192 protein-coding genes (2 of these 192 running past the window's edge) are annotated in these 230686 nt (G+C 75.0%); 124 read left to right on the plus strand and 68 right to left on the minus strand.

Annotation, left to right across the window (positions count from 1 at the left end; all coding sequences use genetic code 11):
* A protein-coding gene (locus tag SH587_RS00705) for a universal stress protein (protein WP_320668618.1) crosses the window boundary here: on the minus strand, positions 1 to 486 show its 5' portion. Its footprint begins 396 nt before the window's first position; the window shows 486 of its 882 coding nt (coding positions 1-486); the start codon lies at positions 484 to 486; its stop codon lies off the left edge, out of view.
* 185 nt (positions 487 to 671) lie between these two features.
* On the opposite strand from SH587_RS00705, the gene SH587_RS00710 reads away from it, so the two are divergent.
* From SH587_RS00710 to SH587_RS00730, 5 genes are all read left to right on the plus strand, one after another.
* Entirely contained in the window at positions 672 to 1346 is a 675-nt protein-coding gene (locus tag SH587_RS00710) for a response regulator (RefSeq protein WP_320668619.1), read from the plus strand.
* 126 nt (positions 1347 to 1472) lie between these two features.
* Complete coding sequence (locus SH587_RS00715; RefSeq protein ID WP_320668620.1) at positions 1473 to 2543, plus strand: zinc-dependent alcohol dehydrogenase; 1071 nt, start codon at positions 1473 to 1475, stop codon at positions 2541 to 2543.
* A 37-nt stretch (positions 2544 to 2580) separates the two neighbouring features.
* Positions 2581 to 4125: an aldehyde dehydrogenase family protein gene (locus tag SH587_RS00720; RefSeq protein ID WP_320668621.1), complete on the plus strand. Its 1545-nt coding sequence runs from the start codon at positions 2581 to 2583 to the stop codon at positions 4123 to 4125.
* Positions 4125 to 6800 carry a cation-translocating P-type ATPase gene (locus SH587_RS00725; RefSeq protein WP_320668622.1) on the plus strand — a complete coding sequence of 892 codons (2676 nt, stop codon included), beginning with the start codon at positions 4125 to 4127 and terminating at the stop codon, positions 6798 to 6800. Before SH587_RS00720 ends, SH587_RS00725 begins: the two co-directional genes overlap by 1 nt.
* Positions 6801 to 6829: 29 nt before the next feature.
* Positions 6830 to 7204, plus strand: coding sequence for an SRPBCC family protein (locus tag SH587_RS00730; RefSeq protein WP_320668623.1), 375 nt, complete (start codon positions 6830 to 6832; stop codon positions 7202 to 7204).
* A 7-nt stretch (positions 7205 to 7211) separates the two neighbouring features.
* Here SH587_RS00730 and SH587_RS00735 read toward each other — a convergent pair whose 3' ends face one another.
* Together SH587_RS00735 and SH587_RS00740 are read right to left on the minus strand one after the other, a co-directional pair.
* Entirely contained in the window at positions 7212 to 7967 is a 756-nt protein-coding gene (locus SH587_RS00735) for a VIT1/CCC1 transporter family protein (protein ID WP_320668624.1), read from the minus strand.
* Positions 7964 to 8521 carry a flavodoxin domain-containing protein gene (locus tag SH587_RS00740; RefSeq protein WP_320668625.1) on the minus strand — a complete coding sequence of 186 codons (558 nt, stop codon included), beginning with the start codon at positions 8519 to 8521 and terminating at the stop codon, positions 7964 to 7966. Before SH587_RS00740 ends, SH587_RS00735 begins: the two co-directional genes overlap by 4 nt.
* A gap of 128 nt (positions 8522 to 8649) precedes the next feature.
* Between SH587_RS00740 and SH587_RS00745 the strand changes: the two genes are divergently transcribed.
* A complete protein-coding gene (locus SH587_RS00745) occupies positions 8650 to 10095 on the plus strand; it encodes a wax ester/triacylglycerol synthase family O-acyltransferase (protein WP_320668626.1) in 1446 nt (481 codons plus the stop codon).
* On the opposite strand, the gene SH587_RS00750 is transcribed toward SH587_RS00745, so the two are convergent.
* Positions 10001 to 11158: a site-2 protease family protein gene (locus SH587_RS00750; protein WP_320668627.1), complete on the minus strand. Its 1158-nt coding sequence runs from the start codon at positions 11156 to 11158 to the stop codon at positions 10001 to 10003. The genes SH587_RS00745 and SH587_RS00750 overlap by 95 nt on opposite strands.
* 8 nt (positions 11159 to 11166) lie before the next feature.
* Complete coding sequence (locus SH587_RS00755; RefSeq protein WP_320668628.1) at positions 11167 to 12210, minus strand: NAD(P)-dependent alcohol dehydrogenase; 1044 nt, start codon at positions 12208 to 12210, stop codon at positions 11167 to 11169.
* Positions 12211 to 12392: 182 nt separating this feature from the next.
* Between SH587_RS00755 and SH587_RS00760 the strand changes: the two genes are divergently transcribed.
* Positions 12393 to 12644: a hypothetical protein gene (locus SH587_RS00760; protein ID WP_320668629.1), complete on the plus strand. Its 252-nt coding sequence runs from the start codon at positions 12393 to 12395 to the stop codon at positions 12642 to 12644.
* 13 nt (positions 12645 to 12657) lie between these two features.
* Here SH587_RS00760 and ppsA read toward each other — a convergent pair whose 3' ends face one another.
* The gene (gene ppsA, locus SH587_RS00765; RefSeq protein WP_320668630.1) at positions 12658 to 14997 is read right to left on the minus strand and encodes a phosphoenolpyruvate synthase; all 2340 of its coding nucleotides are present in this window, start codon (positions 14995 to 14997) and stop codon (positions 12658 to 12660) included.
* A 131-nt stretch (positions 14998 to 15128) separates the two neighbouring features.
* Here ppsA and SH587_RS00770 point away from each other — a divergent pair, with 131 nt between their 5' ends.
* From SH587_RS00770 to SH587_RS00795, 6 genes are all read left to right on the plus strand, one after another.
* A complete protein-coding gene (locus SH587_RS00770; RefSeq protein WP_320668631.1) occupies positions 15129 to 16445 on the plus strand; it encodes an acetyl-CoA hydrolase/transferase family protein in 1317 nt (438 codons plus the stop codon).
* On the plus strand, positions 16433 to 17206 hold the full coding sequence (locus SH587_RS00775) for an HAD family hydrolase (protein WP_320668632.1): 774 nt from the start codon (positions 16433 to 16435) through the stop codon (positions 17204 to 17206). Before SH587_RS00770 ends, SH587_RS00775 begins: the two co-directional genes overlap by 13 nt.
* Positions 17203 to 19596 (plus strand): glycoside hydrolase family 65 protein, encoded by a 2394-nt coding sequence (locus tag SH587_RS00780; RefSeq protein ID WP_320668633.1) that lies wholly within the window; start codon positions 17203 to 17205, stop codon positions 19594 to 19596. The genes SH587_RS00775 and SH587_RS00780 overlap by 4 nt, the downstream gene beginning before the upstream one ends.
* Before the next feature lie 111 nt (positions 19597 to 19707).
* Positions 19708 to 20154 (plus strand): Hsp20/alpha crystallin family protein, encoded by a 447-nt coding sequence (locus SH587_RS00785; RefSeq protein WP_320668634.1) that lies wholly within the window; start codon positions 19708 to 19710, stop codon positions 20152 to 20154.
* A gap of 18 nt (positions 20155 to 20172) precedes the next feature.
* Entirely contained in the window at positions 20173 to 22842 is a 2670-nt protein-coding gene (locus SH587_RS00790; RefSeq protein ID WP_320668635.1) for a cation-translocating P-type ATPase, read from the plus strand.
* Positions 22839 to 23063, plus strand: coding sequence for a DUF1918 domain-containing protein (locus SH587_RS00795; protein WP_320668636.1), 225 nt, complete (start codon positions 22839 to 22841; stop codon positions 23061 to 23063). The genes SH587_RS00790 and SH587_RS00795 overlap by 4 nt, the downstream gene beginning before the upstream one ends.
* Positions 23064 to 23070: 7 nt before the next feature.
* Here the strand turns inward: SH587_RS00795 and SH587_RS00800 are convergent, their stop codons facing one another.
* The 7 genes from SH587_RS00800 to SH587_RS00830 are packed head-to-tail and all read right to left on the minus strand — an operon-like array spanning position 23071 to position 30399.
* Entirely contained in the window at positions 23071 to 23412 is a 342-nt protein-coding gene (locus SH587_RS00800) for an ArsR/SmtB family transcription factor (protein ID WP_320668637.1), read from the minus strand.
* Positions 23413 to 23442: 30 nt separating this feature from the next.
* On the minus strand, positions 23443 to 25548 hold the full coding sequence (locus SH587_RS00805; protein ID WP_320668638.1) for an MMPL family transporter: 2106 nt from the start codon (positions 25546 to 25548) through the stop codon (positions 23443 to 23445).
* A complete protein-coding gene (locus SH587_RS00810; RefSeq protein ID WP_320668639.1) occupies positions 25545 to 25796 on the minus strand; it encodes a DUF2892 domain-containing protein in 252 nt (83 codons plus the stop codon). The genes SH587_RS00805 and SH587_RS00810 overlap by 4 nt, the downstream gene beginning before the upstream one ends.
* Before the next feature lie 31 nt (positions 25797 to 25827).
* Positions 25828 to 26763, minus strand: coding sequence for a carbamate kinase (locus tag SH587_RS00815; RefSeq protein WP_320668640.1), 936 nt, complete (start codon positions 26761 to 26763; stop codon positions 25828 to 25830).
* Positions 26760 to 27683 carry an ornithine carbamoyltransferase gene (gene argF / locus SH587_RS00820; RefSeq protein ID WP_320668641.1) on the minus strand — a complete coding sequence of 308 codons (924 nt, stop codon included), beginning with the start codon at positions 27681 to 27683 and terminating at the stop codon, positions 26760 to 26762. The genes SH587_RS00815 and argF overlap by 4 nt, the downstream gene beginning before the upstream one ends.
* Complete coding sequence (arcA, locus tag SH587_RS00825; protein ID WP_320668642.1) at positions 27680 to 28915, minus strand: arginine deiminase; 1236 nt, start codon at positions 28913 to 28915, stop codon at positions 27680 to 27682. The genes argF and arcA overlap by 4 nt, the downstream gene beginning before the upstream one ends.
* Positions 28912 to 30399: an amino acid permease gene (locus SH587_RS00830; RefSeq protein WP_320668643.1), complete on the minus strand. Its 1488-nt coding sequence runs from the start codon at positions 30397 to 30399 to the stop codon at positions 28912 to 28914. The genes arcA and SH587_RS00830 overlap by 4 nt, the downstream gene beginning before the upstream one ends.
* 173 nt (positions 30400 to 30572) lie before the next feature.
* Here SH587_RS00830 and SH587_RS00835 point away from each other — a divergent pair, with 173 nt between their 5' ends.
* The 5 genes from SH587_RS00835 to ftsH all read left to right on the plus strand — a co-directional run bounded on the left by SH587_RS00835 (position 30573) and on the right by ftsH (position 35173).
* Entirely contained in the window at positions 30573 to 31847 is a 1275-nt protein-coding gene (locus tag SH587_RS00835; protein ID WP_320668644.1) for an NRAMP family divalent metal transporter, read from the plus strand.
* A 93-nt stretch (positions 31848 to 31940) separates the two neighbouring features.
* Positions 31941 to 32375, plus strand: coding sequence for a CBS domain-containing protein (locus tag SH587_RS00840; RefSeq protein WP_320668645.1), 435 nt, complete (start codon positions 31941 to 31943; stop codon positions 32373 to 32375).
* Positions 32376 to 32377: 2 nt separating this feature from the next.
* Complete coding sequence (locus SH587_RS00845; protein WP_320668646.1) at positions 32378 to 33001, plus strand: DUF4389 domain-containing protein; 624 nt, start codon at positions 32378 to 32380, stop codon at positions 32999 to 33001.
* An 11-nt stretch (positions 33002 to 33012) separates the two neighbouring features.
* A complete protein-coding gene (locus SH587_RS00850; protein ID WP_320668647.1) occupies positions 33013 to 33240 on the plus strand; it encodes a hypothetical protein in 228 nt (75 codons plus the stop codon).
* 115 nt (positions 33241 to 33355) lie between these two features.
* Entirely contained in the window at positions 33356 to 35173 is a 1818-nt protein-coding gene (ftsH, locus tag SH587_RS00855; protein ID WP_320668648.1) for an ATP-dependent zinc metalloprotease FtsH, read from the plus strand.
* Positions 35174 to 35195: 22 nt separating this feature from the next.
* On the opposite strand, the gene SH587_RS00860 is transcribed toward ftsH, so the two are convergent.
* Entirely contained in the window at positions 35196 to 36401 is a 1206-nt protein-coding gene (locus SH587_RS00860; RefSeq protein ID WP_320668649.1) for an NAD(P)/FAD-dependent oxidoreductase, read from the minus strand.
* 108 nt (positions 36402 to 36509) lie between these two features.
* Here SH587_RS00860 and SH587_RS00865 point away from each other — a divergent pair, with 108 nt between their 5' ends.
* The 3 genes from SH587_RS00865 to SH587_RS00875 all read left to right on the plus strand — a co-directional run bounded on the left by SH587_RS00865 (position 36510) and on the right by SH587_RS00875 (position 38849).
* On the plus strand, positions 36510 to 37412 hold the full coding sequence (locus tag SH587_RS00865) for an ABC transporter ATP-binding protein (RefSeq protein WP_320668650.1): 903 nt from the start codon (positions 36510 to 36512) through the stop codon (positions 37410 to 37412).
* A complete protein-coding gene (locus SH587_RS00870) occupies positions 37409 to 38275 on the plus strand; it encodes an efflux permease Rv1217c-related protein (protein WP_320668651.1) in 867 nt (288 codons plus the stop codon). The genes SH587_RS00865 and SH587_RS00870 overlap by 4 nt, the downstream gene beginning before the upstream one ends.
* 70 nt (positions 38276 to 38345) lie before the next feature.
* On the plus strand, positions 38346 to 38849 hold the full coding sequence (locus SH587_RS00875; RefSeq protein WP_320668652.1) for a DUF2231 domain-containing protein: 504 nt from the start codon (positions 38346 to 38348) through the stop codon (positions 38847 to 38849).
* Here the strand turns inward: SH587_RS00875 and SH587_RS00880 are convergent.
* From SH587_RS00880 to arsB, 4 genes are all read right to left on the minus strand, one after another.
* A complete protein-coding gene (locus tag SH587_RS00880; RefSeq protein ID WP_320668653.1) occupies positions 38831 to 40084 on the minus strand; it encodes a sensor histidine kinase in 1254 nt (417 codons plus the stop codon). The genes SH587_RS00875 and SH587_RS00880 overlap by 19 nt on opposite strands.
* Positions 40081 to 40746 (minus strand): response regulator transcription factor, encoded by a 666-nt coding sequence (locus SH587_RS00885; protein ID WP_320668654.1) that lies wholly within the window; start codon positions 40744 to 40746, stop codon positions 40081 to 40083. The genes SH587_RS00880 and SH587_RS00885 overlap by 4 nt, the downstream gene beginning before the upstream one ends.
* A gap of 120 nt (positions 40747 to 40866) precedes the next feature.
* Complete coding sequence (locus SH587_RS00890) at positions 40867 to 41253, minus strand: arsenate-mycothiol transferase ArsC (protein WP_320668655.1); 387 nt, start codon at positions 41251 to 41253, stop codon at positions 40867 to 40869.
* A gap of 4 nt (positions 41254 to 41257) precedes the next feature.
* Positions 41258 to 42391 carry an ACR3 family arsenite efflux transporter gene (gene arsB, locus SH587_RS00895; RefSeq protein ID WP_320668656.1) on the minus strand — a complete coding sequence of 378 codons (1134 nt, stop codon included), beginning with the start codon at positions 42389 to 42391 and terminating at the stop codon, positions 41258 to 41260.
* A gap of 55 nt (positions 42392 to 42446) precedes the next feature.
* On the opposite strand from arsB, the gene SH587_RS00900 reads away from it, so the two are divergent.
* From SH587_RS00900 to SH587_RS00920, 5 genes are all read left to right on the plus strand, one after another.
* Entirely contained in the window at positions 42447 to 42800 is a 354-nt protein-coding gene (locus tag SH587_RS00900; protein ID WP_320668657.1) for an ArsR/SmtB family transcription factor, read from the plus strand.
* A gap of 24 nt (positions 42801 to 42824) precedes the next feature.
* Positions 42825 to 43655: an arsenite methyltransferase gene (arsM, locus tag SH587_RS00905; RefSeq protein ID WP_320668658.1), complete on the plus strand. Its 831-nt coding sequence runs from the start codon at positions 42825 to 42827 to the stop codon at positions 43653 to 43655.
* Positions 43656 to 43773: 118 nt separating this feature from the next.
* Positions 43774 to 44322 carry a hypothetical protein gene (locus tag SH587_RS00910; protein WP_320668659.1) on the plus strand — a complete coding sequence of 183 codons (549 nt, stop codon included), beginning with the start codon at positions 43774 to 43776 and terminating at the stop codon, positions 44320 to 44322.
* A 120-nt stretch (positions 44323 to 44442) separates the two neighbouring features.
* The gene (locus SH587_RS00915) at positions 44443 to 52641 is read left to right on the plus strand and encodes an AbfB domain-containing protein (RefSeq protein ID WP_320668660.1); all 8199 of its coding nucleotides are present in this window, start codon (positions 44443 to 44445) and stop codon (positions 52639 to 52641) included.
* A 319-nt stretch (positions 52642 to 52960) separates the two neighbouring features.
* Complete coding sequence (locus SH587_RS00920; RefSeq protein ID WP_320668661.1) at positions 52961 to 53518, plus strand: hypothetical protein; 558 nt, start codon at positions 52961 to 52963, stop codon at positions 53516 to 53518.
* A gap of 65 nt (positions 53519 to 53583) precedes the next feature.
* On the opposite strand, the gene SH587_RS00925 is transcribed toward SH587_RS00920, so the two are convergent.
* From SH587_RS00925 to SH587_RS00935, 3 genes are all read right to left on the minus strand, one after another.
* Positions 53584 to 56130, minus strand: coding sequence for a membrane dipeptidase (locus tag SH587_RS00925; protein WP_320668662.1), 2547 nt, complete (start codon positions 56128 to 56130; stop codon positions 53584 to 53586).
* Between the two features lie 108 nt (positions 56131 to 56238).
* Positions 56239 to 58131: an endonuclease/exonuclease/phosphatase family protein gene (locus SH587_RS00930; RefSeq protein ID WP_320668663.1), complete on the minus strand. Its 1893-nt coding sequence runs from the start codon at positions 58129 to 58131 to the stop codon at positions 56239 to 56241.
* Between the two features lie 720 nt (positions 58132 to 58851).
* The gene (locus SH587_RS00935) at positions 58852 to 59481 is read right to left on the minus strand and encodes a GyrI-like domain-containing protein (protein ID WP_320668664.1); all 630 of its coding nucleotides are present in this window, start codon (positions 59479 to 59481) and stop codon (positions 58852 to 58854) included.
* 63 nt (positions 59482 to 59544) lie between these two features.
* On the opposite strand from SH587_RS00935, the gene SH587_RS00940 reads away from it, so the two are divergent.
* Together SH587_RS00940 and SH587_RS00945 are read left to right on the plus strand one after the other, a co-directional pair.
* Positions 59545 to 59871: a hypothetical protein gene (locus SH587_RS00940; RefSeq protein WP_320668665.1), complete on the plus strand. Its 327-nt coding sequence runs from the start codon at positions 59545 to 59547 to the stop codon at positions 59869 to 59871.
* 249 nt (positions 59872 to 60120) lie between these two features.
* Complete coding sequence (locus tag SH587_RS00945; RefSeq protein ID WP_320668666.1) at positions 60121 to 60768, plus strand: hypothetical protein; 648 nt, start codon at positions 60121 to 60123, stop codon at positions 60766 to 60768.
* A 54-nt stretch (positions 60769 to 60822) separates the two neighbouring features.
* Here the strand turns inward: SH587_RS00945 and SH587_RS00950 are convergent, their stop codons facing one another.
* Positions 60823 to 61416 (minus strand): hypothetical protein, encoded by a 594-nt coding sequence (locus SH587_RS00950; protein WP_320668667.1) that lies wholly within the window; start codon positions 61414 to 61416, stop codon positions 60823 to 60825.
* A 209-nt stretch (positions 61417 to 61625) separates the two neighbouring features.
* On the opposite strand from SH587_RS00950, the gene SH587_RS00955 reads away from it, so the two are divergent.
* Entirely contained in the window at positions 61626 to 62204 is a 579-nt protein-coding gene (locus SH587_RS00955) for a TetR/AcrR family transcriptional regulator (protein ID WP_320668668.1), read from the plus strand.
* A 46-nt stretch (positions 62205 to 62250) separates the two neighbouring features.
* On the opposite strand, the gene SH587_RS00960 is transcribed toward SH587_RS00955, so the two are convergent.
* Positions 62251 to 64020: a hydantoinase B/oxoprolinase family protein gene (locus SH587_RS00960; protein WP_320668669.1), complete on the minus strand. Its 1770-nt coding sequence runs from the start codon at positions 64018 to 64020 to the stop codon at positions 62251 to 62253.
* Complete coding sequence (locus tag SH587_RS00965) at positions 64017 to 66221, minus strand: hydantoinase/oxoprolinase family protein (protein ID WP_320668913.1); 2205 nt, start codon at positions 66219 to 66221, stop codon at positions 64017 to 64019. The genes SH587_RS00960 and SH587_RS00965 overlap by 4 nt, the downstream gene beginning before the upstream one ends.
* A 423-nt stretch (positions 66222 to 66644) precedes the next feature.
* On the opposite strand from SH587_RS00965, the gene SH587_RS00970 reads away from it, so the two are divergent.
* The gene (locus SH587_RS00970) at positions 66645 to 68546 is read left to right on the plus strand and encodes a hypothetical protein (protein WP_320668670.1); all 1902 of its coding nucleotides are present in this window, start codon (positions 66645 to 66647) and stop codon (positions 68544 to 68546) included.
* Here SH587_RS00970 and SH587_RS00975 read toward each other — a convergent pair.
* Positions 68489 to 69628, minus strand: coding sequence for an AraC family transcriptional regulator (locus SH587_RS00975; RefSeq protein WP_320668671.1), 1140 nt, complete (start codon positions 69626 to 69628; stop codon positions 68489 to 68491). The genes SH587_RS00970 and SH587_RS00975 overlap by 58 nt on opposite strands.
* A gap of 511 nt (positions 69629 to 70139) precedes the next feature.
* Here SH587_RS00975 and SH587_RS00980 point away from each other — a divergent pair.
* Entirely contained in the window at positions 70140 to 73559 is a 3420-nt protein-coding gene (locus tag SH587_RS00980; RefSeq protein WP_320668672.1) for a CLIPPER-2 domain-containing protein, read from the plus strand.
* Here the strand turns inward: SH587_RS00980 and SH587_RS00985 are convergent.
* From SH587_RS00985 to SH587_RS01000, 4 genes are all read right to left on the minus strand, one after another.
* Positions 73504 to 74082, minus strand: a complete 579-nt coding sequence (locus SH587_RS00985) for a VanZ family protein (protein ID WP_320668673.1) — start codon at positions 74080 to 74082, stop codon at positions 73504 to 73506. The two genes, SH587_RS00980 and SH587_RS00985, sit on opposite strands and share 56 nt — an antisense overlap.
* A 79-nt stretch (positions 74083 to 74161) precedes the next feature.
* A complete protein-coding gene (locus SH587_RS00990; RefSeq protein WP_320668674.1) occupies positions 74162 to 75448 on the minus strand; it encodes an MFS transporter in 1287 nt (428 codons plus the stop codon).
* A 33-nt stretch (positions 75449 to 75481) separates the two neighbouring features.
* Positions 75482 to 76276 (minus strand): DUF8832 domain-containing protein, encoded by a 795-nt coding sequence (locus SH587_RS00995; RefSeq protein WP_320668675.1) that lies wholly within the window; start codon positions 76274 to 76276, stop codon positions 75482 to 75484.
* Between the two features lie 70 nt (positions 76277 to 76346).
* Complete coding sequence (locus SH587_RS01000) at positions 76347 to 77522, minus strand: pyridoxal-phosphate dependent enzyme (RefSeq protein WP_320668676.1); 1176 nt, start codon at positions 77520 to 77522, stop codon at positions 76347 to 76349.
* A gap of 118 nt (positions 77523 to 77640) precedes the next feature.
* Between SH587_RS01000 and SH587_RS01005 the strand changes: the two genes are divergently transcribed.
* The 3 genes from SH587_RS01005 to SH587_RS01015 are packed head-to-tail and all read left to right on the plus strand — an operon-like array spanning position 77641 to position 80530.
* Positions 77641 to 78411 (plus strand): adenine nucleotide alpha hydrolase family protein, encoded by a 771-nt coding sequence (locus tag SH587_RS01005; RefSeq protein ID WP_320668677.1) that lies wholly within the window; start codon positions 77641 to 77643, stop codon positions 78409 to 78411.
* The gene (locus SH587_RS01010; RefSeq protein WP_320668678.1) at positions 78408 to 79382 is read left to right on the plus strand and encodes an electron transfer flavoprotein subunit alpha/FixB family protein; all 975 of its coding nucleotides are present in this window, start codon (positions 78408 to 78410) and stop codon (positions 79380 to 79382) included. Before SH587_RS01005 ends, SH587_RS01010 begins: the two co-directional genes overlap by 4 nt.
* Positions 79379 to 80530: an NAD(P)/FAD-dependent oxidoreductase gene (locus SH587_RS01015; RefSeq protein WP_320668679.1), complete on the plus strand. Its 1152-nt coding sequence runs from the start codon at positions 79379 to 79381 to the stop codon at positions 80528 to 80530. Before SH587_RS01010 ends, SH587_RS01015 begins: the two co-directional genes overlap by 4 nt.
* 23 nt (positions 80531 to 80553) lie before the next feature.
* Here SH587_RS01015 and SH587_RS01020 read toward each other — a convergent pair whose 3' ends face one another.
* Positions 80554 to 81882: a helix-turn-helix domain-containing protein gene (locus SH587_RS01020; RefSeq protein WP_320668680.1), complete on the minus strand. Its 1329-nt coding sequence runs from the start codon at positions 81880 to 81882 to the stop codon at positions 80554 to 80556.
* A gap of 171 nt (positions 81883 to 82053) precedes the next feature.
* Here SH587_RS01020 and SH587_RS01025 point away from each other — a divergent pair, with 171 nt between their 5' ends.
* From SH587_RS01025 to SH587_RS01070, 10 genes are all read left to right on the plus strand, one after another.
* Entirely contained in the window at positions 82054 to 83019 is a 966-nt protein-coding gene (locus tag SH587_RS01025; RefSeq protein ID WP_320668681.1) for an ABC transporter permease, read from the plus strand.
* The gene (locus SH587_RS01030; RefSeq protein WP_320668682.1) at positions 83016 to 83876 is read left to right on the plus strand and encodes an ABC transporter permease; all 861 of its coding nucleotides are present in this window, start codon (positions 83016 to 83018) and stop codon (positions 83874 to 83876) included. The genes SH587_RS01025 and SH587_RS01030 overlap by 4 nt, the downstream gene beginning before the upstream one ends.
* Positions 83873 to 85741 carry a dipeptide ABC transporter ATP-binding protein gene (locus SH587_RS01035; protein WP_320668683.1) on the plus strand — a complete coding sequence of 623 codons (1869 nt, stop codon included), beginning with the start codon at positions 83873 to 83875 and terminating at the stop codon, positions 85739 to 85741. Before SH587_RS01030 ends, SH587_RS01035 begins: the two co-directional genes overlap by 4 nt.
* Positions 85738 to 87678, plus strand: coding sequence for a S9 family peptidase (locus tag SH587_RS01040; protein ID WP_320668684.1), 1941 nt, complete (start codon positions 85738 to 85740; stop codon positions 87676 to 87678). Before SH587_RS01035 ends, SH587_RS01040 begins: the two co-directional genes overlap by 4 nt.
* Before the next feature lie 71 nt (positions 87679 to 87749).
* The gene (locus SH587_RS01045) at positions 87750 to 89633 is read left to right on the plus strand and encodes an alpha/beta fold hydrolase (protein ID WP_320668685.1); all 1884 of its coding nucleotides are present in this window, start codon (positions 87750 to 87752) and stop codon (positions 89631 to 89633) included.
* A 2-nt stretch (positions 89634 to 89635) separates the two neighbouring features.
* Positions 89636 to 91423: a CocE/NonD family hydrolase gene (locus SH587_RS01050; protein ID WP_320668686.1), complete on the plus strand. Its 1788-nt coding sequence runs from the start codon at positions 89636 to 89638 to the stop codon at positions 91421 to 91423.
* Positions 91420 to 92931 (plus strand): AMP-binding protein, encoded by a 1512-nt coding sequence (locus SH587_RS01055; RefSeq protein WP_320668687.1) that lies wholly within the window; start codon positions 91420 to 91422, stop codon positions 92929 to 92931. The genes SH587_RS01050 and SH587_RS01055 overlap by 4 nt, the downstream gene beginning before the upstream one ends.
* Complete coding sequence (locus SH587_RS01060; protein ID WP_320668688.1) at positions 92928 to 93701, plus strand: enoyl-CoA hydratase/isomerase family protein; 774 nt, start codon at positions 92928 to 92930, stop codon at positions 93699 to 93701. The genes SH587_RS01055 and SH587_RS01060 overlap by 4 nt, the downstream gene beginning before the upstream one ends.
* Positions 93698 to 95356: an ABC transporter substrate-binding protein gene (locus tag SH587_RS01065; RefSeq protein ID WP_320668689.1), complete on the plus strand. Its 1659-nt coding sequence runs from the start codon at positions 93698 to 93700 to the stop codon at positions 95354 to 95356. The genes SH587_RS01060 and SH587_RS01065 overlap by 4 nt, the downstream gene beginning before the upstream one ends.
* A 42-nt stretch (positions 95357 to 95398) precedes the next feature.
* Entirely contained in the window at positions 95399 to 95875 is a 477-nt protein-coding gene (locus tag SH587_RS01070) for a peptidase inhibitor family I36 protein (protein WP_320668690.1), read from the plus strand.
* A gap of 15 nt (positions 95876 to 95890) precedes the next feature.
* On the opposite strand, the gene SH587_RS01075 is transcribed toward SH587_RS01070, so the two are convergent.
* Both SH587_RS01075 and SH587_RS01080 read right to left on the minus strand, forming a co-directional pair.
* The gene (locus SH587_RS01075) at positions 95891 to 96430 is read right to left on the minus strand and encodes a matrixin family metalloprotease (protein ID WP_320668691.1); all 540 of its coding nucleotides are present in this window, start codon (positions 96428 to 96430) and stop codon (positions 95891 to 95893) included.
* The gene (locus SH587_RS01080; protein ID WP_320668692.1) at positions 96427 to 97011 is read right to left on the minus strand and encodes a hypothetical protein; all 585 of its coding nucleotides are present in this window, start codon (positions 97009 to 97011) and stop codon (positions 96427 to 96429) included. The genes SH587_RS01075 and SH587_RS01080 overlap by 4 nt, the downstream gene beginning before the upstream one ends.
* Before the next feature lie 171 nt (positions 97012 to 97182).
* Here SH587_RS01080 and SH587_RS01085 point away from each other — a divergent pair, with 171 nt between their 5' ends.
* The 5 genes from SH587_RS01085 (at position 97183) to SH587_RS01105 (ending at position 105602) form a co-directional block, all read left to right on the plus strand.
* Positions 97183 to 98103 carry a hypothetical protein gene (locus SH587_RS01085; RefSeq protein ID WP_320668693.1) on the plus strand — a complete coding sequence of 307 codons (921 nt, stop codon included), beginning with the start codon at positions 97183 to 97185 and terminating at the stop codon, positions 98101 to 98103.
* Positions 98104 to 98235: 132 nt separating this feature from the next.
* Positions 98236 to 99216 carry a hypothetical protein gene (locus SH587_RS01090; RefSeq protein ID WP_320668694.1) on the plus strand — a complete coding sequence of 327 codons (981 nt, stop codon included), beginning with the start codon at positions 98236 to 98238 and terminating at the stop codon, positions 99214 to 99216.
* Positions 99217 to 99331: 115 nt separating this feature from the next.
* On the plus strand, positions 99332 to 101137 hold the full coding sequence (locus SH587_RS01095) for a hypothetical protein (protein WP_320668695.1): 1806 nt from the start codon (positions 99332 to 99334) through the stop codon (positions 101135 to 101137).
* 26 nt (positions 101138 to 101163) lie between these two features.
* Positions 101164 to 104340, plus strand: coding sequence for a hypothetical protein (locus SH587_RS01100; protein ID WP_320668696.1), 3177 nt, complete (start codon positions 101164 to 101166; stop codon positions 104338 to 104340).
* Positions 104341 to 104471: 131 nt separating this feature from the next.
* Positions 104472 to 105602, plus strand: a complete 1131-nt coding sequence (locus SH587_RS01105) for a carboxypeptidase regulatory-like domain-containing protein (protein ID WP_320668697.1) — start codon at positions 104472 to 104474, stop codon at positions 105600 to 105602.
* A 12-nt stretch (positions 105603 to 105614) separates the two neighbouring features.
* Here SH587_RS01105 and SH587_RS01110 read toward each other — a convergent pair whose 3' ends face one another.
* Together SH587_RS01110 and SH587_RS01115 are read right to left on the minus strand one after the other, a co-directional pair.
* Entirely contained in the window at positions 105615 to 106232 is a 618-nt protein-coding gene (locus tag SH587_RS01110; protein WP_320668698.1) for a TetR/AcrR family transcriptional regulator, read from the minus strand.
* Positions 106233 to 106317: 85 nt separating this feature from the next.
* Complete coding sequence (locus tag SH587_RS01115) at positions 106318 to 107916, minus strand: right-handed parallel beta-helix repeat-containing protein (protein ID WP_320668699.1); 1599 nt, start codon at positions 107914 to 107916, stop codon at positions 106318 to 106320.
* 199 nt (positions 107917 to 108115) lie between these two features.
* Here SH587_RS01115 and SH587_RS01120 point away from each other — a divergent pair, with 199 nt between their 5' ends.
* Both SH587_RS01120 and SH587_RS01125 read left to right on the plus strand, forming a co-directional pair.
* A complete protein-coding gene (locus tag SH587_RS01120) occupies positions 108116 to 109588 on the plus strand; it encodes an alpha/beta hydrolase-fold protein (RefSeq protein WP_320668700.1) in 1473 nt (490 codons plus the stop codon).
* Between the two features lie 136 nt (positions 109589 to 109724).
* Complete coding sequence (locus SH587_RS01125; protein WP_320668701.1) at positions 109725 to 111911, plus strand: CocE/NonD family hydrolase; 2187 nt, start codon at positions 109725 to 109727, stop codon at positions 111909 to 111911.
* 8 nt (positions 111912 to 111919) lie between these two features.
* Here the strand turns inward: SH587_RS01125 and SH587_RS01130 are convergent, their stop codons facing one another.
* On the minus strand, positions 111920 to 112570 hold the full coding sequence (locus SH587_RS01130) for a TetR/AcrR family transcriptional regulator (RefSeq protein WP_320668702.1): 651 nt from the start codon (positions 112568 to 112570) through the stop codon (positions 111920 to 111922).
* 101 nt (positions 112571 to 112671) lie between these two features.
* Between SH587_RS01130 and SH587_RS01135 the strand changes: the two genes are divergently transcribed.
* The 8 genes from SH587_RS01135 (at position 112672) to SH587_RS01170 (ending at position 120202) form a co-directional block, all read left to right on the plus strand.
* Positions 112672 to 113547, plus strand: a complete 876-nt coding sequence (locus SH587_RS01135) for a MaoC/PaaZ C-terminal domain-containing protein (protein WP_320668703.1) — start codon at positions 112672 to 112674, stop codon at positions 113545 to 113547.
* 39 nt (positions 113548 to 113586) lie between these two features.
* A complete protein-coding gene (locus SH587_RS01140; RefSeq protein ID WP_320668704.1) occupies positions 113587 to 114861 on the plus strand; it encodes a TIR domain-containing protein in 1275 nt (424 codons plus the stop codon).
* A gap of 193 nt (positions 114862 to 115054) precedes the next feature.
* Positions 115055 to 115279, plus strand: a complete 225-nt coding sequence (locus SH587_RS01145; RefSeq protein ID WP_320668705.1) for a hypothetical protein — start codon at positions 115055 to 115057, stop codon at positions 115277 to 115279.
* 66 nt (positions 115280 to 115345) lie between these two features.
* Positions 115346 to 116008 carry a response regulator transcription factor gene (locus SH587_RS01150; protein WP_320668706.1) on the plus strand — a complete coding sequence of 221 codons (663 nt, stop codon included), beginning with the start codon at positions 115346 to 115348 and terminating at the stop codon, positions 116006 to 116008.
* The gene (locus SH587_RS01155; RefSeq protein ID WP_320668707.1) at positions 116005 to 117306 is read left to right on the plus strand and encodes a sensor histidine kinase; all 1302 of its coding nucleotides are present in this window, start codon (positions 116005 to 116007) and stop codon (positions 117304 to 117306) included. Before SH587_RS01150 ends, SH587_RS01155 begins: the two co-directional genes overlap by 4 nt.
* A 120-nt stretch (positions 117307 to 117426) precedes the next feature.
* Complete coding sequence (locus tag SH587_RS01160; RefSeq protein ID WP_320668708.1) at positions 117427 to 118647, plus strand: CARDB domain-containing protein; 1221 nt, start codon at positions 117427 to 117429, stop codon at positions 118645 to 118647.
* Between the two features lie 34 nt (positions 118648 to 118681).
* On the plus strand, positions 118682 to 119314 hold the full coding sequence (locus tag SH587_RS01165; protein ID WP_320668709.1) for a TetR/AcrR family transcriptional regulator: 633 nt from the start codon (positions 118682 to 118684) through the stop codon (positions 119312 to 119314).
* 66 nt (positions 119315 to 119380) lie between these two features.
* Entirely contained in the window at positions 119381 to 120202 is an 822-nt protein-coding gene (locus tag SH587_RS01170; RefSeq protein ID WP_320668914.1) for an SDR family NAD(P)-dependent oxidoreductase, read from the plus strand.
* A 9-nt stretch (positions 120203 to 120211) separates the two neighbouring features.
* On the opposite strand, the gene SH587_RS01175 is transcribed toward SH587_RS01170, so the two are convergent.
* A complete protein-coding gene (locus SH587_RS01175; RefSeq protein ID WP_320668710.1) occupies positions 120212 to 120607 on the minus strand; it encodes a VOC family protein in 396 nt (131 codons plus the stop codon).
* Positions 120608 to 120855: 248 nt separating this feature from the next.
* Between SH587_RS01175 and SH587_RS01180 the strand changes: the two genes are divergently transcribed.
* Positions 120856 to 122037, plus strand: a complete 1182-nt coding sequence (locus SH587_RS01180; RefSeq protein ID WP_320668711.1) for an NHL repeat-containing protein — start codon at positions 120856 to 120858, stop codon at positions 122035 to 122037.
* 153 nt (positions 122038 to 122190) lie between these two features.
* Positions 122191 to 122916: a hypothetical protein gene (locus tag SH587_RS01185; RefSeq protein WP_320668712.1), complete on the plus strand. Its 726-nt coding sequence runs from the start codon at positions 122191 to 122193 to the stop codon at positions 122914 to 122916.
* Between the two features lie 185 nt (positions 122917 to 123101).
* On the opposite strand, the gene SH587_RS01190 is transcribed toward SH587_RS01185, so the two are convergent.
* Both SH587_RS01190 and SH587_RS01195 read right to left on the minus strand, forming a co-directional pair.
* Complete coding sequence (locus SH587_RS01190) at positions 123102 to 123794, minus strand: NADPH-dependent F420 reductase (protein WP_320668713.1); 693 nt, start codon at positions 123792 to 123794, stop codon at positions 123102 to 123104.
* Positions 123787 to 124836 (minus strand): LLM class flavin-dependent oxidoreductase, encoded by a 1050-nt coding sequence (locus SH587_RS01195; RefSeq protein ID WP_320668714.1) that lies wholly within the window; start codon positions 124834 to 124836, stop codon positions 123787 to 123789. Before SH587_RS01195 ends, SH587_RS01190 begins: the two co-directional genes overlap by 8 nt.
* A 52-nt stretch (positions 124837 to 124888) precedes the next feature.
* Here SH587_RS01195 and SH587_RS01200 point away from each other — a divergent pair, with 52 nt between their 5' ends.
* Genes SH587_RS01200 through SH587_RS01220 form a run of 5 tightly spaced genes read left to right on the plus strand, consistent with a single transcriptional unit; the run spans position 124889 to position 130705 of the window.
* Entirely contained in the window at positions 124889 to 125395 is a 507-nt protein-coding gene (locus SH587_RS01200; protein WP_320668715.1) for a MarR family winged helix-turn-helix transcriptional regulator, read from the plus strand.
* Positions 125396 to 125444: 49 nt separating this feature from the next.
* Positions 125445 to 127178, plus strand: coding sequence for a sensor histidine kinase (locus SH587_RS01205; RefSeq protein WP_320668716.1), 1734 nt, complete (start codon positions 125445 to 125447; stop codon positions 127176 to 127178).
* A gap of 55 nt (positions 127179 to 127233) precedes the next feature.
* Positions 127234 to 128910, plus strand: coding sequence for an NAD(P)/FAD-dependent oxidoreductase (locus SH587_RS01210; RefSeq protein ID WP_320668717.1), 1677 nt, complete (start codon positions 127234 to 127236; stop codon positions 128908 to 128910).
* Positions 128911 to 128915: 5 nt separating this feature from the next.
* Positions 128916 to 130367 (plus strand): sensor histidine kinase, encoded by a 1452-nt coding sequence (locus tag SH587_RS01215; RefSeq protein WP_320668718.1) that lies wholly within the window; start codon positions 128916 to 128918, stop codon positions 130365 to 130367.
* Positions 130368 to 130390: 23 nt separating this feature from the next.
* Positions 130391 to 130705: a UBP-type zinc finger domain-containing protein gene (locus SH587_RS01220; protein ID WP_320668719.1), complete on the plus strand. Its 315-nt coding sequence runs from the start codon at positions 130391 to 130393 to the stop codon at positions 130703 to 130705.
* Between the two features lie 162 nt (positions 130706 to 130867).
* Here the strand turns inward: SH587_RS01220 and SH587_RS01225 are convergent, their stop codons facing one another.
* Positions 130868 to 131497, minus strand: a complete 630-nt coding sequence (locus SH587_RS01225; protein WP_320668720.1) for a TetR family transcriptional regulator — start codon at positions 131495 to 131497, stop codon at positions 130868 to 130870.
* Positions 131498 to 131618: 121 nt separating this feature from the next.
* On the opposite strand from SH587_RS01225, the gene SH587_RS01230 reads away from it, so the two are divergent.
* The 10 genes from SH587_RS01230 to SH587_RS01275 all read left to right on the plus strand — a co-directional run bounded on the left by SH587_RS01230 (position 131619) and on the right by SH587_RS01275 (position 143978).
* Positions 131619 to 132473 (plus strand): MlaE family ABC transporter permease, encoded by an 855-nt coding sequence (locus tag SH587_RS01230; RefSeq protein ID WP_320668721.1) that lies wholly within the window; start codon positions 131619 to 131621, stop codon positions 132471 to 132473.
* Positions 132473 to 133285 carry an MlaE family ABC transporter permease gene (locus SH587_RS01235; RefSeq protein ID WP_320668722.1) on the plus strand — a complete coding sequence of 271 codons (813 nt, stop codon included), beginning with the start codon at positions 132473 to 132475 and terminating at the stop codon, positions 133283 to 133285. The genes SH587_RS01230 and SH587_RS01235 overlap by 1 nt, the downstream gene beginning before the upstream one ends.
* 3 nt (positions 133286 to 133288) lie before the next feature.
* Complete coding sequence (locus tag SH587_RS01240) at positions 133289 to 134668, plus strand: MlaD family protein (protein ID WP_320668723.1); 1380 nt, start codon at positions 133289 to 133291, stop codon at positions 134666 to 134668.
* Positions 134665 to 135990, plus strand: a complete 1326-nt coding sequence (locus tag SH587_RS01245) for an MlaD family protein (RefSeq protein WP_320668724.1) — start codon at positions 134665 to 134667, stop codon at positions 135988 to 135990. The genes SH587_RS01240 and SH587_RS01245 overlap by 4 nt, the downstream gene beginning before the upstream one ends.
* Positions 135987 to 137420, plus strand: coding sequence for an MlaD family protein (locus tag SH587_RS01250; protein WP_320668725.1), 1434 nt, complete (start codon positions 135987 to 135989; stop codon positions 137418 to 137420). The genes SH587_RS01245 and SH587_RS01250 overlap by 4 nt, the downstream gene beginning before the upstream one ends.
* On the plus strand, positions 137417 to 138940 hold the full coding sequence (locus tag SH587_RS01255; RefSeq protein WP_320668726.1) for an MlaD family protein: 1524 nt from the start codon (positions 137417 to 137419) through the stop codon (positions 138938 to 138940). The genes SH587_RS01250 and SH587_RS01255 overlap by 4 nt, the downstream gene beginning before the upstream one ends.
* Positions 138937 to 140196: an MlaD family protein gene (locus SH587_RS01260; protein ID WP_320668727.1), complete on the plus strand. Its 1260-nt coding sequence runs from the start codon at positions 138937 to 138939 to the stop codon at positions 140194 to 140196. Before SH587_RS01255 ends, SH587_RS01260 begins: the two co-directional genes overlap by 4 nt.
* Positions 140196 to 141620: an MlaD family protein gene (locus tag SH587_RS01265; RefSeq protein ID WP_320668728.1), complete on the plus strand. Its 1425-nt coding sequence runs from the start codon at positions 140196 to 140198 to the stop codon at positions 141618 to 141620. The genes SH587_RS01260 and SH587_RS01265 overlap by 1 nt, the downstream gene beginning before the upstream one ends.
* Before the next feature lie 81 nt (positions 141621 to 141701).
* Positions 141702 to 142574 carry a hypothetical protein gene (locus tag SH587_RS01270; RefSeq protein WP_320668729.1) on the plus strand — a complete coding sequence of 291 codons (873 nt, stop codon included), beginning with the start codon at positions 141702 to 141704 and terminating at the stop codon, positions 142572 to 142574.
* Between the two features lie 15 nt (positions 142575 to 142589).
* The gene (locus SH587_RS01275) at positions 142590 to 143978 is read left to right on the plus strand and encodes a cytochrome P450 (protein WP_320668730.1); all 1389 of its coding nucleotides are present in this window, start codon (positions 142590 to 142592) and stop codon (positions 143976 to 143978) included.
* Here the strand turns inward: SH587_RS01275 and SH587_RS01280 are convergent.
* Genes SH587_RS01280 through SH587_RS01295 form a run of 4 tightly spaced genes read right to left on the minus strand, consistent with a single transcriptional unit; the run spans position 143965 to position 148035 of the window.
* Complete coding sequence (locus SH587_RS01280; protein ID WP_320668731.1) at positions 143965 to 145419, minus strand: cytochrome P450; 1455 nt, start codon at positions 145417 to 145419, stop codon at positions 143965 to 143967. The genes SH587_RS01275 and SH587_RS01280 overlap by 14 nt on opposite strands.
* Entirely contained in the window at positions 145419 to 146600 is a 1182-nt protein-coding gene (locus SH587_RS01285) for an aminoglycoside phosphotransferase family protein (protein WP_320668732.1), read from the minus strand. Before SH587_RS01285 ends, SH587_RS01280 begins: the two co-directional genes overlap by 1 nt.
* The gene (locus tag SH587_RS01290; RefSeq protein ID WP_320668733.1) at positions 146597 to 147400 is read right to left on the minus strand and encodes a hypothetical protein; all 804 of its coding nucleotides are present in this window, start codon (positions 147398 to 147400) and stop codon (positions 146597 to 146599) included. Before SH587_RS01290 ends, SH587_RS01285 begins: the two co-directional genes overlap by 4 nt.
* Before the next feature lie 2 nt (positions 147401 to 147402).
* Positions 147403 to 148035, minus strand: coding sequence for a TetR/AcrR family transcriptional regulator (locus SH587_RS01295; RefSeq protein WP_320668734.1), 633 nt, complete (start codon positions 148033 to 148035; stop codon positions 147403 to 147405).
* A gap of 209 nt (positions 148036 to 148244) precedes the next feature.
* On the opposite strand from SH587_RS01295, the gene SH587_RS01300 reads away from it, so the two are divergent.
* The gene (locus SH587_RS01300; protein WP_320668735.1) at positions 148245 to 150035 is read left to right on the plus strand and encodes an amidohydrolase; all 1791 of its coding nucleotides are present in this window, start codon (positions 148245 to 148247) and stop codon (positions 150033 to 150035) included.
* A 54-nt stretch (positions 150036 to 150089) separates the two neighbouring features.
* Here SH587_RS01300 and SH587_RS01305 read toward each other — a convergent pair whose 3' ends face one another.
* From SH587_RS01305 to SH587_RS01320, 4 genes are all read right to left on the minus strand, one after another.
* Positions 150090 to 150464: a nitrile hydratase accessory protein gene (locus SH587_RS01305; RefSeq protein ID WP_320668736.1), complete on the minus strand. Its 375-nt coding sequence runs from the start codon at positions 150462 to 150464 to the stop codon at positions 150090 to 150092.
* Positions 150461 to 151018, minus strand: a complete 558-nt coding sequence (nthA, locus tag SH587_RS01310; protein WP_375341717.1) for a nitrile hydratase subunit alpha — start codon at positions 151016 to 151018, stop codon at positions 150461 to 150463. The genes SH587_RS01305 and nthA overlap by 4 nt, the downstream gene beginning before the upstream one ends.
* Before the next feature lie 23 nt (positions 151019 to 151041).
* A complete protein-coding gene (gene nthB, locus SH587_RS01315) occupies positions 151042 to 151761 on the minus strand; it encodes a nitrile hydratase subunit beta (protein ID WP_320668738.1) in 720 nt (239 codons plus the stop codon).
* Positions 151762 to 151833: 72 nt separating this feature from the next.
* Positions 151834 to 153234 carry a DUF2252 domain-containing protein gene (locus SH587_RS01320; protein WP_320668739.1) on the minus strand — a complete coding sequence of 467 codons (1401 nt, stop codon included), beginning with the start codon at positions 153232 to 153234 and terminating at the stop codon, positions 151834 to 151836.
* Positions 153235 to 153310: 76 nt separating this feature from the next.
* Between SH587_RS01320 and SH587_RS01325 the strand changes: the two genes are divergently transcribed.
* The 4 genes from SH587_RS01325 to SH587_RS01340 all read left to right on the plus strand — a co-directional run bounded on the left by SH587_RS01325 (position 153311) and on the right by SH587_RS01340 (position 157125).
* Positions 153311 to 153724, plus strand: coding sequence for a hypothetical protein (locus SH587_RS01325; RefSeq protein WP_320668740.1), 414 nt, complete (start codon positions 153311 to 153313; stop codon positions 153722 to 153724).
* 35 nt (positions 153725 to 153759) lie between these two features.
* Positions 153760 to 154623 (plus strand): alpha/beta fold hydrolase, encoded by an 864-nt coding sequence (locus tag SH587_RS01330; RefSeq protein WP_320668741.1) that lies wholly within the window; start codon positions 153760 to 153762, stop codon positions 154621 to 154623.
* A 30-nt stretch (positions 154624 to 154653) separates the two neighbouring features.
* Positions 154654 to 155202, plus strand: coding sequence for a dihydrofolate reductase family protein (locus tag SH587_RS01335; protein WP_320668742.1), 549 nt, complete (start codon positions 154654 to 154656; stop codon positions 155200 to 155202).
* Positions 155203 to 155385: 183 nt separating this feature from the next.
* Positions 155386 to 157125, plus strand: coding sequence for a hypothetical protein (locus SH587_RS01340; protein ID WP_320668743.1), 1740 nt, complete (start codon positions 155386 to 155388; stop codon positions 157123 to 157125).
* A gap of 22 nt (positions 157126 to 157147) precedes the next feature.
* Here SH587_RS01340 and SH587_RS01345 read toward each other — a convergent pair whose 3' ends face one another.
* Positions 157148 to 157765, minus strand: a complete 618-nt coding sequence (locus tag SH587_RS01345) for a class I SAM-dependent methyltransferase (protein WP_320668744.1) — start codon at positions 157763 to 157765, stop codon at positions 157148 to 157150.
* A 67-nt stretch (positions 157766 to 157832) separates the two neighbouring features.
* Positions 157833 to 158441 (minus strand): TetR/AcrR family transcriptional regulator, encoded by a 609-nt coding sequence (locus SH587_RS01350; protein ID WP_320668745.1) that lies wholly within the window; start codon positions 158439 to 158441, stop codon positions 157833 to 157835.
* Positions 158442 to 158503: 62 nt separating this feature from the next.
* On the opposite strand from SH587_RS01350, the gene SH587_RS01355 reads away from it, so the two are divergent.
* The 8 genes from SH587_RS01355 (at position 158504) to SH587_RS01390 (ending at position 168264) form a co-directional block, all read left to right on the plus strand.
* Positions 158504 to 160021 carry an alpha/beta hydrolase gene (locus SH587_RS01355; protein WP_320668746.1) on the plus strand — a complete coding sequence of 506 codons (1518 nt, stop codon included), beginning with the start codon at positions 158504 to 158506 and terminating at the stop codon, positions 160019 to 160021.
* Positions 160018 to 161355: an extracellular catalytic domain type 1 short-chain-length polyhydroxyalkanoate depolymerase gene (locus SH587_RS01360; protein ID WP_320668747.1), complete on the plus strand. Its 1338-nt coding sequence runs from the start codon at positions 160018 to 160020 to the stop codon at positions 161353 to 161355. Before SH587_RS01355 ends, SH587_RS01360 begins: the two co-directional genes overlap by 4 nt.
* A 30-nt stretch (positions 161356 to 161385) precedes the next feature.
* Complete coding sequence (locus tag SH587_RS01365; RefSeq protein ID WP_320668748.1) at positions 161386 to 162255, plus strand: alpha/beta fold hydrolase; 870 nt, start codon at positions 161386 to 161388, stop codon at positions 162253 to 162255.
* Positions 162256 to 162555: 300 nt separating this feature from the next.
* On the plus strand, positions 162556 to 164469 hold the full coding sequence (locus SH587_RS01370) for a vWA domain-containing protein (protein WP_320668749.1): 1914 nt from the start codon (positions 162556 to 162558) through the stop codon (positions 164467 to 164469).
* A 17-nt stretch (positions 164470 to 164486) separates the two neighbouring features.
* A complete protein-coding gene (locus tag SH587_RS01375) occupies positions 164487 to 165254 on the plus strand; it encodes a L,D-transpeptidase (protein ID WP_320668750.1) in 768 nt (255 codons plus the stop codon).
* A gap of 170 nt (positions 165255 to 165424) precedes the next feature.
* Complete coding sequence (locus SH587_RS01380; RefSeq protein WP_320668751.1) at positions 165425 to 166633, plus strand: PucR family transcriptional regulator; 1209 nt, start codon at positions 165425 to 165427, stop codon at positions 166631 to 166633.
* Between the two features lie 220 nt (positions 166634 to 166853).
* On the plus strand, positions 166854 to 167408 hold the full coding sequence (locus SH587_RS01385; protein WP_320668752.1) for a hypothetical protein: 555 nt from the start codon (positions 166854 to 166856) through the stop codon (positions 167406 to 167408).
* 4 nt (positions 167409 to 167412) lie between these two features.
* A complete protein-coding gene (locus SH587_RS01390; protein WP_320668753.1) occupies positions 167413 to 168264 on the plus strand; it encodes a L,D-transpeptidase in 852 nt (283 codons plus the stop codon).
* Positions 168265 to 168361: 97 nt separating this feature from the next.
* Here SH587_RS01390 and SH587_RS01395 read toward each other — a convergent pair whose 3' ends face one another.
* Positions 168362 to 169597 carry a PucR family transcriptional regulator gene (locus SH587_RS01395; protein WP_320668754.1) on the minus strand — a complete coding sequence of 412 codons (1236 nt, stop codon included), beginning with the start codon at positions 169595 to 169597 and terminating at the stop codon, positions 168362 to 168364.
* 352 nt (positions 169598 to 169949) lie between these two features.
* On the opposite strand from SH587_RS01395, the gene SH587_RS01400 reads away from it, so the two are divergent.
* Positions 169950 to 170522 (plus strand): hypothetical protein, encoded by a 573-nt coding sequence (locus tag SH587_RS01400; protein WP_320668755.1) that lies wholly within the window; start codon positions 169950 to 169952, stop codon positions 170520 to 170522.
* Here SH587_RS01400 and SH587_RS01405 read toward each other — a convergent pair.
* A complete protein-coding gene (locus SH587_RS01405) occupies positions 170460 to 171023 on the minus strand; it encodes a hypothetical protein (protein ID WP_320668756.1) in 564 nt (187 codons plus the stop codon). The genes SH587_RS01400 and SH587_RS01405 overlap by 63 nt on opposite strands.
* A 520-nt stretch (positions 171024 to 171543) precedes the next feature.
* On the opposite strand from SH587_RS01405, the gene SH587_RS01410 reads away from it, so the two are divergent.
* Complete coding sequence (locus SH587_RS01410; RefSeq protein ID WP_320668757.1) at positions 171544 to 172746, plus strand: PucR family transcriptional regulator; 1203 nt, start codon at positions 171544 to 171546, stop codon at positions 172744 to 172746.
* Between the two features lie 21 nt (positions 172747 to 172767).
* Here the strand turns inward: SH587_RS01410 and SH587_RS01415 are convergent, their stop codons facing one another.
* Positions 172768 to 173508 (minus strand): L,D-transpeptidase, encoded by a 741-nt coding sequence (locus SH587_RS01415; protein ID WP_320668758.1) that lies wholly within the window; start codon positions 173506 to 173508, stop codon positions 172768 to 172770.
* 282 nt (positions 173509 to 173790) lie between these two features.
* Here SH587_RS01415 and SH587_RS01420 point away from each other — a divergent pair, with 282 nt between their 5' ends.
* From SH587_RS01420 to SH587_RS01445, 6 genes are all read left to right on the plus strand, one after another.
* Positions 173791 to 177846 (plus strand): CLIPPER-2 domain-containing protein, encoded by a 4056-nt coding sequence (locus tag SH587_RS01420; protein ID WP_320668759.1) that lies wholly within the window; start codon positions 173791 to 173793, stop codon positions 177844 to 177846.
* Positions 177847 to 178232: 386 nt separating this feature from the next.
* A complete protein-coding gene (locus SH587_RS01425) occupies positions 178233 to 179510 on the plus strand; it encodes a PucR family transcriptional regulator (protein ID WP_320668760.1) in 1278 nt (425 codons plus the stop codon).
* Between the two features lie 54 nt (positions 179511 to 179564).
* Positions 179565 to 181043 (plus strand): WS/DGAT/MGAT family O-acyltransferase, encoded by a 1479-nt coding sequence (locus SH587_RS01430; RefSeq protein ID WP_445974773.1) that lies wholly within the window; start codon positions 179565 to 179567, stop codon positions 181041 to 181043.
* Positions 181044 to 181138: 95 nt separating this feature from the next.
* Positions 181139 to 181492, plus strand: a complete 354-nt coding sequence (locus SH587_RS01435; protein WP_320668762.1) for a nuclear transport factor 2 family protein — start codon at positions 181139 to 181141, stop codon at positions 181490 to 181492.
* A 174-nt stretch (positions 181493 to 181666) separates the two neighbouring features.
* Positions 181667 to 182038 carry a Na-translocating system protein MpsC family protein gene (locus SH587_RS01440; RefSeq protein WP_320668763.1) on the plus strand — a complete coding sequence of 124 codons (372 nt, stop codon included), beginning with the start codon at positions 181667 to 181669 and terminating at the stop codon, positions 182036 to 182038.
* Between the two features lie 130 nt (positions 182039 to 182168).
* The gene (locus tag SH587_RS01445; protein WP_320668764.1) at positions 182169 to 185336 is read left to right on the plus strand and encodes a DUF7933 domain-containing protein; all 3168 of its coding nucleotides are present in this window, start codon (positions 182169 to 182171) and stop codon (positions 185334 to 185336) included.
* 309 nt (positions 185337 to 185645) lie between these two features.
* On the opposite strand, the gene SH587_RS01450 is transcribed toward SH587_RS01445, so the two are convergent.
* From SH587_RS01450 to SH587_RS01460, 3 genes are read right to left on the minus strand one after another with little or no spacing between them, the layout of a single operon-like run.
* The gene (locus SH587_RS01450) at positions 185646 to 187484 is read right to left on the minus strand and encodes an ATP-binding protein (RefSeq protein WP_320668765.1); all 1839 of its coding nucleotides are present in this window, start codon (positions 187482 to 187484) and stop codon (positions 185646 to 185648) included.
* Between the two features lie 7 nt (positions 187485 to 187491).
* Entirely contained in the window at positions 187492 to 188220 is a 729-nt protein-coding gene (locus SH587_RS01455; RefSeq protein WP_320668766.1) for a response regulator, read from the minus strand.
* Positions 188217 to 188831, minus strand: coding sequence for a sensor histidine kinase (locus tag SH587_RS01460; protein WP_320668767.1), 615 nt, complete (start codon positions 188829 to 188831; stop codon positions 188217 to 188219). Before SH587_RS01460 ends, SH587_RS01455 begins: the two co-directional genes overlap by 4 nt.
* A gap of 258 nt (positions 188832 to 189089) precedes the next feature.
* On the opposite strand from SH587_RS01460, the gene SH587_RS01465 reads away from it, so the two are divergent.
* From SH587_RS01465 to SH587_RS01515, 11 genes are all read left to right on the plus strand, one after another.
* The gene (locus SH587_RS01465) at positions 189090 to 191213 is read left to right on the plus strand and encodes a winged helix-turn-helix domain-containing protein (RefSeq protein WP_320668768.1); all 2124 of its coding nucleotides are present in this window, start codon (positions 189090 to 189092) and stop codon (positions 191211 to 191213) included.
* 37 nt (positions 191214 to 191250) lie between these two features.
* On the plus strand, positions 191251 to 192264 hold the full coding sequence (locus tag SH587_RS01470) for a LacI family DNA-binding transcriptional regulator (RefSeq protein ID WP_320668769.1): 1014 nt from the start codon (positions 191251 to 191253) through the stop codon (positions 192262 to 192264).
* A gap of 122 nt (positions 192265 to 192386) precedes the next feature.
* Entirely contained in the window at positions 192387 to 193622 is a 1236-nt protein-coding gene (locus SH587_RS01475; RefSeq protein WP_320668770.1) for a M24 family metallopeptidase, read from the plus strand.
* Between the two features lie 5 nt (positions 193623 to 193627).
* Positions 193628 to 194602: an extracellular solute-binding protein gene (locus tag SH587_RS01480; protein ID WP_320668771.1), complete on the plus strand. Its 975-nt coding sequence runs from the start codon at positions 193628 to 193630 to the stop codon at positions 194600 to 194602.
* Between the two features lie 22 nt (positions 194603 to 194624).
* Complete coding sequence (locus tag SH587_RS01485; RefSeq protein WP_320668772.1) at positions 194625 to 196097, plus strand: APC family permease; 1473 nt, start codon at positions 194625 to 194627, stop codon at positions 196095 to 196097.
* A 57-nt stretch (positions 196098 to 196154) separates the two neighbouring features.
* On the plus strand, positions 196155 to 196415 hold the full coding sequence (locus tag SH587_RS01490) for a 4Fe-4S dicluster domain-containing protein (RefSeq protein WP_320668773.1): 261 nt from the start codon (positions 196155 to 196157) through the stop codon (positions 196413 to 196415).
* Entirely contained in the window at positions 196412 to 196849 is a 438-nt protein-coding gene (locus tag SH587_RS01495; RefSeq protein WP_320668774.1) for a hypothetical protein, read from the plus strand. Before SH587_RS01490 ends, SH587_RS01495 begins: the two co-directional genes overlap by 4 nt.
* The gene (locus SH587_RS01500; protein ID WP_320668775.1) at positions 196846 to 197505 is read left to right on the plus strand and encodes a helix-turn-helix transcriptional regulator; all 660 of its coding nucleotides are present in this window, start codon (positions 196846 to 196848) and stop codon (positions 197503 to 197505) included. Before SH587_RS01495 ends, SH587_RS01500 begins: the two co-directional genes overlap by 4 nt.
* A gap of 177 nt (positions 197506 to 197682) precedes the next feature.
* Entirely contained in the window at positions 197683 to 199116 is a 1434-nt protein-coding gene (locus SH587_RS01505; protein ID WP_320668776.1) for an MFS transporter, read from the plus strand.
* Between the two features lie 94 nt (positions 199117 to 199210).
* Positions 199211 to 200023: a hypothetical protein gene (locus SH587_RS01510; RefSeq protein ID WP_320668777.1), complete on the plus strand. Its 813-nt coding sequence runs from the start codon at positions 199211 to 199213 to the stop codon at positions 200021 to 200023.
* A gap of 57 nt (positions 200024 to 200080) precedes the next feature.
* Positions 200081 to 200938, plus strand: a complete 858-nt coding sequence (locus SH587_RS01515; RefSeq protein WP_320668778.1) for a DUF8757 domain-containing protein — start codon at positions 200081 to 200083, stop codon at positions 200936 to 200938.
* Here SH587_RS01515 and SH587_RS01520 read toward each other — a convergent pair.
* Positions 200903 to 201400, minus strand: coding sequence for a DUF488 domain-containing protein (locus SH587_RS01520; protein ID WP_320668779.1), 498 nt, complete (start codon positions 201398 to 201400; stop codon positions 200903 to 200905). The two genes, SH587_RS01515 and SH587_RS01520, sit on opposite strands and share 36 nt — an antisense overlap.
* A 32-nt stretch (positions 201401 to 201432) precedes the next feature.
* Here SH587_RS01520 and SH587_RS01525 point away from each other — a divergent pair, with 32 nt between their 5' ends.
* Together SH587_RS01525 and SH587_RS01530 are read left to right on the plus strand one after the other, a co-directional pair.
* A complete protein-coding gene (locus SH587_RS01525) occupies positions 201433 to 201915 on the plus strand; it encodes an NUDIX hydrolase (RefSeq protein WP_320668780.1) in 483 nt (160 codons plus the stop codon).
* A 65-nt stretch (positions 201916 to 201980) separates the two neighbouring features.
* The gene (locus tag SH587_RS01530; RefSeq protein ID WP_320668781.1) at positions 201981 to 202412 is read left to right on the plus strand and encodes a DUF3052 domain-containing protein; all 432 of its coding nucleotides are present in this window, start codon (positions 201981 to 201983) and stop codon (positions 202410 to 202412) included.
* A 3-nt stretch (positions 202413 to 202415) separates the two neighbouring features.
* Here the strand turns inward: SH587_RS01530 and SH587_RS01535 are convergent, their stop codons facing one another.
* A complete protein-coding gene (locus SH587_RS01535) occupies positions 202416 to 202823 on the minus strand; it encodes a sulfite exporter TauE/SafE family protein (protein ID WP_320668782.1) in 408 nt (135 codons plus the stop codon).
* A 6-nt stretch (positions 202824 to 202829) separates the two neighbouring features.
* A complete protein-coding gene (locus tag SH587_RS01540; protein ID WP_320668783.1) occupies positions 202830 to 203228 on the minus strand; it encodes a TSUP family transporter in 399 nt (132 codons plus the stop codon).
* Positions 203229 to 203419: 191 nt separating this feature from the next.
* On the opposite strand from SH587_RS01540, the gene SH587_RS01545 reads away from it, so the two are divergent.
* The 3 genes from SH587_RS01545 to SH587_RS01555 are packed head-to-tail and all read left to right on the plus strand — an operon-like array spanning position 203420 to position 205637.
* Entirely contained in the window at positions 203420 to 204163 is a 744-nt protein-coding gene (locus SH587_RS01545; protein ID WP_320668784.1) for a FadR/GntR family transcriptional regulator, read from the plus strand.
* A 36-nt stretch (positions 204164 to 204199) separates the two neighbouring features.
* Positions 204200 to 204730 (plus strand): SRPBCC family protein, encoded by a 531-nt coding sequence (locus SH587_RS01550; protein WP_320668785.1) that lies wholly within the window; start codon positions 204200 to 204202, stop codon positions 204728 to 204730.
* On the plus strand, positions 204717 to 205637 hold the full coding sequence (locus SH587_RS01555) for a 2-hydroxyacid dehydrogenase (RefSeq protein ID WP_320668786.1): 921 nt from the start codon (positions 204717 to 204719) through the stop codon (positions 205635 to 205637). Before SH587_RS01550 ends, SH587_RS01555 begins: the two co-directional genes overlap by 14 nt.
* Positions 205638 to 205641: 4 nt before the next feature.
* On the opposite strand, the gene SH587_RS01560 is transcribed toward SH587_RS01555, so the two are convergent.
* The 5 genes from SH587_RS01560 to arfB form a co-directional block, all read right to left on the minus strand.
* A complete protein-coding gene (locus tag SH587_RS01560; RefSeq protein ID WP_320668787.1) occupies positions 205642 to 206277 on the minus strand; it encodes a cytidylate kinase-like family protein in 636 nt (211 codons plus the stop codon).
* Positions 206278 to 206352: 75 nt separating this feature from the next.
* The gene (locus SH587_RS01565; RefSeq protein WP_320668788.1) at positions 206353 to 207429 is read right to left on the minus strand and encodes a DUF190 domain-containing protein; all 1077 of its coding nucleotides are present in this window, start codon (positions 207427 to 207429) and stop codon (positions 206353 to 206355) included.
* Positions 207426 to 207791 carry a fluoride efflux transporter CrcB gene (gene crcB, locus SH587_RS01570; protein WP_320668789.1) on the minus strand — a complete coding sequence of 122 codons (366 nt, stop codon included), beginning with the start codon at positions 207789 to 207791 and terminating at the stop codon, positions 207426 to 207428. Before crcB (SH587_RS01570) ends, SH587_RS01565 begins: the two co-directional genes overlap by 4 nt.
* Positions 207788 to 208189, minus strand: coding sequence for a fluoride efflux transporter CrcB (crcB, locus tag SH587_RS01575; RefSeq protein WP_320668790.1), 402 nt, complete (start codon positions 208187 to 208189; stop codon positions 207788 to 207790). Before crcB (SH587_RS01575) ends, crcB (SH587_RS01570) begins: the two co-directional genes overlap by 4 nt.
* 162 nt (positions 208190 to 208351) lie before the next feature.
* The gene (gene arfB, locus SH587_RS01580) at positions 208352 to 208771 is read right to left on the minus strand and encodes an alternative ribosome rescue aminoacyl-tRNA hydrolase ArfB (protein WP_320668791.1); all 420 of its coding nucleotides are present in this window, start codon (positions 208769 to 208771) and stop codon (positions 208352 to 208354) included.
* 65 nt (positions 208772 to 208836) lie between these two features.
* Here arfB and SH587_RS01585 point away from each other — a divergent pair, with 65 nt between their 5' ends.
* Complete coding sequence (locus SH587_RS01585; protein WP_320668792.1) at positions 208837 to 209037, plus strand: hypothetical protein; 201 nt, start codon at positions 208837 to 208839, stop codon at positions 209035 to 209037.
* A 15-nt stretch (positions 209038 to 209052) separates the two neighbouring features.
* Here the strand turns inward: SH587_RS01585 and SH587_RS01590 are convergent, their stop codons facing one another.
* Both SH587_RS01590 and SH587_RS01595 read right to left on the minus strand, forming a co-directional pair.
* Entirely contained in the window at positions 209053 to 210081 is a 1029-nt protein-coding gene (locus SH587_RS01590) for a L,D-transpeptidase (RefSeq protein WP_320668793.1), read from the minus strand.
* A gap of 70 nt (positions 210082 to 210151) precedes the next feature.
* Positions 210152 to 211054, minus strand: coding sequence for an alpha/beta fold hydrolase (locus SH587_RS01595; protein WP_320668794.1), 903 nt, complete (start codon positions 211052 to 211054; stop codon positions 210152 to 210154).
* A 187-nt stretch (positions 211055 to 211241) separates the two neighbouring features.
* Here SH587_RS01595 and SH587_RS01600 point away from each other — a divergent pair, with 187 nt between their 5' ends.
* Complete coding sequence (locus tag SH587_RS01600) at positions 211242 to 212297, plus strand: 3'-5' exoribonuclease YhaM family protein (protein WP_320668795.1); 1056 nt, start codon at positions 211242 to 211244, stop codon at positions 212295 to 212297.
* Between the two features lie 16 nt (positions 212298 to 212313).
* Here SH587_RS01600 and SH587_RS01605 read toward each other — a convergent pair whose 3' ends face one another.
* Positions 212314 to 212574 carry a hypothetical protein gene (locus tag SH587_RS01605; RefSeq protein WP_320668796.1) on the minus strand — a complete coding sequence of 87 codons (261 nt, stop codon included), beginning with the start codon at positions 212572 to 212574 and terminating at the stop codon, positions 212314 to 212316.
* A gap of 144 nt (positions 212575 to 212718) precedes the next feature.
* Between SH587_RS01605 and SH587_RS01610 the strand changes: the two genes are divergently transcribed.
* The 7 genes from SH587_RS01610 (at position 212719) to SH587_RS01640 (ending at position 227521) form a co-directional block, all read left to right on the plus strand.
* Positions 212719 to 214809, plus strand: coding sequence for a helix-turn-helix transcriptional regulator (locus SH587_RS01610; RefSeq protein ID WP_320668797.1), 2091 nt, complete (start codon positions 212719 to 212721; stop codon positions 214807 to 214809).
* Positions 214810 to 215145: 336 nt separating this feature from the next.
* Positions 215146 to 215547 carry a hypothetical protein gene (locus tag SH587_RS01615; RefSeq protein ID WP_320668798.1) on the plus strand — a complete coding sequence of 134 codons (402 nt, stop codon included), beginning with the start codon at positions 215146 to 215148 and terminating at the stop codon, positions 215545 to 215547.
* A 9-nt stretch (positions 215548 to 215556) separates the two neighbouring features.
* Positions 215557 to 216969 (plus strand): hypothetical protein, encoded by a 1413-nt coding sequence (locus SH587_RS01620; protein WP_320668799.1) that lies wholly within the window; start codon positions 215557 to 215559, stop codon positions 216967 to 216969.
* Positions 216970 to 217054: 85 nt separating this feature from the next.
* Positions 217055 to 220051 (plus strand): TolB-like translocation protein, encoded by a 2997-nt coding sequence (locus tag SH587_RS01625; protein WP_320668800.1) that lies wholly within the window; start codon positions 217055 to 217057, stop codon positions 220049 to 220051.
* Between the two features lie 125 nt (positions 220052 to 220176).
* Positions 220177 to 221562, plus strand: coding sequence for an MFS transporter (locus tag SH587_RS01630; RefSeq protein WP_320668801.1), 1386 nt, complete (start codon positions 220177 to 220179; stop codon positions 221560 to 221562).
* Positions 221563 to 221766: 204 nt separating this feature from the next.
* On the plus strand, positions 221767 to 224670 hold the full coding sequence (locus tag SH587_RS01635; RefSeq protein ID WP_320668802.1) for an AAA family ATPase: 2904 nt from the start codon (positions 221767 to 221769) through the stop codon (positions 224668 to 224670).
* Positions 224671 to 224773: 103 nt separating this feature from the next.
* A complete protein-coding gene (locus SH587_RS01640; RefSeq protein ID WP_320668803.1) occupies positions 224774 to 227521 on the plus strand; it encodes a helix-turn-helix transcriptional regulator in 2748 nt (915 codons plus the stop codon).
* Positions 227522 to 227551: 30 nt separating this feature from the next.
* Here the strand turns inward: SH587_RS01640 and SH587_RS01645 are convergent, their stop codons facing one another.
* Entirely contained in the window at positions 227552 to 227785 is a 234-nt protein-coding gene (locus SH587_RS01645) for a hypothetical protein (RefSeq protein ID WP_320668804.1), read from the minus strand.
* A gap of 337 nt (positions 227786 to 228122) precedes the next feature.
* Here SH587_RS01645 and SH587_RS01650 point away from each other — a divergent pair, with 337 nt between their 5' ends.
* Both SH587_RS01650 and SH587_RS01655 read left to right on the plus strand, forming a co-directional pair.
* Positions 228123 to 229565, plus strand: coding sequence for a Vgb family protein (locus SH587_RS01650; protein ID WP_320668805.1), 1443 nt, complete (start codon positions 228123 to 228125; stop codon positions 229563 to 229565).
* Between the two features lie 45 nt (positions 229566 to 229610).
* The gene (locus SH587_RS01655; RefSeq protein ID WP_320668806.1) at positions 229611 to 230093 is read left to right on the plus strand and encodes a flavin reductase family protein; all 483 of its coding nucleotides are present in this window, start codon (positions 229611 to 229613) and stop codon (positions 230091 to 230093) included.
* Positions 230094 to 230170: 77 nt separating this feature from the next.
* Here SH587_RS01655 and SH587_RS01660 read toward each other — a convergent pair whose 3' ends face one another.
* Positions 230171 to 230686, minus strand: the 3' portion of a protein-coding gene (locus tag SH587_RS01660; RefSeq protein WP_320668807.1) for a hypothetical protein. The gene runs 198 nt beyond the window's last position; the window shows 516 of its 714 coding nt (coding positions 199-714); its start codon lies off the right edge, out of view; the stop codon is at positions 230171 to 230173.

Raw genomic sequence — 230686 nt, forward strand, 5'->3', positions numbered from 1 at the left:
GGCGGCGACCGCGCGGCGGCCGGCCTCGGTGCCGTCGAAGGCGACGCCGATCCGTCCCAGCGCCACGGAGGCCGGTGTGGCGACCGCGACGGCGCACGGCGCTTGGTGGAGGGTGGCCTCGCTGTCGCTGCCGAGGACGACGCGGCCGGCGCCACGGCGGCGGCTGGCCCCGACGACGATCAGATCGCAGAGCGTCTCGTCGGCGACGCGGTGGAGCCCGGACGCGACGGTGGTCGCGACCGGTGCCACGTACTCGGCGCCCGGCCGCGGCCCGAGGACGCCCCGCGCGTCGTCGAGGATCGCGGCGCTGTCGTCGCGGAGATAAGGCTCGATGTCGACGGCGGAGGCACGGCCGGGCGCCGAGTCGTAGAGCACGACGTTGGCGACGATGATGGTGGCGTCGGCGGCGGCGAGCTGCTCGGCGAGCCGGAGCGCGCCGTGCGACGGCGGGGCGCCGTCGACGCCGACGAGGATGCGGTGGAACATGAGCAGGATCTCCCTGGAAACGGTCTCGGACGACCGTACGTCCGGCCCGCCGTCGCGCCATCGGCCACCACCCGCAACCATGGTCCGTAGCCCGCACGGACGGACCGGCCTCCGTGGTTTCCCCCGAGCGGAAGAGGCGAGTTCCCCGCTGGCCGGCGACGGCGGGGGCGGGTAGCGTCACGGCGATGCCCGGCTCGGACGACCAGCCAACGCCCGAGGCGCCGCGCGTGCGGATCGCCCTCGCCGACGACCACGCGATCGTCCGCAGCGGCCTCCGCCGCGTGCTGGACGCGGAGCCCGACCTCGAGGTCGTGGCCGAGGCCGGGGACGTCGCTGCGGCGCTCCGCTCGGTCAAGGCCTACAAGCCGGACGTGCTGGTCCTGGACCTGAACATGCCGGGTGAGTCGAGCCTGTCGGCGATCCCGCGGATGCGGGAGCAGGCGCCGGGGACGGCGATCGTGGTGCTGACGATGCAGCAGGACCCGGCGTTCGCGCGTGAGGCGCTGCGGTCGGGGGCGCTCGGCTACGTGCTGAAGGAGGCGGCCGACGAGGAGCTGGTCCAGGCGGTCCGGATGGCGACCCGCGGCCAGACCTACCTGCACCCGTCGCTCGGCGCCCGGATCGCCGCCGAGCCGCCGCCGAGCGGTCCGCCCGACGACCTCAGCCCGCGCGAGCTGGAGGTGCTGCGGCTGATCGCCCTCGGCCACACCAACAGCGAGATCGGCGAGCAGCTGTTCCTCTCGGTGCGGACGGTCGAGTCGCACCGGGCCCACATCCAGCAGAAGATCCGTCGCTCGACGCGTGCCGAGCTGGTCCGCTACGCGCTCGACCACGGCCTGCTGGAGGGCGAGGGCGCCTGACCGGCGGTCGCGGAGCGCGACTGCGGACGACTACCGACGCACGGGGCGAGGGATCCCCGATGGCGTGCGCCTCACGGGGCGCGAACGTGGGCTCGACCGCCCCGGAGCCACCGAAGGGATCCCACCATGAAGGCCGCCGTCGTCCACCGCTTCTCCGATCCGCTCGCGATCGAGGACGTCCCCGTCCCGCAGCCCGGGCCGGAGCAGGTCCTCGTCCGCGTCGAGGCCTCGGGCCTCTGTCACACCGACATCCACGCCGCCCGCGGCGAGTGGCCGGTGAAGCCGGAGCCGCCCTTCATCCCCGGCCACGAGACGGTCGGCGTGATCGACCAGGTCGGCGCCGGCAACGACCACGGTCTCGCCACCGGCATGCGGGTCGCGATCCCCTGGCTCGGCTACGCCTGCGGCGACTGCGGCTACTGCAACAGCGGCCGCGAGACGCTCTGCCACCAGCAGCTGAACACCGGCTACTCGATCAACGGCGGCTTCGCCGAGTACGCGGTCGGCTACGCCCGCCACGTCGTGGTGGTGCCCGACGGCGTCGATCCGGCCGACGCCGCGCCGCTCACCTGCGCCGGCGTGACGACCTACAAGGCGGTCAAGGAGTCCGGCGCCCGCTCGGCTGACCTGGTCGCCGTCTATGGCGTCGGCGGGCTCGGTCACCTGGCCGTCCAGTACGCGAAGGTGACCGGGGCCGAGGTGGTCGCGGTCGACGTCAACCCGGAGCGCTTGGAGACCGCCAGCCGCGTCGGCGCCGATCACGTCGTCCACGCCGGCGAGGAGGACCCGGTGGCGGCGATCCAGCGGCTCGGCGGCGCCCAGGCGGCGATCTCGACCGCGGTCGCCCCGGTCGCGTTCGAGCAGGCGATGGGCTCGCTGGCCCGCGGCGGGACGCTGGTCTGCGTCGGCCTGCCGGCCGACAACGCGATGAAGGTGCCGATCTTCGAGACGGTGCTCGGCGGACTGACCCTGAAGGGCTCGATCGTCGGCACCCACCAGGACCTGGTCGAGGTCTTCGACCTCCACCGCCGCGGCCGGACCCAGGTCGAGCGAGCGGAGGCCCGGCTCGACGACGTCAACGACGCGATCGAGGCGATCCTCGACGGCAGCGCCGGGGCCGCCCGCACCGTCTTCCGCCTGCAGCCCGCGCCGCTGGCGACCGGGCACGCGCACCACAGCATCGTCGCGGGCGACTGACCGCGATCCATCCGACCTCGACCCGAGGAGCAGACCCATGGCCACCGTCGAGCAGGCCCCGACGACCTTCGCCGCGCCGGGGACCCCCGGCAGCCCGGTCGCCGTCGCCGAGCGCTACGGCAACTTCATCGGCGGCGCGTTCGTCGCGCCCGCCGAGGGGCGCTACCGCCCCAACCGCACGCCGGTCACCGGCGAGACGATCTGCGAGGTCCCGGCCTCGACCACCCACGACGTCGAGTGGGCGCTGGACGCCGCGCACGCGGCCCGTCCGGGCTGGGCGCGCAGCTCGCCGGCCGAGCGCGCCGCGGTGCTCAACGCGGTCGCCGACGCGCTCGAGCGGCACCTGGAGGAGCTGGCGATCGCCGAGAGCTGGGACAACGGCAAGCCGGTCCGCGAGACGCTCGCCGCCGACCTGCCGCTGGCGATCGACCACTTCCGCTACTTCGCGGGGGTCGCGCGGGCCCAGGAGGGCCGGATCTCCCAGATCGACGCCGAGACCTGCGCCTACCACTTCCAGGAGCCGCTCGGCGTGGTCGCGCAGATCATCCCCTTCAACTTCCCGCTGCTGATGGCGGCGTGGAAGATCGCCCCGGCGCTCGCGGCCGGCAACTGCACGATCGTGAAGCCGGCCAGTCCGACCCCGTGGTCGATCCTCAAGCTCTGCGAGATCGTCGGCGACCTGATCCCGGCCGGCGTGTTGAACGTCATCAACGGGCCGGGCGGCGAGATCGGGCGTGCGCTCGCCACCAACCCGCGGATCGCGAAGGTCGCGTTCACCGGGTCGACCGCCGTCGGCCGCGAGATCATGGGCTACGCCGCCGAGCGTCTGATCCCGTCGACCACCGAGCTCGGCGGCAAGTCGCCGAACCTCTTCTTTGCCGACCTGATGGACGCCGACGACGCGCTGCTCGACAAGGCGATCGAGGGGCTCGTGCTCTACGCCTTCAACAAGGGCGAGGTCTGCACCTGTCCGTCGCGGGCGCTGATCCAGGAGTCGATCTACGACGCGTTCATGGAGCGGGCGCTGCCGCGGATCGCCGCGATCCGTCAGGGCCACGCCCTCGACCGCCGCGTCCAGGTCGGCCCGCAGGTCTCCCACGACCAACGGGCGACGATCGAGCGCTACGTCCAGATCGGCCTCGAGGAGGGCGCCGAGCTGCTGATCGGGGGCCACCGGCCGCAGCTCGACGAACCGCTGGCCGGCGGCTCGTACTACCAGCCGACGGTGCTCCGGGGCAGCAACGAGATGCGGATCTTCCAGGAGGAGATCTTCGGTCCGGTGCTCGCGGTCACGACCTTCGCGGACGAGGCCGAGGCGATCCGGATCGCCAACGACACGAGCTACGGCCTCGGCGCCGGCGTCTGGACCCGCGACGGCAGCCGTGCCTTCCGCGTCGGCCGGGCGATCGAGGCCGGCCGGGTCTGGACCAACTGTTACCACCTGTACCCGGCCCACGCCGCGTTCGGCGGCTACAAGCAGTCCGGCGTCGGGCGCGAGAACCACCAGCAGATGCTGGCGCACTACACGCAGACGAAGTGCCTGCTGGTGAGCTACGACCCGGAGCCGATGGGCTTCTTCTGATGGAGCCCTGGCACGCGCGGACGCCGGAACAGGCGCTCGGCGCGCTCGGCGCCACAGCGAGCGGGCTGACGACCGTCGAGGCCGACGCCCGCCGTGCCCGCTGGGGGGCCAACGTCGTCGCCCGCGACGACGGGCCCTCCGCCGCGCGGATCCTGCTGCGGCAGTTCGCCAGTCCGCTGATCTACGCGCTGCTGGCGTCGGCCGCCGTGGCGGCGGCGCTCGGCGAGCTGACCGACGCCGCGGTCGTGCTGGCGGTGGTGGTGGCCAACGCCGGGATCGGCTTCGCGCAGGAGCACCGGGCGGGACGGGCGATCGCGGCGCTGGCGGCGTTGGTCGCCGACCCGGTCGCCGTTCGCCGCGACGGCCGCTGGACCACCCGCCCGGCCGACGAGCTGGTGCCGGGCGACATCGTCGCCGTCGAGGCGGGCGAGCGAGTCGCCGCCGACGCGCGGCTGCTGCGCGCCGACGCGCTGCGGGCGGACGAGTCGGCGCTCACGGGCGAGTCGCTGCCGGTCGACAAGCGGGTCGCCGCCGTGGCGGTCGACGCGCCGCTGGCCGACCGCACGCCGATGCTGCACGCCGGGACGCTCGTCGTGGCGGGACGGGCCCGCGCGCTGATCGTGCGGACGGGGGCCGAGACGGAGCTCGGCCGGATCTCGGCGCTGCTGGCGGCGACCGACGGCACGCGAACGCCGCTGACCGAGGCGATCGCCGGCCTCGCACGCGTCATCACCCGGGCGATCGCGGCGATCGCGTTCCTGCTGCTGGCCGTGGCATTGCTGCGCGGATACCCGCTCGCGGACGCGCTGTTGGCCGCGATCACGCTGGCGGTCGCGGCGATCCCCGAGGGGCTGCCGGCGATCGTCACGATCGCGCTCGCGGTCGGGGTCCAGCGGATGGCGCGCCGGCGCGCCATCGTCCGCGAGCTGCCGGCGGTCGAGACGCTCGGCTCCACGACCGTGGTCTGCAGCGACAAGACGGGCACGCTGACCCGCAACGAGATGCTGCTGCGGCGGGCGTGGACGCCGGGCGGCGCCGAGCTCGAGCTCGACGGCGCCGGCTACGGGCCGCGCGGCGTCGTCCGGCGCGTCGACGGCGCGTCGGCGACCATCGACGGCGCGTCGACGGCGCTGTTGGAGGCTGCCGCGCTGGCGACCGAGGCGCGGTTCGACGGCGGCGGCGCGGGGCGGACGGTGATCGGGGACCCGACCGACGGCGCCCTGCTGGCCGCCGCCGAGCGGGCCGGGATCGCGCTCGATGGGCTCCGCCGTCGACAGCCACGCCAGCGGCTCGTGCCGTTCGACGCCGAGCGTCGCTGGATGGCCAGCGGGCACGCCGACGCCACCTACCTGAAGGGCGCGCCGGAGGTGCTGCTCGGGCGGGTCGGCGACGCCGCCAACGCCGCCGCCGCGGTGGTCGCGCGCTACGCAGCCGACGGCCTGCGCGTGCTGGCTGTCGCCTCTGGGCCGGCCGGCGCCGATCCGGCGGCCGGCCCGCTGCGGCTGCTCGGCCTGGTCGGTCTGCAGGACCCGCCGCGGGAGCAGGCGGCAGAGGCGGTGGCCGCCTGCGCGGCGGCGGGCGTCGAAGTCAAGATGATCACCGGCGACCACGCCGAGACGGCGACCGCGATCGGCCGGGCGCTCGGGATCGCCGGCCGACGGCCGGCGTTGACCGGGCCCGTGATCGAGCGCCTCGACGATGCTGAGCTGCGTGATCGCGCACGGGAGTGCGCCGTCTTCGCGCGGGTCGCGCCCGAGCACAAGCTGCGGCTCGTGCGGGCGCTGCAGGCCGACGGCCACGTCGTCGCGATGACCGGCGACGGCGTCAACGACGCGCCCGCGCTGCGCCAGGCCGATGTCGGCCTGGCGATGGGCCGCGGCGGGACCGCGGCGGCCAAGGAGGCCGCCGACATCGTCCTCGCCGACGACGACTTCTCCACCATCCGCGCCGCGATCGAGGAAGGGCGCCGCGTCTACGACAACCTGGTGAAGGCGCTGGCCTTCGCGCTGCCGACCAACCTCGGGGAAGGGCTGGTGATCCTGGCCGCGGTGCTGGCCTTCCCGATCCACGGCGGAGAGCCGCTGCTGCCGATCGCGCCGGTCCAGGTGCTGTGGATCAACCTCGTGGCGACGGTCTCGCTCGCCCTGCCGCTGGCCTTCGAGGCGCGGGAGCCGGGCCTGATGCGTCGCCCTCCCCGCCCGCGGGAAGAGCGGCTGCTGTCGTCGTTCGTCGCCGTCCGCACCGTCTACGTCGGCCTGCTGATGGCGGCGGTCGCGATCGTCCTCTTCCTGGTCAGCCTCGACGGTCCCGCCGGTGCCCGACCGACGGACGCCGCGCTCGCCCACGCGCAGACGCTGGCGGTGACGTCGATCGCCTTCTTCCAGATCTTCTACCTGCTGCTCTGCCGAACGCGGGAGGGACTCGGGCGGGGCCTGCGCGGCAACCGCGCGGTGCCGATCGGGGTCGCGCTGCTGCTGGTGCTCCACGTCGGCTTCGTGCAGCTGCCGGTGATGCAGCGGCTGTTCGGTACGGCGGCGCTCGACGCCGGCGACTGGCTGCTGGCCGTCGCGGCGGGAGCGGTGGTGGTGCCGGTCGTCGGCGTCGAGAAGTGGTGGCGTCACCGACCGGCGTCTCCGGCCCGCACTTGCCCGACGCCGCGCCCGGGCGTACGGTGAGCGCGACGACCACCCTCTGGGAGGACCCCGTGGAGCTCCAGCACGCCGAGCACGTCGCCGCCGATCCGGCACGGCTCTTCGCCGCCCTGGCCGACGTCGACAACCTGCCGCGCTACGTCCCGCAGGTGCGGGCGGCCCACGCCACCGGCGACGGCCACGTCGAGGTCGAGGCCCGCTACGGCGGCCACACGCAGACCGGCCAGGCCTGGTTCCGCGCCGACGAGACGGCCCGCGCGATCGAGTGGGGGACCGACGGTGGCCCGTACCACGGCCGGTTGGCGGTCGAGCCGGACGGCGACGGGTCGCGGCTGACGCTGAGCCTGACCGCCACCCACGGCGATCCCGACCGCGACGTCGCCGCCACCCTCGACGCGATCCGGCGACTGGTCGAGGCCGAGGTCTGAGCCTGGCTCAGCCGACGCCCTGGAGCAGCACCCCGACCGCGAACGCCAGAGCGGCCGCCGCGCCGCCGACGGCCAGCGTCTCGAGCGCTCCGCGCAGCCGGCGCTGGCCGACGACGCCCGCCTTGAGCGCGCCGACGATCAGGAACCCGACGGCGGTCAGGGTGGCGCTCCACGCGAACGGCGCGGGGATCCGGCCGGGAACGGCCAGGTCGGCGACGTAGACGGCCAGCGGCAGGAAGCCGACGACGAGGAAGGCCGCCATCGTCGCGGCCGCGGCCCGCAGCGGCGTCGGCGCGCCGACGGCGAAGCCCAGCTCCTCGCGCATCATCGTGTCGACCCAGACCCGGCGGTCGCGGGTGAGGACCGCGACGGCGTCCTCGAGCTGGGAGCCGGCGAAGCCCTTGGCGGCGAGGATCTGCCGGACCTCCTCCCGCTCGCCCTCGGGGATCAGGTCGATCTGGCGCTCCTCGTCGCGGCGAGCGTGCGCCCGCTGCTGCGCCTCGGCCCGGGTGCCGAGGAAGTTGCTCACCGCCATGCTGAAGCCATCGGCCAGCAGGTTGGCCGCGCCGAGCACGATCACGACCCGCTCCGAGAGCTGCGCGCCGGCCACCCCGGCGACGACGGCGAAGGTGGTGACGCTGCCGTCGATCGCCCCGTAGATCGCGTCCCGCAGCACGCTCGGCGGGCGCTCGGCGGCCAGGCGGTCCCGGATCGCGGTCGCCGTGTGCTGCGCCGCCAGCGTCCCGGTCCCGTCGGTCGTCATCGGACGAGCGCGCCGGCGGGGGCCACGCTGCCGGTCCGCGCGGCGAAGCGGTCCACGGCGTCCCAGTCGGTGAAGTCGACGTCCTGCGAGACGTCGGTCGGCAGCCCCTGCTTGCGGGCGATCCGCCGCATCAGCCAGCGCGTCGGCCAGCCGTACTCGCGGTACTGGAGCGCGCCGCCGAAACAGGCCCGGCAGACCGGGACGACGCCCGCTTCGGCCAGCAGCCCGTCGAGCTGGGCCTCGGTCGCCGCCTTCGTCGCCGGCGCCGGGTCGGCCGCCGCCAGCGAGACGGAGAAGACGGCGGTCGGACGGGCGTTGAGGGCCGGCGCGCGGTCGGCGAGCCAGCGGCGGAGCGCCCGCGGATGACGTCCGGCGTGGATCGCGCCGCCCGCGACCACCAGCCCGTAGTCCTCGACGTCGATGGCGGACCCGTCGGCGAGATCGGCGACGACGACGCCGAGACCTGCCTCGCGCAGGCGCTGGGCGATCCGGAGGGCGATCTTGCGCACGTGGCCGTGCTGGCTGGCGTAGAGGACGAGACAAGGCTTGGTCATCGTGAGGCTCCGAACGGGTGCCGCTCCAGCGTCGCGCGCGCAGGCCCGCGCGCCATCCGGGGACGGTCCGCTCGCGAACGCGGGGTTCTACGGAGGACGGGCGGCGAACGGCCGGGGACGATCGGCCCATGCAGCAGCTTGCGACGGACCATGACGGCCTCTCGGTCCTCGATCGCGCGTTCCTGGAGCTGGAGGACGCGGCCCCCGCGGCGCACATGCACCTGGGGGCGGTGCTGGTGCTCGACCCGCGGCCCGGCGGCGGCCCCGACCTGGCGTCGCTGCGCGAGCGCGTCCGGTCGCGAATCGCTGCCGTGCCGCGATTCGACGAGCGGCTGTCGCTCGCCCACGTCGACGGGCTGCGGGTGCCGCGCTGGGTGCCGGACCACGGCTTCCGGATCGCGCGTCACGTACGCCGAGCGGCGCTGCCGGACCCCGGCGACGCGCGCGAGCTCGAGCGGTGGTGCGGCGCGTTCTTCTCGCAGCCGCTCGATCGTGCCCGCCCGCTGTGGGAGGTCGTGCTGGTCGAGCGGCTCGCCGGCGGCGGCACGGCGATCGCGGTCAAGCTCCACCACTGCCTGGCCGACGGCGTCGGGGCGCTCAGCCTGGCCGAGGTCTTCGCCGACGGTGCCCCCACGCAGCGCCCCACGGCGCCGGCGACGGGGCCACAGCGATCGCTGCCGGTCGAGGCGGTGGAGACGGCCGCACGGGCGCTGCTCCACCCCGACGCGTCGCTGGGGGCGGCGCGGGCCGCCGCCGGGTTGGTGCGCGAGGGGCTGCTCGGCCACGGGCCGGGGAGCGTCCTCAACGGCCCCGTCGGCCCGCGGCGATCGCTGACCAGCGTCGAGCTGCCGCTCTCCGAGCTGCAGCGGATCGAGAGCGCCCTCGGCGGCACGGTCAACGACGCGGCGCTGGCGCTGGTCGCCGGCGGCCTGCGCCGGCTGCTGCGCCACCGCGGCGACCCGCTGCCCGACGACGGCGTCTGCGCGATGGTGCCGGTCGACGTCCGCGTCGGCGACGGAGCAGCGCTCGGCAACCGGATCAGCTCGATCTTCGTGCGGCTGCCCGTCGCCCTCGACGGCGCGACCGCGCGCCACGCGGCGATCCGCGCCGCGACCAGCGGACGCAAGCGCGGCGGCCAGGCGAGCGGCGTCGGCGGGCTGGTGCGGATCAGCGCGCTGGTACCGCCGTTCGTCCACCAGCAGCTGGTGCGGCGGGCGATCACCCCGCGGCTGTTCGGGCTGACCGTGACCAACGTCCGCGGACCCGAGCGACGGCTGTCGATCCTCGGCGCAGGGCTGCGGACGGTGATCCCGGTCGTGCCGCTCGGACCCGAGCACCGGCTCGGCGTCGCGCTGATCAGCTGCGCGGGGACGGTCACCTTCGGCCTCGTCGCCGACGAGGACGCGATCCCCGACCTCGATGTCGTCGCGGACGGGATCCGCGCTGAGCTGGCGGCGCTGCGACGGGCGGCCCGGCGGGTCAGCGGGGCGTCGGCCGCGGCCGCGTCGGCGCGTCGTCGCCGGCGCCGCGCCGCCCGCTCGACGACTCCCACAGCGCCCGCTGGACGTCGCTGATCGTCACGACGCCCAGCGGATGGCGGCGCTCGTCGACCACCACTGCGCAGCCGACGCGGGAGAACGCCGGACGCTCCAGCAGCGCGACGACGTCGAGGCCAGCATCGACCAGCAGCGCCGGATCGTCGTCGGCGAGCTCGGCGACCCGGCGATCGCGAGCGGCGCCGGCCACCGCCGTCGAGGTCACCACGCCGGTCGTCCGCCAGCGCTGGTCGACGACCGGGAACGCCCGCCGGCCGGCTCCGACGAAGAACTCGCCGATCGCGTCGCCGACGGTGACCGCGCCAGGCACGGCCACAGCCGGGTGCGTCATCAGTGCGGCGACCGGGACGCCGCGCAGCCGATGCTCGATCGCGGCCGCCCGCCGCTGCGCGTCGGCGGCGATCGCCACGAACCAGCCGACCAGCGCCAGCCAGAGGCCCGCGGGGCCGCCGGCCGCCAGCTCCAGGAGGCCGAGGGCGACCATCGCCCAGCCACAACCGCGGCCGATCGTCGCCGCCGTGGTCGTTGCTCGCTCGAGGTCGCCGTGGCGACGCCAGAGCAGGGCGTGCACCACTCGGCCGCCGTCGAGCGGGTAGGCCGGCAGCAGGTTGAAGCCGAGGATCAGCAGGTTGGCCACGGCCTGGTACTGGATCAAGGCCCCGATCACGCTCGACCGCGACGCCGGCAGCAGCAGCGAGAGCAGTCCGAAGGTCGATGCGACGACCGCGGTCACGGCCGGCCCGGCGGCCGCGTAGCGAAGCTCGCCGCGCGGCTCCCGCGCCTCGCCGTGCATCCGCGCCACCCCTCCGAGCAACCAGAGATCGATCCCGACGACCTGGACTCCCTCGCGGCGGGCGACCAGGGCGTGGCCGAGCTCGTGGAGCAGGATGCTGCCGAACAGCAGCAGCGCGCTGGCGAGCCCGAGCGCGTAGCCGGCGGCCGTCGGCAGCCCCGGAACGACGTCCGGGAAGTAGCCGCCGCCGAGCGCGGCGGTGAGCAGGGCGACGATCGCGAGCCACCAGGGGCTGACCCCGATCGGGATGCCCGCGACGGTGGCGATCCGGAAGCTGCGGCCCGGCATCGTCGTTCTCAGCCGTTCGGGCAGACGACGGCGCGACCGGCCACCCGGCCCTCGCGGAGCGCGGCGTAGGCGTCGCCCGCGCGCGCGAGCGGGTAGCGCTCGACCGCGGTCCGGATCCGTCCCGCGCGGGCCAGGTCGAGGACCTCGACCAGCTCGATCGCGCTGCCCCAGTAGGTCGAGGTCAGGCTGCACTCCCACGGCAGCACGCCCATCGCCGACCACGTCAGCGATCCTCCGGCCAAGCCGAGGACGGTCAGGTGCCCGCCGACGGCCGCGACGGTCCGGCCCAGCTCGAGCGTGCCGTCGCCGCCGACGACGTCGAGCACCAGCTGGGCGCCCCGCCCCGCCGTCCGCTCGAGGATCGATGCGGCGGCGTCGGGCCCCGGCGCCAGGGTCTCGTCGGCGCCACAGGCGCGGGCGCGCTCGCGGTGCGGGGCGCTGGGGTCGACCGCGACGATCCGGGCGCTGGTCAACGCGCGAAGCAACTGCACGGCCATCTGGCCGAGCCCCCCGATGCCGATCACGACCGCGGTCGTTCCGGGGCCGAGGATCGGGAGCGACCGCTTGATCGCGTGGTAGGGCGTCAACGCGGCGTCGCCCAGTGGCGCCGCCTCGCGCGGGTCCAGGTCCCCCAGCGGGATCAGCAGTCGCGGGGAGGGCACCAGCATGTAGGGCGCCATCCCACCGTCGCGACCGAGCCCGCCGCCGAACGCGCCGATCTCGCGCTGCCGCTCGCAGAGGTTCTCTTGCGACGCGCGGCAGGCCCGGCAGCGGCCACAACCCCAGGGACCGTAGACCGCGACCGCGTCGCCGACGTCGAGTCCCTCGACCCCGGACCCGAGGGCCGCGACCCAGCCGGCGTTCTCGTGGCCGAGCGTGAACGGCGGCGCGAACGGGAGCTGACCCGCCGGCCACTCCATCAGGTGGAGGTCGGAGTGGCAGGCCCCGGCGCCGCCGACCTTCAGCAGCACCTGTCCGGGGCTCGGCTCGGGAACGTCGACCTCGCGCAGCGCGGGCGGCTGCTGCCAGTCGAGGAGTTGGAACGCCTGCACGTCGATCACCTCTCCGGTCGTTGCGGCTGATCCTCCGCCGCGGCGGAGGCCGCGCCATCCGCACCGGCGGCCGAGCGCGATCCGCGGTTCCTACGGATCGGCGGCGGCCTCCGTGGTTTCCCCGGGCAGCGAGCGGGCGGGTCCCGGATGCGTCGGTACGCGCCGGGCGCGAGGCTGCCGCCATGCCGATCCCCGGCACCCACCGCTCCAGCATCGGCGCCGACCTCGAGCGGATCCGGCTCGAGCACCGCGCGCGCCGGATCGCCTACGTGCTGGCGGCCCTGCGCGACCGCGAGGGGACCAGCGCGCGCCGGCCGCTCCCAGGCCTGGAGCGCTTGCGCGACGACTACGCCGGCGAGTGGCACCGTGTGCGCGCGCGGCTCGCGGAGCTGGAGCGGTCGCCGGCGGCTCGCCGTGCTCGTCCGCCGCGGTGAGCGAGGGCGACGCTCAACGGGGGTCGGCCGCTTCCCGCGCGGCCCCGACCAGCAGCCGGCGCTCGGCGGCGGCGATCGCCCACCCGGTCCGCTCGACCGCGTCGGCGCTGACGGAGATCGCGCCGATGCCGGCGCGGACCAGGAGGTCGGCGTACTCGGGGTGGACGGACGGCGCCTGACCGCAGATCGAGGTCTGCAGGCCCGCCCGCGCGGCACCCCCGATCAGCTGAGCGACGTACGCCATCACCGCCGGATCGCGTTCGTCGAAGACGCCGGCCACGCGGTCCGAGTCGCGATCGGCTCCGAGCAGCAGCTGGGTGAGGTCGTTGCTGCCGATCGAGATCCCATGGACGCCGAGCGCGGCGATCCGCTCCAGGTGGAAGAGCACCGAGGGCACCTCGGCCATCACCCAGAGCTGGAATCCGCGCTGGCCGAGCAGTCCCACGTCCCGGATCTGCTCGCCGATCCGGGCGACCTCGTCGGCGGTGCGCACGAACGGCAGCATCAGGTGCAGGCGCTCGGCCCCGGCTGCCCGGACGCGGCCGATCGCCTCCAGCTCGCAGGCCAGCAGATCCGGCTCGTGGAGGCAGCGCAGCGCGCCACGGTAGCCGAGCATCGGGTTCGCCTCGACCGGCTCGAACCGCTCGCCGCCGGCCAGCCGTCGGAACTCGTTGCTGCGGAAGTCGATCGTGCGGTAGGTGATCGGGCGGTCGCCGAAGGCGGTGACGAAGGCCTCCAGGCCCCGGACCAGGCCGTCGACCAGCTGGGCGCGACGGCCGTCCTCCAGCAGCGTGCGCGGATGGACGCCATCGAGCGCCTCGAGCACCATCAGCTCAGCACGCAGCAGACCGACGCCGTCGACCGGCAGCCGGGCCGCCTCGGCCGCGCGGGTCGGCGTCGAGAGGTTGACGAGCAGCCGCGTCGCCAGCACCGGACGCTCGGCCGCGATCGCCGTCGGCGCGGCGAGACGCGGCACCGACGGCGGGGCCGCGCCGTTCTCCGCGGCCTCCTCCGCCGCCTGGACGCGGCCGCTGCCCGCGTCGACCGTCACCCACTGGCCGTCGCGCAATGCGGTCGTTCCCGAGCCGGTACCGACGACGCACGGGACCCCGAGCTCGCGCGACACGATCGCCGCGTGGCAGGTGGTGCCGCCGCTGTCGGTGACGACCGCGGCCGCCCGGCGCATCAGCGGCAGCCAGTCGGGCGCGGTCGTCGGCGCGACCAGCACGTCGCCGTCCGCGAACCCGTGGCCGTCGGCGAGGGTCCGGACGATCCGCACCGGACCGGCGGCGGCGCCGGGCGCGGCACCGCGCCCGGTCACCAGCGCCGGTCCGTCGGGCGCCGGCGCAGCGGCGGACTCCGCGTGGCCGGTCGCCGTCACCGGCCGCGTCTGCAGCATCCAGACGGCGCCAGCGCGGTCGAAGGCCCACTCGGTGTCCTGGGGCGCGCCGTAGTGCTGCTCGATCCGCCGGCCGAGGTCCGCGAGGACGACCAGATCGGCGTCCGTGAGTGCCGGGGCCTCGGCCTCGTCCGCCGGCACCGCACGGTGGGTGACGCCGTCGCTGTCGTCCGCGCGCGGCGCGATCGCCATCGGCTTGCGGTGCAGCTCGCGGGCGACGACGGTGCCGGTGCGCTTGTCGACGACGAATCGGTCGGGGGTCACCTCGCCGGAGACGACGGCCTCACCGAGGCCGAGCGCGGCTTCGATCGCGAGCCGGTCGTCGCGGCCCGTGACGGGGTCGACGGTGAACATGACGCCAGCGCGCGCGGCGATCACCTGGCGCTGGACGACGACCGCGATGTCGGCCTCGGCCAACGGGAACCCGCGCTCGCGGCGGTAGGCCACGGCGCGCGGCGAGAACTGCGAGGCCCAGCAGCGGCGGACCGCCGCCACCAGCCGCTCGACGCCGCGGACGTTGAGGCACGTCTCGTTGATCCCCGCGAACGACGCGGCCTCGCCGTCCTCGGCCGTCGCCGACGAGCGCACCGCGACCGCGACCGCGCCACCGGGTCCGCCCAGGGCGTCGTACGCGGAGCGGATCGCGTCGGCGAGCGCGACCGGCAGCGGGTGGCGCACGATCGACTCCCTGATCGCCTCGCAGGCGTGCTCGACCGCCGCAGCGTCGTCGAGGTCGGTGCGTTCGATCTGGTTCGCGATCCGGCCGCGCAGGCCGCCGTGGTCACGAAACGCCGCGTAGGCGGGCGCGCCCACGACGAAGCCGTCCGGTACGGGGAAGCCGGCCGCGGTCAGCTCGCCGAGGTTCGCGCCCTTGCCGCCGGCGAAGGCGACGTCGGCGCGCGTCAGCTCGGAGAGCGACCGGATCCGGTCGGCACGGATGCGGGTGGTCACCATGGGCCGACCGTACGCCCGCGGTCCGCGCTCGCCATCCGCGCCCTCCGGCCAGCGCCGTCCGTGGTTGTCCGCAGTCCCCGCGGGAGGAACGGCGGATGCCCCCGCGCCGCGGACCGCCCACCGTGTCGACCATGTCCGTCCGCGAAGGCCGCCCCGAGGACGTGCTCGACCTGGTCCGCCCGGGCGACGACCTGGTGGTCGCGATGGCGAACGGCGAACCGGCCGCGGCGATCGACGCCCTCGAGCGCGAGCACCGCCGGCTGGACGGCGTTCGGATCCACCAGATGCACGCGATGCGCCGGCGGCCGCACATCGACGGGGCCTGCGGGGAGCACCTGCGGCACGTCAGCTACTTCCTGACGGCGGCCACCCGGCCCGCGGCCTGGGCCGGGCACTGCGACGCGGTGCCGGTCGACTTCTCGCAGCTGCCGCGGCTGCTGCGCGAGCGGACGCGCTGCTCGCTGCTGCTCGCGACGGTCAGTCCGCCGGACGACGACGGCTGGTGCACGCTGGGCACCAACGCGGAGTACGTCGCGGCGCTGCGCCGCGACGCCCCGCTCTTCCTCGAAGTCGACGAGCGGATGCCCCGGGTCGGAGGCAGCCACCGCGTTCGACTGGCGGACGTCGCGGGCTGGTACCGGTCGTCGCGGCCGCTGACGCCGCTCGACCCGGCACCGGCCGGCGACCCGCGCGACGCGGCGATCGCGGCGGCCGTGGCCGAGCGGGTTCCCGACGGGGCCACGATCCAGATCGGGGTCGGACGGGTGCCGGACGCGGTCTGCCGCGCGCTCCGCGGGCACCGCGACCTGGGGCTGCACAGCGAGCTGCTGAGCGACGGTGCCATGGACCTGATCGAACGGGGCGTGCTCACCGGCGCCCGCAAGCGGCTTCGTCCGGGCCAGGCGGTGGCCACGTTCGCGCTCGGCTCCGAGCGTTTGCACCGGTGGCTCGACGGGCATCCCGGCGTGGCGCTGGAGCCGGTCGACTGGGTCAACGACCCGCGGACCGTCGCGCGTGAGGACCACGTGGTGTCGATCAACGCCACGACCGAGGTCGACCTGCTGGGCCAGTGCGCCTCCGAGACGATCGGGGGCCGGCCCTGGTCGGGCAGCGGCGGCCAAGTCGACTTCGCGCTCGGGGCGCTCTGGGCGCGGTGCGGCGAGGCGTTCGTGGTCCTGCGGTCGACGACGTCGGACGGGCGCAGCCGGATCCGCACCTGCCTCGCGCCGGGCTCCGCGGTCACGACCTCGCGCAACGCCGTCGACCACGTCGTCACCGAGTGGGGCGTCGCCGCGCTGCGGGGGCGCACGATCGCCGAGCGGGCGGTGGCCCTGATCGCCGTCGCCGACCCCGCGCACCGCGAGCAGCTGGAGCGCGAGGCGCGCGCGGTCGGGCTGCTCCACGACCGCCGGTCGTCGCGCGCCCTGGGGGTGCCGTGCGGTCGCTGACGACGACGGTGGCGCGGCTGCCGCTCGAGCGGGTCGACGCGGTGCTCTTCGACCTCGACGGGGTGGTGACCGACACGGCCGCGGTCCACGCGGCGGCCTGGAAGTGCGCCTTCGACGAGGCGCTGCGGCGGTGGGCGCAGGCGCGCCACGAGCGGTTCGTGCCGTTCGACGTCGGCCACGACTACCGCCGCTGGGTCGACGGGCGATCGCGGCGCGACGGGGCGCGGGCGCTGCTCGCCGCGCGCGGGATCGTCCTGCCGGAGGGCGATCCGGAGGACCCGCCCGGACGCGCGACCGTCTGCGGGGTCGCGAACCGCAAGGACGTCGAGCTGCGGCGGCGGCTGCGCGAGGGCGCGGTGCGGACGTTCCCGTCGACGATCGCCGCGGTCCGCAGGTTGCGGGCGGTCGGGCGCTCGACCGCGGTCTTCTCGGCCAGCCGCCACTGCGACGAGCTGCTCGCCGCCGCCGGGGTCCGCGGGCTGTTCGATGCGGTCGTCGGCGGCACCGAGGCGGCGGCCCTCGGGTTGCCCGGCAAACCCGACCCGGCGGTGCTGCTGGAGGCCGCGCGCCGGCTGGCCACGCCGGTCGCGCGGACGGCGGTCGTCGAGGACGCGATCGTCGGCGTCGAGGCCGCGCGTCGGGGCGGGTTCGGGTTCATCGTCGGCGTCGACCGCGGCGGCGACGGTGAGGCGCTGACGGCCGCCGGCGCCGACCTCGTGGTGTCGGACGTCGAGCAGCTGGGACTGGCGGGGGCGCCGTGATCTGGTCGCTCCGCTTCGACGGCTTCGATCCCGCCGACGAGCGCCACCGCGAGGCACTCTGCACCGTCGGCAACGGCCGCTTCGCGACCCGTGGCGCGGCGCCCGAAGCGCGGGCCGACGCGATCCACCACCCGGGCACCTACGCGGCCGGCGTCTTCGACCGCCTGACCTCGACCGTCGGCGGCCGCCAGCTCGAGCACGAGAGCGCGGTCAACGTCCCCAACTGGCTGCCGCTTCGCTTCCGGATCGGAGACGGCCCGTGGTTTGCCGTCGAGGACGTCGAGGTGCTCCGCTACGAGCAGGTGCTCGACCTGCGCCGCGGCGTCCTGCTGCGGCGGATCCGCTTCCGTGACGCCGCGGGCCGGACGACGCGACTCGCGCAGCGGCGGTTCGCGAGCATGGCCGATCCGCACCTGGCCGCGCTCGAGACGACGATCCACGCCGAGGACTGGTCGCAGCCGCTGACGGTCCGCTCGGGGCTCGACGGCACGGTCGAGAACGACGGCGTGGCCCGCTACCGCGGCCTCGCGAGCCGTCATCTCGACGATGTCGCCTGCCGCGCGATCGACGACGAGACGATCGCCCTCGGTGCCCGCACGGCGCAGTCGCGGATCGAGGTCGCGTTGGCGGCGCGGACCCGCGTCCATCGCGGCGGCGATCCGCTGGAGCCAGGGCGGCGGACGATCGACGGTGAGCGCCGGATCGACCATGAGCTGACCCTGCCGCTGACGGCCGGCGAGGCGGTCACGATCGAGAAGCTGGTCGCGCTCCACTGCTCGCGCGACGCGGGGATCTCGGAGCCGGCGCTGGCGAGCCGCCGGGCGCTCGCGACGGCGCCTGGGTTCGAGCCGCTGTTGCGGCGCCACGTGCTCCGGTGGGACGGGCTCTGGGACCGCTGCCGGGTCGAGGTCGACGCACCGAGCACGACCGCGATCCTCAACCTCCACCTCTTCCACCTGCTGCAGACCGTCAACGAGAACGTGATCGACCTCGACGCCGGCGTCCCCGCCCGCGGCCTCCACGGCGAGGCATATCGCGGCCACGTGTTCTGGGACGACGTCTTCGTCTTCCCACTGCTGAGCCTGAAGATGCCGGAGCTGACGCGGGCCCTGCTCCGCTACCGCCACCGGCGGCTGCCAGAGGCACGGGCGGCGGCGGCCGCGGCGGGGTTCCGCGGGGCGATGTTCCCCTGGCAGAGCGGCTCGGACGGGCGCGAGGAGAGCCAGCAGTGGCACCGCAACCCGTTGACCGACCGCTGGCTGCCCGATCGCTCGCACCGCCAGCGCCACATCGGGATCGCGATCGCCTACAACGTCTGGCGCCACTTCCAGGCGACCGGCGACGTCGAATTCCTGGCCGACGAGGGCGCGGAGCTGCTGCTCGAGATCGCTCGCTTCTGGGCCAGCATCGCGAACTACGATCACGCGCGCGACCGTTACACGATCCGCGGCGTGATGGGACCCGACGAGTTCCACGACGGCTACCCCGACCGCGACGAGCCGGGGATCGACGACAACGCCTACACCAACCTGATGGCCGTCTGGGTCCTCGCCCGGGCGCGCGAGGCCTTGGACCGGCTGCCGCGCCAGCGACGGAACGCCCTCCGCGAGCAGCTCGACCTGCGCCGCCACGAACTCGACCGCTGGCGCGACATCGGTCGACGGATGGCCGTCCCGTTCCACGACGACGGTCGGATCATCAGCCAGTTCGCCGGCTATGAGCGGCTCGAGGAACTGGACTGGGAGAGCTACCGTCGCCGCTACGGCGACATCGCGCGGCTGGATCGGATCCTCGACGCCGAGGGCGACAGCGCGAACCGCTACAAGGCCTCGAAGCAGGCCGACGTGCTGATGCTCTTCTACCTGCTCTCCGCGGAGGAGCTGCGCGAGCTGCTGACCGGCCTCGGGTATCCGTTCGAGCACGAGACGATCCCGCGCAACGTCGAGTACTACGGGCGCCGGACGGCTGATGGGTCGACGCTCAGCCGCGTGGTTCATGCCTGGGTCCTGGCCCGCGGCGACCGCCCCGGCTCGTGGCCGATCTTCCGCGAGGCGCTCGACTGCGATCTCGTCCGCGGCCCGGACAGCACCACCGGCGAAGGCATCCACCTGGGGGCAATGGCGGGGACGGTCGACCTCGTCCACCGCTGCTACGCCGGCGTCGAGCTGCGCGAGGACGCGCTCTGGGTCGACCCGCGGCTGCCGGCGGAGCTGCGCGAGCTCGAGTTCTCGGTTCGCTACCGCGGCCACTGGGACGTCCGGATCGCGATTGGCAACGGCCGCCTGCGGATCAGCGTCCCGCCCTCGGACCGCTCGCCGATCGCGATCGTCCACGACGGCGTCCGGCGCACGCTCGGTCCCGGCGAGACCCTCGACCTGCCGCTTCGCTGAGCGGAGCGGGCGAACTACGGACGCCGGCCGCGGACTTGGAGCGGATGGACGCCGGGGCCGCGGCTGCGACCGTCGGCGTGGTTCGGCAGAAACGACCGAGAGGAGAACGCCATGACCACCATCATCCGCCGTCCGTTCGCCGACGTGGCCGACGCGCGGGCGCGCTTCGACCACCTGATCGACGAGCTGCTGGGCGCGAGCGCGGGGGAGGCCCGCTGGGCGCCTGCGATCGACGTCCATCGCGACGACGACGAGCTGCGCGTGACCGCCGACGTGCCCGGCGTCGCGCCCGAGGACGTCAAGATCACGATCCAGGACGGCACGCTCGTGATCAGCGGCGAGCACGAGGCGGAGAGCGAACGGGACGTCGACGGCTACGTCCGTCGCGAGCGCCGCCGCGGCGCGTTCCGGCGCACGATCGGGCTCCCGCGCGAGGCCGACGTCCACCACGTCGGCGCGACGACGAAGGACGGCGTCGTGACGGTCGTCGTGCCGCTGAAGGCCGAAGCCGCGCCGCCCGTGATCGAGATCACGCCGCGGAGCGACGAGCAGTCCTGACCCCGCGGGATCGCGACGATGGCCACCGCACCCGCGCCGCCGTCCGCGCGCGATCCGACCGAGCCGGCCGCCGCGCTGCTCCGTGACCTCGGCACTTCGGCCACGGGGTTGACGAGCAGCGAGGCGCGCCGGCGGCTCGCGGCCTACGGGCCGAACGAGCTGGTGCGCCGAGGCCGCGCCGAGTGGCCGCGGCAGCTCGCGGCCCAGTTCACCCATCCGCTGGCACTGCTGCTCGCGGCGGCGGCCGTCCTCTCCCAGCTGGCGGGGATGACCGTCCTGACGATCGCGATCGCCGCCGTGATCGTGCTCAACGCGGCGCTCGCGTTCTGGCAGGAGCGCCAGGCGGTGCACGCCCTCGAGGCGCTCCGCCAGTACCTGCCGCCGCAGGCGACGGCGATCCGCGACGGCCGCCCGACCGCCGTCGACGCGACCACGGTGGTCCCGGGCGACCTGCTCGTGCTCCAGGAGGGCGACCGGATCAGCGCCGACGCGCGACTGCTCGACGGTGCGTTGGAGTGCGACGTCTCGGCGCTGACCGGCGAGTCGCAGACCGTGCTTCGCAGCGCCGACGCGGCGCCGGTGCGCGGTGCGCTGACCGCGCAGCCCGATCTGGTCTTCAGCGGCACCAGCGCAACCGGCGGCGAGGCGACCGCCGTCGTCTTCGCGAGCGGGATGCAGACGGAGATCGGGCGGATCGCCGCCCTCTCGGAGCGCGTGACCGTCACCCAGAGCCCGCTCCAGCTGCAGGTCCGCCGGGTCGCCTGGCTGATCGCGTTGATCGCGGTCGTGGTCGGGGTCGCGTTCGTGCCGCTGGGCACCCTCGTCGCCGGTCTGCCGCTGACCGACGCGGTGGTCTTCGCGATCGGCCTGCTGGTGGCGAACGTCCCCGAGGGACTGCTGCCGACGATCACGCTGGCGCTCGCCGCCGGGGTCCGCCAGCTGGCGCGCCGGCGGGCGCTGGTGAAGCGGCTGGGCGGGGTCGAGACGCTGGGCGCCACCGACGTGATCTGCACCGACAAGACCGGCACGCTGACCCGCAACCGGATGCGGGTCGTCGATCGCTGGAGCCCGCGGGGACCGGCGGGAGAGACGGCGCTGCTGCGCGTCGCCGCGACCTGCACCACGGCCGACCTCGACGGCGCCAGCGGCGACCCGACCGAGCTGGCGATCCTCGAGGCGGCCCGTGACGCCGGCAGCGCCCCGCCGCCCGCCGCCCGCGCGGCGGCCCGCGGCCGGCTCTTCCACTTCGACCCGACCCGCCGCCTGATGACCACCGTCGACCGCCGTGACGGCGGCTGGGTGGCGGCCACCAAGGGCGCGCCGGAGGCGGTACTGGAGCGCTGCGCGCGGATCGCCGACGGGGGCGGAGCGCGGGCGCTGAGCGCGCAGGACCGCGACCGGATCCGCGCCGCGGACGAGGCGATGGCCGAGCGTGGCCTGCGGGTGCTGGCCGTCGCCGAGCGCCCGCTCGCGGCGGTGCCGGGAGCCAGCGAGCGCGAGCAGACCGAACGCGAGGCGACCTTCCTGGGCCTGATCGCGATGCTCGACCCGCCGCGAGCGGAGGTCGCCGACGCGGTCGCCCGCTGTCACGCGGCGGGGATCCGGATCCACGTGGTGACCGGCGACCAGGGCCTGACCGCGGCCAACGTCGCCGCCCAGGTGGGGATCGGCGCCGACGGGATCCGGGTGGTCGAGGCCGACGAGCTGGAGGCGCTCGGCGACGCCGGCCTGGCGGCGCTGCTGCGCGGACCCGACGAGCTGATCTTCGCCCGCAGCAGCCCGGAGGCGAAGCTGCGGATCGCCGACGCGCTGCGCCACGACGGGCACGTCGTCGCGATGACCGGCGACGGCGTCAACGACGCGCCGGCGTTGCGGCGGGCCGACATCGGCGTCGCGATGGGCCGCTCGGGGACCGAGGTCGCGCGTGAGGCGGCGACGGTCGTGCTGACCGACGACGACTTCTCGACGATCGTCGGCGCCGTCGAGGAGGGACGCCGCGTCTACGCGAACATCCGCAAGTTCATCCTCTACATCTTCGCCCACGCGCCGGCCGAGGTGCTGCCGTTCCTGGTCTTCGCGCTCAGCGGCGGCGCGATCCCGCTGCCGCTGACGGCGGTCCAGATCCTGGCGATCGACCTCGGCACCGAGACCCTGCCGGCGCTCGCGCTCGGTCGCGAGCCGGTCGAGGAGGGCACGATGGAGCGCCCGCCGCGCGGCCGTCGCTCGCAGGTGATCGACCGTCGGCTGCTGGTCCGCGCCTGGGCCGTGCTGGGGCTGACGTCGGCGCTGCTCGTGCTCGGCGGCTTCCTGCTGGCGCTCTCGCGCGCGGGCTGGACGCCGGGGGCCGACACCGGCGAGGGCAGCGTCCTCCACCACGCCTACCTGCAGGCGACGAGCATGACCTTCCTGGGGATCGTCGCCTGTCAGATCGGGACCGCGATCGCGGCCCGCAGCGAACGCGCCTCGCTGCGCAGCGTCGGGCTGCTCCGCAACCGGCTGCTGCTGTGGGGGATCGCGTTCGAGATCGCGGTCGCCGTGGCCGTCGTCTGGCTGCCACCGCTCCAGGACGTCTTCTCGACCCGTCCGCCCGACGCCGCGACCCTGGCGCTGCTGCCGCTGTTCCCGGTCGTGGTCTGGGGCGTCGACGAGCTGTACCGCTGGTTCCTGCGCCGAAGGGCAATCCGATGACCACGACCCCCACCGAGCCGATCCCGTTCGACGAGGCCCGCCCGGGCGACTGGGTGGAGAGCCCGTCGCCCGACGGCGGGCCGCCGCGCCGGGCGCTGATCGTCGAGGTCCGCGGCGATCCGGGGCATCGCCGGTTCCTCGTTCGCTGGGACGAGGAGCACGAGTCGGTCCACTACCCGGGACCGCGCGAGCGGCTGTACCGGTCGCGGACCGCGACCTGACGCGTGCTCAACCGGATCCGGCGCCGAGCAGGGCGTCGAGCTCGTCGGCCCGTTCGCGCAGCCCGCCGCAGACCAGCTCGCAGAGGGCGAAGACCGTCTCGTCGGCGATCGCGTAGCGGACAGCGGTGCCCTCCTTCGTCCGCGAGACGATCCCGGCCTGGTGCAGCACCCCGAGGTGCTTGGAGGCGTTCTGCTGGCTGCTGCCGATCGCGGCGGTCAGCTCGCCGACCGTCGCCGCGCCCTCCCGCAGCCGGTCGAGCAGCCGGATCCGGGTCGGGTCGCCGATCACGCGGAAGCGCCGCGCGATCAGCTCGGCGAGCGGCTCGGGGATCGGCCGGGGGAGGAGCACGGGGACGACGATAGCGCCCGGATCGGGAGGTCAGGCGTGGCCGAAGCGGACGTCGGGTAGCAGCCGGTCCAAGGGCGCCGGCAGCCACCACGCCCAGCGACCCGTCAGCCGCAGCAGCACCGGCACCAGCAGCAGCCGCACGAGGAACGCGTCCAGCAGCACGGCGACGCCGAGGATCACGCCCATCTCCTTGGGCGGCAGCGGCCCGGAGAGGGCGAAGGTGAAGAAGACGGCGACCATCACGGCGGCCGCGGCGAAGATCACCCGGCCGGAGTGGGCCAGCCCGCCGACCATCGCCTCCCGGGGGTCGTGGGAGCGGTCCCAGTGCTCCTTCGCGGACGACAGCAGGAAGACCGTGTAGTCCATCGAGATCGCGAAGACCATCGCGAAGAAGAACACCGGCGCCCAGGCATCGAGGAACCCCTGCGGCTCGAAGCCGAGCAGCCCGGCGCCGTGCCCCTCCTGGAAGACCAGCCGCGCGACGCCGAAGGCGGCGGCGACGGCCAGCAGGTTGGTGACGGTCCCGATCAGCGCGACCACCGGCGCCCGCAGCGCGAACAGCAGCAGCAGGAACCCGAGCGCGAGGACGACGCCGAGGACCAGGGGCGTCTTGGCGGTCAGGGTCGCCTCCAGGTCGTGGTTCTCCGCCACCGATCCACCGACCAGCGCCTGCCGCGGCAGCGCGTCGCGGATCCGGTCGATCGCGGCGCCGGTGGTGGCCGCGGAGGGATCCTGCTTCAGGGTCGCCTGGAGCAGCTCGTGGCCGCCGTCGCCGGCGACGGCCGGCAGCACGCCGGCGACGTCGCGGTCGGCCCGCAGCGTCGCGGCCGTCCGGTCGGCCTGGGCGCGCGGCACGACGACCTGGAGCGCGCCGGGCGCGCCGTCGCCGAACGCCTGCTGGACCAGCCCGTAGCCGACCCGCGAGCCGTCCTGCTCGGGGACGACCTTGATCGACGGCATCCCGGTCCGCAGGCCGAGCACCGGGGCGGCCAGCAGCAGCAGCGCGACGACGGCGATCGCGCCGAACGCGAGCGGCCGCCGCCAGAGCCGCGCCGCCCAGGCGGCGAAGCGCGGCGACCGGTGCTCGCCGCTGCGGGCCCACGGCAGCGCGGCACGGTCGATCCGCGGCCCGAGCTTGGCCAGCACCGCCGGCAGCAGCGTCAGCGTCGCGGCGAGGACGAAGAGGACCGAGATCATGATCCCGAGGGCCATCGAGCGGAACGCGGGAGAGGGCACGAGCATCACCGCCGTCAGCGAGATCAGTACGGTCAGGCCGGAGAACAGGACCGCCTTGCCGGCGGTGTCCATCGTCTCGGCGGTCGCGTCGACCGGATCGCGGCCGGAGCCGAAGAACGCGGCCCGGAAGCGCATCACGACGAACAGCGCGTAGTCGATGCCGAGCGCGAGCGCGAACATCAGGGCGAAGTTCATCGCCCAGATCGAGATGTCGAGCAGCTGGGTGCCGAGGTAGAGCGTCCCGGCCGAGGCGACGAGACCGAGGATCGTCAGCATCAGCGGCAGCCCGGCGGCGACCAGCGAGCCGAAGGCCAGGACCAGGATCACCAGCGTCACCGGCCACGACAGCAGCTCGCTCTTCATCATCGCGTCGCGGTTGGCGGTGTTGAAGTCCGACCACATGCCGCTGGCCCCGGTCAGCGCCGCCTGGACCCCGTCGACGCGCGGCAGCTTCCCCTTCAGGTCGTCCGCCGCGCGGACCATCTCGTTGCTCGAGGCGGCGGCGGTCGCCTGCACGATCGCCGTCCGGCCGTCGCGCGAGACCGAGGTCCCGGGCTGGGGCGGCAGCACCCGCCCGCCCCGCGGGTCGGCGCTCAGGGTCCGTTCGGTGGCGGCGATCGCCTGTCGGAAGCCGCCGTCGCGGACGGTCTGGGCATCGCTGTGGAGCACGACCGTCAATGCGCTCGACGAGCGCCCGCCGAACTCGCGATCGAGCAGATCGCGGGCCTGGACGGACTCGGAGCCGGTCGCCTCCCAGCCGGCGCCGGAGAGCGCGTGCTCGACCTGGGGCGCGAGCGCCCCGAGGGCGACGGCGATGACCGCCCAAGCGAGCGCGACGGCCCGGAAGTGGGTCGCGGTCCAGCGGCCGAGTCGGCCGATCGGCCCGACGGTGCCGCTCATCGGAGCTCCTTCCCGCAGGCGGGCCGGAGGCCGAGCGTGCGCTGCAGGATCAGCGACGCCGGGCAGGCACCGACGAGCACGTAGAGCCACTGGTTGATCCCGACGAAGGCCGTCAGGAGCAGGAACCAGGGCGAGACGACGGCGCTGAGCGCGGCCGACAGCAGCGAGACGCTGCCGGCGAGCGCGAACAGCGCCCGTTCGAGCGGCCAGCGCGACGCGCGCGCGGACCCGGACGAGGAGGTGGTCATCGGAGACTCCGATCGACGGACAGTTACACCACTATACCACCGTAGAGTTGTGGATAGAGTCGTCGCCGCGGATCCGCGTGCCGGCTGCGCCGGCGAGGATCGCCGCCGCATCGGCGAGCGCGCCGATCGCCGCCCGTCCCCCGCCGGCGGCGAAGGCCTGGGCCGCCTCGACCTTCGGCCGCATCGAGCCGGGCGGCAGCTGGTCGATCAGCGGGTCCCCGGGACGCAGCTCGGCGAGCGGGGCAGCGGCGGGCGTGCCGAAGCCGCGCATCAGCGCCGGCACGTCGGTCAGCAGCAGCAGCGCGTCGGCGTCCAGCCGCGACGCCAGCAGCGCGCTCGCCCGGTCCTTGTCGACGACCGCCTCGACGCCCCGCAGGCCGCCCGCGGCGTCGCGCGCGACGGGGATCCCGCCTCCGCCGGTGCAGACGACGACCACGCCGTCGGCCACCAGCCGCCGGACGACGTCCAGCTCGACGATCTCGCGCGGGACGGGCGAGCCGACGACCCGCCGCCAGCGATCGCCGTCGGGGGCGATCGACCAGCCGTGCTCGCGCGCCAGCCGTTCCGCGGTCGGGCGGTCGTAGACCGGGCCGATCGGCTTGGTCGGCGCGCCGAGGGCCGGATCGGCGCCGTCGACGACCACCTGGGTCAGCAGCGTCACCACCTCGCGGCCGGGCAGGGCGTTGGTCAGCGCCTGACCGAGCAGGTAGCCGATCAGCGCCTCGCTCTCGGCCCCGAGCACGTCGAGCGGATCGCCGTCCTCCGCCGCCCGCAGCGCCAGCAGCCCGACCTGCGGGCCGTTGCCGTGGGTGACGACCACGTCGTGCTCGGCGAACAGCGGCGCGAGGGCCGCGATCGCCGCCGCCACGTTGCGACGCTGGACGGCGACCGACGGCGTCTCGCCGCGGCGCAGCAGCGCGTTGCCGCCGAGCGCCGCGACGATCAGCGGACGGCGGCGGCCGCTCATCGTCCGCCGCAGAGCGCGTGCAGCACCGCCTGCTCGGTCGGGAGCCGGTTGGCCGCCTGCTGCCAGACGGCGCTGCGCGGGCCGTCGATCACGCTCGCCTCGACCTCCTGGCCGCGGTGAGCGGGCAGGCAGTGGAGGAAGATCGCGTCGCGGCGGGCGTGGGCCAGCAGCTCCGCGTCGACGCGGTAAGGCCGCAGCGCCGCCTGGCGGTCGGCGTCGTCGAGATCGCCCATCGAGACCCAGACGTCGGTGTAGACCGCATGCGCCCCGGCCACGGCCGTGGCCGGGTGGCGGTGGATCTCGATCGCGCCGCCGGCGTCCCGGGCCAGCGAGACGACGTCCGGGTCCGGCTCGTAGCCGGCCGGACAGGCCAGGTCGATCGTGACCCCGGCCAGCGTCCCGGCCTCGATCAGCGAGTGCGTGACGTTGTTGCCGTCGCCGACGTAGGCCAGCCGCAGGCCGTCGAGTCGGCCGAACCGCTCGCGCAGCGTCAGCAGGTCGGCCAGCGCCTGGCAGGGATGGTGCTCGTCGGTCAGCGCGTTGATCACCGGCACCTCGGCCGCGGCGGCGATCTCCTCGACCGTCTCCTGGGCGAACGTCCGGACGACGATCGCCGCCGCGTAGGCCGAGAGCACCCGGGCGGTGTCGGCGACCGGCTCGCCCCGGCCCAGTTGCAGCTCGTCCGGGCGGAGCATGATCGGCAGCATCCCAAGTCGGTGGGCGGCGGCCTCGAACGAGACCCGGGTGCGGGTCGAGGGCTTGTCGAAGAGCGCCGCCAGCGCGCGGCCGCGCAGCGCGTCGCTCCAGCGCCACGGATCGTCCTTCATCGCGGCGGCCAGGTCGAGCAGCCGCAGCAGCTGCGAGCGGTCGAGATCCGAGATCCGCAGCAGGTCGGCGGGCATGGTCAGCAGGACGGTCATCGCAGCGGCTCCCGTTCGATCGGGCAGGACATGCAGCGGGCGCCGCCGCGGCCGCGGCCGAGCTCGGAGCCCGCGATCGTGATCACCTCGACGCCGGCCTGGCGCAGGCGGGTGTTGGTGTCGACGTTGCGCTCGTAGCCGACGACGACACCGGGGGCGATCGCCAGCACGTTGTTGCCGTCGTCCCACTGCTCGCGCTCGGCCTCGTAGCGGTCGCCGCCGGTCTCGATCACCCGCACGTGCTCGATCTCCAGCTCGACGGTGATCGCGTCGAAGACCTCGCCCTCGCGCGCCACCGTGACGCCGTGGGGGCCGGGGGCGAGCGTCGTCGCTTCCATCGAGCAGCGCAGCTCGGGGTAGACCGTGAAGGCGTCGCGGTCGACCATCGTCAGCACCGTGTCGAGGTGCATCGCCGACCGCGCCCGCGGCAGCTCGACGGCGATCACGCGGCGGGCCGCGCCGGCCGCGAACAGCCGCTCGGCCAGCAGCTCGACCGCGCCCGCCCGGGTCCGCTCGCCCATCCCGACCATCACGCAGCCGTCGCCGAGGACGTGCACGTCGCCGCCCTCCAGACGGGCCGCGCCGCCCAGCCCGTCGCTCCAGATCTCGCGCTCCGCCGTCGCGAACAGCGGGTGGTGACGGTAGATCGCCTCGTAGTGGAGCGACTCGCGCCGGCGGGCCGGCTTCGCCATCGCGTTGATCGTGACGCCGCCGTGGATCCACGCCGACGTGTCGCGCGTGAACATGTGGTTCGGCAGCGGGTCGAGCAGGAACCCGCCCGAGCGAGCCCGCCGGACCGGCAGCGCATCGCTGCGGAACGGCAGGTCGGCGACGTCGATGCCACCGATCAGCCAGCGGGTCAGGTCCTCCCCGGGCAGCGACGCGAGCCACTCGCGAACCGCCGGTCCCAGCCGCGGCCCCAGATCGGCCGCGGCGAGGGTGCCGTCGAGGACCAGTGCCCGCGCCTCCGGCCGGTCGAGGGCCTGGGCCAGCAGGTCGGCCAGGTAGAGCACCTCGACGCCGCGCTCGGCGAGGGCGTCGGCGAAGGCGTCGTGCTCCTGACGGGCGCGCTTCACCCACAGCACGTCGTCGAACAGCAGCTCGTCCTTGTTCGACGGCGTCAGCCGCCGCAGCTCGAGGTCGGGCCGGTGCAGGATCACCCGCCGCAGGACGCCGACCTCGGAGTCGACCCCGAGCCGCGCGGCTGCGGCGGTGGCCGGGACGGCGCTCATGCCGTCACCTCGCCGCGGGCGACGGTCGGCTCGACGTCGGCCGGCACCTCGCCGTCGCCGGCGGCGACCGCGGCGCCCTCGGCGGGCTCCTCGCTCGCGTCGTCGCGGTCGCGGTCGCGGCGCCAGACCAGCAGCAGGTAGACCGGGATCCCGGCCATCAGCAGCACGAAGCCCTTGGCGATGATCTCCTGGCCGGAACCGGCGATCGCCCAGACCGAGTACGCGAAGGCGAGCAGCGCGATCACGCTGTCGCGGGCGAACCGGCGGCCGCGGAACTGCTCCGGCTCCTTGATCGCCAGGTAGACCTGCGCGGCGGCCGAGTAGGCGTAGGGGACCAGGGTCGTGAGCGTGGCGAGCAGGATGATGAACTCGAACTGGTCGACCAGACCCTTGGTGTAGTTCATGAGCATCAGCACGGTCACCAGCAACGACGACACGACCAGGCCGAAGACCGGGGTCCGGCGCTCACCGTGGACGCGGGCGAAGCGGGCGGGGAAGAGGCCGTCCTCGGCGGCGGCCAGCGGCACGCGGCCCTGGAGCAGGATCCAGCCGTTGAGGGCGCCGAAGCTCGAGACCATCGCGATCGCGGCCACGACCTTGCCCCAACCGCCGCCGAAGATCGAGCTGGCCGCGTCGGCGAACGGGCTCGTCGAGTCGGCCAGCTGCGCGGTCGGCAGGACGCCCATGATCGCGACGGTGGCCAGCAGGTAGAAGATCGCGGTGATGCCGGTTCCGAGGACCGTCGCGCGGGGGATCGTCCGCTCCGGGTCGCGGACCTCCTCGGCCGGGACCGTCGCCGACTCCAGGCCGATGAACGCCCACAGCGTCAGCGCGGCGGTGGTGGAGAAGAGGCTGAGGCTGTGGCCCTCGGGGGCGAACGGCGTGTAGTTGCCGCCCTTGACGAAGAACAGCCCGACCAGGCCGATGATCGCCAGCGGCACGAACTTGAGCACGGTCGTGACGACCTGGACGGTGCCGCCCTCGCGGGCGCCGAGGACGTTGGCGAAGGTCAGCAGCCAGATCGCGCCGATCCCGACCAGCGCGGCCAGCAGTCGGTCGTCGGCGAGCGCGGGCCAGAAGACGGCCAGGTAGCCGACGAAGGCCACGGCGATCGCCGCGTTGCCGGCCCAGACCGCGATCCAGTAGCCCCAGGCGGTCTGGAAGCCGATGAAGTCGCCGAACGCCCGCCGCGCGTAGGCGTAGGGCCCGCCGGTGCGGGGGAAGGCCCGACCGAGGTTGGCGAAGACGAGGGCCAGCAGCATCGCGCCGACCCCGGTGAAGACCCAGGCCAGGATCGACATCGGGCCGGCGGTGGCGGCCAGCGACGAGGGCAGCAGGAAGACGCCGGAGCCGACCATGTTGCCGACGACCAGCGCGGTGGCCATCCACAGGCCCATCGAGCGCTTCAGCCGCGGCGGCGCGGCCGCTGGATCCGGGGGCCGCGCCGCGGGGGCGTCGGCGGAGGGGGCGGTGGGCGTGGACATCGGAACCTCCGGGTAGGACGCCGGCGACCCGCCGGCGTGACGTTTCCGCCACGGTCGCCGGTCGCGGCCCGTGCGCCATCCGCGCGCTCTGCCCGCCGCGTTGCGGGAACCCCGCAGCCGTCCGAGGCGACCTACGGTGTCGGCGCCCGCGGGCGCGGCCGATGATCGTCGCGATGCGGCTCCTCCACGGCCGGCGCGCCCGCCGGCACCACCAGCGACGGCGGCGGCTGCACGCCCGCAGCGGGCGCGCCGCGGTGCTCGCGGTGCTCGGGCCGGGCCTGCTCGCCGGGCTCTCCGACGACGACCCCGCCGGGATCACGACCTACTCGATCATGGGTGCCGACCACGGCTACCGGCTGCTCTGGGTGCTGCTCGCGTCGACCGTGCTGCTGATCGTCTTCCACGAGCTGGCCGCCCGGCTCGGCGTGATGACCGGCAAGGGCCTGCTGGCGCTGGTCCGCGAGCGTCACGGCGAGCGCGCGGCGCTGGCCCTGCTGGCGCCGCTGCTGATCGCCAACCTCGGGACGCTGGTCGCCGAGCTGGCGGGCGTCGCGGCGGCCGCCAGCCTCGCCGGCATCCCGCGCGGACCGGCCGTCGTGGCCGCCGCGGTCGTCGTCTGCGCGCTCGTGCTCGGGTCCGGCTTCCACCGCGTCGAGCACGTGCTGCTGGCGCTGAGCGCGGTCTTCGTGGCCTACGTCGGCGCGGGCCTGCTGGCGCACCCCGACGCGGGCGCGACCCTCGACGGGCTGCTGGTGCCCGGGTTCGGCAGCCGCCAGGGGGCGCTGCTGGCGGCGGTCGCGTGCGTGGGGACGACGCTGGCGCCGTGGGGCTTGACCTTCATGCAGTCCTACGTGGCCGACAAGCGGCTGCGGCCGTCCGAGCTGCGCTACGAGCGGATCGACGTCGCCACCGGGGCGATCCTGACAGGCGTGATCGGCGCCTTCGTGATCGTCGCCTGCGCCGCGACCCTGCACCCGCTCGGACGCTCGATCGAGGACGCCTCGGACGCGGCGCTGGCGCTCGAGCCGCTGGCGGGGCGGATGGCGTCGCTGCTGTTCGGCGGCGGGCTGCTCGGCGCGGCGCTGCTGGCGGCGGCGGTGGTGCCGCTGGCGACCGCCTACGCGATCAGCGAGGCGGCCGGCCACGAGGGACGGCTCGACGATCCACCCGCCCAGGCGAAGGTCTTCTACGCCAGCTACGCCGGAGCGCTGGCGCTGGCTGCCGCGATCGTGCTCGTGCCGGCGGTCCCGCTGGTCCCGGTGCTGTTCCTGACCCAGGCCCTCAACGCGGTGCTGCTGCTGCCGATCCTGCTGGTCGTCCGGCGGCTCGCCGGCGACCCCGCGCTGGTCGGCGACGCGGCGCTCACGCGCGCGGGCCGGGCGGGCACCCTGGCCGCCGCCGCGGCGGTCGCGGCCAGCGTCGCGGTGCTCGCCGCGACGATGCTCTGAGGTCGGCTGCGGACGACGATCCGTAGTCCTCCCCGCAACCGGCGGGGCGGCGTGCGGATGGCGCGGCGGCGGCCCGCTCGTAGCGTCGCGAGCATGAACACGAGCCTCCGCCAGACCCTCGCGCGAAGCTGCGCCCGCGACGTGATGCACGCGCCGATCGTGGCCTGCGATCCGGCGACCGACCTCCGCGACGTCGCCGCCGAGATGGCCCGCCACCGGATCCACGCCGTGGTGGTCGACGGCATCAGCCACGACCGGCCCGGCGACCGCCTGGTCTGGGCCGTGCTCTCCGACCTCGACCTGGTGCGGGCGGCGGTCGACCTCGCGATCGGCGCGACCGCCGGCGAGGTCGCGGCGACCCCGGCGGTCTGCGTCGACGACACGGACGACCTGGTCGTGGTCGCCGCGACGCTGGTCGAGAACGAGTGCTCGCACGCCGTGGTGACGGCCGACGAGCGGCCGGTCGGGGTCGTCTCGACCCTCGACGTCGTCGCCGCGCTGGCGGCGGCGGAGCGCACGGCGGCCTGACCATGTCGCGGCCGGCGGACGCCCCGCAGGCGGCGCGGCTGACGATCGACTACCCCGATCGTCCGCTCGACCGGCTGAGCACGCTGCTGCGACCGATCTGGGCGATCCCGATCCTGATCGTGCTGTGGCTGACCAGCGGCAGCGGGATCAGCTACGGCGACGAGCACGCGGTGCTGGCCAGCGGCGGCCTGCTGGTGCTGCCGACGGCGGCGATGCTCGTCGTCCGCCGCAAGTACCCGCGCTGGTGGTTCGACTTCAACCGCGAACTGACGCGGTTCGGGGCCCGGGTCGGCGCCTACCTGGCGCTGCTCGACGACCGCTACCCGTCGACCGACGACGAGCAGGCCGTCCACCTGGAGCTCGACCCGCCCGACCCGCAGCACCTGAACCGCTGGCTGCCGCTGGTCAAGTGGCTGCTGGCGATCCCCCACTACCTCGTCCTGGCCGTGCTCTGGATCGCCGTCGTGGTGGTGGTCGTCTGGGCCTGGGTCGCGATCCTCGCCACCGGCCGCTACCCCCGCGGCGCCTTCGACTTCGTCGTCGGCGTGGCTCGCTGGCAGCTGCGCGTCGCCGCCTACTCGACCCTCCTGATCACCGATCGCTACCCGCCGTTCTCGCTGCGCTGAAGGAGCACCTGATGACCGTCACCACGTCGACGCCGCGGCGTCGCTCCTCCCACGTCGCCCTCCGCCGGCTGACCGCGCCGCTGGAGGCCGAGATCGCCGACCTGCAGGCGCGCCGGGCGGCGCTGGCCGCAGCCGAGGAACGGCAGCGGCGAGCGCTCGAGCAGCTGCGGGACGCCCTCGACGAGCTGCGCGGCCGCCGGGCGCCCGAGCCCGCCCGCGTGCCGGTCCGGAGCCGTTGACGTGGCCGACGAGCCGGAGCCGCGGCAACCGCCCTCCGAACGCGGAGCACCGCCGGGGCCAGCGGCCGGCGGCGGCCGACCCGGCTGGTCCGCGGTCTGGATGATCGTCGTCGGCGTGATCCTGGTGAACTGGCTGATCGCGGTCGCGATCTCCAGCGCCGACCGCACGCCGAGCGTCAGCTACAGCGTCTTCCGCCAGCAGGTCGAGCGCGGCAACGTGGTCAGCGTCCGTTCGCGCGACGAGACGATCGAGGGCCGCTTCCGGACCGCGGTGCCGGTGACCGTCGCCGGCAAGCGCAAGACGACCACGACCTTCCAGACCGAGCGCCCGGCCTTCGCCGACGACGGCCTCCTGGGCCTGCTGATGAGCCGCAAGGTGACCGTCGCCGCGCGGGCCCCGGCGAAGGCGTCGCCGCTGCTCTCGATCCTGACCGGCGTCGTGCCGACCCTGCTGATCCTGGGCGTGCTGCTGTTCGCGTTCCGCCACGTCGGGGGCGGTGCCGGTGGCCTCGGCGGCGTCGGCCGCTCGAAGGCCCGCCGCTACGAGACGACGGCGAGCAAGACCACCTTCCACGACGTGGCCGGGATCGACGAGGCGACCGACGAGCTGGTCGAGGTGGTCGACTTCCTGCGCCACCCCGAGCGCTACCGGCGGCTCGGGGCGACCGTGCCCCGCGGCGTCCTGCTGACCGGGCCGCCCGGGACCGGCAAGACGCTCCTGGCCCGCGCCGTCGCCGGCGAGGCGGACGTGCCGTTCTTCTCGCTCTCGGCGTCCGAGTTCGTCGAGATGTTCGTCGGGGTCGGCGCCAGCCGCGTCCGCGACCTCTTCGCCCAGGCCAAGGCCAGCGCGCCGTCGATCGTCTTCATCGACGAGCTCGACGCGATCGGGCGCGTCCGCGGAGCCGGCGGCGGCACCGGCTCGAACGAGGAGCGCGAGCAGACGCTGAACCAGATCCTGACCGAGATGGACGGCTTCACCGGCACCGAGGGCGTGATCATCCTGGCCGCGACCAACCGCCCGGAGATCCTCGATCCCGCGCTGCTGCGGGCCGGTCGCTTCGACCGCCGGATCGCCGTCAATCCGCCCGACCGTCTCGGTCGCGAGCGGATCCTCCAGGTCCACACCCGCAGCATCCCGCTCGACGACGACGTCGACCTGGCGGCGGTCGCGGCCGAGACACCGGGGATGGTCGGTGCCGACCTGCGAACGCTGGTCAACGAGGCCGCGCTGGCGGCCGCTCGCGACGGGCGCGACGCGGTCCGCGCGGCCGACGTCGCCGCGGCGCTCGAGCGGCAGATGCTCGGCGCCGCCCGCCGGATCGTGCTCTCCTACGAGGACCGGCGCCGGACCGCGTACCACGAGTCCGGGCACGCGCTGCTCGGCGCCCTGCAACCGGGGGCCGACCCGGTCCGGAAGGTCTCGATCATCCCCCGCGGGCACGCGCTCGGGGTCACCTTCCAGAGCCCTGCCGACGACCGCTACGGGTACGGCGAGCCGTACCTGCTGGGGCGGATCACCGGGATGCTGGGAGGACGGGCCAGCGAGCAGCTGGTGCTCGGCGAGATCACCACCGGCGCCGAGTCCGACCTGGAGCAGGCGACCGCGCTGGCCCGGCAGATGGTCGGCCGCTGGGGGATGTCGCGCGAGGTCGGGCTGCTGACGGCGATCGCGCCCGCCGATCGTCCGGGGCTCGGCGAGGCGGCCTCGCAGCGGACGCTGGAGCTGATCGACCAGGAGGCCCGGCGGATCCTCGAGCGCTGTTATCGCGAGGCCGTCGACACGCTGCGCGAGCACCGCGCCCAGCTCGACGCGCTGGCCGCCGCGCTGCTCGTCCACGAGACGCTCGACGAGGACGAGGTGCGGGCGGTCGTCGCGGACGCCGGCGGGCTGTCGACCGCGACCCCGACCCCGGCGGCCGCGCCGCGGTCGTGACCGGCCGCGGCCGGGCTCGCGGTCAGCGCGGACGCTCGCCGACCTGCACCGCGCCGGTCGGCGTCCGCGGGCCGTCCTCGCGGGCCGCGAGGTACGGGCTCAGGTGGTGGCCGACGACCTTGCCGGTCGGCCAGGCCCGGGGCGAGATCGGCGCCTCGCGGGTGACCGGCAGGTGGTTCCCGGTCGGCTGGAGCGTCGAGCGCAGGTACGCCGGCTCGTCGTCGCTGAGCAGGATCCCGCGCAGCACCGGGCGGTACGGCGCCGGCCGCAGCGGATGGCCGAGGTCGGCGAGGATCGCCTCGGCGGCGGCGTCCGCCTGCTGGCACGCCAGGCCGCCCTGCTTGACCGGGCCGTCGGTGACGTCGCCGGCGGCGTAGACCCCCGGCGCACCGGTGACCCGGGCGTGCTCGTCGATCGGCAGGAACCCGCGGTCGTCGGTCGCCAGGCCGGCGATCGTCCGCGGACGCAGCGTCGGCATCGCGACCACGTGGTCGGCCGCCAGCAGGCGGCCGTCGGCCAGCTCGATCTGGCCGTCGTCGTCGAGCCGCATCGCGTGCGCCCCGGCGTGCAGGGTCACGCCGTGCTCGGCGAGCTTGGCCCGCGCCACCGCCTGGGCCTCGGCGCCGAAGACGGCCAGCGGATCGCGCTCGTGGGTCACCACGACGACCTCGGCCGGGACGCCCCGGGCGCGGAGGTGGGTCGCGGCCAGCAGCGCCAGCTCGTAGAGCGGCAGCGACCAGGAGACCTCGCTCGGCGCCACGAACGCGACGCTGCCGCCGCCCGCCTCGGCCAGGTCGTCGAGCAGATCGGTGACCCGGTCGGCGTCGTGGGCGCCGCGGAACGGGACCGCGCCGTCGAGCGAGCGGTCGGGGCGGGCGCCGGTGGCGATCAGCAGCGCGTCGTAGGACAGCCGTTCGCCCTCGCTCGTGCGGACGCTGCGGCCCTCGACGTCGACCTCGTGCAGCACGCCGTGGTGCAGCTCGACCCCGACGTCGTCGGCGAAGGCGCGCAGCGGCAGGCTCCACGAGCGCTCGCCGCCGAACGGCTCGAGCACCGCCAGCGGCGGGTAGCGGAAGCGTTCGTTGGGGGCCAGCAGGGTGATCCGCAGGTGGCGGTCGTCGAGGTGCGCGCGGAGCGCGAGCACGGCCTCGAGGGCCGCGATCCCGGCTCCGGCGATCACGACGCGCGGCACGGTGGCGGGCGCGGGATCGTGCGGATGGATGGACATGCCCCGACCGTCCCGCGCCGCGCGCGCGAGCGCATCCGCAGCCCGCCGCGGCCGCTTTGCGGACTCGTACGGATGGCGCCGCGACCGCCGCGCGGGACGCTGCCGACCGTGAGCTCCGTGATCGAGTGCGACCGCCTGACCAAGCGCTACGGCCGTGCTCGCGGCATCGACGAGCTATCGCTGCGGGTCGAGGCGGGCGAGGTCTTCGGCTTCCTCGGACCGAACGGCGCGGGCAAGACGACGACGATCCGCACGCTGCTCGACCTGCAGCGGCCGACGGCCGGCGCCGCCCGTCTGTTCGGGCTCGACAGCCACCGCGACAGCCTCCGGATCCGGGCCCGGCTGGGGAACCTGGCCGGCGACTTCGCGCTCGAGCCGCAGCTGACCGGCCGACGGGCGCTGACGCTCGCCGCGGCGGTCCGCGGGATCGACGACCTCGGCCCGGCCGAGGAGCTGCGCGAGCGGTTCCGGGCCGACCTCGACCGGCCGCTCGGCGAGCTGTCCCGCGGCAACCGCCAGAAGGTCGGCCTGATCCTGGCGCTCTTCCACCAGCCCGAGCTGCTGATCCTCGACGAGCCGACCGGCGGCCTCGACCCGCTGATGCAGGACGAGTTCCTGACCGTCGTCGGCGAGCAGCGCGACCGCGGGGCGACCGTCTTCCTCTCCTCCCACGAGCTCGACGAGGTCCAGCGGATCTGCGACCGGGTCGGGATCGTGCGGGACGGCCGGCTGATCGTCACCGAGGCGGTCGACCGGATGCGCGAGCGGGCCTACCGCAACGTCGCCGTGCGCTTCGCCGGGCCGTTCGAGCCACGGCTGACCCGGCTGCAGGCGGTCGCCGGCGTCGAGGCCTTGGAGGGCGCCGACGGCGTCGCCCGCTTCCGGCTGCGGGGACCGGTCGACCCGCTGCTGCGCGAGCTGGCCGGCGACGGCGTCGCCGACCTGGAGATCACGCGACCGTCGCTCGACGAGCTGTTCCGCGACTACTACCGCGGCGAGGTCGCCCGATGAGCGCCACCGCCTCGCTGCCCGGCGCGGCGACCCTGGTGCGGTTGCCCGAGGACGCCGTCGCCGCGCCGCTGCCGTGGTGGCGGGTGCTGCTGGCGTTCGTCCGCCACGGGCTCCACCAACAGCGCCGCGCCCCGCTGACCTGGGGCGGCGCGCTGGGCGCGATGAGCGCGCTGATGGCGCTGATCTGGCCGACGATCGACGACGCGATGAGCCGGATGATGGACAGCTACCCCGAGCAGCTGAAGCAGGCGTTCGGGATCGTTCGGCTCGACACGGTCGAGCGCTACGTCGACGCCGAGATGCTGAGCATCGTGGTGCCGTTGACGCTCGCGCTGCTGGCGGTCCGCTGCGTCACCCGGACGACCGTCGCCGCCGAGGCCGCCGGCCAGCTCGACACGCTGCTGGCGCTGCCGGTCAGCCGCCGAGTGCTCGCCTGGTCCTCGTGGATCGTCGCCGCGGCGGTGGTGGCGGGCGCGCTGGTGGTGATCTGGGCTGCCACCGTCGTCGCGGGGGTCGTGGCCGGCACCGGGATCTCGGCGACGGTGATCGGCCGCGGGATGCTCAACGTCTGGCCGCTGGCGATGGCCTTCGGCGGCCTCGCGCTGGTCGCAGCGGGCCTCGTCCGCGGCGCCGGGCGGGTGACCGCGATCGCGACCGGGACGCTGCTGGCGATGTACGTCCTGGACCTGGTCGGCAAGCTCGCCGACGACGTCTCCTGGCTGCGGACCGTCTCGGCCTTCCGCTGGTACGGCTCGGCGATCCAGGACGGGCTCGACCTGCGCCACGTCGCCGGCCTGACCGCCGTCGGCCTGCTGCTGGCGGCGGCCGGAGCGCAACTGCTGGAGCGCCGCGACCTTCGCTGACGGCGCCTTTGCCGGACCTTTGCCGTCCGCGGCCTAGGGTCCTCGACCGCTCTTCGAACTGGAGGATCCGATGGAGATCGACCGCGTCTTCGGCCTGCCGGCCCACCCGCTGCTGGTGCACATCCCGGTGGTGCTGATCCCGCTGCTGGCCCTGTTCACGATCGCGCTGGCGGCCCGGCCGGCGTGGCGGACGCGCTGGGGCGTGCCGCTGGCGCTGGCGAACGTCGCGATGCTGGTGGTGATCCTGCTGGTGACCGGCAGCGGCGAGCAACTGGAGCGGCATCTCGGGGCCGAGCCGCTGATCGTCCGCCACCGCGAGCTCGGCGAGCAGCTGCGGCTGATCTGGGCCGCGTTCACGGCCGTCACGGTCGCCCTCGCCGTCGTCGACCGGTGGCGGCGGAGCGCGACGGGCGCGAGCTGGCTGCGACCGGCGGCGACGGGGCTGAGCGTGCTGGCGGTAGCCGGCGCGGTGCTGTCGACCGTCTGGGACGTGCGGACCGGGCACGCAGGAGCGAAGTCGGCCTGGGGCGACACGCCGAAGGGCACGGCCAAGGGCTACTCGGGCGGCGACTGACCGCCGTCCGCGACCGCGGGCAGCAGCGCCTCGAAGGTCGTCGGGGCGGCTCCCGCCAGCCGCAGGTCGCCGCCGGCGCGGCGCGCCAGCTCGCGGCCGACGGCGAGCCCGATCCCGCTGCCGTGGCCGACGCCGCGCGCGAAGATCGCGCCCGGATCGAGACCCCTCCCCGCGCCTTCGTCGACGACCACCAGCCGGACCCATCCCGGCTCCGGTCGCAGCCGCACGGTGACGGCGCCCGCGCCGTGGTCGAGCGCGTTCGCGAGCAGCACGTCGAGGATCTGCCGGGCGCTCTCCGGGGGCACCCGAGCCCGCGGGTCGCCCGTCTCCGGTCGGACCGCCAGCGGGCGGCCGGCGGCGGCCAGGCGGGCGCCCCAGCGCTCGCGCTCGAGATGGTCGGTGACCAGCGACGCGAGGTCGACCTCGGTCGGAGCGTCGTCGCGGAGGCGAGCGATCGCCTCCAGGTGCTCGATCGTCGAGGCCATCCGGTCGGCCTGGCGGACGGCGGCGTCCGCCTCGGCCGCGGCGTCGGGCGAGGCGGCCAGCCGCCGCAGCTCCTCCAGCCGCAGCCGCAGCCCCGTCAGCGGCGTCCGCAGCTGATGCGAGGCGTTGGCGCTGAACTCGCGCTCGTGCTCGATCGCGCCCGCGATCCGGCGGTCGGCGTCGTTGAGCGCCCGCTGGACCCGGTCGATCTCGTCCAGGTGCCGGGCGACGGGCCGGTCGTCGTAGCCGGGGTCCCCCAGCCGTTCGACGCGGCCGGCCAGCTGCTCGAGCGGGTGCGCGAGTCGCCGCGCCTGGAGCGCGGCGAGCGCCGCGGCGGCGGCCAGCGCGGCGAGCCCGGAACCGGCGACGGCGAGCCAGATCACGCCGACGTCGTCCTCGCGGGCGCTGGCGGGCGCGATCAGCGTCACGCTGAGCGGGCCGCCGTCGCCCGACGCGATCGCGGTCCTCGCGCCCCGTGGCGGCGTTCCGAGCACCATCGTCCGGCCGCCCGGCGCGCGCACCCGAAGCGCGGCGTCGGAGGGCAGCAGGTCGCGAACCAGCGCCAGGGTCGGCGGCACGCCGCGCGCCCGCGCTCGGGCGATCCGCAGGGCGGCGGCGTCGGCCCGGCGCTCCAGCCGCATCTCGGCGCGCTGGTGCAGCAGCGCGGTGCCGACGAGGCCGAGCGGCACGCCCAGGACGAGCACGGTCGCGAGGGCGATCAGGACCGTGGAGCGCAGCAGCCGGCGCCTCACGGGCGCTCCAGCCGGTAGCCGTAGCCGCGGACGGTCGTGATCACCGGCGGGTCGCCAAGCTTCTGGCGCAGCCAGCCGACGTGGACGTCGAGCGTCTTGGTCGAGCCCCACCAGTTCTCGTCCCAGACCTCGGCCATCAGGTCCTCGCGGCGGACCGCCTCGCCGGCCCGGACGGCGAGCTGGAGCAGCAGCTCGAACTCCTTCGGGGCGAGCGTCAGCTCGCGCCCGCCGCGCCAGGCACGGCGGGCCGCGGCGTCGATCCGGAGGTCACCGACGAGCACCGGCCCGGGGGCGGGCGGCGGCTCGCGTCGCAGGAGCGCTCGAACGCGGGCCACCAGCACGGCCAGGCTGAAGGGCTTCGTCACGTAGTCGTCCGCCCCGGCGTCGAGGCCGAGCAGCTCGTCGAGCTCGCCGCTGCGGGCCGTCAGCAGCAGCACGGCGGTCCCGGGATGCCGCTCGCGGATCCGGCGACAGACCTCAATCCCGTCGATCCCGGGCAGCCCGACGTCGAGCACCACCAGGTCGACGGGCTGGTCGACGAGCCGTTCGAGGGCGACCTCGCCCGAGGACGCCAACTCGACGACGAACCGCTCCCGCCGCAGCGCCCGGACGAGCGGCCCGCCGATCCCCTCGTCGTCCTCGACCACCAGCAGCCGCTGCACCGGACCGATGGTAGGGGCCGGCCGTCGCGTCGCTGGGCGGCCGACCTATGCGCGCGATCGTCGGCGAGACGGCCCGAGCGACCAAGCCCGGCGGAGTCCGGCGAGCTGAAGGGCTCGCGGCTACAGCTCTGCGGCGAGGGCGCGGACTCGGCGGTCGATCTCGTCGCGGGTCGTGCGGACCCGGTCGACGGTCTGGCCCGAAGGGTTCTCGAGTTGCCAGTCGATGTAGCGGACGCCGGGCACGTAGGGGCAGGCGTCGCCGCAGCCCATCGTGACCACGACGTCGGCCCACTCGGCCAGCTCCTGGGTCAGCTTCTGCGGCACGCGGTCGCGCAGGTCGATCCCGAGCTCGTCCATGACCTCGATCACCTCGGGGTGGACGCGCTCGGCGGGGGTGGTCCCGGCGGACCGGGCCGCATGCGCGCCGTCGGTCGTGCGGGTGAAGAGCGCTTCGCTCATCTGCGAGCGTCCGGCGTTCTGGAGGCAGACGAACAGGACGTTGCTCATCGGGCTAGGCGGCGTCGGTCGCGGGGCGAGCGGGTGCGGGAACAGCGCGCGCGGCGGCGTCCTCGTCCGGGTAGTAGCGGCGGCGGATCCAGAGGGCGACGTAGACCAGGCCGACGAGGACCGGGACTTCGATCAGCGGTCCGACGACGCCGGCTAGCGCTTGGCCGGAGGTGGCGCCGAAGACGCCGATCGCGACGGCGATTGCCAGTTCGAAGTTGTTGCCGGCGGCGGTGAAGGCGAGCGAGGCGGTGCGGGCGTAGGTGGCGCCGATCAGGCGCCCGGCGAGCAGCCCGGCGGCGAACATCAGCGCGAAGTAGACGAGCAGCGGCAGCGCGATCCGGGCGACGTCCAGCGGCTCGCTGGTGATCGCGTCGCCCTGGATCGCGAACAGCATCACGATCGTGAACAGCAGGCCGTAGAGCGCGAACGGTCCGATCTGGGGCAGGAACGTCTGCTCGTACCAGACCTCGCCCTTGCGCCGGACGCCGATCACGCGGGTCAGCGCTCCGGCGACCAGCGGGATGCCGAGGAAGACCAGGACAGTCCGCGCGACCTCCCAGATGCCGATCGAGAAGCCCTGACTGTCGAGCCCGAGCAGGTCGGGGAGAGCGGTCAGGTAGAACCAGCCCAGCAGGCTGTAAGCGACGATCTGGAAGACCGAGTTGATCGCGACCAGCAGCGCGGTGGACTCGCGGTCGGCGCACGAGAGGTCCGACCAGATCAGGACCATGGCGATGCAACGCGCGAGCCCGACGATGATCAGGCCGGTGCGGAACTCGGGTTGGTCGGCGAGGAAGATCCAGGCCAGCGCGAACATCAGCGCCGGGCCGATCAGCCAGTTGAGCACCAGCGACGCGCCGAGCATCCGGGCGGTCTGCGGGCTGCGGTCGCGGACGATCTCGCCGTAGCGGACCTTCGCCAGCACCGGGTACATCATCAGCAGCAGCCCGAGCGCGATCGGCAGCGAGACGGTGCCGATCCGCAGGTGGTCGAGTCCGTCGTTGATCGACGGGATCGCGGCGCCGAGCCCGAGGCCGGCGGCCATCGCGAGCGCGATCCAGAGCGGGAGGAAGCGATCGAGCGTCGAGAGGCGACCGATGACGGCCGCGTCGTCGGCGGATCGTGGCGGGGCGGTCATCGCCACGGGACCGTATCGATTGACGTTCATCGACTCAATAGATATATGTAGATAGATGCCTGTCGATCTGGACCTCGCGCCGAAGACGAAGCGTCCGCCCGGCGAGCCGTGTTGCGAGCCGGTCGTCTATCCGGACGTCGAACGCGAAGAGGCGATCCGGCTGGCCGAGGTCGCCAAGGCGCTGGGCGATCCGATCCGCTTGCAGCTCGTCGACGTCCTGCGCAAGCACGCGGGCAAGGTCTGCGTCTGCGAGCTCGTCCCGCTGTTCGACGTCTCGCAGCCGACGCTGTCGCACCACCTCAAGAAGCTCCGCGCGGCCGGGATCGTCGACTCCGAGCGGCAGGGCCTGTGGGCCTACTACTACGTGCGCCCCGAGGCGCTGCAGGCGCTCTCGGCCTGGCTGCACTGACCCTCCTCGAAGGAGCGCAGAACGATGGCCAACCAGACGACCAAGCCGACGTCGGACTGCTGTGCGTCGGAAGCGCAGGGCGCGGCCGGCGACGTGCGCGAGATCGTCCGCGAGCGCTACGCGGCTGCCGCGGCCCGCGTGGCGGCGGATCCGGCGGCGGGCTGCTGCGGGCCGGCACCGGTCGGCACGACCGACGAGCAGGGCCGCGAGGTCTTCGGCGCCACGCTCTACGACGCCGACGCGGAGGCACCGGAAGCGGCCGTCGCCGCGTCGCTGGGCTGCGGCGTCCCGACCGCGGTCGCGGACCTCCACGAGGGCGAGACGGTCCTCGACCTCGGTTCGGGGGCCGGCGCGGACGTGCTGATCTCCGCTCGCCGGGTCGGGCCGACCGGGAAGGCGATTGGGCTGGACATGACCGACGAGATGCTGACCCTCGCGCGGCAGAACGCCGCCGAGGCGGGCGTCTCCAACGTCGAGTTCGTCCGGGGCTACATCGAGCAGATCCCGTTGCCCGACGCCAGCGTCGACGTCGTGATCTCCAACTGCGTGCTGAACCTCTCCGGCGACAAGGGCCAAGTGCTCGCCGAGGCCGCCCGCGTGCTGCGCGACGGCGGACGCTTCGCGATCTCCGACGTGATCGCCGACGAGGACATGGACGACGCCACCCGCGCCGACATGCAGCAGTGGACCGGCTGCATCGCCGGAGCGTTCACCCAAGCCGAGTTCGAACAGGCGCTCGCCGCCGCGGGCCTGGTCGACGTCGAGATTCGCGAGACCCACCGCGTCCACGAGCACGCCGCCGCCGCGATCATCCGCGCCCGCAAGCCCGCCGCCGCGAGCGACGCGGGAGAGTGACGGAATCAACCACCCCGAAGGTGTGGGTCCCACTTCCACACCGAGGGTGAGGCGCGATCGGGCCACGAGCGGCCGGCTCATGGCCTGAAGCCGCGCATACCGGCGCATATCCGCGCATATGCCGACGCCGCCCATGCTCAAGAAATACCTGCAAATCAGCATATCGGGGACCCCGTTCGGCCGAGCCAAAAATCGTGGTGTCCCGGGTTCGAGTCCCGGTCTCGCCACCTCCGAGAAGGCCCTGCAAAGCGGGGCCTCTTTCGTTTCGTACGGTGCCGTCAAAGATCGGTTCGTGACCCAATCAGCGCCGATCCGGCGTCGGATCGGCCGCCGAATCAGCCGAAAATGGCCGCCGGAAAGCCGTGGCTCAGGCACCGGGTCCAGCGAGCAGATCGCGGTCTTGCGGTTCCTGCTCGACGACGAGCCCCCCGCGACCCTGACCCTCGACGAGGTCCTGACCGGGTTCGTCGAGCTTGGCGAGGACACGTTGGGCGACGGCATTCGCTGCGCCGTTCGAGACCTCGTGGCGGTCGGCTCGCTGCGACGCCGCGCCGAGTTCGTCGTTGCCGACGCGTCCCGCGGCGCGGCGCGCACTCGAGGTCCGTGTTGTCGCTTCGCGCTCGAGCGGATCGATCGCGGGCGCTGTCATTTTCCACAGGTGAGTTAGTGGAGGACAACACCGCGATGCGCTGTCACTTTCCACAGGTGAATTGGTGGGGAAATACACCGCGAAGTACACGGCAAGTTTTTGGTTGCGTTGAGGTGCAGCGGGACGTAGGGTGTCCCAATGCTTTCGATTCTGGACGTGCTTCTGGGGCGTCGTGCGTGGGCCGCGTGGCTCGTGGTCGTGGCGCTTGCTGGGGTGGCTTTGGGTGGCCCAGCCGCGGCGTCAGCCTCGCCGCAGCCGGAGGACGTCGAGGTCACGGTCGGCGCCGGCCAGAAGGCCAAGCGGCTGAGGGGGGTGCGGGTGCCGCTGCCGGGGGTCGAGAAGTCCGGGATCGTCGTCGCGAAGGACCTGTACACCGCCAATCCGGACGGGACGGTGAAGGTCGTGAAGTTCGATGAGGCGGACGGTGGCGGAGCGGCGGCCGCGAAGCTGTTCGTGCAGCGGATGCAGGCGTCGCTGGCGGAGATCGCGACGACGACGTCGGGCCAGCAGCTGCTCCGGGGGGTGAGTGAGATACGTCCGCTGGATCAGTTGGACGGTGCTGCCGCGGCGACGGGTCACGACGACGTCACTGTGGTGCTGTACCGGACGACGTTCGACAAGAAGCACCCGGACTTCAAGACGACGCCCGAAACTCAGCCGTACGACTTGTCCAGGGGCGTGAGCGTCAAGCCCGAGTTCAAGAAGGTCGGGGGCCGGTTCGAGCCTGTGCCGCCCAAGGTCGAGGCCACCGGGTCGGCGGCGATGATCGCGGTCCCGAACGACAGCTTCGCGGTTTTCGGGATGAATCTGGAGGACCACGAGCGGTTCGTCATCCGGGAGCCGGAAGGACTGGCGCATGAGCTGATCCACGCCGTGCACTACCTTGGGGGTAGCGCTCTTATGGGGGACGCCTACGACGACGTTGTGGTGCCGGTGTCCTACAAGCGAGCGGACGGCAGGGTTGTGGAGGGGTGGGAGATCGCCCTTCCCCGTGAGGAGATCCGCACGCTGGGTGGTCCCGATGCGCCGCTGGCGGGGATCCTCGAAGACGTTTCCGGCCAGCAGGCTCCGCTGCTCGAGGAGGCGATCTGGGCCCAGAGGCCGCTCAACGATCGCATCGCCAAGGCGAAGCAGGCGGGTGACACGGCGAAGCTCGCGGTGTTGATGCGGGTCCGTCGCGCTCGTCGCGCGTCAGGGATCACCGAGACGATGATCGCCGACGAGCTCGGCATCGTGGCTCGGCGGCACTACGTGAACGTCACCGGCGAGCCGGATGCCCGCAAGCAGCGGGTCAAGGACGTCGCTGCCGAGGCTGGCGTGAGCGAGGGCGATGTGGGGTTCGAGGTCTTCTCGCTGCCGTCCGGGACGACCATCAGCGTGGACGAGGCGCAGGATCCGGCCAAGGTCCGGAAGAAGTTGACGTCATCGTGGGCGTCGCTGCTTCCGGCCTGTGTCCGGCCGTCACGGTCCGCGTTCTGCCAACCGGAGAAGACGGCGAAGGACGTCTCGGCGAAGACCGCTCGGCAGGGGGCGGCGATGCGGGACTATCTGAAGGAGCATCCCGATGCCGAGCTTCATCTCGGTGAGCCGATCTCGCACCCGAGCCTGCGTGAGCAGGCAGCTGTCGAGCGTCCCGCGGTCGTGTACGTGGCCAGTGATCGTCCTCCGGAGGAGGTGTTCGAGAACGGGATCCAGGCGCCGGGGACCGACTACTCGACCCTGACCGACCAGTGGTTGGGCAACGTCCACAACGACACGCTGCAGGGTTCGGGGTGGATCTCGACCACGGAGACCCTGGCGCGGGCCAAGGCGGACGCGGTGTCGCTGTCGCGGGCGGAGTTCGAGCCGGGAACGCTGGACGATCCGCCGAGGCTGTTCGCGGAAGGGTGGGTGTACGAGGTCGAGCCGACGGATTTCTTCGTCTCGGCCGAGGCGTCGGCGGCGAAGATCCCCAACGGCTACGAGCGGCTCCCCGCCGACAAGAAGGCGCAGTACAAGGACTTTCAGAAGAAGACGCCGCTTGCTGCGGTGACGGAGCAAACGAAGGAGTGGTCGGCGATCGGCAAGATCGCTCCGGAGAACATCAAGGGCGTCCGGCGCTACGCGGCGATCTACGGCGCCACCGCTGACGGGCGGATCACCAGCGAGAAGCCGACGATCGTCGAGCGGCCGATGGACGCTGATCGAACGCGGCCCACCAAGTACGTGCCGGGGGCCCCGGGCTACTCGCCGTACGAGGATCCGCAGTCGGGTTGGAACGACCGCACGACGGTCTTTGGGCCGTTGGATCGGGATCCGTGGCGGGGGGCGGTCGAGGCGGAGAAGTTGGTCCAGGGGGCGGCGTTCGAGCACAGCGACGGCAAGCTGACGGCGGTGCAGCCGGAGGAGGTGCACGAGAAGGCGCAGCGGATCGTGGAGGAGTTGCTCGGGGACAAGCAGTTCATGGACGAGATTCCGCGTCCGAAGGTCGAGACCGTCGACGGGCGCAAGACGCTGGCGTGGAAGCCGGAGCAGGCGCGGGTGACGGTCGAGAAGGTCCAGGAGCGGCTGCGTGGCCAGTTCAACCTGACCGATGGGGTGGTCAACAAGGCGTTCCTGGCGGCGTGGGCGTACGACATGTACGAGCTGTCCAAGACGTACAAGAACGTCGACGATCTGGAGATCGCGGCCCGCACGACGGCGATGATCCCGGGGCTCGGACAGGCGCTGGGGCTCGCTGACGGGATCAAGAAGCAGGATGCCGAGGGGATCGCGGTCAACTCGGTCGCGCTGACCGCGTTCATGGGCGCGCTGATGGCGCCCGGCGTCGGGGAGGTCCTGGGTGGCGCGGTCCTCACCTACACGCTGGGCAAGCTCGCCTACACCACCACCCGATCGGTCGTCAACGCGGTCGTGCAGTGGTTCACGCCACCCAAGCCGATCCCGGCGGCGCACCTGCCTGCCGGAAGCATCCCCACCTTGCCCCACGTCGACGTGGAAGAGGTGCCCGACTGTCAAACCACGCGGCAGATCACGTGGCACCACGATCGATCACTCCCGAGGGACGCGGAGCTCGTGGCCAGGGTCATGCGGCCCGACGGCAGCTCCTACGAGAAGGCGGTCGACGCTGGAGCCAAGGCCCTGTCCTTCACCGACGTCGGACTCGGGGTGGCCATCGATGTCTTCTACCGGGTCAAGCGGCCGTGGGGGACGTTCGTCTCGTCCCAGCTGCAACGGGCCGAGGTGGTCACCGCGCGCCTCTCGGCGGTCCACGTGTCGGGTTGCGACGAACGTCTCACGACCGTTCCGTGGCCTGAGGAGGAGATCGGGTGGATCGCCGCACGCTTCCCCGGGCTGGCCAACACGGAGTTCGTGCGTGGGATCGGGGCCGTGCTCGCCTACGAGCGGTCGTGGAATGCGGAGCGTCAGCGGTACACGAGCTTCGGCTTCTTCCGGGGCGACAAGTACGTCACCTACAACGACCCGCTCCACCACTCTCCGGGTGTGCCTGACGGCGTGCTCAAGATCTCCGACCAGTTCCCCGAGACGAAGGGCACGATCTTCGCCACCGGGATCGACGCCGCGGTCAACCTCGCGTACGACTACCCGAACAGTGCGCGGTACCTCTTCTTCAGGGACGATCAGGTCGTCGACTACACGCGCGGTTTCGCCGGGAATCCGTCGCGGTTCGAGCAGCAGAAGATCGCGAAGATGTTCCCCGGGTTGCCTGCGGGGTTCGAGAAGGGGATCGACGCGGCGTTCCTGGACAACTTCGACCGGCGCGGCAAGCCGAGCAACGAGCGGATCGTGCTGGTCAAGGGCGCGCGGTACGCGCTGTACGACAGGGCGAACAGGCGTCTGATTCCGACCAGGAGCGACCGGATCGCGGACCGCTGGCAGCTGCTCAGCAACATCGACCTGACGCGCGGGATCGATAGCGCGCTGGCCCTCGGGCCGGACGAGACCCTGCTCTTCAAGGGGCAGCACACGTTCCTGGCCCGGAACGCCGTGGAGGTGGAGGACGTCCCGGTCGAGACGCTCTTCTCGCTCTACAGCGACTTCGGGCCCGGCCCGGCACAGTTCCGCTCGCGTGGGCTGGTGCACGCGTCCGGCGATGACGCCACGCGTGACCCCGCCGGGCGCAAGGACGCGACGTTGCGGCTGACGAAGTCCTCGGTCTCGGGGTGCTACGCCCTGCAGAACGGGTTCGCCCGCAAGGACGAGGTGATCGGGAACTGGGAGAAGCGCCGGTCGCGCGTCGACCTTGGTACAGGCCGTCCCATGTTCGGCAAGGCGATCGTGTGCCCGGAGTCGATCGGGCAGGGAGGGTACGTCCTGCATCCGGTGGATGAGCGCGGGTCGGGCGTGGACCGGAGTCGGGTCCTGGTCGTCGATGTGGACCCGGGTTGGACGAGCTACTTCGCGCCTCGCAGCGAGCTGGAGAAGATGATGTCGAAGGACGATCTCGCGGCGCGGACGACGTGGCGCTTTCGCAGCCCGTGGTGGTCCAGCGAGGTTGCGATCCCCGACGAGAAGCTGGGCGACGCGGTGGCGCTGGATGAGGTCGGGACCGGTCGGGCCGTCGCCACGAGCGACGACCGCTCGAAGCTCGTGCTGGACGAGGCCCCCGTGCGGGATGCGGGTTGGGACTACTCGTTCCGGGTGGAGCCCGGGCTGGCGGACGAATCGTGCTACTCCTTCAGGGCCGGCGGGACGGTGAAGTATCTGCACTGGGACAGCAAAGCCGATCGTCTCTCCCTCGCGGCAGAGGACGACGGGCAGAGCAGTGCGCGGGATCTGACGTTCTGCACCAAGGATGCGGGTGAGGACGGGAAGGGCGGCAAGGCGTTCACGCTGCACCCGTGGGGCGCGCCGGACCGGTTGCTGACGTGGGATGCCAAGAAGTCCACGTTCCGGACCGCGAAGGACGCCGGCTCGCCGCTGAAGCTGACCCTCGGCGACCCGTACCGGTACCCGCCGGGCGGCTTGGTGGACGCGGTCGCCACGACGGGGCGCGATGCGACGGCGATCACCTACGTCCTCGGACTCTCGCCGCTGACTCCGGGCCAAGAGGGGCCGGCCAAGATCGCCTTCCGCAACGCCGGGAAGGCAGGCGTCCGATGGGACGGGGGAAGTCTCTCCGTGACGGCGCCGGCCTACACGCGGTTCACCGAGCAGAAGGAGGTCGCGGCGGAGTGGTCTGACGACGGCGGCAAGACGTGGCATCCCTCCTCATCGCTGAAGGCCGAGCTCTGCTCCACCACACACGGCCGGACGCGGCTGGAGTGCGGGCTGGTCACGCCCGGCGCGCTCGCCAAGGGTGACCTCGTGCGTTTCTCGCCGATCGTGGAGGTCGACGCGGACGCGCCGAAGCAGGCCGTCGTGGTGCCCCCGAAGGCGGTCCTGATCCTGGAGAAGGGCAAGGACGACGAGACGGCGGTGAGGACGTCGGCGGTCGCCGGTGTTCATGTGTATATCGATGATCCGGGGCGGGGGTTGCGGAGCCCGCGTGATGTCACGGTCGGCTCGGTCGATAGGGACGGGGTCGGGACGTTGGATTTCGAGGTGGCGAACTTCGGCCCGGAGATCAGTGGTGATTTCAGTGGCAAGGTGCGGTTGACGGTTCCCGAGGGGGTCGTCCACTTCCGTGAGCAGTCGACGGTGACGGTGCGGTCGCTGACGAAGGCTGGGCGGTCCAAGCGCGATGCGGATCTGGGCAAGCAGGATCTGATCAAGACCTGGACGTTGACCGGTTGCAAGCTGGAGCAGGACCAGCGGGTGTTGGAGTGCGATAACACGATCGGTCGTTACACCTGGAAGGCTGCGTCGGTGGATGCGGACGGTGCGCCGGTGGCGGAGGAGACGTTGCGGTTCAGTCCGCTGGTCGAGGCCGACCAGGGCGTTTCCAGCGGCGAGGAGTACGGCGGCGGACAGTTGGAGATGACGATCCAGCAGGTGGAGCTCAGGACTCCGACGCAGACGGTGCCTCTGGGCACGCAGACGGTGCGGTCGGAGACGATGGTCCAGGTGCCGGACGTTCGTCTGGGCCTCGTGAATCGCGGTCCGGTGACGCCGATCGGTGTCGGCTACCGGGCGTCGGACAAGTCGTTCGTCGGGAGTCGCGTGGCGTTGTCGTGGATCGTGGCGAACACGTGGTTTCAGTTGAACGCGGTCCACGACGGAGCGGTGACCTTCGAGGCGCCCGAGCACACGGCGTTCGTCGAGCAGCGTTTGATCCCCTACGAGTACTCCACCGACCAGGGAGCGACGTGGCAGCGGGGCGGCCGCAACGGGACCGGGGCGCTCTACGACTGCAAGGTCGATCCAAAGAAGCGGTACTGGATGACCTGCCAGGGGTGGAACACCGAGCATTACGAGTCGGAGTGGCTGGGCTCCCGTGCCCTTGGCCAGGCGGGCGGGCTGCAGCGGGAGGGGTGGATCCGGTACCGGCCGATCGTCGAGCTGCAGGACGATGTTCCTGCCGGCACGTGCCTGCGGGGCGGCTCGGGCCTCGTGCGTCTCAACAAGGCGCGGCAGGCCGACGGGAAGGGCAATTGGACGCCGGTGGGCGACAAGAACGGCACCCTGGACGTGTCCGGATTGTTGAAGGCGTGTGTCGTGAACGGGTTCTCTGGCTCGGAGGACAAGGAGCCGGCGGCGACGGCGGGGCCGGGCGAGACGGTGGAGGCGTCGTCGGTCGTGGCCAACACGGGCAACGATGTCGGCACGCGATTCGGCACGGCCGCGGGCGGCGGTGTGGTCCTCACGGCTCCCGAGCACACCCGGTTCGACAAGGGGACGAAGACCGTGGCGATCGATCAGTCCGACAATGACGGACGCACCTGGAAGAGCGCGGGGAACGATCTGCAGGACTGCAAGCTCACCGACGACGACCGAGGGCTCACGTGCTCGGGCCGCGATCAGCCCATTCGTGATTGGCGGGGCAAGCTCGGCGATGAGAAGGGGCGGCTTCGAGGCACGCGGCTCTACCGCCTGCGGGTCACGCTGAAGGTCGACGAGGACGCCCCCAACGGGGTGCTGTTGCGCGGCTCGAGCGTGATCCGGCTGCAGGAGGTGCACCAGGCCCAGGCGCCGGCGTCGGGCCAGGCCGCTGGATGGATCGATCTTGGCGAGCCGCTGTTGAAGGCGTCGTTGAACGTGCGGACGAAGGCGCCGTACGGGTTGGCGAGTCGCAGCACGCCGACGATCATCGCGCCGAGTCGGCCGGGGATCGCGTATTGGGAGGTCGGGAACATGGGCCGCCGCGTCGATTTCCGGTTCGATGGGGGGACGAGGAAGGCGACGTTCACGGCGCCGGCCGGGGTGACGTTCGATGAGGCCCGGGACGGTCACGACTGGGGCGTGCTCGCGACGGCGTTTGCGGGTGATCGCGATTGGAAGGATCTCCCCTCGGCAGAGAAGGGCCAGCCCACGGGGTTGACGACCTGTTCCGCTTCCAAGGACAAGCGTTCGATGACGTGCTACATCGCCAAGGCCAGCGGGCCGGTCACGCTCGCCGGCGCCAGTGATCCGGGGCCCAAGACGCCCGCGCCCGAGGGGCGGCTGCGGATCGCGTTGCCGGTGAAGGTGGACCCCGACGCGCCGTCGAACACGTGCCTGGCGCCCGGTCGCGGAGCGTTGCCGGTCACCGGCGTCGAACGCATCGCCGACGCCAAGAAGAAGGACCCGGAACCGTTGGGCAACGCCATGCTCGAGGCGCAGATCGTGGTCTGCACCGGCCCGTTGCTCGACGGGGCGGTCGATCGCACCGACCCCAACGACCTCCCGCACGCGGATCCCGGTGGCAAGACCAGCCTCGATTGGATGGTCGGGAACACCGCAACGGGCATCCAGACGACGTTTGGCCCGGTCGAGTTCACCGCACCCGAGCACACGACGTTCCCCGAGCAGGAGAAGGTCGAGATCGAGTACACCGACAACGGAGGGGACTGGCGCAGCGACACCCTGACCGGCGCCCCGCATGCGGACCGGGCGTTCCTGGTGGACTGTCAGGTGAGCGCCGACAAGCGAACCATGCGCTGCGAGGATCCCCGCGGCCCTGATCGCTACTGGCCCGGAAGCGGGGGAGGACCGGAGCTGTCCAAGAAGCTGGAGCTGCCCGAGATCCCGTTCGGGGCCGCGTGGGCATCGACGAAGGAACGCGTCTACCGCTACATGCCCCTCATCGAGATCGACAAGGACGCCCCGCGAGACACCTGCCTCTCGCCGGGCTGGGGCGTCCAACAGCTGTGGCGAACCACCCGCGCCCAGAAGGGGCAGGCCAGCACCGACTGGTCGTGGTCGCCCCCACAGCGAGCGCTCGTGGCCGCCCCGCTCCACGTCTGCACCATCCCCTGACATCAAGCGTCGCGTCCTGGGAACCCGGGTCCCCAGGACGCGACGCTGCCGACTGCCGCAAAGCTCGCCCGAGCCGAGCCACGCGGCGGCCGGCCGGTAGCTCGCCAACGCCGCCGGTGAAAGGGTGGTCAGCCCGTCGGTCCGGGTCAGCGGGCGCGGGTGGTGGCTAGGGGACCTGGGTCCCCTAGCCACCGAGCGTTGTTGGACGAACGTACGGCTTTGAGGCAGAAGTCTCGGCACGCGAGAGAGTCCTTGGAGACGGAACGCTCATCGTCTCGACGGACGCTCCGATCTACTCGCCCGGTTCACTGTCGACGAGATGCAACAAGCCGATGAGCAGCACCTCGAGGCGCTCGGTGCTGCGCTGCAGGAGAGCGTCCGGGAGCAGCGGCCGATACTGGTCGTCGGGGCCGGCCTACCCGCGATGCGGGAGCTGCGCAAGCTGCCGACCTGCTTCGAGCACGGTGATCGGTACGAGCTCGGCCTGCTGGACCGCGACGCGACCCGGACCGCGCTGCTGGAGCCCACCCGCGCCAGCGGCCGGCCGTTCACCGAGGACGCCGGCGAGCAGCTGGCACAGCGCACCGGCGGCTACCGCTACGCGAGCCAGGTCTTCGGCCACGAGGCCTGGCCCGCCTCGAACGACGCCGACGCGATCGACCTTGGCCACCTCGAGGTCGCCGAGCAGCGCGCGGAGCGGCGACTGGACCAGGGCCTCTACGCGCTGCGCTGGAAGCACGCCTCCCCGCAAGAGCGCGACTACCTGATCGCGACCGCTGAACAGGAGCACGAGGTCGGCCGGGCCATCACCGGGGCGAGGTCGCCGCCCGCCTCGGGATGGCTGCCCAGCGCGCATCCTCGATCCGCGCGAGGCTGATCGAGCCCGTTCCGCGACGGCGGTACGCCGTGCCGGGATCAAGCGCGGCTGAGCCCTCGCCCGGCTCAGCGGACGCCGGCCAGCCGCAGCGTCCGTCGCAGGCTGCTGGCGCGGGCCCGTTCCGGCGCCACGATGGCGATCGCGCTGATCCGGCCGTTGCTGGTCTGTAGGACTACCCGCGGGCTGGTGCGGCTGCGGGCCCGGCGGACCCAGAGGCCGCGGCCGACCCGCTTGGCCACCCGTCCGACGCGCCGTGCCGACGAGCCGACCCGCAGGCCCGCGACCCGGTGTTGGCGGGCGGTCGAGGTCATCGCGACCGTTCGGCCGTCGTCGCCGAAGACGGCCGCCAGCGTCGCCTGGCGGCCGTCGCGCTCGGTCACGCAGTAGCGGTAGGCGTCGAGCGGGCGCGCGGCGGGCTGGCCGACCCGCCGCAGCAGCGAGGTCGTCGATTCGCCGAGGCGCAGCGGGCCGACCTGCGAGCGGCCGAGGGCGTCGGCCTGGATCTTGCAGCCGGGGTAGGGCACCCCGGTCGCGCGCTCCCAGGTCTGGAGGTAGGCCTCGGCGCCGGTCAGGAGGTCGTTGACGATCGGCTGGCCGGCGATCTGGCGCAGGTCCTCGTACCAGTCGGGGTAGAGCCCGTACTGCGCCACGCCCTCCTGGTTGAGGTCGAAGACGCGGTTGCCGGTCCGGTTGCGGTCGAGCGTGACCGCGCCGTCGATCGAGCGGAAGGGGTAGCGGACCGGGTTCTTGGCGTTGTCGTCGCGTGGGCCGCTCTGGGCGCCGAAGCCGTTGATGTCGGCGCCGTAGCCGAGTCCGAAGAGGAACCGCGGGTCGCGCTGCTCGCGGAGCACCTTCCACCGCTCGACGAAGCGGTTCGTGCCGTCGGCGCGGAGCGCGACGAAGCCGCCCAGCTGGTAGATCCGCTTCGGCGTCGTCTCGTCCGACCAGTTGTGGCTGGAGAGCACGCCGGGGTAGCGCCGCTGCTCAAGCAGCTTCAGCGCCTCGTCGCGGGTCTTGACGCTCATGTGGTCGACGTCGATCATCATCCCCTTGCTGATCATCCGCTCGATCAGCTGCCGGCCGAGGTCGCTGAGGCCGCGCGGGTTGCAGAGCGGGCCGGCAGGGTAGACCGGCAGCGCGCCCGGCCGCCCGACCAGGGTCAGCAGGTCGGCCACGGCGTCGATCCGCGGGATGTCGTCGTCGTCGTAGCGGTCGGACGGGTGACCGTCGGCGCAGCGCTGCAGGCGCAGGAAGTGGGAGGTGTCGATCAGGTTGCCGACGTTGGTCAGGACGCCGGTCAGCCCGTCGTCGCCGGTGGTGCCGCCGAAGGCGTTGTCGAACTTGTGGACGGGGAAGGCGTTGCGCACTCCCAGCCGGTACATCTCGTCGAGCCGCTGCTCCATCTGCTCGGGCGTGCAGGCGGGGGTGTCGTTCGGCAGCGAGCAGTTGAACGGCGCCGCGCTCTCCAGCCCGAGGACGATCGCGAGCTTGCCGTCGTTGATCACCCGCCGCGCCTGCTGCGGGCTCTTGACGATCCGGAAGAAGCCCTTGCCGGGACCGCCGAACTGGGCGTCGATGTAGTCCTGCAGCTGCTCCGTGTCGCGGAGCTGCTCGCGCAGCGTCTCCATCTCGTCGCAGCTGTGGTTGCGGATCGGCCAGATCCGACAGAGGACCCCGTTGTCGGTGAAATCGACGACCATCATCCGCAGGCCGCCGCGCCAGGCCCGCTCGACCCAGCGCCAGTAGGCGCCCTCGTGGGTCAGCGAGTCGTAGCGCGGCCAGTCCTTCAGCGACGGATAGCCGGACGGGTCGTGGAAGCCGACCACGTGGCCGCCGAGGAAGTTCTCCAGCAGCGCGGCCCCGCCGCCGAGCAGGGCGTGGTCGGGACAGTCGACCAGCGCCTTCTCGATCCCGTAAGGCGACCAGATCCGGCCGCAGTGGACGGCGCCGCCGATGAAGTTGAAGCTGACCGGGTGGTTGTGGCCGTCGATCAGGCCCCGGACCTCGCCGTCGCGCCAGCTGCCACGGGCCGGCGTGCCGACGGCGTTGATCTCGGCCTCGGGGAAGACCGTGCAGTTGCCGGCGGCGACGAACCGGAAGGCCGCGGTCTGGCCCTCGGCCCGCGGCGGGGCGACCACGGTGCCGCCGCCGTCGACGGCGAGCACGCCGCCGTTCAGGCCCTCGATCCGGAAGCGGCCCGCGCCGGCCGGCTCGACGCGCCAGTCGCCTGCCGGCCCGAGGTCCTCGGAGGCCAGCACCCCGCCGCCGTCGCCGCGGGTGATCGCGGTCCGGTCGCGGCCGTAGAACAGGTAGCGGCCGAGCGCGGTCGCCTGCATCCGAAACGCCTCGGCACCGCCGGCGGCGATCGCCTCGGCCCGGTAGCCGCCGTCGGCGCGGCGGACGACGAAGCGCCCGGTCGCGACCGACTGGAGGGCGTAGCAGCCATGGACCAGCGAATAGCGGGTCGGCAGCTCGGCAGCCGACGCGCTCGCGGGCCAGGCCGTCGCGAGCAGGACCAGCAGCGCGACCAGCGCCGCTCCGGCCCCCCGCCCGAACCGGACCGTCGAACGGCACGCCGCGACGTGCCCCGCTCTCCCACGGAAACTCCTCACCGCCAGACACTAGCGGGTTAGGTACATCGGTGCAACCCAAGTCCCAACGGCCCATCGGCGAAAGGCGGCTGGCAAGCGCGATGGCCCGCATCTCGCCGTGAGGGCGCGTCAGCGGAACGCGGCGATGATCATCCGGTGGTCCGACAGCTCGGAGCGGACGACCTCGGCGTGCACCGGCCGGAGCCCCGAGACGAGGAGGTGGTCGATCTCCTCGTCGGGATCGTCGGCGGGGGAGGTCGGCGCGGGGCGGATGCCTTCCAGTGCGTCCTTGGCACCGGATCGGAGCAGGGTTCGCCAGGCGTCCGAAACGGGCGTGGTGTTGAGGTCGCCGCCCCCGATCACCGCGCCCGGTGCATCGCGGAAGGCATCGGCGAGGATCGCGGCCTGTCGTCCGGTCGCGTCCGTCGCATTGGCGTCGGGCTGGAGGTGGGTGGCGAGGATCCGCACCTTCTCGCCCTCCCACGTCACCGACGCCGAGGTGATCGCCGCGCCCGTGAGCGCGTCGAACATCGGGTACTTCGCCGAGGACGCCTCCGTCGTCGGCAGGGAGGTGAGGATAGCGTCGCCCCAGACGGGGTCGGCGGCGGGTCCGAACACCGCGTGCATCCCGAGCATCCGAGCGAGGATCGCCAGCTGGTCCTGGCCTCCGTTGAGGAGCCACCCGCGATCGACCTCGCTGAGCAGCACGACCTGTGCTCCGCTGTCCCGGATCTGGGCGGCGACGTCCGCGGGGCGGAAGACGCCGTCGATCCCGTACCCCATCCGGAGGTTGTACGCGGCGACGACGAGCTCGTCCGAGGCCGCGGCCTCACGCGCGACGGGTAGCGACGGCACGGTGAGGGGCGGCCCGACGAGCGCGGCGGCGGCTGCGGCGACGGTCGCGACGGCCACTCCCGCGACCGCCCGGGCACCCGAGTCGTCGATCCGTCGTTCCGAGACGCGGAAGTCCTCGTCGTCGTCGGCCCCGCCCGCCCGGTACGCGACGGTCCAGAGAGCGAAGAGGACAGCGGCCCCCACCAGCGGCAGGTCGGCACGGTAGCCGAGGTCGTACCCCGCGTAGTAGGCGAAGAACAGCGCGATCCAGACGATCGCACCGGCACCGGCCGCGAGGGCGGTGCGCCGGGACGATCGTCCACGCCCCGCGAAGAGCAGAAGACGCACCGCGGCCGCGGGGCCGACCAGGACGGCCGCCAGGAACCAGACGGGCAGCGCCCCCTCCGCGCCGTCGCGGACCACCTCGGGCAGCAGCGACAGCGCGACGGCGGCGGGAAAGAGCACGGCTGCGGCCCACGGGCGTCGCCGAGGGGCGGGCAGGAGCGCCACGACCGCTGCCGTGCCGCTCCCGAGCACCGCGACGACGGGTCCCCAGAGCGAGTCGGCGACCGAGGCGCGTCCGACGTTCGCGAGGGCGAGGAGGATCAGCAGGAGCAGGGGGAGCAGGAGGAAGGCGCTGCGCGGGGCGACGGCCGGCCCCCCGGGCTCCTCCCCACCACGACCGGCCGCGCGCACCGCGAACCCGACGGCGATGGCCTGGAGGACCAGGACCGCGTACGAGGCGGCGTCGTCCCGCCACACGGCGCCGAAGCTCCCCAGCGCGGCATGCACCGCCGTGGCGACGGCGACACCGAGGAACACGCCGGGCACCAGTCGGCGGCCGAGGGCGCCCGTCGCCAGGCACAGTGCGGCGACCGCGAGGGCGACCCCCAGGGAACTGCCGTAGAGCTGCACGGCGCCCCCGCCGGGGACGACCTGCACGCCGACGCGGACGACGAACGCGGCGACGAGGAGGCCCGCCGCCAGGCGCGGCGCGGGGCCGCGGACGAACGCGATCAGCACGAGCGGAGCGGCCATCACGGCCAGCGCGTACGCGCCCATGACCTCCGTGGGCGTCTGCGCGGCCCGGCCGAACAGCGTGATCAGCGATGGCGTCCACAGCCGCCAGAGATCGGTGAGGAGCCAGGCCGCGGCGAGGCCGACCGCGCTGAGCGACGTCCGGGTCATGCCGCCGATTCTGGGGCGCTCGCGACCGGTGGCGCTCGACCTGGACGCCTGGCCGAGCAGTTCGATCGGTGCCTGGTCATCCAGCCACGCCTTCGCGGGTCGTCGCGTCGTAGGCCTCGACGAGCATCCGAACGACCTTGAAGCCCTCCCGCAGTCGGTGCTCGGTCGTCGGGCTCGGCATACCGGGGATCCCGTACGGCCGAGCTGAAGATCGCTCGGAGGAACGCCTGGCCCGTCTTCGAGGTCGTTCCCGATGGTCTCCACGACGACGTTGACGAACGCTCGTTTCGGGCACCTACGGAAAAGCCAAGCGCCCCGGGCGACGTTGGAGCGCTCGGATCGCCCCGAACCAGCCCCTGGGCCAACTCGCAAGTCGTGAGGCTGTCGTCCTGGCTGGTGCCCTCGGACATCTCCAACGGTCGCGCCGGGCGCATCCTTCGCCGCCGGTCTTCGCCCCGCCCCACCGGGCACGGCCGCGAGCTCGCGCTACGGTTCCCGTCATCGACCCCGATCGCGCCGCGCGGGTTGTCGAGCGGTTGCTGTACGAACGCTGGGATCCGCTGGACCTGCCGTCCTCCTTCTTCCCCGATCTGCCGCCGAACGACTACGACCGGTACGTCGCGCTCGTCCGTGGCGGCGGGACGGACACCGACGTGGTCGATCTGCTGACGCGAGCGGAGCGTCAGGATCTCGGTGGGCAGCGTTCCTCCGACGCGCGGCTCAGGTTGCGAATGAGGGGCGGACGGGCTGACGGAGGATGGTCCGCAGTTTGTCAGGGGTCACCCGGCGGAAGTCTCCGAAGTAGACCTCGTGGTGTTTGCCGTCAACGCGCAGCCCGTTCTCCGGAATGAACTCGTGGTGCATTCGTTCCAGCACCGGCCCCTCGTCGTCGAAGGAACCGAGGTGAAGCGTCTGAACGCAGCGCCCCTCCGAGAGGGTTTCCAGGCGAACGTCATCCAGACGCGTGGAGCCGTTCTTGGCTCGGGCCAGATCGACGGCGCCTAGGAACGACGCACGGCCGATCCAATCAGGAACCATGAGCATCATCGTCCAATCCCACCGGGATTTGTCTCGCGAGACGGTGAAGGCATCCATGTCCTCCGCCCACCACAGCCCTTCGAGCGGCGGAACGACGTAGTCGCGCCCCAGCTCCCGCTTGCTGTGGAACTTGAGCTTGTAGGCGACGGGATACAGCGCAGAGAGCGCGTCCTCGTAGACCTGGGAACTGTTCGGGTCGCCGTGCCCGTCGATCATGAGGTACTGCGCGTCGGGAATGTCGACGATGCGGAACTCGCCTCGTCGCGCGTGATAGCCGTCGAGCGTCGTCTTGAAGTCGATCTTGTCAGTCATCGGAGCCCGGATTCGTGCAAGACGGTCACGGTAGCCCGCGGAGACGACGCAGCGGCCTCGTCAGTGGTGATCGGTCTCGGCGAGATCCGCCTGCGCGGAGACTCCGCGGAGCGGGCTTCGCTGCGGTCTCCGACCAACGTCGAGATGCGGCTCATCATGGAAGCCGCCAACGAGCCCGACTGGATGGCCCCGTGGTTGCGGGTCTACCGGCGCTGGTTCCCCGAGGAGGAACGGTCCGTGGAGGAGCTCGACGATCTCTCGCTCCGCTGCCTGATCGCGCGAATGGCCGCCGATGGATCCTGGGGCCACGAGAGCATGCTGCCGGCGTCGCTGACCCAGGCCGCCCGCGCGCGGGTGGTGGCGGAGATCCTCGGCCTGATCGACGGCTAGCGAAGCGCCGATCGCGGCCCGTTGGGTGCCTCGGCCGCCCAGTTCGTGTTGTCGACGCAGGCGGCTTGGGGTTCCGCGCGCTGTCCCGGCTCCGAGTCCTGGTCTCGCCACCTCCGGGCGGCGACCGCGTTGTGATGAACCGACAGGGTCGGCGCGCTGGGGCGGTGAAGTTGGGACGGCGTCCGTAGCCGGGTCCGGGGGTCGGCCCGTAGCGTCGGTTCGCGTGGACGTTGTGGGACGGCGGTCCCGATGCATCGCCTCCGCGCGATTCGGCAACATCGATCCACGAGGAAGAACATGCCTAGCCTGCTTCGCCGCCTGGCCACCGCGCTCGGCGTCGGCACGACGGCACTGCTGGCCGTTTCCGCGGCGCCGGCGAACGCGGCGACGCCCCGAGTCATCGACTCCGGGGTCATCGTCATCGCTCCCGACGGCTCAGTGAGCGGCGAGCTCCCGCCCGGTACCAGCAAGCAGCACCCGCCCACCGACCCCAACGATCCCTCCTTCGCGGCGCGGATCAGGAACGGCGCCGACGCGGGCCTGCGTCGCGCCGACGGGCGTCCGGAACGGCGCACCTCCCGGAGCGCCGCGAGCGTCGCCGCCGACGACCCGCCCCCCTGCTCGCGGGTCGTCGTGAACGTGGTGCCCACGCTGGGCATCGGCTACCGCGGCGAGATGCTCGACTGCGAGCAGGGCGACCTGACCCTCCACACCTGGGTCGAGGACGAGACGGGCGCGATGACCCAGGACGGCGCCTACATGAGCTGTCCGCAGACGACGGCCTGCGCGACGGAGGAGCGGTTCGTCGCGCCGTCGATGTACGTGAAGGTGCTGGCCCGCGGGCAGAACCTGACCACGGGCTACGACCACACGGACTGGCAGGCCATGGGCACGTAGCCGGCGAGGCCTGCGGCGGCGGCACCGCCGCCGCCAACAGGCGCGTGACCGGCGCTAGACGGCGCCGGTCGCCGGGCGGGCGGGTGCGGACGCGCCCGACGGAGCGGCCTGCGGGGCGGGCCGGAGTCCACGGGCGGCCTGCACCATCACGAAGCCGCCGTTGATGTAGAGCGCCGCCAGCCACAGCGGCGTGTGGAAGACGTCGACGTGGGCGTAGTCGAACAGGCCCGCCGCCGAGAAGGCGCCCTCGAAGAAGGGGCCCAGCACCCCGAGCAGGATCGAGCTGGCCAGGACGGCCTTCTTCGCCGGGGTGAACGCGAACATCACCAGCCAGGCGACGGCCAGCAACGCCGTCAACCGCCACGGGTGGGCGTTGCCCCACTGGCCGCTGAGCGCATAGCCCAGCTGGGTCAGCGCGAAGGTGAGCAGCACCGGCCCCCACCGGAAGGGCTTCTCGGGCAGCCACGCCGTCGGCAGGAGGCGGGCGACCGCGACGATGATCGCCGAACCGGCGGCGAAGATCGGCCAGACCGCGACCGACTGACCGTCGACCATCGGCTCCCAGGAGTAGGACAGGATCCCGTTGCGGACGTGGAAGAAGTGGTCGCCGACGCAGAAGCCGAGGGTGACGAGCAGCCAGGTGATCACGGCGACGCGCGCTGGCGAGCTCGCTGCGGGCGGGGACAGGGCTTTCGAGATGCGGTTCGGCACGTCGGTTCCTTCTGGTCTGGCCCCGCTTCGGGGCACGTCGGATCCGATATGACGGTAGTGGAATTTACGAAGCTGTCAATTGACGCTAAGGTGCGCGGATGGCAGTTCCCACCCCGCCTCCGGGCCGCCGCGCAGGAACCAAGGGCATGCCCCGCGAGGCACGCGAGGAGCAGATCCTCGACGCGGCGACCCTGGAGTTCGGCGTCCGCGGCTACGCGACCGGCTCGGTCGAGCAGGTCGCCCGCTCCGTCGGCGTGTCGCGGGCGATGGTGCACGCGTACTTCGGGTCGAAGGACGAGCTCTACCTGGCCTGCCTGGAGCGCGCGGCCCGCCCGCTCGCCGCCGCGATCACGGCCGCCCAGGACCTCGCCGACCCGCCGCTGCTGCGCGGACTGGTCACCATCAAGGCGATCCTGACCACGCTCGAGCCGCGCCCCCACGACTGGCCGATGCTGTGGGACCCGACCGTGCCCGACGGCGCCCCGGTCGCCGCCGGAGTGCGGGCCCAGCGCCGGTCGATCGCGGGCCTCGGGGTCGACGGCGCCGCGCAGGCGCTTCGCGACGACGGTGTCGAGGACCAGCAGGACCTGGCGTTCGTCGGCCACCTCTGGCTCGACGTGGTCTCCTCGATCGTGCAGTGGTGGCTGCGCCATCCCGACGAGACGGCCGAGGCGGTCGGTCGCCGGTTCGAACGCGTGCTCGCCACCCTCGTCGACCTCCGCTGACCCTCCGCCGGACCATGTCCCGCCCCGCCACCGTACGGGACATGCGCTAGCCGGCTGCCGGACCGCCGCGCAGCGTCGCCGTCGTCGCCGCGTCGACGACGCCCGCCGTGTCGACGGCGACCCGGTAGACCTCGCGCGCCCGCTCCGGCGTCACCCATCCCTCGCGGACGTCGCGGGCCACCCGCTCCGGTTCGCGCTCGGTCGGCGGGCCGTAGCCTCCGCCGCCGGTGCAGATCGAGATCACGGTGTCACCGTCGTGGATCGTCACCGCGCCGTACGCCGGCAGCGGCCGTTCCTGGCCGTCGGGGGTGCGGAGGCGCTGGTCGGCCGGGCCGCCGGGTCCGCCGCCGCGCACGCCCTGCGGGCCGTGGACGTGACCGTCGCTGGCCCAGTGGGCGACGACGTCGGTGCCCAGGGCGGTGATCTCCACCAGCGTTCCGGGGGTCCCGCGGAAGCGGCCGGCGCCTTCGCTGTCGGGGATGATCCGCTGCGTCTCGACGCAGAGCGGGAAGCGCAGCTCGTCGATCTCGACCGAGTCGCGACGCAGCATGCCGAGCGTGCCGACGTCGCCGGTGGTCAGCCAGGCGTCCTCGCGCGGAGCGGCCGCCCCGCCCGATCCGGCGAGGATCAGCATGTTCACGAACGGGGCGTCGTCGTGGCGCGGGTCGAGGCCCGAGACGACCGCCGCCGACGGTGGCAGGATCAGGCCGTGGTCGGCGGTGCCGAGGCCCTCGCCGATCTCGGCCATCGCGCGCGACACCGTGTTGGCCGTCCGGGTGGCGAGGTTGGTCGTCGCCACCGAGCAGGAGTGCGGGTGGACCGGGATCCCGACGCAGCAGCCCTCGCGCAGCGCCACGTCGATCCGGCGGAACGCCCCGCCGTTGGACGGCACGTCGCCGCCGACCGTCGTCCAGATCCCGATCAGGGCGGCGGTGCGCGACGTCGACTCGGTGAGGTTCAACCCGTTGGGCAGGCAGTCGGGGTTGTCGGTCAGGTCGACGGCGATCCGGGCGGCGTCCGGGTCGATCCGCACGCTCGCGCGGATCGGCACGCCGTCGGGGCAGCCGGGGAAGGGGTCGTGGACGGTCGAGCAGGTCGCCTCGCCGGCGGGCATGCGCGCGATCGCCGCCGCCATCCGCCGCTCGCCGTAGTCGCACCACGCCTCGGCCTGCGCGGCGACCTCGTCCCAACCGACCTCGTCGGCGAGCTCGCGCAGCAACCGCTCCCCGATCCGGGCCGAGCCGACCAGGGCCAGGTAGTCGCCGCGCCACTGCTCGGGCACCCGCATCCGCGCCTCGCACATGCGGATCAGGTCCTCGTTGTCGCGGTAGTCCTCCTGGATCTTCACGCAGGGGAAGATCAGCGCGCCCTCGGCGTAGACGTCACGGGCCTCGGTGTAGTAGGTCGTCGGCTCGGCGTTGCCGCAGTCGGCCTGGTGGGCCTTGGCCACGACGGTGAACCGGTGGCGCCCATCGTCGTCGACGACCGGGACGAGCAGCGTGTGGTCGGCGGCGTGCGAGTTGCCGTGGTACGGCGAGTTGTGGAGGAACGCGTCGCCCCGCCGCAGCGTCGGGTGGAAGCGCTTCATCGCCCGGGTCAGCAGCTCGGGGCCGCTCATCACGTGGATCGGGATCGAGCGGGTCGCCGCGACCATCTCCTCGCGGTGGTCGACCAGGCAGCAGGAGAAGTCGTGGGCGGTGTTGATCACGCCCGACCGCGCCGAGCGGAACAGCGTGTTGGCCATGCTGTCGACGATCTGGGCGAAGCGACTGGCGTAGAGGGCCAGGTCGACGCCGTCGGCGGTGGGGGTGCTCATCGATCGCTCCGGGCGTCGTCGTCGGCGCTGCGGGACGGGGCGCCTCCGGCGACGACCGTCCGGTCGCTCCCCGCCCCGGCCGGCGCGTCGTCGGTCCCGGGATCGATCACGAGGTCGCCGGCGGCGGTCAGGACGGCCGTGGCGCCCGGGGGCAGGACGACGGTCGTGACCGGACTCTCGACGATCGCCGGCCCGTCGATCGCGGTCCCCGGGACGAGCGCGCCCCACCGCCACACCCGCGCGTCGACGGGGGCGGCGTCGGGGCCGCGGCGCACGTGCAGCGGGCGGACCGTCGCCGTCGCCGCGTCGAGGTCGGAGGAGGCCGCCGCCGTCGCGGCGTCGGCTTCGGCGCCGGGCGGCGGGCAGCGCACCCGGCCGTGCCAGGTCAGCAGCTCGATCGCCCCGTCGGGGTCGTGGACGCCGAAGGTCCGCTCGTGGGCGGCGTGGAACCGCTCGGCGAAGGCCGCCTCCTCGGCCTCGTCCGCCAGGGTCAGCTCGTCGAGCGGCACCTCGATCTCCCACACCTGGGCCCGATAGCGGGCCTCGACCGTCAGCTCGATCCGGGCCGCGGCCGGGTCGGCGTGACGGGCGGCGAACGCGGCGCAGCGGGCCCGGAGGTCGTCGAGGATCGCCGCGACCGCGGGCCGGTCGAGCCGGGTGAGGGCGGTCGGGGCGGTGACGGCGTGCTCTTCCATCAGCGGCGAGATCAGCGCTCCGGCGGCGCTGAGCGCGGCGCCGATCGCCGGCACCACGACGCTCGGGGTGCCCAGGCGGCGGGCGATCGCGACCGCGTTGAGCCCGGCCGCGCCACCGCCGCCGACGAGCACCGCCCGCCGCGGATCGATGCCCTGGCGGAGCGTGATCGACTCGACCGCCGCGGCCATCTGCTCGGTGGCCAGGTCGAGCGTCGCGAGGGCGACGGCGACCGGGTCGCGGCCGAGCGCGACCGCGAGCGGGGCGAACGCCGCCCGGGCGGCGTCGGCGTCGAGCGGCAGCGCGCCGCCGAGGAAGAAGTCTGGATCGATCCGGCCGGTCAGCAGCGCGGCGTCGGTCAGGGTCGGCTCGACGCCGCCGCGGCCGTAGCAGGCGGGCCCGGGATCGGCCCCGGCGCTGCGGGGGCCTACGCGCAGCAGGCCGCCGTCGTCGACCCACGCGACGCTGCCGCCGCCGGCGGCGATGCTGCGCACGTCGACCGAGTCGAAGCCGGTGATGTGACCGAGCCCGATCGGGCCGATCCAGGTCTCGCGGGTGGTGAGGATCGTCCCGTCGCGGACGAGGCTCACGTCGCACGACGTGCCGCCGGTGTCGAAGACGATCGCCGTGCGGGCGGCGGCCGCCGGCACTCGGTCCGCGGCGGCGGCCACGACGCGGCGGCTGGCCACCGGCGCCATCGCGGGACCGGACCCGAGCAGGTGGATCGGGGCCGCGGCCGCCCGGGGCGCGTCGAGCGTGCCGCCGGTCGAGCTGACCAGCAGCGTCTCGCCGCCGAACCCGTCGGCGCGCAGCCGCGCGTCGAGGTCGGCGACGTAGGCGCTCATCGTCGGCTTGAGGGCCGCGTCGATCGCCGTCGACGACGCGCGGCGGTACTCGCGCAGCGTCGGGTTGAGCTGGTGCGACAGCGTCACCGGCACGCCCGGCAGGTGCTCGGCCAGCAGCTGGCCGACCCGCCGCTCGTGCGCCGGGGCGACGACCGACCAGAGCAGGCAGACGGCGACCGCCTCCACCGCTCGCTCGCGCAGGCGGTCGGCGATCGCGACCACGGCGTCCTCGTCCAGCGGCCGGCGGACGGTGCCGTCGGGCAGCATCCGCTCGGGCACCTCGAAGGTCAGCGACCGCGGGACGAACGGCTCGGGGTAGGGGACGGCGAGGTCGAACGGATCCGCGCGTCCGCCCTCGCGGAAGAGCAGCACGTCGGGGTGGCCGGCGGTCGTGAGCAGGGCGGTGCGGGCGGTGCGCCCGGTGAGCATCGCGTTCAGCGCACGGGTCGTGGCGTGGACGAAGACCCCGGCGTCGCGCAGCAGCCCCGCCCGGTCGGTGCCGCGCGCGGCGGCGGCGACGTCGACGCTGTCCAGCACGCCGCGGACGGGGTCCTCGGGCGTGGTCGGCGCCTTGTGCAGCTCGAGCCCGCCGCGGCCGTCGTCGATCACCAGGTCGGTGAACGTCCCGCCCATGTCGGTGGCGAGCCTCAGCACCGGCGGCATGGTGGACACAATCCCAAACTATTGGATCCGATATGGAGAGTCAAGGATCCAGGTGTGCCCGGCCGCGACGCCGACGGCGACGTCTGCACCGAGCTGTTCCTGCTCGGGCCGGATCCCGCCGACGAGCCACGGCAGCTCTAGCCGCCCGGTCCTGCGCGACCGCGCTCCGCTGGCCTGGATCGTGGCCCCCTCCCGGTTGCGTCGATCGTCTACGCCAACTCGTCGTCGATGGCCCTTCGCCGTCCACGTGCCCGAAGCGGCCACGTGGATGACCGTTGTGCCCTGACGGCTTCGCCCGCGGGCGGTCCGCGTCTAGCGTCGACCGCCGCGCGTGCGGCGTCCGCATGCGGCCGTTCCGCTGATCGGAGGCGGCCGGCTCCACGCGCGCGTCCCGACGTCGGCCTGGTGGCCGGCGACGCCGCCATGCCGTTCTGGATCCACACCCTCGCCGGAATCGCCGTGATCGCGCTGATGATCGCGGCCTGCTGGCGGCTCGCGGGACACGCGGGCGGCGAGGACGTCGCCCACCGGCTGCTCGGCACCGTCATCGGATCGTGGCTGACCATGCAGGTGACCGGACTCGCGACGCAGCTTCCCGGTCTCGACCATCCGACCGTGGTCGCCGGGGGGACCACCGCGCTCGGCTCGCTCGCCGTCCTCGTCGCCGTTCGTCCCGCACCGCGGGCGAGGGACACGCTCGCCGCGGCGCCGATGGTCAGCGCGGCGCTCGCCGGCGTCGTCACGCTCGCGGTGCTGACCACGCTCGAGCCGATGCTCGGATTCGACGGGCGCGGCTACCACCTCGCCACCGTGGCCAGCTGGCTCCCCGACGGCGCTCTCGCCGGTCGCAAGCCGGTGATCGAGACCTTCGCCGTCGAGGCCTATCCGCTCGGCGACGTGCTCACGATCGGCTGGCTGATCGCGGTCACGGGCTCGACCGCGGTCGGGAACCTGGTCGGCCCGGTGGCGCTCGGCGTCCTCGCGCTCGGCACCTGGACGCTGACCCGCGGGCTCCGCGGCTCGCCGCTGGCGGCGTGGGGCGCGACCGCGACGGTCACCATGACGACCGTCGCGGCGACCCAGGGCGGCCAGGTCGCGACCGATCTTCCCGCGGCCGCCCTGCTGGCCGCGGGTGCGGCGCTCGCGGTCGCCGGAGCGCGGCGCGACGACCCGGCCGGGACGGCGCTGCTGCTGGGCGCCTGCGGCCTGTTCGCGGCCGTCGGGATCAAGACGACCGCGGCCTGCGGCGCCCTGCTCGCGATCGTGCTCGCGGTCCGGTCGCGGCGGCGGGCGTGGCCGCTGGGGCGCGGGCGCCGCTGGGCCTGGGGTGCGGCGCTCGCGCTGTCGGCGTTCGTCGGCGGCGTCTGGATGGCCCGCACGGCGGTGCTGCACGGTCACCCGGCCTGGCCGTTGGCGGCCACCTCCTTCGGGGATCCGGTCCCGCCGCTGCTGCGCGCCCTCACCGATCGCTTCGTCGACCACCCGCTGGCGCTCGTCGAGCACGTCTGGGACCGCTACGTGCGGCTGGTGTGGTGGATCCCGGTCGCCGCCCTCGGGGCGCTCGCGATCGCGATCCGGCGCGGCGATCCGCTGCGGCGCGTGGTGGCGGCGACCGGCGTGATCGGCGCGCTGGCGTGGACGATCGCCCCCGCCACCGGCCTGCTCTTCTTCTACGGCCATGCGCTGCCCGAGGCGGCCTCGCAGGCGGTGCGGTACCTGCTGCCGTGCGGCGTCCTGCTCGCGGCGGCCGTCTGGTCGGCGGCCTCGGGCGTCCGTCGCGCGGTGCTGGCGGCCGCCGTCGCGGCGGTCGTCGTCGTCCAGGCGACCCTGATCGGCCTCTCGCTCGACCGCTGGCTCGCGGGCTTCGCGCTCGACCGCACCCCGCTCCGCCAGGCCGCGTGGGCGATCGGGGCGGCGGCGGTCGCCGGGCTGCTCGTCGGGCTCCAGCCGCGGCTCGCGGCCGTGGCGCGGCGGCCCGTGGTGCGCTGGGTCGCGATCGAGGCGATGGCCGTCGCGGCGATCGCGGCGACGCCCGGCTTCTGGACGCGGCACGCCGAGGCGTTGGGATCGACCGTCGCCCAGACGCCCTCCCAGCCGATCCTCGCCCTCGGCGGCGTGCCGGCCTGGTCGCTCGGGGAGACCGGTGGACCGGGCGGCCGGCTGGCGTCGAACTGCGACGAGCTGCTGCGGCGGCTCGCGAGCGGGCAGCCGGTCGCGATCCTGCGCGAGTCCAGCCAGCGCGGCCGCTGCGCGCTGCCCGGCCCGTCCTACGAGTCCGACGGCTTCGACGTCTGGCCGGGCCGCGCGAACGCGTCGACTCGGTGACGTTCCCGGGGCGACGGGGTCGAGGGCGACCGCTCGGTGCCTCCGGCGGCGGTCTCCGGGTCCCCCTCCCGCACGCCGGCGAGCACGTACTGCCGCGGCGATCGGCCGGTCCAACGGGCGAAGGCGCGGCTGAAGGAGGTGGCGTCGGCGAAGCCGAGCCGGCGGCCGACCTCGGCCACGGGCTGCGACCCGCCCTGCAGCAGTTCGGCGGCGACGCCGACGAGCACGAGCCGTCGCACGCGCCGGAACGAACTGCCCTCCTCGGCCAGCCGCCGTCGCAGCGCGCGCGGTGAGAGGAAGAGGTCGCCGGCGACCTGCTCGACGGTGATCCGCTGGTCGGGCTCGGCCAGCAGCCGCAGCCGGACGCGTTCGGTCGTGGTCGTCCCTCGGGCCCGCGCGCCGACCAGGCGCTCGGATTCCAGCCGGCAGACCGCGTGCGCCACCGGATCCGCCATCGGCGAGGGCCGGGCGAGCCGGGCCGCGGCGATCACGACGCGGTTCGCGCGCTGCCCGCCCAGGACCGTCGCCGGCCCGGCGGCGTCGCTCAGCGCCCGCAGCCGGGCGCCGGTGAGACGCGTCTCCAGCGGCCCTGGCAGCGGGCCGCCGGTGATGATCCGGAAGAGCGGCAGCAGGGCGGCGAGGTCGCGCTCCAGCAGCAGGTCGCGGACGTCGACCGGGATCGCGCGATCGTCGAAGAGCAGGGTGGTGGCGTCCGGACGCTGCTGGCAGTCGCAGCGGACGAGCCCCGGGGAGAGACCGCGGAACCGGCCCGCGGTCGCCAGCGCCTCCCGCAGCGTCGGCGCGGAGGCGATGGCGTAGCCGTAGACGCCGAGGGTCCCGACCGTCATCCGCAGGCCGGCCTCGACCCCGAGTCCCGGCCGATCGCCGAGGGCCTCGATCAGGTTCCGCGCGACCGTCAGCTCGGCTGACGCCGCCACCGTGCGGTGGACGTCGCGCAGCGCCGCGGCCGTCAGCCCGCTGCCGACCAGGATCCGGGCCGGCGAGAGCCCGCGGGCGAGGCCCGCCTCGAACAGGCCCAGGATGCCGGCGAGCCCGCGCGGAGCGTCCCTGGCGCAGGTCACGTTCGGCCGCCGTCGGGGCGGCGGGAGCTCGGCGGGAGACTGCGGCGGGACGGCACGGACGACGGTCCTCGGAATCGTGGATCGCAACGCTTGCCCCCTTCTCCGCGACCCGTGGGTGGCGAAGAACGCGCGTACTGTACGAGCTGGTCGGGCCGATGCCGGCGACTGGCCGATCGTCCGATCCCCGGGTGCCGCCGCCGGGTCACCCGGGCGCACCGGCGGCCAGACCCTGTGATCGACAGCTAGCCCGACGACGAACTTTGTGACGGGCTCCGTAGGCGGCGGGCCTGGTGGGCGCGAACGTCACAACAGGGTGTCCCGGGCAGTGATCAGTGCACTGCCGCGGGTGCACGACCCGCGTCTCCAGGAGCTGTCGATGGTGTCCCGCCCGATCGCCACGAGGTTCGCCCGCGCGACCGCGGCCGTGGCGCTGCTGATCGTCGGTGGCGCGGCCGGACCGGCTGCGGCGCAGGCGTAACCGGGCAACCCGGGCACGCCCTCGGCGCCGCGCGTGATCTTCGACGAGCAGTTCGAGAACGGGCTCGGGGCGACCGCGACGAGCCTGGCGAACTACCAGGGAGAGGGGGGCGTGCGCTACTCCTCGAACGCCTACTGGGTCCGGACCGACCAGTGCAACGGCGCCCTCCTCCAGTACCAGGGCACGGTCTTCCCCTCGGGGTACTGCACCACCGGCAACTCGGCTCAGCCGAACGTGCGGCGGTTGGCGGACGTGCTCGGCCAGGTGAACGCCGGCGTCCAAGGCAGCGCGAGCACCGCGACCCCGGTCAACGGGTCGACCGCGGCCACGCGCACGAACCACGCCGTCACCGCCTGGACCGGCGCCGTCGACGGGCCCGACGACGCGATCGTCTTCGAGTCCTCGCCGCTGAACCTGACGGTCGACGGCAGCCGCTTCTTCGCCGCTTCGATCGACGTGGCCGAGGTCTCCTGCGCCTACCGCGGGGGCGAGAACAACTCGCGGCTGAACTTCTACCTGGTGTCGCAGGGGCAGCAGCTGCCCCTGAACGCCACGCCGATCCGCGCCTGCACCGATCCCGGCGTGGCGTACTACACCTCTCCCGACCTCGGTGGCTGGGGCAACGGCGGCGGCTACGTGGCCGCCGGTCACTACTTCTCGAACGGCTCGTACCTGGTCAGCCCGGAGGCCGCGAGCACCCTCGGCTTCCGGATGCGGAACCTGATCGGCTCGAGCCAGGGCAACGACTTCGCCTACGACAACCCCCGGCTGGTCGACGCGACCCCGCAGCTGGACAAGTCGTTCGCCCCGACCTCGGTCCCGACCGGCGGCACCTCGACCTTGACCTTCACGGTCACGAACACGAGCGAGCTGGCGGCCAAGAACGGCTGGAGCTTCACCGACACGCTGCCGGACGGACTGGTGATCGCCGATCCCGCGAACGTCGGCGGCAGCTGCCAGGCCGACGTCACGGCCACCGCCGGGGGCGGGGCGGTCGAGATCGCCGACGGCCGGCTGGCCGCGGGCGAGACGTCGTGCACGATCACGGTCGACGTCACCTCCGACACGCCCCGCGGCGCCGACCCGTCGCCGAAGACCTACGAGAACTGCGCGGACAACATCACCGCCCACGCCGGGCTCGACCTGCCGGGCTGCAGCACCGTCGCGTTCCACAGCGAGCCCGCGCTCGAGGTCTCCAAGACGACCGACGGCAGCGCTGCCACTCGCGTCGGCGACACCGTCAGCTACGAGGTGCTCGGCGAGAACTCGGGAACGGCCGACTTCACCGAGCAGCAGCCGGCGGTCGTGTTCGACGACCTCGCCGGGGTGCTCGACGACGCCGACCTGGTCGAGGGCAGCCTGCGCGCGACGATCGACGGCCAGGCGGTCGATCCGCCGTCGCGGCACGGCACGCTGCTGGCCTGGGACGGTCCGCTGCCGGCCGGGAAGGACGTCGTCATCACCTACGACGTGGTGGTCAAGGACGGGGGCGACAAGGAGGTCGCGAACGTCGCGTTCCCCTCCGCGACCGCCTACGACGCCGACGACCCGCCGACCACCCCGCGCTGCGGCGAGGCGGGCAGCAGTTGCACCACGTTCTCGCTGCCCGCGATCACGCTGCGCAAGAGCGCCGACAGCGACGAGCTGGTTGCGGGCCGCACGATCACCTACTCGTTCGAGGTGACCAACAGCGGCAAGCAGCCGCTGGCCGACGTGACCGTCGACGAGGGCGAGTTCAGCGGCTCGGGCGACCTCTCCGAGGTGACCTGCCCCGACACCGCCCTCGACCCCGGTGAGTCGACGACCTGCACGGCGACCTACGAGGTGACCCAGGCCGACGTCGACCGCGGATCCGTGGAGAACAGCGCCACGGCGACGGGCCGGCCGCCCTCGGGCGACCCGGTCACGTCGGAGCCCTCTCGGGTCGAGATCCCGGCCGAGCCGGCACCCGCGATCGGGCTGGTGAAGTCGGCGGACACGGACACGATCACCCACGCCGGTCAGCGGATCATCTACTCGTTCGTCGTCGCCAACAGCGGCAACGTGACGCTGACGGACGTCACCGTGGCGGAGGGCGACTTCTCCGGCACCGGCGAGCTGTCCGAGATCACGTGTCCGGCGGAGGCGGGGAGCTTGGCGCCGGAGCGGTCAGTCACCTGCACGGCGACCTACGAGGTGACCCAGGCCGACGTCGACCGCGGATCGGTCGAGAACAGCGCCACGGCGACCGGCCGACCGCCCTCGGGCGACCCGGTCACGTCGGAGCCCTCCCGGGTCGAGATTCCGGCCGAGCCGGCACCCGCGATCGCGCTGGTGAAAACGGCCGACCGGAGCGAGCTGGTCGCCGGCGAGACGGTGACCTACTCGTTCACCGTCACCAACACCGGCAACGTGACGCTGGCCGACGTCACGGTCGCCGAGGGCGACTTCTCCGGCACCGGCGAGCTGTCCGAGATCACGTGTCCGGCGGAGGCCGCGAGCGTGGCGCCGCAGGAGTCGGTCACCTGCACCGCCACCTACGCGGTGACGCAGGCCGACGTCGACCGCGGTTCGGTCGAGAACAGCGCCACCGCCAGCGGCACGCCGCCGGCGGGCGATCCCGTGACCTCGGATCGGGCACGGGCGAGGATCCCGCAGGACCCGAAGCCGGGCATCGGGCTGGTCAAGCGCGCCGACCGCGAGCGGGCCACCGCGGCGGGCCAGGTCATCACCTACTCGTTCGTCGTCACCAACACCGGCAACGTGACCCTGACGGGCGTGCGCGTCGACGAGGGCGACTTCAACGGCCACGGCCGGATGTCCGCCGTCACCTGCCCGGACGGCGCGACGAGGTTGCGACCGGGCCAGACGGTCACCTGCACGGCGACCTACGTGGTCGTCGCCGAGGACCTGACCGGCCAGCCGCTGGTCAACGTCGCCAGCGCGGCGGGCACCCCGCCGGGCTCCGGGGCGGCTCCGGTCGCCTCGCCGCCGGCGCGCGCCACCGTCGAGACCGCGACCGCCGAGGGCCCGCCGCCGCTGGCGCCGCCGCCCCCTGCGCCGCCGCCCGCGGCCGGCACGCCACGGCTGCGGCTGACGAAGGTCTCCAGCGCGACGGTCGTCACCGCGGGTCGCAACGTCCGCTACGCGATCAAGGTCGGCAACCGCGGCAACGGCCCGGCGCGGCACGTGGTGGTCTGCGACGAGCTGCCGCGTCACGTGACCGTGGTCGCCCGCGGCGGCGGCCGGCTGAAGCGCGGCCGGCTCTGCTTCGCCGCGATCGCCAGCCTGGCGCCGGGCCGGGCCCGGACCTACCGGGTCGGCGTCCGGGTCGACCGCGACGCGCCCCGCGGCGGCCTGGTCAACCGCGCCAGCGTCCGGGCCGCCGGGATCGCGCCGGTCCAGACCTCGAGGAGGGTCAGGATCCGTCCCCGGCCGGCACCGACGACCGACCGGACGGTGGTGACGGGCTGACCGGCGGCGGCCAGGTCGCCAGCGCCGTCAGCCGGGCCACCGCCGGCACCCGCACCGCCAGCCGGAAGCCGACGTAGCCGAGCAGCACGCCGAGGCTGTTGCCGATCAGGTCGTCGACGTCGGCGATCCGCCCCTCGCTGACGGTCACGGCCGAGAGGAACTGCACGACCTCGATCCCCAGGCTGACCAGGAACCCGAGCAGCAGCGCGCGCCCCAGCGACCGGACGCCGCCGATCAGCGGCAGCAGCACGCCGAGCGGCACGAACAGCGCCACGTTGAGGACGATCCCGATCGGGTCGTCGACGACGTCGACGAACGGCGTCAGGTGCAGCCAGACCCGCCACGACTCGCCGCTGCTGGTGCCGATCGGGTACGGCAGCAGCACGTGGCTCAGGATCCCGGCCCCGTAGACGCACGCCACCGCCGCGACCACCGCGCGCGGGACGGTCAGGCCGTCCCGGCGCCGCAGCCAGCGGATCGCGAGCGCGAACGCGACCGCGGTCAGCGGGATCAGGACGGGCACGGTGGGGATCACGACCGACGACACGGCCGGCGATTCTGGCGGCTCGGAGGGGCGGGCCGCCGTGCGGCTGGCCGACGGGTCAGACCGGCCGCACGCAGCTGCACTGACCGGCGGCGAGGGTGCCGGCGGCCGGCTCGGCCGCGCGCCGCAGCGGGCGGTCGCCGCGGGGCGCGGCCGGGGCCCGCCGCCACAGCGCCGCCGCGGCCACCGTCCCGGCAACGGCCAGCCCGGCCAGGATCGACCAGGTGACGGTGAACCCGGCGCTGGTGCCGATCCAGCCGGCGATCGGGTAGGTGACCAGCCAGGCCAGGTGCGAGAGCGAGAACTGGGCGGCGAAGACCTGCGGCAGCGCGTCGGGCTCGACCGAGCGCCGCAGCACGCGGCCGGTCGGCGTGACGATCAGCGCCATCCCGCCGCCGATCAGCACCCAGACGGCGACCGGGCCGGCCCAGGCGCCCACGTCGCCGGCGGCGAGCGCGACCGCGCCGCCGACGCCCGCGACGAGCACGGCGGCGCCGGTCAGCATCACCGAGCGGTCGGCCACCCGGTCGAGCACGCGGGGCAGCGCCAGCGCCACCAGCAGGGTCCCGCCGCCGGACGCAGCCAGCATCCAGGCGACGTCGGCCTGGCTGCCGCCGAGAGCGTCGCGGACGTAGTTGACCGTGTTGACGACCACGATCGCGCCGGCCGCGGCGACGACCAGGTTCAGCGCCATCACGCCCCGCAGCCGCGGCGTCGCGACGAAGGTCCGGATTCCCGACGCGACCCGCTCCCAGGCGCTGGTGTCGACCCGCCGGCGAGCGTTCGGGATCCGGGTCGAGAGCACCAGCAGCGCCGACGCGGCGAAGCCGATCGAGGTGCCGACGAACAGCCAGTTGAACGAGATCAGGGTCAGCGCCACCGCCGCCAGCACCGGGCTCAGCAGGCTCTCCATCGTGTAGGCCACCTGCGACGCCGACAGCGCCCGGGTGTAGTCGGCCTCGTCGTTGACGATGTCGGGGATCACCGCCTGGAAGGTCGGGGTGAACGCCGCCGACGCCGACTGGAGGACGGCGATCAGGACGTAGATCTGCCAGACCTCGGTGACGAACGGCAGCGCCAGCACCACCCCGGCCCGGACCACGTCGAGCGTCGCCAGGAATGCCCGCCGCGGCAGCCGGTCGACGACCGCGGCGGCCAGCGGCGCGATCACGACGTACATCACCATCTTGATCGTCAGCGCCGTCCCGAGCACCGCTCCCGCGTCGGGCCCAGCCAGCCGGTACGCCAGCAGCCCGAGCGCGACCGTGGCCAGGCCGGTCCCGAACAGCGCGATGATCTGGGCGCTGAACAGGTAGCGGTAGTCGCGGATCGCGAACAGGCGCATGGCGGGGCTCCGGCGGCGCGGCGGGACGGCGGCTCAGCCGTGGTGGTGGTGCCTGGCGCGGGCGGCGTCGACCACGAAGGGGGCGGTCAGGACCTGCCCGTCGACCTGGAAGTCCAGGTACAGCAGGTAGCGGCCGGGCGTCGGCGCGACCGCCAGGAAGCGGACCTCGGGCCCGGACAACGCGCCGTCCTGCGGCTCGTCGCCCTCGGGGTGGACGTGCAGGTAGGCCAGGTCGCCCTCGCGCAGCGCGACCAGGTGCCCGAACGCCCCCAGGTAGGGCTGGAGGCTGGTGACCGGCTGCCCGTCGCGGGTGACGTGGGCGATCAGCTCGGCGCTCGAACCGGCCACCAGCTCGCCGCGCAGCGTCACGTCGAAGCCGCCGACCGTGGCGGTGGTGGTCGCGGCCGGCGGTCGCGGGGCGAAGGTGCCGGCCACGTCGACCGTGCGGGTCAGCGTCAGCGGCGTCGCGGTCGTGCCGTCGGTCGGGACGGCGTCGGCGTAGACCCGGTAGCTGCCCGCGGCCGCCCACTCCCAGGGCAGCGACCAGGTGCCGTCGGCGGCGAGGGTCGGGTGGACGTGGCGGAAGTGGGTGCCGTCGCTGCGGACGACGATCAGGTGCAGCCGCTTGCCGTGCGAGGCGGCGAAGTCGGTGACCGCGCCGCCGTCCGCGCCGAGGATCCGGAACGAGAGCGTGCCGGCCTCGCCGACCGCGCCCGGGGCGGCGATCGGGCTGAGCAGGTAGCCGCCCAGCGCGCTGGTGACGCCGCCCGCCGCGGCCGCGCCGCCGTGGGCGGCGTGCTCGTGGTGGTGGGCGTGGGTGGTGCTCATCTCGGGTCCTCTCGTGCGCTTCGGAGGACCGATGGTATACCCCCAGGGGGTATATGGCAAGCGGGGCGGCTCAGGCGACCGCGCCGACCAGCTCCCGGTAGCCGTCGGCGTCGGTCACGCCCTCGGTCGCGATCAGGACCACGGTGCTGGCGGGGCCGGCCGCCAGCGCCGCCCGCTGCCGGTCGGCGGCCTGGAGCAAGGCCCCGACCACGCCGCCCGCGCACTCGCCGCCGTCGATCCCGAGCGCGCGCAGGACCCGCATCCCGGCCCGCGCCGCCGTCGCGCCGACCACCAGGTGGCCGGCGAAGGCCGCCGCGACCGTCGGCCAGGCGGCCTCGGACGGCGTCCCGCAGCTGAGCCCGGCCATGATCGAGTCGGTTGGCCCGGGCAGCTCCAGCAGCCGCCCGGCCGCGACCGAGGCGGCGGTGCTGGCGGCCTCCAGCGGCTCGACGCCGATCAGCCGCGAGCCGGCGTCGGCGAAGCAGCGGGCCATCGCCGCCGCCAGGCCGCCGACGCCGATCGGGACCAGCAGCAGGTCGGGCGCGCGGCCGAGCGCGTCGACGATCTCGCGGCCGATCGTCTCGTAGCCCTCGATCACCCAGCGGGCGACCGCGTCGTCGCCGTCGGTCGTGGTGTCGGAGACGAGCAGGTCGGCCGGGTGCTGGCGCACGATCCGGGCGGCGTCGGCGACGGCGTCGTCGTAGGTCCCGGCGATCTGCTCGACGCTCGCGCCCTCGTCGCGCAGCGCGGCGATCCGGGCCGGCCGCATCGCCGCCGGCACGACGACGTGGACCGGCAGCCCGATCGTCCGCCCGAACCGGGCCAGCGCCCGCCCGTGGTTGCCGTCGGTCGCCGTCACCAGCCGCAGCGGCGGCCCGGCGGCGACCACGGCGGCCAGGTCGTCGAGGCTCGCGATCCGCTCCGGGGCGACGCCCAGCCGCTCGGCGACCGCCCGGCCCCCGGCCCAGGCGACGCCCAGCATCTTGAAGGCGGGCAGCCCCAGCCGCGACGACTCGTCCTTGATCAGGACCCGCCCGACGCCGAGCGCCTCCGCCAGCACCGGCGCCTCGCGCAGCGGCGTCGGCGCGTAGCCGGGCAGCCCGCGGTGGAAGGCGAGCGCGGGCGCCGGCGCGCCGGTCGGGGCCAGTGGCCGGACCGGATCCTGCAGCAGCACCCGCAGCTGCTCGTCGCGCAGCGCATCGGCGAGCGCGGGATCGAGGGCGGGCAGCGCGGCCAGGTCGAGCACCCGATCCACGCTACGAGCCCCCGTCGGCGGCGCCGCGCGACAGCTGACGAATCCGCGGGCGCGATCGTCGGCCGGCCGTAGGACGATCGGGCGCCGGCCGCGACCTACGGTGTCGAACGTGCCGCGGATCCTGCTCCCGATCACGTCGGCGCCGCTCGCCGTGCCGCTCGTGCGGACCACGGAGGACGGTGCCCTCGCGCCGCTCGGCGACCGCCGTCTCGACCCGGTCGACGAGCGCACGCTGGCCTGGGCGGCCGACCGTCGCGCGGCCGGCGAGGCCGACCACGTCGCCGCCGTCACGGTCGGCGGTGCCGACGCCGACGGCGCGCTTCGCGAGGCGGCGGCGCGCGGGGCGACGACGCTGACCCGGGTCGCGCCGCCGGCCGCTGCCCCCGATCTCGTCGCGGTCGCGCGGCTGCTGGCCGCCGTCGCCGCCGCGCGGGACGACCTGGCCGTGCTGGCCCTCGGCGACGAGAGCAGCGTCGGCTCGTCCGGCGCCCTGCCCGGCGCGGCCGCCGCGGCGCTCGGCTGGCCGTTGGTCGCCCGCGCGCGCGAGGCCCGGCTCGACGGCGGCCGGATCGTCGCCGAGCGGGCCGCGGCCGACGGCACGATCGAGCGGCTGGAGGCGCCGCTGCCGGTCGTGCTCTCGCTGGCCGACGACGGACGCCCGCTGCGGGCACCGCGGCTGTCGGCGGTGATCGCCGCCCGGACCGCGCCGATCGAGGTCGTCCCGGGCGACCCCGACGCGGCCGCCGGGTCGTGGCCGGCCGCGCCGCTGAAGGTCGTCCCCGGCCCGGTCCGCGAGCGCGCCCGCCGCCGGGTCGCCGCCGAGGCCGCCGCCGACGAGCTGCTGGCGCTGGTCGGCGCCCTCGCCGGAGCCGCGGCATGAGCGGGCCCCTGGTCGCGATCGCCGCCGACGGCGCGGCGGCGGCCGGCGAGGTCCTGCCGGCGCTGGCCGCCGACTGGTCGCCGGCGGCGCTGACCGCGATCCTCGCCCACGACGACGGTGACCACCGTGGCCTCGGCGTCGGGCGCGTGCTGCTCGCCGACGGCCTCGACCTGGACGGACCGGTCGGCGCCGCCGGCGAGGCCCTGCTGGAGCTGACCCGCGACGCGCGCGTGGTCCTGCTGGCCGACCGCCCCGCCCACCGCGACCTGGCCGGCTGGCTGGCGGTGCGGCTTGGCGGCCAGCTGGCGTGGGCGGTCGAGCGGATCGTGCCCGAGGCCGACGGCGTCGGCCTGCGGCGGGTGGTCAACGGCGGCGCCGACCGTCTGCTCGACCGTCGCCCGGACGGCCACGGACCGCTGATCGCCCTCGTCCGCGCGGGGGCCGCGGCCGACGCCGCCGAACCGGAGGCGGTCGTCCCGGCGGCGGTCGTCGAGCGGCGCACCGTGCGCTCCGGACTCGCGCCGGCGGCCACGGCGCCGACCCGCACCCGCCACGCCCCGGCGTCCGCTCCGATGGGCCCGCCGCCGCTGCGCGGCCGGCGGGTGGTCGTGGCCGTCGGCCGCGGGATCGGCGGTCCCGAGAACGTCGACCGCTTCCGGCGGCTGGCGGCGGCGCTCGACGCCGGCCTCGGCGCCACCCGCGCGGTGGTCGACGCGGGCTGGCTGCCGTTCGAGCACCAGATCGGCCAGACCGGCGCGACCGTCGCCCCCGACCTCTACCTGGCGTTCGGGGTCTCGGGCGCGGTCCAGCACCTGGTCGGGATGCGCGACAGCCGCACGGTCGTGGCCGTCAACCACGACCCGGACGCCGACCTCTGCCGGGTCGCCGACGTCGTCGTCGCGGCGGACGCCAACGCGGTCGCCGACGCCCTGCTGCAGCACCTGGAACCCGAAGGGAAGCCCCGAGCATGAGCAACTACGAGGTCGGCATCATCGGTGCCGGCATCCACGGCGCGAGCGTCGCGCACCACCTGGGACGGGCCGGGGTGACCACCGCCCTCTTCGAGCGCGAGACGCCGGCCGCCGGACCCACCGGCCGCTCGAGCGCGGTCTGCCGCGCCGGCTACACGAACCCCTTCCTGGCCCGGATGGCGCGCGAGAGCATCGAGCTGCTGGGCCGCTTCGGCGAGGCGATCGACGGGGCCGACGCCGGCTTCGTCCGCACCGGGATGCTCTACGTCCACCGGGCCGAGGACGCCGGTCCCGGTCTCGACGAGCTGCTGGCGAACCTGGAGGCGCTGGGCGTCGCGGTCGCCGAGTCGCGGCCCGAGGACCACCCCGAGCTGCGGGTCGAACCCGGCGAGCGGCTGGTCTGGGAGCCGGGCGCCGGCCACGCCGATCCGGTCGGCGCCACCCGCGGGCTGGTCGACGACGCGCGCCGCCACGGCGTCGCCGTCCACGCCCACACCGCGATCGCCGAGCTGACGCCGCGGGCGGCCGGCGGGGCCCGGCTGCGGACCGCGGAGGGCGACGTCCACGAGGTCGAGCGGCTGCTGATCGCCGCCGGTCCCTGGACCGGCCCGTTGCTGCGCTCGATCGGGGTCGACCTGCCGCTGATCGTCGAGCGCCACGTGGTCGCGACCTTCGGCTGGGGCGACGCTCCGCGCGTGCCCTACGTGCTCGGCGACGTCCGCGGCGGCTACTACCTGAAGCCCGAGGGCCAGGAGCAGTTCGGCCTCGGCAGCCTGCTGGCCGAGCCGCAGGCCGATCCCGACGACTACGTCGAGACGGTCGCCGGCGACGAGTCGCTGGCCCTGGTCGAGCCGGCGATCCGGCGCGTTCCCGGGCTGGCCGACGCCGAGCCGGCCGGCGGCTGGGGCAGCCTCTACGACGTCAGCCCCGACTGGCAGCCGGTGATCGGCCCGGTCGCCGACGGCATCCACGTCAGCGCCGGCACCAGCGGCCACGGCTTCAAGCTCGCGCCGGCGCTCGGCCGCCGGATCGCCGATCTGCTGGTCGGCGCCGATCCCGATCCCGGGCTGGCCCAGTTCTCGCCCGAGCGGTTCGCCACCGGCAGCACCCTGGCCGCCGGCTTCGGCGCGGCACGGATCCTCGGCTGACCCCGCTGGACGCCGCCCGCCGGTCAGCCGGTCGCGGCGGCGTCCGACCACTCGTGGCCCTGGAGCCGGGCGATCTTCAACCCCAGGTGCAGCTCCAGCCGCTGCTCGCCGTCGGCCAGGTCGAGCCCGCCGATCTCCTCGATCCGGCGCAGGCGGTGGTAGAGCGTGGTCCGGTGGACGAAGAGGTCGGCCGCCGTCGCCGCCGCGTCGCCCGCGCGGTCCAGGTAGCGCTCCAGGGTGTGGACGAGGAAGTGGGTCTGGGGCCGCGCCAGCAGCGTCCGCAGGCCGGGGTGGAGGGCCAGCTGGTCGAGGTCGCCGAGCGGCAGCTCGGCCAGCATCCGGTAGATCCCGAGGTCGTCCCAGGCGACGACGTCGCCGAAGCGGGCCCGGATCAGGCTCGCCACCCGCGCCGCCCGCTGGGCCTGGTCGTAGGAGCGGCGGGCGTCGGCCAGGCCCTCGACCCGGCTGCCGATCGCGACCCGCACCGGCAGCTCGGCCGGATCGACCGTCCGCGTCACCTCCTCGCGGACCTGGGCCGCCAGGCCGGAGATCCCGTTCCGCCGCACGCTGGTCTCGTTGGCCGAGACGACGAGCAGCACGTGCCCGGGCCGCACCAGGTGCAGCGCGCGCTTCGGGGTCAGGTGACGGCGGACGCGGTGGATCGCGGTGTCGAGCGCCGCCCCGCGGGCGCTGCCGCCAGCGGCTCCCGGTGCGGCCGCGGTCTCGGCGACGAGGACCACGATCGGGCCGTCCCGCTCGACCACCTCGTCCTCGACCAGCTGCTGGACGGCCTGGCGGCGGACGCCCTCGTCCTCGGCGAGGATGTCGCGCAGCAGCTCGCGCTCGCGGCTGCGGTCGAGGTCGCGCAGCAGCAGCCCGCGGTAGAGGACGACGCCGGCGTCGTCGGCCATCGCCTCCAGCCGCCGCAGCTCGCCGTCGGTCGCGTCCTGGTCGCGGTCGATCAGCCACAGGTAGCCGAGCAGGTGGCCGCCGCCGCGGATCGGCGCGCAGATCCGGGCGTCCATCCCCAGCTCCGGGTTGGGCGGCACGCGGACGGCGCCGGCGGCCTGGTGGATCCCGCGGGCCTCGACCCAGGCGATCACGTCGGCCGGCAACGGGCGCTTGAGGATCGAGTCGAGCCGGATCCGGTCGACGTCGTCGCCGTGCGGCGTGTGGACGATCAGCCGCAGGTGGCGGTCGTCGATCGCGACCGGCCGCCGCAGCTCCTCCGCGACGGTGTCGGCGATCTCCTGCAGCCGGGTCCCCAGCGAGCCGCCGTCGCGCTCGAGGGCCAGCCGCGCGTCGGGCGCGAGCGGCTCGTCGCGCTCGCGCATCTGGTCCTGGACCGCCATGGCCCGAGTCTAGGCCCGACCGCCACCGTCACGTGCGACGGAAGTCGGATGCCGGGCGGCGGAGATTCGACCATCGACGGACGTCGACCCGGGCGGACCGCGGATAGGTTGCCGGCTGCCCGCCGACGTCGGCGGGCGGGAGAGGAGCGCGGCGATGTCAGGAACGACCCGATGAGCGGCAGACGGCTGGCGGCCTTCGTGGCCCGGCGGCTGCTGGCGCTGGTGCTGCTGCTGGTGCTGCTGTCGTTCGCCGTCTACGCGCTGATGGACCTGGCTCCGGGCAGCCCCGAGCAGGTGCTGCTCGGCACCCGGCCCGCGAAGCCGGAGCTGGTCGCCTCGCTGCGCCACCAGTTCCACCTCGACCTGCCGTTCCTGGAGCGCTACGGCCGCTGGCTGGTCGACGCGGTCCAGCTCGACCTCGGCACCTCGGTCCGCAGCGGCCGCACGGTGACGGCGATGATCGGCGACCGGATCGGCGTGACGGCGTTCCTGGCCGGCTACGGCTTCGTGGTCGCGGTCGGCGTCGGCGTCCCGCTCGGGATCGTGGCCGCGGTCCGCCGCCGGACGACGGCCGACCGCGCGATCGTCGGCCTGACGGTGGTCGGGGTCAGCGCCCCGGCGTTCGTCACCGGCGTCGTGCTGCTCTACCTGTTCGCGGTCACGCTCGGCTGGTTCCCGAGCTACGGCCCCGGGTCGGGCGTCGCCGATCGCTTCTGGCACCTGACGCTGCCGGCGCTGGCGCTGGCCCTGACCGGCCTGGCGCTGATCACGAAGATCACCCGGACCGCGATGGCCGAGGCGCTGGAGCAGGACTACGTCGGCTTCGCGCTGGCCCGCGGGGTGCCGCTGCGCGAGGTGGTCGTGCGCCACGCGCTGCGCAACGCCCTGATCCCGATCCTGACCGCCGCCGGCGCGGTGCTTACGGTGCTGCTGACGGGGACGATCCTGGTCGAGTCGACCTTCGCCCTGCCCGGCCTGGGGAGCCTGCTGGTCGACGCGGTGACCGGCAAGGACGTGCCGCTGCTGCAGGGCGTGGTGCTGTTGCTGGCGGTGGTGATCGTGGTGGTCAACCTGGCCATCGACGTCCTCTACACCCGGGTCGATCCGCGGATCGCCTACGGCCGGAGCGCGGCATGAGCAGCGGTCCGATCGCGGTCCCGGCCGCGCCCCGCCGCGCCCGCCGGCGCCCGCCGTTCCCGGTGCTGCTGGCGATCGTCGTGCTGGCCGTGGTGCTCGTCTGCGCGCTGCTCGGCGCGGCGGTCGCGCCCCACGACCCGGCCGCCCAGGACCTGCTGGCCGGCGTCCAGGGGCCGGGCGGCGACCACCTGCTGGGGACCGACGACTCCGGCCGCGACGTGCTCTCGCGGGTGATCGCCGGCGCCCGCGGCGCGGTCCTCGGGCCGGCGGCGATCGTGCTCGGCGCGGCCCTGCTCGGAGCGCTGCTGGGGCTGGTCGCCGGTTACCGCGGCGGCTGGCGCGACGCCGTGATCATGCGGCTGTCCGACGCCGTCTACGCGTTGCCGTCGCTGGTCGTGGTGCTGGTGGTGGTCGGGGTGGTCGGCGGCGGCCAGCTGGCGGCGGTGGCGATCCTGATCCTCTTCGTCGGTCCCTTCGACGCGCGGCTGGTCCGCGGCGTCACGCTCGAGCAGCGCGGCCGGCCGTACGTCGACGCCGCCCGCACGCTCGGGCTCTCGTCGTGGCGGATCATGCTCCGCCACGTCTGGCCGAACGTGATGCCGATCGTCGTCGCCAACGCGTTCCTCAACTTCGCCTACGCGCTAGTCGCGCTGTCGGCGCTCTCGTTCCTGGGGATCGGCGTCGACCCCGGCACCGCCGATTGGGGCCGGATGCTGAGCGAGAACCTGTCGCTGATCGAGGACAACCCGGCGGCGGCGCTGGCCCCCGGGATCGCGCTGGTGCTGCTGGCGGTGGCGATGAACCTGCTCGGCGACTGGCTCTACGAGCAGCTGTCCGACCGGGGGAGGGCCCGATGAGCGAGCCGCTGCTGCGGATCCGCGACCTGACGATCACCAGCCGGCTGGGCGGCGCGCCGCGCACGATCGCGCGCGGGGTCGACCTGGAGGTCGCCGCCGGCCAGGCGCTGGCGATCGTCGGCGAGTCCGGCTCCGGCAAGTCGATCAGCGCCCGCGCCGTGGTCGGGCTGCTGCCGCGCGGGGTCGACGCCACCGGCGAGGTCCGCTACCGCGGCCGCGACCTGCTGACGCTCGGCCCGCGCGAGCTGACCGCCGTCCGCGGGAGCGAGGTGGCGCTGCTCTTCCAGGACCCGTTCACGATGCTCGACCCGCTGATGCGCTGCGGCGCGCAGATCACCGAGACCCTGCGCGACGACCGCGGCCGGCGGCCGAGCCGGGCCGCGCGCCGCGACGAGGCGGTGCGGCGGCTGGCCGAGGTCGGGATCGACGATCCGGCCGTCGCCGACGCCTACCCGTTCCAGCTCTCGGGCGGGATGCGCCAGCGGGTCGGGATCGCGGCGGCGCTGGCCGGCGACCCGCGGCTGCTGATCGCCGACGAGCCCTCGACGGCGCTCGACGCGACCACCCAGCGCGAGATCCTGGCCCGGATCGCCGAGCTGCAGCGCTCACGCGGGATGGCGCTGATCCTGATCACCCACGACCTGCGCGTGGCGTTCTCGGTCTGCGACCGGATCGCGGTGCTCTACGCGGGATCGGTGCTGGAGGAGGGGCCGGCGGCGGCGATCGAGGCGGCGCCGATGCACCCCTACACGCTCGGGCTGCTGCGGACCGAGCCGCCGGTCGACCGGCGGCTGGCGGCGCTGCCGGTGATCGCCGGCGGCGTGCCGGAGCCGGACGACGTCCGCGACGCCTGCGCCTTCGCCGCCCGCTGCGCCTGGGCGACCGAACGCTGCCGCACGAGCCGGCCGGCGACGGTCGCGCTCGACGGCCGGCGGTCGGCCTGCGCGCGGATCGACGAGATCGAAGCCGAGCTGCGGGCCACGCCACGGCGCGAGCCGGGGGTGGCCGTGGCCCCGCCGGCGCCGGCGCCGGCAGTGCCGCTGGTGCGGGTCGAGGGCCTCGGCAAGCGCTTCGGCGACGGGGCCGGCGGGGGCCGCCGGGTCGCCGCGCTCGACGACGTCGCGCTCCACGTCGCGGCCAACGAGGTCGTCGGCCTGGTCGGCGAGTCGGGCTCGGGGAAGACGACCCTCGGCCGGCTGCTGCTGGGCCTGGAGCGGCCGACGGCCGGCCGGATCGTGATCGACGGGATCGACGTCACCGATCCCGCGGGGCTCGCCGGCGAGCAGCGCCGGCAGGTCCGGCGGGCGGTCCAGATGGTCTTCCAGGACCCGTACTCGACCCTCAACCCGGCCCGCACCGTCGGCGCGACCCTGCGCGAGGCGGTGACGGTCCACCAGCCGCGCGGCGGCGATCCGCGGGCCCGCGTCGCCGCGCTGCTGGAGCAGGTCGGGCTGCCGGCGGCCTACGCCGAGCGCAAGCCGGTGGCGCTCTCCGGCGGCGAGCGGCAGCGGGTGGCGATCGCCCGCGCGCTGGCCGCCGATCCGCGGCTGATCGTCTGCGACGAGGCGGTCTCGGCGCTCGACGTCTCGGTCCAGGCGCAGATCCTCAACCTGCTGGCCGAGCTGCGACGCGACCGCGGGCTGAGCTACCTGTTCGTCACCCACGACCTCGCCGTCGTCCGCCAGATCGCCGACCGGGTCTACGTGCTCCGCCGCGGGCGGCTGGTCGAGGAGGGGCCGTGCGCCGACGTCCTCGACCGTCCGCGGGACCCCTACACGCAGCGGCTGATCGCGTCGATCCCGAGCGGCGAGCGCAGCTGGCTGGCCGCCGAGCCGGCGCCGGCCGACGCGGTCGCGACCCGATGACGCGGCCGCCGCTGCGGTTCGCCGACCTGCTCGAGAGCCACGAGGTCGGGGCGGTCGCGCCCGACGCCGCCGGTCGCCGCGCGGCCTACGTGGTGCGGGCGGCGGTCGCGCCCGACCATGGGCCGGCGGGCAGCGAGCTGGCGATCGTCGCCCTCGCCGGCGGTCCGCCGCTGGTGGTGGCCACCGCCGCCGAGGGCGTCCACGACCTGCCGCTCTGGGCCCCCGACGGCGAGCGGCTGGCCTTCGCCGCCGACCGCGACGGCGGCGGGCTGCCGCGGCCCTGCGTGCGCGAGCCTGACGGCCGGATCCGCGCGCTGGCGGCCCCGGAGGGCGCGGTCGAGGCGCTGCGCTGGTCGGCCGACGGCCGGCGGCTGCTGGCGCTGATCGCCGAGCCGGGATCGGACCGGGCGGGCGCCCGCGGCGGGACCGCGATCGGCGCCGGCGCCGCGGCGGCGGCGATCGTCCGGCGGCCGCGGCAGGCCTGGCGGCGGCTGGCGCTGCTCGACGTCGACGGCGCGGCCTGGACCGCCGTCGGCCCCGCGGCGCTCAACGTCTGGGAGTTCGACTGGCGCGGTACGGGCCCGGTCGCGGCGGTCGTCAGCGAGCGTCCCGACGAGGGCGCCTGGTACGACGCGGTGCTGGCGACGATCGACCCCGAGCCCGGCGGCGGCGCGCGGATCGTGCACCGGCCGCGGCGCCAGATCCAGTCGCCGGCGATCCGCGCCGACGGCACGATCGCGCTGGTCGAGGGCCTGGCCAGCGACCGCACCGAGGTTCAGGGCGAGGTCGTCGTGCTCGGCCCCGAGGACGGCCCGACGCGGCGGTTCCCGGTCGAGGCGATGACGCTCTCGTGGCTGGCCGACGGGCGACTCTTCCTGGTCGCCCAGGACGGGCTCGGCTGCGCCTGCGGGGCGCTCGATCCGGCGACCGGCGCGGTCGACCGCTGGTGGCGCGGCGACGCGCTGGTCGGGCTGGCCAACGGCGCCTGGGCGGCGGTCAGCGACGACGGCGGGACGGTGGTCGCCGGCTTCCAGGCGCCCGACGTCGCACCCGCGCCGGCGCGGCTCGACGGCCGCGGCGCCGGTGCCGCCTGGCGTCCGATCGCCGACCCCAACGCGGACCTGCGGGACCACCGCACGCCGCCGGTCGAGCGGGTCCGCTGGACGGCCGAGGACGGACTCGCGATCGAGGGCCTGCTGGTGCGGCCGGTCGACCACGACGGTGCCCCGGGGCCGCTGGTGGTCGCGGTCCACGGTGGGCCGACCAACGCCTGGACCGCCGCCTTCAGCCCGGCCCGGATGCAGCTGGGGATCGCGCTGCTCGACGCCGGCTTCTCGCTGCTGCTGCCGAACGTGCGCGGCAGCTCCGGTCGCGGTCAGCCGTTCGCCACCGCCAACGTCGGCGACATGGGCGGCGCCGACCTCGGCGACCTGCTGGCCGGGATCGACGCGCTCGCCGACCGCGGCGCGATCGACCCGCGGCGGGTCGGGATCACCGGCGTCTCCTACGGCGGCTTCATGGCCGCCTGGGCGCCGACCCAGTGCGACGCGTTCGCCGCCGCGGTGCCGATCGCCGCCGTCGCCGACTGGCTGAGCTTCCACCACACGACCAACATCCCGCGCTTCGACGAGCTGCTGCTCGACAGCGACCCGCGGACCGGGCACGCCGAGTACCGGCGCCGGTCGCCGGTCGCCCACGCCGACCGCTGCCGAACCCCGACGCTGCTGCTGCACGGCGCCGACGACCGCTGCGTGCCACCGTCGCAGGCCCAGCAGCAGTACCAGGCGCTGGTCGAGGTGGGTTGCGAGGCCGAGCTGGTGCTCTACCCCGGCGCCGGCCACGGCTGGACCGGCCGCGCCCAGGTGGTCGACGCCGCCGAGCGCGCGACGGCCTGGTTCCGGCGCCATCTCGGCCCGCGCGACGGGGGCGACGCGTGACGGACGGCGACCCCCCGCACTTCCGCCGCCTGTCGCACCCCGCGGCGGCGGCGCGCTCGAAGAATGCCGGCATGACGAACCGCTGGATCCGCGCCGTGCGCCTCGCCGTGCTCGCCGCGCTGCTCACCGCCCTCGGTCCCGCGGCCGCCCGCGCCGACAGCGGCCCGGCACCCTGCCAGGGACTCGGCGTGGCCGCCACCTGCGGGACGGTGACGGTGCCGGTCGACCGCGGCGACCCGCAGCGCGGCACGATCGACGTCGCCTACGCGCTGGTCCCCCGCCGCGACACCACGACCCCGTCGGCCGGCACCGTCGCCTACAACCCCGGCGGTCCCGGCGCGGGCGCGATCGCCCAGGCGGCCGAGCTGTCGACGGGCCTCTTCGCGCCGCTGCTCGACCACCGCGAGCTGCTGCTGGTCGACCCCCGCGGCACCGGCCGCTCGGAGCCGCTCGCCTGCCCGTCGCTGGCGCCCGAGCACGCCTGGCAGGTCGGGCAGGCGGCGGCCACCGGCGAGTGCGGCAGCCATCTCGGCGACCGGGTCGGGGCCTACGGCAGCGCCGCCGTCGCCGACGACCTCGACGCGGTGCGGGCGGCGCTCGGCCTCGGCCCGCTCGACCTCTGGGGCGACTCCTACGGCAGCTACCTGATGCCGGTCTACGCGGCCCGCCACCCGAGCCAGGTCCGCTCGATCGTCCTCAGCGGCGCCTACCCGCTCGACTTCGACCCCTGGGGCCGGCCGCAGATCGCCGCCGCCCGCCGCGCGGTGCGGCTGGTCTGCACCCGGGCCCAGGCCTGCGACGGCAACGCGGTGCTGCGCGACGTCGCCCGGCTCGCCCGCCGCCTGCGTCGCCACCCGCTGCCGCTGACGGTGCGGTTCGGCGACCTGCGGCTGGCCGACCGCGTCGACGAGGAGGCGCTCGGCCGGATCCTCTACGCGCCGCTCTCGGCCGACGTCTTCGGGCAGCTGCCGAGCGCGGTCGCCGGCGCCCTCGCCGGCGACCCGGCGCGGATCAAGCAGCTCGCGGCCAACACCCGGCTGACGGTCGCGGCGCTCTCGGGCCAGGATCCCGAGACGGTCTCCGTCTTCAGCTCGGCGGCCAACGCGGCGGTCCAGTGCCACGACTACCCGCGGGTCTTCTCGCTCGCCGACCCGCCGGCCGTCCGCCAGCAGGCGTTCGACCAGGCGCTCGCCGCCCTCGACCCGGCCGCCTTCCGGCCGCTGAGCCCGGCCGGCTGGATCCACGCCGGCTTCGAGGGCTCCGACTCCTGCATCGCCTGGCCGAACGACCCGACCGCCGGCCGCCCGCTGCCGCCCGGCACCGCGATGCCCGACGTCCCGGTGCTGGCGCTGGCCGGCGACCTCGACACGAACACGCCGAGCGCGATGGGTCGCGAGGCGGCGGCGCAGTTCCCCCACGGCCGCTTCGCCGAGGTCGCCAACGCCGGCCACACCGCCTCCGACAGCGAGTGCGGCGCCGAGCTGGGCCTGCGCTTCGTGGTCACGCTGCAGGCCGACGTCCAGGCCTGCCGCGACGCCGGCGAGCCGCTCGACGTGGCCGGTCGCGACCCGCGGCTCGCCGCCGACCTCCAGCCGGTGGCGGGCACCGCGCCCGAGCCGCAGCGGCGCGCCGTCGCCGCCGTGGTCGCGACCTACGGCGACGTCGTCGCCCAGCTGCCGACGCTGTCGCTCGCCGGCCAGGCCCCGGCCCTCCGCGCCGGCGGCTACCAGGCGACCAGCGAGACGGCGTTCGCGATCCGCGGCGCGCGGGTGGTGCGCGACGTCCGCGCCGCCGGCGCCGTCCGGATCGCCGGCGGCCGGCTGGTCGGGCACGTGCGCCTGAGCGGCGACGGGGTCGCGACCGGCAGCCTGCGCGTGGTCTACCGCGGCGGCGGTCGCGGCACCGCCTCGGGCACCCTCGACGGCCAGCCGGTCAGCTTCTCGTTCGGGTCGTGACGATGGCCGCCGACCCGATCTGCACCGCCCTCCACGTCACCGCCCGCGACGGCGTCCGGATCGCCGTCGACGTCTGGCGGCCGGCCGAGCTGGCGGCCGGCGCGCGGATCGGCACCGTCCTCCGCGCCACCCGCTACCACCGGGCCAACGAGGGCGACGGGGTGACCGACGAGGCCCGGCGCTGGACCGGCTGGGGCTACGCGCTGGTGCTGGTCGACGCCCGCGGCAGCGGCGCGTCGTTCGGGTCGCGGACGGCCGAGTGGTCGCCGGCCGAGCTGGACGACTACGGCGACGTGCTCGACTGGATCGCCGCCCAGCCGTGGTCGAACGGGCGGGTCGGCGCCTACGGCCACTCCTACGACGCGAACGCGGCGGAGCTGCTGGCCACGCTCGGCCATCCGAGCCTGCGGGCGGTCGCGCCGCTGTTCGGCGACTACGACGCCTACGAGGACCTGATCCGCCCGGGCGGGCTCGAGAACCGCACGATGCTCGAGAGCTGGATGCACATGACCCGGGCGCTCGACGGGATCGCCGGGGCGCGGGAGGAGCTGGACCGGCTGCCGCACGCGACCGCGCTCGACGTGGTCGACGTGAAGCCGGTCGACGGTCCCGACGGGCCGGCGCTGCGGGCGGCGGCGATCGCCGAGCACCAGGCCAACGTCGACCTGCGCGCGGCGTCGACCGCGATGCCGTTCAAGGACGACCGGATCGGCGAGTGGGGATGGGAGGAGCGGTCGCCGTTCCGCCACCGGCGGGCGGCCGAGGCCGCGGGCGTGCCGATGCTGGTCGCCGCGGGCTGGTTCGACGCCGGCACCGCCAACGGCGCGCTGGCGCGCTTCCTCAGCCTGGACGTGCCGATCGACGTCTACATCGGCGCCTGGAACCACGGCGCCAACTTCACCTGCGACCCGTTCGCCGCCCCCGACCAGCGCGGGGCCTTCGAGGAGCCGCAGCTGCTGGAGCGCGTCCGCGAGCTCTTCGATCGCCACGTCCAGCGCGACGAGCCGCCGCGGCCCGGCCGCCGGCTGCACTACGTCGCGCTCGGCGATCCCCGCTGGCGCAGCAGCGAGCAGTGGCCGCTGCCGGGTACCGCGAGCGACCGCTGGTACCTGCGCGCGGCCGGCGGCCTGACGCCCGAGCCGCCCGACGACGACGGTCCCGACGCGGTCGACGCCCACCGTCCCGATCCGCGCGCCTCGGCCGGGTCGGAGAGCCGCTGGGGCACCCAGGTGACGGGCGGCGGCAACGTCGTCTATCCCGACCGGGCGCGAGAGGACCGACGGCTGTCGACCTGCACCTCGGCCCCGCTCGACCGCGACCTGCACGTGGCCGGCGTGGCGACGCTCGACCTGACGCTGTCCGCCTCGCGCAGCGACGCGTCGCTGATCGCCTACCTGGAGGACGTCGCCCCCGACGGCCGGGTGACCTACCTGACCGAGGGCCACCTGCGGCTGCTCTGCCGAGCCGTCGCCGACGAGCAGGTCCCGCACCGCCGGCTGCGGACGCCGCGGACCTTCGCCCGGGCCGACAGCCGGCCGATGGTGCCCGGCCGGGTCGAGCGGGTGCGGCTGGACCTGATCGCGGTGGTCGCCACCGTCCGCGCCGGCCACCGGCTGCGGATCGCGATCGCCGGGGCCGACGCCAGCCACGTCGCCCAGCTGCCCCCCGACGGCGACGTCCTGCTGACCATCCACCGCGGCGCGGCGCAGCCGTCGTGGCTGGAGCTGCCGACCGTGCCCGAGCTTCCCGGACCGGCGACGATGGTGCCGACCGCGGGCGGTGCCCGATGACCGCCGCGACGCTCGGGGCGCTGCTGCGGGCGCGCGCCCGCGAGCGGCCGGACGCGCCGCTGCTGCGGTTCGCCGGCCAGCAGCGCAGCTACGCCCAGGTCGACGCGGACAGCGAGCGGCTGGCGCGGCGGCTGCGGGAGCGCGGCGTCGCGACCGGCGAGCGGGTGGCGCTGATGCTGCCCAACGGGCTGGCGTTCCCGACCGCCTGGCTGGCGCTGGCCAAGCTCGGCGCGGTCGCCGTCCCGGTCAACGTCGGTGCCCGCGGCAGCGACCTGGAGCACGTGCTGCGCGACTCCGGCGCGCGGCTGGCGATCGTCGACCCGCCGCTGGCCGAGCGGATCCCGGCGGTCGCACCGGCGCTGGAGGTCGCGCCGTGGCCGGTGCTGGAGGCAGAGCTGGCCGCGGTCCCGGCCGACCCGCTGCCGCCGCTCGCCGACCCCGACCCGCTGCTGAACCTGCAGTACACGTCGGGGACGACCGGCCTGCCGAAGGCCTGCATGCTGACCCACGGCTACTGGCTCGGCCTGGCCGAGCGCTGCGGCGAGCTGCTGGGCCTGCGCGAGGACGACGTCTGCCTGGCCGCCCAGCCGTTCAGCTACATGGACCCGCAGTGGATGACCGCGGCGATGATCGCCTGCGGCGGCGCGCTCGAGATCCTGCCGCGCTTCTCCGCCTCGACCTTCTGGCGCTCGGCGGCCGACAGCCGCGCGACGGTCACCTACCTGGTCGGCACGATGCCGCTGCTGCTGCTCCGCCAGCCCGAGGATCCGGTCGAGCGGCGCCATCGGCTGCGGCTGGTGCTCTGCTCCGGGATCGTCCCCGACCTCCACGCCGAGTTCGAGCGCCGCTGGGCGGTGCCGTGGCGCGAGGCCTACGGGATGACCGAGACCGGGCTCGACCTGGCCGTCGACCGCGACGACGCGGCCAGCGTCGGCAGCGGCTCGATCGGTCGCCCGGTGCCGGGCAAGCAGGCGCGGATCGTCGACGGCGACGACCGGCCGGCGCCCGACGGCACGGTCGGCGAGCTGGTCGTCCGCGGCGGCACCACGATGCGCGGCTACTGGAACCGTCCCGAGGACACCGCCCGCACGATCCGCGACGGCTGGCTGCACACCGGCGACCTGGCGGTCCGGCGGGCCGACGGGCGGTTCTGGATCGTCGGCCGGCTGAAGGACATGATCCGCCGCGGCGGCGAGAACGTCGCCGCGGCCGAGGTCGAGGCGGTGCTCGCCACCCATCCCGACGTGGCCACCGCGGCGGTGATCGGCGTGCCCGACCCGCTCCGCGGCGAGGAGGTCAAGGCGGTCGTCCAGCGGTGCCGGGGCGCGACCGCGACCGCCGCCGAGCTGCGGTCGTTCGCGGCCGAGCGGCTGGCACCGTTCAAGGTCCCGCGCTTCTGGTCGCTGGTCGACGAGCTGCCACGGACGCCGTCCGAGCGGGTGGCCAAGCACCAGCTGCCGCGGACCGCCGCGGACGCCTGGGACGCGCGACCGGAGCTGGCCCGATGAGCCCGTCGGTCACCTGCGGCTGGCGTCCGGGACCGGTCGCCGAGCTGACCCTCCGTCGCCCTGACCGCCACAACGCGGTCGACGAGCGGCTGGTCGAGGATCTGCACGCCGCGCTCGACGAGGCTGCCGCCGGCGGAGCGGCGGCGCTGGTGCTGGTCGGCGAGGGGCGCTCGTTCTGCTCCGGCCACGACGTCGGCGCGCCGGCGATGGATCCCGCCGCCACCCGCCACCACGTCGAGCGGCTGCAGGACGTCTCGCGGGTGCTGCGGGCCGGCGTCCCGAGCGTCGCGGCCGTCCGCGGCTACGCGCTCGGCGCGGGCTTCGAGCTGGCGCTCTCGTGCGACCTGGTGGTGGCGGCCGAGGACGCCCGCTTCGGCCTGCCCGAGGTGCCGATGGGCCTGGCGATCGGCGGCGGCGCGTCGGCGCTGCTGGTGCGGGCGCTGGGCGCGGTCCGGGCCCGCGAGCTGGTGCTGCTCGGCGGCCGGATCGAGGCGCGACGGGCGCTCGAGCTGGGGCTGGTCAACGAGGTCCGCCCGGCGGACGAGGTCGCGGCCCGGGCGCTGGAGCTGGCCACGCGGCTGGCCGGCCAGCCCGCGACCGCGCTGGCGACGGCCAAGCGCCTGCTGGGCGCGGTCGACGCCGAGGAACTGGAGGCGGCCTACGTCCGCGAGACCGAGGCGATGCTCGCCTCGGCCGGATCGGACGAGGCGCAGGCGGCGGCGCACGCGTACGCCGCCGCAAGGCGATCAGGCGAGGAGAGCAGCCGATGACCATCGGACCGGACGGGACCACGCGCCGCGAGGCGCTGCGACGGGTGGGGGCGGGCGGCGCGCTGCTGACGCTGCCGGGCCTGCTGGCCGCCTGCGGGAGCGACGGCGGCAGCGGCGGGCGCCGCCGGACCGACGGCGTCGCCGGGCCGGCGAGCGAGCGCGAGATCGACAGCCTCACCTGGTCGGTGCCGGAGCGGCCGGAGACCCTCGACATGGCGACCGGCTACAACACCAACGGCATGATGGTCGCCGCCCTCGGCCTGGAGGGGCTGGTGGGGCTCGACGACCGCCTCCGCCCGATCCCGCTGCTGGCCGAGTCGTGGCGGCAGGAGGGGCCGCGGCGGACCGTCTACCGGATCCGTCGCGGCGTGAAATTCTGGGACGGCACGCCGCTGACGGCCGAGGACGTCGCCTTCTCGCTCGGCCGCCACATCGATCCCGACGTCGGCTCCCAGCTGGGCACCTTCTACGGCAACGTGGCGGCGATCGAGGCGACCGGGCCGCTCGAGGTGACGATCCGGATGAAGCAGCCGGACGCGCTCTTCCCGCACGCGCTGGTCGAGAGCTTCGTGGTGCCGAAGCGGCTGGCCCAGCGGCTCGGGCGCAAGCTCGGCCAGGCCGGTCCGACGGTCAACGTGATCGGGACGGGGGCGTACCGGATCACCCGCTTCGACGACGTCCAGGCGACGGTCGAGCGCAACGAGGGCTACTGGGGGCAGCGGCCGCTGGTGCGGCGGGCGACGCTGAAGTTCGTCACCGACCCGCAGGCAAACCTGCTGGCGATGCGGGCGAAGGAGGTCGACGGGACGTTCGAGTACCCGCTGCCCCGCGCCCGCAACTGGGACCGGCTGCCGGCGGTCCGGACGGCCTACTCGCCGGGGATGGCGGTGGCGTTCCTCTCGTTCGACCTCAGCCGGCCGCCGTTCGACGACCTGCACGTGCGGCGCGCGATCGCCCACGCCACCGACCGGGCCGGGATCGTGCGGGCCTTCCTCGGCGGCCACGGCCGGCCGGCGACGGCGATCCCCGCGCCGGAGAGCTGGGCCGACCTGGCCTCGCCCGAGGAGGTGCGCAAGATCTACGCCCGGATCCCCCAGTACGGCTTCGATCTGGATGCGGCGCGGCGCGAGCTGGCCCAGTCGGCTCACCCCCGCGGCTTCGCGGCCGAGGTCAGCTTCCCCAGCAACTCGCCCGAGCAGGGACGGGCGCTGGTCAGCCTGGGGGAGTCGCTGAAGCAGATCGGGATCCGGCTGCGGGTCCGCGAGCAGTCGCAGACGGCCTGGCTGGCGGCGCTCTACGCCCACGAGAACCTGGGCCTGCAGTTCCTCTCCCTGACCCCGGACTACGTCGATCCGGCCAACTTCCTGATCGGCGTCTACCCCAGCGCCAACGCGACCGAGAACAACTTCAACATCGCCAACTTCAAGGACCCGCGGGTCGATCGCCTGGTCGCCGAGCAGGCCGCGGCCAGCGACGACGGGGTGCGGGTGCGCGCGATCGCCGAGATCCTGCGCGTGTCGGGCGAGCAGCTGCCCTACTTCCCGGTCTGGTGGGAGGACACCCCGGTCGCGCTCCAGGAGCGGTTCGTCTACCGCGGCTTCAACAGCGTCTACTACGCCCAGAACTGGTTGGGGCGGATCGCCTTGCGGAGCTGACGAGCGGGCGACCGTAGACACGGACATGCGCGACCTGCGAGCGTGCGCGCATGTCCACCCGCACCACCATCTCCGCAGCCCTCGCCGGCGTCGTCGCCGCCGCCGGACTCGCCGTCGGCGCCGCGCCCGCCTCGGCCGCGCTCGGCCGCGCTCGGCGAGTGTCCCTCGGGGAAGCTCTGCCTCTGGTTCAACAGCAACTACGCCGGGGCGCGCTCCGACCTCCAGATCACCGACGGCAGCCTCGCCAACGAGCTGTTCAACGACGGCCCGGCCGGACGCAACGGCTGGCTGGTCCAGGTCGAGGACAACGCCGCCTCGGTCGCCAACCGGACCGGCGGCTACGTCGAGCTGTACGGGCGCCGCAACTGCCAGCTCGGCGACGGCTTCGGTGATCTGCAGGCGGGCGAGGAGGACAACCTCGCCGACCTCGGGCTCAAGAACAAGGTCTCGTCGGTGAGGATCTGGGTCCGCTCCCAGAACCGCGACGCCTGCGCCAACGTCAACTCGGGCGGGTACTGAGCCGGGACGTCGCGCCTAGTGACCCGAGCCGTTCCAGGCCGCGCGGAGCTGGTCGCGGTGCGACGTGGCGATCGATGCGCTCGCGCCCACATCGACGGGGGTCACCATGCAGTCGGAGGCGTTCGAGCTGTGGGCCATGCCGATGAAGTGGCCCAGCTCGTGGCAGGCGAGCACCCTGCGTTGGTTCGAACTGTATGCGTAGGAGGTGTTGAGCTGGAGGTGGCCGTGGCCCGCGTGGTATCCGGCGTTGTAGGCGTACCCGCCCCACCCGGTGGCGCCGTAGCTGGTGTCGACCGCGTGGACGATCGAGGCGTCGTGGCCGGTGGTCGGGAACCGCAACGACCCGTCCATCTTGGAATGCCATGCCAGCTGCGCCCAGCGGACCTCGTCCCAGAAGGTCGTGCTCGTCCCGTTGATGAAGTTGATGTCGCGGCCATGGCGGTTGTGCGAGAGGTTGCCTCCGTCGTACAGGACGTGCCCCGACGCCGGCGCCGTGAGTCCTGCGCTTGTGGCGGCTATCGCCGCGAGCGTCACGAGGAGGCGGTGGCCTCTCATCGCATCGCCTCTCTGATCGTCGCCGCGACCGCCTCGATCGACTGACCGTCGAGGACCGCGGCCGTCGGGGAGTCGGTCAGCGACGATGCCCGGCCGTCGCGGATCTCGATCCGTCCCTCGGGGCCGAAGGGGATCAGCAGGCCGTCCTCGGCCCGGCGGGTCGCCAGCAGCATGTAGACCTGGCCGGGCTCGTACGGGGGATCGTCCGTGATCCAGACCGTGTCGTTGCCGGTCTTGAAGAGGCGGATCCGCCCGACCGCGTCGCCCTTCCACTGCTCCTCGACCCGCAGCGTCACGACCTGGGTCGGGAGCGGCGCGGCGTCGGCAGCGCTCGGCGTCGGCAGCGGCTCGCCGGTCTCCACCCGCACCACGGTCGCGGCCCCGGCGAAGTCGGCCCCGCGGACCAACTCGGCGAACGACGCCGGACCGATCCACGAGGCGTGGGAGCGGGCCCCGTGGCGCTGGGCCGGCGTGCCGCCCTTCGCCCACGGGCGGGCCGAGCCGGCCGTGAGCACGAGGCCCACCGCGACGGCCGTCACGAGGGTCACCGTGGCGAGGCTCGTGAGGACGGTCCGGTTCATCGCTCGCCGCACCCTAGGAGCGCCGCGGTCGGCCCGCCAGTCCGATCGATCACAGCTCCTGCCCCCCCTGGCCCGTGATAAAACACAATCGCGTCCCCATTCGGCGTAGGCTCGCTCCCGAGCGCCGACCGGGTCGCGGTCGGCGGGGGCCAACGACCGAGGGGGCGCCTGATGGTGCGTGTGGTGGACGTCGCGGGGATGCGGATCCAGATCGACCAGGAGCTGACGACCGGCTACGACGATCCGGCGAAGATCGAGCCCGATCGGCAGCCGCAGCAGTACATCGACCAGAACGCGTTCAGCTGCGACACCATGGTCGAGACGGTGATGCTGACCGCGCGGCAGGCGAAGTTCAGCGCCGCGATCACGGTGCTGTCGGCGGACGATCCGGCCGAGGTGGGCAACTGGACCGTCGGGTTCGCGCAGAACGTCGTCACCTACAACCGCTACGCGTTCTACGGCGACGATCTGCGGGGGCAGATCACCGAGAACTTCCAGTACGGCGCCGCGCTGCGCGACAGCGACATCGGCTCGCTGCCCTTCTACGAACGCGGCGGCGGCGCGACCGAGGAGCTGCAGATCGGCGTGCCGCTGCAGATCGAGTGCCGGGACGACCCGCGGTGGCCGGTACCGGTGGCGATCCACGGCCGCGGGGTCGACGCCTCCCTGACCCAGACCCAGGCCGCCAACCGCTTCATGATCTGGCTGATGCTGGCCCGGACGACCGACCACGACCGGCGGATCGTGCTGCTCGGCCGGGCTCCCTGGCGGGCGACGCTCGACGCCAAGGAGGTCGGCGGCGGGATCGTCTGGACCGACCCGGTGACCACGGTCTTCGGCGCCGTGCAGCCGCTCGAGCAGCAGTACGACGCCAGCACCATCCCACCGGTCGGCGGCGGCGAGCTGGTGCCCGACCTGCGCGAGCTCGAGGCGCACACCTACATCCAGGGTCACCTGACCCACAACGACGGCGGCGAGCACCGGCTGCTGGTCGAGTGGATCTACACCGACGCCGAGTGCGCGGTCCCGTGGGAGCAGAAGCCCGACCCGACCACCATCCGCAACTGGCTGGCCGGCGAGCAGACGCCCTAGCCGCGGCGGCGGCCGGCCAGCCAGAGCGCGGCGACCGCGACCGCGCCGCCGACCGGCGGCCGTTCATCTGCGCTTCATGGGCCCCTCGCGAGCATGGCCCCATCGCTCATCCGACTCCCTCAGGAGACCACCATGCTCACCACCTCGTTCCGCTCCCGCCTCGCCCTGATCGCCGTCGTCGGCGCCTCGCTGGGCACCGCCCTTCCAAGCGCCGCGTCGGCCGACGCCGACGCGATCCGCCCCACCAACGTCCCCGACTGGACCGTCAGCGAGGGCCAGACCTCCGACCTGCGGATCAAGCTCACCTGTCAGCGCGGCTACGGCACCTGCACCTTCCTGGTCGACGCGATCCCGCTGACCGCCGCGCGGCCCGGGGACTTCGTCGCCAAGACCTCGCCGGCCCGGGCGAAGCTGAAGATCCGCCGCGCCGGCCACTCGATGATCGCGACGGTCCGCTTCACCGCCGTCGCCGACGGCGTCTGCGAGGGCACCGAGACCGCCCGCGTGCGGGTGATCAAGCGGACCCGCCGCGAGGGCCAGCGTCGCGACTACGGCGACATCACGATCGAGGACCGCGACTGCGACACCCCGCCGACGCCCAAGCCGGACCCGACGCCCGACCCGCAGCCGAAGCCCGATCCGACGCCGAAGCCGGACCCGGCCCCGCCGTTGCCCGCCGACTCCGGCAGCCCGACCGTCCGCACCACCGCGCTGACCAACGGCACCCTCGGCGAGTGCGTCACCCCCGACTGGATCGGCACCCAGACCACCGGCGGCTGGTTCAACCGCGGCTGCGCGGTCAAGGTCAGCTGCCCGCCCAGCGCCCAGGTCTGCAGCGTCCATTCCGAGTCGCGCCACGTGCTCGAGCGGGCGATCGACGGCGAGCGGCTGTCGCTGAACTCGCGGGTCACCGTCTTCAGCGCCGGCGGCGTCTCGTACTGGTTCCGCGACCAGTCGTCGGCCAACCAGGGCTTCACGCGCAACGAGGACCCGGGCGTGATGATCCGCGGCGGCGAGTCCGCGCGGGTCGAGTGCAACGGCGTCCGGATCGCGCCGACGGTCCCGAACCGCTCGCTGATCGGCTGCTCGCTGGCCGTCGAGCGGGTCTCCTAGCGGCGCGGGACGCGGGCCCTGCGACCGCTAGGTCCAGGGTCCGCTCCCGATTGTCGGCCTCGGCGCCGCTGCTGTCTGATCGGCCCTCGACGTTCGTCCACGTAGGGGGAGAGAGATGCAACGCACGGGTTCCAAGCTGTCGCTGCTGGCGGCGACCGCCTGTTCGGTCGCGCTGGTTCCAGCCGCCGGCGCCGAGGCCAAGCCGACGCCGCTGAAGCCGCTGCTCGCGCCGCTGCTGAATCCGCTGCAGGCCGTCGACCGCGGCCTGCTCGACCTCGACGGCGACCGGGCGGGGCTGCTCGAGGAGCTGCTGCTGGAGAGCTGCAACCCGCTCACCGCCAGGGACACCGACGGCGGCGGGATCGCCGACGGCGTCGAGATCGACCGCGGCCTCGACTGCCTCAACCCCGCCGACGACAAGGAGGTCCCGACCGACGATCGCGACGGCGACGGCTTTCCGGTACCGGAGGACTGCGACGACCACGACGCGGCGATCCACCCCAACCAGCCCGATCCGGCCGACGTCAAGGCGATCGACCTCGACTGCGACGGCTTCGACGGCGACCCCGACGACGGGATCTTCGTCACCCCGACCGGCGACGACGGTGCCGCCGGCACCCGCGAGGCGCCGCTGCGCAACGTCCAGAACGCGGTCGACCTGGCCTCCGCGACCGGCAAGGACGTCTACATCGACTCCGCCGTCTACAGCGCGGACACCGCGGGCGTGATCCTGCGCGACGGGGTCAACCTGTACGGCGGCTACCGGGCCGAGGACGGCTGGTCGCGGATCGCCCTGACCAGCGCCACGCGGATCGAGGGCTCGCCGCAGGCGGCACTGGCCCAGGACGGCGTCGCCGCCGAACTGCAGCTGCTCGAGCTGCGCGCGACCCCCGACGCCTCGACCCGCAGCGTCTACGGCCTGCGGGTGGTCCACGAGACCGGCACCGACGCCGCGATCACGCTCCGCAAGGTCCGCGTCCGGGCCGCCGACGCGGTCGCCGGCACCCGCGGCGCCCACGGGGCCGACGGCGCCGACGGCAACCCCGGCCAGGCCGGCGGCCCGGGCGACGAGGACGGCGATCGCGGCAGCGGCGGCAACGGCGGCACCAGCCCGCTCAACTACGGCGGTCGCGGCGGCAGCGGCGGCCACGAGGACCAGGACGGCAACTTCGGCGCGCCGGGCGAGGGACCGTTCGGCGGCAACCCCGGCCGCGGCGGCTTCGAGCACGGCTGCGACGGCGGCGAGGATGGCGTGCCCGGCCAGGACGGCGGCGCGGGCAGCTCCGGCAGCCAGGGTGCCGGCGGCACCAACAGCCTCGCCGAGGCCCGCTTCACCTTCGTCGCCGACCTCGCCGAGCCCGGCGGCAACGGCACCGACGGCAGCGGCGGTGGCGGCGGCGGTGGCGGTGCCGGCCAGGGCGGCGCGGCCTGCGTCGACGGCGGCGGCGCGGGCGGAGGCGGCGGCGGGGCCGGCGGCTTCGGCGCCTTCGGGGCCGGCGCGGGCACGCCCGGCGGCGGCTCGTTCGGCATCTACCTCTACAACGCCCGCGTGCGGGTGCTCGACGGCTCCAGCGTCGTCGCCGGCGACGGCGGGCCCGGCGGCGACGGCGGCCGCGGCGGCGTGCCCGGCACCGGTGGCGCCGGGGGCGTCGGCGGCAGCGTGACCGACGACGGCGTCGGCACCCCGGACGGCGAGGTCGGGAAGGGCGGCAAGGGCGGCAAGGGCGGCGACGGCGGCCGCGGCGGCCACGGCGGCGGCGGCGCCGGTGGTCCGAGCGCCGCGATCGGCCAGTTCGGCAGCGCCGGCTCCGAGGTCGTCGGCTCGACCCTCCAGCACGGTGACGGCGGCCCCGGCGGCGACGGTCCTCGCGGCCCCGACCACGACGGCCAGAGCGGCCTGTCCGGAGACCTCCTGCCGTAAGGCGGAGCCCGACGGGAGCGACACGCATGCTCAAGCACGCCCGCAAGGCGCTGGCGGTGGCCGCGATGGCCGTCGCCGCGCTCGCCCCGGCGTCGGCGCCGGCCGCGCCGACGCCGACGCAGCACCTCGACCTGCTGCCGAAGAACTGGCTGCAGCCGGTGATCGACGACCTCGACCGGGGGGAGCAGCTCGGGCGGGTCGTGCAGGACCTGCTCTGTCCTCCCGTGACCGAGGTCCACGAGCTGGTGGACGGGATCCCCGGCATCAGCTCGCTGACCGACGTCCTGAAGACCGGGGCCTGCAACGCCCGGGTCCTCGACTACTCGTTCCACACCGAGTTCGTCCGCCCGGACGGGACGGTCGCGGTCAAGAACATCCCCGCGACGCTCGAGGTCCCGACCGCGCTCGACGTCGACGACGACCAGGCGCCGGAGTTCATCGCCACGCTGTCGGTCTTCTCGCTCGACAAGGCCAAGTTCGAGATCCACCGGGTCGGCGGGGTCCAGGAGCACCTGCCGGTCTCGGTCGAGGCCGTGATCGCCGACCCGTCGAACACGGCCCGGCCCGGTCAGCCCTCGGACGGCGGCTTCCCGCGCCAGCGGCTGGCGGTCGGCTACGACGCCAAGGGCTCGGACGCGCCGACCACCTGGACGACCGACGTCCGGCTGACCGACGTCTTCGGGCTCGAGGAGGAGGACCCGCTGAAGTTCGGCGCCACGATCACCCAGACCGGGGCGACCGGGCCGGTGGCGATCCTGGCCGAGCTGTTCGACCGCGAGACGCTGGCCGGCGACCGCCGCAACCGGATCATGACCCGGCTGGAGCAGCAGCAGGTCCCGGCGCGGATGGCCGCGGACTTCGTCTTCGGCGAGCAGATCACCGCCCACCTGCGGACCGCCGAGCCGATCACCACCAAGGTCCTCGCCCGCGTCCAGGACGACGAGCTGGACACCGAGGAACGGATCGAGGCGACGATCGCGAAGGTCCCGCGCGAGCTCGACCTGACGATCGCCACCCGCGAGGTCACCGACGCCCAGCCCGACGACCCCGAGATCAGCGACCGGGCGATCGAGTTCGACGCGAGCGAGCCGATCGAGCGGCTGACCGCGGACATCACCTCGCGGACCGGGGCGCCGTTCTACAACAAGGTGGTCGACACCGGCGCGGTCGACATCCGCCACGCGCCGACCGGCCTCTCGGCGCGGCTGAAGACGATCGACCGACGGGTCGAGAAGCTGCTGATCACCACCCGCGGCGGCCCCGTCGGGCAGATCGAGGCCGCCTTCGGCACCAACGGCGTCCCGATCGAGGACGACCAGCCGGGCGCCTACCTGAAGAACGTCGACGGCGAGGGACGCGGGCGCACGCAGTACCGCTCCACCGCGCTGCGGCTGTTCGACGTCGAGCGGGCCCGGATCGAGGGCACGTCGCCCGAGGGCGCCGGCAACGCGATCCTGCTCGACGCGGTCATGAAGCCCGGTCCGGTGCGGGCGATCTTCGAGGACCCCGACATCCAGGCCGAGGCCTTCATCCGCGACATGCCCCACGAGGCGCACCTGTTCATCGACCCGACGGCGCCGCGGGTGACCTACGACGGCTCGGCCCCGATCGGCGAGATCCAGCTGGAGGCGGTCAGCGGCGAGCCGCTGTTCGCCCGGGCGACGCACCTGAACGCCACGATCAAGGATGTCCCGTCGACGATGGACCTGCAGATCAAGCAGGCCGGCGACGCGATCGAGTTCGTGACCGACAACCCCGTCGGCCAGATCGACGTCGCGGCCTCGGACGGCCACGGCGAGTCGCTGGAGCCCGAGGAGCAGGGCGTCATCTACCGCGACCAGCGCGACCGCTGGCTGCTGACCGCCCGGATCTTCGGGCTGCGGCAGGTCAAGCTGACCCCCGACCCGCTCGACGTGCTGGTCCGGGTCGGCGAGGGCCGCTCGTTCCTGGCCAAGGCCACGATCGCCCAGGACGACCGTCCCGAGCTGAAGCTCGACGCCCGGATCGACCGCCTGCCCAAGCGGGCGCAGCTGAAGCTGACCGACTCCGACAGCGCGGGGACGCACGTCGTCTTCGACGCCGACAAGCCGATCGAGCGGCTGCGGCTGACCGGTAGCAACCTGGAGATGGTCGAGCGGGCGAAGGAGATCAACCTGGAGCTGGACGCCGTCCCCCGCCACGTCGAGGCGAAGATCCCCGAGAGCGGGCCGATCGTCGACGCGACGGCCTCCGATCCGCTCGGCCGGCTGCTGATCCAGGTCGCCGACGGCTCGCTGCGGCCGCTGCCGTCGAACCACGACGGGATCGTCTACCACGACACGCCGCAGGAGTACGCGATCTCGGCCCAGGTCTCCGGTCTGCGCTCGGCGCGGGTCGAGGAGGTCGAGTCGGACGACGGCAGCTTCAAGCTGACCGACGTCGCCGTCGACCTGGTCGACGCGCCGCGGGTCTTCGCGATCGACATGAAGACGATGAGCGAGGACAACACCGCGACCGGCGTCCCCGAGTACGTGCGCGGCTACATCGACCGCCCGCAGCCGCGGACCGAGGTTCGGCTGCGCACGCCGAAGGAGGGCGCCGAGGGCAAGAGCGAGCTGCGCTACCGCGCGGGCGGCCCGATCGACGAGCTGCACCTGGCGACCGACAAGGGCGAGCTCGGCGTGCTCGACGCGACGCTGTCGAACCTGCCCAAGTCGCTCGACGTCTGCTTCGACGCCGGGCAGCGGTGCCGCACCAACGACTCGCCCAACCAGCACCCGGAGGTCTCGCTCGAGGTCACGGACCACGGCACCAGCCAGAGCCCGATGACGATCGACGCGCTGGTCTGCCTGGAGCCCAACAGCGAGCTGGAGTGCCGCTCCTCGGACCATCGCAGGAAGTTCATCCGGGCCCGGGACATGCAGGTCGGGCAGCTCGTCTTCGACGCCGGCGCGCCGGGCAGCCCGGTGCCGGTGCCGCGGGTCTATATCGACACCGACCACCGGCCGGTGACCGGCACCATCGACTACCGCGACGACGGCGGCTTCCCCGGCACCTGGGACGGCGTGACCGCGAAGTTCCCGGCTCCGGACGGCTTCCGGGCCCGGGACCGGGCGATCATCGGGGCGAGCACCTCCGGCGACGTCGCCTGCGGGGGCGGCACCAGCCTCTCGCTGATCGGGCTCCCCGACCTGTCGCTGACCGCGCTCCTCTGCGGCCTGTGAGGCGTCCGACGCATCCCTGACCGGTGGCCGGGCCGTCTCTCGCGGGGCGGCCCGCCGCCGTTCACCGCCGGCTCAAGCCCGCGGCGCGGGCGGCCGATGCTGTGTGCACCGTCCCCGTTCGCCTGGATCTCGTGCCCGTGACCGTCGCCCTCCGTCCGTTCCTGCTCGCGCTGCTGCTGCTCGCCGTCGCGGTTGCGGCGCCGGCCGCGGCCCGCGCGCAGGCGCTGCCGCCCGAGCAGCCGGTCAGCGGGACGGTGGTCAGCGCGCTCGACGGTACGCCGGTCGCCGGGGTCCACGTCCGCTTCGCGAGCAGCAACGCCGAGGCCCGGACCGCGAACCCCTCCGACGCCGAGGGCCGCTTCAGCCTCAAGATCCGCGCCGGGACCTACCTGGTCGAGGCCACCAACGACGACGTCGGACCGTTCACGGGCACCGACGACCGCTGGCTGGTCGGCCCGAGCGACGGATCGTCGAACTACGAGACGGCGCCGCCGGTGACCGTCGCGGAGGGCCAGCCGCTGACCGGCGTCGTGGTGCGGGTGGCTCCCCGGCCGCGCTACGACATCTGCCGCAACGGGCTGCTGGTCGAGGGCTACGAGGGACCCGATCCCGCCGGGCCGCCCGCCGGCTGCCCCTGGGGCCGGATCCCGAAGATCACCAACCTGCCGTGGGACTACGCCGCCGTGGTCTACGTGCTCGGGACCTTCCGCCCGACCGACGCCCAGCTGGCCGAGGCGGGCTTCACGCGCGACAGCCTGCGCGCGGCCGGCGAGTGGATCCTGGCCCACCCCGACGCCGGCTGGCCGACCGTCGACGCGCGGGTGATCGCCTTCCTCCGCCAGGGGATCGCCCAGATGGAGGCCGAGGCGGCGCGCAACGGGACGCCCTCGCCGGTGGTGCCGCTGAGCCCGCTGGGGCGCCCGACGCCGCCGGTCCCGGTCGTGCTCGGCCGGCCGACGCGGGTGCCCGCCAGCGGCGCGTTCGGGATGCCGGTGACCTGCGTCGTCCGCGAGCGCTGCCGGGGCACGGTGACCGTGACCACCCGCGCGCGGGCCACGGCCGGCCGCCGCGCCAGCGTTCGCACGGTCACGATCGCGCGCCGCAGCGTCCGTTCGCGCCGGACCGGCACCGTCGCCCGGCTGCGGCTGAACGCCACCGGCCGCCGCCTGCTTCGCACCCGCCCGCGGATCGCGGTGACGGTGGCGTGGAAGGCCCCGGGCCAGCGGACGGTCCGCGAGCGGCGCACCGTCCGCCGTCGCTGACGGGCGCGGCGGTCAGCGCGGGCGCAGGCCGTCGAGCAGCAGGTCGACCATCCCCCGCAGCGCCTCGGCGGTGGTGACCCGGCTCGTGCGGACGAAGTCGGGATCGGTGAAGGTCAGGACCGAGGCGAACATCACCTCGGCGACGACGCGGCCGTTGACCGGGCGGACCTCCCGCTCGTCGATCGCGCGGTCGATCAGGGTCTCGAGCATGTCGCGGCAGACGGCGATCCAGCGGTCGAGCAGGATCCGCGCCGGCGGGTGGTCGCGGACCGCGTCGAGGTAGCGCGGACCGAGCTCGGCGAAATCGAGGGCGCCGCTGGTCAGCATCGCGGCGCTCCGCTCCATGTTCGTGCCCGCCTGCTCGATGGCCAGCGCGCCGCGGAGCGAGATCCGCCGCATCATCCGGTCGAGCACGAGCAGGAAAAGGTCCTCCTTGCTCGGGGCGATCTCGTAGAGGGTGCTGCGTGAGCAGTTGGCCTCGGCGGCCAGGTCGCCCATCCGGACGCCGCGCAGGCCCTCGCGGCGGAAGACGACCTCGACCGTGTCGAGCACCTCTTCCTGTCGCGGCGAGAAGCGCCGCCGGCCGGGGGCGCGGACGCCGGGATCGGCGATCCGCCCCGAGAAGCTCATCGGTCGAGGCTAGCAGCGGTCCGTACCCTCGCCGCGCCCCGCGCGTCGGCGGCCGGCCCGCGCGGGCCGGCCGCCGAGACCGCGGCTACTGCGCCTCGTGGAACCCGCGCGACGGGGCCAGCGTGGCGGAGACGGGGCGGCCGAAGAAGTCGCGTCCGCCGTTGTCCGGGATCAGCGCGCCGCTGCCGACCGCGGGCGAGGTCGCGGCCAGCTGGTAGCCGCCGACGTTCTCGATCCCGTACGGCGCCTCGGTCGGCGGGTCGATCATCTGCGGGTCGGCGGTGATCTTCTGCGGGTCGGCCGGCTCGCCCGCGGTGTGGTTGCCGTAGATCAGGTTGTTGCTGATCGTGGTGCCGGTGCCCCGCGGCAGCTGCCAGGTGCCGGTGCCGTGGTTGACCACGACGTTGTTGCGGAACCACCAGCCGTTGTTGTTGTCGCCGCTCCAGCCCTGCTGGGCGATCGGCGGCGAGTTCAGGCCCGGCTTGATGTAGATCGTGTTGTTGTAGATCTTCGAGCCGTTGAGCAGCCCGCTCGACAGCGACACGATGCCCTTGTCGCCGGCGAAGCCGTCGTTGACGCTGAGGTTGTAGCGGACGGTCGCGTTGCTGCCGGACCCGAGGCCGCCCATCAGCAGGATCAGCCCGCCCTCGTTGTCGTGGCTGTAGTTGTGCTGGACGATCGTGTTGTACGCGAACAGGTCGACGTCGTAGGCGTGGCCGTCGACGACGTGCGTCTGCACGCGCGAGACCTCGTTGAACTGGATCACCGTGTTGGTGGTCTTGGCCACGAACATGCCGACCGTTCCCGGCTGGGTGCCGGACGAGGTGACCGAGCCGGCGCCGTCGACCGTGTTGCGCTCGATCAGGTTCTCCTTCGAGCCGCGCAGGATGATGCCGTCGCTGTCGATGTCCTTCAGCGTGTTGCGAGCGATCGTGACGTTCTTGCTCAGCGCGTCCTGCGAGACGAAGTAGAACAGGAAGCCGGTCGAGTAGTCGTCGAAGTTGATCCCCGTGCGGCCGACGCGCTCGACCACGTTGTCGGTGATCTGGACGTCCTTGTAGCTGCTGGCGCCGTTGCCGAGACCGTTCATCGTGTCGGCCACGACGGAGATGCCGCCGTTGGTCTGGGCGTTGGCGCCGTTGCAGGTGAAGCAGCCGTTGACGTCGCGGACGTAGTTGTCCTTGATCGTGATGCCGGTCTTCAGCGTGCCGCTGGTGTTGTTGACCAGGATCCCGACGCGGTTGCTGCCGACGACGTTGGCGGTGCCGTTGTCGTTGGTGACCTCGAGGCCGGTGATCGTCCAGTGGTTCTGGTTGACCAGGTAGACGGCCCCGCCGCCGGCGCCGCCACCGGTGACGTTCTTGCCGTCGACGATCGGCTTCGCGCCGCCGCCGTAGTTGCCGATCGTGATCGGGTTGCCCGCGACGCCGGAGCCCTTCGGCCGCAGCTGCTCGACCCAGGTCTGGTCGCTGTGCAGGAGGATCTTGTCCCCCTGCGAGAAGGTCGTGGCGTTGACCTTGGCCAGCGTCTTCCACGCGGCCTCGGGGCTGGTGCCGGCGTTGGCGTCCGAGCCGCCGGCGGCGTCGACGTAGTAGGTGGTGTTCGCCGCCGAGGCGGTTCCGGCGAAGCCCAACGTGCCGATGACGACGGCCGCCGTCGCGGTCGCCCTGCGAAGTCTGCTCACTGACCCTGCTCCTCGATTCGACCCTGGTGGTGACGCCACGCCGCCTCGATCCAGTCCGGACAAAGACTGTACTAACGTCTGTGAAATAGTACAGTAGTCGACCGGGGCGGCGGCGTGCAAGATATCTGCACTCCAGCAGCTACATGCAGGCCAGACTGTTAATCTCCTGGTCATGGGGACGGGCACGCGACGGTGGGGAATGGCCGTGCTCGCGGCCTGCGGGCTGGCGATCGGCGGGGCCGTCAGCGCCCAGGCCAGCCAGCTGGTGGAGATCACGATCCCGGCGCGCAACGGCGAGATCAACGAGCGCTGGTACTCGTACTCCGGCCCGCCGCGGGCCCGCGTCCTGCTGCCCGACGGCTACGACCCGCAGCGCGCCTACCCGCTGCTGCTGCTGCTCTCGGGGCTGAACAGCAACTACAAGGCCTGGTCGCACCCGAGCGGCGGCGACATCGCGCGCACGGCGGCGGGCCTGAACGCGATCATCGTGATGCCCGAGGGCGCCAGCGGCTGGTACGCCGACTGGTGGAGCGGCGGCCGGCGGGACGGTCCGCGGTGGGAGAGCTACGTGCTCGACCAGGTGCTGCCGCAGGTCCTCGCCCGCTACAAGATCCGGCCCGAACGGCGCTACCACGCGATCGCCGGCGTCTCGATGGGCGGGCTCGGCGCGGCCTACCTCGGCGGGCGGCTGCCGGGCTTCTTCGGCTCGGTGGCGGTCGTCTCAGGCTTCGTCGACCTGGCCGTCTACCCCTCGCTGCTGGTCGGCGCGGCGCAGTCGGCGTTCGCGCAGTTCAACTCCGGGGCGCCGCTCGACCTGCAGGGGGTCGAGGGGCCGCCCGGCGGCTTCTACGAGCGCGGCCACGATCCCGTGAAGCTGGCCTCGAACCTGCGCGAGACGCGGGTCTACATGGCCAGCGGCGACGGCACGCTCGGGCCCGAGGCGCTGCGGCCCGACATGCTCGGCTACTGGATCGCCGAGACGCTGGTGATCGCGCCCCAGTCGGTCAACTACGCCGCGGCGCTGCGGGCGGCCGGGGTCGACGTCCGCTACGACCGCGCGACCGGCTACCACGACTCCGAGACCCCCCGCCGCGAGCTGCGCAACGCGATCCGCTGGGGGCTCTTCGAGCCGGTCGACGAGCGGCCGACGAGCTGGGTCAACGACACGGTCGCCACCCACGGCCGGCTGTGGGAGTTCGACTACCGCTTCGACGCCCCGCCCGATCGCGTGGTCCGCTTCCGCCGTGCGGGCGGGCGGCTGACGGTCAGCGCCGCCGGCTCGCCGGTGCGGATCACCGCCGCCGGCTGCCGCTTCCGGATCGAGACGCCGGGCAGCGTCCCGGTGCCGAACGTTCCCTGCACCGCGGCCGCGTCGCCGGCGGCGCCGGCCAGCCGCGCCCGTCCGCGGGTCACCCGGATCCGGCTGACGGCCGGGCGGCTGGCGCTGCGGGTCTCCTCGCCGGCGACGGTGCGGGTGGCGATCGAGCGCCGGGGCGACCGCGGCGGCTGGCGGACGGCGCGCCGGCTCTCGCTGACGAGCGACCGGCGCTGGGCGACGCTCCGCCGCTCGCTGCGGCGGCTGCCCGCCGGCCGCTACCGGGTGGTCGTCCGCGCGCGCAGCCGGGCGAGCGGACGCACGCGCACGGTGCGCGTCGTGCGCGCCCTCCGTTGACAACTGACGCGAACGTCAGTTAGGTTGCTCCCGCTGGTGCTGGCAAAGGTCCTGGCCGTTGCCAGCACCAGCCCCGGACACGCCCGTCGTCCGCGGGCCGACCGAGCACGAGCCAGGGCCGATGGGGAGACGTTCGATGACCGCTGGATCCACGTTGCTGCGGCTGGCCGCGCTGGCGCTGCTGTGGTGCGTCGCCGGGAGCGCGCAGGCGCAGGCGGCGCCCGTCCAGCGCAGCGGCTACATCACGATGGCCGACGGGGTTCAGCTCCGCTACGCCGCCGTGCTGCCCAGCGCCGAGGGCCGCTTCCCGGTCGCGATGAAGTACGACGGCTACTGCGAGGGCACCTCGCCGCTGACCTGCAACGACGTCGACAACGCCAAGTCGCTGCTGGCCGCCGGCTACGCGATCGTCGGGGTGGCCGTCCGCGGCACCGGCTGCTCGCAGGGCACCTTCGAGTTCCGGTCGCCGGTCGAGAGCACCGACGGCAAGGCCGCCGTCGAGTGGGCGGCGAGCCAGCCGTGGTCGACCGGCCGGGTGGGGATGTTCGGGACCTCGTTCCCGGGCCTGATGCAGCCCGGCGTCGCGGCGCTGCACCCGAAGGGCCTGGCCGCGATCGCGCCGTGGCAGATCGTCGACGACCTCTACCGCGACGCGGCCTATCCCGGCGGGATCGCCAACGCCGAGTTCGCGGTCCTCTGGGCCCTGCTCGACCAGCTGCCGGTCTCGACCTCGAGCTCGGTCGACGGGCTCACCGCCGGCGATCCGCAGTGCGGGCTGAGCCTGCTCCACCAGCTCGTCACCAACCCGCTGAACAACATCGCGCTGACCGCGCTGCTGCACCCCAACATCGACCCGTTCTGGCACGAGCGGGCGGTCGCGGCCGCGGCCGACCGGATCGACGTGCCGGCGCTCTTCTGCTCGACCTGGCAGGACGACGAGACCGGCAGCCGCAGCATGTGGACGCTGTGGCCGCGGCTCGACCCGAAGCGGACCTGGGGGATCGCGGCCAACGGCTACCACAGCATGTGCGTCCGCTCCAAGCGGATCGGCAACGACCTGGTGCGGTTCTTCGACCGCTTCGTCAAGGGCGAGCGCAACGGCTTCGACCAGACGCCGCGGATGCAGCTCTGGCACGAGACGACCAACGTCCGCGACGCGACCCCGGCCTGGGTCACCACCAGCGACCGCTGGCCGCCGCCGACCCGCACCGAGCGGCTGTACCTGGGTCAGGGCGGGGCGCTGACGGCGGCGCCGCCGCGCGGCGAGCAGCCGGCCGATCGTTACATCACCCACACCCAGTCGGCAGGCACCGACAGCGGGGTGATCTTCGGCCAGCGCAACAAGATGTGGAAGCAGCCCGGCGACCCGGCCGGCGCGGTCCCGTACACGACCCCGCGGCTGGCCCGCGACGTCGAGCTGCTCGGCCCGCTGAGCCTCGACATGTGGATCCGGCCGTCGCGCGACGAGACCGACCTCCAGGCCACGATCACCGAGGTCCGGCCCGACGGCAACGAGGTCTACGTCGCCCGCGGCTGGCTGCGCGCGTCGCACCGCAAGCTCGACGCGCGCCAGAGCACCGAGACGATGCCGGTCCAGACGCACCTGGCCTCCGACGTCCAGACGCTGGTCCCCGGCCAGGTGATCCCGGTTCGCCTGGAGGTGCTGCCCTTCGACCACGTGTTCCGGGCCGGGTCGCGGATCCGGCTGGTGATCGACTCGCCCAGCCAGACCGGCGGCTGGAACTTCCTGCCCGGCCTGCTCCCGGGCCCGAACGAGATCCTGCACGACGCGGCGCACCCCTCGCGGATCGTCGTCGGGACGGTCCCGAGCCCGGTCGTCCCCAAGGGCCACTCGACCTGCGACACGCTGCTCAACCAGCCCTGCCGCCCGAACGCCTTCCCCGCGTCGGCTCCGGCCGGCCGGCTCGACTGGCCGCGGGTGGTGGCCGCACCGACGTCGCCGCCGGCCGCGAAGCCGAAGCGCCCGCGGGTCCGGATCGCCCACCTGCGGGTGCGCCGCGACGGGCTGCGGGCCTCCGGCACGGCGCGCCGCGCGAGCGGCGGCGCCCGCGTCCGCCGGGTCCAGCTGGCGGTCGCCCGGCGGGTCGCGGGCGGGCGCTGCCGCTTCCTGACCCGCGGCGGGCGCTTCGGTCGCCCGCGGGCCTGCGGCCGGCGGGTGTGGGTGGCGGCCCGCGGCACCCGCGGCTGGAAGCTGCGGATCGCCGCGCGCCTGCCGCGCGGCGACTACCTGGTCGCCGCCCGCGCCGACGACGCCCGGCGGCTGCGGAGCGTGGTCCGGGTCCGCCGCACGCGGGTCGGCTGAGGCTGAGGTCAGCTCGGGTCCGACGGCGGGTCGGGCCCGAAGGCTGCCTCGGCGAAGCCGCTGAGTCCGTCCCAGGCGACCTTCATCAGCCGGTCGACGACGACCTCGAGCGGGACCTCGGGGTTGCGGCGCCACCAGCGGGCCAGCTGCTCGCCGCCGCCGGAGACGATGTGGGCGTAGGCCCGGACCTCGTCGGGATCGAGCTCGGGGACGACCTGGCCGGCGAGGGCGGCGATCTGGTCGGCGGCCAGGAACCGCAGCTCGGCGGCCAGCTCGCCGGCGGGCCCGGCCGGCAGCGAGCCGGTGCCGGAGAGCACGTCCCAGCTGGGGCCGTGCTCCTGGACGAAGCGGAAGTAGGCCGCCATCCCGGCCCGCAGCTGGTCGCGCGGGTGGCCCTGGTTGAAGATGCTGGCGTCGACGAAGCGCGCGTAGAGCTCGGCCCGAGCAGAGCGCACGCAGGCGATGTACAGGTCCTCCAGCGAGGCGAAGTGCTCGTAGAGCAGCGAGCGGGTGACGCCGCTGCGCGCGGCCACCAGCTCCATCGTCGCGCCGTGGTAGCCGACCTCGCCGAAGACGGCCTCGGCCGCCTTCAGGATCAGGGCGCGGCGCGCCTCCTTCGTCAGCCGCCGTCGCGGTCCGGCCTCCGAGGCGCTCGCCATCGGTCGGGATCCTAGCGCACGCCGTTGCTAACTGACGTGGGTGTCAGTAGGCTCGCCGGCGATGGTGGCGGAGCGGCGATCGACGACGGTGGGCGGTGGCCGTGGGCCTCGCCGCTGACGCGGTCGGGCGGCGCGCCCGGCCCTGGTCCGGGGTCGTCGACGGGCGCTGGCTGATGGCCTACGCCGCCGGCCTCGGGCACGCCGAGGACGTCTACTTCGACACCACCCGCGCGCCCGGCGTGGTCGCCCACCCGGTCTTCCCGATCGCCCCCGAATGGGCGCTGCTGACCCAGCCCGAGAGCGGTCTCGACCTGGGGCTGTCGGTGCCGGAGGCGCTGCGCGGCGTGCACGCCGGTCACGACCTGCACCAGCACCGGCCGATCGTCCCCGACCGGCCGATCACGGTCGAGGCGCAGGTGGTCGGGGTCGAGCGGGCAGCGGCCGGCGCGCGCACGACGACCCGCTTCGACGGCCGGGCCGAGGACGGCACGGCGCTCTGGACCTCGTGGATGCGGACCGTCTACCGCGGGGTCGCGGTCGACGGCGAGGAGCGGCCGCCGGCCGATGCCCCGCCGCCGCCGGTCGCGGCCGACGAGCAGCCCGACCGCCGCGTCCGCGGGATCGCGATCGACGTCGCCGCGCCCCACGTCTACGGCGAGTGCGCGCGGATCTGGAACCCGATCCACAGCGACCGCGCGATCGCCCGCGCGGTCGGCCTGGACGGGCCGATCCTGCACGGCAGCGCGACCCTCGCCCACGCCGTCGACGAGGCGCTCACCGCGCTCGGCGCCGGACCGCGACAGGTGCGGCGGTTGGGGGCCGGCTTCCGGTCGGCGGTCGCGGTCCCCTCGGCGATCGCCGTCGTCGTGACCGCGACCGGCCGGCAGGCCGACGGCGACCGCCTGGCCCGCTTCGAGGTCCGCGAGGAGTCCGGTGGGGTCGTGCTGCGCGACGGCTTCCTGGTGGTGGGGGAGTAGCGGGCCGGCGACCGGGGCCGGCGTTAGCCTCTTCGCAGGATGGAGCTTGAAGACGGACTCCGATCAGCGCTCGGCGCGCTTCGGATGCTGGACGCCGGAACGTTCAATGAACTTGGCGTCTACGAGGGAGGCGACCACGGGCGCGTCGAGGTCGCCAACGACTCAACGGGGGAGTACTCCAGCCTGTACCTAGGCCACATCGAGGAACTCATAGTCCGTGGCTACTTGACGCGGCGCGACGAGTTCATTCGACTCACTCCCAAGGGGCGTGGTGAGCCGAGACGTACGGCTCAAGAGGTGGCCGTCGGCAAGATCGTGCAGGAAAAGGACCGCCGTAAGGTCATGGTCGTCTGCGGACGCAACCAGTTGGCGATTGATGAACTGTTCGCGTTTCTCCGGGCGATTGATTTGCAGCCGGCGGAGTGGTCGACCCTTGTCAAGGACACGCGGACTGGAGCGCCCTATGTCGGCGAAGTCCTCGATAGGGCGTTTGTCACGTCCCAGGCAGTCGTGGTGTTCGCTACCCCTGATGATGTCGCGACCTTGCGCACCGAGTACCGCGGGGTCGACGAACCGTCCTACGAGACGGAGCTGACGCCCCAAGTTCGTCCGAACGTGCTCTTCGAGGCAGGCTTGGCATTCGGTAGCCATCCCGCGCGGACGATCCTGGTCGAACTAGGGACGCTTCGCCCCGTCAGTGATCTCTCTGGTCGTCATGCCGTCCGCCTTAACGGTCATTCCGGACCCTTGCGAGAGATCGCGATGCGGCTGAAGACCGCCGGGTGCGCGGTTGATCTGGAGCGCGAACCCTGGCATCGACCGCGGGACTATCCGAACCTGGACCCGTCCTCGTTGCCCCGCAGCGTGAGCGTTTCGCAGCAGCCCGCCTTCGACCCCCCCGATGCGTCGTTACAGCGGAGTGAGGAGCCCCGGGTAGAGGCCGAGGAGCCACCAGCCAGGAGCGGCGCAGCCGACGCGCCGGCCTCCGGGCCACATGAGCGCCTGCGGCAGCTGCTGCGGGAAGGCCGCCAGCTTTCTCAGTACGCGAGCGCAGCCGCTCTGGGCGCGGTTCCGCAGAGCGCCAGGGTGACAAGGGCGGACGCGGACGTTTGGGCTGGGCGTGTCGTACGGCTTTTGCGACGACTCGATGCGGGCTTGGTCGCCCATTTCGAGTACGTGCCTCCGTCGGAGCGACTCCGTTTCGGGGCGGGGGTGGAGATCACACCGCGCTTTCTGCGGCGCCTGGAACGCCGGGTCGCAAACCTCAGCGACATCGTTGAGGATCTACCGGGAGATCAACCCGCAGCCGTGTAGCGACAGCTTCGCAGGCTGAGCACGGAGAATCCGAGGCTAGTGCCAACTCGCGCCTTGCTTCGCGCTTTCCCCCCCAAGGCGGCTCGTGGCATGACGTTCATCGGTCCCGAGCGACCGCCCCCGCCCGCTTCACGTCAGCTTCATGCGGCGGCCGCCAGGGTGATCTGGTCCGTCCGCCCCCGTGGAGCGCCCGATGCCCTTCCCCGCCTTCCGCCCCGTCCTCGCGGCGGCCACGCTGCTCGCCGCCCCGCGGGCCGAGATCCAGGGCCAGCCGGTCGGCCGCTTCCGGCCCGGCCCCTTCGACGGCGCCGCGGCGGCCTACGAGGACCGCGTCGACGACTACGTCACCTCCGAGCCGGCGCTCGACTACGCGGCCGGATCGATCCTGCTGCTGGCCGCCGTCGGACCCCGTTCCTGACGGCCGGCGGCGGAACGGGGGACGATCGACGTGTTCGGTGTACGGGGACGAAGCTATGCTCGCCCGATGCGGATCCTCGTGGTCGAGGACGAGGAGGAGCTGGCGGTCGCGGTCGCCGAGCGGCTGCGCGCCGAGGGCTTCGGCGTCGACGTCGCCGGCACCGTCGCCGAGGCGCGCTTCCACGCCGACCTCCACTCCTACGACGCCATCGTGCTCGACCGGCGGCTGCCCGACGGCGAGGGCGGCGCGCTCTGCGGCGCGTGGCGGCAGGCGGGCGTCGAGACGCCGATCCTGCTGCTGACCGCGATGGACCAGACCAGCGACGTGGTCGACGGCTTCGGCGCCGGCGCCGACGACTACCTGACCAAGCCGTTCGCGACCGAGGTGCTGGTGGCGCGGATCCACGCGCTGCTGCGCCGCCGTCCGACCCGCCGCCACGACGCGATCGACGTCGGCGCGCTGCGGATCGAGCCGGCCCGCCGGCGGGTCCGCCGTGACGGGGTGATCGTCCCGCTGACGACGAAGGAGTTCGCGCTGCTGGCCTTCCTGGCCGACCGCGCGGGCGAGGTCGTCGACCGCTTCGACATCCTCGAGCACTGCTGGGACCACGCCTACGAGCCGGAGTCGAACGTGGTCGACGTGCACGTGGCGGCGCTGCGGCGGAAGCTCGGCGCGAGCGCGATCGAGACGGTCCGCGGGGCGGGCTACCGGCTGGCGGACGGCTCGTGACCGGCGACGAGCTGGCGCGGCTGCGGCGGCGCCTGGCCGCGTCGTACGCGGCGGTCTCGCTGGTGGTGCTGCTGGTGCTGGCCGTGCTGGTGGTGATCGAGGCCCGCGACCAGCGGCGCGAGCAGCAGGACCGGCTGGTCGAGCGGACCGCGCTCTCGGCCGACGGCTTCGCCTACCCCGAGGGCGAGCCGAGCCACCTGGTCGTCGACCGCCAGCCGGACGGCTACTTCGGTCCCGCCCGGCGTCCCGGCGCCCCGGTCGCCGTCGTCGACCCGGGCGGGCGGATCGTCGGCGGCCCCCGCGACCTGCTCGACGCGGCCGCGGCCCGCCGGGCCTACGCGCGGGTCCGCAACGGCGGCCGGCTGCAGCTGGTGACCGACGAGACCGGCGGCGAGCGGGTGCGGGTGGCGACGAGCCCGGTCGAGGGCACCGACGGGGTGCTGGCCGCGATCGTCGCCGTCGAGCCGCTGGCGGCGGTCACCGACGACCTGCTGCCGACCGGCCTGCGGGTGGCGGCCGCGACGCTGGCCCTGTGGCTGCTGACCGTCGCCGCCGGCTGGCTGCTGGCCGGCCGGGCGCTGCGGCCGGCGGCGGCCGTGGCCCGCCGCGAGGAGGCGTTCCTGGCCGACGCGGCCCACGAGCTGCGGACGCCCGTGGCGGTGATCCGGGCGCGGGCCGAGCAGGCCCTGCGCGAGCTGGGACCGTCGCCGCCGGCGGACGCGCCGGTCGGGGCCCTGCAGGCGATCGAGCGGGCGGCCGAGCGGGCCTCGGGGACGATCGCCGACATGCTCGAGCTGGCCCGGCTCGACGCTCGTCGCGGCCGCTTCGAGCGCGAGCCGCTGCGGCTCGACCTGCTGCTGGAGCAGCTGGTCGAGGAGTACCACGAGACCGCCGCCAAGGCCGGGGCCGAGCTGCGGCTGGAGGTCGCCGGCGAGGCGGTGGTGCTGGCCGACGAGCGGCTGCTGGGCCGGGCGATCGCCAACCTGGTCGAGAACGCGATCCGCTACGGCGCGGTCGGCGGCGCGATCGACGTCGGGCTGACGCTCGGCGACGGCGTGGCGCTGGTCGACGTCCACGACCACGGTCCCGGCGTCCCCCCGGCCCAGCGGGCGGCGATCTTCGACCGCTTCCACCGCGCCAGCGGGACCGCGGGCGGCTCGGGGCTGGGGCTGCCGATCGCGCGGCTGGTGGCCGAGTCGCACGACGGCGGGCTCGAGCTGCTGCCGGCGGCGGAGGACCGGCCGGGGGCCCGCTTCCGGCTGCGGGTGCCGTTGGCGGCGGCGCCCGCCAGCGACTGAGGGCGATCCCGCCGGCCCTTCATGGGCGCTTCATCCGCCCCCTGCGAGGTTGCCTTTCGTCCACTGAACGCCGATGCTGGAAACCCGCAGCAGCGGCACGAAGCCACCCGAGGCCCTCCCATGCGCAAGCCGTCCACCCTCCGTACTCCAGCGCTCCTGCTCGCCGGTCCGCTGCTGCTCGCCGCCCTCGCGCCCGCCGCGTCGGCCGCGTCCCGTCCCGACCTCTCCGTCAGCGCCGGCAGCGTCCGCGTCAAGGCCGGCGCCGTGAGCGGCTCGGTCGGCGTCCGCAACCAGGGACGGGTCGGAGCGACCACCGTCGTCCTGCGGGCCGAGCGCTCCAGCCGTCGCCGGACCGTCCAGACGGTGCGGCTGAGCGGTCGCCGCCGCTCGTCGACCCGCAGCGTCCGCTTCCGGGCCACGCCAAAGGGCCTGGTCGCCGGCCGCTACCGCCTGCGGGCCTGCGTCGATCCCGCCAACGACGTCCGCGAGCGTCGCGAGGGCAACAACTGCCGGACCGTCGGCACGCTGACGATCGGCGCGGCCGGCACGCCCGATCCGACGCCGAACCCGGATCCGACGCCGAGCGGCGGCCGCGACCAGCCGGCGGCCCCGCCCTGCGGCACGCCGGCCTGCGCCCCGGCGGCGATCCCGGAGCGCGAGAAGCCGTTCGCGATCGACGACGCCCTCGGTCGCTACTGGGCCTTCGTCCCGACCGACTACGACCCGGCCCAGCCGACCCGGCTGCTGGTCTGGCTGCACGGCTGCGGCGGCGAGAGCGCCGGCGACCTGTTCGTGGTCGGGGACTACTACGACGACCAGCGCTACATCTCGATCGCGCCCGACGGCGCCGACGGCGGCTGCTGGAGCATGAGCACCGGCCCGCGCCGCGTCCTGACCGCGATCTCCGACGCGATCGCCCGCTTCCGGATCGACCCCCGCCGGGTCGTGATCGGCGGCTACTCCTCCGGCGGCGACCTCTCCTACCGGACGGCCTTCTACAACGCCAAGACCTTCGCCGGCCTGCTGGCGATGAACACCGCGCCGTTCCAGGACACCGGCTCGACCGCCTCCGCCTCGCTGGCCGCCGCGGCCTGGAAGTTCCCGGTCGTCCACGTCGCGCACAGCGCCGACGACGCCTACCCGATCGCCGGCGTCCGCAACGAGATCCAGACCCTGAAGGGCGGCGGCTTCCCGGTCACCTTCGTCGAGCGGACGGGCCACCACTACGACCCGAACCCGGGCGAGCCGAACTACGTCGCCGGCCAGCCGAGCACCGACGAGGAGATCCAGTCGCAGCTGGTTCCGCACATGAAGGACGACTGGACCAGCCCGGCGTCGTAGGCGGGGCCCGCCCCGAACCACGATGATCCCGGTCGTGGCCGAGAGACGGACCAGGCTGGGCGCGCGGACCGACGTCGCTCGCCGGCAGCGGGGGCGGGCGACGATCGATCGGCTGCTCGACGCGTCGCTGGCGATCGTCGAGCAGGAGGGGTTGGAGGGGCTGACGACGACGGCCGTGACCCGCGCCAGCGGGGTCAGCGTCGGCAGCCTCTACCACCACTTCGGCAGCTTCGAGGGGCTGGCGGCTGAGCTCTACGCGCGTTCGATGGCGGCGCTGCTCGACGCGCTGGTGGCCGAGCTGGAGCGCAGCCGGACCGCGCGCACCGGGGTCCTCCGGTTCGTCGAGGGCTACCTGCGGTGGGGCGTGGAGCACCCGGTCGAGGCGCGGGTGATCCACGGGTCGGCCTTCGCCGGCTTCCTGGCCGCCAACGCCGCGGCGGTCGATGAGGCGAAGGGTCCGCGGATGGCCCGGATGCTGGCCTGGATCGAGCCCTTCATGGCCCGCGGCGACGTGGTCCGGTTGTCGCCTCCGATGCTCGAGGCGCTGCTGGTCGGACCGCCGGCCGAGGCCACCCGGCGCTGGCTGGCCGGCGCCGCCGGCTACGACCTCGACGACGCCCGCCGGGCGCTGCCGGAACGGGTGTGGCGGTCAGTTTCTAGAGAGTAGTTCTAGAATTTCTCTCGGTTTGTGGGTAAGGTGTCGGCCGTGGCCCACCAGGAGCGGACCGTCGTGGTGACCGGTGCCAATCGCGGCATCGGGCGCGCTGTGACCACGGATCTCGTCTCCGCCAGGGGGTGGCGGGTGATCGCGGTCTGCCGCGATCCGCGCGAAGGCGAAGGGCTGCGACGGGCGCTGGCCACCTGCCCCGGCGAGGTCCGGGTCGTCATCGGCGACCTCGCCGGGGCACGCGTCGCCCGCGAGGCGGCGGCGCGGATCCGCGCCGCCTGCGACCGGATCGACGTCCTGATCCACAACGCGGGCGTCTGGCCGGCTCGCCGCGAGCTGGTCGAGGGTGGCGTCGAGCGGGCGTTCGCCGTCAACCACCTGGCCCCGTTCCTGCTCAACCACGAGCTGGAACCGCGGCTGGTCGACGGCGGGCGGATCGTCCAGGTCAGCGCCGGCCTCCACGTCAAGGGCCGGGCCGACGTCGAGCGGGTCTGGAACGGCGCGAGCTTCCACCCGATCCGCACCTACGCCGACACCAAGCTCTGCAACCTGCTGACCCTGGCGCGGTTCGCGGAGCGGCTGCGGCCGCGCGGGATCGCCATCAACGCCGTCCATCCGGGGGTGATCCGGACCGGGCTCGGCGACCGCGGCGGTCCGCTCGGCCTGCTGCTGCGACTGGTCAAGCGCGGCTGGGCCGACCCGACCGACGCCGTCGCCCCGATCGTCCGGCTGGCCCGCGACCCGGCCCTGGCCGGCGTCAGCGGCCGCTACTACGAGATCGAGCAGGAGCAGCCGCTGGCGCCGCTCGCCGCCGATCCGGTCGTGGCCGACGCCGTCTGGCGGCAGGCGCGGCGGCTCTCCGGGCTCGACCCTCTGGCCGCGGCCTGACCGCTGCCCTCAAGCGCTGGTCGCGACCTTCCAGAGGTGGCCGTCGGGGTCGCCGAACCAGCCGTCGTAGCCGCCCCACTGGGCGGCGGTCGGCGGCTTGACGAGGGTCGCCCCGGCCGCCTCGGCCGCGCCCAGCAGCTCGTCGACCTGCGCGCGCGAGTCGACGATCACGTGCAGCGATACCGCCCGGAAGCCGGAGCCGTCGGCGGCGACGCCGGCGTCCTGGGCGGCGGTCTCGCGGTCGACGAGGGCCAGCGAGGTCGAGCCGGCGCCGAGCCGCAGGCGGGCGAAGCCGGGCACGTCCTGCTCGATCTCGCCCCCCATCCCCTCGCCGTAGAAGCGCTTGGCGCGGTCGAGGTCCGCGACCCCGAGCAGGACGACGTCGATCTGGAGCGTGGCGTTCATGGGGGCGAGTGTAGGAACGGCGTTCGGCCCCGGCTTCTCGATTCCTGACCGGTCCGCGGGACACCTGCGTCACCCGTACACGACCGTTGCTATGGTCGGCCGACCGGTCCTCATCGGCCGGTCGACCCGGCGCCGTCCCGCCGCCGGGGCCGTCCCCCCCCGCGGCTCCAGGAGCACCAGTGAACCCGTTCCCCTGCCGCGCGACCGCGTCGAGCGGCCGCCGGTCACCCCGTACCGCGATCCTCGCCATGGCCGCCCTGGCGACGCTCACCGCCGCGCCGGCCGCCGACGCCGCCTGGGAGGTCGAGCGCTCGTGGGCGGTCGACGGCCTGATCGACCTCGACGTCTCCGAGCGCGGCGACGTCCGGGCCCTGATCGACGGGCCCGGATCGACCGACACGGTCCGCCGCTACGACGGCTCCGGGAAGCAGATCGCCAGCTGGTCGTTGCCGGGCGGCAACGCCCAGGTCGTCTCCGCCAACGGCGTCGACGGGACGATGGTGGTCGACGGCGACAGCGCCCTGACCGCGTTCGACGCCGCTGGCCGTCAGACCGGCCGCGGCCTGCTGCAGGTCGGAGGCCAGCCGCTGGCCCTGGGGCTCGGCTTCGCCTTCGACGGTCACGGCGGCTTCTACCTCTCGTACCTCGGCGGCGACAACGGCGCCGGGGTCGTCCGCTACGCCGCCAACGGCCAGCAGCTGGCGGTCTGGGGCGGTCAGGGCAGCGCCGCCGGCCAGTTCCAGCTGCCGAACGACGTCGCCGTCGACGGCCGCGGCAACGTCTTCGTGGCCGACGCCGGCAACGACCGGATCCAGCGCTTCGGCGAGTCGGGCGCCGTCACCGGCGGCTGGGGGCAGACCGGCACGGGCAAGGGCCAGTTCCGCAACCCGGCGGCGGTCGCGGTCGACCGCTCCGGCGACGTCTGGGTGCTCGACGGCGGCCTGATCTCGCCGCTCTCGGTGCCGCTGCGGCTGCAGCGCTTCTCCGCCGACGGCCGCTTCCGCGAGTCGGTCGCGGTGCCGACCGACCGCGGCCCGCGCGGATTCGGCCTGGCCGTCGATGGTCGCGGCCGGTTGGTCGTCGGCACCGGTCGCGGCGGGGTCCAGGGCGGCGTCTTCGTCTTCCGCCCGGTCGCCGACGGCCCGCGGGTGGCGTCCTCCTCGCTCCGCTATCGGCGCGGCCGGATCGCCGTCGCCGTCCGCTGCGGCGGGTCGCGCGCCTGCCGCGGGACGGTCCGGATCAAGAAGGGCAAGGCGACCCTCGGCCGCCGTGGCTACGCGCTGAAGGCGGGTCGCCAGGCGACCGTCGCGGTGACGCCGTCGGCCAGCGGCCGGCGCGTGATCGCGCGCGCCCGCACGCAGCGGGTGACGGTTCAGCTGAAGCCGTCGAAGGGCAAGGCGGTCAGCGCCGCGCTGACCCTGCGGCGCTAGCGCCGCAGCAGGGTCGGCGGCGCCGCTCTGCGACCGCCGTCACCAACGGTGAACGGCAGATCCGGACGCCGAACCGGACCTCCGCATGCCCGCCGGAGGACGGCCGTTCCTGACCTATCGTCCGGCGCGACCACCCCTCCGAAGGAGCAGCGAATGACCACGAGCCGGACCCGCCGGGTCCGTTGGACCCACGTCGGCGCGATCGCCGCCGCGACCATCGCCGCGGCGGCCACCGCGCCGGCCGCCAGCGCGGCGCGGACCGCCCGGGCGCCCGCGGTGACGCTGACCGCGCCGAGCGCCGGGACGGCCCTGGCCGCCCGCGTGACGGTGATCGCCGTCGCCCCGCGCGCCCGCGCGGTCGTCTTCCGCGGCCGCTGGGCCGACGCCGACGGCGTGCTGCGCTGGCACACGATCGGCAGCGATCGATCACGCGCCGACGGCTTCCGGATCGTCTGGCGGCCGGGCAACGCGGTCGCCGTCGACGTCGCGATCCGGGCCAACGCGCTCGACGCCGCCGGCCGCACGATCGGCCGCTCGGCCGCGGTCGCCGTCCGCCGGGCCGGCGGCGACCCGGGCGGCAGTGGCCACGGCGGCGGCAACCTGACCGTCGCCCAGCCGTTCCGCGTCTCCGGCAGCTGCGTCGGCGGCCGCTGCGCCCTGATCCAGCGCGAGCGGCCGACGACCGCCTCGCGCGAGGTCGGGCGGCTGCCGGAGGGCACCGCGGTGCGGGTCGTCTGCCAAGCGACCGGGGCCACGGTGGCGACGATCGGCGGCCGCTCCAGCGTCTGGGACCAGCTGCTCGACGGCAGCTGGGTCAGCGACCTGTACCTGTCGACGAGCGGTCGCGACGGCTTCACGGCGGGCCTTCCCCGCTGCTGATCCGGGCCCGCCGCCGCCCTCGGTCGTCGCGCGAGCCTGCGTACGCCGAACACGACATGCGCCGGCGGGCCTAGACTCCCGGGTCGCACGGGCCCCCCCTCCCGTGCCATCCCAAGCAACGCCCCGGGCGACCCCGTGCACACCAAGCGCCCGGGGCGTTGCGACGGGGCCCCGGCGGGCCCTCGCTAGACCGCGCCGCCGCGTGCCGCGGCGACGATCCGTCCCCGCTCGGAGCGCGGGAAGCGGTCGAGCATCGCCCGCAGCTCGTCGGCCGGGACGTCGGCCCCGAACGGCTCGCTGCCGGGCTCCAGCCGGACGCCGGCGGCGAGTCCACCGGCGACGACCGGGTCGAAGCCCAGCTCGTCGACCAGCGCGGCGACCGTGGCGAGGTCGTCGCGATCGTCGCCGGCGATCGCCACCGCCCGCCGATCGTCGGCGCCGGCGGGCCGGGCGCCCTCCTCCAGGTCGTGGTAGCCGACGTGGTTGAACGCCTTCACCACGCGCGCGCCCGCGAGGAACGCCTGGACCGTCTCGCTCGACGAGGTCCGCGGGTCGGCCAGGTCGTCGCGGATCCCGTCGACCTCCCACCAGTAGTTCATGGCGTCGATCACGAGCTTGCCGCGGAGGGCCTCGGCGGGGATCGTCCGGTACTTGCCGAGCGGCAGCGCGAGGATCACGACGTCGGCCTCCGCCGCCGCCTCGGCCGCGGTCGCGGCGACCGCGCCCGGCAGCATCACCTGGACCGTCAGGGCGATCCGCTCGACCGCGCCGGAGCCGGCGATCAGCACCCGGTGACCGGCGGCCAGTGCCAGCCGGGCGAGGACGATCCCGACCTTGCCAGCCCCGAGGATCGCGACCACGCGCTGATGCTCAGGCATGGATCGGCTCCTGCGCCAGCAGCTCGCGGACCCGCGGCGCGACCTCGCGGCCGAGCAGCTCGATCGTCCGTGCCCGCGCCGCCACCGGCAGCTCGAGCACGTCGTACTTGAGGTCGAAGCGGCTCAGCCGCAGGTCGCGGGCGACCGTCGCGATCTTCCGCGCGACCGTCTCCGGCGAGCCGACGAAGAGCGCGCCGGTCTCGACCTCGCGCTCGTAGCGCTCGCGGGTCGGCGGGTAGAAGCCGCGCTCGCGCGAGAGCCGCTCGACCACCTGACGCCAGTAGGGCCACCACGTCTCGCGGGCCTCCTCGTCGCTGTCGGCGACCAGGCCCAGCGAGTGCTGGCCGACCGGCTGCAGCGGCTGGTCGAACTGCTCCAGCGCCCGGTGGTACAGCTCGACGTGGCCGGCGAACCGCTGCGGCTGGCCGCCGATGATCGCCAGCATCAGCGGCAACCCGTAGCGGGCGGCGCGCACGACCGACTCGGGGCTGCCGCCGACGCCGATCCAGGTCGGGATCCCGCCGGCGGGCATCCGCGGGTGCAGGCGCTGCTCGACCAGCGGCGCCCGGACGCTGCCCGACCAGGTGACCGACGGCTCGCGCTGGAGCCGCATGAACAGCTCCAGCTTCTCCTCGAACAGCTGCTCGTAGTCGGCCAGGTCGTAGCCGAAGAGCGGGAACGAGTCGGTCGCCGAGGCACGGCCGAGGACGATCTGCGCGCGGCCGTTGGAGACCGCGTCGAGGGTCGAGAACTCGTGGTACTGCCGCACCGGATCGTTGGTGCTGAGGACGGTGACCGAGGTCCCGAGCGCGATCCGCTCGGTCGCGCTGGCGATCGCCGCCAGCAGCACCGGGGTCGCCGAGTCGTTGTTGCCCTCGCGGTAGTGCTCGCCGACGTTGAAGACGTCGAGGCCGACCGCCTCGGCCAGCTGCGCCTCGGCGACGATCAGCCGCAGCGTCTCGGCGTCGGAGAGGACGCGCCCGTCGTCGGCGGTCGCGAGCTCGCCGAACGAGTCCAGTCCCAGCTCGAAGTCGTCGTTCATCGGGTCCTCCCGTCCTCGGCCTTAATAGTTGACATGTCAATCGTTGCACGGCATGATTGACATGTCAACCAAGGAGGCAGGGATGGCCCAGCGACGACGGACGCTGCCGACCGCGGAGGAGCTGCGGACCTGGCGCGAGTTCATCGAGACGTTCGACGCGCTCCGCTCCGAGCTGTCGGCGCGGCTGCAGCGCGACTTCGGCCTCTCGGCCGGCGACTACGCGGTCCTGCTCGCGCTCAGCGAGGCCGACGGCCAGCGGCTGCGCCCGTCCGCGATCGCCGACGCGATCGGCTGGGAGCGCAGCCGGCTCTCCCACCACCTGGGCCGGATGGAGCGCCGGGGCCTGGTCCGCCGCGAGCAGTGCCCGGACGACAACCGCGGCGCCGAGGTGGTCCTCGACGCCGCCGGCCGCACCGCCTTCGACCGCGCCGCGCTGCCGCACCTGCGCGACGTCCGGGCGCTGTTCGTCGACGCGCTGACGCCGCAGCAGCTGGAGGCCGCCGGCGAGATCGCCGCGGCGCTGCGGGCGCGGGTCCCGCCGCGGGGCCGCGGCAGCTAGCCGTCCAGCACCGGGGGTGGCCCGGCCGGCCGGTAGTACGCTGTCCACAGTGGGGGACCGACGGGTCGACCAACAACGCCGACTACGGCGCGCGGCGCCGGCAGTCGGCGCCGCCCGGGACGTCGCCGATCCCGCCCCGCAGGCGACCCTCGGACGCGGCGAGCGGCGGCTGATCGCGCTCGCGACGGTGGCGACGCTGGCGATCGCGATCGCCGTCGCGGCCGGGAGCACGCCGGCCTACGCGGCCAACAGCGTCCAGATCGTGCTGACGGTGGCGCTGCTCGTGGCCACGGTCCGCTTCGCCCGGCGGGCGGGGGCGGTGCGGCCGGCGGCGCTGCTCCTTTGCGGGGCCTGGAGCCTGTACCTGATCGGCCTCTGCTGCTGGAACGCCTCGTACCTGGCCGACCTCTCGCCGGCCGCGCCGCGGGTCTGGGACCTGCTCTACATCGCCGCGCTGCCGCTGATGTCGCTCGCGGTCGCGCTGCTGCCGCTGCAACGGTCCGGCCTGCCGGGCGCGTTGCGGCTGCTCTGCGACGGGATCCTGGTCGGCGCCGGGCTGCTGATGATGACCTGGTCGCTGTGGGTCGACGACGTCCTCGACCCGGCGAGCTGGAGCGCCGACTACGTGATCGGCGCCCTCTACACGGTCCTCAACCACCTGCTGCTCGGCGTCGGGCTGGTGGCGGTGCTGCGGACCGGCCGCGCGCCCCGCAGCGCGCTCTCGTGGCTGACCGTCGCCTTCGGGATCTTCGCCGCCGCCAGCATCACCGAGCTGGCCCACGGCTTCGGCGGCCTGACCTTCGACAGCCGCTGGCTCTACGTGCCCTACACCGGCGTCGCGGTGCCGCTGCTGGTCGGCACGCTGCTGGCCGCGCGGGCCCCGGAGCGGGTGGTGATGACCGTCGCGGTCCCGGGCTGGAAGTCGCTGCTGCCGGTGGTGGTCGCCCTCGCCGGGGTCGTGGTCGAGCTGGCGACGCCGAGCGAGCACCCGTTCCCGACCTTCCTGCTCGCCACGCTGCTGGTGGCGATCGTGGCCCGCGAGGGCGTCGCCTACGGCGAGCGGCGGACGGCCCAGCGGGACGCGCTGCTGGAGGTGATGCGGGTCGAGGCCCGCGAGCGGCAGAGCCTGGCCGACGAGCTCCACGACGAGGTGCTGCAGGACCTGGCCGTGATCCGCTGGCACGTCGACGACCTGGCCGAGGGCGGCGGAACGGCCAGCCGCGACGCGGCCGTGGCCGGGATCGTCCGCGCCCAGGAGCAGATCCGGATGCTGCTGGCCGACACCCACCCGGCCGTCGCCGAGCAGCGCGAGCTGCGGGTGACGATCGCGCGGCTGGTCGAGCGCCAGGCCCAGCGGACGCCGGTGCCGATCGACGTCGAGGTCGGGCCGGTCGGCCGGCGACCGGTCGACAGCGTGCTCGAGGCGGTCGCCCGCGAGCTGCTGGCCAACGCGGCCAAGCACGCCCGCGCCTCGCGGATCGGGATCCGGATCGTCGCCCGCGGGAGCGAGATCGAGCTGGTCGTCCACGACGACGGCGTCGGGATGCCGAGCGGCGCCCACGCCCCCGGGCCGGGCCACGTCGGCCTGGCCTCGTGCGCGATGCGGGTGGCCGCGGTCGGCGGCTCGCTGGCGATCGCCCCCCGCCCCGGCGGCGGCACCCAGGCGACCGTCGTCGTCCCGGCGGCCGCGACCGTCGGCCCGGACGGCGGCGCGACGCCCGAGGCCGGGGGTCCGTCGTCGCCCTCGCGGTCGCCGACCGCGCTCCGACCCGCTCGCCGCTGACCCGCGGCGCCCCCGTCCCCGCGGCCCCGCTTGACGCGTGTGGCAAGGTGCGGCTGTGACGGAGAACGGCGGTACCGAGGAGCAACCCGCGCGGCGGCCGGCGATCGTCGCCGTCGACGACGAGCCGGCGGTGCTGGCGGCGGTCGCCCGCGACCTGCGGCGCGGGTTCGGCGACCGCTTCCGGATCCTCCGGGCCTCCTCGGGGGCCGAGGCGCTCGACCTGCTGCGCCAGCTCCGGACCCGTGGCGACGCGGTCGCGCTGCTGATCGCCGACCAGCGGATGCCGGGGATGTCCGGCACCGAGTACCTGGTCGAGGCGCGCAAGCTGGTGCCCGGCGCCAAGCGGGTGCTGCTGACCGCCTACGCCGACACCGACGCGGCGATCCAGGCGATCAACGAGGTCGCGCTCGACTACTACCTGCTGAAGCCGTGGGACCCGCCCGAGGAGCAGCTGTTCCCGGTCGTCGAGGACCTGCTGACCACCTGGGAGGCCGGCGCCGCGCTCGACGCCGGCGGGGTGCGGGTGGTCGGCCACCGGTTCTCGAAGGACTCGCACGACCTGCGCGACTTCCTGGCCCGCAACCGGGTGCCCGCGCGCTGGCTCGACGTCGAGCGCGACGGCGAGGCCCGTGAGCTGCTGCAGGTCGCCGGCGTCCACCCCGACGGGCTGCCGATGGTGCTGCTGGAGGACGGCTCGATCCTGGAGCGGCCGACCGTGCTCGAGCTGGCCGGGCGGCTCGGGGTCAGCGGCCAGGCGACCCAGGAGCACTACGACCTGGTGATCGTCGGCGGCGGTCCCGCCGGGCTGGCGGCCGCGGTCTACGGCGCCTCCGAGGGCCTGCGGACGGTGATGATCGAGCGCGAGGCGCCCGGCGGCCAGGCCGGCCAGTCGAGCCGGATCGAGAACTACCTGGGCTTCCCGGCCGGCCTCTCCGGATCCGACCTGGCCCGCCGCGGCACCGACCAGGCCCGGCGGCTGGGGGCCGAGCTGCTGACCGTCCAGGACGCGGTCGGGCTGCGGGCCGAGGGCGCCGGGCGGATCGTCGAGCTGAGCGGCGGCGACACGCTCAGCGCCAGCTGCGTGCTCGTCGCCTCGGGCGTCTCCTACCGCCAGCTCGACGCGCCCGGGTTCGCCGAGCTGACCGGGGCCGGGATCTACTACGGCGCGGCGATGACCGAGGCCCGCGCCTGCGCCGACCAGCAGGTGGTGGTGATCGGCGGCGCCAACTCGGCCGGGCAGGCGGCGGTCCACTTCGCCGGCTACGCGGGCCGGGTGACGATGCTCGTCCGCGGCCCGTCGCTGCAGGCCTCGATGTCGCACTACCTGATCGAGCAGATCGCGCGGCTGCCGAACGTCGAGGTCCGCACCGGCACCGCGGCGATCGCCGCCGAGGAGGCCGACGGCCGGCTGCGCGGGCTGCGGATCCGCGGCCCCGAGGGCGAGTCCGACCTGGCCGCCGACGCCTGCTTCGTCTTCATCGGCGCCCAGCCGCGGACCGACTGGCTGGACGGCGTGGTCGCCCGCGACGAGCGCGGCTTCATCCTCGCCGGACCCGACGCCCCGGGCGACCGCTGGCCGCTCCCGCGCGAGCCCTACCTGCTGGAGACCAGCGTGCCCGGGGTCTTCGTCGCCGGCGACGTGCGGGCGCGGTCGATCAAGCGGGTGGCGAGCGCCGTCGGCGAGGGCTCGATGGCCGTCTCGCTCGTCCACCAGTACCTGGCGGAGGCGTGAGCCCGATGAGCGATGGCGTCCCCGCCACCCGCGAGCAGCTGCGGACGGTCGACCTCTTCGACGGGCTCGACGACGACCAGCTCGACGCCTGGGCGGCCGCCGCCCGCGTGACCGAGGTCGCGGCCGGGACCGTGCTGGCCGAGCAGGGTCACCAGCCGAGCGGCGTCCACCTGCTGCTGCGCGGCACGGTCCGCAACTGGCTGATCGACGGCGATCGCTCCGAGCCGGTCGGGCGCCAGGACGCTCCGACCTGGATGGGCGCGGTGGCGGTGATCATCGACGGCGCCCACGCGGTCCGGATGCAGACCGACGCGGCGAGCACGGTGGCGGTGATCGCGGCCGACGAGTTCCGGCGCCTGACCTACGAGCACCCGGTCGTCCGCGAGCGGGTGATGGCGAAGGTCTCGCCGGTCGTCCACCGGCTGGCCGCGGTCGAGCAGAACCGCGAGCGGCTGGCCGCGCTCGGCACGATGGCCGCCGGCCTCGCCCACGAGCTGAACAACCCGGCCGCGGCGGCGCGGCGGGCGGCCTCCGACCTGGCCGAGGCGGTCGAGACGGTCAACGGCGCGCTGGTCAGCCTGATCGCGGCCGGGGTCGAGCGGGCCGAGGCGGCGGAGCTGGTCGCGCTCCAGCAGCAGGCGGTCCAGCGGGCGGCGAGCTGCTCGGCGCTCGACGCGCTCGACGCGGCCGACGCCGAGGACGAGCTGCAGGACGCGCTCGACGACGCCGGCGTCGTCGAGGCCTGGCGGATCGTCGAGCCGCTGGCCCGGGCGCGGGTCGACGGCGCCTGGCTGGCGCGGGTCCACGAGCTGGCCGGCGAGGCGACCGACGCGGTCGTCCGCTGGGTGGCGGCGACGCTCTCCGCCCAGGGCCTCGCGCGCGAGCTGCAGGAGTCGACGGCACGGATGTCGGAGCTGGTCGGCGCGGTCAAGTCCTACGCCTACGTCGACCGCGGCGAGGTGGTCGAGGTCGACGTCCACGAGGGGCTGGAGACGACGCTCACCGTCCTCGGCCACAAGCTCAAGCACACGGCGATCGAGGTCGTCCGCGACTACGACCGCACGCTGCCGCCGCTGATGGTCCGTGGCCCGGAGCTGAACCAGGTCTGGACCAACCTGCTCGACAACGCGATCCAGGCCCTCGGCGAGCGGGGCACGATCACGATCGCCACCCGCCGCGACGGCTCCTGCGCGCTGGTCGAGATCGCCGACGACGGTCCCGGGATGCCGCCCGAGGTCCGCGACCGGGTCTTCGAGTCGTTCTTCACCACCAAGGACGTCGGCCAGGGCACCGGCCTCGGCCTGACCACCGCCCGCAGCATCGTCGTCGACCGCCACCACGGCTCGCTGACCGTCGACTCCGAGCCGGGGCGGACGGTCTTCCACGTCTGGATCCCCTTCGAGAGCCCGGCCGCCGACGGCGACGGCCCGATCGCCGTCGCGCCGAGCGCTGCCTGAACCCGCACGCCGAGGAGCCTCCGATGCCCGCCTGCACCCACGCCGACCACGTCCGGATCACCGAGCTGCCGGAGGCGGTCGACGGCTGCGAGCAGTGCCTGGCCGTCGGCGGCGGCTGGGTCCACCTGCGGATCTGCCTGGAGTGCGGCCACGTCGGCTGCTGCGACTCCTCGCCCGGCCGCCACGCCTCGGCCCACGCGGCCGAGAGCGGCCACCCGCTGATCCGCTCGATCGAGCCCGGCGAGCGCTGGTCGTGGTGCTTCGTCGACGAGGTCGCGCTGCGGATCGACGCCGTCCGCGGCGAGCCGCGGATCCCGCCCTCGCCGCTGGCCGGGTGAGCGGCGGCCCGGTCGCCGGGGTGGGCGGGGCGAACGTCGCACACCGCCGCCGGCGCTCCGGCCCGTGCGACGTTCACCACCGCCAAGGGGGTGGAACGTCGCACGGGGGCGGGGCGGCGGGTGGGCGTGTGACGTTCCCCCCGCCCCACCCCCTCGGCCCGGTCAGCCGCGGGTCCCGGCCAGCGCCCCGCCGGCCTCGAGGAAGAACCGCGAGGCCCGCGCCACCAGCTCGTCGCGCGACCACTCCAGCTCGCCGACGTGCCAGGCGGCCATCACGTCGGCGACGGCGCTGATCCCCAGCTCGCCGGCCAGCTGGGCCGAGGCGCGGTCGCCGGCCGTCGGCCAGAAGAGCGTGGCGCGGGCGGCGATCTCGGCGGCCAGCGCGCGGGCGGTGACGGCGCGGCCGCGGGTGATCACCTCGCTCGACTGGCTCTCGTGGGCCAGCACGCTGAGGCGCGGTTCGGAGAGCATCAGGTCGACCAGGCCCTCGATCAGCGCGTGGGTCCGGGCCTCGGGCGAGTCGCCGCGGCGGGCGGCCTGCTCCAGCACGCCGGTGGCGACGGCGACGATGTCCTCGAAGAGCGCGTCGATCAGGGCCTCGCGGTTGGCGAAGCTCTCGTAGAAGTAGCGCTCGCTGAGCTTCGCGGCCTGGCAGACGCCGGTCACCGTCAGGTTCTTCGCGTCGCCGTCGGCCAGCAGCGCGCGGGCCGCCTTCAGCAGCCGCGTGCGGCGCTGCGCCTGGCGCTCGTCGGCGGTCAGGCCGTTGTAGACGCGTTGGCCGGCGGTGGACACGGCAGCCATGGTCGCAGAGACGACCCGAATCTGACAAGGGCCTTTCTTGACATCTGGAAATCGCTCTGTCAGAGTGGCGCCGCTCGCGAGCCCCGGAGGCGGCCGCGAGCGGGAGAGCGACGTGGATCGAACGATCGACAAGGGGGCCGGGCGACCGCCGGCGAGCACCCGCCGGGCCCCCCGCGGGGCGTGGCTCGACGGGCGGCTGGCCGGGGCGGCGCTGCAGGCCGGGGGGATGCTGCAGCTCGCCGGCCAGGCGTTCTGGCGCGGCTTCCGCCCGCCGTACTCCTACGGCCCCGAGCTGGTCGAGCAGCTGCGGTTCGCGCTCCGGATCTCGCTCTTCCCGCTGGTCCTCACGGCCTTCGCGCTCTCGTTCGGCCCGGCCGGCATCCAGGCCTCGAACTTCCTCGGCCTGTTCGGCGCCCTCGACCGGCTCGGCGGCGTCTACGTGATCGTCGTGATCCGCGAGTTCGCGCCGCTGGTGACGGCGATCGTGGTCGCCGGCGTGGCCGGGACCGCGATCTGCGCCGACCTCGGTGCCCGCCGGGTGCGCGAGGAGATCGACGCGCTCGAGGTGCTCGGGATCGACACCGTGCGGGCGCTGGTCGTGCCGCGGCTGTTCGCGATCGCGATCGTCTGCGTGCTCTTCGACGTCTTCGCGCTGCTGGCCGGCGTGCTCGGCGCGGTGCTGGTGGTGGTCCAGAACCACGCCCCGATCGGCCCCTTCTTCTCGACCTTCTTCAGCAGCGCGACGACGCTCGAGCTGGCCGCCTCGTTCGTGAAGTGCGCGATCTACGGCGTGATGATCGCGATCGTCTGCTGCTACAAGGGGATCAACGCCTCGGGCGGGGCAGCCGGCGTCGGGCGGGCGGTCAACCAGTCGGTGGTCGTCGCCTTCCTCGCCACCGGCGCGATCAACTACGTCTTCACCCAGCTGCTGCTGGCGACCAACCCGATCCTCTCGGAGGTCCGCTGATGGCGGTCCGGGCCGCCGGCCGCCGCGCGCGCGAGGTCCGCGACGGGCTCGACGCGCTCGGCGACGGCGCCGAGTTCGCCTGGCGGGTCACCAGCGGCGCGCTCAGCCCGCGGATCCGCCGCTACCTGGTCGAGGTGCTGCGGCAGGCCAGCCTGCTGATCACCGGCTCGGTGCTGATCGTGCTCGGGCTGGTCTTCGCGCTCGGGCTGGCGATCGGGATCGAGGGCGCCTACGCCTCGAAGATCGTCGGCGCGCCCTCGGTCGCCGGCGCCTTCGCGGCGATCGCCGACCTGCGCGAGATCGCCCCCTACGCCTTCGGCTACATGATGGCCGCCAAGGTCTCGACCGGCTACGTGGCCGAGATCGGGACGATGCAGATCGCCGAGGAGGTCGACGCGCTCGAGGTGATGGGCCTCGACTCGGTGCTCTTCCTCTGCTCGACGCGGCTGCTCGGCACCTGGCTGATCCTGCCGTTCGTCTACGCGATCGCGATCGTCGTCGCCTACGTCGGCTCGTTCGTCGCGGTCGTGATGCAGGTCGGGCAGGTCTCGGCCGGCGGCTACCTGGAGCTGTTCTGGAAGTTCCAGAGCCCCCAGGACTACCTCTTCTCCGGGATCAAGGGCATGGCGATGGCGACCTTCGTGGTCCTCGTCGGCTGCTACTACGGCTACCGCGTCCGCGGCGGGCCGGTCGACGTCGGCCGGGCGACCGCGCGGGCGATGGTCGTCAACCTGATCGGCGTCCACGTGATCGGCATCCTCGGCTCCCAGCTCTTCTGGGGCGGGATGCCCCGGCTCCCGATCGGCGGCTGAGCGGTGGCCCGGGTCACCACGAGCACGCGGCGGCGGATCCGGCGCGGGGCGGCGGTCGCGCTGCTGGTGGCGGTCGTCGTCGCCGTCGCGCTGCTGGTCGCGGGCGGCGGCGACGACGGCTACCGGGTCCACGCGCGGTTCGTCAACGCCGGCCAGATGGTCGAGGGCGCGACCGTCCAGGTGGCGGGCCGCCGGGTCGGCACCGTCACCCGCCTGACCCTCGCCGACGACGGCACCGCCGACGCCGAGCTGTCGCTCGACGACCGGGTCGTGCGGCCGCTGCGGCGCGACGCGCGGGCGGCGATCCGGGCCGTCGGCCAGGCCGGCGTCGCCAGCCGCTTCGTCGACCTGACCCCCGGCTCGTCGCGGGCCCCGGCGATCGCCGACGGCGGCACCCTGCCGCTGGCCCAGACCCGCGGGATCGTCGACCTCGACGCGATCCTCGACCGGCTCGACGCGCCCGCCCGCCGCGACGTCCGCGGCCTGATCCGGGGCGCGTCGCGGATCTACGCCGGATCGAGCGCGGCCTCGTTCAACCGGATGCTCGCGCGGCTCGACCCGGCGCTCGGCGAGACGGCGCGGCTGTTCGGCGAGCTGGAGGCCGACGGCGACGACGTCGAGCGGCTGATCGTCCGCGCGGGCGATGCGGCCAGCGCGATCGCCGCCCGTCGCCAGGACCTGCGGCGGGCGGTCTCCGGCACGGCGCGGGCGCTCGGCGCGGTGGCGGAGCGGCGGACCGCGCTCGACGGCGTCCTGCGACGGGCGCCGGCCGTCCTGCGGATGGCCCGCGGGACCCTCGCCGGGGTCTCCGTCACCACCGCCCGCCTGCGCCCGGCGCTGCGGCTGGTGCCGGCCGCCGCCGCGCCGCTCGGGCAGGTGGCGCGAGCGCTGCCGCCGACGCTGGCCCGGGCGACGCCGGTGGTCGGGCGGCTGCGGCGCGACCTGCCGGCGGTCCGGCGGACGCTGCTCGCCCTGCCCGCGCTGCGGCCGTCGGCGGTCGAGGCGCTCGGCCGCACGCGGACCGCGCTGGCGGCGGCGACCCCGATCCTGCGCGGCGTCCGCTACTACGGCAGCGACTTCATCCTCGGCGTCCTCAACGGGCTCGCCGGCGTCGCGGTCGGCAACTACAACGAGCTCGGCCACTACGCGCGGCTGGAGTTCGTGCAGAACGTCCAGACCCTGCTCGGCGGGGCGCTCTCGTCGCTGGTGCCGGCGCTGACCGGCGGCGGCCTGCTGGGTCCGATCAACGTCCGCACCCACCTCGACGCGCGCTGCCCCGGCAGCACCGCGCCGCCGGCGCCGGACGGCTCCAGCCCGTGGGTCCCCGACCCGTCGATCTGCGACCCGGCGGACAGCATGCCGGCCTCGGTGAACCAGCCGTGAGGCGGGCCGGCCTGCTGCTCGCCGCGCTGCTGGTGGCCGCCGTCGCGGCGCTGCTGCTGCTGCGCGGCGGCGGCGAGGGGGAGGGCGACTACCGCTTCGACGCGATCTTCGACACCGCCAAGGGGATCGTCCCCGGGCAACTGCTGAAGGTCGGCGGGGTCCGCGCCGGCCGCGTCGAGGCGGTCCACCTGACCCCCGGCCACCACGCGCGGATGAGCTTCAGCCTCGACCGCCGCTACGCACCGCTGCGGCAGGGCGCGCGCTGCCGGATCCTGCCCGAGGGCTTCATCAGCGAGAGCTTCGTCGACTGCGATCCCGGCCCCCGCGGGCAGCCGCCGCTGCGGGCCAGCGGCGACGCGCCGCCGACCGTCGCGCTGGAGCGGACCCAGATCCCGGTCGCGCTGCAGGACGTCGTCGACCTGTTCGCGGTCCCGACCGCCGACCGGATCCGGGTGCTGCTGAGCGAGCTGGGGCTGGCGACCGCCGGCCGCGGTCGCGACCTGAACGCGATCCTCCGCCGCGCCAACCCGGCGCTGACCGACGCCCGCTCGCTGCTGGCGGTCCTCGACGGCCAGCGGACGCGGCTGGCCGACGCGGTCGCGGCCAGCGACGCGGTGCTCGCGCGGCTGGCCGGCAGCGACCGGGCGATCCGGCGGCTGGTCGATCGCGGGGCCGCGGCGACCGCCGTCACCGCCGGTCGCGAGCGGGCGCTGGGGGAGGGCGTCCGGCGGCTGCCGGCGATGCTGGCCGAGGCCGACGGCGGGCTCGACGCGCTCGACCGGACCGCCGTCCGGCTGACGCCGCTGGTCCGCGACCTGCGGGCCAGCGCGCCCTCGCTGCGGCGGCTGACGACCGTGCTGCCGCGGTTCGCCCGCACCGGCACCCCGGCCCTCCGCGACCTCCAGCGGCTGGCCCGCCGCGGCCGCCCGCAGCTGGCGGCGCTGCGGCCGCTGGCCCGCGACGTCGAGCGGCTGGTCGGCCGGCTCGGCGCGCCGCTCGACCGCGCCCGCCGGCTGCTGGTCGACACCCGCGACCGCGGCGGGATCGACGAGACCCTGCGGCTGCTCTACTCGCTGTCGACCGTCACCGCGCTGCGCGACGACGTCTCGCACATCGTCAGCATCTTCGCCGGCGTCTATTCGCAGTGCCTGCTGAACCGCAGCGCCCCCGGCTGCAGCCACGCCTACGCGGCGCCCGGCAAGGGGCTGGTGCCGGTCAACGACCCGGCGTCCGGCCCGCGGGAGGCGACCGACCGCGCCGCCGCCGATCCCGATCCGACCGTCGAGCGGCTGCGCCGCCGCCTACGGGAGCTGCTGCGATGAGCGCCCCGACCCGTCGTCGCGCCGCCGGCCGCGGACGGCTGCTGGCGATCGGCCTGGCCGGGATCGCCGTCGTGCTGGCGATCGTCGTCATCGCCTACCGGGCCAACAGCGGCCTGCCCTTCCAGCCCGCCTACCGGATCACCGTCGAGGTCCCGAACGCGCTGCGGCTGGTGCGCAACAACGACGTCCGGATCGCGGGCGTGCGGGCGGGCCGGACCGACCGGGTCGAGGCGGTGGTCGGCGGCCGCCGCACCCACGCGCGGCTGACCCTGGCCCTGCGCGAGGACGTCGGGCCGCTGCGCTCCGACACCCGCGCGCGGGTCCGGCCGGCGTCGATCCTCGGCACCAACTACCTCGACCTGCTGCCGGGCGAGCGCGGTCGCGAGCTGCCCTCGGGGTCGGCGCTGCCGCTGGCGCGGGCCTCCTCGACCGTCGAGCTGACCGACCTGCTGGACGTCTTCGACCGCGCCAGCGGCCGCCGGCTGCAGGCGCTGCTGGGCGAGGTCGGCCCGGGGCTGGCGGGCCGCGGCCCGGCGCTCAACCAGGCGCTCGGCGACCTGCCCGGGACCCTCCGCGAGCTGGCGCTGGTCAGCCGCGCGCTGGCCCGCCCGGACACGCGGCTGGGGCCGTTCGTGGTCGCGCTCGACCGCGCGGCGCAGGCGATCGCGCCGGTCCGCGGGGCGCTGGCCGGGGCGATCGAGGGCGCGGCGGGCACGCTGGCCACGCTCGCCGACCACGGCCCGGCGCTGGCCGCGACCCTCGACGCGCTGCCGCCGGCCGAGGCCTCGACCACCCGCGCCTTCGTGCGGCTGCGGCCGGCGCTCGACGACCTGGCGCGGCTCTCGACCGCGCTCGAGCCGGCGGTCGGGCTGCTGCCGCGGGCGGTCCCGACCGTCAACCGCACGCTGACCGCCGGCCTCCGCCCGCTGCGCGACCTGCGGCCCTTCGCCGGCGCCCTCGGCGAGAGCCTGGTCGGCCTCGGCGACCTGGCCCGCACGACCGGCGTCCGCGGCGCCGTCCAGCGGACCGAGGACGCGATCACCGCCGCCGACGGCACCCTGCGGACGCTGCTGCCGGCCCAGCTCCAGTGCAACGTGATCGGGCTCTGGGCGACCAACTTCGCCTCGACCTTCGGCAGCCTCGGCACCGGCCAGGGCCCGGCGGTGGCCAACATCGGCGTCACTCACCTGGGGGCCGAGGGCGAGCTGCTGCAGAACCCGCGGCCGTCGCGCAACGCCAACATCAACCTGCTGCCGAACGTCGACCGCCGGGAGTGCGAGTCGGGCAACGAGCCGGTCGGCGGCGGCCAGCAGCTCGGCAACCCGCGCGGCCACCAGCCGGCCGCCACGCGCGAGACCCGCCAGCAGCCGGCGATCCGGCGGCTGGCCGATCGCGCCGGCCTGCTCGACCGCGGGAGGAGCGGCCGGTGAGCGCCGAGGTCGTCCGCCGCCGGGCCCGCCGCGCCCGCACCCGCCGGCTGGCCGCCGCGCTGATCGCGCTGGCGCTGCTGGCCGCGATCACCTTCGTCGCCTTCTGGCGTGGCGCGCTCTCCGGCGGCTACGAGATCGAGGCCGTCGTCGGCACCGCCAACCAGCTGCGGCCGGGGGCGGCGGTGCGGGTCGCCGGCCTCGACGTCGGCCGGCTGGAGGCGATCGAGCCCGGCCCCGGCACCAGCTCGCGGCTGCGGCTGCGGATCGACGACGACGCGCCGCCGATCCACGACGACGCCGGGGTCCGGATCGCGCCGCGGCTGTTCTTCGAGGGCAACGCCGCGATCCGGATCGCTCCCGGCACCGCCGGCCGGCCGCGGATCCGCCCCGGGGCCACGATCCCGCGCTCGCGGACCAGCGTCGCCGTCCAGCTCGACCAGGTGCTCGACGTGCTGACGACGCCGGTCCGCGACGGGCTGCGGCGGACGGCGGCCGAGCTGCGCCGCGGGCTCGGCGGCCCGGCCGGGCGCAGCGGCGCCGACGGCCTGCGGCGGGCGACGCGCGAGCTCGACGGCGCCCTCGGTGACGTGACGACGGTCGAGCGCGCCGTCCGCGGGGTCCGCCCGGGCGACCTGGAGGGGGCGATCGCCGGCACCGCCGACAGCGCCGAGCAGCTGGTTCGCGACCCCGCCGCGCTCCAGGGCGTGGTCACCAACAGCGCCCGCCTGCTCGCCGCGCTGGCCGACCGCGAGCGGCAGCTGGGGGCGTCGGTCGACGGTCTGCTGGCGGTCCTCGGCGACGCCCCCGCGACGCTCCGGCGGCTGGACCTGGCGCTGCCGGTCGTCGACCGCTTCGCCGGCGCGCTGCGGCCGGCGCTGCGGGCGGCCCCGCGGCCGCTGCGGCGCACGGCCGAGGCGCTCGAGCAGGTGCGCGCGATCACCGCCCCCGGCGAGCTGCCGGCGACCCTCGACGCGCTGCGCCCGATCACCGCCGACCTGCCGCCGCTGGCCGAGCGGCTGACGGGGACGCTGCCGCTGCTGGCCGACGCGATGCGCTGCGTCGACCGCAACGTGCTGCCGACGCTGCGGATGCAGGTGCCCGACGGCAAGCTCTCGACCGGCCGCCCGGTCTGGCAGGACGCGCTCCACATGGGCGCGGCGCTGGCGGGCGCGTCGCCGAACTTCGACGGCAACGGGACCACGATCCGGCTCGGCGTGACCGAGGGCGAGCAGGCGCTGGAGGGCGTGCTGCCGGGGATCGGGACCGTCTCGACGCTGGCCGCCGACGGCGTCGGCTCGCTCAGCCCGGCCTGGCTCGGCTACGGGGTCTCGCCGCCGTTCCGGCCCGACGTCCGCTGCACGACCCAGGCCCTGCCCGACCTCGACGCGCGGTCGAGCGCCCGGCTCCAGGGCTTCCGGCGGACCGCGGCGACCCCGGCCAAGGAGGCCCGGGCGGAGCAGCGCGCCGCCTCGCGGGCGCTGCTCGGCCGGCCGCCGCTCGGCGGGAGGGGCGCGCGATGACCCGCCGCACCCTCGGCTTCCTGGTCGTCGTCGCGGCGATCGTCGTCACGGGCGTCGCCGCGGCCGCCTACGTGCTCGTCCACCAGCGGCTGCCGGTGCCGTTCCGCGACGTCTACGAGCTGCGCGCGTCGCTGGTCGCCGCCGACGGCGTGGCGCCCGGGCTCGGCCAGCCGGTCCAGGTGGCGGGGGTCAAGGTCGGGACGATCACCGCCGCCCGGGTCGAGCGCGGGCGGGCGCTGGTGACGCTGGAGATCGACCGTCGCGAGCTGCCGGCCGTTCACGCCGACGCCAGCGTCGCGCTGCGGCCGGTGACCCCGCTCGACGACATGCGGATCGAGCTCGATCCCGGCCACCGTGCCCGCGGCCCGCTGCCGCCCGGCGGCCGGATCGACCAGGCCCGGACGACCACCCCGGCCGCGCTCGACGAGCTGCTCGGCGCGCTCGACGCCGACACCCGCGACTTCCTGGCCTCGCTGATCTCGTCGCTCGACGCCGGCACCGCCGGCCGCGGCGACGACCTCCGGCGGGCGCTGCGGACGCTTGGCCCGACGGTCGGCCAGGTGCGGCGGATCGCCGCCTCGCTGGCCGGCCGCCGCCGCGAGCTGTCGCGGCTGGTCAGCAACGTCGCCGTGATCACCCGTGCCGCCAGCCGCGACGACCGGCTGGCCGCGCTGGTCGCCGACGGCAACCGCACGCTGCGCGCCGTCGCCGACCAGGACGCGGCGCTGCGGCAGGCGCTGACCCGCCTGCCCGGGACGTTGACGACGACCTCGCGGGCGCTGCGCTCGGGCGGCGGCCTGGCCGCCGAGCTGCCGCCGACTCTGACCGCGCTGCAGCCGGCCGTCCGCCGGCTGCCGGCGACGCTCGCCGCGCTGGAGCCGTTCAGCGCCCGCCTGCGCGACGCGCTCCGCGACGACGTGCGGCCGCTGGCCCGCGAGCTGACCCCGCTGCTGGGCGAGCTGCGCCCGGCCGTCTCCGGCCTGCGGACGGCCGAGCCCGACCTGCGCGGGGTGCTGCAGTCGACGAACTACCTGCTCAACAGCCTGGCCTACAACCCGCCCGGCGACGACGAGGGCTTCCTCTTCTGGGCCTCGTGGTTCGTCCACAACTGGAACTCGCTCTTCAGCACCGCCGACGCCCACGGCGGCATCGGCCGCGCGATGGTGATGGTCAACTGCGGCCAGCTGACCCAGCTCGCCGACCTCGGCCCGTTGCTCAAGCTGCTGCTCGGCAGCCCGACCCTCTGCCCCGGCTGATGGAGACCCGCACGCCGACCCTCCGCCAGCTGCTGCTCCCGATCGGGTTCGCGCTCTTCTGCGCCGTGCTCGCGCTGGTGGTCTGGCGCAGCTTTGGCGGGACCGTGCCGCTGGAGCCGCGCGAGTACCGGATCACCGCCAGCTTCCCGCAGGCGTCGAACCTCTTCGCTCAGGCCGACGTGCGGGCCGCGGGGGTCGACATCGGCCGCGTGACGCGGGTCGTCCGCCGCGGCCGGCGGGTCGACGTCGAGATGGCGATCGATCCCCGGATCGCGCCGCTGCGGCAGGGCGCGCGGGCGATCCTGCGGACCAAGACGCTGCTCGGCGAGACCTTCGTCGAAGTCGCTCCCGGCTCGCGGCGGGCGCCGCTGATCGAGGACGGCGGCCGGCTGCCGGCGGGCAGCGTGCGGGCGGCGCAGCGGCTCGACGATGTGCTGGAGACCTTCGCCCCCGGCACCCGCCGCGACCTGCGCGAGCTGATCGCCGGCAGCGCGCGGGCCTTCGCCGGCCGCGCCGGTTCGCTCAACGGCGCGGCGGCCCAGCTGGCGCCGGCGGTCGGCGGCGTCGGCGCGGTCCTGGAGCGGGCGCGGCGCCAGGAGGACGGCCTGCGGCGGCTGGTGGCCGGCTCCGGCGACGTGCTGGCGGCGGTCGGCGAGCGCGACGGCGAGGTCCGGGCCGCGATCCGCGCCACCGACCAGGTGCTGGCGGTGACCGATCGGCGGCGGGCCGAGCTGGGGGCGACGATCGAGGCGCTGCCGCCGTTCCTGCGCCAGCTGCGGCGGACCGCCGACGACCTGGCCGGGGCGGCGCCCGACGTCCGCCGCGCCTCGGCCGCGCTGCGGCGGGCGGCCCCGGCGCTGCCGGCGGCGCTGACCGCGGTGGTCCGCGACGGGCCGGCCTTCGAACGGCTCTTCCGCGAGCTGGCGCCGGTGCTGCGGACCGGCCGCCGGAGCCTGCCGGCGCTCGACGAGACCGCCGCCGCGGCCCGCTCGGCGCTGCCGGTGGCCGACGTCGCGATCCGCCAGCTGGTGCCGGTGCTGCGGCTGCTCGAGGCCAACCGCAGCTCGGTCCACGGCGTGCTGGCGAACGTCGGCCAGATCCAGAACGGCACGATGGTCGGCCCCGGCAACCGGGTGATCCACTACGGCAACGGCCTGCCGACGATCTGGAACGAGATCGTCGGCGGCTGGGTCAAGCGGCTGCCGACCAACCGGCTCAACCCGTATCCGAAGCCGGAGAGCCTGCGCGACATCGCCAGCGGCGGGCTCAAGGCCTACGACTGCCGCAACACCGGCAACCCGCTCTACCTGCCGCCGATCGGCCCCGGCGCGCCGCCCTGCGTGGAGCAGGGCCCCTGGACCTTCGACGGCGTCCGCGCCTACTTCCCGCGGCTGCGCGAGCAGCCGCCGACCCTCCGTCCCTGACGACCCTTCGACCTTCCCGACGCGGGCCGACCCAGGCGCGCATCTGACAAGAGAATTGTCACTTATCCCGAGGAGCACCCGATGCCCACCGCACTCCTGACCGCCACGATCGAGCTCGGCGCCCAGCGTCCGGGCGACGGCCAGATCCCGCTCGCCCCCGTCCTCCACGCCGACCACACCGCCGCGCTGGTGATGGTGATCGCGGCCTTCGCCGGCGTCGCCGCGGCGCTGGTCTGGGCGCTGGTCAAGCTCGTCCGCGGCGGCGAGACGCTGCCGCTGGTGCTGCTCGCGGCCGGCGTCGTCGCGGCCAACATGGAACCGCTCGGCGACCACGTCGGGCTGATCGTCTACGCGCCCGACGTCCCCTGGTTCGACTACTGGCTGATGGGCCGCCAGATGCCGTCCTTCATCGCCGTCGGCGAGGCCAGCTACATCGCCTTCGGCGGGTACTACGCCTACCGGATGCTGGCCAACGGCCGCTCGGTCGGGCGGGTGGTGCTGATCAGCGCGGTGCTGGTCGGGATCCCCGAGATCCTGGTCGAGGTCGGCTGGCACCACTGGGGGATCATCAGCTACTACGGCGACAACCCGACCCGGATCCTCGGCGTCCCGCTCTACTCGATCGTCCAGAACTCGACCCTGCTGCCGGTCCTCGGCCTGGTCGCGTTCCTCGGCGCCGAGCACCTGCGCGGCGTCCAGCGGCTGTGGCTGCTGATCGCGGTCCCGGCGGTCACGATCGGCTACATCGTCGGCGTCAGCTGGCCGGTCTACGTGGCGATCCAGTCCTCGGCCGCGGCCCCGATCGTGTGGGCGGCGGCGCTCGTCACCTGCGCGGCCTCGATCGGCGGCGCCTGGGCGGCGATCAACTACCCCGCCGTCCGCCGGCTGCGCGAGGCCGCGGCCGCCGGCCCGGCGCCGGCCACCAACCCCACGACCGCGACCGCCGCGGCCTGAGCCCGGAGCACGACGATGAGCCCCACGCTCCCCGCCCCGACCCCCACCACCCTCGCCCCGTCGGCGCTGCCGCTGCCGCCCGGGCCCCGCGGTCCCGCGCGGCTGCCGGCGCTGCTGCGCCTGATCCGCGACCCGTGGTTCGGCCCGGCCGCGCTCCAGCGCCGCTACGGCGACGTGGTCCGGCTGCCGGTGCCGTTCGCCGAGCTGATCCTGCTCGGCCACCCCGACCAGATCGCCCAGGTCAACGTCGCGCACCGCGAGCGCTACGGCCGCGCGGCGATGGTCACCGACACGATGCGGGTCCAGGGATCGCCCCACCACGCCTCGTGGTTCGAGGACGACGACGAGTGGGCCCGCGGCCGCAAGCTGCTGCAGCCGCACTTCACCCAGAAGGCGCTGGCCGAGCTCGGCGGCCTCTTCACCGAGGCGATCGTCGAGCAGGTCGACGGCTGGGGCGCGGCGGCCGACCGCGGCGCCCCGCTGGAGCTGCACGAGCAGCTGAAGGCGCTGGCCCTGGCCGTCCTCTACAACGCGATGTTCTCGCGCCGGATCGGGCCCGAGGAGATGCACCGGCTGCTGGCGGCGCTCGACGACCGGATGGTCGCCACCACCGTCCGCACGGCGATGTTCCCGCTGCCGGGCTGGCTGCCGCGACCGCGCCAGGCGGCCGGCGCCCGCGGCGACGACTGGCTCGACCACCACCTGGCCGAGCTGGTCGCCGACCGCCGCGCCGCGCCGACCGACGTGACCGACGTCCTCAACGTGCTGCTCGACGCGCGCTACGACGACGGGACCCCGCTCGAGGACCACAAGATCCGGACCGAGATGCTGTTCCTCGTGATCGGTGGTCACGAGACGACGGCGGCCGGGATGGCCTGGACCTTCGCGCTGCTGGCCCAGCACCCGCGGATCGCCGAGCGGGTGCGGGAGGAGGTCGACGCGCTCGGCGGCGCCGCGGTCGGGCCCGAGCACCTGGGGCGGCTGCCCTTCGTCCGCGCCTGCTTCGACGAGGCCTCGCGGCTCCAGGGCAGCCTGGTCATCAACCCGAAGCTGGCGCTGGAGGACGACGAGCTGGGCGGCTACCGGATCCCGCGCGGGGCGACGGTCCTGTGGTCGAACGTCACCCTCCACCGCGACCCGCGCTTCTGGGGCGCCGACGCCGACCGCTTCCGGCCCGACCGCTGGCTGGAGGGCAACGCCCCGGCGGCCGCGTTCCAGGCCTTCGGCCGTGGCCCGCGGATGTGCCTGGGCAAGCGGCTGGCCTACATCGAGGCGGTCTGCACGCTCGCCACCGCCTTCCAGCGCTACCGCTTCGCGCCGCCGCCGAACTGGGAGATCCGCCACCAGTACCGGATGTCGATGGGCGTCCGCGGCGGGGTGCCGCTGCGGCTCACCCGCCGCTGAGCCGGGCGGCCCGCGGCGGGTGCAGCGTGACCGGGCAGCCGCCCTTCATCCCGGTCGAGATGTGGAACTGGTGGCGGGGGACGAAGCCGGGCGCCAGCCGGAAGCGGTAGCGGCGGCGCGCGGTCACCAGCGCGAAGGCGGCCTCCATGTAGGCCAGCCGCATCCCCATGCACTTGCGCGGCCCGAGGCCGAAGGGCAGGAAGGCGCCCTTGTGGATCTCGTCGCGGGCGAAGCGGGCGGGGTCGAAGCGCTCCGGGTCGCGCCAGTGGCGGGGGTCGCGGTGGAGCGCGTAGGGCGAGATCCAGACGATCGACCCGCGCGGCACCCGGTGGCCGCCCAGCTCGGTGTCCTCGATCGGCGTGCGGCTGAACATCGGCCCGCCCTGCAGTCGCTGGGCCTCGTCGAAGACCGCGTGCAGGTAGGGCAGCCGGTCGAGGTCGGCGGCGGTCGGCGGGCCGTCGCCGAGGGCGGCGATCTCGTCGTCGAGGGTCGCCGCCACGTCGGGGTGCAGGTCGAGCATCGCGACCGTCCACGAGAGCGCCGAAGCGGTCGTCTCGAAGCCGCCGAAGATCAGGCCGAACAGCTCGCTGCGCAGCTCTTCGTCGGTCATCGGCCGGCCGTCGTCGTCGCGGACGTCGAGCAGCATCTGGAGGATGTCCGAGCCGCCGTCCGGCAGCGGCGCGGCGCGGCGCTCGCGGACCATCCGGTCGAGGAAGGCGTGGATCCAGCGGATCGCCCGCTCGCCGCGGCGCTGGTAGGGCAGCGGCAGCCCGCGCGGGGCGTTGGTGGCGATCATCTTGAAGGCCGCGTAGTAGGCGAAGGTCCGGAAGGCGACCACCGCCTCGTCGATCGTGCGGTCGTCGAGCCGGGTGGTGAACATCGACCGCAGCAGCACCGACATCGTCAGGTCGCTCCAGGGTCCGTCGAGGTCGACCGGGCGGCCGCTGCCGACGTGCGCGCCCCAGCGCTCGATCCGCTCCTCGATCGCCTGCCCGACCAGCGGGCTGACCGCCTCCAGCTGGCGGGCGCCGAACTTCGGGCTCAGCAGCCGCCGCATCCGCTTCCAGGGCTCGCCGTCGGAGACCGGCAGCGGCAGGTGGCGCTCGCTGCTGAAGAGGGCGTAGTTCATCTCGCCCTTGCCGTAGTCGCTCGCCCGCCGGTTGAAGACCTCGACGACCAGGTCGGGGTCGTTGACCAGGATCAGCTCGGCGCGGCCGGGGACGGGCACGCGGACGACGTCGCCGTAGCGGTCGCGCAGCCGCTCGGGCGCGCGGTAGATGTCGCGCAGCAGCAGCGGCAGCGCGCCGACCCCCGGCCAGCCGCGGGGCCCGGGCGGCAGCGACGGGCGGACGGCCGCCGGCGGGGCGGCGGCCGCGCCGTGGTCGACCGGGCAGCGAGCGGCGGCCGGGGCGGCGGGGCAGGAGGGCTCGGTGGGGGTCATCAGGATCGGAGGCCGACGGCGGCGAAGGCGTCGTGGTCGAGGCAGGCGCTACCGATCCGGCGCAGCATCTCGCCGGAGACCGCGCGCGGCTGCATGTCGCCGGGCATCAGCCGCGGCGGGCTGAAGGTCGGCGCCCAGAAGGCGAGCGCGCCCCATAGCTGGGCGCGGTAGCGGTCGCGCAGCGCCGGCGGGTCGGGGGCGGGACCGCCGCGGCGGTGCAGCTCCTCGCCGTAGAGCGCCAGCAGGTCGTCCTCCCAGGCCCGCCGGTCGTCGACGGCGAGGACGGTCGAGAGCGCGTAGGCCAGGTCGCGGGCGCCGTCGCCGAGCACCACCCCCTGCCAGTCGCAGAGCCCGATCCCGCCGGCCGCCGGGCGGTACCAGTTGCCCAGGTGGACGTCGTTGTGGAGCAGCGTCGGCGGCCGGCCCTCGTGGGCGGCGATCGAGGCCAGCACGGCCCGCCAGGTGCGCGCCGGATCGGCCCGCAGCGAGCGGTCGAGCAGCTCGCCGCACTCGCCCAGGCAGCGGCGGAAGGCCGACTCGACGTCGACCAGGGCGAAGGCGTCGCGCCACTGCCGCCCGTAGCTCTTGAAGCCGGCGGGCGGACGGTCGGCGAAGGTCGCGTGGACGGTCGCCAGCGTCCGCACCACCTGCTCGGCGTCGGCCCGGTCGACCTGGTCGCTCGGCCGCAGGAAGGTCGCCCCCTGGGTCGCCACCAGGTCCTCCAGCAGCAGCACCGTGGCCATCCGCCGCTGGTCGTAGGCGCCGTGGTGGCAGCGCGGCGCGGCGACGTCCAGCCGCTCCCGCAGCTGCAGGTAGAAGCGGGCCTCGACCAGGCCGCTGATCGCCTGCGTGATCCGCTGCAGGACGCCGGGGCTGGACTTGGCGAAGACGGTCTCCGGCAGTCCCAGCGGAGCCGGGTCGCGGTCGTAGCGCAGCCGCAGCCGGTGGCGGCTGGTGGTCCCGTGCGAGCCGTCGACCAGGTCGACCGCGACCACCCGCACGCCGGCCGGGCAGAGCGCCCGGGTCATCCAGGCGGGCGTCAGGTCGGCGACCCGCGTCGGCGCCACGGCGGGGTCGTCGCTGCGGACCGGCCGCACCCGCTCGACCGCGGCGCTGGCGGCGATCCGGCCCAGCTCGGGCAGCGCGCGCGCCCGCCCGCCCCAGCGCGCCAGGGCGCTCACGCCGCCACCGCCGTCGCCACCGGGGGCGCTGCGGTCGCTCGTCGCTGGTCGAGCGTGAACCGCAGCATCGCCAGCGGGATCGCCACGTTGAGGACCGCCGCCAACGCCCCCAGCAGCAGGAACGGCACGGTGCTCGCGCCGCCGTGCAGGGCCAGGTACGCGGGCCAGGTGCAGAGCAGCGCGACCGCGTAGTAGCAGCCGGGGATCACCGGCAGGAACAGCAGCGCCCGCCAGCCGCGCAGGTAGGGCGCGGCCAGCGTCAGGATCGAGGCCATGAACACGTAGAGGAACGCGTTCTGGACCATGCTCGTGATCGGCAGGCCGAAGATCCGCGTCGGGTTGTCGCCGTAGTACTCGAAGACGTTGGCCTGGATCGCCATGATCTCCAGCGGCCAGTCGATCACCCCGGCGACGACGGCGATCAGCACGATCCGCTGGAACGACGCCCCGCCGACGATCAGCCGGTGCAGGAACCAGGTGAAGAGCGAGAACATCGCCCCGATCCCGAGCGCGCTGACGGGGATCACCCGCCCGGCCAGGGTGTACAGGTCGCCGGGCGCGTCGGACGCGTACTGGAAGCCGAGGATCGCGTCGATGAAGGGCTCGTTCGGCAGCCAGGCGGTGGCGCTGGCCAGCACCACCAGCGGCAGCGCCGAGCGCAGCCGCAGCGCCTCGCGGCCGGCGACCAGGAACGACGCCGCGACCATCGCGAAGGTCGCCCCGGCGAAGATCCAGAAGACGGTCGAGCTGGCCCCGGTCAGGGGGCCGGCCGGATCGAGGAACCCGCTCTGCGCGCCCATGCTCAGGCGGCCTCGACCGCGGCCCGGACGATCGTGTCGGCGAGCGCTCGCAGCTGCTCGCCCTCGGCGTCCAGCAGCACGCCGTCGCGGGTCAGGAAGAACGACGCGCTGAGCCGCACGACGACCTCGGCCATCCGCCGCGCGTGGAGCGGATCGAGGGCGCCGGCCGGGTCGATGAAGCGGGCGAGGGCGGCGGTCGCGGCGCGCAGCCACGGTCCGCCGCGGTCGGCCAGGTGGGGCACGATCGCCTCCGGCTCCTCGGCCAGCAGGTGCGCGGCCAGCGGGTGCTCGCCGGCGGCGCGGGCGCCGACCGCGAACGCCTCGACGGCGCGGTCGACCGGGTCCTCCAGCGCCGCCGCGGCGGCGCTCAGGGTGGCGAAGAAGGCCTGGGTCTCGCGCAGCAGGATCCGTCGCAGCAGCTCGTCCTTGCCCCCCAGCCGGCGGTAGGCGGTCGGCCGCGAGACGCCGGCCCGGCGGGCGATGTCGGTCAGCGACGTGCGCGCCACGCCGTAGCGGGCGAACTCGGCCGTGGCGACGTCGAGCAGCGCCTCCAGCTCGGGATCGTCGCCCGCGTCGGGCTGGACGGCGACGTCCAGCAGCGCGGTCAGGTTGGGGTCGGGAGCGTCGGCATCCATGAGACGATTAGACAGTAGCGTCTCATCGACCAGGAGGCAAGCGGCGGAGGAAGAGCGGCAACGCGCCGCTCTAGGCCCTCAGGACGTCGCTTTGGACCGGTTCAGCATCGACGGTCTGTCGCATTGCTTGGGTCGCGTCCTGCGGATTAGCGTGATGATCGGATCGTAAGCAGGTCGGCGTGGGTCGGCCGCGGAGAGGAGAAGGCGCTGTGGGGAGCAGCATCAGGAAGACGACGGTGGCGGTGGCCGCCGTCGCGACGCTGGCGTCGGCGGCACCGGTGGCGTCGGCCGCCCAGCCGGCCGACGCGGTCTGGCGCAACGGGGCGGTCTTCACCGCCGACGCGAAGGGCTCGATCCGCCAGGCGGTCGCCGTGCGCGGCGGGCGGATCGTCTACGTCGGCAGCAACCGGGGTGTCCGGCGCTACGTCGGGCGGCGCACGAAGGTCACGAACCTGAAGGGCCGGATGGCGATGCCGGGCCTGGTCGACGGCCACATGCATCCGCTCGGCGGCGGCGCGGGCCTGCTCAAGTGCTCGCTGAACTACGAGCCGCTGACGATCGCCCAGATCCGCGAGCGGATCGCCAAGTGCCTGGACGACACCAAGGACAAGGGTCCCGACGCCTGGCTCCAGGTGATCAACTGGTACCAGGAGGCGATGGTCCCGGCCGGCACCAAGCTGACCGCGGCCGACCTCGACGACCTCAGCCCGACGCGGCCGATCGTCGTCAAGTCGAGCTTCGGCCACTCGGCCGTCGTCAACAGCACGGTGATGCGGCTGGCCGGCGTCACCGCCGCCACCCAGGCGCCGGTCGGCGGCTCGATCGACCGCGACGCCCAGGGCAACCCGACCGGGCTCTTCAACGACGACGCCCAGGACCTCGTCACCGACAAGGTCCCGGCCCCGACGGCGGCCGACAACGTCGAGTCGGCCCGCGCCGCGCTGAAGGCGATGCGCGAGCAGGGCATCACCTCGTTCCTCGACGCGGCTGCCGGGCCGGCCTCGATCGCCGCCTTCCGGGCGGTCGAGCGGAGCGGCGGGCTGACCGCCCGCGCCCACTTCGCCCCGGTCGTCTCGGCCGAGGCCGCGACCGAGCCGGCCAAGACCGTCGCCTGGCTGAAGGGCCTGCGGCGGCAGTACGACCAGGGCCCGACCCGCCGCAGCCCGAGCGTCACCGTCCGCAACGCGAAGATCTTCATGGACGGCGTCCAGCAGTTCCCGGCCTTCACCGCCGGCCTGCTGAAGCCGTACTTCGTGAACAAGGGCACCGACGCCGACCCGCACTTCGAGCCCGGCACCAACCGCGGCCCGATCTACGTCCAGCCGACGGCGCTGAAGAAGGTCCTGAGCGCGATCGGCGGCGCCGGCTTCGACCCCCACGTCCACTCGATCGGCGACCGCGCGGTGCGGGTCACGCTCGACGCCTACCAGGAGATGCGCAAGCACACCAAGGGCAAGGACATCCGCGGGGCGATCGCTCACGCCGAGATGGTCGACCCCGGCGACTACGACCGCTTCCGCAAGATCGGCGTCCAGCCGGTGATGTCGTACCAGTGGGCGAAGCCGGGGCCCGACTCGATCGACGCCCAGAAGGACTACATCGGCTTCGAGCGCTGGAACCGGGTCGAGCCCGAGGGCAGCCTCTGGAAGGCCGGCGCCCGGATCGCCTACGGCAGCGACTGGCCGGTCGACGCGCTCAACGAGTGGTACGCGCTCCAGATCGGCATCACCCGCCGCAACCCGGCCGGCGGCAAGTACGCCGGCAAGTTCAACGACCAGGCGGTGCTGCCGCGCAAGTACGCGCTGCGCTCGATCACCGCCAGCAGCAGCTACGAGCTGCACCAGGACCAGACCGGCGTGCTCGCGCCGGGCAAGCTGGCCGACATGATCGTCCTCGACCGCAACTTCCTGAAGGTCAAGGCGACCGCGATCGAGAGCACCAAGGTGCTGACGACGATGGTCGGCGGGCGGACGGTCTACCGGGCCAAGGGCTTCCGCTAGACGGAGCGCCCAGGTCGGCCGCGGCGGTCCCCGGACCGTCGCGGCCGGTCGCCGTCAGTGGGCGTGGTCGCCGTCGTGCTCGTGGTCGTGCTCGTGCGCGGCCTCGTGGGCGATCCGCGCCTGGGCGGCGTCCAGCTCGGCCGGGTCGATCAGGCCCCGCTCGCAGAGGACCGCCTCGAGCGCGGCGGTCCAGCGGGCGTAGTAGTCCCAGGGTTCGACGGGGCCCCCGTCGGCGCGGCCGGCCTCGCGCTCCCAGGCGCCGATCTCGTCGATCAGCCGGGCGCGGAAGTCGTCCCACCGCCAGCGGCCGGCCTCGGTCATCGCGACCGCGACCGAGAACGCCCGCGCCTGCCACGGCTGCTCGAAGACCAGCTCGCCGTTGGCCCGCGGCAGCGTCGCCTCGTCGCGGATCGCGTCGGCGGCGCTCACGGCGCGGGCTCCGCGGCCAGGCCGACGCCGACCATCGAATCACGGGTCACCAGCGCGGCCAGCTGCTGCTCGGAGAAGCCGTCGGTCCCGGCCGGCCGCATCGGCAGCACCAGGTAGCGGACCTCGGCGCTCGAGTCCCAGACCCGGATCCGCGTCTCCGCCGGCAGCTCGGTCCCGAACTCGCGGAGCACCGCCCGCGGCTCGCGGACGGCGCGCGCCCGGTACTCGGGGCTCTTGTACCAGGCGGGCGGCAGGCCGAGGACGCCCCACGGGTAGCACGAGCAGAGCGTGCAGGTGACCAGGTTGTGGGTCTCGGGCGTGTTCTCGACCACCACCACGTGCTCGGCGACGAAGCCGCCGACGTCGACCTCGGCCATCGCCGCGGTGCCGTCGGCCAGCAGCCGCCGACGGAAGTCGTCGTCGCTCCAGGCCCGCGCCACGACCCGCGCCCCGCGCAGCGGCCCGACGTCGTGCTCGTAGGTCGAGGCGACCCGGTCGACCACCTCGCTGGTCAGGATGCCCTTCTCGATCAGCAGGGCCTCGATCGCCCGCATCCGCAGGCCGACCTCGTCGGTGCTCACGTCACGTCCCCCTCGTCCGCCGGCCGCAGGTAGCTCTCGAAGAGGTCGGCCGACACGCTCTGCCCGGGCTCGGCGTCGGGCCAGATCGCGTGGGCGTCGAACCGCACGCTGTACAGGTGCTCGGTGCGGTCGTCGCCGAGCGCGGCCGCGTCGGGCAGCGCCATCGGCGGGTGGACCAGGTCGACGACGCCCTCGCGGTCCTGGGCGTAGCCGGGCAGCCGGGTGTGGCTGCGGCCGGGCGCCTCGACGGCGATCCGGCCGGTGCGGACGACGTCGCCGACGGCGAACCGCGGCGGGTCGGGCAGCTCGCGCAGCAGCGGCCCGCCGTCGCGCAGCAGCCCCTCGACCCGCTCCAGCAGGGCGGGGTCGCGGCGCTCGTCGCGGCCCTCGCCGGCGGCGACGGCGCTGGCGCGGTCCTGGATCTCGGCCGCGGTCAGCACGCCGTGGGCCTCCAGGCAGGACTCCAGTCCGTAGGCCCAGCGGCGGTAGTAGCCCATCGCGAACTGGGCGGCGGCGGGCAGGCCCTCCATCCGCATCCGCCACTCGTCGACCCCGTAGAGGCCGGCGGCCATCGTGCCGATGGTGAGGCCGATGCAGTGGCCCTCCCAGCCCTCGGGGTAGGGCGTCGGGCCGTCGGGCCGGGGGTCGATCGGCCCCAACCCGAGCGCGCCGCCGAGGTCGTGCGGGCCGTTGCGGACCGGTGGTTCGTCGGACACGGTCGCACTATAGATCGTCATAGCAGCGCTGTCAGGTGCAAATAGTCGCTACGGGGGAGGTGGACGTCGTTCTCAGACCCCGCGCTCGACCGCGATCGCGCCCCGCTGCTCGGCGGCGAGCAGGGCCCGGTGGTCGGCCTCGTTGCGGTCGGCGTAGGCGGCGGCGAACGCGACCATCGCGCGGTCGAAGCGGTCGCCGCCGCCCAGGTAGGCGGCGATCGCGGCCCGGTCGCCGCTGCGGGCGTGGGCGCGGGCCAGGGTCCAGCCGCAGAGCTCGGCGTAGCGGACCATCGCCTCGGGCTCGATCGCCTCGATCGCCGCCGAGCCCTTGCCGTCCCACAGCTGGCGGACGTAGTACTGGCGCTCGCCGACGGTCCCGACGTCGTCGGCGTCGAGCCAGCCGAGCAGCACGTCGCCGGTCGCCTGCATCAGCCGCTGGCCGACGACCACCCGCTGCCCGTGGTGGGCGAAGGCGCTGGCGCCGGCGTAGGGTTCCAGCACCGACGCGCTCGCCTCCTTGACCTGGAGGAAGAGCGGGTCGCCGTGCAGCTCGCCCAGAAGCAGCACGATCCAGGCGTGGGTGCCGACGCTGCCGACGCCGACCACCTTGTGGCCCGCGTCCTCGTAGCGGTAGCGCTCGGCCAGCCGCCGGTTCTGCGGTTCGAGGGTGGCGGCGTAGCGGTCGAGCAGCCGCCGGATCCCGGCCTCGACGGCGGTCGGGTCGAGGTCGCCGGTCAGCTTCGCGAGCGGCACCAGCACCGGCGGCCGGTCGGCGATCCGCGGACGGCCGTCGTGGTCCTCGGTCAGCTTGGCGAGCGCCCGCAGGCTGTCCTTGTTGCGGGCCTTGGTCAGGGCCCGGTCGAAGCGCCGGCGCTGGCTGGCGGAGACCTGGTCGACCCAGTCGCGGGAGGCCTCCTCGACGTCGAGCCGCGTGTACCACAGCTCCAGATCGCCGATCGCGGCGAACCCGGCCATCGCCCGCCGGTAGCTGCCGGCGGCCGCCCGCGCCGACGCCTGCCGCTGGTCTTCGTCGAACCCGCGGTCGCGGCCGCCGATCTCGAAGCTCGCCGCCAGCCGCTTGACGTCCCACTCGAAGGGCCCGGGCAGCGTCTCGTCGAAGTCGTTGACGTCGAAGACCAGGTGCCGGTCGGGGGCCTGGAAGACCCCGAAGTTCGACAGGTGCGCGTCGCCGCAGAGCTGGACCGTCAGGCCGGTGTCGGGCGCGGCCCCGAGGTCGGCGGCCATGATCGCCGCCGCGCCGCGGTAGAAGGTGAACGCCGACTCCAGCATCCGCCCGTAGCGGACCGGCACCAGCGCCGGCACCCGCGTCCGGTCCTGGGCCGCCAGCAGCGCCACCGGGTCGGCCCGGTCCTCGGCCGGCGCCCAGCGGCCGTGGGCGCCGCGCGGCAGCCGCTTGCGGGCGGCCCGCCCGGCCTCGGCACCGGTGGCGGGACGGTCGGCGGGGGGAGCCATCGGCGCAGCGTACGGGCGACGCGGGCGGTCGGCGAACGGGTCGACGGGGCTCGCGCGGTCTGGTACGACGGGGGTCGTGCGCGAGCCGTTGTCCCCCGGCGTCGTCGTCCGGCCGCTCGACGAGCGGACCTGGCCGGCCTTCGCCGCGCTGGTCGAGGCGAGCAACGGCGTCTGGGGCGGCTGCTGGTGCATGGGCTTCCACGTCAAGCTGAAAGGCCGCACGGCGCAGCAGAACCGGGCCGAGAAGGAGCGCCGCGTGCGCGAGCGGCGGGCCCACGCCGCGCTCGGCGGTGCGCTGGCCGCGATCGCGGCCGAGGGCGGCGGCACCGTCGAGGGCTATCCGGAGGAGACCGACGACCGCCGGCTGTCGGGGTCGTTCCTCCACACGGGGCCGATGGCCGCCTTCGAGCAGCACGGCTTCGCCCGCACGCGGCCGATCTCGCCCCACCGCTGGGTGGTGACGCGGCAGGTCGCGCCGGCGGGCAATTAGGGCACCCTTCATCCCCGCTATCATCGCCGCCGTCGATGACCGCGCCCGCGCCCACCCACACGTTCGGCGCCTCGCGCCTGCTCGCCCTGCCCGATGGCCGGCGGCTGCACCACATGGTCGCCGGCGCCGGCCAGCCAACCGTCGTCTTCGAGTCCGGAATGGGCTTCTCGCGCTCGATCTGGGGCCTGGTCCAGCCGGCGGTCGCGGAGCGGACGCGGACGGTGGTCTACGACCGCGCCGGCCTCGGCCGCAGCGACCGCGACCCACGACCGCGGACCCTCGCGCGGATCGGCGACGACCTGCGGGCGCTGCTGGCCGCGCTCGGTCCGGGGCCGTTCGTGCTGGTCGGCCACAGCTGGGGCGGACCGATCGTGCGGACGGCCGCGGCGGCGCTCGGGCCCGAGGTCGTCCGCGGCGTCGTGCTCGTCGACCAGACCGACGAGCGCTGCGACCTGTTCCTCGGCCCGGCGATGGAGCGGCGGGTGGCGTTCGGCAACCGGATGACGCCGCTGCTCGCCCGCACCGGCCTCTACCGGGCCTTCGGCGCGATCCCCGGGCGCCGGCAGCCGGCCGACGTCGTCGCCGACCACCGGCGCGAGGACTTCACCGTCGCCGCCGCCGCGGCGATGGGCGCCGAGCTGGCCGCCTTCCCGGACGAGATCCGCGCGCTGCGCGAGGCGCCGCCCGCGCTCGATCCGATCGCGGTCACCGTCCTCTCCGGGACCAAGCGCACGCGGTTCGACCGCGCTGGCCGGCGCCAGGTCGTCGCGGCCCACCGGGCCACGGCCGAGGAGGCGTCCCACGGGCGCTTCGTCCCCGCCCCGCGCTCGGCCCACCTGATCATGTTCAGCGAGCCGCGGCTGATCGTCGACGAGGTGCTGCGGCTGCTCGACCGATGAATTCGCCGGCCGAGTGCGGTCCCTGCTGGCATGAGCAAGCTCCTCTACTCGGCCACGATGTCGCTCGACGGCTTCATCGCCGGCGTCGACGGCGACATGTCCTGGCGGTCCGCCCACCTCGGCGGCGAGCAGCCCGACCCGGAGGTCGCCGGCCTGGTCGACCGGATCGGCGCGCTGCTGATCGGCCGTCGCACCTTCTACGGCGACGACCCCAACCGCGGCACCGACGCCGAGGGCGCCTTCGGCGGGCGCTGGCAGGGCCCCTCGATCGTCCTCTCGCACGATCCGCCGCGGTCGCCGCCCGGCCCCGACGTCCGCTTCGTCGACGACCTCGAGGCCGCGGTCGCGCTGGCCAAGGAGGCCGCCGGCGATCGCTACGTCAACGTCCTCGGCGCCAACGTCGCCGCGCGCTGCCTGGAGGCGGGGCTGCTCGACGAGATCCTGGTCCTGATCGCCCCGACCCTGCTCGGCGACGGCGTCCCGCTCTTCCGCCGCCCCGGCGGGGCCGACGTGCGACTGGAGCCGCGCGACCCCGCCCGCGACGGTCGCACCCGCTGGTGGTTCCGGGTCGTGCGCTGAGCTGGCGCGCTGACGCTCGCTGTGTCGGGAAGCCGACACGACGGCACGCAGTTGTTGACTGCACGCTTCGCGGCCGGTTGACTGCGACCGTCGTTGCGACCGCATGGGGTGGTCGCGGGGTGGGGTTCGCGGGCCTTTGGTCGGGCATCGCGTCCCACGAGCAACAGGTCTCTAGGGGGATCCATGACTGCGAACTCGCGGCGCCACGCGCGCCGTGCCGTCCTCACCGGAGGGCTGCTGGCCGCATCGCTGATCGCGGCCGCGCCGGCGTCGGCGGCCCTGGGCGGGGCGAACCCGGCCAGCTACAACCACGTGCCGGATCTCCGTTCGGTGACCTTCGGCGAGTCGGGTCCCGACCTGGTCGCCTGGTTCACGTTCGACGAGCCGCTGGCCTCGAACGCGATCGATCCGACCCAGTTCACGCTCGGCGGCTACGCGTCGAGCCAGCGCGTCCCGACCGCGGACGCGGCCTCGGTGGTCGGCAGCAAGCCGAACACCGTCGAGCTGCGCTGGACGTCGAACGACGTCGACTTCGACGAGACCAGCTACGGCGTGGTCAACGCCGGTGCGGTGCGGGCCTTCAACGGCAACCAGCCGAACCGGGTCGATTCGACCGCGGTCACCGGCGCCAAGGGCGAGTCCGGCACCCGCGCCCACTCGGTCCGCCCGGACCTGGTCGGGGTGCGGGTCGACGAGTCGAACCTGAACGCCAACGTCCTGATCTTCACCTACGACCAGCGGATCGATCCCGGCTCGGCCAACCCCGGCCAGTTCTGGTTCGTCAAGCAGGACGGCCAGACCGCGGTCGGCGGCTCGATCGCCTCGGCCAGCGGCTACGAGGTCGCCGTCCGCTTCCCGTCGCTGCCCGGCGACGACCTGGTCACCGAGGCGGTCAAGGCGGCCGACTTCGGCGGCGGCATCACCTCGGTCAACTACGGCAACGCCAGCTTCCCGGGCTCGGTCGCGGTCTCCGGCACCAGCGGCCTGACCGCGATGCCCGACCTGCTCTCGACCGAGTTCGTCGGCGGTGGCGGTTCGGCCTCGGTCGTCTACCACTACGACGAGCCGGTCGCCAACCCGATCGCGGGCGCCTTCGCCGCGGTCACCGCCGCCGGCGGCCTGCTGCCCGGCGCCTCCGCGGTGGTCAACGCCGACGGCAAGTCGGTGACGGTCAACTTCCCGAACGTCCCGGCGGTCAAGGCCCACGAGCACTTCGTGCGCGCGGCCGGCTTCGCCGGGGCGGTGACGAACGTCAACGGCGTGCCGAACATCGGCCAGTCGACCCCGATCGGCGGCAACGCCGGCGCCAAGTCGACCGGCTGGACGTCGGCCCCCGACGCGACCGCGGCCACGTTCAACAAGCAGAACGGCCAGGTCGACGTGACCGTCGACGCGCGGCTGACGATCCCCTCGGTCGATCCGACGCAGTTCACCCTGGTCGACGCCAACGGCGACACCGTCGTGGCCGGCGCCCAGTCGGTGATCAGCCAGGGCTCCGACGGCGCCCCGGGTCCGCAGACGATCCGCCTGCAGTTCCTGCCCAACCAGGTCGCGGCCGCCTCGGCGATCGAGATCAACGGCTGGAACGCGCCGTTCGGCAACAGCGGCGGCTTCGCGTTCATCGGCTCCAACCCGGTGCCGGACAACGTCAACGCGCTGCCGGTCGCGCAGTCGCTGTCGGCGGCGGCGTCGGCGGCGGCGATCGCGCCGGTCGGGACGTCGAAGAAGGTCCTGAAGCTGCGCAAGGTCAAGACGGTCGGCGTGCTGCCGGCGAAGGTCCGCAAGGCCCTGAAGCCGGCCAAGAGCGCCAAGCAGGCCCGCGCCAACGCCAAGGTCCTGAAGGCCTTCTACGCGACGTCCAAGCGGGCGAGCGCCTACAAGGTCAAGAAGGTCGCGGTCCGCAAGGCCGCCAAGAAGCGCTGAGTCGGCGGGCGCGCGCGGCGGCTCAGCCCGCCGCGCGCTCCAGCCGGACCACGCCGTCGACCCGGGTCGACGGCGCCGCGTCGCGGAACGCGTGCTCGACCTCGCGCTGGTCACTGGTCCGCAGCCGCCACGCGCCGTCGGGCAGCTCCAGCGCGCGGACGACCTCCTCGGGCGTCGGCAGCTCGACGTGCGGGTGCTCGGGCGAGGGCAGGTGGCCGACCACCAGCAGCGTCCCGCCAGGCGCGACCGCGGCGGCCGCCGCCCGCAGGACCCGCGTCCGTGGCAGCGCGACGGGGGAGTGCAGGAAGCTCGCCGCGACCAGGTCGAACCGCCCCTCGGGGAACGAGACGGCCAGGTCGTGCCGCTGCCAGTCGATCGCCGTCGGCGGCAGGCCGGACGCCTGGTGGGCGCGGGCCGCGGCGGCCAACGCGGTGGCCGAGATGTCGACCGCCGTCACCGTCCAGCCGCGCTCGGCCAGCCACAGCGCGTCGGCGCCCGATCCGCAGCCCAGGTCGAGCGCGGTGCCGGGCGTCAGCCCCTCCACCTCGTCGACCAGCGAGCGGTTGGGGCGGCCGCTCCAGCGGCCCCGGTCCTCGCGGTAGAACTGCTCCCACCAGGCGGTGGCGTCGGTCGTCTCCATCGTTCGAGGGTGGCGCGACGCCGCCCCGATCGGCAAGCGGATTTGCCGATCCGTCAAACGACGCGCGTCACGCGAGCGCCCGCAGCAGCCGCTCGTGCGAGGCTCGCCAGGCCCGGGCGACCGAGCGCGGGTCGCCGCCGTTGGCCGCCCGCCGCAGGGCCAGCCCGCGGACGGTGGCGAGGGCGAACTCCAGGTCGTCGGGCAGCGTCGGGCGGTCGCCCAGGTCGGGCATCGCGTCGATCGCCAGCCGGATCGCCGCGCTGGCCACCTCGCGCTCCAGGGCCAGCAGCTCCTCGCGCAGGTCGCCGTCGGTGCGGGCCGCGATCCACAGCTCGAGCGTGGCGTCGAAGAGGTCGCCCTCGACCGCCTGCCAGAGCAGGTCGAGCAGCGCGCCCATCCGGTCGCCGGCCGTCGGCGGCGGCTCGATCAGCGCCCGCAGCTCGTCGATCCGCTTCGCCGCCAGGTGCGAGACCGCGGCCGAGACCAGCGCTGCCTTGGTCGGGAAGTAGTTCACCTGGGCCCCGCGCGAGAGCCCGGCCAGCTCGGCGACCCGTCCGGTCGTGACGTTGGCGTAGCCGAACGCGACCAGGCACTCGATCGTCGCGTCGAGCAGGGCCGTGCGGGTGGCCGCACGGCGTTCGGCCTGGGTCATGTGGCTGGCGGGGCGCGTCGACATCTCCGTGGATCTTAGCGGCAGTTGTGCAGTTACGTGCAGAGCAGACTGTTATAGTCGCGCTCATGGGGAGCGGGGAGGGCTGCGTGCGCCGATCGACGACGCCGAGGGGACTGGTGGTGGCCGCGCTGCTGGCCGCGGCGCTGGCGCTCGCCGCGGCCCCGCCGGCCCGCGCCAACCAACTGGTCGAGATCACGATCCCGACCCGCCACGCCCAGATCTCCGACGCCTGGCTGCGCTACCCGGGCCCGCCGCGGGCGCGGGTGCTGCTGCCCGACGGCTACGACCCGGCCAAGCGCTACCCGCTGCTGGTCCTGCTGGCCGGCGCGATGAGCAACTACAAGACCTGGTCGGGCACCGGCTCGGGCCGGATCCAGACCACCGCCGCCGGCTTCCCCGGGATCATCGTGATGCCCGAGGGGGCGACCGGCTTCTACACCGACTGGTGGAACGGCGGCCGCCGCGGCGGCCCGTCGTGGGAGACCTACATCCTCGAGGACGTCCTGCCGGCGGTCCTCGCCCGCTACCCGATCCGCGCCGAGCGCCGCTGGCACGCGCTGGCCGGCGTCTCGATGGGCGGGCTCGGCACCGCCTACCTCGGCGGGCGGCTGCCCGGCTTCTTCGGCTCGATCGCGCTGATCTCCGGCGTGCCCGACCTGCAGCTGTTCCCCGGGATGGCGAACCTGGCCGCGCTGGTGCCGCAGGGGACCGCCGCCCAGCCGATCGACGGGTACCAGATCTACGGCGCGCCGGACGGCTTCTACGCCCAGGGGCACTACCCGCTGCGGCTGGCGGCCAACCTGCAGCACACGCGGGTCTTCATGGCCAGCGGCGACGGCACCCCGACCAGCGACGGCGAGCCGAACGGCAACAACGTGCTGACCGACCTGGCGGCCGAGGTCGCCCTCGTCCGGCCCGGATCCGACCACTACGCCCAGGCGCTGGCGGCGGCCGGGGTCGACGTCACCTACCAGCCGCACGAGGGCATCCACGACTTCGCGAACTTCCGTCGCGAGCTGCGCGACGCGATCGCCTGGGACCTCTTCGCGCCGGTCGCCGAGCGGCCGACCAGCTGGGTCAACGACACCGTCGCCACCCGCGGCCGGCTGTGGCAGTTCGGCTACCGCTTCGACGCACCACCGGACCGGATCGTGCGCTTCCGGCGCAGCGGCGGACGGCTGAGCGTCAGCGCCGCCGGCTCGCCGGTCACCCTCACCACCGACGACGGCTGCCGCCTCCGGATCGCCACGCCGGGGACGATCGCCGTCCCGACCGCCCCCTGCGCGAAGCCGCCGGCCCCGGCGGTCGCCAAGCCGACCGTGCGGGTCCGCCCCGGCCGGCTGTCCACCGGCCGCTGGCGGACCGTGCGGGTGGTCGTCTCGCCGGCCCCGGCGGGCACGACCGTGCGGGTCGGCGGCCGCCGGGCCTCGACCGACGACCGCGGCGTCGCCTTCCTGCCGCTCTGCGCCGCCGACCGCCGCGGGGTCCGGATCGCGGTCGCGACCCCGGGCCGCCCCGGGGTCCGGGTCCGGGTCCGCGCCCACGGCCCGGCGCGCGGCTGCCCGGCGGGGCGGGGCGCATGATCGGCCGCGCGCTGCGGGCGGTCGCGGCCGCGCTGCTGGTGGCGATCGTCGCCGCCGCGCCGGCGGCCGCCGCCGACCCGCCCGACCCGGGCCGGATCGAGCGCTTCACCTACGGCAGCGGGATCGGGGCCTACTCCTACGTCGTCTACACGCCGACCAGCTACGACCGCACGCGGCCCGCGCCGCTGCTGGTGATGACGCACGGCTGCCAGACCACCGCCGACCAGCAGATGCGGGCCAACGGCTACAACCGGCTGGCCGAGCGCGAGCGGTTCGTCGTCCTCTATCCGGACGTCGACTACGGCGCCACGATCCAGCCCGGGCCGCTGGTCCGCTGCTGGCGCTTCTTCTGGCCCGGGAGCTGGCACCGCGACGGCGGCGACGCGGCGGCGATCGCCGGGATGACGCGCGAGGTCGCGGGGCGCTGGCGGATCGATCCCGAGCGGATCTACCTGATGGGGATGTCGGCCGGCGGCTTCATGACGTCGATCCTCTCGGCCACCTACCCCGACCTCTACGCGGCGGTCGGGATCATGGCCGGCGGCGCCTACGCCGACCCGCTCTGCCTGCTCGGCAGTCCGGTCACGACGCCGGTGGCCGACAGCGCCCAGGCCGCGTTCGCGGAGATGGGTCCGCGCGCCCGGGTGGTGCCGCGGCTGGTGGTCGGCGGCGACGCCGACAGGGGCATCACGCCACCCTGCCAGGAGAAGGCGCTGGAGCAGGGCCTGCGGACGAACAACCTGGTGATCGGCGGCCGCCAGGAGGGACCGATCCCGCTGACCCCGGCCGCCGTCCGCGAGCAGCCGCCGGAGCGACCGGGCGGCTATCCGTCGACCGTCCGCACCTACCGCGACCCGAACGGCTGCGTGATCGGGGAGCGCTGGATCGTCCACGGCATGGACCACTTCTGGTCGGGCGGCTCGAGCGATCCGCGGCTGGCCGGCTTCACCGACCCGAAGGGCCCGAGCGGGGTCGAGATCTCGTGGCGGTTCTTCCGCCGCTACACCCGCGCCAGCACGGCGATGCCCTGCGCCGAGGCCCCGGCACCCGCGCCGCCCCCAGCCGTTCCGGCGACTCCGGCCCCGTCCACCGGTCCGCCGCGCTGCGCCCGGCGGACGGTCGCGATCCGGCTGCCGGCCCGCACGGCGACCGCCCGGGCCAGCTTCCGCGGCCGCCGGGTGCCGGCGCGGATCGTCCGCGGGCGGCTGCGGGTGCGGCTGCCGGCCACCCGCCGCAGCCGCACGGTGGTCGTGGTCCGCGCGCGGACCAGCTCCGGGCGACGGACCGTGGCCCGCCACGTCTACCGCGGCTGCGGCCCGCGGACCGACCGATGAGTTCCGCGGTCGGCCGCGGTCGAAGCGGGCATGACGACGACGCACGTGCTCGCGCTTCACGGGGTCGACCTGACCTACGACGTCCACGGCCCGCTGCCGACCGCCGACGGTCGGCCGCCGCTGCTGCTGATCGGCCAGCCGATGGAGGCCGGCGGCTTCCGGGCGCTGGTCGCGCGGACGCCCGAGCGGACGCTCGTCACCTACGACCCGCGCGGGCTCGGCCGCAGCGTCCGCAAGGACGGCCGCGACGACCACGACCCGACGGTCCAGGCCGCCGACCTGCACGCCCTGATCGGCGCGCTCGGGGCCGGCCCGGTCGAGCTGTTCGGCAGCAGCGGCGGGGCGATCGTCGGCCTCGAGCTGGTGGCCGCGCACCCGGGCGACGTCACGACCCTGGTCGCCCACGAGCCGCCGCTGCTGGCGCTGCTGCCCGACGCCGAGGCGGCCGAGCGCGCCCGCGGCCTGGTCCGCCAGGCCTACCTGGAGCGCGGCTGGGGCGCCGGGATGGCGGCCTTCATCGCGATGACCAGCTGGCCGGGCCCGTTCGGCGACGACTACTTCGCCCGGCCGGTGCCCGACCCGACCGCGTTCGGCCTGCCAACCGCCGACGACGGCCGCCGCGACGATCCGCTGCTCTCCGACCGCTCGTGGGCGGTCAGCAGCCACCGGCCCGACGTCGCCGCGCTGACCGCGGCCCCGACCCGGATCGTGATCGCGGTCGGCGAGCAGTCGGCGGGCCTCTTCACCGACCGGACCACGATCGCCGTCGCCGCGGCCCTCGGCCTGCCGGTGACCGTCTTCCCCAGCCACCACGGCGGCTTCATGGACGGCGAGTTCGGGTACGCCGGCCAGCCGGACGCGTTCGCCGCCCGCCTGCGCGAGGTGCTCGCGGGGGACTGACGGAGCGCCCGTTCCAGGCGTTCTGTGACGACTGAACTGGACAGCTGGCAAATTTGTGACCGCCGTCCTTCCCGGGTTATGGCGCGTCCGTCATGGTTCGCCATCGGTCGCTGACGACGTACGCGCCGCCGCCCTCGGCGGTGCGTGCCCTCGGCGGTCATCGTCCGTGGCCGAGGCTGCGTGACGACCCCGCCGACTGCCGGCCGTCGGCGGGCGAACCGTGCCATGCGCCGGCCCGTGCGAGGACCACGACGCATCGGTCCCGCGCGCCGTCCTCCCGACACGCAAGGAGATCCCCTGATGCGCTCGAGCCCCTGCCCGGACACCGGGTCGACCACCGATGCCCGCTGGCGGGCGCTGATCGCGGCGGTGCTCCTGCTGCTGCTCGGCCTGCCCGCGGTCGCGAGCGCTGCCAGCGGGACGATCAGCGTGCGACCGGCCAGCGACCGCGTCGCCGGCGACCAGTCGGGGACCGGCTTCGCGACCGCCGACCTCGCCGGCTTCGCGCCGATCGCGTTCGAGGCGCGGCGCAGCAGCGGCGGTCCCTGGTTCGATCTCTGCACCGTCGCCACCCGCGGCGCCACCTGCCGCTCCGGCCCCGTCGCCTACGACCGCTACGAGGTCCGCGAGAAGACCGCCCCGGCCGGCTGGAGCACGATCCGCCAGCTCTCGTTCGGCGGCGCCGACGCGGGCGCGGGTCCGCTCGTCGACTACGCCGGCAGCGTCCGGGTGAGCGCCGACGACAGCAACCCGACCGTGGTCCCGAACGCCGGCAACACCGTCGGCAACGGCCTCTTCCTGCTCCGGCGCGACAACGCGCCGATGCCCGAGACCTGCGGTGTCGGAGTCCGGCTGGTGCTCGACACCTCGGGCTCGATCGGGCGCGACGCGCCGACCTACGCCCGGGCGGCGAAGGGCTTCGTCGACGCCCTCGCCGACTCGCCGGCCAGCGTCCGGATCAGCAGCTTCTCGAACGTCTCGCGGCCCGGAACGACCCGCTACGCGATGGACGATCCGGCCCAGGTCGCGGCGGCCAAGCAGCGGATCGACGCCGCCTACGCGACGGTCACCGGCGTCACCAACTGGGAGGCCGCGCTGCAGGACGCCGTCTCGACCGACGGCGAGCTCGTCGTCTTCCTGACCGACGGCAACCCGACCACCTACGGCAACGGCAGCGGCGGCGGCCGCAGCCGGGTCTACCTGCACGACCTCACGACCGCGATCGCCTCGGCCAACCTCGTCAAGCGCGGCGGCCAGCGGATCGTCCCGGTCGGCGCCGGTCCGAGCGTCAGCGAGATCAACCTGGCGGCGATCTCCGGCCCGGGCGACTACTACACGGCGTCGAACCTGAGCGACCTCGACGACGTCCTGGACGAGGTCGCCAACCGCCTCTGCGGGGCCCGGATCCACGTCCGCAAGCTGGTCGACGACGCCGTCGGCGCGCAGGCCGGCTGGCGGTTCGCGGCCCGCTCCGACGACGCGGAGGTCTCCTACGACGACGACAACCCGGTCTCCGCCGGCAGCCCGGCCGAGACCCGGATCGACCTCGACCGGATCCCGGCCGGCGGCGCGACCGTGGAGCTCGACGAGCAGCCGACCGCCGCCCAGGAGAAGGACTACGCCTTCGGCGCCGCCCGCTGCCAGCTCGGCGGCTACCCGGAGCCGGACGCCGCGCTCGTCGGCCCCCGTCAGCAGACGCTGAAGGTCCAGCGGCGCCAGGACTGGTACTGCACCTACCGCAACGAGCGCCGCGGATCGGGCGAGCCGCCGGTCGTCGTGCCGCCGGTCGACCCGCCGAAGCCGCCGGTGGTGGTGCCGCCGGTCGACCCGCCGGTGGTCGTGCCGCCGGTCGATCCGCCCCTGGTCGCGCCGGGCCCGCGCGCGCAGACCGTCCGTCCCCAGCCGCGGCCTCGCGCCCGGCTCAGCGGACCGGTCGGCTGCGTGGTGCCGCGGACGGTGCGGGCCGACGTCGCCGGCGAGCGGATCGCGAAGGTCGTCTTCCGGCTCAACGGCCGCACGCTGCGGACGCTGACCAAGCCGAACGCGAAGGGCCGCTACCGGATCGACCTGCGGACGCGCCGGCTGGCGTACCGGACCCACCGCCTGACCGCCACGGTCACCTTCGTCAGCGAGGCGAAGACGAAGGCGAAGACGCTGCGGCTGGCCTTCAGCCGCTGCCGGCCGATCGTCGTCACGCCGAAGTTCACCGGCTGACCGGGGAGCGCGACGGCGTGCCGGCGATTCCCGACCTGACGATCCGCGGCGGCGCGCTGGCGCTGGTCGCGATCCTGATCCCGACCACCGCCCCCGCCGCCGGTGCCGCCGCGCCGGCCCCGGGGGCGGAGGCGGAGCAGCCGCAGCCCAAGCTCGAGCGGCTCTCGGACGAGCGCAGCTCGAGCTTCTGGGCCCATCCCGCGCGGGTGACGGCGATCCACGCCGACCACCGCTCGCGGGCGCGGGTCGTGGCTCGCACCCGCCTCTTCACCGAGGACCGGGTGCCCGAGGTCTACCTGGTGCTCGAGCGGTGGACGAGCGAGGAGGGCGACGAGTGGCTGCGGGTGCGGGTGCCGAAGCGGCCGAACGGCGTCACCGGCTGGCTGCCGGCCGATGCGCTCGGCGCGCTGCGGCGGGTGCGGACGCAGCTGGTCGTCGACCGCCGCCGGCGGCGGGTGACGCTGCTGGAGCGCGGCCGCCCGGTCCTGACCGCCCGGGTCGGGATCGGGATGGCGTCGACGCCGACCCCCTCCGGCCGCTTCTACGTGCGCGAGAAGCTGCGGTTCTCGGGCGCGCCGATGTACGGCACCCGCGCGCTCGGTACGTCGGCCTACGCGCCGACCCTCAGCGACTGGCCGAACGGCGGCGTGGTCGCGCTGCACGGCACCGACCAGCCGGAGCGGATCCCGGGTCGGCCCTCGCACGGCTGCGTCCGGCTGCGCAACGGCGACATGGCGCGGCTGTTCGCGCGGACGCCCGTCGGCACGCCGATCCGGATCGTCTAGGGCTGGATTTGGGATCAACCGATAGCCGCGCTTCGATAGTTGTGATCTGCTCCCTCCTCTCGTGGCCCCCCGTGCGCCAGCATCCGCACGATGCGGCGAGCCGACTGGACTCCGGGGCCCCGCCGGCCGCCGGTCCGCGGTCGGCGCGGCCGGATTGATCGCGACCGTCCATGGGCCAGCGGTCGCTAGGGCGGGACGAGCTCGCCCGGGCCTTCGGCGATCCCGGTTGGCAGATCGACTTCGCGGACGAGGTGGCCCGCGCGGTCGTGGCGCAGGCCGGGGACGACGCCGAGGATCTGGGGCTCTTCAAGGCGCTGCGCGCCAGCAACGCGGACAGCGTGCGGGTGTTCTCGCTGGTGCTGGCCGGGCAGGCCGATCTCGGCGTCGTGCCACTGGCGCCGCTGGCCGCGTCCTACGCCCGCGCGATGGCCCGCCGCGGGCTCAACGTCTCGACCTTCCTGCGGCTCGGCCACCTGGAGCACGCGGCGGCCTGGCGGGCGATCCTCCGCCGCTTCCACGAGCAGTTCGACGGCGGGCCGACGTCGGCCGCGACCGTCGAGGCGCTGGCCGACGCGTTCGTCCGCTTCGACAGCGAGTTCACCCAGGCGCTGCGTCACGAGTTCGAGCGCGAGCAGGAGCGGCTGCGGGTCGGCCGCTCCGACGTCTCGCGCTCGATCGAGCGGCTGCTCGACGGGGCCGACACCGACGCCAGCTGGCTGGTGCGGCGGTTCCGGTTCGACATCGACCTGCCGCACCTGGCGCTGGTCGCGTGGCGCGAGGATGACGCCGGCGACGACGGGTCGCTGCGCACGGCGATCGAGGAGCTGCTGGCCGAGCTCGGGATCCGCTCGCGGATGAGCGTCGAGCTGCCGGGCGGGCTGGTCGCGGCCTGGGCGCGGCCGGACGGTCCGCCCGAGCGCTGGACGGTGCCGGAGCCGCTGGCGCGCCGCTGCGGGGTCAGCGTCGGGCTCGGCACCCCCGGCACCGGCCTGGCCGGGTTCCGCCGCTCGCACCGCGAGGCGATCGAGGCCCGGCGGGTGGCGCGGCTGGCCGGCGTGCCGGGCGGACGGGTCACCCGCTACCTGGACGTCGGCGTGGTCGCGCTGGCCACCACCCGCGAGGTCGCCGCCCAGGCGTTCATGCGCGAGCAGCTGGGCGCGCTGCTCGAGGGCGAGGCCCGGCGGGCGGTCCTCCGCACCACCCTGCTCGAGTTCCTGGAGCAGCGCGGCCGCTCGTCGTCGGTCGCTCGCTCGCTCGGCGTCCACGTCAACACGGTCATCAACCGGGTCCGCGCGGCCGAGGCGCTGCTGCCGGCCGATCGCCCGGCGCGCGACAGCGACCTGGTGCTGGCGCTGCGGCTGGCCGAGCACGTCCACTGATCGCCCGACGCAGCGCTTGTGATCGTCCGCCACGGCGGGGGGCGAATTTGTGATCGACGGCGTACGGAATTCGCCGCCGGACCGGCAGTCTCAGGAGTCGTAGTGCCTGGCTGCGGCCGGCGCGCGGGCGCCCTCCCTCGGGGGCGTCCGCGCGGGACGCGCCGGCACGATGGGCAAGTCCGCGCGTGGTACCCAGCGCGCAGAACGAGAGCAGGAGCGGATGGACGCCGATCAGGCGCGCGCGGGCGCGGCGCCGACAGCGATCGAGGGGTGGGCGGACGCTCGCGGACGACGCCGTCCGCCGGGCGCGGCGGCGGGGCTGACGGTCGCGTCGGTCGCGGCCGCGCTGGCGCTCGCCGCCTGCGGGGGCGACGACCGCGGCGACGACGCGGCGCGGGCGACGGCGGCCGAGGGCCAGCCGCCCGCGGTCACCGCGGTCGCGGCGGAGAACCTCTCGCCCCGCGGCCTGCCCGCGGTTCCCGTCCTCCGCCACGCGAAGGGCGCGCGGGCCGACGTCCGCCCCGGGCGGTGCCCGACCGATCGCGGCCGGGCCGTCGTGCGGGGGACGGTCGCGAACCCGACCGACCGTCCGGCCGACTACGTGATCGCCGTCAGCTGGATCAGCGACCGCTCCGACGTCCGCGCCCGCGCGGTGGCGACGGTCGAGCGGGTCGCGCCGGGCGCGACCGAGCGCTGGGCGGCGCGCACCCGCGTCCGCGCCGGCAACGCGGTCCGGCGCACCTTCTTCGTCCAGCGCGGGGCGCTGCGTGATTGACCCGGTGCGGCGGCGGCTTCCGATCGCGTGCGCCGCCGCCGCGGCCCTCGCCGTCGCGGCGTGGGGGCCGGCGGCGGAGGCTCGCGCGGCCACGGCCGAGCTGCGCGACAGCCCGGTGGTCCTCGACGATCCGGACGAGCCGGCTCCCGAGATCGGCGACGTGCGGCCGAGCCCCCAGCGCGGCGCCTACCTGGCCAAGCTGCTGGAGCCGGCGGCGGTCTACCCGTCGCTCGACGCGACCAAGCCCGACGCCCGACTGGCGACCCGCACCCGCTACACCCACAGCGGCGTCCAGCTGCTGGTCCGTGACGCCGCCTACACCGCCGACGGACGGCTGCGGCTCGACGTCTCCGCCCCGCTCAAGCCGACCGGCCGCCCGGCCTGGATCGACGCCGACCTGGTGCGGCTCACCACCACCCGCCTGTGGGTGCGCGTCGACATCCGCCGGCGGTTGGTGATGCTGCTGCGCAACGGCCGCGTCGTGCGTCGCTTCCGCAGCGTCGTCGGCGCGCCGCGGACCCCGACCCCGGTCGGCCTGACCGCGATCTACGAGGCCGTCGGCGCCCGCACCCAGGCGGCCTTCACCGGTCGCTGGGCGCTGCACCTGACCGCCTTCAGCCGCGTGCTCGACCGCTTCGGCGCCGGCGACGGCCGGGCCGCCATCCACGGCCGCGGACCGACCGCGCTCGGCGACCCGCTCGGCAGCGCGCGGTCGCACGGCTGCGTCCGGATCGACAACGCCCCGATCGCCTACCTCCGTGCGCGGCTGCCGCTCGGGGCGCCGGTCGAGATCGTCGACGGGCGCCGGCCCCGCGCGCGAGCAGCTTCCCGATCGTCCTCCGGCGCGCGGCGCTGACACACACCGTCCGCGCCGGAGGGCGCTGGTCGTCGTCCGACGATCGGCGTCGCGCCCTCGGCGGGGCGGCGGGCCCGGCCCGTCGCCCCCGCCGCCGTCAGGCGGCCAGGTGGCCGGCCAGGCGCAGGGCCAGGGCCAGATCGCTGGTGCGCTCGCTGGCCGTCTCCGGCAGCAGCGCCTCGGCCGCCCGCACGCGGTTGATCACCGTGTTGACGTGGACGCCCAGGTCGTCGGCGGCCGACGAGGTGCGACCGCGGTGCTCGATGAAGGTCAGCAGCGTGGTCCGCAGGGCCGCGTAGCGCGGGTCCGGATCGAGCAGCGGGCCCAGCTGGCGCTCGACGAACTGCCGCGCCGCCTGCTCGCCGCTGGTGGCCAGCGCGACGGCGCCGACCTCGGCGTAGCTCGTCACCGGCGCCGCCGGCCGCGGGTTCAGCAGCGCCACGCGGTGGGCGGCGACCGCCTCCTCGTACGAGCGGCGGAGGCCGTCGACGCCCGGCTGCGGGGTGCCGACCGCGACCGCCAGGCCCAAGCGCTTGGGCAGCTCTGGCGGCACGATCCAGCGGTCCGTGCCGCCGCGGGGCCGGACCCACGCGACCGCGCCGTGGGGGAGCTCGCCGACCAGCCGGGCCCGCAGGTCGAGGTCGGACAGCAGCCGCTCCAGCGTCTCGCGGTCGACCAGCGCGTTCGACGGGTCGCCGCTGGCCGCCCAGGCCACCAGCGCGATCTGAGACAGCGCGGGGTCGTAGCGGAAGCGCCGGGCCAACGATCCGTCGTCCTCCTCGCCGTCGAGCAGCCGCTCGATCGTGCGGTCGCGGACCTCGGCCGAGAGCAGCTGCCGTTCGTGGTGGAAGACCCGCCGGACGCCCTCGATCAGCGCGATGTCGAAGCGGACGAAGTGGTTCGTCAGGTGCTCGAGCGCGTCGGCGTAGGCCGGCGAGCCGACGAGCCGTTCGCGCAGCCGCTCGCGGACCCCGTCCCAGGCGGCCTCGTGGGCGGCGGTGGTGATCCGCTCGAAGGTGGCGGTGTCGAAGCCGCGGCGGGCGAGCGCGCGGGCGAAGGCGGTCGACATCGGCGTGGCGAAGTCGGGGCCGATCTCGACCTCGCCGGAGAGCACCAGCTGGAACAGGCGGGTGTTCTCGGCGATCTTCCGGTCGGCCAGCCGCAGCAGGTCGGCGTCGCCGGCGACGGTCGGTTCTCGGGTCAGCGCCCTGACGAGTCGAGCGTTGAAGGAGGCCTGCCACTGCGGGTCGCCGAACGTGGCCGCGAGCGCCTCGCGCCAGGTCTCGACAGCACCCTGCGACGCAGACGCGGGCTGGCGGTGACGAACGTGCATCGATCTTCCGGTGCTGTCGGGGGGACAGGCCACAGCAAGGGGGGAAACGACCCTGGGGACCACGGCAAACGTAGCAAGCTTACGCCGTCGGCGGGGACCTGGAATGGGCTCGTCCGGCCGGTTCGCTCGGACCCGAACGTGTGTGTTCCTCCCTGGTCCGAGCGTCGGAATGTGACCGTTCTGGTGGCCCACGGGCCACCAGTTCGCCACGCTCGATCGACAGGTCTGGGCGGACGTCCGCCGAGTTCCCGGCCCGCGATCGTCGAGGTGTCGAGTGTCGAGATCCATCCGTAGGTCCCGCGCGCGCTGGCGCCGCTGGCGTCGTTGGCGCGCCGCCCTCGGCCGCTCGGCGATGGGGCTCGGGGTCGACTCGATCTCGCGGGCGGAGCTGGCCGACTCGATCGAGCGGGCGCGGAGCGACGCGCTGCGGCGGGCCGTCGGTGCCGACGCCGGCGGCCGGATCGGTCGCGCAGCCGCGTTCGCGCTCGGCGGCTTCGTGGTCGCCCTCGGCCTGGCCGAGGGCGATCTGCTGCTGGCGGTGGTCGGCGCCGCGGCGATCGCGGCGACGGTCGCGATGGTGGCCTCGATCGCGGCGCTCGAGCGTCAGCCGGGCCCTGGCGCGCGGATCGGCGACCGGCCGATCGCCGTCCTCTCGCGCCACCGCCCGGGTTGGCGGGCGGCCACCGTCACCGCGCCGGAGCTGCTGGTCGTCGGCGTGCTCGCCACCCACGTCGTGCTGGAGGACCGGGCCGGCGCCCTCCACCTGGTCCGCCGGTCGGGGCCGCTGGCGCGGCTGCGGCGGGCGCTGCGGCTGGGCCGGCCGCCCGAGGCCGCGGCGCTGGGCGCCGGCGGCAGCGTCGGATCAGGCGTGCTGCCGGGGCGGCTGCCCGAGCTGGTCGACCCACTCGGCGAGCACGGTCGGTGACGGCCGCCGCGGGGGGAGCGCCCGCACCAGCCGGGCGCCGGCGCTGCGGCGGTCGACCAGGTACAGGGCGTCTTCCGCGTCGCGCAGGATCAGATGCCCCGGCAGCGAGCCGATGACCCGGATCCGGTGCGACGGGATCACGACCCGCTGCCACTGCCGGCCGTCCTCGGTCGGGGCGAGCACCGACAGCCAGGGGCCGGACGCGCGGTGCAGGTGGCGGCGCCGGGCCATCGCGCTCGCCAGGCCCCCGGCGGTCGAGGTGAGGGCGCCGGCGCCGGCCAGCCGCGCGTCGTCGACGGCGAGCGCGATCGACATCAGCGCGACCCCGGCCAGCACCGCCGACGTGCTCGCTCGCGGGGGCGCGGGCGGGGCGACCGAGGCGGTGGCGGTGCGCCGCGCGTGCTCGACCGAGGCCACGAACTCCTCGCCCGAGATGTCGCCGCCGACCAGCGCCTCGTGGAATCGCGCCTGCCGGGCGCCGAGTGCGTTCCCGGTCAGCAACAGGGAATCCGCGGGTCGACGGCGGGGTAGCGGGGGCGCATGACGTCGAGTCTGGAGCGTCCCGAGAGGGCCCAATAGGGTCACCGTCACAATGTCGGAATTGTGTGATTGATCTGCCCACAATCCGCGGGCGCGGCGGCGGTTTCCGGTACGGGCAGCGGCGGGCGTTGTTGGTGGTGGACTGTGATGATTCACATGGGAGCGCGGTGAACTTGTGACCGTCGGCCTATGGCGGCCCTACGTCTACCCCGCACGCTGTCGGTCCAGGGCACGAACGTGCCGGCGCACCGGTCGGGGCCGTCCTCGATCCGCGGCCGCCGAGCGCGGGCCGCGTCCGGCATACCCCCACCCCCCGTCGTGGCGCCCGCGCGCCGCAGTTCAGAAAGGAGCCCGTCATCGAGGCTCGCCCGTCGCTCCTCCGGCGCCCCGTGCGCCCGGTCGGCTCCCGACTCGGAGGTCCGTCGTCGTTCCCCGTTGACCCGTCGTCATGCGACTCCCGGCCGCCCCCGCCCTGCACCCGGTGACGCAGCGAACCGCGTCGTGGCACGAAGAGCTGGTCGCCCTCTGCGCGGACCCCGCGTGGCACGCCGAGGTCGCCGAGCGCGTCGCCCGCCTGGTCCACGAGCAGCTCGACGAGCTGGACGGCGACGTGGCGCTGATGGACGCCACCCGCCAGAGCATCGAGGACAAGATGCGGCTGTTCGCGGCGGTCGTCGCCGGCGTGGCGGACTCCGACCTCGAGCGGCTGCCGCCGATGGCCGCCGCGCACACCCAGGCGATGGTCCGGCGGGGCGTCTCGGCGCCGACGATGATGCAGATCTACCGGATCGCCCACGAGGTGACCTGGCAGGCGCTGCTGGTGCGGCTGAAGCAGCACTTCGGCGAGTCGTCGAACCTGGCGGCGGCGCTGGAGCGGGCGGCGACCGTCCTCCAGCGGTTCGAGACCGCGCTGTCGGACGCGCTCCGGCGCGAGAGCGAGCAGTCGCGCGACCGCGCCGGCCTGGTCGCGCGGGCGGTCGAGCGGATCCTGACCACCGCCGACCACGACGCCAGCTGGATCCAGCGGCAGATGCAGTACGACCTGACCACGAGCCACGTGGCGGTCGCGGCCTGGTGGCCGCCGCGACGCGACGGTCTGCGCGACGAGCCGGGTGAGCGGTCGCAGCGGCTCGACGTGCTGCTCGACGACCTCGACGTCGGCACGCCGCTGGTCGTCGACCTGGCCCCCGGGGTGACCGCGGCCTGGATCAGCGTCGGGCCGCTGGCCGGGCTGGAGGTGCCGGCGCCGCTGGCCGAGCGCCACGGCCTGCACGTCGCCGTCGGCCGGCCGCACCACGGCGTCGAGGGCTTCCGCCGCAGCTACCACGAGGCGCTCGAGGCCTACCGGATCGGGACCATGGCGCCCGACGGCCCGCCGGTGGTCCGCTACGCCGACGTGGCGCTGGTGTCGCTGATCGCGGCCGACGAGCCGGCCGCGCGGGCCTTCATGGAGCGCCAGCTCGGCGAGCTGCTGGCGCCCGGCGCCCGCAACCGCGTGCTGCGCCGGACCCTGACCGGGTTCCTCGAGGCCCGTGGCCGCTCGTCGACCGCGGCGGAGATCGTCGGGGTCCACGTCAACACGGTGATCAACCGGGTCCGGACGGCCGAGGAGCTGCTGCCGCCGACCGCCAGCCGCGACAGCGACCTGCTGCTGGCCCTGCGGCTGACCGAGTGGCTGCGCTGACGGCCGGCCGCGCGACGGTGGTCAGCGGCTGACCATCACCGGCGTGCCCGGAGCCAGCCGCGCGGCCATCCACCGGATCGGCTCGTCGTCGACCCGCACGCAGCCGTGCGAGCGGGCCGAGCCGAGCGGGTCGCCGAAGCTGCCGCGGCCGCGGCCGTGGAGCGCGACCCGGCCGGGGCCGCCGCCGTAGTCCTCGAGCACGTCGGAGTGGCTGGTGAGGGCCAGGGCCCAGGGGCCGAGGAAGGCCCGCGGGTCGCGCTGGCGGTTGCGCTCGTAGACCGCCGAGAGACCGAGCGGGGTCGGCGTCGCCGACGCGCCGACCACCGCCCGGGTCCGCCGCGCCAGCCGTCCGCGGCGGAAGACGGAGACGGTCCGCCGGCGGACGTCGATCTGGACCCAGTACGGCGTTCGCGAGAGCAGCGCGTCGTCGCGGCGGATCCAGCCCGAGCGGCCGTTGGGACGCGCGGGGAGCAGCACCCGCAGCCAGCGCTCGCCGTCCGCGCCGGCCGCCGCTTCCAGCACCAGCAGCTCCTGGGCGTGGTGGCCCCACGCGGTGGTGGTCGAGAGCGGCGACGCGCTGGCCGGGTCGTCGCGCCGGGCGCGGACGCTGGTCGGCGCGACGATCCGGGCGACGGTCGCTCCGTCGGCGCGCGACGGCGGCTCGATCGCGAGCGGATCGTCGATCGCGTCGGCGCGGGCCGGCCCGGCGACGGCCGCGGCCACGGCGAGCGCGAGCGCGGGGGCGAGGACGCGGCGGACCATGCCGCCACGGTAGGCCGTTTCCGGCGGTTTCGGGGCGGTTCGCCACGGGCCTGTGATGGCCCCACCAAAACTTCCAGAAACTTGTGATGAGACGTCTCGTTCGGCGGCCGTCGGAGCGACAAGATCCTCCCTGTCGGCGTGACCCCCCTCGCTGCCGACACATATCGTGACTGAGGGTGCGTGTGGCAACTCCCCCGCAGTCACGGCCCTGCCGGTCGGGCGCCCCGATTGACCCACGGGGCGCCCGATCAGGCGCATGTTGCGTCGTCCGGAGCCAGGTCCATGCGTACGCCCTCGTTCCCGTCGATCGTCCCGTCGAACCGCAAGCACCCGATTTCGATCGTGGTGTCGTTCGTCGTGGCGCTCCTCGTGACGGGACTGCTGCTGGCCGGCCCGGCGCCGGCCGCCGAACAGGCCCCCGTCGGCTGCGGCTACGGGCAGGGCGGACCACACGACACCACCCTCTGCTGGCTCGACATGTCGGGGGTGAACATGACGCAGGCCCGCTCGGCCGCCGGCCAGCCGATGACGATCAGCCTGCCCGGGGGCAACCGGATCGACTTCACGCTGCGGATCAGCGACGGCGCGAACGGCTTCCGCACGATCTCGACGGCGGCCTTCCCGACCTGGTCCGGCACGCCGGTCGGCAACGACATCTACCGCAACACGCCGGGCCGGCCCGTCCTCTACCAGGACAACGGCCAGAGCGGCAGCGGCGAGAAGGGCATCGTCAGGCTCTCCAACATCGTCGCCCGCGGGCCGTCCGGCGCCGCCTTCACCGGCTACGCCTTCGTGCTCGCCGACGCGGAGACGACCAGCGAGGACGAGGGACTGACCTTCACCTCCGACAAGCCGGTCGAGATCTTCGATCGGGCCGTCCCGCCGGGCTACACGCAGCCCTGCCCCGGCGGGCTCACCGGGGCCGGGACCACGAGCGTGCGCTGTCTGGGCTCGCTCTCGGGCGCGCGCCCCGGCAACCTCCTGACCTCGACCGCGGCCCCGACCTCGGTCGCGATCCGCTACCAGAACAGCTTCGGCGGGCGCCAGGGCATCGCCTTCGGGGTCCTGACGGCGAAGGTCGCGCTGTCGAAGTCGATCAGCTCGCCCCAGCACCCGGAGGACGGCTTCGAGATCGCGATCGAGGACCAGGAGGACAACATCATGCGGTCGGCCAACACCAACGGCGGGCCGAGCGCGACGATCGATCCGGTGACCGTGCTCACCGACAGCAGCGCGATGCCCTTCACGTTCGGGGAGACGGCCAACCCGGGCACCTCGCTCGCCGTCTACCGCCAGAGCTGGTCCTGCACCCGCAACGGTGTCCGCGACGCCGAGGCATCGTCGGCCACCGGCCCGCGTCAGGACCTGGTCCTGGGGCTCGGCGACGACCTCCGCTGCACGATCGTCAACACCGGCCCGCGGCCGTCGATGTCGCTGGTCAAGCGGGCCCAGCTCGATGACGCCAACGGCAACGACGTCGCCGACGTCGGCGAGACGATCACCTACAGCTTCGAGGTCGCCAACACCGGCAACCGCGACCTGACCGACGTCCGGATCGAGGACGACCGGGTCAGCGGCATCAGCTGCCCGCGGACCACGCTGGCCGTCGGCGAGCGGATGACCTGCACGGCCGACGTCTACACCGTGACCCAGGCCGACGTCGACGCCGGCGAGGTGGTCAACGAGGCGACCGCCCACGGCACGCCGCCGGACGGGCTCGATCCGATCGCGTCGCCGCCCTCGCGCACGAACACGCCGACGCCGAGCCCGAACCCGGCGATCGCGGTGGTCAAGCAGGCGCAGCTGAACGACGGCAACGGCAACGACGCCGCCGACGCGGGCGAGACGATCGACTTCACCTTCACGGTCACCAACACCGGCAACCGGACGCTGACCGGGATCACGGTCGACGACGACCTGGTCACCGGGATCAGCTGCCCGGCCGATCCGCTGCCGCCGGGCGAGAGCATGACCTGCACGGCCGACCGCTACACGGTGACGCAGGCCGACGTCGACGCCGGCCAGGTGGTCAACGAGGCGACCGCCAAGGGGACCCCGCCGGGCGGCGGCGAACCGGTCGTCTCCGATCCCTCGCGGACCAACACCCCGACGCCGAACCCCGAGCCGGGGATCGCGATCGTCAAGCACGCGCAGCTGAACGACGGCAACGGCAACGACGCCGCCGACGCGGGCGAGACGATCGACTACAGCTTCACGGTCACCAACACCGGCAACCGGACGCTGACCGACATCACCGTCGACGACGACCGGGCGAGCGGCATCAGCTGCCCGGCCGATCCGCTGCCGCCCGGCGAGAGCATGACCTGCACGGCCGATCCCTACACGGTGACGCAGGCCGACGTCGACGCCGGCCAGGTGGTCAACGAGGCGACGGCGAAGGGCACGCCGCCCGGCGGCGGCGACCCGGTCACCTCGGAGCCCTCGCGCACGAACACGCCGACCCCCGAGCCCGACCCGGCGATCGCGGTGGTCAAGCACGCGCAGCTGAACGACGGCAACGACAACGGCACCGCCGACCTCGGCGAGACGATCGACTACAGCTTCACGGTCACCAACACGGGCAACCGGACGCTGACCGAGATCACCGTCAGCGACGACCGGGTGACCGGGATCAGCTGCCCGGCGGGTCCGCTGGCCCCGGGCGAGAGCGTGACCTGCACGGCCGACCCCTACACGGTGACCCAGGACGACGTCGACGCGGGCCAGGTGGTCAACGTCGCGACCGCCCAGGGGACCCCGCCGGGCGGTGGCGATCCGGTCGGCTCGCCGCCCTCGCGGACGAACACGCCGACCAGCGATCCGGCGCCGGCGATCCAGATCAGCAAGCGGGCCGAGCTCGACGATCGCAACGACAACGGCCGCGCCGACCTGGGCGAGACGATCCGCTTCGCCTTCGTGGTCACCAACGTCGGCAACCTGACCCTCCGCGACGTCGGCGTCCACGACCCGATCGCGGGCGACGTCAGCTGCGAGCAGCGGACCCTGCGGCCGGGCCAGGAGACCGCCTGTGCCGCCGACGAGCCCTACCCGGTCACCCAGGCCGACGTCGACGCCGGCGCCGTCCGCAACACCGCCGTCTCCTTCGGCACGCCGCCGCGGCCCGCCGGCGGCACCGGCGAGCCGACGCCGGTGGCCAGCGAGCCGGCCCACACGGAGACGCCGACCACCGCCCCGGCGCCCGCGCTGACGATCGTCAAGCGGGCCACCGTGACGCCGGCCGAGCGGGCGGGGGGCGCCTGGGTCGGCGACCGGATCAGCTTCGACTTCGTCGTCACCAACAGCGGCAACGTGACCCTCCACGACGTCGGCGTCGACGACCCCAAGGCCGGGCCGGTCCGCTGCCCGGAGCGGACGCTCGCCCCTGGAGCGAGCGTCCGCTGCAGTGCCGAGCGGCCGTACGTCGTGAGCGAGGACGACGTCGCGGCCGGCAGCGTCCGCAACGTCGCCAGCGCCCTCGGCACGCCGCCGGGCGGGGCCGGGCCGCTGCGCTCGTCCCCGGCCGAGACCTCGACCCCGACCGCTCGCGCGCCCGAGCCGCCCCCGCCCCCCCCCCCGCCGCCGCCCGCCCCGCTGCCGCCCTCACTGCGGGTCGAGAAGCGCGCCGACGTCGCCCGCGTGGCCGTCGGGCAGCGGGTCGAGTACCGGATCCAGGTCACCAACGACGGCCCCGGCGCGGCCCGCGCGGTGCGGCTGGTCGACACCCTCGGCCAGCCGGCGACGGTGGTCGCGGTCCGCTCGAGCGTCGGCCGCTGCGGCGGCCGGCCGACCGCCTGCGAGCTCGGCGACCTGGCCCCCGGTGGCTCGGCCACGATCACCGTCCGCGTGCGGGCCCGGCGCGCCGGCACGCTCGTCAACCAGGCGACCGCGACCGCGGGCAGCGACGCCGGCGGCAGCGTCCAGGCCCAGGGCCGGGCGACGGTCACCGTCCTGCGGCCCGCCGCGCTGCGGATCCGCAAGACGGCCGACCGGCGGACCGTCCGCGCCGGCGCTGACGTCCGCTACCGGATCATCGTGACCGCGGTCGGGCGCGCGACCGCCTACGACGTCCAGGTCTGCGACCGGCTGCCGCGCGGCCTGGCCTACCGCTCGGTGCGCGGGGCGCGGCTGCGCAACGGCCGCGCCTGCTGGCGGATCGCGAGGCTGCGCGGTGGCCGCTCGCGCAGCTTCCGGGTGGTCGCGCGGGCGACCAACCTGGAGCGGCGGCGGACGCTGGTCAACACCGCCACCGCGACCGCGCTCAACGCCCGCAGCCGCTCGGCACGGGCCCGCGTCGTCGTCGTCCCGCGTCCGGTCCGTCCCGGCGGCGTCACCGGATGACCCCCGGCCGGGGCCGCGGTCGGGCCCTGCGAACCTCGCTCCTCCCGCGCGCCTCGCCGCCGCACGTTCACCTGGGTGAACGTGCGGGCGGGCGTCGATCGCGCTCGGTCTACCGCGTACAGTGGCGGACTCCGCGCCGGTGCTCCCCCCCGCAACCGGGCGGGGACCATCCGCGCAGAGCGCCGATGGCGAGGGGCGGCCGCCGGGCAGGCGGCCCGCCCCTGAACCGTGCCGAGCGGCCCCGCGGGGTTGGCCGCTGACGGGCACGCACCCGGTGGGGGCCGGGTGAGGTCGCGCTGGCGCGGAGGCTTGGGGCAGCCGCGCCAGCGCGACCGGACCTGCCGGCGATCGGCCCCGGCGGGTCGGCCCGCGCGTAGGATCGGCCGATGGGAGCGGGGACCGCGGACGGGACGGACGCCTCGGCGTCGCTGGCCGCCGCGCTCGCCCGGCGGCTGCCGGAGCTGAGCGACGAGCTGCTGGCGCGGCTGCTCGACGCGATCCCGGAGCTGCGCGGCGACGAGGCGGTCCGCGAGCTGCTGGCGACCAGCGTCCGCGCCAGCATCGCCACCGGGATCGACGTGCTCGCCCACGACATCGACGTCGGCGCGGTCGAGTCGCCGGCCGCCGCCAGCGAGTACGCCCGCCGGCTGGCCCAGCGTGGGGTGCCGGTCGAGGCGCTGCTGCGGGCCTACCGGATCGGCCACCAGCGCTTCCTCGAGTGGTGCCTGGCCGCCGCGGCCGCGCAGGGCGGCAGCGCCGCCGACGCCGTCGCCGCGCTCGACCGGATCACCCGCGTCACCTTCCGCTTCATCGACCGGGTCTCCGAGCAGCTGCTGGCGGTCTACGCCGACGAGCGCGAGCGGTGGCTGCGCAGCGCGTCGGCCGCCCGCGCGGCGCTCGTCCGCCAGCTGCTGGGCGACGCCCCCGGCGACCCCGACCAGGCCGAGGCGCGGCTCGGCTACCGGCTGCGGGGCTGGCACGTGGCGGTGACCGCCTGGCTCGATCCGGCGACGCCGACGGCCGAGGCGCTGCCGCGGCTCGACCGGCTCGGGGCGGCGCTCGCCGGTTGGCCCGGCGGGACCCCGCTGACGGTGCTCGGCGACGAGCGCTCGCTGTGGGCCTGGTTGCCGGTCAGCGGCGAGCGGGCGGTGACCGCCGACGAGCTGGCCGCGGTCGTCGACCCGGCCGCCCACGGGGCGTCGCTGGCGATCGGCCTGCCCGCCGAGGGGCCGGAGGGCTTCGCGGTCTCGCACCGGCAGGCGCTGCGGGCGCAGGCGGTGGGGGCGGCGGCCGAGCCCGCGGTCGGCACGATCACGCCCTTCGCCGACGCCAGCCTGCTGGCCTTCCTGACCGGCGACGTGCCCGCCGCCCGCGGCTGGATCGCGCAGATGCTCGGCGGGCTGGTCGGCCCCGAGGAGCCGGCGGCGCGGCTGCGCGAGACGGTCCGCGTCTTCCTCGGCACCAACGGCAGCTACACCGAGACCGCCGCCCGCCTGCACCTGCACAAGAACACGGTCCTCTACCGGGTCCGCAAGGCCGAGGAGCTGCGCGGGCGACCGCTCGACGAGGACCGGATCGGGCTCGAGGTGGCGCTGCTGGCCTGCGACCGGCTCGGCGCGGCGGTGCTCGGCGGCGACGACGGTTCGGGCTCGCGGTCCAGCTGACGGTCGCAGGTTCGGTCCCCGGGACCGACGACCGCCCGCCGGCCCCGTGGTGCGATGGTCCGCGTGCGGCAGCTGACCAGCCTCGACGCCCAGTTCCTCGCCGCGGAGGACGGCCGCACCCACGGCCACGTCTCCGCGGTGGCGATCCTCGACCCCTCGACGACCGCCAGCGGCCGGCTGACGCTCGCCGACGTGCGGCGGGTCTTCCGCGAGCGGCTGCACCTGCTGCCGCCGCTGCGCTGGCGGCTGGTGCGGGCGCCGCTCGACCTCGACTACCCCTACTGGCACGACGACCCGGCCTTCGATCTGGAGTTCCACGTCCGCGAGCTGCAGCTGCCGCGGCCGGGGACGATGGACCAGCTGGCCGACCAGGTGGCGCGGATCATCGGCCGGCCGCTCGACCGCAGCCGGCCGCTGTGGGAGGTCTACCTGATCGACGGCCTGGCGGACGGCAACGTCGCGCTGCTGACGAAGGTCCACCACGCGCTGGTCGACGGGATGTCCGGGGCCGAGATCCTGGGGATCCTCTTCGACCTCGAGCCGGAGGGGCGGACGGTGGCGCCCGACCCCGAGCACGGCCCCGACCGCCGCGCCGGGACGCTGGAGCTGGTGGCGCGCGGCGTCGGCAGCCTGCCGCGTCAGGCGCTGCGGCTGGCGCGTGGGGTGCCGGCGACCCTCCAGCACATCGACACGCTGCCGACGCTGCGCCACGTGCCCGGCGCGCGGCTGGTGGCGCGGGTCGGCGAGCAGGCCCACCGCGCCGCCACCCGCAACCGCGACGGGCGGATGCTGGAGCGGCCACGGGCGCGGGCGCCGCGGACCTCGTTCAACGGCCGGATCACGCCCCACCGGCGGGTCGCCTTCGCGTCGCTGTCGCTGCCCGAGATCAAGGCGGTCAAGAACGCCTTCGGGGCGACGGTCAACGACGTGGTGGTGACGCTCTGCGCCGCCGCGGTCCGCGAGTGGCTGGTCGACCACGGCGAGCTGCCGGAGGATCCGCTGCTGGCGATGGTGCCGATCTCGGTCCGGACCAAGGAGGAGCTGGGCACCTTCGGCAACCGGATCTCGGTGATGATCGCGCCGCTGCCGACCGACGAGCCGGATCCGGCCGAGCGGCTGCGGCGGACCCACGAGGCGATGCGCTCGGCGAAGGAGCGGCACCGGGCGGTGCCGGCCGACATCCTCTCGACGGCCAACCACCTGATCCCGCCGTCGCTCTTCGCCCGCGCGGCGCGGGTGACGGCCGGCGTCTCGGCCTCCAGCCGCTTCGCCCCGCCGTACAACCTGATCCTCTCGAACGTGCCCGGACCGCCGGTGCCGATCTACATCGCCGGCGCCCGCCAGGTGGCGAACTACCCGGTCTCGTTCATCCTCGACGGGGTCGGGCTGAACATCACGGTCTTCAGCTACCTGGACCGGGTCGACTTCGGCCTGGTCGCCGACCGCGACCTGCTGCCCGACGTCGCCGCCCTCGCCGGGGCGCTGGAGCGGGCGATCGACGACCTGACCGCCGCCGCGCGGACGCTGTCCTGAGGGCCGGGCGCGGGGTTACCCCACGGGGAATCGACCGCGGGGCCGGGCGGCGGCAGGCTGTCCCCGTCCCCCAACCCCCACGAGAGGACCGGACCGTGCCCGACGTCGTCGACGCCTACCTGCAGACCTGGAACGCCACCGACCCCGACGCCCGCGCGGCGCTGCTGGCCGAGCACTGGACGTCGGACGCGTCCTACGTCGACCCGCTCGCCGAGGCGGTCGGGCGCGACGCCCTCCACGCCACCATCGGCGCCGTCCAGCGGCAGTTCCCCGGCTTCGTCTTCCGTCCGGTCGGAAGCGCCGACGCGCACCACCGCCAGACCCGCTTCCAGTGGGGCCTGGGACCGGACGGGGCCGAGCCGGTGGTGGTCGGCTTCGACGTGGTGGTGACCGACGAGGAGGGGCGGATCGACACGGTCCTCGGCTTCCTCGACCGGGTGCCGAGCTGACCCGCCGCCCGCGTTTGCCGCGTCGCGGCGGCGGGCATACGCGCGCCAGGCCCGTCGATCTCGTGCCGCGGGGCCGACGGGCCCGCGGCCCGAGCCGCGGGGCGGGCTCGGCCGCCCGGCTCGCGGCCACGGGTCGGACGGTCGTCCCGCCCGTCGCGCGCTACCCTGCGGCTCGTGCCGAGCCGCAGCGCGAACGAACAGTGGGCGAAGGAGATCGCCAACGGGATCAGCCAGGTCTACAAGGACCTCTACGGCCGTGGTCCCGAGACGATCAACGTCTACGCGGTCCGTGGCCATGGCGTCCTCTGCGTGCTCCGCGGGACCCACTCGCCGGCGGAGCGCACGCAGGTCGAGGTCGGCGAGGCGCACCGGGTGCGCGAGACGCGGGCGCTGATCCAGACCGCCCGCCGCGAGGAGACCTTCCGGGTGGTCGAGGCGGCCACCAACCGCCGGGTCGAGCAGTACGTCCCCGGGTACGACCCCGAGGCCGACGTCGCCTCCGAGCTGTTCCTGCTCGAGCCGGACCCGGCCGATTCACCCGGGTGAAATCGGGTCCGCATCCCCCACGGAGGGGATGACCGACGTACAGTGCCTGCTCGCGGTCCCCGGGGATGGGCCGGAACCGCGTCGAGGCCGGCTGGGGTGTCGGCGAAACCTGACGAGAAACGAGGAAGTCGTGTCCCTTCGGACTCGATTCGCCCGGCGGTTCGCGTGCGTCGCGACCGTCGCGGTCGGCGTCGGCCTTCTGCCGGCGACCGTTCACGCCGCACCCGGGGTGCCGGCCGACCCGACGGTGGTCTTCCAGGAGGACTTCGAGCACGTGCCCTCGGCGGCACCGGTGCTGCTGGAGGACTACGTCTCCGCGTCACCGTTCGACGCGACCTACAGCGGCGACCCGTACTACCTGAACCCGAGCTACTGCAACGGGATCGTGACGTCGTGGAACTCGACCGCGAACGCGGCCTGCGGCGGCTACGACGAGTGGATCCGCGACTTCGCGCGGGCGCTCGGCCACATCGTCGACCCGGCGACCGAGGACGACAACCACGCGCTGTCGGAGTTCACCACCGGCGGCACGCCGCCGGCCAACGCCGTGGTCTTCGAGACCAACGCGCCGCTGGCGCTGCCGGCGGCCGGCGGGCGCTTCGTCTCGTTCTCCGTCGACGTCGCGGCCGCCTACTGCGGCAACGTCGCCGCGTCGCGGCCGCGCTACGACTTCTTCCTGCTCGACGGCGCGACCGAGGTCCCGGTCTTCCCGACGCCGATCCAGCCCTGCGCCGACGCCGGCGGCCAGGCGGTCAGCTTCAACGGCCGCAGCTTCCGCGTCGGCAGCTACCCGACCCACGGCGGCGTGCTGTTCGCCGGCAGCCAGCTGGGGATCCGCCTGCGCAACCAGGTCGCGGTCAGCGGCGGCGCCGGCAACGACGCGGCGATCGACAACATCCGCGTGCTCGACGCGACGCCGAAGCTCGACAAGTCGTTCGCGGCCCCGCAGGTGGCGGCCTCGGCGCCGGCGCGGCTGCGGCTGCGGGTGACCAACACCAGCGACTTGGGCGCGAAGGCGGGCTGGTCGTTCACCGACACCCTGGCGACCGGGCTGAAGGTCGCCGCGACGCCGAACGTCGCCGTCGAGTGCCAGGACGGCGCCCGCGATCCGACCGACGCCAGCGGGGTGACCGCGACGGCCCCAGCCGGCGCGGGCACGATCGCCGTCAGCGGCGCGCTGAAGAGCGGCGACGTCTCCTGCACGGTCGCGGTCGACGTCGTCTCGGCCGGTGGCCAGGCGGCCAGCTACGTCAACGGCCCGGCCAACATCGGCTCGCGGGTCGGCATCGATCCGCCGGACGCCGGCACCACGATCAGCTTCCAGGGTCCGCCCGCGGTCGCGATCACCGGCCCCGCGGCCGGCACCAAGCTGACGGTCGGGGCCCAGGAGCCGGTCGACTTCGGCTGCAGCGCGCCGGCCGGCGTCGACTCCTGCACCGCGACGGTGACCCCGCCCGGCGGCGGCGCTCCGACGTCGATCACCGACGGCGACAACCTGCCGACGGCCACGCCGGGCGTCTACACGATCACCGCCAAGGTGGTCGACGAGGTCGGCCAGGAGCAGACGGTCACCCGCACCTACGAGGTCTTCCCGCCGCCGACGGCGACGATCGACGGCCCGACGGCCGGTACCAAGCTGACGGTCGGGGCCCAGGAGCCGGTCGACTTCGGCTGCGCCGCGGCCGCGGGCGTCGACTCGTGCACGGCGACGGTGACCCCGCCCGGCGGCGGCGCTCCGACGCCGATCACCGACGGGGCGAACCTGCCGACGGCCACGCCCGGCGTCTACACGATCACCGCCAAGGTCAAGGACGCGCTCGGCGTCGAGCGGACGGTCACGCGTACCTACGAGGTCTTCCCGCCGCCGACGGCGACGATCGACGGTCCGGGCGCGGGCGCGCGCCTGCCCGTCGGCGGCCCCGCGCCGATCGACTTCGGCTGCGCCGCGGCCGCGGGCGTCGACTCCTGCACGGCGACGGTGACCCCGCCCGGCGGCGGCGCCCCGGTGCCGATCACCGACGGGGCGAACCTGCCGACGGCCACGCCCGGCGTCTACACGATCGCCGTCAAGGTCAAGGACGACCTGGGCGTCGAGCGGACGGTCACCCGCACCTACGAGGTCTTCCCGCCGCCGACGGCGACGATCGACGGTCCCGCCGCCGGCACCAAGCTGAGCGTCGGCGAGCGGACGACGGTCGACTTCGGCTGCACGGCGGCGGCCGGCGTCGACGCCTGCGTCGGCACGATCAAGCGCCCCGACGGCTCGACCGTCGCGATCACCGACGGCGGCGAGCTGCCGACCGACCAGCCGGGCAGCTACGAGCTGACCGTGAAGGTCACCGACGAGCTCGGCCAGACGAAGACCGTCACCCGCACCTACACCGTCTCGCCCGGTCCCAAGGCCGAGGTGGTGGCGCCGAGCACCGGCGGGCCGATCGGCCAGGGCGGCCAGGTCCCGGCCGGGTTCGCCTGCGCCGACGGCACCGCGCCGGTCACGTGCGAGGCCACGGTCCGCAAGCCGGACGGGACGACCGTGACCGTGAAGCCCGGCGACCCGTGGCCGACCGACCTGGTCGGCGGCTACGAGATCACCGTCACCGCGACCGACGCCGACGGCCGCAAGCACGTCGCCACGTCGCGCTACGAGGTCTCGGCCGCGGTTCGCCAGCCGACCAGCGAGGACGACCTGCTGCTGGAGTGCGGCCGGATCCCGCTGACCCTGATCGACGTCACCCGCGGCGTGCGGTCCCGCGGCGGCCGCTACGCGAAGACGACGATCGTCGGCGTCGCCGACCAGCGGTTCGTCGGCCAGCGGGTCGCGATCCGCTACCAGGGCGCCAACCGGGTCGTGGGCCGTCCGCTGGTCGGCCGCGACGGCCGCTTCCGGCTGACGATCGCCGACCCCGATCCCCGCAACCGGGTCAACGCCGAGAAGCGCCGCTTCCGGGCCGAGATCGGCGGCGAGCGGTCGCTGGCGCTGAAGCTGACCCGGCGGTTCGTCACCAGCTCGGTGACGGCCAAGGGCGGCAGCTGGATCGTCCGCGCGGTCGCGTCGCGGCCGCTGCTGGCCAAGCGGCAGGCGGTCGAGGTGCGGATCAAGGACGACTGCGGCGGCGGCTGGAAGGCGGTCGGCAGCGCCGGTCGCCTGACCGCGAGCGGCCGCTTCGTCCAGCACCTGCCGGCGCCGAAGGCGGGCCGCTTCCAGGTCGTCCGGCTGGTGACGGTCGTCGATGGCGAGGGCGGCCGCCGGGCGGGCCGCACCTACACCGTGCCGCGCGGCCTGCGGGGCGGTCGCTGATCGAGCGACCCGGCCTGCGCGCACGCCACCCGGTGGGGGCCGGGTGACCGTCGCGTCGGCGCGGATCCGCACGGGTCCGCGCCGGCGCGACGACGAGCTTGGGCGCGATCGGCGCCCGATCCCCGTGGGCGGCACCGACCCCACGAGCCTGGCGCCGGGCTCGTCCGCCGCCCGCGCGACCCGGCCACCCCCCGGGTCGTGACCGTCCGGTGCGCGAGGACCCACGCGCACGGGACGGTCCGTCCACCGGCGGCCGGGCCGTGAACGGTCGGCCCGGCCGCCGGTGGCCCTTCGCGGGACGCCGCCGGCTCAGTCCCCGGCGGGAGCCCGCTCGGCCACGGCCGAGCGCTCCAGCGCCGCCGCCAGCGTCGGCCCGGTGGTCGGCTTGGCGACGAAGTCGTCCATCCCCGCCGCCAGACAGGCCTGACGGTCGCCCTCGAAGGCGGCCGCCGTCACGGCGACGATGTACGGCTGGTGGTCGGCCGCCACCTGCTGGCGGATCGCGCGCGAGGCCTCCTTGCCGCCGAGCCGCGGCAGGTGCATGTCCATCAGCACCACGTCGTAGCGCTGGCGGGCGACGGCGTCGATCGCCTCGATGCCGTCGGCGGCCAGGTCGGCCCGGTAGCCGAGCTTCTCCAGCATCCGGATCGCCACCAGCTGGTTGGTCTGGTTGTCCTCGACGACCAGGATCCGGCGCGGCAGCCGCTTGGCCATCCCCGGGTCGAACCACGACGCCGCTCCGTCCGGCCCGGTGATCGCCGGCGCCGGCGGCAGCGGCAGGGTCAGGGCGAAGGTCGACCCGCGCCCGACCGTGCTCTCGACCGTCAGCTCGCCCTCCATCAGCTCGGCCAGGTTGCGGCTGATCGCCAGGCCGAGCCCGGTCCCGCCCTCGTTCGCCTGCCCCTGCGGCCCGGCGTGGACGAACGGGTCGAAGATCCGCGCCAGCCGCTCGCGGGCGATCCCGGGGCCGTCGTCGGCGACCGCGAACCGGATCCGGCCGTCGGCGGCGCGCTCGACGACGATCTCGACCCGGCCGCGTTCGCTGTAGCGGACGGCGTTGGCGGTCAGGTTGACGAGGATCTGGCGCAGCCGGGTCGAGTCGGTCAGCACGTCGTCGGGCAGCTCCGGCCCGATCCGGCTGGTCAGTTCCAGCCCCTTCGCGACCGCCTCGGGCCGGATCAGCTCGACGACGCTGCCGACGGTGTGCGAGACGCTGGTCGGGGTGATGCCGAGCGTGACCGCGCCCGAGTCGATCTTCGAGAAGTCGAGGATCTCGTTGACGATCGTCAGCAGGTGGTCGCCGGAGCTGCGGATGATCCGCGCGTGCTCGGTGCTGCGGGCGTCGCGCCCCTCGTCCTCCAGCAGCCCGGCCAGGCCGATGATCGCGTTCAGCGGCGTCCGCAGCTCGTGGCTGACGTGGGCCAGGAACTCGCCCCGCGCCCGGCCCTGCTCCTCGGCCGCCCGGCGGGCGATCTCGAGCGCGGCGTTCTCCTCGCTGCGGCGCTCGTTCTCGGCCCGCAGGGTCCGCTCCCGCTGCAGCATCTGCCGCAGGTCGACGATCGTGCGCTGCAGCCGGCGCCGGAACTGCAGCAGCAGGAAGCCGATCATCAGGATCAGCGCGATCGTGGCCGCGTACTCCGAGAAGTCGAGCACCCACAGCGGCGTGGCGCGCTTGGTCGCCTCGGGCGCGCGGTCGCCTTGACGCGCGAGCACCACCAGCAGGATCGCCACGCTGGCGGTGGCGAGCGACAGCAGCAGCCGCCGCTCCGACAGGTACTGCAGGCCGACCGTCACCGCGGCGACGCAGCAGAGGACGGTGACGATCGCGCTCTGCGGCAGCACGATCGCGGCGAACCCGACGCACGACAGCAGCGCGACGACGGTGACCGTGGCCGCGTCCTCGGGCGACAGCCGGTGGACCACCAGCGACGTGCCGCCCATCACCAGGGTGCACCAGAGGAACAGCCCCGTGACCAGCCGCTGGCCGCCCTCGCCGGTGATCACGCTCAGCGGCCCGATCACCGCCGCGACGATCGCCGCCACCACGGCGATCGCCAGCGTCCCCCGCCGCAGCGGCGTGACCGACGGCACGTGCGCCGCCTCGAGCACGCCGTCGGCCGTGCCGCTTCCCGCCCCGTCCCCCCGCATCGCGTGATTATCGCCGCTGGTCGGCGGCGTCGGCGGATCGCGTGCGGTGGATCCGGGCGGCGGCGCCGGTCAGCGAGCGGTAGCTCTTGCGCGGCCGGCCGGGACCGACCGCGACCGCCTCGCTCTCGGCCTCGCGGACCGTCACCAGGTACTCCAGGTAGCGGCGCGCGGTCACCCGGTGGAGCCCGAGCAGGGTCGCGACCTCGGCCGCGGTCAACCCCTCGCCGGCGGCCTGGAGGGCGCTGCGGACCTCGGCCAGCGTCTCCGCCGCCAGGTCGCGCGGCAGCCCGTCGCCGACCGTGCGGGTGCCCGCCACGGCGTCGACCGCCGACTGGTCGAGGGCGGCGGCGCGGAGCATCAGGATCCGGTCGCGGAAGCGGATCAGGCCCTCCTGCAGCCGCTCGGGCGTGAACGGCTTGACCAGGTAGTCGACGACGCCCAGGTGGACGCAGTCGCGAACGCTGTCGCTGTCGCGGGCGGCGGTGATCGCGATCACCTCGACCGCCGCCTCGGCCCGCCGCAGGGCCCGCAGCAGCGCGATCCCGTCGTGGTCGGGCAGGCCCAGGTCGAGCAGCACCAGCTGCGGGCGCTTCAGCGGCAGCAGCCGCAGCGCCTCGGCCGCGGTGGCGGCGACGCCGACGACCGCGAAGCCGGGCGTACGGGCGACCAGCCGCCGGTGGACCTCGGCCACCACCGGGTCGTCCTCGACGATCAGCGTCCGCCAGGGGTCGCTCATCCCGCCAGCCCGATCGTGACGCTGATGCCCTCGGGCCCGCGGTGGACGGCGACCCGCGCGTCGAGCCCGGCGACCTCCGGCACCAGCGGCCCGTGGTCCGGGGCCGGCGGGCCGGTGAGGACGGCGATCGTGGTGCGGCCGTCGACCCGGTGCAGGTCCAGCCGCACCCAGCGGTCGGGCGTCGGCTGGGGCGCGACCGCGGCGACGGCGTCGCGCAGCAGCCCGGCCACCAGCGTCAGCACGGCCAGCTCGTCGGCGCCGTCCGGCAGCCGGTCGAGCGCGCTGGCCTCGCCGACGGTCAGCCGGACGCCGATCCGGGCGGCCAGCGACGCCTCGGCCATCACCACTCCGCCGAGCGAGCGGACGCCGATCCGGGCGGCGATCGCGTCGTGGCGGCGGTGGTAGTCGTGCTCGACGTCGGCGACCACCTGGCGCGCGCCGGGCAGGTCGTCGAGGGCCAGCAGCCCGCCGATTCCGTGCAGCCGGTTGGCGTACTCGTGGGCCTGTTCGCGGAGCCCGTCGACGAGTCGGTCGACCAGCGCCAGCTCGGACCGGCGCCGCGTCTCGCGATCGGTCGCCGACGTCCCCACGATGCCCCCCTCGTCCTCCATCGACCCGTTCACCCCAGCAGGGACTATCGCCGATCGGGAACGCCGGTCGCAGCGCTCTGGACGGGAAGGCCGCGGTTTTGATCGCCGGGGCTGCTCGCAAGCCCGGGATCGGCCTCGCGGGGACCTACCGTCGCGGCACGGTGCCGCGACGAACGGGTGGGTCGTCCGGTCCGGCTCACGATGCACGCCGTTCGCAGCTTCACTCCGGGGACCGCGCTTCCGGTCCGTCGACAGGCCGACCTCGAGCGCCGACGAATAGTGGACGCCCTGGAGGCCGCCGCCGCCGCGCCGCTGGTCGTCGTCCGCGCGCCCGCCGGCTGCGGCAAGACCACCGCGGTCGCCCAGTGGCTGGCCCGCAGCGGGCGGCTGGCCGTGCGGCTCTCGCTCGGCGGTGCCCACGACGACCCGCGCCGCTACTTCGCCGACCTGCTCGCCGGCTGCGCGCCGGTGCTCGGCGCGCGACTCGACCCGGCTCGGCGGATGCTGGCCGCGGGGGCGCCGCTCGAGGCGGCGGTGGTGCCGCTGCTGGCGACCGCGCTCGACGACGGGCCGCCGCTGACGCTCGTCCTCGACGGCTACCAGGCGCTCCACGCCCCCGCCGCCCACCGGGTCACCGAGGTCCTGCTCGACGCCCTCCCCGTGGGGTTGACGGTGGTGATCGCGACCCGCACGCCGCCGCCGCTGCGGCTGGCGCGGCGGAAGGCGGCCGGGATCGTCGCCGAGGTCGGCGCCGACGAGCTGCGCTTCCGTTCCGACGAGAGCCAGGCGCTGCTCGACCGGCGGGTCGGGCTCGGCCTGCCGCCGTCGGCGGTCGCCGCGATCGCCGACCGGGTCGGCGGCTGGGCGGCCGGACTGGCGGCCGCGGCCGACGCCCTCGCCGAGCCGGACGCGCCGTCGGCGCCCGAGCGGCGGGCCGCCCGCGCCGCGACCGCCGTCGCCCGCGCGGTCCGGGCCCAGGTGGTCGAGCGGCTGCGGCCGGAGCTGCGGGCGTTCGCCGCCGCGGTCTCGATCCTGCCGCGGCTGACGGCTCCGCTGGCGACCGCGGTGACCGGGACGGCGGCCGCGTCCGAGCTGCTGGCCGAGCTGCGGGCCGCGACCCCGCTGCTGCTCGACGGCGACCGCCCCGGGGACGGCGACGGCGGCGGCTGGTGGCGGTGCGCCGACGTGCTGGCCGACGCGCTGCGGGCCGAGCTGCTGCGGACCCGGCCGGCCGACCTGCCCGCGCTGCACCGGCGGGCGTCGGCCTGGTTCGCCGAGGCCGGCCTCTTCGCCGAGGCGCTCGACCACGCGGGCGCCGCCGGCGACCACGACCGCGCGGCCGCGCTCCTGCGCGAGCGGTGGGTGGCGATCGCGGCCACCCGCGGGGTCGGCGCGCTGCGGGCCCAGGTCGACCGCTGCGCCGCGGCGCTCGGCGACGACGACCCGTGGGTGGCGGCCGTCCGGCTGGCGATGGCGACCCTCTGGGACGGCGTCGACCAGCGGGCGGTCGGCGGGCGGATCGCGGCGCTGCACCGGTGCCACGGCGACGACCCCGACGTCGCGCTGGCCTGCGCGCTGGTGCTGGCGCAGCCGTTCGACGGCGACGTCGAGCGGGCGCTGCGGGTCGGCGCCGCCGCCGGGGAGCGGTTCGCCGACCGGCCGTTCGCGATCGAGCAGCTGGCCGGTCCGCTCGCGTTCGCGCGCTGGCTGGCCGGCGACGGCGACGGCGCCCGGGAGCTGCTGGAGCCGCGGGTGCTGCGGCCGCAGTCGTCGGTGGCGGCGGCGTGGGCGGCGGCGGTGCTGGCGCTGGTCGACCTCGACGACGGCCACGTCGCCCGCGGCCGGCGACACGCCCGTCGGGCCCAGGCGGCGCTGGCCACCGCCGGGGTCGGCCGCGAGCGGGTGCGGCCGGTGGCGCAGGTGGCGCTCGGCCGGGCGCTGGCCGCGGCCGGCCGCCACGGCGAGGCGCGACGTCAGGTCGACGCGGCCCTGGCGGCCGAGGAGCGGCGCCCGGGGACCCCGGGCCAGCTGCTGGCGCTGACGGCCGACGCCGAGCTGGCGCTGGCCGAGGGCGACCACGCGCGCGCGGCCGCGCGGCTGGAGCGGGCCGCGGTGGCGCTGGCGGGCGTCCGCGGCGCCTCCGCGATCGGCGACCGGATCGCGGCCCTGCGGGGCACGGCCGGCGACGCCGATCCCGATCCGCTCCGCGGCACCGAGCCGAGCGCCGCCGAGCAGCGGGTGCTCGAGCTGCTGGAGACCGACCTCAGCCTGGTCGAGATCGGCAGCCGGCTGTTCCTCAGCCGCAACACGGTCAAGAGCCACGTCCGCCGGATCTACCGCCGGCTCGGCGCGTCGACCCGCGAGGAGGCCGTCGCCCTCGCCCGCGGGCGGCAGCTGGTCTGAGCGACCGCGGCCGCCGCTCCGGCGTACGATCCCGCGGGTGAAGCGGGGCCGCCCACGTCCGAGCATCCAGGACATCGCCGACGCGACCGGCGTCTCGATCACCACCGTCTCGCACGCGCTCAACGGCAAGGGCCGGGTCCAGGCCGAGACCCGCGAGCGGGTCCTGCGGGTGGCCGACGAGCTGGGCTACACGGCCAACGTCCACGCCCAGCGGCTGGCCACCGGCCGCAACCGGATGCTGGCGCTGCAGGTCTCGGGATCGGGCAAGCGGATGCTGGCCAGCGACTCCTCCTACTACGTCGACGTGCTCGACAGCGCGGCGGCGGCGGCGCTCGACGCCGGCTACACCCCGGTGATCGTGCCGGCCCGGCTGCCGGAGCGGGCGGTCGAGGCGCTGGCCGTCGAGGGCGCGATCGTGATCGACCCGCGCGGCGACGAGCCGCTGCTGCGGGTGGTCCGCGACCGCGGCGGGCTGGCGGTCACCGCCGGCCGCGTGCTGCGCGACGGCGAGGGCTGGGGTTCGGTCGACAACGACCACCGGCGGCTGACCCGCGACGCGCTCGACCACCTGCTGGAGCGCGGCTACCGGCGGCCGGCGCTGCTGACCGGCACCGCCGCCCGCTCGTTCGCCGCCGACGCCGCCGCCGAGTACCGAGCGTGGGCGGCCGAGCACGGGCTGCCGCCGATCGTGGTCACCGTGCGGGCGGCGCCGAGCGCGTCGGCCGCCTTCGCTGCGGCGGGCAAGCTGCTCGACCGGCCGGACCGTCCCGACGCGGTCTACGCCAGCTTCGACGTCTTCGCGCTCGGGGTCCTGCGGGCGGCGGCGGCCCGCGGGCTGCGGGTGCCGAAGGACGTCGGGATCGTGGCGACGGTCGACGGCGAGGGGCTGCGGGGGGCGGTGCCGCCGGTCTCGGCGTTCGACCTCCACCCGAGCCGGATCGGCAAGCAGACCGTCGCCACGCTGGTGCGGATGCTCGAGCAGGACGCGCCGGCCGAGGCGGTCGTCGTCCCGGCGCAGCTGCGCCCCCGCGAGTCGACCGAGCGCGGCTGACCGGCCCGCGCCCTGCGCCGCCCCGGCCCGCGGTTCCGACTTGACACCGAAACTGCCAAAGCGCTTTAGTAGCGCCCAAGCGCTTTGGCACCGAGCCGGGGCAACGAGCGAGGAGAGGATCCATGAGCGTGACCGCGTCCGAGACCGTCGGCGGCATCCCGCGGACCGAGTACGTCGAGCGGCGGCGGAAGCTGCGCGAGCGGATCGCCGAGCGCGGCCTCGACGGCGTCCTCGTCGCCTCGCGCGGCGGCAACGGCGCCGACTGGGGCGGCGACATCGTCTACCTGACCAACCACTACTCGGCCTTCCCGGCGATCCCCGACCAGCCGCCGGCCTGGTCCGGCCGCGGCCTCTCCGGCCTGGTGATGCCGGCCGACGCCGACGGCAGCCTGGTCGTCGAGCTGCCCGACTGGCGCGAGGACCTGGTCGTCTGCGACGACGTGCGGGTGGCGCTCGACCTCTGGGGCGGCCTGGTCGACACGCTGCGGGCGCGCGGCCTCGACCGCGGCCGGATCGGCCTGATCGGGCGCGAGAGCTTCCCCTACGTCGCCGGCGAGCGGATCGCCCGCGAGCTGCCCGGCGTCGAGCTGGTCTGGGCCGACGACATCATCGAGGACCTGCGGCTGCGCAAGTCCCCGGCCGAGATCGTGCTCGTGCGCGAGGCGACCCGCGTCGGCAGCGACATGGTGCGGGCCTTCATGGAAGCCGCCGTGCCCGGCGCGACCGAGGCCGACTGCGTGATCGCCGCCTACGAGACCGGCGTCCGCCAGGGGGCGTTCCCGCTCGACATCCCCGTCGCCTCCGGCCCCCACGTCGACCACTTCCTGTGGGACCGGATGCCCTCCTGGAACCACACCCGCAAGCTCCAGCCGGGCGACATGATCCACCCCGACATGTACGGCACGGTCCAGGGCTACTTCTACGACCTGGTCCGCACGACGGTCGTCGGTCGTACGGTCACCGACGCCCAGCGCGAGGTGCTGCAGGCCTCGATCGACGTGGTCGAGCACGTGATCGACGGGATCCGCCCCGGCGTCAGCTTCGGCGCCCTCTTCGACCGCGGTGCGGCCTGGCTCGACGAGCACGGCTTCGACGTCCCCGGCGCCGAGTCGGCCGAGTCGGTCGCCTTCCTCGGCCAGAGCTTCCCCTCGTTCGGGCACAGCCTCGGCCTGGCCTGGGAGCGGCCGTTCGTGCTGCCCGGCGAGACGGCGGTCGTCGAGCCCGGGATGGTGCTGGCGATCGAGGCCGAGGTCGGCCGCCCGGGCGCCGGCACCGGCGCCTTCGAGCACGACCTGCTCGTGACCGAGAACGGGGTCGAGCTGCTCACCACCTCGGTCAAGAACGTCTGGTGGGAGTGAGCCCGATGCTCCGCCTGCTCGCCTGGCCGGGCATGCCCGATCCGGAGGCCGTCGCCGAGGCGGGGCGGCGGATCGGGCGCACGGTCGAGGTCGAGACGATCGCCGTCAACGAGGAGCTGGAGCGGCGGATGGCGACCGGCCACGTCTACGACGTGGTCTGCCCCTCCGACTACATGGTCGAGCGGCTGGCCGCGGCCGGCGCGCTCGCCCCGCTCGACGACGACCGGCTGCCCGGTCGCCGCCACCTGGCGGACTGGGCCCGCTCGCCCGTCTACGACCGCGACGAGACCTGGTCGGTGCCGCTGGCCTTCGGCACCACCGGCTACCTCTACGACCGCCAGCGGCTCGGCGGCGACCCGGAAAGCTGGGGGCCGCTGCTGGCCGCCGGCGCGGGGCCGTCGGTCGGGCTGCTGGCCGAGCCGCGCGAGGTGATCGGCGCCGCGCTGCTTGCGACCGGACACGAAACGAACGACGCGACGCCGGCCGCCCTCGCCGCGGCCCGGCGAGTCCTGGAGGGGGTCGCCGAGCGGGTCGTGCGGGTCGACAGCGACGACTTCGTCGGCCCGGTCGCCGACGGCACCGTCGCCGTCCACCACGCCTGGAGCGGCCCCTCGGCCGCGCGGATGCGGCACGATCCGCGGCTCGGCTACGCGGTCCCGGCCGAGGGCGCGGTGCTGTGGACGACGACCGCGGCGATCCCCGCCGACGCGCCCGACCCGGACGCCGCCCACGCCCTGATCGAGCAGCTGCTCGACCCGCAGCTGGCCGCGATCACCACCACCCGCAACGGGTACGCGACGCCCAACGCCGCGGCCCGCGACCGGCTCGACCCGGCCCTCGCCGGCGACCCGGTCCTGTTTCCCGACGAGGCGGTCCTGCGCCGCCTGCAGGTCGTGCGCGCCCTGCCCGACGCCGACGCCGCGCGCGTCGATGCGCTGTGGCAGGAGCTGGGCACGCGCTGGCCCCTGCCCCGCGCCTAGGCGCACCACGAAAGGACCCACGATGTCCACCTCGACGCCCGCGAGCACGGCCGACGTGCCGGCCGGGCCGGAAACCGACGCCGAGCGTCAACTGCTGCGCGACTTCGACGTCAAGTCGGCGTTCTCGCTCGCGTTCGCGTTCCTGTCCCCGATCGCCGCCCTCTACGGGATCTTCGCGATCGGCCTCTCGACGGTCGGGCCCCAGTTCTGGTGGGGCTTCCCGATCACCCTCGCCGGCCAGATGCTGGTCGCCCTGACCTTCGGGCAGCTGGCGTCGCGGTGGCCCTACGAGGGCAGCGTCTACCAGTGGGCGCGGCACCTGATCGGGGCCCGCTACGGCTGGGCGACCGGCTGGTGGTACATCTGGGTGCTCTGCATCGCGACCGCCGCGGTCAGCTACAGCGGCGGCCTCTTCCTGGCCCAGCTGGTCGGGATCGACGAGCCGTCGACCGGGACCGTGGTGCCGTTCGCGCTGCTGATCCTGGCCGCGGTCGCGTGGGGCAACACCCACGGTCGCCACGTGCTGAAGATGGTCGTGGTGCTCTGCATCGGGGCCGAGATCATCGGCTCGATCGGCGTCGGCGCTTGGCTGCTGCTGTTCCACCGCGAGCACGGGCTCGACGTGCTCTTCGAGGGCACCGGCGCGCCCTCGGTCGGGACCGGCCTGATGAGCGCCCCGTTCGTGATGGTCGTGGCCTTCGCCGGCTGGTCGTTCCTCGGCTTCGAGAGTGCCGGGGCGATCGCCGAGGAGGTCCGCGACCCCCGACGCGCGGTGCCGAAGGCGATGGCGCTGTCGCTGCTGTTCGTCGCCCTGGTGGTGATGTTCGCCAGCCTCTCGATCATCCTCGCCACCCCCGACATGGGGGCGGTGATCGCGGGCGAGGTCGGCGATCCGGTGGTGGCGACGCTCGAGGCCCAGCTCGGCGGCACGGTCACGCGCGTGATCCTGGCGATGTTCGTGATCGGCTTCTTCGCCAGCGCGCTCAGCATCCAGGCGGCGGCCTCGCGGCTGGTCTGGGCGCTGGCCCGCGACCGCCAGCTGCCGGCGTCGTCGCGGCTGTCGAAGCTCTCGGGCAGCGACCGGCTGCCGACCAACGCGGTGCTGCTCTGCGCTGCGATCTCGGCCGCGCTCTACGCCTTCAGCGGCACCGACCTGTACTCGATCCTGGTGACCGCGACCTCGGGTGGCTTCTACGTCGCGTTCGCGCTGCCGGTGATCGGGCTGGCGATCGCGCGGGCCCGCGGCCGCTGGCGGCCGGGGCCGTTCCTGGCCGGCCGCCTGGGGCTGGTGATCTCGCTGCTGGCGCTGGTCTGGATCGTGCTCGAGACGATCAACATCGTCTGGCCGCGCGACGCCGGGCTGCCCTGGTACGAGACCTGGGCGTTCTTCCTGGTCGCCGGCGTCGTGGTCGGGCTGGGGCTGATCGTGCGGCTGGTCGTGCTCCGCGGCGGACCGCCGCCGGTGCCGGTCGCCGAGCGCGACGTCGATGGCTGACCTTCGGTTTTCACACAGGCAATGGGAAAACACGGCCCGACGCGCTAGGGTCGGGCCGTGGCCTACGTCATCAATGAGCCCTGCATCGGCACCAAGGACGCCTCGTGCACCGAGGTCTGTCCGGTCGACTGCATCCACCCGACGCCGGACGAGGACGGCTTCGACCTGGTCGAGCAGCTCTTCATCGACCCCGAGGAGTGCATCGACTGCGACGCCTGCGTCGAGGCCTGTCCGGTCGACGCGATCACCTCCGAGGACCAGGTGCCGCCGGAGTGGCAGGCCTTCGTGGCCCGCAACGCGGAGTACTTCCGGCGATGAGCGGCTGGGACGCGCTGCAGGTGGCGGCGCCCTGGCTGTGGGTCGGGATGGTGCTGGCGATCTCGTTCCTCGAGGCGCCGCTGAAGTTCCGCGCGCCGGGGATCACCGTGCCGCTGGCGGTCGCGATCGGCCGGATCGTCTTCCGGGCCCTCAACGGCTGCGAGCTGGTCCTGGCGCTGCTGGCGACCCTGGCGCTGGTGGCCGGCGACGCCCAGCCGACCGCCGCGGTGGTGGCGCTGGTGGTCGCCTGGTGGGCGCTGCTGGTGAAGGCGGGCGCGGTCCGGCCGCTGATGGACCGGCGGGCCCGGCGGGTGGTGGCGGGGGAGGATCCCGGTCCGTCGCCTCTGCACCTCTGGTACGTCGGCCTGGAGCTCGCGACCGTGCTGGCGGTCGGGGCGTACGCGCTGCTCTCGCTCGACGCGATCGTGGGGTGAGCGCGATCGACCCCCGCGACGCCCTCGCCCAACCGACGCGGGCGCGGATCTACGCCCGCCTGCGCGAGCGCGCCGCCGCGGCCACCACCGACGAGCTGGCGGGCGAGCTGGGCCTGCACCCGAACGGCGTCCGCACCCACCTCGGCCGGCTGCTGGCGGCGGGCCTGGTCGAGCGCGCGCGCGACCGCGAAGGACCGGGCCGCCCGGCGGACCGCTGGAGCGTGGCCCGCGAGGCGGTCGACCCGGCGGGCGGCGCGGGCCCCTACGCCGACCTCAGCCGCTGGCTGACCCGCACGATCGCCGCCCGCGCCACCACCGGCGAGCAGGTCGAGGCCGTCGGCCGCGCGATCGGCCGCCAGCTGCTCCCGGCCGCCCGTCGCGGCGATCCCGCGGGCCAGCTGCGCGACGCCCTCGCCGCGCTCGGCTTCCGGCCCCGCGAGCGGACGGCGCCGGCGGGGGAGTGGCACTGCACGCTCGACCGCTGCCCCTACCGCGAGGCGGCCGACGACCCCGAGCGGCTGGTCTGCACGCTCCACCGCGGGATCACCGGCGGCCTGGTCGAGGCGATCGCCCCGTCCGCCGCCCTGGTCGCCTTCGAGCCCCGCGACCCCGCCCGCGCCGGCTGCGTGGTCGCGGTCACCGGCCTGCCTACTTGATCACCAGCATCTCGGGGTTGGTGGCTCGCCTGTGCGGGGTCACGCGGGCGGGCTGACGACGGTCCCTTCCCTACCCCCAGGGGGTATGTGGTACGGTGCCCCGCACTGCATACCCCGAGGGGGTATGGCGAAGTTCGCACGGCGGTCGTCCCCGCGGCCGTCGGGAAAGGACCCCTGATGTCCCCTGCCCATCCGCGGCGCTGGGCGGCCCTGGCCGTGATCGCGCTCGCGCAGTTCATCGTGATCATGGACACGTCGATCATCGGCGTGGCCCTGCCCGAGATCCAAGCCGACCTCGGGTTCTCGCCCGACGCGCTGTCGTGGGTCTTCAACGCCTACGTGATCGCCTTCGGCGGCCTGCTGCTGCTGGGCGGCCGGCTCTCCGACCTGCTCGGCCCGCAACGGGTCTTCTCCGCCGGCTGGGCGATCCTGGCCGTCGGCTCGCTGGCCGCCGGCCTCGCCGGATCGGTCGGGGTCGAGGTCGCCGCCCGCGCGCTCCAGGGCGTCGGCGCGGCCCTGATCGCCCCCTCCGCGCTGGCGCTCATCATCGCCCTCTTCGGCGCCGAGCCGAAGGAGTTGATGAAGGCCTTCGCCGTCTACGGCGCCGCGTCCCCGGCCGGCGGCACCGCCGGCGTCTTCCTCGGCGGCGTGATCACCGAGTGGATCAGCTGGCCGTGGGTCTTCTACATCAACATCCCGATCGCGATCGCCGTGCTCGTCGCCGCTCCGCGGGTGATGCCGCGGCTGGAGCGTCGCAGCGGTGCGATCGACTGGTGGGGCGCCATCACCGCGACGGCCGGCCTGGCGCTGGTGGTCTTCGGCGTCGTCCGCGCGCCGGAGGAGGGCTGGGGCTCGGCCGCGACCCTGCTGAGCCTGGCCGCCGGCGCCGTCCTGCTGGGGGCGTTCCTGGTCCTCCAAGCCAACCGCCGGGTGCCGCTGGTGCGGCTGGCGATCTTCCGGGCCCCGAACCTGGCGGCGGCCAACGGCGTGATGCTGCTGCTGGGCGCGGCCTGGATCCCGACCTGGTTCTTCCTCAACCTCTACCTGCAGCAGGTGCTCGGCTTGGGGGCCTTCGCCGGCGGCGCGGCGCTGCTGCCGATGACGCTGACGGTGATGGTCCTGATCCTGGCCGTGACCCCGCGGGTGATCGGGTGGATCGGGCCGAAGGCGACGATCGTCGGCGGGCTCTTCGTGCTCGGGCTGGGGATGGTGCTGCTGAGCCTGATCCGGGCCGACGGCTCGTTCGCGGCCGACGTCCTGCCCGGCTCGGTGATCGCGGCGGCCGGCATGGCGCTGCCCTTCATCCCGGCGCTCAACACCGCGATCTCGGCCGCTCCGCCGGAGGAGGGCGGCCTGGCCTCGGGGATCGTCAACACCTCGTACCAGGTCGGATCGGCGATCGGCCTGGCCGTGATGACGGTGATCGCCAACGGTCAGGGCGCGACCGACCTGGGCAACCCGGCGGCCCTGACCGACGGCTACTCGGCGGTCTTCGTGGGCGCGGCGGCGATCGCGGTCGCCGGTGCGCTGCTGGGGCTGGTGGCGCTGCGCGGGTCGGCCGCGGCCGGCAGCGACGCCGAGGCCGGCACCCCGGCCGGCGACGCGGCCTAGCGGGGGAGCGGCGGCCCCCGATCGGGGGCAGACGGGGGACGTCGCGCGGGGCTACGGTCCCGGTGACGTCCCCTTCCCCCCGAGGAGCCACCCGATGCCCCGTCCCCCGATCCCCGCCGCCGACCGTCGCGCGTCAGCGACCGTCGTGCTGCTGATCGCGCTCCTGCTGGCCGCCGTCGGCCTGCTGCGCCCGGCCACCGGTCAGGCCGACATCTACAACCCGACGACGATGCAGGACATCCCGACGAGCTACTACTACCCGCCGCCGGCGCCCTCGTACGACCCGCCGCCGCTGTACTTCCCGCCGCTGACGCCGACCACCGGCGGCTCGTCGGGATCCTCGTCCGGGGCGTCGCGGCCGAAGATCGACCGGGTGCTCGGCTACCGCCGCTCGCCGAAGGTCTCGCGGACGGTCAACCGCCAGATGGCGGCGCTCTTCCACAAGCGGCTCGGTCGCCAGGGCTTCGACCGCAAGCGGTTCCTGAAGGAGGCGGACAAGGGCACCTTCCGGGCCGTCTTCCGGCGCCTGATCCGGCCGCTGGGCTGGTCGGACAGCGACTACGGCGACGCGATCGCCGCCTACGCGGTCTCCTCCTACATGATCGCCAACGACGTCGAGGAGCTGAGCGGCCGCGAGCGGATCGGCGCCCAGATGGTCGAGCAGGACCTGCGCGCGCGGCTGCGCAAGAACCGCCGGATGAAGGCGATGTCGTCGCGCGCCAAGCAGATCGCGACCGAGCGGCTGAACACCCTGACCGTGATCCAGACCGTCCAGTGGGCGACCGCCTCGCCGGCCTCGCGCGCCCAGCAGGCCCAGGCGATCCGCCAGGCCGGCCGCAAGACCTTCGGCGGCGACCTCGGCGGCGTCCAGCTCGGCTACGACGGCTTCGAGCCGCGGGAGGGGTGAGGGGCACCACGGACCGTTCGCTTGGCCTGGCGGACTGGGGATGAGATCGTCTCCGGAATGTCGGGCCAGTTCCGTGAGATGCGCTTCCTGCCGGTGGTCAAGGCGTACCCGGCCTTGAGCGCGACCTACGGCGAGGTCAGCTGTGTCGCCGGCGTCGAGATGGGACCGGCCGGACCTGAAGGCTGGGTCCGGCTGTATCCGGTCAGCTTCCGGGCGCTCGGCGACGGCGCGCGGTTCGCGAAGTACCAGCCGATCACCCTCCGCGTCCGTCCGCCGTCCAACGATCGGCGTCCGGAGACCTGGCGTCCAGATCAGGACTCGATTCGTGTCGCCGGTGACGCGCTGTCGACGAGGGACGGCTGGCGCGCGCGGCGCCCGTGGATCGAGCCGCTGATGGCGGAGTCGATGTGCGAGCTCCTGCGCCGTCAACGGCTCGACGGCACGTCGTTGGGGATCTTCCGCCCGCGGGCGGTCGAGGACCTGGTGATCGCGCCGGTCGAGGTCGCCCGCGCGAAGCAGCAGGCGATGGCGGCATGGGCTGGCCAGACGTCGCTGATGGGCTTCGGAACGCAGGAGCGCAACGAGCAGCTGCGGGCGATCGAGCTGATGCCATGGCGGTTCATCTACAACTACCGCTGCGCGGACCGGGCCTGCGGAGGCCACCGGCAGTCGATCACCGACTGGGAGATCTTCCAGTTCTACCGCCGGGTTCGCGACGCGGCCGACTGGCAGCAGCAGGTTCGGGACCGGTTCGTCGGTACCCTCTGCGGCTCCGAACGGGAGACGGCGTTCGTGGTCGGCAACCAGCACCAGCACCCGGGCTCGTTCCTCGTCCTGTCCGTCTGGTGGCCCGAGCGACGTGCGTCGCCGGGGCAGATGTCACTGACCGAGATCGCGGACGATCACGTCGCGTGAAGCGCGGTCGCGCAGGGCGTCGATGATCACCTGGCGGTGGCAGACCTCGACGTCGTGCTCGACGCACATCAGCGCGCAGCGGCGCTCGTCGAGGTGCTCCAGCAGCGTGTCGAGCGCGTCGTCGCCGTGCTCGGCGAGATGCGCGGCGTAACGGCGACGCCCCTCCGTCGGGCGGCCCGACTTGTAGAGGTCCCGGATCGGCTTCGGATTGCCGAGCGCCCGCAGGTGGACGTACTCGATCCCGACGGCCGCCAGTGCTTCGGAGAGCGCGGTCTTCGCGAACCCGCGGCGGCGAGAGATCGGCAGTTCGCGCACGTCGACCAGGCGCTCGATGCCTGCGGCGCGCAGGTGGTCGGCGAACTCCGTGACCTGCGGGAAGCGCTCGTAGCCGATCGAGCCGAGGACGAGCGCGTCGGCGCCGGTCGCCGCGTCGGAATCGATCGGTCGGGTCGAGATCGCCACGCCAGGCCGACGATACGCCAAGATCCGGACCCGTGAGCCCCGAGGCCCGTCACCGTCGCAGCGCCGGGCTGCTGCTCTACCGCCGCGATCCCGGCGGGCTGCGGGTGCTGATCGCCCACATGGGCGGGCCGCTGTGGGCGCGCAAGGACGAGCGGGCGTGGTCGCTGCCGAAGGGCGAGCACCCGGAGGAGGAGGCGCCGCTGGACGCCGCCCGTCGCGAGTTCGCCGAGGAGCTGGGGCTGCCCGCGCCGGAAGGCCCCGCGATCGACCTCGGCGAGGTGCGGCAGGGCAGCGGCAAGCGGGTCCGGGCGTGGGCGATCGAGGGCGACCTCGACCCGGCCGCGATCGTGCCCGGCACGTTCGAGATGGCGTGGCCGCCGCGCTCCGGTCGGACCATCGAGGTGCCCGAGGTCGACCGGGTCGCGTGGATGACCATCGACGAGGCCCGGCCGCGGCTGGTCGCCGCCCAGGAGGCGTTCCTCGACCGGCTGCTCGAGGCGCTGTCGGCGGCCTGAACCAGCGGCCCGGATCCCCGGCGTGGCCGATCGCGCGCCGTCGCTGCAGCCGCGATCATCCGCCGATGGCCGACGACGAGTGGGACCAGGGCTACGCGAAGACGCCGCTGCCGCGCAAGCTCGGGGTCAAGGCCGGCCAGCGGATCGCCGTGCTCGCCGCGCCCGACGGCTTCGTCGACCGCGGGCTCGGGCCGCTGCCGGAGGGCGCGACCCTGATCGACGGGCTCGACGGCCCGGTCGACCTGGCGATCGCCTTCGTCACCGAGCTCGCCGACCTGGCCGACCGGATCCCCGACCTGGCCCGCGCGACCGCGCCCGACGGGGCCTTCTGGGTCGCCTGGCCGAAGCGGGCCAGCAAGGTCCCGACCGACGTCAGCGAGGACCGGATCCGCGAGCTGGTCCTCCCGCGGGGTCTGGTCGACGTCAAGGTCTGCGCGATCAGCGCCGTCTGGTCGGGCCTGCGGATCTGCCTCCGCCGCGAGCTGCGCGGGCGCTGACCGTCAGGCCGCCTCGGCCTCGGTCGGGTGCTTCGGCAGCTTCAGCGCGTCGCGGATCAGGCGCACGGCCACGATCGTCATCAGCACGGCGAAGATGATCCGCAGGGTCTGACCGGGCAGGTGGATCGCCGCCAGCGCCCCGAGCGCCGCCGCCGGCGCCCCGACCAGGCCCAGCCGGATCCCCGACCCGAGGTCGCCGACGCCTTTCTTGCGCAGCGACCAGGTGGCCACCAGCGTCGTCGGGATGATCACCAGCATCGAGGTCGCCTGGGCGCTCTGCTGGCTGACGCCGACCACCACGACCAGGAACGGCACCATGAAGATGCCGCCGCCGACGCCGAGCGCGCCCGAGAGCGTCCCGACCAGGACCCCGAAGGCGACGAGGGCGAGCGAGAGCAGGATGTCGGACACGGTCGTTCAGCCCTTGAGGACGACGCTGGCCGCGGCCAGCAGGAGGAAGCCGCCGAAGGCCAGCTTCAGCTGACGCTCGGGGGCGCGGGACAGGATCCCGGCACCGAGCCGGGCGCCGAAGATCGAGCCGGCGGCCAGCAGCGCGCCGTCGAGCAGGTCGACCTTGCCGGCGGCGCCGTAGGTGGCGACCGCGACGATGCTGATCGGGATGATCGCCGCCAGCGAGAGGGCGTGCGCGTGGCGCTGCGCCATCCCCAGGGCGAGCACGAACAGCGGCACCATCACCGTGCCGCCGCCGATCCCGAGCAGACCGGAGAGGAACCCGCCGACCAGGCCGATGGCGGCCAGTCGCAGGGTCCGCTCGCGGCCGTCGAGCCCGTCGGCGGCGATCGCCTGGGTCGTCATCCTGCGACCTCCTGGGAGAATTGGTCAGACCAAGTCGGCACAGCGTCAGCATAGCTCGTCGTCGTCGAGGGCGTCGTTCCGGTCGCGGAACGCCCATTCATCAGGGCGAAAGGTGCCTCGCCGGCGGTCGGCGACGGGGCCGCCGTGTAGCATCCGGCGCCAGATTGGACGGACCGGAGGGCGAGGAGCGGATGGACGAGCAACCGGGGCCGCCGGACTGGTCGCGGCTGGCCGAGGGCACGCTGCCCGTCGGCGACCGGCTGGCGGGCGCGATCGAGCGGATGATCCGCGACGGCCAGGTGGCCGTCGGCAGCCGGCTGCCGCCCGAGCGCGAGCTGGCCCAGCAGATGGGCGTCTCCCGCGCGAGCCTCCGCCAGGCGCTCCACGAGCTGGAGCTGCGGGGCCTGCTCGACCGCGCGCCCGGCCGCGGCACCACCGTCGTCGACCCCGACCGCGGCGAGCTGAGCGAACCGCTGCTGCGGCGGATGAACGAGGTCCAGCGGACGATCACCGAGGTGATGGACCTGCGGGCCGCGATCGAGCCGCCGGTCGCCGCCCGCGCGGCGATGCGCGCCACCGACGCCGACATCGCCGCCCTCCACGAGATCGTCGCCGCGATGGAGGCGACCGACCAGCTGGACGAGGTCTCGGCGCTCGACGTCCGCTTCCACGTCGCGATCGGCCGCGCGACCCACAACCCGCTGCTGGCGCGGCTGATGGAGACGACCAGCGAGTGGGCGACGATCAGCCGCTCGCGTGGGTTCCTGACCGCCGAGCGACGGGCGGCCTCGGTCCGCGCCCACCGCGTGATCGCCAACGCGATCGAGGCCCACGACCCGACGCTCGCGATGAGCGAGATGGCCCGCCACGTGACCCAGGTCGGGACGGTGATCGCCGCCGACCTCGACGGCGAGGCCGAGGCCGCCGCCGGTTGACCGGGCGCGGCGGCTGGAGAACACTGACCGTCGGCGATGCCCGACGACGCCTCCCTCGCCCCGCCGCTGGTGGACGGGCCCACCGCCGCCGCCCGCCCCGTCGGCCCGGCGATCGAGGCCCGGCGGACGGTCGCGGTCGCGCCCGACGCGCTGTTCGCGTTCCTCGCCGACCTGGAGAACCACTGGGCGATCGCCGCCCGCTTCGTGCGGGTGGTGCGGCTGGAGGGGCCGCCCGGCGCCCACGACGGCAGCGTGCTGCGGGTCGCCGGGCCGCTCGGGCTCCACCGCACGACCCGGGCCCGGATCGTGGAGACCGTCGACGGGCGGTCGATCGTCGGGATCGCGCGGGTCGGGAGGCGGACGGCGGCGCGGGTCGCGTGGCGGCTCGACCCGGGCCCTGACGGCGGCGGCACCGCGGTGACGCTGCGGGCCGACGTCCTGCGGGCCTCGCCCGGCGACCGGCTGCTGCTGGCGCTCGGCGGCCGCTGGTGGCTGCGGCGCGGGTTCGCCGCCGCCCTCCGGTCGCTGGCGGACGCTTGCCAGAATCCGGCCGATGGCCCCCGCTGAGCGCGTCCTCGTCCCCTACGACGACCTGGCCGAGCTGGCCGGGCCCGAGTGGCCGTTCGGGCTCCGGGTCGACGTCTGGGACGGCACCGTCGCGCCGCCCGACGAGCTCGGCGACGTCGTCCTCCACGTGCTGCCCTACGGCGTCCCGCGGGCCTACGAGGCGCTCGACCGGCTGACCGGCGTGCGGGTGATCCAGAGCCTCCGCGCCGGCGTCGACGAGCTGCTGCCGCTGGTCGCGCCCGACGTGCTGGTGACCAACGGCCGCGGGCTCCACGACGCGTCGACGGCCGAGCACGCGCTGGCCCTGATGCTCGCCGCCCAGCGCGAGCTGCCGCGCTGGATCCACGACCAGGCCGCCCGCCGCTGGGATCCGCGGTTCGTCGGCTCGCTCGCCGACCGCCGGGTGCTGCTGGTCGGCCACGGCGCGATCGGCGGCGCGATCGCCCGCCGGCTCGAGGCCTGCGAGGCGCGGGTGACCTCGGTCGCCCGCCGCGCCCGGCCGGACGAGAGCGTGCACGCGATCGACGACCTCGACCGGCTGCTGCCCGAGGCCGAGATCGTCGTCCTCGTCGTGCCCGACAACCCCGAGACCCGCGGCCTGCTCGACGCCCGCCGGCTGGCGCTGCTGCCGGACGGGGCGCTGGTGGTCAACGTCGGCCGCGGCAGCGCGATCGACAGCGACGCGCTGGTCGCCGAGGCCGGCCGGCTGCGGGCGGCGCTCGACGTCGTCGACCCCGAGCCGCTGCCCGCCGAGCACCCGCTGTGGAGCGCGCCCGGCGTGCTGATCACGCCCCACGTCGGCGGCGGCTCGGCCAGCTTCCCGCCCCGCGCCCGGCGGCTGGTGATCGAGCAGCTGCGGCGGTTCGCCGCCGGTGAGCCGCTGCTGAACGTGATCGACCGCGGCTGAGCGGTCAGGCGACGACCGGCGGCACCCGCGTCAGCGCGGCCGCGGCGACGATGTCGACGCAGGCGTCGAACGGGATCGTCGTCGACTCGATCACCAGGTGGTAGTGGGCCGGGTCGTGCGGATCGCAGCGGTAGAAGTGGCGGACGTAGGCCTCGCGGGCGCGGTCGGTCTGGTCGAGCCGCCGCTCGGCGGTCTCGCGGTCGACGCCCTCGATCCGCATCGCCTGCGCCAGCCGCCGGTCGCGCGGCCCGTCCAGCCGCACGTGCAGCGCGCTCGGGTGGTCGCGGAGCGCGAACGCGCCCGCCCGTCCCAGCACCACCGCCGAGCCGCGCCGGACCCGCTCGCAGATCACCCGCTCGGTCACCTGCTGGTAGGCGCGGTCGTCGAGCAGCTCGTCGCGCTCGAGGCTGCCGCCGCCGTAGACCTGGGCGACCGGCGCCAGCCGCACCAGCAGCCGTTCGAGCGCGCTGCCGAGCGCCTCGTCGCGACGGAGCGCGTCGTCGAGCGGCACGGCCAGCCGCTCGCTGACCTCGGTCGGGATCGCGCGGTCGAGGAAGGTCGCCCCGAGCCGTTCGGCGACCGCCGGGCCGATCCGACTGCCGCCGGCGCCGTAGGACGCCGAGATCGTGATCACGGTCATGTCGCGCTCCTCCGCTCGCGGTCCTTGGTCCTACCGTACTCCGGCCGGCGGCCGCCGGGGGAGGGATCCGCCCGATCAGGAGCGGTCCGTCGCCAGCCGCAGGCCGCCGCGCCGCTCGCCGTCCGCCCAGGCGACCAGCGCCGGCACCGTCTCGACGGTCACCAGCCCGCGCGCGGGTGTCAGCCGGTCGACGACCGTCAGCGCCTCCGCGATCCGGGCCGGCGTGTCGACGACGGTGGTGACGGTCGGGACGCCGCGCCGCAGCTGCAGCAGCCGGTCGCCGTGCGGCGGGTGGTCGCCGTGGAAGCCCCAGAGGCCGCGGACGGTCGTCGCCCCGGCGCCCCCGGCCTGGCGCAGGCCACGGACGATCGCCGCGTGGGCCGGGTGCCCGTCGACCGTCGTCCGCTCCGACCCGTGGACGGTCAGCCGCCGCCACAGCGCCAGGCCCTCGCGGTCGCGCTCGGGCAGCGGCGGCGGGTCGGCCAGCCGGACCCCGTCGCGCTTGACGGTCCGCACCCGTTCGAGCGTGATCAGCGGGTCGTGCAGCAGCGCCCGCAGCTCCGGCACGGCGGCGGCGATCCGCTCGCCCGTCCCGACCGCGATCAGCACCAGCGGCACGTCGGCGTTGCGGCCGACGAACCGCGCCCGCGCCCGGCGGCCGCGGACGGTGCCGTCGACCCCCAGCAGGACCGTCGCCCCGTCCACCCCGCGGGCGTGGAGCAGGGCGCAGGCGGCGACGAAGGCGGGACGGCCGCCGACCCGCTCGCGGCGGCCCAGGTAGACGGTCAGCTTGGTCGCCTCGCGCAGATCGTCGGGCAGCGCCGGGTCGACCGCCGGCCCGCGCACGATCCGCGTCCGCTCGACGGTCACCAGCCCCGAGCCGATCAGCGGCTCGACCTCCTCCGCCAGCGCCGCGATCCGGTCGCGGCGGTCGACGGCGATCGCCGTCACCGGCAGGTCCTCGGAGAGCGTCAGCAGCCGGTCGCTGCGCAGCCGCTGCTTGGCGCCGAAGCCGAGCGCGCCGCGCAGCAGCACGCTGGCGGCGACCTCGTGGCGGGCGAAGGCGTCGAGGACCGCGTCGGCCAGGAAGCGGCGGCCGGCGCGGTCCCGCTCGCCCAGGTAGAGGGAGAGCCTGAGCCCGTCGTCGATCACACCAGGCCCCCGATCCAGCGGCCGAGGGCCGCCGCCAGCACGCCCAGCACCAGGCTGACGGCGACGTTCGCCGCCAGCGACGGCAGCTCGCCGTCCTCGCCCAGCCGCTGGGTCTCGAACAGCCAGGTGGAGAAGGTGGTGTAGGCGCCGATCGTGGCGGTGCCGGCCAGCAGCGCCGCGTCGTGGTCGAGGGTCAGGCCGGTCACCACGCCCAGCAGCAGCGCGCCGGAGAGGTTGACCGCCAGCGTGCCGTAGGGGAAGCGGCGATCGAGCCGGTCGGAGACGAGGCCGTCGACGACGAACCGCAGCACCGCGCCGACCCCGCCCAGCAGCACCACCCCGATCCAGAGCAGCGCCGTCACCGGACCGTCCTCACCCGGCGCGCGAGCGCCGTCCCGCCGGCCACCGCCAGGTAGCCGCCGACGACGCTGGCCGCCGCGTAGGCCGCCGCCAGCCCGGTGTGGCCGGCGTCGAGCATCAGCAGCAGCTCGACCTGCATCGTCGAGAAGGTGGTCAGGCCGCCGCAGAGCCCGGTGCCGAGCAGCGGCCGCCGGTAGGCCGAGAGCGGCAGCCGCTCCTGCAGCCGGGTCACCAGCCAGCCGAGCAGCAGCGCCCCGACCAGGTTGGCCGCGAAGGTCGTCCACGGCCAGCTGGCTGGGCCGTGCGGGTACTGGTCGGCGAGCAGCGCCCGCGCGAGCGCCCCGAGCGCACCGCCGACGAAGACCGCGGCGACCTCGCGCCGGTCGAAGCGGCCGCTCACCGGCGGCGCTCCGTGGGGGCGACCTGGGGGCTGTGCATCAAGGCTCCTTCCGCGTCGGGATCGTTGCGAAAGAAGCCATCAGCCGATCCACTCCGGCGGTTCGCGGGACGTCGCCCCGCGCCAGGGCCTCATCTGGCTCGTAGAGCGTACGCGGAACGGCGGTCAGTCGTCCAGCGACGGGCGCCGTCGCCCACGCTTGACCTCGCCGCGGCGGCCCTTCGCCTCGACCCGCCGCCGCTTCGAGCCGGCGGTCGGGCGGGTCGGCTGGCGCGACGCCTGGACGTGCAGCGCCTGCCGCAGCCGACCGGCCAGCCGCTCCAGCGCCAGCTCGCGGTTGCGGGCCTGGCTGCGGGCGTCCTGGGCGACCGCCCGCACGACCGGGCCGACCCGCTCCAGCACCCGCGCCCGCTGGGCGTCGCTGAGCGCGCCGCTGTGGCGGACGTCGAAGCTGACCTCGATCCGCGAGGCGGTGACGTTGGCGTGCTGGCCGCCGGGCCCGGACGAGCGGCTGGCGCGGACGACGATCTCGCGCAGCGGGATCCGGACCCCGCCGGTCACGCGCAGGTGCTGATCGTCGTCCATCGTGGCCTCCAGGCTACGCCGTCGCGGGCTGGCGCGGCGACGCTCGCGCCTGCGAGGATGGGCGCATGAGCGACCTCCAGCGCCGTTCCCGCAGCAACCTCAGCCGCACCCAGCGGGTCGACAAGGCGTTCCGGCTGACGATCGCCACCGGCGGCCTCGCGGTGGCGGCGATCGTCGGCCTGGTGATCGGCGCCGGCTGGCTGGTGGCGATCGGCGTCGTCGGCGCCGTGGTCAGCGGGCTGCTGCTGCGCAACTCGCTGCGCTGAGCGGCGCGCGGCCGCTCAGCGGATCTTCACCGGGGTGCCCATCGGCACCCGCCCGTAGAGGTCGATCACGTCGCTCGGGTGCATCCGGATGCAGCCGTGCGAGGCGCGGCTGCCGATCGACCACGCCTCGGCGGTTCCGTGGATCCCGATCCCGTCGCGCAGGCCCAGCCAGCGCGCCTTGAGCGGGTTGTTGGGCGCGCCGCCGGGGATCACCTGGCCCTGGAGCGAGCCGGCCCAGGGCGAGTTCGGCACGTGCCAGGCCGGGTTGACCTGCTTCGAGGTGATCGAGTACATGCCCGGGGGCGTGTCGTGGCCGGCGGCGCCGACCGCGATCCGGTAGGTCTTGCTCAGCCGCAGCTGCTTGAACAGCCGCAGGTGGAAGGTCCGGCGGTCGACGGTGATCAGCGTGCCGTAGCGGCGCTTCAGCGAGGCGATCGTGACCGACGGCTTGGTCCGGATCACCGGCAGCAGCAGGTCGGAGCGGTCCTTGGCCGGGTCGAGCAGGACCGGCACGACGAGCTTCCGCAGCGCGCCGCGGCTGAGCTTCCAGCCCTTCTTCGAGCCGCGGATCCGCTGCTTGGTGATCCCGATCACGACGGTCGCGTCGCGGGTCCGCTTCTGCATCGAGGAGAGCGAGTCGAGCCACTTCGAGAAGGCGGCCGAGTCCCACCCGATCGCCGGCTCCACGGTGCTGCCGCCGCTGGCCTTCAGCGCCCGCCCGGCGGTCGTGTTGGCGTCGTAGCCATAGCCGATCTTGGCCATCGTCAGCTTGTGCGGCCGGCCGGCGACGCGGACCACCACGTCGGCGTTCGAGGCCCGCTTGCCCTGGTACGCCTGCGTCAGCAGCTGGACCGCCTCGTCGCGGGTCTTGCCCGAGAGGTCGAGGTCGCCGACCTTGACCCCGGCCTTGATCAGCCGCGGGGCCGGATCGGCCGGTGGGGACGGGTCCTGGGCCGCCGCGAGCGGGGCGGCGGTCAGCAGCGGGAGGGCGGTGAGGAGCGCCAGGCGTGCGGGGACGCCGAGACGCCGAACTGACGACGGCATTCCCCCAAGGTAGGCAGACCGGCGCTCGGGCGTCGCACCTGCAGTCGCTCGTGCAGCCCTCCGGTGAGGCTCAGCCGTGGGCGACCGCCGCCCGCGGATCCTCGGTCGGCGCGTCGCGGACGCGGACGCAGAAGCCGTGCAGCAGCTCGCCGACGCGGGCCGGGACCTCGAGCTGCGGGCAGTGGCCGACGTCGGGCAGCAGCTCGTACTCGGTCGACGGCAGCGCGCTCAGCAGGTGGCGGGCGCCGCGGTGGCTGACCATCCGGTCCTTGTCCCCCCAGATCAGCAGCACCGGGCACTCGATCAGGCTGTGGTCGAACGGCTCGGCCAGCTCGGGCAGCAGCCGGCGACCGGTGTGGAGGATCCGGCGCACGTCGCGGCGGCTCGCGTAGTGCTGGCTGAAGCGCGTCAGCACCTCGCGGCGGGCCCGCAGCGGGTGGGCGAAGGCCAGCTGGCGGAAGACCTGGGCCAGGATCATCCGCACCAGCGGGGTCGGCACCGGGCCGGCGTCGGCGAGCAGGAACCGCAGCAGCGGCTGCTGGTCGATCAGCTGGAACCAGCGCGGGTGGTCGAAGCCGGCGGGGTCGATCGGGACGATCCCGGCCGGCGACGGCCGGGCCTCGGCGCAGAGCAGCGCGGTCGCGCCGCCCATCGAGTTGCCGGCGATCACCGGCGGCTCGCCGTCGGCGATCAGCTCGATCACGCCGGTCACCAGCCGCACGTACTGCGGCAGCATCGGCTCGTCGGGCAGCAGCCGGTCGGCGGCGCCGAACCCGGGCAGGTCGATCGCGACCGAGCGCTGGCCGCGGGCGGCGAGGTCGAGCATCACCGGTCGCCAGGTGTCGGCCGAGTCCGAGAAGCCGTGCAGGAGCAGCAGCGGTGGGCCGCCCAGGCCGGGACCGGCGACCTCCAGCAGGCGGGTCCGGACCCCGCCGACCTCGATCGACCGCTCGGTGATCGCGACGCGACTCATGGGCAGACGCTAACACCCTGTCAAGCGGTTCCCGCGCCCGCTGGCCGGGCGTTCGAGGGCCGGCCGGCCGCGCGCTGGACGTTCCGCCCGGGGCGAACGAGGGCCGCTCGAGGCCTCCGGGAAACCCGCCGATGTGCAGGAAGTTTTCCGCCCGTTGTCGTCCGGCGGCCTGCGTACCGTGGCGGCCATGGAACTCCGCGACCTCGACGACGGCGCCTCGGTCGACCTGGTGCTGCTCGTTCGCGCGGTGTCGCGCCGGGTCCGCCGCGAGGGCGGCGAGCCGTTCCTGAAGCTGGAGCTGGCCGACCGCTCGCAGACGCTGCCGGCGATCGTCTGGGAGGACGCCGACGAGGTCGCCGGCTTCGTCGTCCGCGGCGCCACCGTCCGGGTCGAGGGCAAGCTGGAGCTGTCGGAGCGGTACGGCCGCCAGCTGGCGATCGAGCGGCTGTCGCCGGTCGCCCGCGAGCAGGTCGACCTCTCGACGCTGCTGGAGGGTCCCTCGGTGCCGGTCGCCGAGCTGGAGCGGCGGCTGGCGGCGCTGGTCGAGCGGACCGGCGACCGCTGGATCCGGGCGCTGCTGGAGCGGGTCTTCGACCGCGAGGGCGGCTTCTGGCCGCGCTTCCGCGAGGCGCCGGCGGCGAAGTTCTTCCACGAGGCCTACCCCCACGGGCTGCTCGACCACACCGTGCGGGTGGCCGAGGCGGTCGAGGCGCTGGTGCCGCACTTCGGCGACGTCGACCGCGACGTGGCCGTCGCCGGCGCGCTGCTGCACGACATCGGCAAGGCCCAGACCTACACCAGCGACCCGATCGCCCCCGAGCTGACCGACCTCGGGCGGCTGGAGGGGCACATCGTGCTCGGCTACGAGATCGTGCGGCGGGTGATCGGGGCGCTCGACGGCTTCCCCGAGGAGACCGCCCGCTCGATCCGCCACATCGTCCTCAGCCACCACGGCAAGCAGGAGTACGGCAGCCCGGTGGTGCCGGCCACCCGCGAGGCGGTGCTGGTCCACCACGTCGACGACCTCGGCGCGCGGATGGGCAGCTTCGACCGCCTCCAGCGCGGCCTCTCGCCCGAGGACCGCTGGAGCGGCTACGACCGCGCGATCGGCTCGGCCGCCTACTTCGGCCCGGCCCGCCGCGAGCCCGATCCGCTCGAGGCGGTCGATCCGCCGCCGGACGCCGCGGCCGTCCGCGAGCCGCCGGCGCCCGCCGCCCCGTTCGAGGAGCCGCAGGCGGCGTAGACGGCGGCGGCGCGGCCTACGCCGGCCGCGCCAGCGCCTCGCGCCCGGCCGCGGTGATCGTCACCGTCGTCGGCGGCTGGGTCCCGCAGAGCCCGTCGGGTCCGCAGTCCGGCGGCACGTTGCGGGCCACCCAGCCGCGTTCGACGGCGTCGTCGAGGGCCCAGCCGAGCAGCTCGCGGTCGGGATCCCCGAGCCGGCTCCGGAGGCCGTCGAGGGTCGTCACGCCGCCGTGGCGGAGGGCGGGCAGCAGGTCCCGGGCTCGTGGCGCGTCGTCCACCGCACGAGCGTAGCGCGGCCGCTCCGGCGGCCCCGTTCGCGGCGCCGTGGGCCGCCCGGCCCGGCCCCGGCGGCGGTACGGCCGTCCACTAGCAGGCCGCAGCAGTCCCCGCCGGGTCCTCGCGGCCCGTACAGTCCACCGGCGATGGCGAAGGACACCGAGAAGCTGATCAGGCAGCTCTCGCTGATCTCGTATCTCATGGCGGAGCGGCGCCCGGTGACGGCGCTCGAGATCCGGCGCGACGTCGAGGGCTACAGCGGGATGAACGAGGACGCGTTCGCGCGGCGGTTCTACGCGGACCGGGCCGAGCTGGAGTCCCTCGGCATCCAGCTGACGATCGAGCGTCCCGGCGACGGGACCGCCGAGCAGGAGCACTACTCGCTGCGGAGCGAGAACTTCCACCTGCCGCCGATCGCCTTCAGCGACGACGAGCTGGCCAGCCTGCAGCTGGCGCTGAACCTGCTCGACGGCGAGTTCGCCTACGCCGAGCCGCTGCGGCTGGCGCTCCAGCAGCTGTCGTGGGGCCGTCCGAGCCCGCTCGGCGGCGGCGGGCGCGGGCTCGGCATCGGCACGGTCGGGCTGGGGGTCACGGCCCAGGTCCACGGGCGCGACCCCTCGCAGCGGCTGGCCAAGGTCGAGTCGGCGATCTTCCGCAACAAGACGATCACCTTCGAGTACCACTCGATCCACCGCGACACGGTCGAGCCGCGCAAGGTCGACCCGTACCACCTGCTCTTCCGCGGCGGCCAGTTCTACCTGCTCGGCCGCGACCACGAGCGCGACGACCTGCGGGTCTTCCGGCTCTCGCGGGTCCGCGACAAGGTCGCCTACGCGACCAAGGCCGAGCACGACTTCCGGCGCCCGGCCGACTTCGATCCGCGGCCCTACGGCGACCGCGCCGACTGGCAGATGTCGGAGCCGATCGCGACCGCCCGGATCCGGATCGCCGACCGGATCGCCTGGCAGGTCCAGCGCGCCCACGGCCGCCAGGGCACGTTCGCCCCGGCCGACCCCGACGCCCCGGTCGAGCGCAGCGACGACGGCGCGCTGCGGGGCGACGTCGTCTTCACCACCGAGTACGGCGTCCGGCGCTCGCTGCTCGGCTGGGTGATGCGGATGGGCGAGCACGCCGAGATCCTCGAGCCGGCCGAGCTGCGCGACGAGTACCGGCGGCGGGTGGCGCTGGTCCGCGACCGCCACGAGGGCGCCTTCCCGGTCGCCCCCGGCCGGCCGTTCGTCGCCGCCGAGGAGCCGGGCACGACCGCGCCCGCGACCCGCGACGGCGTGATCCGGCCGGAGCGGTTCGCGCGGCTGGTGACGCTGGCCTCGATCCTGATCCACGCCGGCCGCCAGCACGAGCGGCTGGAGCTGCAGGAGCTGCTGGCGCGGCTGAACGTCAGCGAGCCCGAGCTGCGCGACGACATCAACGTGCTCAACGTCGTCAACTTCGGCGGCGGCTCGTACGTGCTCTACGCCGAGGTCACCGACGACGGCCACGTCGAGGTCGACAACGAGCCCTACAGCGACCACTTCGCCCGTCCCGCGCGGCTGCTGCCGGTCGAGGCCAAGGCGCTGGTGGCGGCGGTCGACCTGATCGGCGACCACCTGCCGGAGGGCACGCTCGGGACGGTCCGGGCGAAGGTCGTCGCGGCGCTCGGCGAGGACCCGCTGGAGCACGGGCTGCAGGTCGCCCACGGCGGCGGCGACGACCGCGACCTGGCGCGGCTGATCTCGGGCGCGATCGCCGACCAGCGGCTGATCGAGCTCGACTACTACAAGCCGAACGAGGACCAGTTCACCCACCGGCGGGTCGAGCCCTACGCGCTGATCAACGGCCGCGAGGGCTGGTACGTCGCCGCCTTCGACCCCCAGCGGGAGGACGTCCGCCACTTCCGGCTCGACCGGATCCGCGAGGCCCAGGTCACCGACGAGCGGTTCGAGCGGCGGCCCGAGGTCGACCCAGCGGCCGACGTCGCCGGCTGGCCGCGGACCGGGCAGCTGCCGGCCAGCCGCAGCGCCCGGGTCTGGGTCAGCCCCGAGCGGGCCCGCTGGGAGCGCGAGCGGCGGACGATCCTGGAGGAGCTGGAGGACGGCGCGTTGGTGACCGAGATCGCCTTCGCCGGCGTCGACTGGCTGGTGCGCGAGATCCTGACCGAGATCGGCGACCTGGTCGTGCTCGAGCCGGCCGACGCGCGCGACGCCGTGCGCGCGGCCGCGGCCGGCATCCTCGGCTGAGCCGGCGCGGCCGCGGGCCGCTCCGGGCCGGCCGCCGGCAGGACCAGGGTGGCGCCCCGATTGTCGGGCCACGCGCCCGTTGATGTGGTGGGCGGCGGCGTTCGGACCGCCGTCGTGCCGAGGCGGTCCGGGGGCTGGGGGAGGCTCGGAGTGCCGGGGGGCGCTTCGCTGCCGACACCGCCGCCGGTCCGGGGACGGCTTCCCGGGCCGGCGGCTGCGACCGCCGGCGGCCGTCGCGCTGGCCCTCGCGTCGTGAGAGTCGCGGGTGCGGAGCGGCGAAGTCCAGGGTCGGCTTCCGATTGCCGGGGGTCGCGGCCGGGCCTAGCTTCGGGCCGCATGAAGCGTCGCTCCCCGTTCCTGGTCGCCCTCCTCGCCACCGTCGCCCTCGTCGGCTGCGGGGGCTCGGACGAGCCGAAGGCCAGCGCCACCGACGCCCGTGCGGCGGTCGCCCGCGCCGCCGGGGTGAAGCTGGCCGACATGCCGGTGCCGGACGACGCCAAGGACGACGGCGTCGAGCGCGCCTACAGCAACCAGTCGACCGCGGCCAAGGACGGCCAGATCATCATGCTGTTCGTCCTCGACGATGCCGGCAAGGCCGACGACGTGGCCAAGCAGGTCCGCGGCTCGGTGCCGGGCGAGAGCGTCCAGCTCTACACCCGCCGCAACGTGATCGTCGTCTACGGATCGACCGGGACCGACCGCAAGGACGCGGTCCGGACCGCGGTCGAGCGGCTCTAGGCCCGGCCGATGCCGGTCGCCGCCGTCGTCGCCTCGCTGCTGGCGGGCGCCCCGCTGCCGGTCGCCCCGACGACGACCCGGATCGTCGCGCCGGCGGGCGCGGCGTTTCGGCTCGACGACCGCTCGCGGCCGGCGGCCGGCCAGCCGCTGCTGGTCCGCGGTCGCAGCGACGGCCAACCCGGCGGCCGGGTCGACCTGGTCTGCGTCGCCGGGCCGCGGACCGTGGTCGTGCGACGGGCGGTGCCGTTGCGGGCCGGCGGCGGCTTCCGGACGGCGGTCGACCTGGCCCGCGCCCCGGCCGGCGGCTGCGATCTGCGCGCGCTCCCGGCCGGACTGCGCGAGGCGACCGGCGAGCGCTTCCGGGGGCCGCGGCTGGTGGTCGTCCGCTCCGAGGAGGGCCCGCAGGTCTCCGTCACCGGCGACGAGGGCATCGGCGGCGACCGGCTGCGGGTCGCGGGCGACGGGGTCGTGGTCCGCGAACCCGAGCGGGGGATCGACGTCGCCGGCGGCTGGCGCGGCGCGGCCCGGATCGGCGCGGTCCGCGTCGACGGCCGGCCGGCGCTGCTGCCCGGGGCGGTGCCGCGCCTGCGGGGCCAGGCCCCGCGCGGGTTCGCCGGCGTCGAGCCGCACGCCGCGGTCGCGCCCCACAGCGGCCGGCTGACCGTCACGACCGTCTCTCCGCTCGCGCGCTGCGACGGCGACGCCGCGCTCGGCGGCTGCGGGCGGCTGCGCGAGTCCGGCGTCCGGCTGGAGCGGATCGTGACCGCGAACGGCGCGACCGTCGAGGTTCGCGACCGCTGGGTGGCCGTCGACGGCCGTCCGCACCGGGTCGAGGCGAGCAGCGTCCAACCGGCGACGATGGTGACCGCGCCGAGCTGGTGGCCGGCGGACGGCGGCGCCCCCGGCCCGCTGCCGGGGATCCTGCCGTCCACGGCCGGCACCGTGGTCGCGGTCGGAGCCAGCGGGGCGGCCGCGCTCGGCGTCGAGCCGGCTCCCGCGCGGTTGACCGGCCGCGGGCCGGCGACGATCGTCGACGACGTGGCGCTCGACCTGCCCGCCGGCGGCGGTGCGACCGTTCGCCGGCTGCTGGCGGTGGCCGCCGACCGTGCGGCCGCGGCGAGCGCGGCGCGGGTCGTGGTCGATCCGGCGAACGCCCCACGGGTCACGATCGACGGACCGCGCGACCGCAGCGTCGTCCAGTCGTCGGCGGTCGTGGTCCGCGGTCGGGTCGACGATCCCGACGGGATCGCGCGGCTGCAGGTCGGCGGCCGGGCCGCGCGCCCGGCGCCGGACGGGAGCTTCGCGGTCTCGGTGCCGCTGCACGACGCCACGAACTTGATCGCCGTCGTCGCGACCGACCGTCGCGGCGAGACCGGCGCGGCCCAGGTCGCGGTCGGACGGATCATCGCCGGCCGCCCCTGAGGCCACGACGACCGGACCCCGAGCCGTTCGGAGCGCACCACGCAACTTGTCGCGGCCGCGCTCGCCGCTGCGGTGGACTCGAGCGATGCCCCGCCGCTCCCCCCGGCTGCTCCTGGCGCTCGCGCTGCTCGGCCCCTCGACCGTGCCCACCGTCGCCGTCGCGGCCACCCCGCCGGCCGACACGACGCTGCTGGTGTCCGGCGCCGGCGACCTGCGGACGCCCTTCGCCCGCCCGCTCGGCCCGTCGACGATGACCGCCGAGGCGCTCAGCGGCGACGGCCGCCGGCTGGTCTTCAGCTCCGAGTCGGACGCGCTGGTGAGCGGCGACGACGATCGCCACGCCAACGTCTACCTGCGCGAGGCCGACGGCACGATCGTCCTGGTCAGCCGCCGCAGCGGTGCCGACGGGGCGCCGGCCGACAGCGACTGCGACCAGGCGGCCATCAGCGCCGACGGCCGGCGGGTGGCCTTCACCTGCGACGGGGCGCTCGATCCCGCCGACGGCAACCACCGCCGCGACGTCTACCTGCGCGACCTGGAGACGGCCACCACGACCCTCCTCAGCCGCCGCGGCGGTGACGGGCCGGTCGGCGACGACAACTCCGACACGCCGTCGATCGACGGCGACGGCGACACGATCGTCTTCCGCTCCCAGGCCCGCAACCTGGGCCCGACGATCCCGCAGGTGATGGTCCAGGGGGTCTACCGGCGCCGGATCGGCGGCTCACAGGCGCTGGCGCTGGTCAGCCGCAGCAGCGGCGCGGACGGCGCGCCGCAGGACGGGTTCCACCCGTCGATCGACGACAGCGGCACCCGCGTCGCCTTCGCGTCCTTCGCCGCGGTCGACCCGGCCGACGGCAACGGCCGGATCGACGTCTACACGCGCGACCTGACCGCTTCCGCGACCCACCTGGTCAGCCGCGTCAATGGCGCCGGAACCCCGGTCGGGAACTCGTTCTCGACCCGGCCGCTGATCAGCGGTGACGGCACGACGGTCGCGTTCACCTCCGCCGCGACCAACCTAGAGCCCCAGGACGCGAACCCGGACGAGGACGCCTACCGCCGGTCCTGGACCGGCGGTCGCGGCGACGTGGTGCGCGCGCACGGCACGACCCGCGCGGTCGGGATCGACGCTCGCGGGCTGATCGCCTTCACCAGCGACTTCCGTCACGACCCGGCCGACGACGACGCCGGGCTCGACCTGTACCAGCAGGTGGGCAGCGACGTGCGGCTCGTCAGCCGCCGCGACGGCATCGCCGGCGCCGCCTCGAACGCGGTCGTCGGCGGGGCGCTGAGCGGCGACGGCCGCACGGCGGCGATCACCGTCGACCGGCCGCTGACCGACGACGTCGTGCTCGACGAGACCAGCATCGCGCTGCGCCGCGGCGACCAGACCGTCACCGCCTCGCGACCGCCGGGCGGCGCGCCGCAGCGCAACGAGGGCGGGGCCGCCGACCAGACCGCGAGCACGCCCGACGGCCGGCTCGTCGCCTTCGTGACGCGGGCGCCGGCGCTCGGTGCGCCGGCCAAGGGCCAGGCGGTCGTGATCCGCGACACCTGGACCGGCGAGGTCTCGCTGGCCAGCCGTGCCGACGGGGTCGACGGCGAGGCGCTGCCGGGCACCATCGGCGCGGTCGCGATCAGCGCCGACGGGCGCCGGGTCGCGTTCGTGCACCAGGGCGGGGGGCGCCCGCAGGTGCGGGTCCGTGATCGGGTCGTCGGGCGCACGCTGCTCGCCAGCCGCGCGGACGGACCGATCGGCGCCGAGGCCAACGGCCTGACGATCGAGGCGATCGACCTGAGCGACGACGGCAACCGCGTCGTCTTCGCCAGCGACGCCTCGAACCTGGGCGACGGCGACGGCGACGCCTACTTCGACGTCCACCTGCGCGACCTGGCCGCGAACCGGACGCTCCTGGTCAGCCGCGCCGACGGGGCGGCCGGCGCGAAGGGCAACAGCGGCTCGGGCGCCCCCGCGCTCAGCGGAGACGGCCGCCAGGTGGCGTTCTCCAGCCGCGCCACCAACCTCGGCGGCAACGCCGATCCCGCGTCGGACGTCTACCGCCGCTCGGTCGACGACGGGCGCACCAGCTGGATCAGCGCCGCCGACCTGCCGGCGCTCGGGGCGAGCGACCCGGCGATCGACCGCGACGGCGATCGGGTGGCGTTCGTGGCCGCGTCCGCGGACGGGCAGCTGCGGCACGCCTACGTCCGCGACGTCCCGTCCGGCGCGCTGCTGCTCGCCAGCCGCGCGGACGGGGCCGCCGGCGCGCCGTTCGACGTCGACCGGCGGCCGATCGCGCTCAGCGCCGACGGCGGTGCGGTGGCCTTCGTCGGTTCGCCGCTGCCCGGCAGCGTCCCCGGCCTGCCGCCCTCGTCCGCCTCGCCGGTCATCGCCGTTCGCTCGCTGGCCGCCGGCACCACCCGACTGGTCTCCCGGCGCAGCGGCGCCGGTGGTGCGCCGGCGGAGGACGACGGCCAGGCGCTGCGGATCGGCGGCGTGACCGACGGCGGCGGCTGCGTCACCTTCGTCGGCGCGGCGCTCGTCGACGGGCTCCACGCCGACGTCGAGCCGCAGGCGTACCAGCGGGTGCTGCACGCGGGTTGCGCGGCGACCGCGCCCGGTCCTGGCGGCCCCGGCGGTCCGGGCGGTCCCGGCGCCACCCCGGACCGCAGCGCGCCGCGGCTGACCAAGCTGTCGCTGCTGCGACGGAGCTTCCGGGTCGGAACGCCGCGGGTCGGCAGCAAGCGCAGCCCGGGGCCCGGCACCTTCCTGCGGCTGCGCTCGTCCGAGGCCGCGCGGCTGTCGCTGCTGGTCGAGCGGGTGCGGCCGGGCGTCCGTCGCGGCCAGCGCTGCGCGGCGGTCGCCCGCCGTCCGCGGCGCGGGGCCTGCGAGGCGCGGACCCGGATCGGCACGGTCCGCCACCGCGTGCGCGGCGGCCGCAGCGAGCGGCTCGGGTTCTCGGGCCGGATCGGCCAGCGGCGGCTGGCCCCCGGCCGCTACCGGATGACGATCACCGCCCGCGACGCGGCGGGCAACCGCTCGCGGGCGCGGGTCTTGCGCTTCTCGATCCGCCGCTGATCGGGGGCCGCCGCGGCCAGGTTCCGGGTCGGGTCCCGATTGTGGCCGCCCGGCCGCGGCGGAACCCTCGGTCGGGCGGCCCGGGTCACGGGCGCGCTCGACCCCCGAACCCCCTGGAGCAGAGCATGAACCGACGCGCCATGGCCCTCGTCGCCGCGTCAGGCGGCGCCTTCCTCGGCCTGCTGGACGCGACGATCGTCAACGTCGCGTTCCCCGACGTGGCCGACAGCTTCCGCGACGCCGACCGCTCGCAGCTGTCGTGGATCCTCGACGGCTACTTCATCGTCGTCGCCGCCCTGATGGTCCCCGCCGGGGCGCTCGCCGACCGCTTCGGCCGCCGGCGGCTGTTCCTGCTCGGGGTGGTCGGCTTCGTGCTCGCCAGCCTGCTCTGCGCCGTCGCCCCGAGCTGGCCGCTGCTGGTCGCCTTCCGCGTCCTCCAGGCGGTGGCGAGCGCGATCCTCGTCCCCGCCTCGCTGGCGCTGGTGCTGACGGAGTTCCCCGCCGGCCAGCGGGCGCGGGCGGTCGCGGCCTGGGGTGCGTCGGCGGCGCTGGCCGCGGCGGCCGGCCCGCCGCTCGGCGGCGCGCTGGTGGTCGTCGGCGACTGGCGGCTGATCTTCCTCGTCAACCTGCCGCTCGGGGCGGTGGTGCTGTGGCTCGGCGCGCGCGGCCTGCGCGAGAGCCGCGACGAGGGCGCCGGCGGCCGTCCCGACCTGGTCGGCGCGGTGCTGGCGGTCGGCGGCCTCGGGCTGCTGGCGCTGGCCCTGGTCGAGGGCGGGTCGTGGGGCTGGGGCAGCCCCGGCGTGCTCGGGGCCTTCGCCGGCGCGCTGCTGCTCGGGGCGCTGCTGGCGCTCCACTGCCGCCGCCATGCCGACCCGATCGTCGATCCGGCGCTGCTGCGGATCGCGTCGTTCCGGCTCGGCAGCATCGGGATGCTGCTGTTCTCGGCCGCGATGTTCGCGGTGATCCTCGGCAACGTGCTGTTCCTGACCGGGATCTGGCACTACAGCGTGCTCGAGGCCGGCCTCGCCGCGGTGCCCGGGGCGCTCGCCTCGACCGTCGTCGCGCGGCCGGCGGGACGGCTGGCCGAGCGCCACGGCCACCGCGCGGTCGTGGTCCCGGGGGTGATCCTCTACGCGATCGGGGCGCTCGGGCTGCGGGGCGTGAGCGAGACGCCCGACTTCCTCGGCGCCTGGGTGCCGTGGAGCTTCACCTCCGGCGTCGGGATCGGGATGGCGCTGCCGATCCTCGGGGCGGCGGCGGTCGAGCATGTCGACCAGGCGCGCTTCGGCGCCGCCTGCGCGCTCAGCTCGACCTTCCGCCAGGTCGGGGCGGTGATCGGCACCGCCGCGGTGGTGGCGATCGTCGGCGAGCCGGTGACGATCGCCGAGGGGATGGCGCGGGCCGACGAGGCGTACCTGCTGGCCGCGCTGACCGCGCTCGCCGCGGGGGCGGTGGCGCTCGGGCTGCGACCGACCCGGGCCTGGGCCGTCGCCCAGCCGCGGGTCGGGTGACCACCCCGGCCCTTCGCGCGCCCGCCGGCCGTCGGGCCGGCCAAGGACCAGGGTCGTGTCCGGACTGTCAGGGGACGGCGGAGGGGGTATCACTCGTGGTGTCGCAGCGACCCCTGTGTGGGGTCGTGGCTGACGCCTGCCCCGATAAAGACTCCGGGTATCACCGATTGCCGGGTAGGGGGTGCCGCCGTAGCGTCGCCGACCATGCGCGACACCCCCCTGCAGGAGCGGCCGACGGCCGCGACGGCCGCGAGGCGCGACCCCGCCGCCCCCCACCCCCTCTCGCTCCGGACCCCCGCCCGGATCGGCCCGGCGCTGCTGGTCGAGCGCGGCGTCGAGGTCGGCGCCCTCGTCCGCGCGATGGCCGAGGCCGCCGCCGGCAACGGCTCCTGCGTGGTCGTCGAGGGCCCCGCCGGCCGCGGCAAGACCACCCTCCTCGACGTGCTCGACGGGCGCGTCCGCCAAGGCGGTTGGCGGACCGCCCGGGTCGGCGGCGGCGTCGCCGACCGCGGCAGCCACCACGGGTTGCTGCGGAGCCTGATCGACGCGGCCGCCGCGGCGGCGCCCGACGTCGCGCTGCCACCGGCGATCGCCGCCCTCGCCTCCGGCGGGCCGCTGCCGCCGCACGCCGACGCGGGCGCGGTCGCCAGCGCGCTCCACGGCTTCGCCCGCACGCTCGCCGCCCGCGGCCCGCTGGCCCTGATCGTGGACGACGCCCACCACGCCGACGAGCGGTCGCTGGCCGCGCTGGTCGGGCTCGCTCGCCGGGCGGCCGAGCTGCGGCTGCTGGTCGTGGTCGCGGCGCGGCCGGCGATCGGTCCCGACGCGGCCGACGTCGTCGGGGCCTTCGCCGCGGTCCCGCGGGCGCTGGTGCTGGAGCCGCGGCCGCTCTCCGGCGACGGCACCGCGCAGCTGCTCCACCGCTGGCGGCCCGACGCCGACGAGACGCTGGTCCGCCGCTGCCACGAGGCGGCCGGCGGCGATCCGTGGCTGCTCTCCGAGCTCTGTCGCCAGCTGGCCCGCGAGGGCGACGCCGTGCTCGACGCGGCCGGCGACCTGCCGGCGCTCTCGCCGCCGGCGCGGATCGTCCTCCGCCGGCGGCTGGCCGAGCTGCCCGCGCCCGCCCGCGCCGTCGTCCACGCGCTGGCCGTGCTCGGCGGCGAGGGCGACCTCCACGACCTCGCCGCGGTCGCCGGCGTCCCGCTCGCCGAGCTGGCCGCGATCGGCTCGGCGCTGGCGACGGCCGGCCTCAGCGACGGCCACTGGCGGTTCCCCCACCCGCTGGTCGAGCACGCGATCCACGACCAGGTGCCGCCGGCCGAGCGCGAGCGGCTGCACCGGGCGGCGGCCGCCGCGCTGATCGAGCGCAACGGCTCCGAGCGGGCGGTCGCCGACCACTTCCTGCACGCTGGGCCGACCTGCGACGAGGACGTCACCGCGACCCTCCGGCGGGCGGCGACCGCGGCCTCGGCCGAGGGCGCGCTGGCGCGGGCGGCCAGCTACCTGGAGCGGGCGCTGGAGGAGCGGGCCCCCGGCGACGACCGGGCCGAGCTGCTGACCGAGCTGGGCACCTTGGCCTTCCACGCCGGCACCACCGACGCCCGGCCGCACCTGCACGAGGCGCTGATCGCCACCGACGATCCCGGCGCCCGGATCGAGACCCTGCGGCGGCTGGCCGCGCTGCAGGTGATCGACCCGCGGGCCGAGAGCCTGGAGCTGGTCGAGGACGCGGTCCCGGCCGACGCGGCGCCGGCCGAGCGGCTGGCCGCCGAGGTCGCCCAGCTCGACGCGCTGATCCTCTTCCCCGACCGCAGCGGCGAGCGGGCCCGGCGGACGCTGGCGCTCGATCCCGGCGCGGTCGACGACGATCTGCTGCGACGGGCCGTGCTGGCCCACCACGCCTGGCTGGGGGCGGAGACCGGCGACCGCACGGCCTGCGAGGTCGCCGTGATGGCGCACGAGGCGCTCGACGGCGGGGCGCTGCTGGAGGAGGCCGCCCACCGCGCTGCCGGCCACCTCTGCATCCGGGTCCTGGTGACCGCGGGCGAGCACGCCTCCGCCGCTCGCGCGATCGCCGGCCTCCGCGAGCGGGCCGCCGCCTTCGGCTCGCCGCGGCTGGCCGCCGCCGCCGGCTGGTACGCCGCCGGCCTGGCCCTGCGGCGCGGCGAGCTGGGCCTGGCCGAGCGCGAGGCGTCACGCGCGCTGGCCGCGGTCGACGGGCTCAACGGGGTCGCCGCCGGCATCCTGGAGCTGCTGGTCGAGACGCTGGTCGAGCGCGGCGCCGTCGAGCGGGCGGCCGCGGTGCTGAGCGAGCACGAGCCGCTCTGGACCGCCGACAGCGGCTGGGAGATCGGCGTCCGCCACGCCCGCGCGCGGCTGCTGCTGGCGACCGGCGAGCTGGAGATGGCCGAGGCCGAGGCGCGCGAGGCCGGCCGGCTGCGGATCGCCCAGGGCCGGCCGAACCCGGCCTGGACCGCCTGGCGGACGACGCTGGCGCTGGCCCTCGCCCGCCAGGGTCGGTTCGCGGAGGCGGCGGCGGTCGCCGACGAGGAGGTCGCGCTGGCCCGCCGCTTCGGCGATCCGCACGCGCTCGGCCGCGCGCTCCACGCCCGGGCCGTCAGCGAGCCCGACCACGGCCGTCGCGCGGAGCGGGCGCGGGCGGCGCTCGACGAGGTCGCCGATCCCGGTGCCCTGGTGCGGGTGCGGCTGCAGATCGCGGCCGGCGACGCGCTCGTCCGCCGCGGCTCACGGGTCACCGCCCGCGAGCTGCTGCGGCCGGCCTTCGAGACCGCCGACCGGCTCGGTGCCGCGCCGGACGCCGCCGAGGCCCGGCGGGCTCTGGTGGCCTCGGGCCTGCGGCCGCGGACGGCCGCGGTCAGCGGGGTCGCGTCGCTGACCCCGCGCCAGCGCCAGATCTGCGAGCTGGTGGCGGCCGGGCGCTCGAACCGGGCGATCGCCCAGGAGCTGTACCTGAGCATCAAGACGGTCGAGACCCACCTGGCGACCTCGTACCAGAAGCTCTCGGTCAGCGGCCGTCAGCAGCTGGCCGCGCTGCTCGACGCGCCGGCCGACGTGGTCGACGACGAAATCGTCCGCGCGCTCGCCTGAGCCTGGATCCACCGAGGCTCGACCGACCATCGGTGGATCCAGGCTGAGCGGGCCGCGGCCGCCTGGCTCACCGGGAGCCCGGGCCGCGATAGCGTCGTCCGCGATGGACGGCGCCGCACGATCACCCCCGGGGCGCGAGGCCGAGCTGCGGGCGATCGAGGCGTTCCTCGCCCGCCGCACGCTCGCCAGCCTGGTGCTGGCGGGCAGCGCGGGGGTCGGCAAGACGACGCTCTGGGAAGCGGCCGTCGAGCGGGCCGCGGCCGCCGGCCTGCGGGTGCTCCAGACCCGCGCCCGCGACAGCGAGGCGGCGCTCGCCTTCACCGGCCTCGGCGACCTGCTGGCCGACGTCGACGACGGGCAGCTGGCCGCGCTGCCGCCGCCACAGCGGCACGCGGTCGAGGTGGCGCTGCTGCGGGCCGAGCCGACCGCCGGCGGCGCCGAGCCGCGGGCGATCGCGGTCGGCGTGCTCGGCGTCCTCCGCCAGCTGGTCGCCGCCGGCCCGCTGGTGGTCGCGATCGACGACGTCCAGTGGCTCGACGGACCGACCGCCGACGCGCTCGGCTTCGCGCTGCGGCGGCTCGAGGGCCAGCCGCTGCTGGTCGTCGCCTCGGAACGGGAGGCGACCGGGACCGCCTTCGACCCGCCGGGCGACGTCGAGCGGCTGACGGTCGGCGGGCTCGGGGCGGAGGCGCTGGCCGCGGTGCTGGCGGAGCGGCTGGGGCTGCGGCTGCACGCCGGCACCGCCCGCGAGCTGGAGCGCGCCTCGCACGGCAACCCGATGTTCGCGATCGAGGTCGGCCGCCGGCTGCAGCGCGACGGGATCCCGCCGGTCGGCCAGCCGCTGCCGCATCCGGGCGGGATCGAGGAGCTGGTCCGCTCGCGGGTGGTCGAGCTGCCGGAGCCGGTCCGCCAGGTGCTGCTGACGACCGCGCTCGGCGACGTCGGCCCCGGCGCCGACGCGGCGGCGCTGGTGGCGGAGGACCCGCTCCACGCGGCGATCTCGCAGGGACTGGTGGTAGCCGGCGAGCGGCTGCGGCCGGCCCACCCGCTGCTCGGCGCGGCGGCGGTGGCGGCGGCCTCGCCGGCCGAGCGGCGCGCGGTTCACGGCCGGCTGGCGCTACACGCCGCGACGCCCGAGGCCCGCGCCCACCACCACGCGCTGGCCGTGTCGGGCGCCGACGCGGAGGCCGCCGCCGAGCTGGCCGCCGCGGCCGCGCGGCTGGCGGGCCGCGGGGCGCTCGGCGACGCGACCCGGCTGGCCGGCCACGCCCTGCGGTTGACCCCGGCCGACGATCCGCAGCGGGTCGCGCGGGTGCTCGAGCTGGGCGACCTGCTGGCGCGGGCCGGCTACGCGACCCGGCTCGACGAGCTGCTCGACGCCGAGTTCGACGGCCTCCCGCCGGGCGCCGCCCGCGCCCGCGGCCACCTGCTGCGGCTGGACGGGCTCGACGCCGAGACGATGGTCGCCTACGAGGGACACATCGAGCGGGCGCTGGCCGAGGAGATCGGCGATCCGACCGTCTGGGCCCAGGCGCTGGCGCGGCGGGTGGTGGCGGTCGCGCTGGTCGCCGTCGAGCGGCTGGCGCTGGCCGACGAGTGGTCGGCCGAGGCGCTGCGGGTGGCGGAGACGGCCGACGAGCCGGTCGCGCGCGAGGCGATCGCGTCCCGGGCCTGGGTGCTGGCGCTGCGCGGGCGACCGCTCGACGAGCCGGCGCTGCGGTCGCGCGGGCTGCCGGACGCCGACCTCTACCACTCGCTCGACCGGATCGAGGCCCGGCGCCGGACCTGGCGCGGCGAGTTGGACGCGGGCCGGGCGCTGCTGAGCGAGCTGCACGAGCGGGCCGACGCCCGCGGCGAGGACCTGGCGGTGGCGATCTCCCGCTTCCACCGGCTGGAGCTGGAGCTGCGCGCGGGTCGCGCGGCCGACGCCGCCCGGTGGCTGGAGCAGGCGGAGGACCTGAACGCCGACGGCTTCCTGGCCCCGGCGCTGCTCGAGCGGCTGCACGCGCAGCTGGCGATCGTCCGCGGCGACCTGCTGCACGCGCGACGGTCGGCGGCGCGGGCGATCGAGCTGTCGACCGCGGACGGCCTCCGCTGGCACGTGCTGGAGGCGGCGGTGGCGGCCGGGGTCGCGGCGCTGGCCAGCGGCGACCCCGAGGCGGCGCTGGAGCCGCTGGAGTCGGTCTGGGCGCATCTGCTGCGGGAGCGGATCGACGAGCTGGGCGCGTTCCCGGTCGCGCCCGAGCTGGCCGAGGCGCTGGTCGCGCTCGGCCGCCTCGACGACGCCCACGCGGTCGGCGAGCGGGTGGGGGTGCTGGCCGCCGAGGGTCACCCGTGGGCGGCGGCGACGGCCGACCGGATCGCCGGGTTGGTGCAGGCGGCCGAGGGCGGCGCCGCGCAGGAGCGGGGCTGGGCGGCGCTGGCGCGGGCCGCCGAAGCCTACGGCGAGCAGGGCCTGGGCCACGACGCCGGCCGCACGCTGCTGGCGCTCGGCCGCTCGCAGCGGCGGCAGCGGAAGTGGGGCGGCGCGCGGACCGCGCTCGAGGGCGCACGCGCGGCGTTCGCGGGCGACGGGGCGACCGGCTGGGCGGCGCTGGCCGACGACGAGCTGGCGCGGGTCGGCGGGCGGCGGCCGCGGCGGGAGGAAACCGAGCTGACCCCGGCCGAGGCACGGGTGGCGACGCTCGCCGTCGAGGGCCGGACGAACAAGGAGATCGCCCAGGTGCTGGTGGTCACCGTCTCGACGGTCGAGGCCCACCTCTCGCGGATCTACGCCAAGCTCGGGATCCGCTCGCGCAACCAGCTCGCCAGCCGGCTGCCGGACGACGCGCTGGCTGACCAGGAGGCCTGACGGCGCCCGCCGGCGGGCGCCGTCGGTCGGTCAGGGCTGCTGCGGCGGGTTGTTCGACGCGCAGTAGATGCGGTACATGTGGACCCAGGCCAGGCGGCTCGGGTTGCCCTCCCCCGAGGCGATCTCGTGGGCCAGCTGGGTGCAGAAGCTGCCGAGGCCCGGCGGGTAGGCGTGGGCGGGAGCGGTCGGGCCGGCGAGCATCGCGGTCGTGGCGACCGTGGCGGCGACGGCCGCGGCGCGGCGGCGCCAGCGGGGAGTGGGCATAGGGGGACCTCCGGTTGGTGATGGGTGTTGCCGCCCGCCAACCAACCGTTCCGCGGGGCCGTGGTCAATCGGGGGCGGGCACCCCGTCTTGCGTCGCGATCGGGACCAAAGCCCCGGGTCCGCTCCCGATCGACGGCGCCGCTGGCAGCGCGTAGAACCTGCCGTGCCCGCCGCGGTCCACCCCCTGCGGCGGTCCGCCCGAAACCCCCGCTGGGCGGGCTTCCGCGCGTCTGACCCCGTGCATCCCGGAAGCCCGCCCGGCAGGGCGTCGCGTGGCCCGCAGGTTCAGGGTCGCGGCCCGATTGAGGGGCTCCCGGGGCAGGGGTACGGTCGGGCGATGCCCAGCTCCGTCGCCCCCCGAACCCTCCGCCGACGATCGCGCACGGCCGGCCTCGGCGCCGTCCTCGCGGCCGCCGCCCTGCTCGCGCCCGCCGGTGTCGGCGCCGCCCCGCGCGTCGACGGCGAGTTCGCCCTCAGCGAGCCGCCGAAGCAGCTCGCCGCCGGCCCCGACGGCAACGTCTGGGTCGTCCTCGGCGCGCTCAAGGACCTCGCCCGCGTGACCCCCGACGGGACCGTCACCGAGTACGACGCGCCGTCGTTCTCGAGCCCGTTCGGGATCGTCGCCGGTCCCGACGGCAACCTCTGGGCGACCTACGTCGGCGGCGTCGCGCGGATCCCGCCGAACGATCCGGCGGCGGCGGTCGCGTTCCCGATCGCGGCGCTGACCTCGCCGGGCCGGATCGTCGTCGGTCCCGACGGCAATCTCTGGACGGCCAGCGGCGAGAACGTGCTCCGGATCTCGCCCGCCAGCCCCGCCACCGCGACCGCCTTCCCGGTCCCGGGGATGGGATCGCGCGGGATCGCGGCGGCCAGCGACGGCCACCTGTGGGTCGTCGATTTCGGCAGCCAGCGGGTGATCCGGATGGCGACCGACGGCAGCTTCACCACCGTCGAGGTCGGCGGCGGCCCGCAGGACATCGCCGCCGGTCCCGCCGGCCAGGTGCTCTTCACCAACCCCGGCGCGCCCGAGCAGCACGTCGGCCGCCTGACCGCGGGCACGATCGCGCCGCTGACCACCGCGATGCCCGGCGACGACCCGTTCGGCGTCGCCTTCGGGGCGGACGGCGCCTACTGGACGGCGAACTTCGCCCGCGACACGCTCGGCCGGATCGCCACCGACGGCAGCCGCACGACGCTGACCGGGCTCGCCGCCGGGTCGGGGCCGCGCTACCTGGCGGCCGGGCCCGGCAACACGCTCTGGGTCGGGCTGGAGCGGGCCAACAAGGTCGCCCGCGTGGTCGGCGTCGAACCGCCGACCGATGGTGGCGGCGGCGGGGGCGAGGTCCCGCGCGACGCGACCGCGCCGACGATCAGCGACGTGACGCTGCTGCGGCGGACCTTCCGCGCCGGCCGCACCGTGACGCCGTCGGGCGTCCGCGCTCGCGGCGGCGCGATCGGGACGATCGTGCGGCTGCGGCTCTCCGAGCCGGCGGCGGTCACGGTCGCGGTCGAGCGGCTGCGCGACGGCCGCCGTTCGGGCAAGCGCTGCGTCGCGCCCTCGCGGCGGCTGCGGAAGGCGAAGCGCTGCACCCGCGTCCAGTCGCTCGGCGTCCTGCGGGCGACCGGCACGGCGGGACGCAACGAGGTCGCCTTCAACGGCCGCCTCGCGGGCCGCTCGCTGGCCCCGGGCTCGTACCGGCTGCGGGTCGGCGCTCGCGACGCGGCGGGCAACGCGGCCAAGGAGCGCAGCGTGCGGGTCACCGTCGTGCGGGCGCGCTGAGCGGCGGCCGGGGCCCGCGCTGCCGGTCCGCTACGGTCGGCGGCGATGGCCGAGCCCGCGCCCGCCGACGGCGCCAACTTCCGCCGCGCGATGCGGCAGCTGCCGGGGGCGGTGACCGTCGTCACCGCCGCCGGTCGCGAGGGACCGGCCGGCGTCACTGCGACCGCGGTGGCGTCGGTCTCGGCCGTGCCGCCGGTGGTGCTGGTGGTGGTCGACCGCTGGAACTGGGTCCGCTCGCGGGCGGCCGGCAGCGGCCGCTTCGCCGTCAACCTGCTCGGCGCCGGCCAGGAGCCGCTGGCCGAGCGCTTCAGCCACGGCGCGACGGCCAGCTTCGACGGGCTGCCGCTGGTCGGCGACGACCCGCCGCTGCTGGCCGAGGTCCCGGTCGCGCTCCGCTGCCGGCTGGTCGACGAGAGCGAGCTGTACGAGCGGGCGGTGCTGTTCGGGCAGGTCGAGGAGATCGCCTTCGGGCCGCCGGCGCCGCCGCTGACCTACGTCGACGGCCGCTACCGGCCGCTCGACGGCTGAGCGGGAACGCCGAAGCGGCGGGCCGGATGGCCCGCCGCCTGGCGTTCGGGGGGAGTGCTTCAGGGGGAGGCGAAGATTCAGCCCTGGACCTGCGTGACGACCAGGCTGGCGTCGTCGAAGCGGTGGGTGGCCGTGCCGACCGCGTAGTGCTGCACGGTCACCGTGTGGGCGCCGGGCGCCAGGGCGTCGCTGTAGCGCTGGACGCCGAGCGACTCCCAGGAGCTGGAGGTCTCGGTGTTGTTGTCGGTCGAGTTGAAGGCGAAGTCGCTGCCGACGTCCGGGGTCAGCTCGTTGCCGTCGACCAGGATCCGCAGCGAGCAGTAGCCGCTGCCGCCGTAGCAGGCGGACTCGCCGGTGACGTTGGCCACGATCCGACGCGGCGCGCCCGCGGGGATCGTGATGTTCTGGGTCAGGCCGGCGATCGTCGTCGGCGTGGTGCTCGAGGTGGTCGTCGCCCCGGCCAGCGAGGAGACCCCGACGTTCGGCACGGCGTCCGACCCGGCGTCGCCCTTGTCCCCCTTGTCGCCCTTCGCCCCGGCGGGCAGCTCGCCGGTCTTGAAGTCCTTCTTCAGCAGCGAGCCGTTCTTGATGTC

This window comes from Patulibacter defluvii, from assembly GCF_034096925.1.
GTDB classification, from domain to species: domain Bacteria; phylum Actinomycetota; class Thermoleophilia; order Solirubrobacterales; family Solirubrobacteraceae; genus Patulibacter; species Patulibacter defluvii.

Coding starts and splice junctions, on each gene's coding strand:
- SH587_RS00710 (WP_320668619.1), top strand. CDS start 672: ATGCCCGGCTCGGACGACCAGCCAACGCCCGAGGCGCCGCGCGTGCGG.
- SH587_RS00715 (WP_320668620.1), top strand. CDS start 1,473: ATGAAGGCCGCCGTCGTCCACCGCTTCTCCGATCCGCTCGCGATCGAG.
- SH587_RS00720 (WP_320668621.1), top strand. CDS start 2,581: ATGGCCACCGTCGAGCAGGCCCCGACGACCTTCGCCGCGCCGGGGACC.
- SH587_RS00725 (WP_320668622.1), top strand. CDS start 4,125: ATGGAGCCCTGGCACGCGCGGACGCCGGAACAGGCGCTCGGCGCGCTC.
- SH587_RS00735 (WP_320668624.1), bottom strand. CDS start 7,967: ATGACGACCGACGGGACCGGGACGCTGGCGGCGCAGCACACGGCGACC.
- SH587_RS00740 (WP_320668625.1), bottom strand. CDS start 8,521: ATGACCAAGCCTTGTCTCGTCCTCTACGCCAGCCAGCACGGCCACGTG.
- SH587_RS00745 (WP_320668626.1), top strand. CDS start 8,650: ATGCAGCAGCTTGCGACGGACCATGACGGCCTCTCGGTCCTCGATCGC.
- SH587_RS00750 (WP_320668627.1), bottom strand. CDS start 11,158: ATGCCGGGCCGCAGCTTCCGGATCGCCACCGTCGCGGGCATCCCGATC.
- SH587_RS00760 (WP_320668629.1), top strand. CDS start 12,393: ATGCCGATCCCCGGCACCCACCGCTCCAGCATCGGCGCCGACCTCGAG.
- ppsA (WP_320668630.1), bottom strand. CDS start 14,997: ATGGTGACCACCCGCATCCGTGCCGACCGGATCCGGTCGCTCTCCGAG.
- SH587_RS00770 (WP_320668631.1), top strand. CDS start 15,129: ATGTCCGTCCGCGAAGGCCGCCCCGAGGACGTGCTCGACCTGGTCCGC.
- SH587_RS00785 (WP_320668634.1), top strand. CDS start 19,708: ATGACCACCATCATCCGCCGTCCGTTCGCCGACGTGGCCGACGCGCGG.
- SH587_RS00790 (WP_320668635.1), top strand. CDS start 20,173: ATGGCCACCGCACCCGCGCCGCCGTCCGCGCGCGATCCGACCGAGCCG.
- SH587_RS00795 (WP_320668636.1), top strand. CDS start 22,839: ATGACCACGACCCCCACCGAGCCGATCCCGTTCGACGAGGCCCGCCCG.
- SH587_RS00805 (WP_320668638.1), bottom strand. CDS start 25,548: ATGAGCGGCACCGTCGGGCCGATCGGCCGACTCGGCCGCTGGACCGCG.
- SH587_RS00810 (WP_320668639.1), bottom strand. CDS start 25,796: ATGACCACCTCCTCGTCCGGGTCCGCGCGCGCGTCGCGCTGGCCGCTC.
- SH587_RS00815 (WP_320668640.1), bottom strand. CDS start 26,763: ATGAGCGGCCGCCGCCGTCCGCTGATCGTCGCGGCGCTCGGCGGCAAC.
- argF (WP_320668641.1), bottom strand. CDS start 27,683: ATGACCGTCCTGCTGACCATGCCCGCCGACCTGCTGCGGATCTCGGAT.
- arcA (WP_320668642.1), bottom strand. CDS start 28,915: ATGAGCGCCGTCCCGGCCACCGCCGCAGCCGCGCGGCTCGGGGTCGAC.
- SH587_RS00830 (WP_320668643.1), bottom strand. CDS start 30,399: ATGTCCACGCCCACCGCCCCCTCCGCCGACGCCCCCGCGGCGCGGCCC.
- SH587_RS00835 (WP_320668644.1), top strand. CDS start 30,573: ATGCGGCTCCTCCACGGCCGGCGCGCCCGCCGGCACCACCAGCGACGG.
- SH587_RS00840 (WP_320668645.1), top strand. CDS start 31,941: ATGAACACGAGCCTCCGCCAGACCCTCGCGCGAAGCTGCGCCCGCGAC.
- SH587_RS00845 (WP_320668646.1), top strand. CDS start 32,378: ATGTCGCGGCCGGCGGACGCCCCGCAGGCGGCGCGGCTGACGATCGAC.
- SH587_RS00850 (WP_320668647.1), top strand. CDS start 33,013: ATGACCGTCACCACGTCGACGCCGCGGCGTCGCTCCTCCCACGTCGCC.
- SH587_RS00860 (WP_320668649.1), bottom strand. CDS start 36,401: ATGTCCATCCATCCGCACGATCCCGCGCCCGCCACCGTGCCGCGCGTC.
- SH587_RS00870 (WP_320668651.1), top strand. CDS start 37,409: ATGAGCGCCACCGCCTCGCTGCCCGGCGCGGCGACCCTGGTGCGGTTG.
- SH587_RS00875 (WP_320668652.1), top strand. CDS start 38,346: ATGGAGATCGACCGCGTCTTCGGCCTGCCGGCCCACCCGCTGCTGGTG.
- SH587_RS00890 (WP_320668655.1), bottom strand. CDS start 41,253: ATGAGCAACGTCCTGTTCGTCTGCCTCCAGAACGCCGGACGCTCGCAG.
- arsB (WP_320668656.1), bottom strand. CDS start 42,391: ATGACCGCCCCGCCACGATCCGCCGACGACGCGGCCGTCATCGGTCGC.
- SH587_RS00900 (WP_320668657.1), top strand. CDS start 42,447: ATGCCTGTCGATCTGGACCTCGCGCCGAAGACGAAGCGTCCGCCCGGC.
- arsM (WP_320668658.1), top strand. CDS start 42,825: ATGGCCAACCAGACGACCAAGCCGACGTCGGACTGCTGTGCGTCGGAA.
- SH587_RS00910 (WP_320668659.1), top strand. CDS start 43,774: ATGCCGACGCCGCCCATGCTCAAGAAATACCTGCAAATCAGCATATCG.
- SH587_RS00915 (WP_320668660.1), top strand. CDS start 44,443: ATGCTTTCGATTCTGGACGTGCTTCTGGGGCGTCGTGCGTGGGCCGCG.
- SH587_RS00920 (WP_320668661.1), top strand. CDS start 52,961: ATGCAACAAGCCGATGAGCAGCACCTCGAGGCGCTCGGTGCTGCGCTG.
- SH587_RS00930 (WP_320668663.1), bottom strand. CDS start 58,131: ATGACCCGGACGTCGCTCAGCGCGGTCGGCCTCGCCGCGGCCTGGCTC.
- SH587_RS00935 (WP_320668664.1), bottom strand. CDS start 59,481: ATGACTGACAAGATCGACTTCAAGACGACGCTCGACGGCTATCACGCG.
- SH587_RS00945 (WP_320668666.1), top strand. CDS start 60,121: ATGCATCGCCTCCGCGCGATTCGGCAACATCGATCCACGAGGAAGAAC.
- SH587_RS00955 (WP_320668668.1), top strand. CDS start 61,626: ATGCCCCGCGAGGCACGCGAGGAGCAGATCCTCGACGCGGCGACCCTG.
- SH587_RS00960 (WP_320668669.1), bottom strand. CDS start 64,020: ATGAGCACCCCCACCGCCGACGGCGTCGACCTGGCCCTCTACGCCAGT.
- SH587_RS00965 (WP_320668913.1), bottom strand. CDS start 66,221: ATGCCGCCGGTGCTGAGGCTCGCCACCGACATGGGCGGGACGTTCACC.
- SH587_RS00970 (WP_320668670.1), top strand. CDS start 66,645: ATGCCGTTCTGGATCCACACCCTCGCCGGAATCGCCGTGATCGCGCTG.
- SH587_RS00990 (WP_320668674.1), bottom strand. CDS start 75,448: ATGCGCCTGTTCGCGATCCGCGACTACCGCTACCTGTTCAGCGCCCAG.
- SH587_RS00995 (WP_320668675.1), bottom strand. CDS start 76,276: ATGAGCACCACCCACGCCCACCACCACGAGCACGCCGCCCACGGCGGC.
- SH587_RS01010 (WP_320668678.1), top strand. CDS start 78,408: ATGAGCGGGCCCCTGGTCGCGATCGCCGCCGACGGCGCGGCGGCGGCC.
- SH587_RS01015 (WP_320668679.1), top strand. CDS start 79,379: ATGAGCAACTACGAGGTCGGCATCATCGGTGCCGGCATCCACGGCGCG.
- SH587_RS01020 (WP_320668680.1), bottom strand. CDS start 81,882: ATGGCGGTCCAGGACCAGATGCGCGAGCGCGACGAGCCGCTCGCGCCC.
- SH587_RS01025 (WP_320668681.1), top strand. CDS start 82,054: ATGAGCGGCAGACGGCTGGCGGCCTTCGTGGCCCGGCGGCTGCTGGCG.
- SH587_RS01030 (WP_320668682.1), top strand. CDS start 83,016: ATGAGCAGCGGTCCGATCGCGGTCCCGGCCGCGCCCCGCCGCGCCCGC.
- SH587_RS01035 (WP_320668683.1), top strand. CDS start 83,873: ATGAGCGAGCCGCTGCTGCGGATCCGCGACCTGACGATCACCAGCCGG.
- SH587_RS01040 (WP_320668684.1), top strand. CDS start 85,738: ATGACGCGGCCGCCGCTGCGGTTCGCCGACCTGCTCGAGAGCCACGAG.
- SH587_RS01045 (WP_320668685.1), top strand. CDS start 87,750: ATGACGAACCGCTGGATCCGCGCCGTGCGCCTCGCCGTGCTCGCCGCG.
- SH587_RS01050 (WP_320668686.1), top strand. CDS start 89,636: ATGGCCGCCGACCCGATCTGCACCGCCCTCCACGTCACCGCCCGCGAC.
- SH587_RS01055 (WP_320668687.1), top strand. CDS start 91,420: ATGACCGCCGCGACGCTCGGGGCGCTGCTGCGGGCGCGCGCCCGCGAG.
- SH587_RS01060 (WP_320668688.1), top strand. CDS start 92,928: ATGAGCCCGTCGGTCACCTGCGGCTGGCGTCCGGGACCGGTCGCCGAG.
- SH587_RS01065 (WP_320668689.1), top strand. CDS start 93,698: ATGACCATCGGACCGGACGGGACCACGCGCCGCGAGGCGCTGCGACGG.
- SH587_RS01075 (WP_320668691.1), bottom strand. CDS start 96,430: ATGAGAGGCCACCGCCTCCTCGTGACGCTCGCGGCGATAGCCGCCACA.
- SH587_RS01080 (WP_320668692.1), bottom strand. CDS start 97,011: ATGAACCGGACCGTCCTCACGAGCCTCGCCACGGTGACCCTCGTGACG.
- SH587_RS01085 (WP_320668693.1), top strand. CDS start 97,183: ATGGTGCGTGTGGTGGACGTCGCGGGGATGCGGATCCAGATCGACCAG.
- SH587_RS01090 (WP_320668694.1), top strand. CDS start 98,236: ATGCTCACCACCTCGTTCCGCTCCCGCCTCGCCCTGATCGCCGTCGTC.
- SH587_RS01095 (WP_320668695.1), top strand. CDS start 99,332: ATGCAACGCACGGGTTCCAAGCTGTCGCTGCTGGCGGCGACCGCCTGT.
- SH587_RS01100 (WP_320668696.1), top strand. CDS start 101,164: ATGCTCAAGCACGCCCGCAAGGCGCTGGCGGTGGCCGCGATGGCCGTC.
- SH587_RS01110 (WP_320668698.1), bottom strand. CDS start 106,232: ATGAGCTTCTCGGGGCGGATCGCCGATCCCGGCGTCCGCGCCCCCGGC.
- SH587_RS01120 (WP_320668700.1), top strand. CDS start 108,116: ATGGCCGTGCTCGCGGCCTGCGGGCTGGCGATCGGCGGGGCCGTCAGC.
- SH587_RS01125 (WP_320668701.1), top strand. CDS start 109,725: ATGACCGCTGGATCCACGTTGCTGCGGCTGGCCGCGCTGGCGCTGCTG.
- SH587_RS01130 (WP_320668702.1), bottom strand. CDS start 112,570: ATGGCGAGCGCCTCGGAGGCCGGACCGCGACGGCGGCTGACGAAGGAG.
- SH587_RS01140 (WP_320668704.1), top strand. CDS start 113,587: ATGGAGCTTGAAGACGGACTCCGATCAGCGCTCGGCGCGCTTCGGATG.
- SH587_RS01145 (WP_320668705.1), top strand. CDS start 115,055: ATGCCCTTCCCCGCCTTCCGCCCCGTCCTCGCGGCGGCCACGCTGCTC.
- SH587_RS01150 (WP_320668706.1), top strand. CDS start 115,346: ATGCGGATCCTCGTGGTCGAGGACGAGGAGGAGCTGGCGGTCGCGGTC.
- SH587_RS01160 (WP_320668708.1), top strand. CDS start 117,427: ATGCGCAAGCCGTCCACCCTCCGTACTCCAGCGCTCCTGCTCGCCGGT.
- SH587_RS01175 (WP_320668710.1), bottom strand. CDS start 120,607: ATGAACGCCACGCTCCAGATCGACGTCGTCCTGCTCGGGGTCGCGGAC.
- SH587_RS01180 (WP_320668711.1), top strand. CDS start 120,856: ATGGCCGCCCTGGCGACGCTCACCGCCGCGCCGGCCGCCGACGCCGCC.
- SH587_RS01185 (WP_320668712.1), top strand. CDS start 122,191: ATGACCACGAGCCGGACCCGCCGGGTCCGTTGGACCCACGTCGGCGCG.
- SH587_RS01190 (WP_320668713.1), bottom strand. CDS start 123,794: ATGCCTGAGCATCAGCGCGTGGTCGCGATCCTCGGGGCTGGCAAGGTC.
- SH587_RS01195 (WP_320668714.1), bottom strand. CDS start 124,836: ATGAACGACGACTTCGAGCTGGGACTGGACTCGTTCGGCGAGCTCGCG.
- SH587_RS01200 (WP_320668715.1), top strand. CDS start 124,889: ATGATTGACATGTCAACCAAGGAGGCAGGGATGGCCCAGCGACGACGG.
- SH587_RS01215 (WP_320668718.1), top strand. CDS start 128,916: ATGAGCGATGGCGTCCCCGCCACCCGCGAGCAGCTGCGGACGGTCGAC.
- SH587_RS01220 (WP_320668719.1), top strand. CDS start 130,391: ATGCCCGCCTGCACCCACGCCGACCACGTCCGGATCACCGAGCTGCCG.
- SH587_RS01235 (WP_320668722.1), top strand. CDS start 132,473: ATGGCGGTCCGGGCCGCCGGCCGCCGCGCGCGCGAGGTCCGCGACGGG.
- SH587_RS01250 (WP_320668725.1), top strand. CDS start 135,987: ATGAGCGCCCCGACCCGTCGTCGCGCCGCCGGCCGCGGACGGCTGCTG.
- SH587_RS01260 (WP_320668727.1), top strand. CDS start 138,937: ATGACCCGCCGCACCCTCGGCTTCCTGGTCGTCGTCGCGGCGATCGTC.
- SH587_RS01265 (WP_320668728.1), top strand. CDS start 140,196: ATGGAGACCCGCACGCCGACCCTCCGCCAGCTGCTGCTCCCGATCGGG.
- SH587_RS01270 (WP_320668729.1), top strand. CDS start 141,702: ATGCCCACCGCACTCCTGACCGCCACGATCGAGCTCGGCGCCCAGCGT.
- SH587_RS01275 (WP_320668730.1), top strand. CDS start 142,590: ATGAGCCCCACGCTCCCCGCCCCGACCCCCACCACCCTCGCCCCGTCG.
- SH587_RS01280 (WP_320668731.1), bottom strand. CDS start 145,419: ATGACCCCCACCGAGCCCTCCTGCCCCGCCGCCCCGGCCGCCGCTCGC.
- SH587_RS01290 (WP_320668733.1), bottom strand. CDS start 147,400: ATGGGCGCGCAGAGCGGGTTCCTCGATCCGGCCGGCCCCCTGACCGGG.
- SH587_RS01295 (WP_320668734.1), bottom strand. CDS start 148,035: ATGGATGCCGACGCTCCCGACCCCAACCTGACCGCGCTGCTGGACGTC.
- nthA (WP_375341717.1), bottom strand. CDS start 151,018: ATGCGGGCGATCGAGGCCCTGCTGATCGAGAAGGGCATCCTGACCAGC.
- SH587_RS01320 (WP_320668739.1), bottom strand. CDS start 153,234: ATGGCTCCCCCCGCCGACCGTCCCGCCACCGGTGCCGAGGCCGGGCGG.
- SH587_RS01330 (WP_320668741.1), top strand. CDS start 153,760: ATGACCGCGCCCGCGCCCACCCACACGTTCGGCGCCTCGCGCCTGCTC.
- SH587_RS01335 (WP_320668742.1), top strand. CDS start 154,654: ATGAGCAAGCTCCTCTACTCGGCCACGATGTCGCTCGACGGCTTCATC.
- SH587_RS01340 (WP_320668743.1), top strand. CDS start 155,386: ATGACTGCGAACTCGCGGCGCCACGCGCGCCGTGCCGTCCTCACCGGA.
- SH587_RS01345 (WP_320668744.1), bottom strand. CDS start 157,765: ATGGAGACGACCGACGCCACCGCCTGGTGGGAGCAGTTCTACCGCGAG.
- SH587_RS01350 (WP_320668745.1), bottom strand. CDS start 158,441: ATGTCGACGCGCCCCGCCAGCCACATGACCCAGGCCGAACGCCGTGCG.
- SH587_RS01355 (WP_320668746.1), top strand. CDS start 158,504: ATGGGGAGCGGGGAGGGCTGCGTGCGCCGATCGACGACGCCGAGGGGA.
- SH587_RS01360 (WP_320668747.1), top strand. CDS start 160,018: ATGATCGGCCGCGCGCTGCGGGCGGTCGCGGCCGCGCTGCTGGTGGCG.
- SH587_RS01365 (WP_320668748.1), top strand. CDS start 161,386: ATGACGACGACGCACGTGCTCGCGCTTCACGGGGTCGACCTGACCTAC.
- SH587_RS01370 (WP_320668749.1), top strand. CDS start 162,556: ATGCGCTCGAGCCCCTGCCCGGACACCGGGTCGACCACCGATGCCCGC.
- SH587_RS01380 (WP_320668751.1), top strand. CDS start 165,425: ATGGGCCAGCGGTCGCTAGGGCGGGACGAGCTCGCCCGGGCCTTCGGC.
- SH587_RS01385 (WP_320668752.1), top strand. CDS start 166,854: ATGGACGCCGATCAGGCGCGCGCGGGCGCGGCGCCGACAGCGATCGAG.
- SH587_RS01395 (WP_320668754.1), bottom strand. CDS start 169,597: ATGCACGTTCGTCACCGCCAGCCCGCGTCTGCGTCGCAGGGTGCTGTC.
- SH587_RS01400 (WP_320668755.1), top strand. CDS start 169,950: ATGGGGCTCGGGGTCGACTCGATCTCGCGGGCGGAGCTGGCCGACTCG.
- SH587_RS01415 (WP_320668758.1), bottom strand. CDS start 173,508: ATGGTCCGCCGCGTCCTCGCCCCCGCGCTCGCGCTCGCCGTGGCCGCG.
- SH587_RS01420 (WP_320668759.1), top strand. CDS start 173,791: ATGCGTACGCCCTCGTTCCCGTCGATCGTCCCGTCGAACCGCAAGCAC.
- SH587_RS01425 (WP_320668760.1), top strand. CDS start 178,233: ATGGGAGCGGGGACCGCGGACGGGACGGACGCCTCGGCGTCGCTGGCC.
- SH587_RS01430 (WP_445974773.1), top strand. CDS start 179,565: ATGGTCCGCGTGCGGCAGCTGACCAGCCTCGACGCCCAGTTCCTCGCC.
- SH587_RS01450 (WP_320668765.1), bottom strand. CDS start 187,484: ATGCGGGGGGACGGGGCGGGAAGCGGCACGGCCGACGGCGTGCTCGAG.
- SH587_RS01455 (WP_320668766.1), bottom strand. CDS start 188,220: ATGAGCGACCCCTGGCGGACGCTGATCGTCGAGGACGACCCGGTGGTG.
- SH587_RS01460 (WP_320668767.1), bottom strand. CDS start 188,831: ATGGAGGACGAGGGGGGCATCGTGGGGACGTCGGCGACCGATCGCGAG.
- SH587_RS01475 (WP_320668770.1), top strand. CDS start 192,387: ATGAGCGTGACCGCGTCCGAGACCGTCGGCGGCATCCCGCGGACCGAG.
- SH587_RS01480 (WP_320668771.1), top strand. CDS start 193,628: ATGCTCCGCCTGCTCGCCTGGCCGGGCATGCCCGATCCGGAGGCCGTC.
- SH587_RS01485 (WP_320668772.1), top strand. CDS start 194,625: ATGTCCACCTCGACGCCCGCGAGCACGGCCGACGTGCCGGCCGGGCCG.
- SH587_RS01495 (WP_320668774.1), top strand. CDS start 196,412: ATGAGCGGCTGGGACGCGCTGCAGGTGGCGGCGCCCTGGCTGTGGGTC.
- SH587_RS01505 (WP_320668776.1), top strand. CDS start 197,683: ATGTCCCCTGCCCATCCGCGGCGCTGGGCGGCCCTGGCCGTGATCGCG.
- SH587_RS01510 (WP_320668777.1), top strand. CDS start 199,211: ATGCCCCGTCCCCCGATCCCCGCCGCCGACCGTCGCGCGTCAGCGACC.
- SH587_RS01515 (WP_320668778.1), top strand. CDS start 200,081: ATGTCGGGCCAGTTCCGTGAGATGCGCTTCCTGCCGGTGGTCAAGGCG.
- SH587_RS01530 (WP_320668781.1), top strand. CDS start 201,981: ATGGCCGACGACGAGTGGGACCAGGGCTACGCGAAGACGCCGCTGCCG.
- SH587_RS01540 (WP_320668783.1), bottom strand. CDS start 203,228: ATGACGACCCAGGCGATCGCCGCCGACGGGCTCGACGGCCGCGAGCGG.
- SH587_RS01545 (WP_320668784.1), top strand. CDS start 203,420: ATGGACGAGCAACCGGGGCCGCCGGACTGGTCGCGGCTGGCCGAGGGC.
- SH587_RS01550 (WP_320668785.1), top strand. CDS start 204,200: ATGCCCGACGACGCCTCCCTCGCCCCGCCGCTGGTGGACGGGCCCACC.
- SH587_RS01555 (WP_320668786.1), top strand. CDS start 204,717: ATGGCCCCCGCTGAGCGCGTCCTCGTCCCCTACGACGACCTGGCCGAG.
- SH587_RS01560 (WP_320668787.1), bottom strand. CDS start 206,277: ATGACCGTGATCACGATCTCGGCGTCCTACGGCGCCGGCGGCAGTCGG.
- arfB (WP_320668791.1), bottom strand. CDS start 208,771: ATGGACGACGATCAGCACCTGCGCGTGACCGGCGGGGTCCGGATCCCG.
- SH587_RS01585 (WP_320668792.1), top strand. CDS start 208,837: ATGAGCGACCTCCAGCGCCGTTCCCGCAGCAACCTCAGCCGCACCCAG.
- SH587_RS01590 (WP_320668793.1), bottom strand. CDS start 210,081: ATGCCGTCGTCAGTTCGGCGTCTCGGCGTCCCCGCACGCCTGGCGCTC.
- SH587_RS01595 (WP_320668794.1), bottom strand. CDS start 211,054: ATGAGTCGCGTCGCGATCACCGAGCGGTCGATCGAGGTCGGCGGGGTC.
- SH587_RS01600 (WP_320668795.1), top strand. CDS start 211,242: ATGGAACTCCGCGACCTCGACGACGGCGCCTCGGTCGACCTGGTGCTG.
- SH587_RS01610 (WP_320668797.1), top strand. CDS start 212,719: ATGGCGAAGGACACCGAGAAGCTGATCAGGCAGCTCTCGCTGATCTCG.
- SH587_RS01615 (WP_320668798.1), top strand. CDS start 215,146: ATGAAGCGTCGCTCCCCGTTCCTGGTCGCCCTCCTCGCCACCGTCGCC.
- SH587_RS01620 (WP_320668799.1), top strand. CDS start 215,557: ATGCCGGTCGCCGCCGTCGTCGCCTCGCTGCTGGCGGGCGCCCCGCTG.
- SH587_RS01625 (WP_320668800.1), top strand. CDS start 217,055: ATGCCCCGCCGCTCCCCCCGGCTGCTCCTGGCGCTCGCGCTGCTCGGC.
- SH587_RS01630 (WP_320668801.1), top strand. CDS start 220,177: ATGAACCGACGCGCCATGGCCCTCGTCGCCGCGTCAGGCGGCGCCTTC.
- SH587_RS01635 (WP_320668802.1), top strand. CDS start 221,767: ATGCGCGACACCCCCCTGCAGGAGCGGCCGACGGCCGCGACGGCCGCG.
- SH587_RS01640 (WP_320668803.1), top strand. CDS start 224,774: ATGGACGGCGCCGCACGATCACCCCCGGGGCGCGAGGCCGAGCTGCGG.
- SH587_RS01645 (WP_320668804.1), bottom strand. CDS start 227,785: ATGCCCACTCCCCGCTGGCGCCGCCGCGCCGCGGCCGTCGCCGCCACG.
- SH587_RS01650 (WP_320668805.1), top strand. CDS start 228,123: ATGCCCAGCTCCGTCGCCCCCCGAACCCTCCGCCGACGATCGCGCACG.
- SH587_RS01655 (WP_320668806.1), top strand. CDS start 229,611: ATGGCCGAGCCCGCGCCCGCCGACGGCGCCAACTTCCGCCGCGCGATG.